The organism is Qipengyuania sp. HL-TH1 (assembly GCF_036365825.1).
Classification (GTDB): Bacteria; Pseudomonadota; Alphaproteobacteria; order Sphingomonadales; family Sphingomonadaceae; genus Qipengyuania; species Qipengyuania profunda.
In genome coordinates this window covers 2,783,892-3,004,175 of the sequence record NZ_CP142675.1, presented here as the reverse complement: position 1 = coordinate 3,004,175, position 220,284 = coordinate 2,783,892, and the positions used below count along the sequence as shown (strand labels likewise).

237 protein-coding genes, 2 tRNA genes and 5 pseudogenes (1 of these 244 cut by a window edge) are annotated in these 220,284 nt (G+C 65.2%); 111 read left to right on the top strand and 133 right to left on the bottom strand.

Going from position 1 to position 220,284, the window contains the following annotated elements; translation table 11 throughout:
* A protein-coding gene (locus VWN43_RS15355; RefSeq protein WP_420493556.1) for a DNA-packaging protein crosses the window boundary here: on the top strand, nt 1-678 show its 3' portion. It extends 489 nt beyond the left edge of the window; only the last 678 of its 1,167 coding nucleotides appear in the window; the start codon falls outside the window, past its left edge; it ends in the stop codon at nt 676-678.
* A gap of 101 nt (nt 679-779) precedes the next feature.
* On the opposite strand, the gene VWN43_RS15350 is transcribed toward VWN43_RS15355, so the two are convergent.
* Nucleotides 780-1,079 carry a GIY-YIG nuclease family protein gene (locus VWN43_RS15350; protein WP_320181132.1) on the bottom strand — a complete coding sequence of 100 codons (300 nt, stop codon included), beginning with the start codon at nt 1,077-1,079 and terminating at the stop codon, nt 780-782.
* Between the two features lie 136 nt (nt 1,080-1,215).
* On the opposite strand from VWN43_RS15350, the gene VWN43_RS15345 reads away from it, so the two are divergent.
* Nucleotides 1,216-2,361 (top strand): phage portal protein, encoded by a 1,146-nt coding sequence (locus VWN43_RS15345; protein WP_320181133.1) that lies wholly within the window; start codon nt 1,216-1,218, stop codon nt 2,359-2,361.
* Here VWN43_RS15345 and VWN43_RS15340 read toward each other — a convergent pair.
* Nucleotides 2,347-2,550, bottom strand: a complete 204-nt coding sequence (locus VWN43_RS15340) for a hypothetical protein (RefSeq protein WP_320181134.1) — start codon at nt 2,548-2,550, stop codon at nt 2,347-2,349. The genes VWN43_RS15345 and VWN43_RS15340 overlap by 15 nt on opposite strands.
* A gap of 38 nt (nt 2,551-2,588) precedes the next feature.
* On the opposite strand from VWN43_RS15340, the gene VWN43_RS15335 reads away from it, so the two are divergent.
* The 17 genes from VWN43_RS15335 to VWN43_RS15255 all read left to right on the top strand — a co-directional run bounded on the left by VWN43_RS15335 (nt 2,589) and on the right by VWN43_RS15255 (nt 15,033).
* Nucleotides 2,589-2,897: a DUF6127 family protein gene (locus VWN43_RS15335; RefSeq protein ID WP_320181135.1), complete on the top strand. Its 309-nt coding sequence runs from the start codon at nt 2,589-2,591 to the stop codon at nt 2,895-2,897.
* Between the two features lie 2 nt (nt 2,898-2,899).
* Nucleotides 2,900-3,289 carry an HK97 family phage prohead protease gene (locus VWN43_RS15330; RefSeq protein WP_253523042.1) on the top strand — a complete coding sequence of 130 codons (390 nt, stop codon included), beginning with the start codon at nt 2,900-2,902 and terminating at the stop codon, nt 3,287-3,289.
* A 77-nt stretch (nt 3,290-3,366) separates the two neighbouring features.
* Entirely contained in the window at nt 3,367-4,500 is a 1,134-nt protein-coding gene (locus VWN43_RS15325) for a phage major capsid protein (RefSeq protein WP_320181136.1), read from the top strand.
* A gap of 85 nt (nt 4,501-4,585) precedes the next feature.
* A complete protein-coding gene (locus VWN43_RS15320; protein ID WP_320181137.1) occupies nt 4,586-4,876 on the top strand; it encodes a head-tail connector protein in 291 nt (96 codons plus the stop codon).
* Nucleotides 4,873-5,028, top strand: a complete 156-nt coding sequence (locus VWN43_RS15315; protein ID WP_320181138.1) for a hypothetical protein — start codon at nt 4,873-4,875, stop codon at nt 5,026-5,028. Before VWN43_RS15320 ends, VWN43_RS15315 begins: the two co-directional genes overlap by 4 nt.
* Entirely contained in the window at nt 5,028-5,420 is a 393-nt protein-coding gene (gp17, locus tag VWN43_RS15310) for a tail completion protein gp17 (protein ID WP_320181139.1), read from the top strand. The genes VWN43_RS15315 and gp17 overlap by 1 nt, the downstream gene beginning before the upstream one ends.
* Nucleotides 5,421-5,426: 6 nt before the next feature.
* Nucleotides 5,427-5,834, top strand: a complete 408-nt coding sequence (locus VWN43_RS15305) for a phage major tail protein, TP901-1 family (protein ID WP_253520590.1) — start codon at nt 5,427-5,429, stop codon at nt 5,832-5,834.
* Nucleotides 5,831-6,136 (top strand): gene transfer agent family protein, encoded by a 306-nt coding sequence (locus tag VWN43_RS15300; RefSeq protein WP_253520592.1) that lies wholly within the window; start codon nt 5,831-5,833, stop codon nt 6,134-6,136. Before VWN43_RS15305 ends, VWN43_RS15300 begins: the two co-directional genes overlap by 4 nt.
* Complete coding sequence (locus VWN43_RS15295; protein ID WP_320181140.1) at nt 6,133-6,327, top strand: phage tail assembly chaperone; 195 nt, start codon at nt 6,133-6,135, stop codon at nt 6,325-6,327. Before VWN43_RS15300 ends, VWN43_RS15295 begins: the two co-directional genes overlap by 4 nt.
* On the top strand, nt 6,320-6,895 hold the full coding sequence (locus tag VWN43_RS15290; protein ID WP_320181141.1) for a tail tape measure protein: 576 nt from the start codon (nt 6,320-6,322) through the stop codon (nt 6,893-6,895). Before VWN43_RS15295 ends, VWN43_RS15290 begins: the two co-directional genes overlap by 8 nt.
* Nucleotides 6,896-6,905: 10 nt before the next feature.
* A complete protein-coding gene (locus tag VWN43_RS15285; protein WP_320181142.1) occupies nt 6,906-9,218 on the top strand; it encodes a DUF2460 domain-containing protein in 2,313 nt (770 codons plus the stop codon).
* Nucleotides 9,215-10,030, top strand: a complete 816-nt coding sequence (locus tag VWN43_RS15280; RefSeq protein ID WP_320181143.1) for a DUF2163 domain-containing protein — start codon at nt 9,215-9,217, stop codon at nt 10,028-10,030. Before VWN43_RS15285 ends, VWN43_RS15280 begins: the two co-directional genes overlap by 4 nt.
* Nucleotides 10,027-10,458, top strand: coding sequence for an NlpC/P60 family protein (locus VWN43_RS15275; RefSeq protein WP_330767687.1), 432 nt, complete (start codon nt 10,027-10,029; stop codon nt 10,456-10,458). Before VWN43_RS15280 ends, VWN43_RS15275 begins: the two co-directional genes overlap by 4 nt.
* The gene (locus tag VWN43_RS15270; RefSeq protein WP_320181145.1) at nt 10,446-12,635 is read left to right on the top strand and encodes a phage tail protein; all 2,190 of its coding nucleotides are present in this window, start codon (nt 10,446-10,448) and stop codon (nt 12,633-12,635) included. The genes VWN43_RS15275 and VWN43_RS15270 overlap by 13 nt, the downstream gene beginning before the upstream one ends.
* A 12-nt stretch (nt 12,636-12,647) precedes the next feature.
* Nucleotides 12,648-13,106 (top strand): DUF2793 domain-containing protein, encoded by a 459-nt coding sequence (locus VWN43_RS15265; RefSeq protein ID WP_320181146.1) that lies wholly within the window; start codon nt 12,648-12,650, stop codon nt 13,104-13,106.
* A 190-nt stretch (nt 13,107-13,296) separates the two neighbouring features.
* The gene (locus tag VWN43_RS15260) at nt 13,297-14,409 is read left to right on the top strand and encodes an OmpA family protein (RefSeq protein WP_320181147.1); all 1,113 of its coding nucleotides are present in this window, start codon (nt 13,297-13,299) and stop codon (nt 14,407-14,409) included.
* A gap of 96 nt (nt 14,410-14,505) precedes the next feature.
* Entirely contained in the window at nt 14,506-15,033 is a 528-nt protein-coding gene (locus VWN43_RS15255; protein WP_320181148.1) for a superoxide dismutase family protein, read from the top strand.
* Nucleotide 15,034: 1 nt separating this feature from the next.
* On the opposite strand, the gene VWN43_RS15250 is transcribed toward VWN43_RS15255, so the two are convergent.
* The 7 genes and pseudogenes from VWN43_RS15250 to VWN43_RS15220 form a co-directional block, all read right to left on the bottom strand.
* The gene (locus tag VWN43_RS15250; RefSeq protein ID WP_320181149.1) at nt 15,035-16,624 is read right to left on the bottom strand and encodes an MFS transporter; all 1,590 of its coding nucleotides are present in this window, start codon (nt 16,622-16,624) and stop codon (nt 15,035-15,037) included.
* Nucleotides 16,625-16,628: 4 nt separating this feature from the next.
* Nucleotides 16,629-17,342: a 7-cyano-7-deazaguanine synthase QueC gene (gene queC, locus VWN43_RS15245; protein WP_320181150.1), complete on the bottom strand. Its 714-nt coding sequence runs from the start codon at nt 17,340-17,342 to the stop codon at nt 16,629-16,631.
* A 44-nt stretch (nt 17,343-17,386) separates the two neighbouring features.
* Nucleotides 17,387-17,788, bottom strand: a complete 402-nt coding sequence (locus VWN43_RS15240; RefSeq protein WP_320181151.1) for a hypothetical protein — start codon at nt 17,786-17,788, stop codon at nt 17,387-17,389.
* Between the two features lie 113 nt (nt 17,789-17,901).
* Nucleotides 17,902-18,807: an Hsp33 family molecular chaperone HslO gene (hslO, locus tag VWN43_RS15235; protein WP_320181152.1), complete on the bottom strand. Its 906-nt coding sequence runs from the start codon at nt 18,805-18,807 to the stop codon at nt 17,902-17,904.
* Nucleotides 18,808-18,857: 50 nt separating this feature from the next.
* On the bottom strand, nt 18,858-19,781 hold the full coding sequence (gene argF, locus VWN43_RS15230; protein WP_320181153.1) for an ornithine carbamoyltransferase: 924 nt from the start codon (nt 19,779-19,781) through the stop codon (nt 18,858-18,860).
* 14 nt (nt 19,782-19,795) lie between these two features.
* Nucleotides 19,796-20,984: pseudogene (locus VWN43_RS15225) on the bottom strand (acetylornithine transaminase).
* A gap of 141 nt (nt 20,985-21,125) precedes the next feature.
* A complete protein-coding gene (locus VWN43_RS15220; RefSeq protein ID WP_320181155.1) occupies nt 21,126-21,926 on the bottom strand; it encodes a cold-shock protein in 801 nt (266 codons plus the stop codon).
* A gap of 245 nt (nt 21,927-22,171) precedes the next feature.
* On the opposite strand from VWN43_RS15220, the gene VWN43_RS15215 reads away from it, so the two are divergent.
* Together VWN43_RS15215 and VWN43_RS15210 are read left to right on the top strand one after the other, a co-directional pair.
* The gene (locus tag VWN43_RS15215) at nt 22,172-22,984 is read left to right on the top strand and encodes a TerC family protein (RefSeq protein WP_320181156.1); all 813 of its coding nucleotides are present in this window, start codon (nt 22,172-22,174) and stop codon (nt 22,982-22,984) included.
* Nucleotides 22,984-23,424, top strand: coding sequence for a protein tyrosine phosphatase family protein (locus VWN43_RS15210; RefSeq protein WP_320181157.1), 441 nt, complete (start codon nt 22,984-22,986; stop codon nt 23,422-23,424). The genes VWN43_RS15215 and VWN43_RS15210 overlap by 1 nt, the downstream gene beginning before the upstream one ends.
* Here VWN43_RS15210 and VWN43_RS15205 read toward each other — a convergent pair whose 3' ends face one another.
* A complete protein-coding gene (locus VWN43_RS15205; RefSeq protein ID WP_320181158.1) occupies nt 23,425-24,846 on the bottom strand; it encodes an amidohydrolase in 1,422 nt (473 codons plus the stop codon).
* 61 nt (nt 24,847-24,907) lie between these two features.
* Here VWN43_RS15205 and VWN43_RS15200 point away from each other — a divergent pair, with 61 nt between their 5' ends.
* Genes VWN43_RS15200 through VWN43_RS15190 form a run of 3 tightly spaced genes read left to right on the top strand, consistent with a single transcriptional unit; the run spans nt 24,908 to nt 27,867 of the window.
* A complete protein-coding gene (locus VWN43_RS15200) occupies nt 24,908-25,312 on the top strand; it encodes a hypothetical protein (RefSeq protein WP_320181159.1) in 405 nt (134 codons plus the stop codon).
* A 5-nt stretch (nt 25,313-25,317) separates the two neighbouring features.
* Nucleotides 25,318-26,256, top strand: a complete 939-nt coding sequence (locus tag VWN43_RS15195; protein ID WP_320181160.1) for a sterol desaturase family protein — start codon at nt 25,318-25,320, stop codon at nt 26,254-26,256.
* Between the two features lie 24 nt (nt 26,257-26,280).
* Nucleotides 26,281-27,867 carry a GMC family oxidoreductase gene (locus VWN43_RS15190; protein WP_253520637.1) on the top strand — a complete coding sequence of 529 codons (1,587 nt, stop codon included), beginning with the start codon at nt 26,281-26,283 and terminating at the stop codon, nt 27,865-27,867.
* Nucleotides 27,868-28,096: 229 nt separating this feature from the next.
* Here VWN43_RS15190 and VWN43_RS15185 read toward each other — a convergent pair whose 3' ends face one another.
* From VWN43_RS15185 to glpX, 19 genes and pseudogenes are all read right to left on the bottom strand, one after another.
* Nucleotides 28,097-29,434, bottom strand: a complete 1,338-nt coding sequence (locus tag VWN43_RS15185) for an ammonium transporter family protein (protein ID WP_253520640.1) — start codon at nt 29,432-29,434, stop codon at nt 28,097-28,099.
* 14 nt (nt 29,435-29,448) lie between these two features.
* Entirely contained in the window at nt 29,449-29,787 is a 339-nt protein-coding gene (locus VWN43_RS15180) for a P-II family nitrogen regulator (RefSeq protein ID WP_253520642.1), read from the bottom strand.
* Nucleotides 29,788-29,928: 141 nt separating this feature from the next.
* The gene (locus VWN43_RS15175; RefSeq protein ID WP_320181161.1) at nt 29,929-30,630 is read right to left on the bottom strand and encodes an endonuclease/exonuclease/phosphatase family protein; all 702 of its coding nucleotides are present in this window, start codon (nt 30,628-30,630) and stop codon (nt 29,929-29,931) included.
* 6 nt (nt 30,631-30,636) lie between these two features.
* Nucleotides 30,637-31,198 (bottom strand): annotated as a pseudogene (locus tag VWN43_RS15170) (pyridoxamine 5'-phosphate oxidase family protein).
* Complete coding sequence (locus VWN43_RS15165; RefSeq protein WP_320181163.1) at nt 31,198-32,070, bottom strand: alpha/beta fold hydrolase; 873 nt, start codon at nt 32,068-32,070, stop codon at nt 31,198-31,200. Before VWN43_RS15165 ends, VWN43_RS15170 begins: the two are co-directional and overlap by 1 nt.
* A 37-nt stretch (nt 32,071-32,107) precedes the next feature.
* Nucleotides 32,108-33,627 (bottom strand): annotated as a pseudogene (locus VWN43_RS15160) (peptide chain release factor 3).
* A gap of 96 nt (nt 33,628-33,723) precedes the next feature.
* Complete coding sequence (locus tag VWN43_RS15155) at nt 33,724-34,476, bottom strand: SDR family NAD(P)-dependent oxidoreductase (protein ID WP_320181165.1); 753 nt, start codon at nt 34,474-34,476, stop codon at nt 33,724-33,726.
* Complete coding sequence (pheT, locus tag VWN43_RS15150) at nt 34,473-36,863, bottom strand: phenylalanine--tRNA ligase subunit beta (RefSeq protein WP_320181166.1); 2,391 nt, start codon at nt 36,861-36,863, stop codon at nt 34,473-34,475. Before pheT ends, VWN43_RS15155 begins: the two co-directional genes overlap by 4 nt.
* Nucleotides 36,860-37,978, bottom strand: coding sequence for a phenylalanine--tRNA ligase subunit alpha (pheS, locus tag VWN43_RS15145; protein ID WP_320181167.1), 1,119 nt, complete (start codon nt 37,976-37,978; stop codon nt 36,860-36,862). The genes pheT and pheS overlap by 4 nt, the downstream gene beginning before the upstream one ends.
* Nucleotides 37,979-38,040: 62 nt before the next feature.
* On the bottom strand, nt 38,041-38,964 hold the full coding sequence (locus VWN43_RS15140) for a helix-turn-helix domain-containing protein (RefSeq protein ID WP_320181168.1): 924 nt from the start codon (nt 38,962-38,964) through the stop codon (nt 38,041-38,043).
* 114 nt (nt 38,965-39,078) lie between these two features.
* Entirely contained in the window at nt 39,079-39,969 is an 891-nt protein-coding gene (locus VWN43_RS15135) for a helix-turn-helix domain-containing protein (RefSeq protein WP_320181169.1), read from the bottom strand.
* Between the two features lie 88 nt (nt 39,970-40,057).
* A complete protein-coding gene (locus tag VWN43_RS15130) occupies nt 40,058-40,930 on the bottom strand; it encodes a helix-turn-helix domain-containing protein (RefSeq protein ID WP_320181170.1) in 873 nt (290 codons plus the stop codon).
* A gap of 120 nt (nt 40,931-41,050) precedes the next feature.
* Entirely contained in the window at nt 41,051-41,410 is a 360-nt protein-coding gene (gene rplT / locus VWN43_RS15125; RefSeq protein ID WP_006834668.1) for a 50S ribosomal protein L20, read from the bottom strand.
* A 23-nt stretch (nt 41,411-41,433) separates the two neighbouring features.
* The gene (gene rpmI, locus VWN43_RS15120) at nt 41,434-41,637 is read right to left on the bottom strand and encodes a 50S ribosomal protein L35 (RefSeq protein ID WP_253520667.1); all 204 of its coding nucleotides are present in this window, start codon (nt 41,635-41,637) and stop codon (nt 41,434-41,436) included.
* A 119-nt stretch (nt 41,638-41,756) separates the two neighbouring features.
* Nucleotides 41,757-42,503, bottom strand: a complete 747-nt coding sequence (locus tag VWN43_RS15115; RefSeq protein ID WP_320181171.1) for an SDR family oxidoreductase — start codon at nt 42,501-42,503, stop codon at nt 41,757-41,759.
* Between the two features lies 1 nt (nt 42,504).
* Entirely contained in the window at nt 42,505-43,260 is a 756-nt protein-coding gene (locus VWN43_RS15110; RefSeq protein WP_320181172.1) for an SDR family NAD(P)-dependent oxidoreductase, read from the bottom strand.
* Nucleotides 43,261-43,286: 26 nt separating this feature from the next.
* Nucleotides 43,287-44,087 (bottom strand): histidinol-phosphatase, encoded by an 801-nt coding sequence (gene hisN / locus VWN43_RS15105; protein WP_330767669.1) that lies wholly within the window; start codon nt 44,085-44,087, stop codon nt 43,287-43,289.
* 2 nt (nt 44,088-44,089) lie between these two features.
* Entirely contained in the window at nt 44,090-45,025 is a 936-nt protein-coding gene (locus VWN43_RS15100; RefSeq protein ID WP_253520676.1) for a ribose-phosphate pyrophosphokinase, read from the bottom strand.
* Between the two features lie 96 nt (nt 45,026-45,121).
* The gene (gene glpX, locus VWN43_RS15095) at nt 45,122-46,096 is read right to left on the bottom strand and encodes a class II fructose-bisphosphatase (protein ID WP_253520678.1); all 975 of its coding nucleotides are present in this window, start codon (nt 46,094-46,096) and stop codon (nt 45,122-45,124) included.
* Nucleotides 46,097-46,182: 86 nt separating this feature from the next.
* Between glpX and VWN43_RS15090 the strand changes: the two genes are divergently transcribed.
* Nucleotides 46,183-46,707 carry a hypothetical protein gene (locus tag VWN43_RS15090; protein WP_320181173.1) on the top strand — a complete coding sequence of 175 codons (525 nt, stop codon included), beginning with the start codon at nt 46,183-46,185 and terminating at the stop codon, nt 46,705-46,707.
* Here the strand turns inward: VWN43_RS15090 and VWN43_RS15085 are convergent.
* Together VWN43_RS15085 and VWN43_RS15080 are read right to left on the bottom strand one after the other, a co-directional pair.
* On the bottom strand, nt 46,661-47,968 hold the full coding sequence (locus tag VWN43_RS15085) for a homoserine dehydrogenase (protein WP_320181174.1): 1,308 nt from the start codon (nt 47,966-47,968) through the stop codon (nt 46,661-46,663). The two genes, VWN43_RS15090 and VWN43_RS15085, sit on opposite strands and share 47 nt — an antisense overlap.
* A gap of 69 nt (nt 47,969-48,037) precedes the next feature.
* Nucleotides 48,038-48,880 (bottom strand): hypothetical protein, encoded by an 843-nt coding sequence (locus tag VWN43_RS15080; protein WP_320181175.1) that lies wholly within the window; start codon nt 48,878-48,880, stop codon nt 48,038-48,040.
* A gap of 362 nt (nt 48,881-49,242) precedes the next feature.
* Between VWN43_RS15080 and VWN43_RS15075 the strand changes: the two genes are divergently transcribed.
* From VWN43_RS15075 to VWN43_RS15060, 4 genes are all read left to right on the top strand, one after another.
* The gene (locus VWN43_RS15075; protein WP_253520687.1) at nt 49,243-49,899 is read left to right on the top strand and encodes an energy transducer TonB; all 657 of its coding nucleotides are present in this window, start codon (nt 49,243-49,245) and stop codon (nt 49,897-49,899) included.
* 64 nt (nt 49,900-49,963) lie between these two features.
* Nucleotides 49,964-50,749, top strand: a complete 786-nt coding sequence (locus VWN43_RS15070; RefSeq protein WP_253520689.1) for a MotA/TolQ/ExbB proton channel family protein — start codon at nt 49,964-49,966, stop codon at nt 50,747-50,749.
* An 83-nt stretch (nt 50,750-50,832) separates the two neighbouring features.
* On the top strand, nt 50,833-51,363 hold the full coding sequence (locus VWN43_RS15065; RefSeq protein WP_253520692.1) for an ExbD/TolR family protein: 531 nt from the start codon (nt 50,833-50,835) through the stop codon (nt 51,361-51,363).
* A 38-nt stretch (nt 51,364-51,401) separates the two neighbouring features.
* Nucleotides 51,402-51,839: an ExbD/TolR family protein gene (locus VWN43_RS15060; RefSeq protein WP_253520694.1), complete on the top strand. Its 438-nt coding sequence runs from the start codon at nt 51,402-51,404 to the stop codon at nt 51,837-51,839.
* A gap of 109 nt (nt 51,840-51,948) precedes the next feature.
* Here VWN43_RS15060 and VWN43_RS15055 read toward each other — a convergent pair whose 3' ends face one another.
* Genes VWN43_RS15055 through VWN43_RS15035 form a run of 5 tightly spaced genes read right to left on the bottom strand, consistent with a single transcriptional unit; the run spans nt 51,949 to nt 57,860 of the window.
* Complete coding sequence (locus VWN43_RS15055) at nt 51,949-54,417, bottom strand: ligase-associated DNA damage response DEXH box helicase (protein ID WP_320181176.1); 2,469 nt, start codon at nt 54,415-54,417, stop codon at nt 51,949-51,951.
* A gap of 60 nt (nt 54,418-54,477) precedes the next feature.
* Nucleotides 54,478-55,323, bottom strand: a complete 846-nt coding sequence (locus VWN43_RS15050) for a DUF2059 domain-containing protein (protein WP_320181177.1) — start codon at nt 55,321-55,323, stop codon at nt 54,478-54,480.
* A gap of 28 nt (nt 55,324-55,351) precedes the next feature.
* Entirely contained in the window at nt 55,352-56,755 is a 1,404-nt protein-coding gene (gene pgmG / locus VWN43_RS15045; protein WP_320181178.1) for a phosphoglucomutase/phosphomannomutase PgmG, read from the bottom strand.
* Complete coding sequence (locus VWN43_RS15040) at nt 56,752-57,054, bottom strand: DnaJ domain-containing protein (RefSeq protein ID WP_320181179.1); 303 nt, start codon at nt 57,052-57,054, stop codon at nt 56,752-56,754. The genes pgmG and VWN43_RS15040 overlap by 4 nt, the downstream gene beginning before the upstream one ends.
* Nucleotides 57,051-57,860 carry a division plane positioning ATPase MipZ gene (locus tag VWN43_RS15035; RefSeq protein WP_320181180.1) on the bottom strand — a complete coding sequence of 270 codons (810 nt, stop codon included), beginning with the start codon at nt 57,858-57,860 and terminating at the stop codon, nt 57,051-57,053. Before VWN43_RS15035 ends, VWN43_RS15040 begins: the two co-directional genes overlap by 4 nt.
* Before the next feature lie 215 nt (nt 57,861-58,075).
* Here VWN43_RS15035 and panC point away from each other — a divergent pair, with 215 nt between their 5' ends.
* Nucleotides 58,076-58,924 carry a pantoate--beta-alanine ligase gene (gene panC / locus VWN43_RS15030; protein WP_320182150.1) on the top strand — a complete coding sequence of 283 codons (849 nt, stop codon included), beginning with the start codon at nt 58,076-58,078 and terminating at the stop codon, nt 58,922-58,924.
* A 32-nt stretch (nt 58,925-58,956) separates the two neighbouring features.
* Here panC and VWN43_RS15025 read toward each other — a convergent pair.
* The 9 genes from VWN43_RS15025 to pepN all read right to left on the bottom strand — a co-directional run bounded on the left by VWN43_RS15025 (nt 58,957) and on the right by pepN (nt 68,612).
* Nucleotides 58,957-59,030, bottom strand: a tRNA-Gly gene (locus VWN43_RS15025).
* Between the two features lie 46 nt (nt 59,031-59,076).
* Nucleotides 59,077-59,694: an OmpA family protein gene (locus VWN43_RS15020; RefSeq protein ID WP_320181181.1), complete on the bottom strand. Its 618-nt coding sequence runs from the start codon at nt 59,692-59,694 to the stop codon at nt 59,077-59,079.
* Nucleotide 59,695: 1 nt separating this feature from the next.
* Nucleotides 59,696-61,549 (bottom strand): cation:proton antiporter, encoded by a 1,854-nt coding sequence (locus VWN43_RS15015; RefSeq protein WP_320181182.1) that lies wholly within the window; start codon nt 61,547-61,549, stop codon nt 59,696-59,698.
* Nucleotides 61,550-61,649: 100 nt separating this feature from the next.
* On the bottom strand, nt 61,650-62,180 hold the full coding sequence (locus VWN43_RS15010) for an adenine phosphoribosyltransferase (protein ID WP_320182151.1): 531 nt from the start codon (nt 62,178-62,180) through the stop codon (nt 61,650-61,652).
* A gap of 79 nt (nt 62,181-62,259) precedes the next feature.
* Nucleotides 62,260-63,111 (bottom strand): cytochrome c1, encoded by an 852-nt coding sequence (locus VWN43_RS15005; protein WP_253520712.1) that lies wholly within the window; start codon nt 63,109-63,111, stop codon nt 62,260-62,262.
* 19 nt (nt 63,112-63,130) lie between these two features.
* Nucleotides 63,131-64,423: a cytochrome b gene (locus tag VWN43_RS15000; RefSeq protein WP_253520714.1), complete on the bottom strand. Its 1,293-nt coding sequence runs from the start codon at nt 64,421-64,423 to the stop codon at nt 63,131-63,133.
* A 23-nt stretch (nt 64,424-64,446) separates the two neighbouring features.
* On the bottom strand, nt 64,447-65,019 hold the full coding sequence (petA, locus tag VWN43_RS14995; protein ID WP_253520716.1) for a ubiquinol-cytochrome c reductase iron-sulfur subunit: 573 nt from the start codon (nt 65,017-65,019) through the stop codon (nt 64,447-64,449).
* Between the two features lie 271 nt (nt 65,020-65,290).
* Nucleotides 65,291-65,953 carry a peptidoglycan editing factor PgeF gene (gene pgeF / locus VWN43_RS14990; protein ID WP_320181183.1) on the bottom strand — a complete coding sequence of 221 codons (663 nt, stop codon included), beginning with the start codon at nt 65,951-65,953 and terminating at the stop codon, nt 65,291-65,293.
* A gap of 7 nt (nt 65,954-65,960) precedes the next feature.
* Nucleotides 65,961-68,612: an aminopeptidase N gene (gene pepN / locus VWN43_RS14985; RefSeq protein ID WP_320181184.1), complete on the bottom strand. Its 2,652-nt coding sequence runs from the start codon at nt 68,610-68,612 to the stop codon at nt 65,961-65,963.
* A 147-nt stretch (nt 68,613-68,759) separates the two neighbouring features.
* On the opposite strand from pepN, the gene VWN43_RS14980 reads away from it, so the two are divergent.
* Together VWN43_RS14980 and VWN43_RS14975 are read left to right on the top strand one after the other, a co-directional pair.
* A complete protein-coding gene (locus tag VWN43_RS14980) occupies nt 68,760-70,004 on the top strand; it encodes a M48 family metallopeptidase (RefSeq protein ID WP_320181185.1) in 1,245 nt (414 codons plus the stop codon).
* The gene (locus tag VWN43_RS14975) at nt 70,001-70,786 is read left to right on the top strand and encodes a Rossmann-fold NAD(P)-binding domain-containing protein (RefSeq protein ID WP_320181186.1); all 786 of its coding nucleotides are present in this window, start codon (nt 70,001-70,003) and stop codon (nt 70,784-70,786) included. The genes VWN43_RS14980 and VWN43_RS14975 overlap by 4 nt, the downstream gene beginning before the upstream one ends.
* Here the strand turns inward: VWN43_RS14975 and VWN43_RS14970 are convergent.
* A complete protein-coding gene (locus VWN43_RS14970) occupies nt 70,770-71,714 on the bottom strand; it encodes a DMT family transporter (protein ID WP_320181187.1) in 945 nt (314 codons plus the stop codon). The two genes, VWN43_RS14975 and VWN43_RS14970, sit on opposite strands and share 17 nt — an antisense overlap.
* Complete coding sequence (locus VWN43_RS14965) at nt 71,711-72,706, bottom strand: threonine aldolase family protein (RefSeq protein WP_320181188.1); 996 nt, start codon at nt 72,704-72,706, stop codon at nt 71,711-71,713. Before VWN43_RS14965 ends, VWN43_RS14970 begins: the two co-directional genes overlap by 4 nt.
* A gap of 53 nt (nt 72,707-72,759) precedes the next feature.
* On the opposite strand from VWN43_RS14965, the gene VWN43_RS14960 reads away from it, so the two are divergent.
* Entirely contained in the window at nt 72,760-73,056 is a 297-nt protein-coding gene (locus tag VWN43_RS14960) for a GNAT family N-acetyltransferase (RefSeq protein ID WP_320181189.1), read from the top strand.
* Here the strand turns inward: VWN43_RS14960 and VWN43_RS14955 are convergent.
* Both VWN43_RS14955 and VWN43_RS14950 read right to left on the bottom strand, forming a co-directional pair.
* On the bottom strand, nt 73,053-74,588 hold the full coding sequence (locus VWN43_RS14955; RefSeq protein WP_320181190.1) for a PH domain-containing protein: 1,536 nt from the start codon (nt 74,586-74,588) through the stop codon (nt 73,053-73,055). The two genes, VWN43_RS14960 and VWN43_RS14955, sit on opposite strands and share 4 nt — an antisense overlap.
* A complete protein-coding gene (locus VWN43_RS14950) occupies nt 74,585-75,052 on the bottom strand; it encodes a PH domain-containing protein (protein ID WP_320181191.1) in 468 nt (155 codons plus the stop codon). The genes VWN43_RS14955 and VWN43_RS14950 overlap by 4 nt, the downstream gene beginning before the upstream one ends.
* Before the next feature lie 88 nt (nt 75,053-75,140).
* Between VWN43_RS14950 and VWN43_RS14945 the strand changes: the two genes are divergently transcribed.
* Nucleotides 75,141-76,037, top strand: a complete 897-nt coding sequence (locus tag VWN43_RS14945) for an SDR family oxidoreductase (protein WP_320181192.1) — start codon at nt 75,141-75,143, stop codon at nt 76,035-76,037.
* A gap of 63 nt (nt 76,038-76,100) precedes the next feature.
* Here VWN43_RS14945 and VWN43_RS14940 read toward each other — a convergent pair.
* A tRNA-Thr gene (locus VWN43_RS14940) sits at nt 76,101-76,175 on the bottom strand.
* Nucleotides 76,176-76,287: 112 nt separating this feature from the next.
* On the opposite strand from VWN43_RS14940, the gene VWN43_RS14935 reads away from it, so the two are divergent.
* From VWN43_RS14935 to VWN43_RS14890, 11 genes are all read left to right on the top strand, one after another.
* A complete protein-coding gene (locus tag VWN43_RS14935; RefSeq protein ID WP_253520741.1) occupies nt 76,288-76,431 on the top strand; it encodes a hypothetical protein in 144 nt (47 codons plus the stop codon).
* A gap of 37 nt (nt 76,432-76,468) precedes the next feature.
* Entirely contained in the window at nt 76,469-77,155 is a 687-nt protein-coding gene (gene gpmA, locus VWN43_RS14930) for a 2,3-diphosphoglycerate-dependent phosphoglycerate mutase (RefSeq protein ID WP_320181193.1), read from the top strand.
* A 1-nt stretch (nt 77,156) separates the two neighbouring features.
* Nucleotides 77,157-77,651, top strand: a complete 495-nt coding sequence (gene purE / locus VWN43_RS14925; protein ID WP_320181194.1) for a 5-(carboxyamino)imidazole ribonucleotide mutase — start codon at nt 77,157-77,159, stop codon at nt 77,649-77,651.
* Nucleotides 77,651-78,706, top strand: coding sequence for a 5-(carboxyamino)imidazole ribonucleotide synthase (locus tag VWN43_RS14920; RefSeq protein ID WP_320181195.1), 1,056 nt, complete (start codon nt 77,651-77,653; stop codon nt 78,704-78,706). The genes purE and VWN43_RS14920 overlap by 1 nt, the downstream gene beginning before the upstream one ends.
* Nucleotides 78,703-79,182, top strand: a complete 480-nt coding sequence (locus tag VWN43_RS14915) for a dihydrofolate reductase (protein ID WP_320181196.1) — start codon at nt 78,703-78,705, stop codon at nt 79,180-79,182. Before VWN43_RS14920 ends, VWN43_RS14915 begins: the two co-directional genes overlap by 4 nt.
* Nucleotides 79,179-80,360, top strand: coding sequence for a dipeptidase (locus VWN43_RS14910; protein ID WP_320181197.1), 1,182 nt, complete (start codon nt 79,179-79,181; stop codon nt 80,358-80,360). Before VWN43_RS14915 ends, VWN43_RS14910 begins: the two co-directional genes overlap by 4 nt.
* Nucleotides 80,357-81,283 (top strand): bifunctional riboflavin kinase/FAD synthetase, encoded by a 927-nt coding sequence (locus VWN43_RS14905; protein WP_320181198.1) that lies wholly within the window; start codon nt 80,357-80,359, stop codon nt 81,281-81,283. The genes VWN43_RS14910 and VWN43_RS14905 overlap by 4 nt, the downstream gene beginning before the upstream one ends.
* A gap of 135 nt (nt 81,284-81,418) precedes the next feature.
* The gene (gene ileS, locus VWN43_RS14900) at nt 81,419-84,112 is read left to right on the top strand and encodes an isoleucine--tRNA ligase (protein WP_420493555.1); all 2,694 of its coding nucleotides are present in this window, start codon (nt 81,419-81,421) and stop codon (nt 84,110-84,112) included.
* Nucleotides 84,021-84,248, top strand: coding sequence for a zinc finger domain-containing protein (locus VWN43_RS16360; RefSeq protein WP_420493554.1), 228 nt, complete (start codon nt 84,021-84,023; stop codon nt 84,246-84,248). Before ileS ends, VWN43_RS16360 begins: the two co-directional genes overlap by 92 nt.
* The gene (gene lspA / locus VWN43_RS14895; RefSeq protein ID WP_320181200.1) at nt 84,245-84,793 is read left to right on the top strand and encodes a signal peptidase II; all 549 of its coding nucleotides are present in this window, start codon (nt 84,245-84,247) and stop codon (nt 84,791-84,793) included. The genes VWN43_RS16360 and lspA overlap by 4 nt, the downstream gene beginning before the upstream one ends.
* Nucleotides 84,793-85,203: a DUF3035 domain-containing protein gene (locus tag VWN43_RS14890; RefSeq protein WP_253520765.1), complete on the top strand. Its 411-nt coding sequence runs from the start codon at nt 84,793-84,795 to the stop codon at nt 85,201-85,203. The genes lspA and VWN43_RS14890 overlap by 1 nt, the downstream gene beginning before the upstream one ends.
* A 253-nt stretch (nt 85,204-85,456) precedes the next feature.
* Here the strand turns inward: VWN43_RS14890 and VWN43_RS14885 are convergent, their stop codons facing one another.
* The gene (locus VWN43_RS14885) at nt 85,457-86,761 is read right to left on the bottom strand and encodes a hemolysin family protein (protein ID WP_320181201.1); all 1,305 of its coding nucleotides are present in this window, start codon (nt 86,759-86,761) and stop codon (nt 85,457-85,459) included.
* Between the two features lie 184 nt (nt 86,762-86,945).
* Between VWN43_RS14885 and VWN43_RS14880 the strand changes: the two genes are divergently transcribed.
* A complete protein-coding gene (locus VWN43_RS14880; protein WP_320181202.1) occupies nt 86,946-87,641 on the top strand; it encodes a YiaD family glycine zipper/OmpA-like lipoprotein in 696 nt (231 codons plus the stop codon).
* A 61-nt stretch (nt 87,642-87,702) separates the two neighbouring features.
* On the opposite strand, the gene VWN43_RS14875 is transcribed toward VWN43_RS14880, so the two are convergent.
* Entirely contained in the window at nt 87,703-88,479 is a 777-nt protein-coding gene (locus tag VWN43_RS14875) for a 3'(2'),5'-bisphosphate nucleotidase CysQ (protein ID WP_253520775.1), read from the bottom strand.
* Between the two features lie 117 nt (nt 88,480-88,596).
* Here VWN43_RS14875 and sucC point away from each other — a divergent pair, with 117 nt between their 5' ends.
* Nucleotides 88,597-89,796 carry an ADP-forming succinate--CoA ligase subunit beta gene (gene sucC / locus VWN43_RS14870; RefSeq protein ID WP_253520778.1) on the top strand — a complete coding sequence of 400 codons (1,200 nt, stop codon included), beginning with the start codon at nt 88,597-88,599 and terminating at the stop codon, nt 89,794-89,796.
* A 71-nt stretch (nt 89,797-89,867) separates the two neighbouring features.
* Here the strand turns inward: sucC and VWN43_RS14865 are convergent, their stop codons facing one another.
* Nucleotides 89,868-90,377 (bottom strand): DUF6265 family protein, encoded by a 510-nt coding sequence (locus VWN43_RS14865; RefSeq protein ID WP_320181203.1) that lies wholly within the window; start codon nt 90,375-90,377, stop codon nt 89,868-89,870.
* A 200-nt stretch (nt 90,378-90,577) separates the two neighbouring features.
* Between VWN43_RS14865 and VWN43_RS14860 the strand changes: the two genes are divergently transcribed.
* Complete coding sequence (locus VWN43_RS14860; protein WP_320181204.1) at nt 90,578-91,324, top strand: electron transfer flavoprotein subunit beta/FixA family protein; 747 nt, start codon at nt 90,578-90,580, stop codon at nt 91,322-91,324.
* A gap of 29 nt (nt 91,325-91,353) precedes the next feature.
* Nucleotides 91,354-92,283, top strand: coding sequence for an electron transfer flavoprotein subunit alpha/FixB family protein (locus VWN43_RS14855; RefSeq protein WP_253520787.1), 930 nt, complete (start codon nt 91,354-91,356; stop codon nt 92,281-92,283).
* Between the two features lie 100 nt (nt 92,284-92,383).
* Here the strand turns inward: VWN43_RS14855 and VWN43_RS14850 are convergent, their stop codons facing one another.
* From VWN43_RS14850 to VWN43_RS14825, 6 genes are all read right to left on the bottom strand, one after another.
* Nucleotides 92,384-93,595, bottom strand: a complete 1,212-nt coding sequence (locus VWN43_RS14850; RefSeq protein WP_320182152.1) for a DUF445 domain-containing protein — start codon at nt 93,593-93,595, stop codon at nt 92,384-92,386.
* A gap of 65 nt (nt 93,596-93,660) precedes the next feature.
* Nucleotides 93,661-97,137 carry an efflux RND transporter permease subunit gene (locus tag VWN43_RS14845; RefSeq protein WP_320181205.1) on the bottom strand — a complete coding sequence of 1,159 codons (3,477 nt, stop codon included), beginning with the start codon at nt 97,135-97,137 and terminating at the stop codon, nt 93,661-93,663.
* A gap of 14 nt (nt 97,138-97,151) precedes the next feature.
* A complete protein-coding gene (locus VWN43_RS14840; protein WP_253520794.1) occupies nt 97,152-98,354 on the bottom strand; it encodes an efflux RND transporter periplasmic adaptor subunit in 1,203 nt (400 codons plus the stop codon).
* 249 nt (nt 98,355-98,603) lie between these two features.
* Nucleotides 98,604-98,867, bottom strand: coding sequence for a GlsB/YeaQ/YmgE family stress response membrane protein (locus VWN43_RS14835; protein ID WP_253520796.1), 264 nt, complete (start codon nt 98,865-98,867; stop codon nt 98,604-98,606).
* Between the two features lie 138 nt (nt 98,868-99,005).
* Complete coding sequence (sciP, locus tag VWN43_RS14830; protein WP_253520798.1) at nt 99,006-99,305, bottom strand: CtrA inhibitor SciP; 300 nt, start codon at nt 99,303-99,305, stop codon at nt 99,006-99,008.
* On the bottom strand, nt 99,302-99,595 hold the full coding sequence (locus tag VWN43_RS14825) for a hypothetical protein (RefSeq protein WP_320181206.1): 294 nt from the start codon (nt 99,593-99,595) through the stop codon (nt 99,302-99,304). Before VWN43_RS14825 ends, sciP begins: the two co-directional genes overlap by 4 nt.
* A gap of 105 nt (nt 99,596-99,700) precedes the next feature.
* Between VWN43_RS14825 and mnmA the strand changes: the two genes are divergently transcribed.
* On the top strand, nt 99,701-100,855 hold the full coding sequence (gene mnmA / locus VWN43_RS14820; RefSeq protein WP_320181207.1) for a tRNA 2-thiouridine(34) synthase MnmA: 1,155 nt from the start codon (nt 99,701-99,703) through the stop codon (nt 100,853-100,855).
* Here the strand turns inward: mnmA and VWN43_RS14815 are convergent.
* A complete protein-coding gene (locus VWN43_RS14815) occupies nt 100,852-101,196 on the bottom strand; it encodes a hypothetical protein (RefSeq protein ID WP_320181208.1) in 345 nt (114 codons plus the stop codon). The genes mnmA and VWN43_RS14815 overlap by 4 nt on opposite strands.
* 29 nt (nt 101,197-101,225) lie before the next feature.
* Between VWN43_RS14815 and VWN43_RS14810 the strand changes: the two genes are divergently transcribed.
* Entirely contained in the window at nt 101,226-102,353 is a 1,128-nt protein-coding gene (locus VWN43_RS14810) for a serine hydrolase domain-containing protein (protein WP_320181209.1), read from the top strand.
* Here VWN43_RS14810 and VWN43_RS14805 read toward each other — a convergent pair.
* Genes VWN43_RS14805 through pdxH form a run of 3 tightly spaced genes read right to left on the bottom strand, consistent with a single transcriptional unit; the run spans nt 102,350 to nt 104,684 of the window.
* Entirely contained in the window at nt 102,350-103,147 is a 798-nt protein-coding gene (locus VWN43_RS14805) for a PhzF family phenazine biosynthesis protein (RefSeq protein ID WP_320181210.1), read from the bottom strand. The genes VWN43_RS14810 and VWN43_RS14805 overlap by 4 nt on opposite strands.
* Nucleotides 103,144-104,079: a cation diffusion facilitator family transporter gene (locus VWN43_RS14800; protein WP_320181211.1), complete on the bottom strand. Its 936-nt coding sequence runs from the start codon at nt 104,077-104,079 to the stop codon at nt 103,144-103,146. Before VWN43_RS14800 ends, VWN43_RS14805 begins: the two co-directional genes overlap by 4 nt.
* The gene (pdxH, locus tag VWN43_RS14795; protein ID WP_320181212.1) at nt 104,076-104,684 is read right to left on the bottom strand and encodes a pyridoxamine 5'-phosphate oxidase; all 609 of its coding nucleotides are present in this window, start codon (nt 104,682-104,684) and stop codon (nt 104,076-104,078) included. The genes VWN43_RS14800 and pdxH overlap by 4 nt, the downstream gene beginning before the upstream one ends.
* Before the next feature lie 191 nt (nt 104,685-104,875).
* Between pdxH and VWN43_RS14790 the strand changes: the two genes are divergently transcribed.
* The 3 genes and pseudogenes from VWN43_RS14790 to fabI all read left to right on the top strand — a co-directional run bounded on the left by VWN43_RS14790 (nt 104,876) and on the right by fabI (nt 107,659).
* Complete coding sequence (locus VWN43_RS14790) at nt 104,876-105,826, top strand: DnaJ C-terminal domain-containing protein (RefSeq protein WP_320181213.1); 951 nt, start codon at nt 104,876-104,878, stop codon at nt 105,824-105,826.
* An 18-nt stretch (nt 105,827-105,844) separates the two neighbouring features.
* Nucleotides 105,845-106,642, top strand: a pseudogene (locus VWN43_RS14785) (YihY/virulence factor BrkB family protein); the annotation flags it as partial.
* 207 nt (nt 106,643-106,849) lie between these two features.
* Nucleotides 106,850-107,659, top strand: a complete 810-nt coding sequence (gene fabI, locus VWN43_RS14780; protein WP_320181214.1) for an enoyl-ACP reductase FabI — start codon at nt 106,850-106,852, stop codon at nt 107,657-107,659.
* 38 nt (nt 107,660-107,697) lie between these two features.
* Here the strand turns inward: fabI and wecC are convergent, their stop codons facing one another.
* From wecC to VWN43_RS14730, 10 genes are all read right to left on the bottom strand, one after another.
* On the bottom strand, nt 107,698-108,963 hold the full coding sequence (gene wecC / locus VWN43_RS14775) for a UDP-N-acetyl-D-mannosamine dehydrogenase (protein WP_320181215.1): 1,266 nt from the start codon (nt 108,961-108,963) through the stop codon (nt 107,698-107,700).
* 92 nt (nt 108,964-109,055) lie between these two features.
* Nucleotides 109,056-110,180, bottom strand: coding sequence for a non-hydrolyzing UDP-N-acetylglucosamine 2-epimerase (gene wecB / locus VWN43_RS14770; RefSeq protein ID WP_320181216.1), 1,125 nt, complete (start codon nt 110,178-110,180; stop codon nt 109,056-109,058).
* Between the two features lie 41 nt (nt 110,181-110,221).
* Entirely contained in the window at nt 110,222-110,794 is a 573-nt protein-coding gene (locus tag VWN43_RS14765) for a hypothetical protein (protein WP_320181217.1), read from the bottom strand.
* A 91-nt stretch (nt 110,795-110,885) separates the two neighbouring features.
* Nucleotides 110,886-111,413: a demethoxyubiquinone hydroxylase family protein gene (locus VWN43_RS14760; RefSeq protein WP_253520838.1), complete on the bottom strand. Its 528-nt coding sequence runs from the start codon at nt 111,411-111,413 to the stop codon at nt 110,886-110,888.
* Complete coding sequence (locus VWN43_RS14755) at nt 111,410-111,886, bottom strand: disulfide bond formation protein B (protein ID WP_320181218.1); 477 nt, start codon at nt 111,884-111,886, stop codon at nt 111,410-111,412. The genes VWN43_RS14760 and VWN43_RS14755 overlap by 4 nt, the downstream gene beginning before the upstream one ends.
* Nucleotides 111,887-111,902: 16 nt before the next feature.
* Nucleotides 111,903-113,243 carry a S41 family peptidase gene (locus VWN43_RS14750; RefSeq protein WP_253520842.1) on the bottom strand — a complete coding sequence of 447 codons (1,341 nt, stop codon included), beginning with the start codon at nt 113,241-113,243 and terminating at the stop codon, nt 111,903-111,905.
* 105 nt (nt 113,244-113,348) lie between these two features.
* The gene (locus VWN43_RS14745; RefSeq protein WP_320181219.1) at nt 113,349-114,560 is read right to left on the bottom strand and encodes a murein hydrolase activator EnvC family protein; all 1,212 of its coding nucleotides are present in this window, start codon (nt 114,558-114,560) and stop codon (nt 113,349-113,351) included.
* 18 nt (nt 114,561-114,578) lie between these two features.
* Nucleotides 114,579-115,001, bottom strand: coding sequence for a 23S rRNA (pseudouridine(1915)-N(3))-methyltransferase RlmH (locus VWN43_RS14740; protein ID WP_320181220.1), 423 nt, complete (start codon nt 114,999-115,001; stop codon nt 114,579-114,581).
* A gap of 209 nt (nt 115,002-115,210) precedes the next feature.
* A complete protein-coding gene (rsfS, locus tag VWN43_RS14735; protein ID WP_320181221.1) occupies nt 115,211-115,630 on the bottom strand; it encodes a ribosome silencing factor in 420 nt (139 codons plus the stop codon).
* A gap of 57 nt (nt 115,631-115,687) precedes the next feature.
* Nucleotides 115,688-116,350, bottom strand: coding sequence for a nicotinate-nucleotide adenylyltransferase (locus VWN43_RS14730; protein ID WP_320182153.1), 663 nt, complete (start codon nt 116,348-116,350; stop codon nt 115,688-115,690).
* 378 nt (nt 116,351-116,728) lie between these two features.
* Here VWN43_RS14730 and VWN43_RS14725 point away from each other — a divergent pair, with 378 nt between their 5' ends.
* Both VWN43_RS14725 and VWN43_RS14720 read left to right on the top strand, forming a co-directional pair.
* Nucleotides 116,729-117,763, top strand: a complete 1,035-nt coding sequence (locus VWN43_RS14725; RefSeq protein WP_330767646.1) for a M23 family metallopeptidase — start codon at nt 116,729-116,731, stop codon at nt 117,761-117,763.
* 16 nt (nt 117,764-117,779) lie between these two features.
* Entirely contained in the window at nt 117,780-118,169 is a 390-nt protein-coding gene (locus VWN43_RS14720; RefSeq protein ID WP_253520860.1) for a bactofilin family protein, read from the top strand.
* A gap of 65 nt (nt 118,170-118,234) precedes the next feature.
* On the opposite strand, the gene VWN43_RS14715 is transcribed toward VWN43_RS14720, so the two are convergent.
* The 6 genes from VWN43_RS14715 to VWN43_RS14690 all read right to left on the bottom strand — a co-directional run bounded on the left by VWN43_RS14715 (nt 118,235) and on the right by VWN43_RS14690 (nt 124,506).
* Nucleotides 118,235-119,908 carry a long-chain-fatty-acid--CoA ligase gene (locus tag VWN43_RS14715; protein WP_320181223.1) on the bottom strand — a complete coding sequence of 558 codons (1,674 nt, stop codon included), beginning with the start codon at nt 119,906-119,908 and terminating at the stop codon, nt 118,235-118,237.
* A gap of 95 nt (nt 119,909-120,003) precedes the next feature.
* Complete coding sequence (locus tag VWN43_RS14710) at nt 120,004-120,729, bottom strand: DUF1013 domain-containing protein (RefSeq protein WP_253520866.1); 726 nt, start codon at nt 120,727-120,729, stop codon at nt 120,004-120,006.
* Between the two features lie 104 nt (nt 120,730-120,833).
* On the bottom strand, nt 120,834-121,907 hold the full coding sequence (locus VWN43_RS14705; protein WP_320182154.1) for a glycosyltransferase family 4 protein: 1,074 nt from the start codon (nt 121,905-121,907) through the stop codon (nt 120,834-120,836).
* Nucleotides 121,908-121,912: 5 nt separating this feature from the next.
* Complete coding sequence (locus VWN43_RS14700) at nt 121,913-122,809, bottom strand: UDP-2,3-diacylglucosamine diphosphatase (protein ID WP_320181224.1); 897 nt, start codon at nt 122,807-122,809, stop codon at nt 121,913-121,915.
* A 103-nt stretch (nt 122,810-122,912) separates the two neighbouring features.
* Nucleotides 122,913-123,527 (bottom strand): glutathione S-transferase family protein, encoded by a 615-nt coding sequence (locus tag VWN43_RS14695; protein ID WP_320181225.1) that lies wholly within the window; start codon nt 123,525-123,527, stop codon nt 122,913-122,915.
* A complete protein-coding gene (locus VWN43_RS14690; protein WP_320181226.1) occupies nt 123,520-124,506 on the bottom strand; it encodes an NAD(P)H-quinone oxidoreductase in 987 nt (328 codons plus the stop codon). Before VWN43_RS14690 ends, VWN43_RS14695 begins: the two co-directional genes overlap by 8 nt.
* A 134-nt stretch (nt 124,507-124,640) precedes the next feature.
* Between VWN43_RS14690 and VWN43_RS14685 the strand changes: the two genes are divergently transcribed.
* The 5 genes from VWN43_RS14685 to VWN43_RS14665 all read left to right on the top strand — a co-directional run bounded on the left by VWN43_RS14685 (nt 124,641) and on the right by VWN43_RS14665 (nt 130,701).
* Nucleotides 124,641-124,841 carry a DUF1192 domain-containing protein gene (locus VWN43_RS14685; protein ID WP_320181227.1) on the top strand — a complete coding sequence of 67 codons (201 nt, stop codon included), beginning with the start codon at nt 124,641-124,643 and terminating at the stop codon, nt 124,839-124,841.
* 128 nt (nt 124,842-124,969) lie between these two features.
* Nucleotides 124,970-127,357 (top strand): ATP-dependent Clp protease ATP-binding subunit ClpA, encoded by a 2,388-nt coding sequence (clpA, locus tag VWN43_RS14680; protein ID WP_320181228.1) that lies wholly within the window; start codon nt 124,970-124,972, stop codon nt 127,355-127,357.
* Nucleotides 127,358-127,426: 69 nt separating this feature from the next.
* Nucleotides 127,427-128,434 (top strand): ligase-associated DNA damage response exonuclease, encoded by a 1,008-nt coding sequence (locus VWN43_RS14675; protein WP_320181229.1) that lies wholly within the window; start codon nt 127,427-127,429, stop codon nt 128,432-128,434.
* Between the two features lie 2 nt (nt 128,435-128,436).
* Nucleotides 128,437-130,029 carry a cisplatin damage response ATP-dependent DNA ligase gene (locus VWN43_RS14670; RefSeq protein ID WP_320181230.1) on the top strand — a complete coding sequence of 531 codons (1,593 nt, stop codon included), beginning with the start codon at nt 128,437-128,439 and terminating at the stop codon, nt 130,027-130,029.
* Between the two features lie 30 nt (nt 130,030-130,059).
* Nucleotides 130,060-130,701 (top strand): YoaK family protein, encoded by a 642-nt coding sequence (locus VWN43_RS14665; protein WP_253520895.1) that lies wholly within the window; start codon nt 130,060-130,062, stop codon nt 130,699-130,701.
* On the opposite strand, the gene VWN43_RS14660 is transcribed toward VWN43_RS14665, so the two are convergent.
* The 6 genes from VWN43_RS14660 to VWN43_RS14635 are packed head-to-tail and all read right to left on the bottom strand — an operon-like array spanning nt 130,698 to nt 135,272.
* Nucleotides 130,698-130,976, bottom strand: a complete 279-nt coding sequence (locus VWN43_RS14660) for a DUF167 domain-containing protein (RefSeq protein ID WP_253520898.1) — start codon at nt 130,974-130,976, stop codon at nt 130,698-130,700. The genes VWN43_RS14665 and VWN43_RS14660 overlap by 4 nt on opposite strands.
* Nucleotides 130,957-131,532 (bottom strand): gamma carbonic anhydrase family protein, encoded by a 576-nt coding sequence (locus tag VWN43_RS14655; protein WP_253520901.1) that lies wholly within the window; start codon nt 131,530-131,532, stop codon nt 130,957-130,959. The genes VWN43_RS14660 and VWN43_RS14655 overlap by 20 nt, the downstream gene beginning before the upstream one ends.
* Nucleotides 131,529-132,086 carry a GNAT family N-acetyltransferase gene (locus VWN43_RS14650; protein WP_320181231.1) on the bottom strand — a complete coding sequence of 186 codons (558 nt, stop codon included), beginning with the start codon at nt 132,084-132,086 and terminating at the stop codon, nt 131,529-131,531. The genes VWN43_RS14655 and VWN43_RS14650 overlap by 4 nt, the downstream gene beginning before the upstream one ends.
* Complete coding sequence (locus tag VWN43_RS14645; protein ID WP_253520909.1) at nt 132,079-132,636, bottom strand: GNAT family N-acetyltransferase; 558 nt, start codon at nt 132,634-132,636, stop codon at nt 132,079-132,081. Before VWN43_RS14645 ends, VWN43_RS14650 begins: the two co-directional genes overlap by 8 nt.
* On the bottom strand, nt 132,629-133,627 hold the full coding sequence (hemB, locus tag VWN43_RS14640) for a porphobilinogen synthase (RefSeq protein WP_253520913.1): 999 nt from the start codon (nt 133,625-133,627) through the stop codon (nt 132,629-132,631). The genes VWN43_RS14645 and hemB overlap by 8 nt, the downstream gene beginning before the upstream one ends.
* A gap of 37 nt (nt 133,628-133,664) precedes the next feature.
* Entirely contained in the window at nt 133,665-135,272 is a 1,608-nt protein-coding gene (locus tag VWN43_RS14635) for a M23 family metallopeptidase (protein WP_320181232.1), read from the bottom strand.
* Nucleotides 135,273-135,473: 201 nt separating this feature from the next.
* Here VWN43_RS14635 and VWN43_RS14630 point away from each other — a divergent pair, with 201 nt between their 5' ends.
* The 8 genes from VWN43_RS14630 to VWN43_RS14595 all read left to right on the top strand — a co-directional run bounded on the left by VWN43_RS14630 (nt 135,474) and on the right by VWN43_RS14595 (nt 142,402).
* Nucleotides 135,474-137,978, top strand: coding sequence for a helicase-related protein (locus VWN43_RS14630; RefSeq protein ID WP_320181233.1), 2,505 nt, complete (start codon nt 135,474-135,476; stop codon nt 137,976-137,978).
* Nucleotides 137,979-137,991: 13 nt separating this feature from the next.
* Nucleotides 137,992-138,249 carry an RNA-binding S4 domain-containing protein gene (locus tag VWN43_RS14625; protein WP_253520923.1) on the top strand — a complete coding sequence of 86 codons (258 nt, stop codon included), beginning with the start codon at nt 137,992-137,994 and terminating at the stop codon, nt 138,247-138,249.
* A 51-nt stretch (nt 138,250-138,300) separates the two neighbouring features.
* The gene (fdxA, locus tag VWN43_RS14620; RefSeq protein WP_253520928.1) at nt 138,301-138,639 is read left to right on the top strand and encodes a ferredoxin FdxA; all 339 of its coding nucleotides are present in this window, start codon (nt 138,301-138,303) and stop codon (nt 138,637-138,639) included.
* A gap of 12 nt (nt 138,640-138,651) precedes the next feature.
* Nucleotides 138,652-139,434: a YihY/virulence factor BrkB family protein gene (locus tag VWN43_RS14615; protein WP_320181234.1), complete on the top strand. Its 783-nt coding sequence runs from the start codon at nt 138,652-138,654 to the stop codon at nt 139,432-139,434.
* Nucleotides 139,435-139,661: 227 nt separating this feature from the next.
* The gene (locus VWN43_RS14610) at nt 139,662-140,195 is read left to right on the top strand and encodes a CarD family transcriptional regulator (RefSeq protein ID WP_050601467.1); all 534 of its coding nucleotides are present in this window, start codon (nt 139,662-139,664) and stop codon (nt 140,193-140,195) included.
* A gap of 156 nt (nt 140,196-140,351) precedes the next feature.
* Nucleotides 140,352-141,089, top strand: coding sequence for a head GIN domain-containing protein (locus tag VWN43_RS14605; protein WP_320181235.1), 738 nt, complete (start codon nt 140,352-140,354; stop codon nt 141,087-141,089).
* A 114-nt stretch (nt 141,090-141,203) separates the two neighbouring features.
* Nucleotides 141,204-142,016, top strand: a complete 813-nt coding sequence (locus tag VWN43_RS14600) for a head GIN domain-containing protein (protein WP_320181236.1) — start codon at nt 141,204-141,206, stop codon at nt 142,014-142,016.
* A gap of 53 nt (nt 142,017-142,069) precedes the next feature.
* Nucleotides 142,070-142,402: a hypothetical protein gene (locus VWN43_RS14595; protein ID WP_253520943.1), complete on the top strand. Its 333-nt coding sequence runs from the start codon at nt 142,070-142,072 to the stop codon at nt 142,400-142,402.
* Here the strand turns inward: VWN43_RS14595 and VWN43_RS14590 are convergent.
* Nucleotides 142,399-143,328 (bottom strand): L-threonylcarbamoyladenylate synthase, encoded by a 930-nt coding sequence (locus VWN43_RS14590; protein ID WP_330767634.1) that lies wholly within the window; start codon nt 143,326-143,328, stop codon nt 142,399-142,401. The genes VWN43_RS14595 and VWN43_RS14590 overlap by 4 nt on opposite strands.
* 47 nt (nt 143,329-143,375) lie before the next feature.
* Between VWN43_RS14590 and VWN43_RS14585 the strand changes: the two genes are divergently transcribed.
* A complete protein-coding gene (locus VWN43_RS14585) occupies nt 143,376-145,115 on the top strand; it encodes an acyl-CoA dehydrogenase family protein (protein ID WP_320181237.1) in 1,740 nt (579 codons plus the stop codon).
* 1 nt (nt 145,116) lies between these two features.
* On the opposite strand, the gene VWN43_RS14580 is transcribed toward VWN43_RS14585, so the two are convergent.
* On the bottom strand, nt 145,117-146,577 hold the full coding sequence (locus tag VWN43_RS14580) for a PQQ-dependent sugar dehydrogenase (RefSeq protein WP_320181238.1): 1,461 nt from the start codon (nt 146,575-146,577) through the stop codon (nt 145,117-145,119).
* Nucleotides 146,578-146,653: 76 nt separating this feature from the next.
* Here VWN43_RS14580 and VWN43_RS14575 point away from each other — a divergent pair, with 76 nt between their 5' ends.
* Entirely contained in the window at nt 146,654-147,136 is a 483-nt protein-coding gene (locus tag VWN43_RS14575) for a GAF domain-containing protein (protein WP_320181239.1), read from the top strand.
* A 124-nt stretch (nt 147,137-147,260) separates the two neighbouring features.
* Nucleotides 147,261-148,211 (top strand): glycine zipper 2TM domain-containing protein, encoded by a 951-nt coding sequence (locus VWN43_RS14570; protein WP_320181240.1) that lies wholly within the window; start codon nt 147,261-147,263, stop codon nt 148,209-148,211.
* A 54-nt stretch (nt 148,212-148,265) separates the two neighbouring features.
* Here VWN43_RS14570 and VWN43_RS14565 read toward each other — a convergent pair whose 3' ends face one another.
* From VWN43_RS14565 to VWN43_RS14540, 6 genes are read right to left on the bottom strand one after another with little or no spacing between them, the layout of a single operon-like run.
* The gene (locus VWN43_RS14565) at nt 148,266-149,240 is read right to left on the bottom strand and encodes a ParB/RepB/Spo0J family partition protein (RefSeq protein WP_320181241.1); all 975 of its coding nucleotides are present in this window, start codon (nt 149,238-149,240) and stop codon (nt 148,266-148,268) included.
* A complete protein-coding gene (locus VWN43_RS14560; RefSeq protein WP_320181242.1) occupies nt 149,237-150,028 on the bottom strand; it encodes a ParA family protein in 792 nt (263 codons plus the stop codon). Before VWN43_RS14560 ends, VWN43_RS14565 begins: the two co-directional genes overlap by 4 nt.
* Nucleotides 150,025-150,600, bottom strand: coding sequence for a 16S rRNA (guanine(527)-N(7))-methyltransferase RsmG (gene rsmG / locus VWN43_RS14555; RefSeq protein WP_420493564.1), 576 nt, complete (start codon nt 150,598-150,600; stop codon nt 150,025-150,027). Before rsmG ends, VWN43_RS14560 begins: the two co-directional genes overlap by 4 nt.
* 56 nt (nt 150,601-150,656) lie before the next feature.
* On the bottom strand, nt 150,657-152,507 hold the full coding sequence (gene mnmG, locus VWN43_RS14550) for a tRNA uridine-5-carboxymethylaminomethyl(34) synthesis enzyme MnmG (protein WP_320181244.1): 1,851 nt from the start codon (nt 152,505-152,507) through the stop codon (nt 150,657-150,659).
* A gap of 60 nt (nt 152,508-152,567) precedes the next feature.
* A complete protein-coding gene (gene mnmE, locus VWN43_RS14545; protein ID WP_320181245.1) occupies nt 152,568-153,839 on the bottom strand; it encodes a tRNA uridine-5-carboxymethylaminomethyl(34) synthesis GTPase MnmE in 1,272 nt (423 codons plus the stop codon).
* A 15-nt stretch (nt 153,840-153,854) separates the two neighbouring features.
* The gene (locus VWN43_RS14540) at nt 153,855-154,118 is read right to left on the bottom strand and encodes a DUF6489 family protein (protein WP_320181246.1); all 264 of its coding nucleotides are present in this window, start codon (nt 154,116-154,118) and stop codon (nt 153,855-153,857) included.
* Between the two features lie 96 nt (nt 154,119-154,214).
* On the opposite strand from VWN43_RS14540, the gene VWN43_RS14535 reads away from it, so the two are divergent.
* The 3 genes from VWN43_RS14535 to VWN43_RS14525 are packed head-to-tail and all read left to right on the top strand — an operon-like array spanning nt 154,215 to nt 156,927.
* Nucleotides 154,215-154,913: a dienelactone hydrolase family protein gene (locus VWN43_RS14535; RefSeq protein ID WP_320181247.1), complete on the top strand. Its 699-nt coding sequence runs from the start codon at nt 154,215-154,217 to the stop codon at nt 154,911-154,913.
* Nucleotides 154,913-156,529 (top strand): FMN-binding glutamate synthase family protein, encoded by a 1,617-nt coding sequence (locus tag VWN43_RS14530; RefSeq protein ID WP_420493522.1) that lies wholly within the window; start codon nt 154,913-154,915, stop codon nt 156,527-156,529. Before VWN43_RS14535 ends, VWN43_RS14530 begins: the two co-directional genes overlap by 1 nt.
* Nucleotides 156,526-156,927 (top strand): nuclear transport factor 2 family protein, encoded by a 402-nt coding sequence (locus VWN43_RS14525; protein WP_320181248.1) that lies wholly within the window; start codon nt 156,526-156,528, stop codon nt 156,925-156,927. Before VWN43_RS14530 ends, VWN43_RS14525 begins: the two co-directional genes overlap by 4 nt.
* On the opposite strand, the gene VWN43_RS14520 is transcribed toward VWN43_RS14525, so the two are convergent.
* The 4 genes from VWN43_RS14520 to hemE form a co-directional block, all read right to left on the bottom strand.
* The gene (locus tag VWN43_RS14520) at nt 156,922-157,443 is read right to left on the bottom strand and encodes an AAA family ATPase (protein ID WP_320181249.1); all 522 of its coding nucleotides are present in this window, start codon (nt 157,441-157,443) and stop codon (nt 156,922-156,924) included. The two genes, VWN43_RS14525 and VWN43_RS14520, sit on opposite strands and share 6 nt — an antisense overlap.
* Nucleotides 157,444-157,456: 13 nt before the next feature.
* Entirely contained in the window at nt 157,457-158,722 is a 1,266-nt protein-coding gene (rho, locus tag VWN43_RS14515) for a transcription termination factor Rho (RefSeq protein WP_253520987.1), read from the bottom strand.
* Between the two features lie 181 nt (nt 158,723-158,903).
* Entirely contained in the window at nt 158,904-159,347 is a 444-nt protein-coding gene (locus VWN43_RS14510) for a CopD family protein (protein WP_253520990.1), read from the bottom strand.
* Between the two features lie 33 nt (nt 159,348-159,380).
* On the bottom strand, nt 159,381-160,406 hold the full coding sequence (hemE, locus tag VWN43_RS14505) for a uroporphyrinogen decarboxylase (RefSeq protein WP_320181250.1): 1,026 nt from the start codon (nt 160,404-160,406) through the stop codon (nt 159,381-159,383).
* A 377-nt stretch (nt 160,407-160,783) separates the two neighbouring features.
* On the opposite strand from hemE, the gene VWN43_RS14500 reads away from it, so the two are divergent.
* From VWN43_RS14500 to VWN43_RS14460, 9 genes are all read left to right on the top strand, one after another.
* Nucleotides 160,784-161,569, top strand: a complete 786-nt coding sequence (locus tag VWN43_RS14500) for a pyruvate, water dikinase regulatory protein (protein ID WP_253523060.1) — start codon at nt 160,784-160,786, stop codon at nt 161,567-161,569.
* The gene (locus VWN43_RS14495; RefSeq protein ID WP_253520995.1) at nt 161,566-162,171 is read left to right on the top strand and encodes a Maf family protein; all 606 of its coding nucleotides are present in this window, start codon (nt 161,566-161,568) and stop codon (nt 162,169-162,171) included. The genes VWN43_RS14500 and VWN43_RS14495 overlap by 4 nt, the downstream gene beginning before the upstream one ends.
* Nucleotides 162,168-163,022 carry a shikimate dehydrogenase gene (gene aroE / locus VWN43_RS14490; RefSeq protein ID WP_320181251.1) on the top strand — a complete coding sequence of 285 codons (855 nt, stop codon included), beginning with the start codon at nt 162,168-162,170 and terminating at the stop codon, nt 163,020-163,022. Before VWN43_RS14495 ends, aroE begins: the two co-directional genes overlap by 4 nt.
* Nucleotides 163,019-163,633, top strand: coding sequence for a dephospho-CoA kinase (coaE, locus tag VWN43_RS14485; protein WP_320181252.1), 615 nt, complete (start codon nt 163,019-163,021; stop codon nt 163,631-163,633). The genes aroE and coaE overlap by 4 nt, the downstream gene beginning before the upstream one ends.
* Before the next feature lie 41 nt (nt 163,634-163,674).
* Nucleotides 163,675-164,370: a DNA polymerase III subunit epsilon gene (gene dnaQ / locus VWN43_RS14480; RefSeq protein WP_320181253.1), complete on the top strand. Its 696-nt coding sequence runs from the start codon at nt 163,675-163,677 to the stop codon at nt 164,368-164,370.
* A gap of 78 nt (nt 164,371-164,448) precedes the next feature.
* Nucleotides 164,449-165,018, top strand: coding sequence for a ribosome hibernation-promoting factor, HPF/YfiA family (gene hpf, locus VWN43_RS14475; protein ID WP_253521007.1), 570 nt, complete (start codon nt 164,449-164,451; stop codon nt 165,016-165,018).
* 18 nt (nt 165,019-165,036) lie between these two features.
* The gene (locus VWN43_RS14470) at nt 165,037-165,501 is read left to right on the top strand and encodes a PaaI family thioesterase (RefSeq protein WP_253521010.1); all 465 of its coding nucleotides are present in this window, start codon (nt 165,037-165,039) and stop codon (nt 165,499-165,501) included.
* A 5-nt stretch (nt 165,502-165,506) separates the two neighbouring features.
* Nucleotides 165,507-165,842, top strand: coding sequence for a DUF1491 family protein (locus VWN43_RS14465; RefSeq protein ID WP_320181254.1), 336 nt, complete (start codon nt 165,507-165,509; stop codon nt 165,840-165,842).
* A 201-nt stretch (nt 165,843-166,043) separates the two neighbouring features.
* A complete protein-coding gene (locus VWN43_RS14460) occupies nt 166,044-166,700 on the top strand; it encodes a cell wall hydrolase (RefSeq protein ID WP_253521017.1) in 657 nt (218 codons plus the stop codon).
* Nucleotides 166,701-166,761: 61 nt separating this feature from the next.
* Here VWN43_RS14460 and xth read toward each other — a convergent pair whose 3' ends face one another.
* The 3 genes from xth to VWN43_RS14445 form a co-directional block, all read right to left on the bottom strand.
* On the bottom strand, nt 166,762-167,535 hold the full coding sequence (gene xth, locus VWN43_RS14455; RefSeq protein WP_320181255.1) for an exodeoxyribonuclease III: 774 nt from the start codon (nt 167,533-167,535) through the stop codon (nt 166,762-166,764).
* 96 nt (nt 167,536-167,631) lie between these two features.
* Complete coding sequence (gene erpA, locus VWN43_RS14450) at nt 167,632-167,961, bottom strand: iron-sulfur cluster insertion protein ErpA (protein WP_253521021.1); 330 nt, start codon at nt 167,959-167,961, stop codon at nt 167,632-167,634.
* 31 nt (nt 167,962-167,992) lie between these two features.
* The gene (locus VWN43_RS14445; RefSeq protein ID WP_253521024.1) at nt 167,993-168,424 is read right to left on the bottom strand and encodes a CBS domain-containing protein; all 432 of its coding nucleotides are present in this window, start codon (nt 168,422-168,424) and stop codon (nt 167,993-167,995) included.
* Nucleotides 168,425-168,537: 113 nt separating this feature from the next.
* Here VWN43_RS14445 and VWN43_RS14440 point away from each other — a divergent pair, with 113 nt between their 5' ends.
* A complete protein-coding gene (locus VWN43_RS14440; protein WP_253521026.1) occupies nt 168,538-168,828 on the top strand; it encodes a hypothetical protein in 291 nt (96 codons plus the stop codon).
* On the opposite strand, the gene VWN43_RS14435 is transcribed toward VWN43_RS14440, so the two are convergent.
* The 4 genes from VWN43_RS14435 to VWN43_RS14420 are packed head-to-tail and all read right to left on the bottom strand — an operon-like array spanning nt 168,825 to nt 171,829.
* On the bottom strand, nt 168,825-169,199 hold the full coding sequence (locus tag VWN43_RS14435; RefSeq protein WP_320181256.1) for a (2Fe-2S) ferredoxin domain-containing protein: 375 nt from the start codon (nt 169,197-169,199) through the stop codon (nt 168,825-168,827). The two genes, VWN43_RS14440 and VWN43_RS14435, sit on opposite strands and share 4 nt — an antisense overlap.
* Nucleotides 169,200-169,215: 16 nt before the next feature.
* Entirely contained in the window at nt 169,216-169,692 is a 477-nt protein-coding gene (locus VWN43_RS14430) for a DUF2497 domain-containing protein (RefSeq protein ID WP_320182156.1), read from the bottom strand.
* 52 nt (nt 169,693-169,744) lie between these two features.
* Nucleotides 169,745-171,226 (bottom strand): TolC family outer membrane protein, encoded by a 1,482-nt coding sequence (locus VWN43_RS14425; protein ID WP_320181257.1) that lies wholly within the window; start codon nt 171,224-171,226, stop codon nt 169,745-169,747.
* Nucleotides 171,227-171,829, bottom strand: coding sequence for a protein-L-isoaspartate O-methyltransferase family protein (locus VWN43_RS14420; protein ID WP_320181258.1), 603 nt, complete (start codon nt 171,827-171,829; stop codon nt 171,227-171,229).
* A gap of 155 nt (nt 171,830-171,984) precedes the next feature.
* Here VWN43_RS14420 and VWN43_RS14415 point away from each other — a divergent pair, with 155 nt between their 5' ends.
* From VWN43_RS14415 to VWN43_RS14405, 3 genes are all read left to right on the top strand, one after another.
* Nucleotides 171,985-173,502: a fumarate hydratase gene (locus VWN43_RS14415; protein WP_420493543.1), complete on the top strand. Its 1,518-nt coding sequence runs from the start codon at nt 171,985-171,987 to the stop codon at nt 173,500-173,502.
* Between the two features lie 77 nt (nt 173,503-173,579).
* On the top strand, nt 173,580-174,803 hold the full coding sequence (locus VWN43_RS14410; RefSeq protein WP_420493523.1) for a sensor histidine kinase: 1,224 nt from the start codon (nt 173,580-173,582) through the stop codon (nt 174,801-174,803).
* On the top strand, nt 174,796-175,545 hold the full coding sequence (locus VWN43_RS14405; protein WP_320181260.1) for a LytR/AlgR family response regulator transcription factor: 750 nt from the start codon (nt 174,796-174,798) through the stop codon (nt 175,543-175,545). The genes VWN43_RS14410 and VWN43_RS14405 overlap by 8 nt, the downstream gene beginning before the upstream one ends.
* Before the next feature lie 86 nt (nt 175,546-175,631).
* Here the strand turns inward: VWN43_RS14405 and VWN43_RS14400 are convergent, their stop codons facing one another.
* A complete protein-coding gene (locus VWN43_RS14400; RefSeq protein ID WP_320181261.1) occupies nt 175,632-175,925 on the bottom strand; it encodes a UrcA family protein in 294 nt (97 codons plus the stop codon).
* A 195-nt stretch (nt 175,926-176,120) separates the two neighbouring features.
* On the opposite strand from VWN43_RS14400, the gene VWN43_RS14395 reads away from it, so the two are divergent.
* The 4 genes from VWN43_RS14395 to VWN43_RS14380 all read left to right on the top strand — a co-directional run bounded on the left by VWN43_RS14395 (nt 176,121) and on the right by VWN43_RS14380 (nt 178,412).
* Nucleotides 176,121-176,387, top strand: a complete 267-nt coding sequence (locus VWN43_RS14395; protein WP_320181262.1) for a hypothetical protein — start codon at nt 176,121-176,123, stop codon at nt 176,385-176,387.
* The gene (locus VWN43_RS14390) at nt 176,360-177,280 is read left to right on the top strand and encodes a diacylglycerol/lipid kinase family protein (RefSeq protein ID WP_320181263.1); all 921 of its coding nucleotides are present in this window, start codon (nt 176,360-176,362) and stop codon (nt 177,278-177,280) included. Before VWN43_RS14395 ends, VWN43_RS14390 begins: the two co-directional genes overlap by 28 nt.
* Nucleotides 177,270-178,130 (top strand): metallophosphoesterase family protein, encoded by an 861-nt coding sequence (locus VWN43_RS14385; protein ID WP_320181264.1) that lies wholly within the window; start codon nt 177,270-177,272, stop codon nt 178,128-178,130. The genes VWN43_RS14390 and VWN43_RS14385 overlap by 11 nt, the downstream gene beginning before the upstream one ends.
* An 84-nt stretch (nt 178,131-178,214) precedes the next feature.
* Complete coding sequence (locus VWN43_RS14380; protein ID WP_253521046.1) at nt 178,215-178,412, top strand: hypothetical protein; 198 nt, start codon at nt 178,215-178,217, stop codon at nt 178,410-178,412.
* 73 nt (nt 178,413-178,485) lie between these two features.
* Here VWN43_RS14380 and rpsI read toward each other — a convergent pair whose 3' ends face one another.
* The 4 genes from rpsI to VWN43_RS14360 form a co-directional block, all read right to left on the bottom strand.
* Nucleotides 178,486-179,010 (bottom strand): 30S ribosomal protein S9, encoded by a 525-nt coding sequence (gene rpsI / locus VWN43_RS14375; RefSeq protein ID WP_253521048.1) that lies wholly within the window; start codon nt 179,008-179,010, stop codon nt 178,486-178,488.
* On the bottom strand, nt 179,010-179,489 hold the full coding sequence (gene rplM, locus VWN43_RS14370) for a 50S ribosomal protein L13 (RefSeq protein ID WP_263605618.1): 480 nt from the start codon (nt 179,487-179,489) through the stop codon (nt 179,010-179,012). Before rplM ends, rpsI begins: the two co-directional genes overlap by 1 nt.
* 168 nt (nt 179,490-179,657) lie before the next feature.
* Nucleotides 179,658-180,380 (bottom strand): hypothetical protein, encoded by a 723-nt coding sequence (locus tag VWN43_RS14365; RefSeq protein ID WP_320181265.1) that lies wholly within the window; start codon nt 180,378-180,380, stop codon nt 179,658-179,660.
* A 96-nt stretch (nt 180,381-180,476) separates the two neighbouring features.
* Nucleotides 180,477-181,511, bottom strand: coding sequence for a COX15/CtaA family protein (locus VWN43_RS14360; protein WP_320181266.1), 1,035 nt, complete (start codon nt 181,509-181,511; stop codon nt 180,477-180,479).
* 142 nt (nt 181,512-181,653) lie between these two features.
* Between VWN43_RS14360 and VWN43_RS14355 the strand changes: the two genes are divergently transcribed.
* The 3 genes from VWN43_RS14355 to VWN43_RS14345 all read left to right on the top strand — a co-directional run bounded on the left by VWN43_RS14355 (nt 181,654) and on the right by VWN43_RS14345 (nt 183,660).
* A complete protein-coding gene (locus VWN43_RS14355; protein WP_253521058.1) occupies nt 181,654-182,058 on the top strand; it encodes a MerC domain-containing protein in 405 nt (134 codons plus the stop codon).
* 9 nt (nt 182,059-182,067) lie between these two features.
* The gene (thiS, locus tag VWN43_RS14350) at nt 182,068-183,039 is read left to right on the top strand and encodes a sulfur carrier protein ThiS (RefSeq protein WP_320181267.1); all 972 of its coding nucleotides are present in this window, start codon (nt 182,068-182,070) and stop codon (nt 183,037-183,039) included.
* Between the two features lie 93 nt (nt 183,040-183,132).
* Nucleotides 183,133-183,660, top strand: a complete 528-nt coding sequence (locus VWN43_RS14345) for a hypothetical protein (protein ID WP_320181268.1) — start codon at nt 183,133-183,135, stop codon at nt 183,658-183,660.
* Between the two features lie 33 nt (nt 183,661-183,693).
* Here VWN43_RS14345 and VWN43_RS14340 read toward each other — a convergent pair whose 3' ends face one another.
* The 3 genes from VWN43_RS14340 to VWN43_RS14330 are packed head-to-tail and all read right to left on the bottom strand — an operon-like array spanning nt 183,694 to nt 188,344.
* Nucleotides 183,694-185,535, bottom strand: a complete 1,842-nt coding sequence (locus VWN43_RS14340; RefSeq protein ID WP_420493553.1) for an AMP-dependent synthetase/ligase — start codon at nt 185,533-185,535, stop codon at nt 183,694-183,696.
* 54 nt (nt 185,536-185,589) lie between these two features.
* Entirely contained in the window at nt 185,590-187,305 is a 1,716-nt protein-coding gene (locus VWN43_RS14335; RefSeq protein WP_320181270.1) for a gamma-glutamyltransferase family protein, read from the bottom strand.
* A 10-nt stretch (nt 187,306-187,315) separates the two neighbouring features.
* The gene (locus VWN43_RS14330) at nt 187,316-188,344 is read right to left on the bottom strand and encodes a quinone-dependent dihydroorotate dehydrogenase (protein WP_320181271.1); all 1,029 of its coding nucleotides are present in this window, start codon (nt 188,342-188,344) and stop codon (nt 187,316-187,318) included.
* Nucleotides 188,345-188,716: 372 nt separating this feature from the next.
* Here VWN43_RS14330 and VWN43_RS14325 point away from each other — a divergent pair, with 372 nt between their 5' ends.
* The 9 genes from VWN43_RS14325 to VWN43_RS14285 all read left to right on the top strand — a co-directional run bounded on the left by VWN43_RS14325 (nt 188,717) and on the right by VWN43_RS14285 (nt 195,716).
* A complete protein-coding gene (locus VWN43_RS14325) occupies nt 188,717-189,616 on the top strand; it encodes a helix-turn-helix domain-containing protein (RefSeq protein WP_320181272.1) in 900 nt (299 codons plus the stop codon).
* 91 nt (nt 189,617-189,707) lie between these two features.
* On the top strand, nt 189,708-190,118 hold the full coding sequence (locus VWN43_RS14320; protein WP_253521074.1) for an SUF system Fe-S cluster assembly regulator: 411 nt from the start codon (nt 189,708-189,710) through the stop codon (nt 190,116-190,118).
* The gene (gene sufB, locus VWN43_RS14315) at nt 190,115-191,596 is read left to right on the top strand and encodes a Fe-S cluster assembly protein SufB (RefSeq protein ID WP_320181273.1); all 1,482 of its coding nucleotides are present in this window, start codon (nt 190,115-190,117) and stop codon (nt 191,594-191,596) included. Before VWN43_RS14320 ends, sufB begins: the two co-directional genes overlap by 4 nt.
* Nucleotides 191,593-192,120: a DUF559 domain-containing protein gene (locus tag VWN43_RS14310; RefSeq protein WP_320181274.1), complete on the top strand. Its 528-nt coding sequence runs from the start codon at nt 191,593-191,595 to the stop codon at nt 192,118-192,120. The genes sufB and VWN43_RS14310 overlap by 4 nt, the downstream gene beginning before the upstream one ends.
* 1 nt (nt 192,121) lies before the next feature.
* A complete protein-coding gene (gene sufC / locus VWN43_RS14305; RefSeq protein WP_320181275.1) occupies nt 192,122-192,883 on the top strand; it encodes a Fe-S cluster assembly ATPase SufC in 762 nt (253 codons plus the stop codon).
* A complete protein-coding gene (locus VWN43_RS14300) occupies nt 192,876-193,634 on the top strand; it encodes a SufD family Fe-S cluster assembly protein (protein WP_320181276.1) in 759 nt (252 codons plus the stop codon). The genes sufC and VWN43_RS14300 overlap by 8 nt, the downstream gene beginning before the upstream one ends.
* Nucleotides 193,635-193,687: 53 nt before the next feature.
* A complete protein-coding gene (locus tag VWN43_RS14295; RefSeq protein WP_320182158.1) occupies nt 193,688-194,860 on the top strand; it encodes a cysteine desulfurase in 1,173 nt (390 codons plus the stop codon).
* Nucleotides 194,857-195,357 (top strand): SUF system Fe-S cluster assembly protein, encoded by a 501-nt coding sequence (locus tag VWN43_RS14290; RefSeq protein ID WP_320181277.1) that lies wholly within the window; start codon nt 194,857-194,859, stop codon nt 195,355-195,357. The genes VWN43_RS14295 and VWN43_RS14290 overlap by 4 nt, the downstream gene beginning before the upstream one ends.
* Nucleotides 195,357-195,716, top strand: coding sequence for a HesB/IscA family protein (locus VWN43_RS14285; protein ID WP_320181278.1), 360 nt, complete (start codon nt 195,357-195,359; stop codon nt 195,714-195,716). Before VWN43_RS14290 ends, VWN43_RS14285 begins: the two co-directional genes overlap by 1 nt.
* Before the next feature lie 18 nt (nt 195,717-195,734).
* Here the strand turns inward: VWN43_RS14285 and VWN43_RS14280 are convergent, their stop codons facing one another.
* The 3 genes from VWN43_RS14280 to VWN43_RS14270 form a co-directional block, all read right to left on the bottom strand.
* Nucleotides 195,735-196,664, bottom strand: coding sequence for a hypothetical protein (locus VWN43_RS14280; protein ID WP_320181279.1), 930 nt, complete (start codon nt 196,662-196,664; stop codon nt 195,735-195,737).
* 61 nt (nt 196,665-196,725) lie between these two features.
* On the bottom strand, nt 196,726-197,148 hold the full coding sequence (locus VWN43_RS14275; protein WP_320181280.1) for a hypothetical protein: 423 nt from the start codon (nt 197,146-197,148) through the stop codon (nt 196,726-196,728).
* Complete coding sequence (locus tag VWN43_RS14270) at nt 197,141-197,833, bottom strand: EI24 domain-containing protein (RefSeq protein WP_320181281.1); 693 nt, start codon at nt 197,831-197,833, stop codon at nt 197,141-197,143. Before VWN43_RS14270 ends, VWN43_RS14275 begins: the two co-directional genes overlap by 8 nt.
* A gap of 112 nt (nt 197,834-197,945) precedes the next feature.
* Here VWN43_RS14270 and VWN43_RS14265 point away from each other — a divergent pair, with 112 nt between their 5' ends.
* The gene (locus tag VWN43_RS14265) at nt 197,946-198,941 is read left to right on the top strand and encodes an adenosine kinase (protein WP_320181282.1); all 996 of its coding nucleotides are present in this window, start codon (nt 197,946-197,948) and stop codon (nt 198,939-198,941) included.
* A 164-nt stretch (nt 198,942-199,105) separates the two neighbouring features.
* Here the strand turns inward: VWN43_RS14265 and VWN43_RS14260 are convergent, their stop codons facing one another.
* Both VWN43_RS14260 and purD read right to left on the bottom strand, forming a co-directional pair.
* The gene (locus VWN43_RS14260) at nt 199,106-200,293 is read right to left on the bottom strand and encodes a tetratricopeptide repeat protein (protein WP_320181283.1); all 1,188 of its coding nucleotides are present in this window, start codon (nt 200,291-200,293) and stop codon (nt 199,106-199,108) included.
* 8 nt (nt 200,294-200,301) lie between these two features.
* Entirely contained in the window at nt 200,302-201,576 is a 1,275-nt protein-coding gene (gene purD / locus VWN43_RS14255; RefSeq protein WP_320181284.1) for a phosphoribosylamine--glycine ligase, read from the bottom strand.
* Between purD and xseA the strand changes: the two genes are divergently transcribed.
* Genes xseA through VWN43_RS14235 form a run of 4 tightly spaced genes read left to right on the top strand, consistent with a single transcriptional unit; the run spans nt 201,575 to nt 205,210 of the window.
* On the top strand, nt 201,575-203,032 hold the full coding sequence (gene xseA, locus VWN43_RS14250; protein ID WP_320181285.1) for an exodeoxyribonuclease VII large subunit: 1,458 nt from the start codon (nt 201,575-201,577) through the stop codon (nt 203,030-203,032). The two genes, purD and xseA, sit on opposite strands and share 2 nt — an antisense overlap.
* Before the next feature lie 24 nt (nt 203,033-203,056).
* Nucleotides 203,057-203,266, top strand: coding sequence for a DUF2093 domain-containing protein (locus VWN43_RS14245; protein WP_253521116.1), 210 nt, complete (start codon nt 203,057-203,059; stop codon nt 203,264-203,266).
* 5 nt (nt 203,267-203,271) lie between these two features.
* Entirely contained in the window at nt 203,272-204,186 is a 915-nt protein-coding gene (locus tag VWN43_RS14240) for a M23 family metallopeptidase (protein ID WP_320182159.1), read from the top strand.
* A gap of 43 nt (nt 204,187-204,229) precedes the next feature.
* Entirely contained in the window at nt 204,230-205,210 is a 981-nt protein-coding gene (locus VWN43_RS14235) for an esterase-like activity of phytase family protein (protein ID WP_320181286.1), read from the top strand.
* Nucleotides 205,211-205,264: 54 nt separating this feature from the next.
* Here the strand turns inward: VWN43_RS14235 and rpmB are convergent, their stop codons facing one another.
* Entirely contained in the window at nt 205,265-205,555 is a 291-nt protein-coding gene (gene rpmB, locus VWN43_RS14230; RefSeq protein WP_320181287.1) for a 50S ribosomal protein L28, read from the bottom strand.
* 157 nt (nt 205,556-205,712) lie between these two features.
* Here rpmB and VWN43_RS14225 point away from each other — a divergent pair, with 157 nt between their 5' ends.
* Nucleotides 205,713-206,168 (top strand): nucleoside deaminase, encoded by a 456-nt coding sequence (locus VWN43_RS14225; RefSeq protein ID WP_320181288.1) that lies wholly within the window; start codon nt 205,713-205,715, stop codon nt 206,166-206,168.
* Nucleotides 206,169-206,294: 126 nt separating this feature from the next.
* On the opposite strand, the gene VWN43_RS14220 is transcribed toward VWN43_RS14225, so the two are convergent.
* From VWN43_RS14220 to VWN43_RS14195, 6 genes and pseudogenes are all read right to left on the bottom strand, one after another.
* A complete protein-coding gene (locus VWN43_RS14220) occupies nt 206,295-207,008 on the bottom strand; it encodes a ribonuclease T2 family protein (protein ID WP_320181289.1) in 714 nt (237 codons plus the stop codon).
* The gene (locus VWN43_RS14215; RefSeq protein ID WP_253521126.1) at nt 206,995-207,429 is read right to left on the bottom strand and encodes a hypothetical protein; all 435 of its coding nucleotides are present in this window, start codon (nt 207,427-207,429) and stop codon (nt 206,995-206,997) included. Before VWN43_RS14215 ends, VWN43_RS14220 begins: the two co-directional genes overlap by 14 nt.
* 89 nt (nt 207,430-207,518) lie before the next feature.
* Nucleotides 207,519-207,944 carry a hypothetical protein gene (locus VWN43_RS14210; RefSeq protein WP_320181290.1) on the bottom strand — a complete coding sequence of 142 codons (426 nt, stop codon included), beginning with the start codon at nt 207,942-207,944 and terminating at the stop codon, nt 207,519-207,521.
* A 43-nt stretch (nt 207,945-207,987) separates the two neighbouring features.
* Nucleotides 207,988-208,855: pseudogene (gene nadC, locus VWN43_RS14205) on the bottom strand (carboxylating nicotinate-nucleotide diphosphorylase).
* 98 nt (nt 208,856-208,953) lie between these two features.
* Nucleotides 208,954-209,751, bottom strand: a complete 798-nt coding sequence (locus tag VWN43_RS14200) for a LytR/AlgR family response regulator transcription factor (RefSeq protein ID WP_253521134.1) — start codon at nt 209,749-209,751, stop codon at nt 208,954-208,956.
* Nucleotides 209,748-210,980 carry a sensor histidine kinase gene (locus VWN43_RS14195; protein WP_253521136.1) on the bottom strand — a complete coding sequence of 411 codons (1,233 nt, stop codon included), beginning with the start codon at nt 210,978-210,980 and terminating at the stop codon, nt 209,748-209,750. Before VWN43_RS14195 ends, VWN43_RS14200 begins: the two co-directional genes overlap by 4 nt.
* Nucleotides 210,981-211,062: 82 nt before the next feature.
* On the opposite strand from VWN43_RS14195, the gene VWN43_RS14190 reads away from it, so the two are divergent.
* Nucleotides 211,063-211,674, top strand: coding sequence for an HD domain-containing protein (locus tag VWN43_RS14190; RefSeq protein WP_253521138.1), 612 nt, complete (start codon nt 211,063-211,065; stop codon nt 211,672-211,674).
* A 4-nt stretch (nt 211,675-211,678) separates the two neighbouring features.
* Here the strand turns inward: VWN43_RS14190 and VWN43_RS14185 are convergent, their stop codons facing one another.
* From VWN43_RS14185 to VWN43_RS14145, 9 genes are all read right to left on the bottom strand, one after another.
* The gene (locus VWN43_RS14185) at nt 211,679-212,365 is read right to left on the bottom strand and encodes a DsbA family protein (RefSeq protein ID WP_320181292.1); all 687 of its coding nucleotides are present in this window, start codon (nt 212,363-212,365) and stop codon (nt 211,679-211,681) included.
* Nucleotides 212,366-212,382: 17 nt separating this feature from the next.
* A complete protein-coding gene (locus VWN43_RS14180) occupies nt 212,383-213,762 on the bottom strand; it encodes a M48 family metalloprotease (RefSeq protein WP_320181293.1) in 1,380 nt (459 codons plus the stop codon).
* Nucleotides 213,763-213,773: 11 nt separating this feature from the next.
* Nucleotides 213,774-214,676, bottom strand: coding sequence for an alpha/beta hydrolase (locus VWN43_RS14175; protein WP_320181294.1), 903 nt, complete (start codon nt 214,674-214,676; stop codon nt 213,774-213,776).
* Between the two features lie 8 nt (nt 214,677-214,684).
* A complete protein-coding gene (locus tag VWN43_RS14170) occupies nt 214,685-215,788 on the bottom strand; it encodes a phosphatase domain-containing protein (protein ID WP_320181295.1) in 1,104 nt (367 codons plus the stop codon).
* Nucleotides 215,789-215,847: 59 nt separating this feature from the next.
* Entirely contained in the window at nt 215,848-217,854 is a 2,007-nt protein-coding gene (locus VWN43_RS14165) for a PAS domain-containing protein (protein WP_320181296.1), read from the bottom strand.
* 102 nt (nt 217,855-217,956) lie between these two features.
* Nucleotides 217,957-218,445 (bottom strand): DUF2141 domain-containing protein, encoded by a 489-nt coding sequence (locus VWN43_RS14160; protein ID WP_320181297.1) that lies wholly within the window; start codon nt 218,443-218,445, stop codon nt 217,957-217,959.
* Complete coding sequence (locus tag VWN43_RS14155) at nt 218,409-219,125, bottom strand: sterol desaturase family protein (RefSeq protein WP_320182160.1); 717 nt, start codon at nt 219,123-219,125, stop codon at nt 218,409-218,411. The genes VWN43_RS14160 and VWN43_RS14155 overlap by 37 nt, the downstream gene beginning before the upstream one ends.
* Before the next feature lie 49 nt (nt 219,126-219,174).
* A complete protein-coding gene (locus tag VWN43_RS14150; RefSeq protein WP_320181298.1) occupies nt 219,175-219,654 on the bottom strand; it encodes an MmcB family DNA repair protein in 480 nt (159 codons plus the stop codon).
* Between the two features lie 95 nt (nt 219,655-219,749).
* A complete protein-coding gene (locus tag VWN43_RS14145) occupies nt 219,750-220,148 on the bottom strand; it encodes a hypothetical protein (RefSeq protein WP_320181299.1) in 399 nt (132 codons plus the stop codon).
* Nucleotides 220,149-220,284: the final 136 nt, after the last annotated feature.

Below are 220,284 nucleotides of genomic sequence, written 5' to 3'. Positions count from 1 at the left end.
GAAAACGCGGCCAATCTGCCGCCGCATTTCGTCGCCACGATTCGTGAGCGCTATGGCCATACCGCGCTGGGGCGGCAGGAGCTCGACGGTGTGCTACTCGAAGATGTCGAAGGCGCACTGTGGACGCGGGCGCTGCTCGAAGCCTGCCGCGACGACCGGGCCGGCGATCCGCTTCAGCGCGTGGTGGTCGGGGTCGATCCGCCCGCCAGCGACCGCGGCGACGAGTGCGGCATCGTGGTCTGCGGGCTGGATGCAGGCGGCATCGCGCAAGTGCTCGCCGATTGCTCGGTCGCGAAGGCCAGCCCCGAACGCTGGGCGCGCGCGGTGGCCGAAGCCGCACGCGGCTGGAATGCCGACCGCGTGGTGGCCGAGGCCAATCAGGGCGGGCAGATGGTCGCCAGCGTGCTGCGCGCCGCCGGTCTCGCGCTGCCGCTCAAGCTGGTCCACGCCTCCAGAGGCAAAGTTGCGCGCGCCGAACCCGTCGCCGCGCTCTACGAAGCGGGCCGGGTGCGGCACACGGGACTGTTCGCGCAGATCGAAGACCAGCTGTGCGGATTGATGGTGGGTGGCGGTTATGAAGGTCCGGGCAGGTCACCCGATCGCGCCGATGCGCTGGTGTGGGCGCTGAGCGAATTGATGCTGGGTCGGCGTCAGGAGCCGCGGGTTTGGCAGATATGAGAAGCAGCACTGGCCCGGATCAGGTCCGGGCCGACGAATGACGGGATGGGTACACCCTCGCCGTCGCCCCGGACCTGATCCGGGGCTGGTGCTTCTCATCGTCAAAGAATGACGTCGTAGAGGTCGTCCCAATCCGGATTCGCCTTTTCGATCAGCGCGAATTTCCATTCCCGGCGCCAGCGCTTCAGGCGCTTCTCATGCGCGATGCAGTCTTCGATCGTGTCGCCGCGCTCCGCCCAGACCAGCCGGGTCAGGCTGCGTCGGGCGCAATAATCCGAACCGGTGCCCTCGCGGTGCTGACTGACGCGGGTAGCAAGCGCGCTCGTCACGCCGACATAGAGTGCGCCGCGATAGCGGTTGGCCATGATGTAAACCCAGCCACCGAGCGGTTCGCAATCCATGTAGCCATTCAAGAAGGCAGCACCGGCCCGGGTCAAGCCCGGGCCGACGAATAGAAGAGCAGGTTCCTGAATTCCCGTTACCCCGGCCCCCGGTCCGGGCCCGTGCTTCCCACCGACATTTCAGCTGGAGAAATCCATGTCCTTCCTCACCAGTCTCGTCTCCGCCTTCAAGGGCGGGGGCGGATCGCGCGTGCCGGTTGCGCGCGGCTTCATCAGCCCCGGGGCGGCCGCTTTCGATGGCGGGCCGCTGGGGCGCAGTCCCTTCGATTATGCGCGCGAGGTGGCCGAGGCCGATCTCGCCAATCCGGTCGCGCAGCGCAGCGTGCGGATCGTCGCCGAGGGGGTCGGCAGTGCGCCGGTCGCCTGCGAGGACGACCGACTGGCGGGGCTGCTCGCCCGGTCCTGCGGTTCGCAGCCGCTGCTCGAAGTGCTCGCCGCGCAGCTCGCGCTCCATGGCAATGCCTATGTCCAGCTGATCCGCGATGGCGCGGGCGTGCCGGTCGAGCTGTTCCCGCTCCGGCCCGAGCGCGTGCAGGTGGTCGCGGGCGAGGACGGCTGGCCGACCGCCTATCGCTATGTGCTCGCCGATCGCACGCTGACGATCGCGCTGGAGGACGAGCACGGCTGGCCCAACATCATCCACCTGCGCGGCTTCCACCCGACCGACGACCATTATGGCGCGGGCTGTCTGGCCGCTGCCGCCCCCGCGGTGGCGGTGCACAATGCGGCGAGCGAATGGAACCGCGCGCTGCTCGCCAATGCGGCGCGGCCCAGCGGCGCGCTGGTCTATGCCGGTGAAGACGGCGGCGCGCTGAGCGCCGAACAGTTCGACCGGCTGAAGAGCGAATTGCAGGCGGCCTTCCAGGGGCATGGCAATGCGGGGCGGCCGATGCTGCTCGAGGGCGGGCTCGACTGGAAGGCGATGAGCCTCAGCCCCGCCGATATGGATTTCGCCACGCTGAAGGCCGCGGCCGCGCGCGACATTGCGTTGGCCTTCGGCGTGCCGCCGATGCTGCTCGGCCTGCCGGGCGACAACACCTATGCCAATTACCGCGAGGCCAACCGCGCGCTGTGGCGCCTCACGCTGCTGCCGCTGGCGGGCAAGATCCTCGATGGGCTGCACGAGGGGCTGAGCGACTGGTTCGCCGATGGCGCTAGCGTCGATCTCGACCGCGTCCCCGCGCTTGCCGAAGACCGCGAGCGGTTGTGGGCGCAGGTCAGCAGCGCCGACTTCCTGAGCACCGCGGAGAAACGCGCAATGCTCGGGCTAGAACGGCCATAGGGGCGGAACTTCGCCTGTGTAATTCTCGGTGAAGCTGCACTCGCCCCGATCGAAGTGGAAACTGCCGCCCGCATCTGCGCAGTCATCGGCCGCGAGAAAATCGATCGAATAGAGATAGCCCGCATAGGCGAGCACCCCCGCGGCCATGAGGCCCACGATCCAGAGACACCCCGATTTGAAGACCCGCATCGGCGCTTTCTGCCCGATTGCAAAGCGATAGGAAAGCCATGACCAGAGAAGACATGCTCGCGCGGCTGATCGCGCAGGCCCGCACCGAGGGGGGCGAGCTGATCACCCTGCGCGCGGTGGTCGAGGAAGCGAGCGAGCTGGGCGCGAGCCGGGTGCTCGACCGGCTCGGCCTCGCCGATCCGGGAGCGCAGGACGACCTTGGCGAATTGCGCGAACTGCTCTCGGCCTGGCGCGACGCCAAGGCGAGCGCGTGGAAGGCGGCCATCGAGTGGCTGGTGCGCGGGGTGCTCGCGCTGCTGCTGGTCGGCATCGCGGTCCGGCTTGGCGCCGCGGACATGCTCTCGTGAGCCTGCGGATTGCGGGCTATGCCGCGCTGTTCGACCTACCCGATGGCGCGCGCGACACGATCCGCCGCGGTGCCTTCACGCGCACCCTCGATGAGCGCGATGACCCCTACCCGCTCTATTGGCAGCACCGCAGCGACCAGCGCATCGGCTGGGTCGAGACCGCGGCAGAGGATGCGCGCGGACTGCGGATCATCGCCCGGATCGACCAGCCGCAGGGCCGCGCCGCCACGCTGCTGCGAACGCATGCGGTGAGCGGACTCAGCTTCGGCTACCGCGCCCGCCGCTTTCGCCAGACGCCGGGCGGCCGCGAGCTGGCCGAAATCGACCTGTTCGAGGTCAGCGTGGTCACGCACCCGCTGCAGCCGCAGGCGAGGATCCACCTCACCGCCTGACCGGCCCCAACGCTCAAGCCCACACCCCTCGCCGCCTTCCGGGCGGCTTTTTTGTGCCCTGAAGAAAGAGGACTCTTATGGATACCACTCCCCACGATCCCGCCGAAGCCAGCTTCGATATCGTAGCGCGCCAGGACAAGACCGAGGCCGATGTCGCCTCGGTGCGTAGCGATGTCGACGAGGTGAAAGCGCGCGTCGATAAGATCGGCCGCGCCGCGGCGCGCCCGGCAATCGGATCCACCGATGAGCCCGCGCCCGAAGTGAAAGGCTTTGTCGATGGCTATCTGCGCCGCGGATCGACCACCGAGATCAAGTCGCTCACGACCGGCGTCCCCGCCGATGGCGGCTATGCCGTGCCGCGCCAGATCGACGCGGCGATCGCCCGCGAACTGACCGCGATCAGCCCGATCCGCGCCATTGCGCAGGTCGTGCAGACGGGCAGCGCGGGCTATCGCAAGCTGGTGACCACCGGCGGCACCGCCAGCGGCTGGGTCAGCGAAACCACCGCGCGTCCCGAGACCGACACGCCGGAATTCGCCGAGATCGCGCCGCCCACGGGCGAACTCTATGCCAACCCGGCGGCCAGCCAGGCGATGCTCGACGATGCCGGCTTCGATCTCGAGAACTGGCTCGCGAGCGAGATTGCGCTGGAATTCGCCCGCGCCGAGGGGGCCGCCTTTATCGGCGGTTCGGGCACCAACCAGCCCCGCGGCTTCCTTGCCGCCCCCACCGCGACCACGGCGGATGACGCGCGCGCCTTCGGGACGCTGCAATATCTGGGCTCGGGCGCGTCGGACGGGCTGGGCAGTACGGCAGATACGCGGCTGATCGACCTGGTCCACACGCTCAAGGCGGGCCACCGGCAGGGGGCGAGCTTCGTGATGAATTCGGCCACGCTCGCCGAAGTGCGCAAGCTCAAGACCTCCGACGGCGCCTTCGTCTGGCAGCCGGGGCTGGTCGAGGGCCAGCCCGACCGCCTGCTCGGCTATCCGGTGGTCGAGGCCGAAGACATGCCCGATATCGGCGCGGGCACTTTCCCGATCGCCTTCGGCAATTTCCGCCACGGCTATCTGATCGCCGAACGCAGCGCGACGCAGGTGCTGCGCGATCCCTTCACCAACAAGCCCTTCGTCCACTTCTACGCCACCAAGCGCGTCGGCGGCCAGGTGCTCGATGGCAATGCGATCAAGCTGCTGAAGATCGAAGACTAGCAGCTGGCAGGCGGGGCTTTCCCCTGGCCCCGCCTGCCTTTCGTTTCCCGCAAGGCTTCCACCCTACGCCAGAGAAGGACCCCCCATGCCGACAGACCCGTCCGGCCAGCCGCTGGCCGAGCTCAAGCAGTGGCTGGCGATCAGCACCACGGGCGAGGATGCGCTGCTGCTCCGCCTGCTCGAAAGCGCGTGGCAAGTGTGCCTCCAGTTCACCGGCAGCGAGGCGGCGGAATGGGCCGAGCTCGACCCCGCGCTGCGTCACGGCATCGTGCGCTTCGCCGCGCATCAATATCGCGAGCGGGACGAAGGCCCTGCAGAGCGGTTGCCGAGCGCGATCGCCGCGCTGTGGCGCCCCTATCGCATGGTGCGGCTGTGAGCTTTGCCGCGCTCGCGCAGCGCCTGTCGCAGCGCGCCGCCCTGCTCGCCGCCGCGCGCGCCGAAGCACATCTCCAGGCCCACCGCGGATTTGGCGGCCAATGGCACCGCGCGCGGCAGCTGTGGCCGCTGTTCGGCCGGGGAGAGCGCTGATGGAAATCGCCTTTCGCACCGCGCTCGTCGCCTGGCTCCGCGCCGATCCCCTCCTCGCCGACATGCTCAATTCGATCGAGGAGGCCGGACCGGTCGCCGCCAGCCCGCCGCATCTCGCGCTCGTCGCCAGCGCCGCTGCCGACTGGTCGACCAAGACCGCACGCGGCCGCGAAATCCGCCTTGCGCTCGAGCTGGTCGGACGCAGCGACGATCCTGCGCAGACCGCGGCCCTCGCGCTGCGGGTGGAGCAGCGCATCGCCACGCTCGCCCCGCAGCAGGAGGGGTACCGGATCGTCGTCACCCAGTTCCTGCGCAGCCGCGTCGAACGCCGCCGCCGCGGCCTGCGCGCGGTGCTGCTCGAATATCGCTTCTCGCTTCTCGAAACGGAGTAACCCGACATGACCGCCCAAAAAGGTGCCGCCTTCCTCCTCAAGATCGGCGATGGCAATTCGCCCATCGCCTACGAAACCGTCGCCGGCCTGCGGACCACGCAGATGACCGTCAATGGCGATACGGTGGTGGTGACGCACAAGCAGAGCGGCGGCTGGCGTGACCTGCTGTCGGGCGCGGGAACGCGCTCGGTCTCGGTCTCGGCCTCGGGCATCTTCCTCGGCTCGGATGCCGAGGGCAGCGTACGCGGCCATGCGCTTGCCGGTACGCTCGCCAATTACGAGCTGAGCTTCGAGGACGGCGCCAAGATGCGGGGCCAGTTCCTTGTCCAGCGGCTCGACTACGCCGGGGATTTCAATGGCGAGCGGACCTATGCGCTGCAGCTCGAAAGCTCGGGCGAGGTGGTCCCCGCATGAGCAATCCGGTTCGCGGCGAAGCCACACTGACCATCGCCGGCGAGGCGCATTTGCTGCGCCCGAGCTTCGACGCGCTGGTGCGCGCGGAGGAGGAGCTGGGTTCGCTGTTCGCACTGGTCGACCGCGCGGGCGAAGGCCAGCTCCGGCTGGCCGAGATCGCCGGCCTGTTCTGGCATTGCCTTGCCGATCGCGGCGAGCTGACCCGCGCGGAGGTGGGGCAGGCGGTGCTCGACCGGGGCCTCGCCGCCTCGGCCGCGCCGCTGCGTGCGCTCCTCGGCGAAATCCTCAAAGGGTCGGGATGAGCACGACTTTCGCAGCGCAGGCCGTCCGGCTGGCAGCGCTGGCGGCGGCGCATATGCGCTGGACGCCGCCGGTGTTCTGGGCCGCGACGCCCTCCGAACTCGCCGCCAGCCTTGCCCCGCCCCTTTCCGCCGACACCTCTCCCACGCGCGCCGAAATCGCGGCGCTGATCGAACGAGATGCCCATGGATGACGAAATCGACGAGCTGATCGTCGCAGTGCGCGCTGATACGCAGGGTTTTGCCGCCGACATGCGCGCGATGCGCAGCGAGTTCGACACCACTGTGCTGGGCGGGTTCGAACGCGCGGGCAAGGTACTCGAACGCGGGCTGCTTTCGGCAATCCGCCAAGGCAGTCTTGGCTTCGACGACCTGCAACGCGTCGCCGCCGGCGTGCTCGATCAGATCGCGGCGCAGGCGCTCCGCCTCGGGCTCGATTCGCTGTTCGGCGGAAGCGGCGGCGGCGACGGACTTGGCAATCTGGTCGGCGGGGCGCTGGGCGCCTTGTTCGGCCTGCCCGGCCGCGCCACCGGCGGGCTGGTCGCGCCCGAGCGGCCCTATCTCGTCGGCGAACGCGGCCCCGAACTGTTCGTCCCGGCCAGCGCCGGCCGGGTGGAAGCCAGCGTTCCACACGGCCAGGCCCGGCCCGACGTCCGCGTCGCGATCAACCTGGCCGCCCCGCGTGGCACTGCCGTCCCCGTCGCGCTCCAGCGCTCCTCGCGCCAGGTCGCGAGCGCGGTACGGCGCGCGCTCTCGGTCTAGGAGACCCGCCATGTCATTCTGGCTTGCCCGCGACCGCAAGGGGCAGCATTCCGACTATATTCAGCGCTTCGACCCGCGCTTCTGGACGATCAATTTCCCGCGCCCGATGATGGCCAGCGTGGTCACCACCGCGCCCGATGCGCTGCGCGTGGATTGCACATTCTTCCACGAAGGCGAACTGGCGGGACTGATCTGGGAGAGCGAAGACCGGCTCGACCATCCGCTGCTCGCCTATGAAACGCACCGCGATTACGCCCATTGCGTACTGCGCTTTCGCTGGCGCAGCGGCGGGGTGCTGGCGCTCGATGTGCCGCATGGACCGACGCTGACGATCGAAGGCCGCGATGCCGCAGGCCAGCCGCGGGCCTGGTATGTCCGCCTGTGGAACTATGCCAGCGGCGCACCCAGCGATGCGCAGATCGAATTGCCCTTTTCTTCGCTGCAATCGGGCTATGGCCTGCCCGGCGAGGCAGTTCATCCCGCCGATATCGACCGCATGTTCATCAGCCTTGTCCCGCAAGGCTATATCGAGGGCAGCGAGGCGGTGCTTTCCGCACCGATCGATGGCTGGGCGGAGCTGACCGCGCTCTCCTGCGAGGGAGAGAATGCCTCGCTCGAAATCGGCGATGTCCTGATCCCTGCGCATGGCGAGCAGATCGCCACCGCCTATGATGACAGCTTCAACCAGACGCCCGCGCGCCTGCTGCGCAATATCGAGGGCCTCGGCTATCGCGGGCGGATCGTCCACTATGTCGGGATGAGCCATTATTTCCGGCTCGAGCCGCTGGGCGGCGCGCATTACGTCAGCCTTGCCGGCGGTGTGCTCAACGCCCCTTGCGAGGCTTGGCACCGCGCCTATGCCGCCGCCGCGCGCGAGCACGGTTTCGACCTGATCTGGTCGCTATCCTACGAATTGTTCGATGCGCATTGCTGGAACGACTGGAAGCAGCGCGCGCCCGATGGATCGCCAGCCCTGACCGGCTGGGTGCCGCCTTCGACACTGCTGTCGCCCGCGCATGGCGGCGCGATGGCCTATCTGCAGCAGGTCGCGCGCGCCTTCGTCACCATCGCGCAGGACGCGGCATTGCCGGTGCTGTTCCAGATCGGCGAGCCATGGTGGTGGACCGTTCCCGCGACCGGTGCCCCCTGTCTCTACGACGCCAGCGCGAAGGCTGCGCTGGGGGGCGACCCGGTGACGATCGCGTCCTTGCGCGGCCCGCTCGACCCGGCGCAGGTCGCGCTGCTCGATGCGGCGGGACAAGTGCTGGCGGATTCGACGCTGGCACTGGCCGATGCGGTGCGCGACGCGGCGGACGGGCAGGCCGAGATTTTACTGCTGACCTTCACGCCGACCGTCCTCGATCCGGCCACCCCCGAGGCCTGGCGCGCCAATATGCCCACCGGCTGGCGATACCCCGCCTTCGACCGCCTGCAGCTGGAAGATTACGACTGGCTGACGGCAGGTGCCGAGGCCGCGCGGCGCCGGGCGCATGCCTTCGTCGACCGGCACCTGGCCTATCCGGCTGCTGCGACCGACTATTTCTCAGGTTTCGTGCTCGCCCCCGAAGATAGCGAGGAGTTCTGGTCGCTGATCGACCATGCGCTCGATGAGGCGCGAGCGCGCGGCGTGTCGCAGCGCTTCGTCTGGGCGCTGCCGCAGGTCGCGCGCGATGGTTACACCCGCCTGCCTCCCGGAGACGACGAGATGATCCCCTTCGACGATGTCGCCTATCCCCTTGCACTTGGCCGCGATGCCGCGGCGAGCCCGGAGTTTTCAACCTCGGTCGCAGTCACCGCATCGGGCTATGAGCATCGCAATGCGCTGTGGTCCGATGCGCGCATGCGCTACGATGTCGGCCCCGGTATCCGCTCCGAGGCAGAGCTGGGCACGCTGATCGCCTTCTTCCGCGCGCGCTACGGCCCGGCACGCGGGTTCCGGCTGCGCGATCCGTTCGATTTCAGCTCGAACGCGATGACCGGCATACCGGCTGCGACCGACCAATTGCTCGGCACTGGCGATGGCGCGGCCAGCCGCTTCCGCCTGGTCAAACACTATGGCGCGCAGCAACGCCCGATCACGCGCACTGAAAGGGGCAGCATCCGCGTCGCGGTCGAGGGTGTCGAAACCGCCGACTGGACCCTGGAGCACGGGGGCTGGATCGTCTTCGACACCGCCCCGCCCGATGGCGCAGCGATCACCGCGGGTTTCCTGTTCGATGTGCCGGTGCGCTTTGCCGAGGACCGGCTGGATGTCAGCGGCCTCTCCTTCGCCGCGGGAGAAGCGCCTTCGGTCCCGCTGATCGAAGTGCGCGAGGCCGCATGAGCAGGATATTTTTCGCCAATGAGCTCGAAACCGCCGCGACCTGGTGGCGCATCTATCGCCGCGACGGGGTAACGCTGGGTTTTACCACGCATGATCGCGATCTGTGGTTTGGCGGCATCCGCCACTGCGCCGCGCCGGGCATGCTGCCCTCGGCCATCCGCCGCACCGCCGGCTTCGAGGACGATCCCGGCGATGTCGCAGGCGCGCTCAGCCATGCTTCGGTGCGCGCAGAGGATCTTGCCAGCGAGCGCTTCGACGGCGCGCGCGTGGAAAGCGGGATCGTCGATTGGGAAACCTGCGCGAGCGCCACGCTCTACGTCGGCTCGATCGCGAGCGTGAGGCGCGAAGGCGCGGGTTTCAAGGCCGAGCTCGTCTCGGCCAAGGCGCGGTTGGCCGGGGATACGATCCCCCTCTCGAGCCCCTCGTGCCGGGCGCATTTCTGCGGGCCCGGCTGCGGCCTCAACCCGGTTGCCTTCGAAACTCGCGTACGGGTTGTCGCGGGCGATGCCGATACCAATTCGCTGCGCGTCGATCTGGCGGAGACGTGGCCCTATCGATACGGCGAACTGCGCTGGCTCGACGGACCCGCGACCGGTCTTTCGGCCCAGATTATCGACGCGGTGGGCGACACGCTAACGCTTGCCGAGCGCATCGAGCCGGAGCTGCCTGTGGGCCTGCGCGTCCGGCTGCGCGAGGGCTGCGACCGGACCATCGCCACCTGCACATCGCGTTTCGGCAATGCAGTCAACTTCCGCGGCGAACCCTTCCTCCCCGGCAATGACATGCTCGCGCAATATCCGGTCGCGCGGTGAGCGCGCGTGGCGCCGATCTTGCCAGTGCCGCCCAGGCACTGGTGGGAGTACCGTTCCGGCTACACGGGCGCGAGCCTGCGACGGGGCTCGATTGCCTCGGACTTGTCGGGCGGGCGCTGGAGGATTGCGGAAGGAGCGTGCGCTATCCGCAAGGTTACCGGCTTCGCAACACCGATATCGCGCCGTGGCTGGGCTTCGCCGCGCGCAATGGTTTGCGCAGCTGTGCCGACCCCGTCCGGCGGGGCGATGTCCTGCTGATGCAGCCCGGACCCGCGCAGCACCACCTGCTGATCGCGCTCGGCGACACGCGCTTCGTCCATGCGCATGCCGGGCTGCGGCGCGTCGTCATCCAGCATTTCCCATCCCCTCAGCCGCCGCTGGCGCAGTGGCGGCTCGATCCCGATCCGGAGCAGATATGGCAACGCTAGTACTCGGAGCGATCGGCACGCTGGTCGGCGGACCGCTGGGCGGTGCGATCGGCGCCACGCTTGGCCACGGGCTCGATTCGATGATCATCGGTTCGCCACGCCGCGAAGGCCCGCGGCTGAAAGAGCTCGCCGTCAGTACCTCGAGCTACGGCCGGCCGATCCCCGCGCTTTACGGCAAGGTGCGCGCGCCCGGCACGATCATCTGGGCGACCGATCTCAAGGAGCAGCGTGAACGCAGCGGCGGCGGCAAGGGCAAGCCGAAGACGACGACCTACAGCTATTCGATTTCGCTCGCCGTGGCGCTATCGAGCCGTCCGATCGACCGGATCGGGCGGATCTGGGCCGATGGCAATTTGCTGCGCGGTCGCGGAGGCGATCTCAAGACCGGCGGCACGCTGCGCACCTATACCGGGCATGGAGACCAGCGGCCCGATCCGCTGATGGCCGCTGATGTCGGCCCGCAATGCCCCGCCCATCGCGGCTGTGCCTATGTGGTGTTCGAGGATCTCGCGCTCGAGGATTTCGGCAACCGCATCCCCGCGCTCAGCTTCGAAGTTTTTGCGGGCACCGCCGCGCATATGGTCAGGGAAATCGCCGGGCGGCATGGCATGGAGAGCCGGCAAGCGGCCTTTCCCGCGCTCGAGGGCTTCGTGCACGAGGGCGGCACTCCGGCTGCGGTGCTGACGCTGGTCGACCGGCTCAGACCGCTCGCAGCGATTTCGCGCGGCGGGCAGGTCCGCCTTGATGGTATCGCGGCACCCGAAGGCGAAATTCCGACGCTGCCGCCGGCAATCGCATGGGAGGGAGGCGATTTCGGCCAGGAGGACGGCACCGCGCTCGCGCGCAGCTCGCCAGCTGGAAGCAGACTGACGGCCTTGCGCTATTACGATCCCTCGCGTGACTATCAGCCCGGGCTGCAGCGGGCAGGTGGGACGGAGCCGGGAGCGGCAAGCCAAGTGCTCGAGTTTCCGGGCAGCCTGTCGGCAAGCCATGCGCAGTCGCTGCTCGTCCAAGCCGCCAGCCGCGAGCAACAGCGCGGTGAAACACTCTCCTGGCGGATGAGCGAAATCGATCCCGAGCTTGGCCCGGGCAGCATCGTACGCGCTCCCGGCCTTTCGGGCCTGTGGCAGATATCCGGTTGGGAATGGCGCGAAGGCGGGGTCGAGCTCGAGCTGATTCGCCATGTCCTTCCGAACGGAGCCAACCGCACGGCCGATGCCGGGACGGCATGGGCGCCGCGTGACCGGCTTGCGGTCGGCACCAGCCTGCGCGTGTTCGAACTTCCCTGGGACGGTAGCGGGGCGAGCGGATCGATCCAGCGGTTCGCCGCGGTCGGCGCGCCGACCGGGCGCTGGTCCGGCGCCGCGCTGTATGAGCTTGCGGGCAATGCGCTCGTCCCGCTGACGGAGAGCGGCCCCGTTCGCGCCGTGAGCGGAAGCTTGGTCGTATCACTTGGGGCCAGCCCGAGTTTGCGGTTCGAGGGCTCGGCATCGATACGGGTCGCGCTGGAGGATCGCGAGGCCGAACTCGAACCTGCCACGCCCAACGCTATCGCGCGCGGAGACAACCGCCTGCTGGTAGGGAGCGAGATCGTCCAGTTCGCGCAAGCCCAACCTGTCGGCGATGGCGTCTGGGAGCTTACCGGATTGCTGCGCGGCCGCGGCGGTACCGAGATCGAGGCTTTGGCGGGGCATATGCCCGGCACGCTGGTCACGCTGCTCGATGATCGTCTGGTCGAACTGCCTGCCCCGCTCGCCCTGGGCGAAGGGAGCGAACTGGCCGCCATCGGATCCGCCGATCCCGATCCGGTGGTCGCGCCGCTCGAGAACGGGGGCAGGACCCGGCGTCCCCTGTTCCCGGTCCAACCACGAGTGCATGCGACGCCGGAAGGTGGCCTGATCCTCAGTTGGACTCGCCGTGCGCGCGGCGGCTGGAGCTGGCTCGACGAAGTCGAGCAACCGCTTGTCGAACAGGCGGAAGCCTATGAGGTAGGGCTCGGCGATCCGGACAAGCCGCAAAGGCTCTGGGCAACCCCTGCGCCGCACCTGCACCTGGCGCCCGCAGAGATCGCCGTGCTTTCTTCGCTCCATCCCGGACAGTCATTGTGGGTCCGGCAAAAGGGCAGCTTCGCGCTCTCGGCCCCGCTCCATCTCACCCCCATTCCCGCATCCAGCTGACAGGATATTGCGATGACCGAGCCCGTTGCCTTCGACACCACGACTCCGCGCCAGGCGCTCCCCATGTTGGTGGCGGGGCAGGCGCAGAAAGAATTTTTCGTCAACGAAGCTTTCGCGCGGATCGATGCACTGCTCCATCCCGTCGTCGAGGGCGTGGCCAGCACACCACCGGCATCCCCCGCGCCTGGAGAGAGCTGGGTCATCGCCGATCCGGCCAGTGACGAATGGGCAGGCCATGCCCATGCATTGGCCAGCTGGGACGGCGCACAATGGACCTTTTGCGCCCCTACCGAGGGCATGCAGGTCTTCGACCGCACGCTCGGAGCGCGCCGGGCCTTTCTTGGATCATGGCAGTCTCCGACGCGGCCCGCCCAACCCACGGGCGGGACCGTAATTGACACCGAGGCACGCGCAGCGGTCACCGCCATTATCGGCATGCTTGCAACACTTGGGGTTATTCCGCCAGAATGACGGGAACCGCAGGCCCCCACTGTCGTTCGGCTGTCACGGAAGGGGTCCACACGACGGAACTCGTTCTCATCGTGCGGGAAAGGCGGTATTATTACCACAGTTCCTGGCGATTGTTTGCTTGCCACCTTTGGGGTAGAAAGTTAGATATGTTCCACTCGGTGGCTCCAATTCGCAAAAAGGGGAAACTATAATGCGGAAATTCGTCATAGGAATGGCGATGGCCTCTACGGCCCTTGCATCGCCTGCCCTGGCAAAAGACGACAGCTGGTATATCGGCGCCGAATTCGGCTCGATGCTTGTCGAAGATGCCGATTTCGACATCAATGATACGGCCGAAGCGCACGAAGTCAGCCATGACTTCGGCTTCGACGGCGGCGGCTACGTCGGCTACGACTTCGGCGGTTTCCGTCTGGAAGCCGAAGTCAGCTATCGCCAAGCCGATGTCGATGGCATCACAGTCGGTACGCCTGGCCTGACCTACGGTCCTGGCTCGGTTGCTCCAGCAGGCTTCTACGATGTTAGCGGTGACGTTAACGCGCTTTCGTTCATGCTCAACGGCCTGCTGGACTTCGGTCCTGACGACGGCCTGCAGGGCTATGTCGGTGGCGGTGTCGGCGTTGCTCGTACCAGCTACGAAGTGACCCCCTACTCCAACCTAGCATCGTCGATCGACGATTCGGACAGTGGTCTTGCTTGGCAGGTTCTCGCTGGCGTGCGCGCTCCGCTGACCGACAATGTCGACGTTGGCCTGCGCTATCGTTACTTCAACGCGGAAAGCGTGGAACTGGTCGATCTGGGCGGTAACTCGCTGGAAGACACTTTCACCAGCCACTCGCTGATGGGTACGTTGTCCTACAACTTCGGTGAGCCGGCTGCTCCGCCGCCGCCTCCGCCCCCGCCGCCGCCGCCGCCTCCCCCGCCGCCTCCGCCCCCGCCGCCGCCGGCGCCGGTTTGCGAGACGGGTCCGTACATTGTCTTCTTCAACTGGGACAAATCGGACATCACTCCGGAAGCAGCGACGATCCTCGACAACGCGGTTTCGGCCTACGCCAACTGCGGCACTGCCGCAGTCATGCTGGCTGGTCACACCGACCGTTCGGGTTCGACGACCTACAACATGGGTCTCGCCGAGCGTCGTAACGCTTCGGTCCGCGGTTACCTGAGCTCGCGCGGTATTCCGGATACCCGGATCACCAGCGAAGCCTTCGGTGAATCGCAGCCGCGCGTTCCGACTGCCGACGGTGTTCGCGAACTGCAGAACCGTCGCGTCGAAATCACTTACGGTCCGGGTTCGGGCATGTAAGCGAGGCGACACGCCAAAAACACGAAAGGGGCCGGAGCAATCCGGCCCCTTTTTCGTTGGCTAGAGTAGATCGCCGTTCAATTCGAAAGGATCGCCATGTCATCCCGTCTTCTGTTGCCTTCGCTCGCCGCCCTGCTCATGGCAGGCTGCACCACGGTCGACGACCTGCCGAGCAACCGCATTGGCGAAACAACGCTGTATTTCGCCAACGGCTTGCCTGCCGGAACCGTCCAATTGTTGAGCAATGGCCAGACCGTCTCCGTGGCGATCGCCGCAGCCGGCATGTCGCAAGGCGAGCACGGGTTCCACTTGCATACGACAGGTGCATGCACTGCCCCCGACTTCACCAGCGCTGGGGGCCACCTCAATCCCGGCATGGCCACACATGGCTCGATGTCGCCCGGCGGAAAGCATCTGGGCGATATGCCCAATCTGACCATTGGCGCCAATCGGACCGGCACGGCCGAGGTCGCTCTGGACGGGAACGCCCGCGATGTGATCGATGATATTTTCGACGCCGACGGCACGGCTGTCGTCGTTCACGCAGGTGCCGACGATTACCGCACCGACCCCGCCGGCGACGCCGGTGCCCGGATTGCCTGCGGAGTGCTGAAGCCGGTCTAGTCTAGATCGGCTCGCCTGCCGCACGAGCGCGTTCGACCACGCTTGCCGCTGCCTGCGGTACCAGCTTCAGCGCTGCGATGAGCAGGACCAGACCGAACGGAGCGGCAACCAGCGTCGACAGCACGCCAAGCGACAGATCATCGCCATTGGTCGCCGAGACATAGCCGGCCATGAATGGGCCAAGCCCTAGCCCGATGAGTGTCGTCGCCAAGAAGAAGGTAGCGGTCGCCAGCCCGCGCATACGCGGCAGCACCAGCGCCTGGCTCGATGCGGCAGCCGCGCCCAGCGCCGCAGCGCTGAGCATCTGCGCCAGGAAGGCCCCGATATAGAACAGCACGACATCGTCGGTCGTATAGGCCAGCCACATGGCGGGTAGCGGCGTAACCAGCCCGAACAGGATGACCCACACGCGCCCGGCGGGACGGCGTTCGAGCAGGTAGTCGGCCATACGCCCCCCGAGGATCACGCCGAGGAAGCCGGCGACTGCCGCAGGGGCGCCGAGGAACCACCCCAGATCGGTCTTGTTCACGCCCAGCGCGCGCTCGGCATAGGGCGCGCCCCAATAGGAGGCGGCATAGGCGGTGAAGGCGACCGTCCCGTAGCCAAGAATGATGCACAGGAAGGCAGGCGAGCCCCAGGTCAGCTTGAAGGTCGGCAAATCGCGTGCGCGCAGGCCCATCGCCCAGCTGAAAACAGCGTAATAACCGACCCCCAGGAACAGCCATTGTTCGAACACGCCCGTCAGGCGCCACAGGGTCCAGGCGAGCGCCGCAAAGAAGGCCGCCCCCAGCAGGTTCAATACCAATGCCCCGGTTCCGCGCGCCGCGGCTCCGAAGATGGTGAACGGCGGAATGACCTGGAAAAGCTCGCGGAAGAAACCGCGGAAGGGCTCGGGATCCTCGGGCGTCATCAGACCGTCGATCGCGCCGCGCACCGGTTCGCGCAGCGTCAGCACCCAAAGTGCCAGTGCCAGCCCCGGGAGCCCAACCGAGAGGAAGGCCGCCTGCCAACCGACCAGCCCCAGCGGCCCGCCATCGGGGTACGCCGCGTTCCAGTTCTCGACCACCAGGCCGCCGATCAGCAGCGAAATGCCGCCGCCGATATAAAGGCCCGACGAATAGATCGCGAGGGCAGTGGCGCGCAGGCGTGCCGGAAACCAATCCGAGATCAGTGAATAGGCCGAAGGGCTGGCGGTTGCCTCGCCCACACCCACGCCGATCCGCGCCACGGTCAGCGTCGTCGCGTTCTTCGCGAAGCCGGACAGCGCGGTCATGGTCGACCACAGCGCCAGGCCGATGCTCATCAGGCGGATGCGTTTCCAGCTGTCCGCGAGCCGGCCCAAAGGGATCCCGAAGAGCGCGTAGAAGACCGCGAAGGCGGTACCGTAAAGGAATCCGAGATAGTCATCCTCGACACCGAGATCGGCCTTGATGTCATTGGCCAGGATCGAGAGGATCTGGCGGTCGATAAAATTCAGGACGTAGATCAGGACCAGGACGCTGAGGGCATACCAACTGTATGCCGGGACCTTGTCCGCCCCGACGCCGGTTGCTGCTTCGGTCGGCGCGGCGGCGTCGTTGGCTTGGCTCAATTCCCTACTCCGTCAGTTCAGGGGCATCCTTGGAATAGGGGGTGGTATCGACAAGGCCCGCCTCGGCAAAGCCTTTTCGCCGCAAGCGACAGGAATCGCAGGCACCGCATGCAAGTCCCGTGGCGGTCGGGTCGTAGCAGGACCAGCTCCACGCCGGATCGAGACCCAGCCGATGGCATTCGCGCGCGATATCCGCCTTGGTCATATGCTGGAGCGGCGCATGAATTGCGAAGGGTGCCCCCTCGATACCCTGCTTGGTTCCCAGCCGCGCGGTTTCGGCAAAGCTGGCGATGAATTCGGGTCGGCAATCGGGATAGCCGGAATAGTCGAGCGCGTTCACGCCGATGAAGATGTCACGCGAGGCCGCGGTTTCCGCAAAGGCGGTGGTCAGCGCGAGAAACACGAGATTGCGTGCAGGCACATAGGTCACCGGGATATCGCCGCCAGCAACGCCGGTCTTGGGCACATCGATATCGTCGGTCAGCGCCGAACCGCCGAACCGGCGCAGGTCGAGCGGCAGTTCCACATGGCGGGTCACCCCGAGCCTGGCTGCGATGCCGCGGGCCGATTCCAGTTCGCGGACATGGCGCTGGCCATAGTCGATCGTCAGCACGTGCAGGGCATGGCCGCGCTCGCGGGCGATGGCGGCGGTGACCATGGAATCGAGCCCGCCCGAAAGCAGGATAACGGCGGGTCCGGGAGTGTCGGCTTTGCTCATGCCCGTCCGCTATGCGCGAACGCGGTAGCCTGCAAGTCGCGCGGTTAGTCGCAGCCACCCGTCCGGCGTGCCTCGGCGGTGAACTGGAAAGGCTTGCCGCCCGCGATGCCCTGGCTGTCGATCTGGACCAGCGTGTCGGATTCCTTGCGAATATGCGTGCGGCCATAGCCATTGCCGCGGCAGGTATATTGCACCGTCGTCTCATTCGCCGAGTTCTCGACCACGAAGCGGTTGCAGGTGCTGTCGGGGTGGCGCAGCTGAATCAGTTCACGTCCGGTACGCACGCATATCTTGCGCACCGACCCGCCATCGCGCGAGCGGACTTCCCACCCACCATGCGTGAGCGTGTCGAGCATCGTCAACGATGCCTGCGCGACGACCGGCGCGGCCAGAAGTGCAGCCGGCGTAGCCAGCGCTGCGAACAGGAACGCTCGTGTGCGAGCCATAGGGAAAGTGACCTTTCATCGGCGAGACCAGTCGCGGTCGTGATTCGGTGTCGATACGGCAGATGTAATACAGGAAATTGTCAGCGCGGCGTTGTATGGCAACGACATGCCGGTCAGATGTCGATGGCGAACTGCCTGGAACAGAATGCGCAATCGACCAGGACGATCCCGTTCTCATCGCGCATGTCGATACGCTGATCTTCGGGGAACCGCTCAAGCACGTCGCGATAATGTTCGACCGAGCAGCGGCATCCGCGCTCGATCGCGGCGCCACGCTGAATGCGGACCTCGTCCTCTTCGTGGAACAGGCGCCATGCGATCGCCTCGAGCGACAGTCCGTCATCGAGCAATTCGTCATGGCGCAGCGAACCGGCAAGGATCGCGACATGCTCCCATTCAGGATGGTCGAGCTGAGAGTGCAGGCGTTCGCGTCCTTCTTCGCCCGAGGGCAGATGCTGCACCAGCATCCCTGCCGCCCGCACGCCTGCTTCGTCCGAGCGCACTGCGCAGCGGATCAGCGTGGGCACCTGCTCGGACTGGTAGAAATAGCGCTCGCAGGCTTCGGCGAGGCTGTCCCCTTCGAGCGGGACGATACCCTGATACCGCCCCTGGTCGCCGGCAAGGTCGAAAGTGATCGCGAGATAGCCCTTGCCGAACAGCGCAAAGAGCGAGGGGTTCGCGCCCAGTTCGGCAAGCTTGGCCGGGTCGAAATCGACATAGCCGCGCAGTTCGCCGCCCTTGTAGTCGCATACCAGCAGGCTGACCGCGCCCGCCTCGGTCTGCGCCTGCATCGTGACCTGCGAGCCGTCTTCCTTGACCAGCCCGCCCATCAGCACCGCAAGCACCAGCGCTTCGGCAAGCAGATGGGTGATCGGCGGCGGATAGTCATGCGCGGCGAGGATCTGGTCCAGCGTGTGGTCGAGCCGGACCAACCGGCCGCGGGCATTGCGCGTCGGAATGGTGAAGGCCAGCAGGCGGCCCGAGTGGGTCTCGTCGGTCATGTCGGGAGAAGCGTTCATCGCCGCCATATGGGGCGCGTTCGGCAAAATGGTAGAGCGCGAGAAGCGCCCTAGATTTTACCGAAACACCATAACAGGACCGACTTCTGCGCGTGTATCCGGTTCTCCGCTTCGTCGAATACGACCGAGCTGTCGCCTTCGAAGACCTCCTCGGTCACTTCGTCGCCGACATGGGCGGGGAGGCAGTGCAGGAACTTCGCTTCCGGTTTGGCCGCGGCCATCAATCCGCGAGAAACCTGGAACGGTGCCATGGCGGCGAGCTTGTTGTGGACATGCTCCTGCCCCATCGAGACCCAGGTATCGGTGACGATGATGTCGGCCCCCGCAGCTGCTTCCTGCGCATCCTGCGTCAGCGTGACGGTGGACCCCGCCGCGCGCGCCAGTTCGACAAATTCGGCTTCGGGTTCGTAGCCTTGCGGCGTGCCGATGCGGACATTGAACTTCATCAGCGCGGCCGCTTCGAGAATCGAATGCAGTACATTGTTGCCATCGCCCAGCCACGCGAGTTCGAGCCCGGGCAGCGCCTTGCCATGCTCGATCATGGTCAGCAGGTCGGCGACGATCTGGCATGGATGCGAACGATCGGTCAGGCCATTGATGACCGGCACGCTGGCGTGGCGTGCCATTTCCAGCGCTTTTTCGTGGTCGTCGGTGCGCAGCATGATCGCATCGACCATCCGGCTGAGCACCCGCGCAGTATCGGCAATGCTTTCACCGCGGCCCAGCTGGGTGGTACCCGAATCAAGAATCAGCGCCGAACCGCCCAGCTGGCGCATGGCGATATCGAAGCTGACCCGCGTCCGGGTCGAACTCTTCTCGAAAATCATGCCGAGCACATGGCCCGCCAGCGGAGCATCCGCATCGGCCCTGCCCTTGGGCCAGTCCGCGCGCGCCGCCTTGCGATCCTGCGCGTCGTTGATCATGGCGGCGATCGCATCCCCGCCAGCGTCCGAAAGGTCGAGGAAATGCCGCATCGTCGCGCTCCTGATCAGTTGGCCGGATCGTAGCTCGCGGCACCCGCCGAAAGCTTGTCGAAGAACTCGTCGAACTCGGCATCGCCGGCGACCAGCGGGGGCAGGACGCGCAGCGTATTGTCGCCCGCAGCCACTGTCAGCAACTGGTGATTGTCGCGCAGGTGGACAAAGAAGGGCCGGCTTTCGACCTTCATCTTGATGCCCAGCATCAGCCCCTTGCCGCGCACCAGTTCGAACAGTTCGGGATAATTGCCGATGAACTGCTCGAGCCGCGTACGCAGCCGCTCGCCCTTCTCGGTGACCTCGGCGAGGAACTCGTCATTGGCGACCGCTTCCATCACCGCCATGCCCGCGGCCATGGCGAGCGGATTGCCGCCATAGGTCGAACCGTGCGAGCCGAAGCCCATGCCGCGCGCCGCCTTTTCGGTGGCGAGGCAGGCGCCGAGCGGGAAGCCGCCGCCGATACCCTTGGCGCTGGCCATGATGTCGGGTTCGATACCGTAATGTTCATAGGCATAGAGCTTACCCGTCCGCGCGACGCCGCACTGGACCTCGTCGAACACCAGCATGAGGTCGTTCTCGTCGGCGAGCTGGCGCAGGCCGTGAATGAACTCGTCGGAGCCAGGACGGATGCCGCCTTCGCCCTGGATCGGTTCGACCAGGAAGCCGGCGGTCTTGTCGCTCATCAGTGACTTGGCATGGTCGAGATTGTCGAATTCGGCATATTGAAACCCGGCGAGCAAAGGGCGGAAGCCCTGGTGCATCTTCTCCTGATTCGACGCGCTGATCGTCGCCATCGTGCGCCCGTGGAAGGCATTGGTGAATGTGATCAGCTCGGTCCGGTTGGCATCGCCATCCGCATGCTGGTGATAGGCGCGCGCGGTCTTGATCGCGGTCTCGACCGCCTCGGCTCCCGAATTGGTAAAGAACACCGTATCGGCAAAGGTCTTGTCGACGAGCCTTTGCGCCAGTGCTTCGCCCTGCGGGCTGCCATAGAGGTTGGAGACGTGCATCAGCGTTTCAGCCTGGCGCTGGATCGCACCGATCAGCCCGGCATGGCTGTGCCCCAGTAGATTTACCGCGATGCCGCTGGCGAAGTCGAGATAACGCGTGCCGTCTTCGTCGATCAGGTGGCAATGTTCACCCTTGACCGGGCGCACCCGCGCAGCGGGGGTAGACGGGCATCAGCGGTGAAATCGACATGGGTCCTCCAGCGGCACCCCGCGCGGGTGCATTACTCGGGTGAAAGACAAATGGCGGTCCCTGAGGAACCGCCATCTGCGTGTTTGCCAGCGATCTATTGCGTCTCGCGTCCCGGGTCAAACCGGATCGCGGGGCGCGGCCTCACTCCTGAACGGGAACGAGGTTGACCGCCGAATATTTGCCGCGTCGGTCGACTTCGAGGTCGAATTCGAAGCGTTCGCCCTCGTTGATGCCGGCGAGACCGGACCGCTCGACCGCGCTGATGTGCACGAAAGCGTCGGGCTGGCCGTCATCGCGGGTAAGGAAGCCGAAGCCCTTCATCGAATTGAAGAACTTGACCGTGCCGGTCGCCTTTTCGCCGGTCAGCTCGCGGCGCGGAGCACCGCCCGCATCGCCGCCGGGGGCACCGCCACCCGACTTCACGGGGATCACGTCGCCCACGACCTGGAGGTCCTGAGCCGAAACCTTGCCGCCACGATCGATGAGATTGAATTCGAGTTCCTGGCCTTCGGCAAGACCTTCGAGACCGGCACGTTCGACCGCGCTGATGTGCACGAACACGTCTTCGCCGCCGCCATCCTGCTGGATGAAGCCGAAGCCCTTCTGGCCGTTGAAGAACTTTACGGTACCCTTGCCGGTACCCACGACCTGGGCGGGCATGCGGTTGAAACCGCCGCCACCGCCACCAGCGCCGCCACCGCCGCCGCCGCCGCCACGCGGGCCGCCGCCGAAGCCGCCGCCTCCACCGCCGCCGCGATTACCGCCGCCAAAGCCGCCACGGTCACCGCCGCCGCCGCCAAACCGGTCGCCGCCGCGATCGTTGCGGAACGCATCATGCGGAGCGAAATCCGCCGGAGGGCCGCCGCCGAAGCTGTCGAAACCCTCTTCCCCGAAACCGTCGCGCTTGTCCTTCCCGCGGCGGCGCCCTTTGTCGTAACCCATAACTCGAACAATACCTTGTCGTGCAGTCCGCAATCAGAAGTCACCGGGACGGAGAACTGCATCCTGTTCCGGCGCGGACGGGCACAAAACCCACCCTCAGGCAATCATCATAGCGTGAAAGATAGCTGCGCGCGAATGATTTAGCCTCAGTGGCCAGCAAAGCGCCGAATTGTGACATTTTCGCAAAGCGGATGGGACATCGATCGTGTCTTGAATGCGTCCGTCTGCTGCGGCAGGGAGTTTCCATGGAATTCATCGCCCTGCTCTCGGATCCCGCCGCCTGGCTGGCCCTGCTCACCCTGATCGCGCTCGAAGTCGTGCTTGGCGTCGACAACCTGATTTTCATCGCGATCCTGTCCAACAAATTGCCCGAACACCAGCAGCAGCGGGCCCGGCGAATCGGGTTGGCGCTGGCGCTGATCATGCGGATCGGACTGCTGATGCTGATCGGCTGGCTGGTCACGCTGCAGACGCCGATCTTCGATCTGGGGCTGGTTGGCACGCCCAATGCCTATGGCGAGCCGAGCTTCGAGACCGCCTTCTCGGGACGCGACATGATCCTGCTCGTCGGCGGGCTGTTTCTGCTGTGGAAGGCGACCAAGGAAATCCACCACCTGATGGAGCCCGAAGACGATTCGGGCGATTTGCTCGACAAGACGCCGGGCACCGCCGATGCGGTCAAGGCGACCTTCGGCGCCGTGATCGCCCAGATCGTCGCCATCGATATCGTCTTCTCGGTCGATTCGATCCTCACTGCGGTCGGCATGACCGACCAGATCCCGATCATGGTCACTGCCGTGGTGATCACCGTGGGCATCATGATGGTCGCGGCCGATCCGCTGGCCCGCTTCATCGAGAAGAACCCGACGCTGGTGATGCTGGCACTCGCCTTCCTCGTGATGATCGGTCTGGTGCTGATCGCCGATGGCTTCGGCTTCCACGTGCCGAAGGGCTACATCTACGCCGCCATGGGCTTCTCGATCGGAGTCGAACTGCTCAACATGACCCAGCGCAAGCGCCGCGTGACCGAGCCTGGCGGCGCCAAGGAGAACGGATAATGAGCGAGTTTCGCAAGCTGTCCGACAGCTTCTACGCCAGCCCGCAGGTGACGCCGCAGGAAATCTCCGAAGCCGCGGCGATGGGCATCGCGCTGGTGGTCAACAATCGCCCCGATGACGAAGCGCCCGGCCAGCCGGCGAGCGCGGACATCGAAGCCGCGACGCGCGCGGCGGGTATGGATTACTTAGCTATCCCCGTGGGAAGTTCAGGCTTCAGCGAACCGCAGGTCGAGAAACTGCAGGACGCGCTCGCCGCGGCGCAGGGTCCGGTGCTCGGTTTCTGCCGCTCGGGCACGCGTTCGACGCTGTTGTGGGCGCTCGCGCAAGCCCGCACCGGCGAGGATCCCGAGACCATCGGCGCAGCAGCGGCCGACGCCGGCTACGACGTCGCCCCGGTACGCCCCGCGATGGATATGTTCGCCGCCCGCGCGCGTGGTTGATCAGCGGCGATAGTCGAGCGGCGGAGCGCGATCGCCGAGCAGCGATTCGTAGACGTAGTCCTCGCCCCGTGCGGCGATAAACTCTGCCTTGGCCTCTTCGCGCAGCTGCGGGTTGGTGTAGAGTTCCACGGCCGCCAGCATCATCGCCTTGGCTGCATGCTGCGTGCCCTTGGTGCCGTAGCTGTGCCCGCTCGCGGCGACCGCCTGCCAGCTATGCGCGGCAGTCCCCGGCACCCAGGTAGCGGCGCGCACGCTGACCGTCGGGACCGCGCGGCTGACATCGCCGACATCGGTCGAGCCATAGCCGGTCAGCACGGCGTAATCCTCCACCTCGCGTGACTGCGCCTGATCGGGTGCATCGTCGCCGAAGCTTTCGCGGATCGTCGCGGCCCAGGCCAGTTCCGCCGCCGTGTATTCGATCGGTTCAAGCTGGCGCAGCTTGCCATCCATCATCCTCTGCAGCGATTCGAGCGGCAGCGTGGGATTGTTGCCGTGGATGATTTCCCAGTCGACCTCGGTCCCCGTCCCCATCGCGGCGCCCCTCGCCGCCGCTTCGAGCCGCGGCCACAGCGCCCGGACCTCGTCCGCATCCGAATGGCGGACGTAATAGAAGACCTCGGCAAAGTCGGGGACGACATTGGGCGCCGAGCCGCCGCTGGTGATGACGTAATGGATGCGCGTATCCATCGTGGTGTGTTCGCGCATCATGTTGACCATCATGTTCATCGCTTCGACCCCGTCGAGCGCGCTGCGCCCGCGCTCGGGCGCCCCCGCCGCATGCGCCGAGACCCCGCGAAACCGGAACTTGCCCGAGCGATTGGCGAGGCTCATCCGCGAAGCGGCGGAATTGCGATCCGCCGGATGCCAGTCGATGACGAAATCGGCATCGTCGAACATGCCCGCGCGCGCCATATAGACCTTGCCCGAGCCGCCTTCTTCGGCCGGGGTGCCGTACAGCCGCACCCGTCCGGGGGTGCCGGTCGCTTCAAGCCAGTTACGGATCGCGATCGCCGCGCTGAGCGAACCCGCGCCGAACAAATTGTGCCCGCAGGCGTGCCCCGCATGCTTGTCTTCGACCGGGTCGCGCGTCGGTGCGGCCGACTGGGTAATGCCCGGAAGCGCGTCGAACTCGGCGAGCAGGCCGATCACCGGCCCGCCTGTCCCCCATTCGGCCACGAAGGCGGTGGGGATACCGGCCACGCCCGAACGGATAGCAAAGCCCTCGCGCTGCAATTCATCGACCAGCAGACCGCTCGATTTCGTTTCGAGATAGCCGAGCTCGGCGAACTGCCAGATCTGCTGCGCGACACGCTGGGTCCGGTCCTTCTGCGCTTCGACCTGTGCGATCGGATTGGCTTCCTGCGCGGCGGCGGGCACGGTAAGCAGTGCGGCTCCGGCGGCGAGAATGGCTAGCGATTTCATATGCGTCTCCCTGTTACAGCCTGCTTGCCGCAAAGCGGCTCCCGTGCCAATCGCCTTGCGCATGGATGTTCCGCCCGCCCTGCTCCAGTTTCTCGGATCGCTCGTCGCCATCCTTGCGCTGGCCGGACTGGCCTATTGGCTCAAGCTCGGTCCCGCGCCGCAATTGACCGACGAAACCGCCGCGCGCCGCGCCGCGGACTATGCCGTCAGCGGATACGAGCCGGTTGCAATCGGGCTGGATCGTGATGGTCGAGCGGCCGTGATGCGCGATGCTGCGGGCCGTATCCTCCTGCTCCGCCCGCATGGTGTGCATTTTGCCGGACGTATCCTCACGGCCGCAGCGCGGGTACATCGCACCGATACGGAACTGGTGATCGATACGGCCGAGAAGCGCTATGGTTCGGTGCGGCTCGTGCTCGACGATCCGGCGGCTTGGGTTCGCGCGATAGAGGCGATACAAAGGTAACTGCCATGCCCGATTTCTCGCCCACCGAATATGCCGTACCTGGCTTCGTCGCGCTGGTCCTGATCGAGATGGTCTGGGCCTGGCGCACGCGCCCCGACGCATATGAACCCAGGGACACGCTCACCAGCCTCGCCTTCGGCCTGGGCTCCACTGTTTCGGGCCTGCTGTTCGGCGGGTTCTTCTTCGCGCTGTTCCTGTGGCTGTGGCAGTTCCGCCTGTTCGATGTACCCTGGACATGGTGGGCCTTCGCGCTGTGCTTCGTGCTCGACGACCTCAAATATTACTGGGTTCACCGGTTCGGTCACCGGGTGCGCTGGTTCTGGGCGAGCCATGTGAACCACCATTCGAGCCAGCACTACAACCTGTCCACCGCGCTACGGCAGACCTGGACCGGTTTCCTGACGCTGAGTTTCGTCTTCGCGCTGCCGCTGGTCCTGCTCGGCTTTCACCCGGGGATGATCGCGATCTGCGGCGGGTTCAACCTGATCTACCAGTTCTGGATCCATACCGAAGCGATCGACCGGATGCCGCGCTGGTTCGAGGCGGTGATGAACACGCCCAGCCACCACCGCGTCCACCATGCCACCAACCCGCGCTATCTCGACCGCAATTATGCCGGGGTCTTTATCGTGTGGGACAAGCTGTTTGGCACTTTCGAACCCGAAGTCAGGGACGAGAAAATCCGTTATGGCATCGTCAAGCAGCTGGGCAGCTTCAACCTGCTGTGGTCGGTGTTCCACGAGTGGGTCGGCATCGCGCAGGACATGTGGCGCGCGCCGTGGAAGCACAAACTGTCCTACCTGCTGCGCGAACCCGGCTGGACGCATGACGGGAGCCGCGAGACCTCCGACCAGATCCGCAGCCGTTGGATCGAAAGGGCCGGTGGGGAAGAAAAATCGGTTTCATCTGAAAACCGGATTGCGGGCGAGGCCGAGGCTGCCTAACCTCTCGATTCGAGAGGAGATATCATGGACGAATTCGATGTCATCGTAATCGGTGGCGGCAGCGCGGGGAGCGCTGTTTCCGGGCGGCTGGCCGAGGCGGGGAAAAGCGTTTGCCTGCTGGAGGCCGGCCCGCGCAACGACACAATGCTGGTCAAGACACCCGGGCTCATGCCCTTCCTGCGTGCAGGTTCGAACTATCGCTTCGAAACCGTCCCGCAAAAGGGGCTGAACGGAAGGACCGGCTACCAGCCGCGCGGACGCGGCCTGGGCGGGTCTTCGGCGATCAATGCCATGATCTATATCCGCGGCAATCACTGGGACTACGACCAGTGGGCCGAGCTTGGCTGCACCGGCTGGAGCCACGACGATGTGCTGCCCTATTTCAAGCGCGCCGAACACAATGTGCGCGGCGCCGACGACCACCACGGGGCTTCGGGTCCGCTGTGGGTGTCGGACCAGAAATGGCCCAACCCGGGCAGTGTCGCCTTCGTCGAGGCCGCCGCGCAGCTGCAATTGCCGCGCAATGCCGACTTCAACGGCGCGCAGCAGGAGGGCTTCGGGCTTTACCAGGTGACGCAGAAGGACGGCGAACGCTGGTCCGCGGCGCGCGCCTATGTCGAACCCAAGCGCGGGTCGAAGAATCTCGACGTGCGGATCGGGGTCAGCGTCCAGCGGCTCGACATCACCGATGGCCGGGTGACCGGCGTGACCTATACCGTCGGCGATCAGGAGCGCAGCATCAAGGCGCGCGGCGCGGTGGTGCTGTCGGCGGGCGCATTCAATTCGCCGCAGATCCTGATGCTGTCGGGCATCGGTCCTGCCGCGCATCTCAAGGAACACGGGATCGACGTCGCGGTCGACCGGCCCGCGGTGGGCAGCGATCTGCAGGACCATATAGACTATGTGTCGAGCTGGCAGACCGAGAGCAAGGATCTGGTCGGCGATAGCCTCGCCGGCACCGTCCGGATGGTCAAGGCGATCATCGAGCACCGCCGCAAGCGCACCGGGATCATGACCACTCCCTATGCCGAGGCGGGCGGGTTCTGGACCGTCATGCCCGACGCGCCCGCGCCCGATATCCAGTGGCACTTCGTCCCGGCAATGCTCGAGGATCACGGCCGGACCAAGGTGAAGGGGCACGGGTTCTCGCTTCACGCCTGCGTACTGCGGCCCGAAAGCCGGGGCACGGTACGGCTCGACGGGCGCGACGCACGGCTCGCCCCGCGGATCGATCCCAATTTCCTCGACGACGAGCGCGATATCGCGACCTTGCGCGAAGGCGTGCGCCTGTCGCACCGCATCGTATCCTCGCCGAGCCTGGCGAAATACGACCCGCAGGATCGCTACCCGATCGATCTGGACGACGACGCCCAGCTCGATGCGCTGATCCGCGACCGCGCCGACACTGTCTATCACCCCGTCGGCACCTGCCGCATGGGCGGGGACAAGGATGCGGTGGTCGATCCGACGCTCAAGGCGAACGGGATCGAAGGGCTCTATGTCGCCGATGCCAGCGTCATGCCGCGGCTGGTCTCTGGCAACACCAATGCGCCGAGCATCATGATCGGCGAACGCTGCGCGGATTTCGTCAAGGATGCGCTCGCGGCCTAAGAGCCTTGTCGCAGACAGAAAAGCGGGCCGGGGATCGTCTCCCCGGCCCGCTTTTTTCGTGCCTATCCCGCGCCCGCCGCAGCAAAAACATCACAGTGCGCATCGAGCATAAAAAAGGGGCCGGAGAGGTAATCTCCGGCCCAATACAGTCGGTGTTCGCAGGAGGAACATGGGTAGGCGGGGGCGCCCGAGGAGAGGAGAGAGAACGGCGCCCCCGCCGAACTGGTAATCAGTTGGCCCGGGCAAATTCCGGATAGGCTTCGATCCCGGTTTCGCCGAGGTCGAGACCTGCCATCTCTTCTTCTTCGCTGGGGCGCACGCCGATCGTCGACTTGAGTGCGAACCACACGATGCCCGAGGTCACGCAGACGAACACGCCGGTCGCAACCACACCCGTCAGCTGCGCCACGAAGGGCACGCCGGTGTTGGTCAGCGGCACGGCGAGCGTGCCCCAGATACCGGCCACGAGGTGGACCGGGATTGCGCCGACGACATCGTCGATCTTCAGCTTGTCGAGCAGCGGGACGAAGATCACGGGCAGTGCGCCGCCGATCCCGCCGATGATGATCGCCATGCCGACATTGGGCGTGAGCGGTTCGGCGGTGATGGCAACGAGGCCGGCCAGTGCGCCGTTGAGCGCCATGGTGGTATCCGCCTTGCCGTAGCGCAGCTGCGTCAGGATGATCGCCACGACCACGCCGGCCGCAGCGGCCATGTTGGTGTTGACGAAGATCTTCGACACGTCGGAGACATCGCCGATGGTGCCCATGGCAAGCTGCGAAGCGCCGTTGAAGCCGAACCAGCCGAGCCACAGGATGAAGGTCCCCAGCGTCGCGAGCGGAATGCTCGAACCCGGGAAGACCGTCACGCCCTTGTCGGTATAGCGGCCCAGACGCGGCCCGATGATCAGCGCACCCATCAGAGCGGCCCAGCCACCGGTCGAGTGGACCAGCGTCGAACCGGCAAAGTCCGAGAAGCCCATCGCGTCGAGCCAGCCAGCGCCCCATTCCCAGCTGACGATGACCGGATAGATGAAGCCGGTCAGCAGCGTGACGAAGATGAAGAACGGAACGATCTTGATCCGCTCGGCCACGGTGCCCGAAACGATCGAGGCGGTGGTGGCGCAGAAGACCATCTGGAAGAACCAGTCGGACGCGATCGAATAGCCGGTGTCGGTATCGGCTTCACCCACGCCCTGCATCCAATAGGGGAAATCGGCGATGCCGAAGAAGCCCCCTTCGAAGCCGGGATAGGCGATCGAATAGCCGATCACCCAGAACATGAGCCCCGCGATCGAATAGAGACCGATGTTCTTGAGACATTGCACCGAGACGTTCTTGGAACGCACGAGGCCGGCTTCGAGCATGGCGAAGCCGGCGGCCATCCACATGACGAGGAAGCCGCCGATCAGGAACAGCAGCGTGTTGAAGATGTAAGCGGTGCCGCCGGAGACCGCGCCCGCGGCTTCGAGCGCCTCGGCGCTGACGGCGTCCTGCGCGAAGGCAGGTTCGGAAAGAAGCAACCCGGCCACGGCCAGGGGTGCTGCATGGAGAAATTTTCTGGTCATTTGCGGAAGCCCCCTCAAAGCGCGGTGTCGCCGGTCTCGCCGGTGCGAATGCGCGTCGCGCTGGCAAGGTCGAACACGAAGATCTTGCCGTCGCCGATTGCCTCGGTGCTGGCGGTTTGCTGGATCGTTTCGACCACCTGATCGGCGAGGTCGTCGGCAGCGGCGATCTCGAGCTTCACCTTGGGCAGCATGTTGGTCGAGTATTCGGCGCCGCGGTAGATTTCGGTCTGGCCTTTCTGGCGGCCGAAACCCTTGACTTCGGTAACGGTCATTCCCGCCACTCCAATGCCGCCAAGCGCTTCACGCACTTCGTCGAGCTTGAATGGCTTGATGACTGCGATGATGAATTTCACGCCTTCACCCCCTGTGTGATCCACCGGCCAAGCACCGGCGGGTCACAATCAGCAATGTGCGTGCCAAACGCGATTACGGTAAGAAACAGGCGCAACCGCCGGCGTCGCGCTTCGATTATTGCCCACAGATTAGGCGTGTGCCTATTTTTTGATCAGGGCGAGCGTAGCCATGATGGGTAAATGATCCGAAGCCACCGCCGACAGGCCGGTGTGGTGGACCTCGGCACCGACGAGGCTCCAGTGCCTGCTCGCCACGATGCGGTCGAGCGTGGCCACCGGCTGGCGGCTGGGGTAGCTGCGACCGGGGGTGATGATGCGCCAGCCATCGGTGAATTCGCGCATGGCCCCCGTGCTGCGGCCCCATTGGTTGAAATCGCCCATGATGACGGTGGGCAGGTCGCCAGCGCATTCATCGACAAAGGTCAGCAGCGAACGGATCTGGTCGCGGCGGCGCAGGCCGGACAGATCGAGATGCGTGCCGATGACGCGCAGGCGCTTGCCCTCGATCATGATTTCGCCGCAGGCCGCGCCGCGCGGCTCGAGCGTGGGCAGGTCGAGCGCCTCGCCCGAGACAACCTCCAGATCGCGCCGCACCAGCAGGGCATTGCCATGCCAGCCGATGCTGCGCGGGCGCTTGGCCACCTCGATCACCCGCCAGCGCGTGTCGTCGATCTCGGCGCGCGGGAGCACGCTTGCGCGTTCGCCGATGCGCCGGTCGGCTTCCTGCAGCGCAATGATGTCCGCATCGATCTCGTTCAGAACCGACAGGATGCGCTCGGGATCGCGCTTGCGATCGAGCCCGACGGCCTTGTGGATGTTGTAGCTGGCGAAGGTAAGCTGCACGCGGGGCTACTCACCCTTGAAATAGCGGTCGGTCGGCCGGGTCGGAAGACCATCGATACTGATGGTGCGGCCCTGCGTCTTGGCAACCCACTCATCGGGATCGGCCTGGCCATGCGCCTTCTTGAGCGTGTGCCGTTCCTCGCGATATTCCATGAAGGGCACACCCCAGCCGCAGCTGGTCTGCACACTCTCGACCGCGATGTCGAATATCTGCCGCGTGCCGGGCAGCAGATCGAATTGACCGGCCAATGCGTCCCAGTCCGCATCCTGCGGCAGGACCGGCCGGCCGCGGCCATAGATCCGCAGGATCAGCGCGGGCCGGTCGAAATTGCAGAACATCACCGTGATTCGCCCGCCCGTCGGCCGCTAGATGGGCGTGCGTCTCGTTGCCCGACCCGCCAAGGTCGAGATAGGCGACGCGGGTCGGCGAGATCACGCGGAAAGCATCGTAGCCCTTGGGGCTGAGATTGATGCGCGCATCGTCGGCGGCAGTGGCGACGAAAAAGACCGGCTGCCTGCCGATCATGGCCATGTGCTTCTCATCCAGCCGATCGAAGAATTCGGCCACTAAAGAAAGTCCCTCAGCGTCGCCATGAAGTGGTCGAACTGGTCGTGATGGAGCCAGTGGCCCGCATTCTCGAACTCGATCACTTCCGCATTGGCGAAATGGTCGAGCCGCCCGTCGCCCTCGGGGTTGGAGGCCCAGCTGTCGGCGCCGTAGAGCAGCAGTGTCGGCGCGCTGATCGCGGCCCAGGTCTGGTAGAGGAATTCATCGGCCACATCCTCGACCGCCCAGACATTGAGATGCGGGTCGAACTTCCAGCTGTAGGTGCCGTCTTCGTTGCGGTTGACCCCGTGGACCGTCAGGTGACGCGCCTGTTCCTCGGTGAGGTAGCTGTTCTCTTCGATCATCCGCGCGAAGGCGGCTTCGATGCTATCGTATTTGCGCGGACTGCGGCCCGACGCGGCGCGTTTCTTGCCGATCCATTCGTTGAGACGTTGCGGGTAGGGATCGGCGCGCATTTCGGCCTGCCGCTTGGGGCTTGGCCCCAGCCCTTCGATCGCGACGATCTTGGTGACCATCTCGGGGAAGGTCCCGGCATAGCGCAGCGAGACATTGCCGCCCATCGAGTGGCTGACGATGGTGACCGGTCCGACACCCAATTGGTGGATCAGCTGGGCAAGGTCGTAGACCATGTCGTTCGACGAGTAATTGCCATCGCTGACCCAGTCGGAATCGCCGTGCCCGCGGTGATCGAGCGCGACCACATGCCAGTCGTCGCGCAATTGCTCGGCCACCCAGTCCCAGCTGCGCGCATGGTCGCGCCCGCCGTGCACCAGCACCAGCGGCGGTTTCCCGCGATTGCCCCAGTCGAGATAATGCAGGCGCAGGCGCTGCGAGATGAAGGTCTGCGAGGTCGGTCCGGCATGTAGCGTCATGCGATTTCCATGCCGCGTCGCCGCCGTGCCCGCAAGCCTACCGCTCCTTCGTCGCCGAGAAGATGAGGTCGGGGTTCTTTTCCTGCTGGTAGTTCACGTCCCACGGGCTCTTGGCCATGAAGACCAGATCGCCGTCGCGATCCTTGGCCAGGGTCGACAGGTTGAATTTCTCGAACTCCGCCAGCGCCTTCGCATCCCCCTGACCCAGCGTGCAGTGACAAAGGGCGACGCTTCGAGCTTGGCTTCGACCTTATATTCGGCCGACAGGCGGCTGATCAGCACCTCGAGCTGCAATTGGCCGACGACACCGATGATCCACTGCCCGCCCAGCTCGGGATAGAACACTTGGATCACGCCCTCTTCGGAAAGGTCATCGAGCGCTTTGCGCAATTGCTTGGTCTTGGTCGGATCGACCAGCGCCACACGGCGCAGGATTTCAGGTGCAAAATTGGGCAGGCCGGTAAAGCGGATCACGTTCTTTTCGGACAGCGTATCGCCCACCCTCAGCGTGCCGTGGTTGGGTATGCCGATGATGTCGCCCGGTTCGGCGGTGTCGGCCACCTCGCGGTCCTGCGCGAAGAACAGGATCGGCGAATGGATCGCCACCGGTTTGCCCAGCCCGCTCGGCGTCAGCTTCATGCCGCGTTTGAAGGTGCCCGAGACCTGCCGCATGAACGCGATCCGGTCGCGGTGGTTGGGGTCCATGTTTGCCTGGACCTTGAAGATGAAGCCGGTGACCTCGTCGCGGGTCGGCGGGATATGCTCTTCCCCCGCAGGCTGCGGTCGCGGCGGCGGGGCGTATTCCGCAATCGCTTCGATCAGCTCGGTGACGCCGAAGTTTTTCAGTGCGGAGCCGAAATAGACCGGGGTGAGATCGCCGCTGCGATAGGCCTCCAGGTCGAACTCGGGATAGCCGATCTGCGCCAGCTCGATGTTCTCGGCGAAGCGTTCGGGGATTTCCGCATCGCAATCGCGCTTGCCGAGGAATTCCTTGCTGGGTCCCTCGGGCCGCGCAACGCAGCCGCTGGCGAAATCGAGCACGCCTTCGAACTCGCCGCCCATGCCCACCGGATAGGCCTGCGGGCTGACATCGAGCGCGAGCATGTCGGCGATCTCGTCGAGCAGCTCGAATACGGGGCGGCCCTCGCGGTCGACCTTGTTGACGAAGGTGATGATCGGCACGCTGCGCAGGCGGCAGACCTCGAACAGCTTGCGCGTTTGCGGCTCGATACCCTTGGCGGCATCGATCACCATGATCGCGCTGTCGACCGCGGTCAGCGTGCGATAGGTATCTTCGGAGAAATCCTCGTGCCCCGGCGTGTCGAGCAGGTTGAAGGTGATGCCCTCGCGTTCGAAGGTCATGACCGAGCTGGTCACCGAGATGCCGCGTTGCTGCTCGATCTTCATCCAGTCAGACCGCGCGCGCCGCGCCTGTCCGCGCGCCTTGACCTCGCCCGCCAGATGGATCGCGCCGCCGGTCAGCAGCAGCTTTTCGGTCAGCGTGGTCTTGCCCGCGTCGGGGTGCGAAATGATCGCGAAGGTACGGCGGTTCGACATTTCAACTTTCCTCGTCATTCCCGCACAGGCGGGAATCCAGATAACATATCAATGGCGGAAAGGTCGGCTGGACCCCCGCCGTCGCGGGGGTGACGGTCAGTGGTGCTCTCTCGCCACCCGAAAGCCGGCGAAATCCTGGTTCACCGGCATCGGTTCGAGCCGGTTGATGTTGAGATGCGGAGGCAATTCGGCGACCCATTTGATCATGTCGGCGATATCCTGTCCGGTCATCGGGTTCGCCCCGCGGTAGAGATCGTCACTGGCATCCTGGCTGCCGGTGCGCACCAGCGTGAATTCGGTTTCGACCATCCCCGGTTCGATGCTCGTCACGCGTACGCCGGTACCATGCAGGTCGGCGCGCAGCGCGAGCGTGAAGTGGTTCGCGAAGGCCTTGGAGCCTGCATAGACGTTGCCGCCGGGATAGACATAATTGCCCGCCACCGAACCGATCGCAATGATCGCGCCCTTGCGCTCGATCAGCGTCGGCAGGAGCTTGCGGGTAAGCACTACCATCGCGGTCACATTGGTGTCGATCATGGTCTGCCAGTCGTCGAGGCTGGCTTCCTGCGCGGGCGATAGGCCCCGCGCGAGACCGGCATTGTTGACCAGCAGGTCGATGCCCGCAAAACCATCCGGCAGCGCGGCAATAGCAGTGTCCATCGCATCGGCATCGCGCACATCGAAAACTGCGGGGTGGACTTTGTCCGCGCCCAACTCTTCGACAAGCGCATCGAGGCGTTCCTTGCGGCGACCGGTCGCAATACAGCGCCAGCCGCTTGCCACCAATGTGCGGACGGTGGCCTCGCCAATGCCCGCTGTGCCGCCGGTCACGAAAGCAGTCTTGGTCATCCGCGTAGCTCCGCGCCCTGCTTGCCGGCCGCAGCAACGACCTTGTCGGCGATCGCCTTGATCTCGGCATCGGTGAAACTCTTCTCGCCAGGCTGCAGCACCACTTCCACCGCAACCGACTTGCGTCCCTCGGGCACGCCCTGGCCCGCGAACACGTCGAACACTCGCGCCTCGACGATGGCCTGCTTGTCCGCCCCCCTGACTGTGCGCACGAGGTCATTCGCGGGAAGGTCCGCGGGGACGAGGAAGGCGAAATCGCGCGTGACCGCCTGCAGCGCCGGCGGCGCAAAGGGAGGACGGGCAAAGCTGCCGCCGCCCTTTTTTGCGGGGATGGCGTGGAGGAAAATCTCGACCGCCATTACCGGACCATCGATATCGAAGGTCCTGAGCGTTTTGGGGTGAAGCGCGCCAAAGCGGGCGAGCACATTCTTGGGGCCAAGCCGCAAGGTCCCCGACTGGCCGGGGTGGAACTGGTTCCCCGCTTCGCCCATGACCATCAGATTATCGACCGGTGCACCAGCGGCGGCGAGCAGTGCTTCCGCCTCGGCCTTGGCGTCGTACGCGTCGAACTGCGCGGCCTTGCCCTGCGCCCAGCCACGCGGCGTCTTGTCGCCCGCGAGCACCAGACCCAGCGTCGGCTTTTCGTCGCTTGCGCCATCCTTGCCGCGGAAATACCGCCGCCCGAGCTCGAACAGCCGCGAGCCATCGGCGCCGCGATCGGCATTGCGCTTGGCAGCGCTCAGCAGGCCGGGGATCAGCGAGGGGCGCATTGCCTTCATGTCTTCGCTGATCGGATTGTCGAGCACCCATAGCGCGGTGCCATCGGCGAAATGCTCGGCTTCGGCGGTGGGGAGAAAGGACCAGGTCACCGCTTCATTGAGCCCCCGCCCAGCGGCAGCCCGGCGCAGCTTGCGCTCAAGCTGCTGCTGCGGGGACGCGGTCGCCTTCGCCACGCCTTCGGCCCGCGGAAGCGCGACGCTGGCGACGTGATCGAGGCCGTAAATGCGGACCACTTCCTCGACCAGATCCGCTGCCCCTTCGATATCGTGACGGCGCGGCGGGCAGGTGACCTGCCAGTCGGCACCGACCGCGAAATCGAGTGCCTCGAGAATGCGGCGCTGTTCGTCTTCACCGATTGCGACACCCCCGAGACGCGCGGTCAGCGCGGGATCGAATGCCACGATCTTGGCTTCGGCAGGCGGCTCGCCCACGCGCACCACCTCGGTCGGCTGGCCGCCGCAGGTCTGGACGATCAGGTCGGTCAGCAGCGCCAGGCCGTCGTCGAGAAACGCCGGGTCGACGCCGCGCTCGAAGCGCGTGCGCGCGTCGGAGGCGAGACCCAGCTTGCGCCCGGTCACGCCGATGCGCTCGGGATCGAAATAGGCGATCTCGAGCAGAACATCGCAAGTGTCCTCGGCTGCGCCCGAATGCGCGCCGCCCATGATCCCGCCGATATCGTGCACGCCGCTATCATCGGCAATCACGGTCATCGTCTCGTCGAGCGTGTAGGTCTTCTCGTTCAACGCCTCGACGCTCTCACCAGTCGCAGCGCGGCGGGCGACCATCGCCCCGCTCAGCTTGGCAAGGTCGTAGACATGCGCCGGGCGCCCGGTCGCGAACATCAGGTAGTTGGTGCAATCGACCAGCGCGCTGATCGGCCGCTGGCCGGCCGCCTTGAGCCGGCGCTGCATCCAGTCGGGCGATGGACCGTTGCGAACACCGCGGATTACCCGGGCGAAATAGGCCGGAACACCTTCCGTGTCCTCGATCTTCACTTCGACCGGGCAGGCGCCGTCACCCGCGATGGCAGGCACATCGACCGGTTTGAACGTCCCCAGCCCCGCAGCAGCAAGATCGCGCGCAATGCCCAGCACGCCCATGCAATCGGGGCGGTCGGGCGTAATCGCGACGTCGAACACGGGCGAGGCATCGCTGTATTCGGCAAAGCTGGTGCCGACCGGCGCGTCCTCGGGCAGTTCGATAATTCCGTCGTGTTCATCGCCCAGTTCGAGCTCGCGCACCGAACACATCATGCCGTTCGATTCGACCCCGCGGATCGCGCTCTTGCGCAGTTCCATGCCATTGGCCGGAACCGCCGCGCCAGGCAGGCCCAGCACCCCCTTCATGCCCGCACGCGCATTGGGCGCACCGCAGACAACCTGCAGCGGATCGCCCTCGCCCGTGTCGACGCTCAGCACCTGCAGCTTGTCGGCATCGGGATGCTTGGCGGCGGTCAGCACCTTGGCGACGCGGAACCCTGCGAGCCTTTCCGCCGGATCCTCGATGCCTTCGACCTCATGGCCGATCCGGTTGAGCGCGGCTGCGATTTCCGGCACCGAAGCATCGGTGTCGAGGAAGTGTTCGAGCCATTCGAGCGAGAACTTCATGCCTTCGCTCCTACGCCTGCGGAAAGGGTCGGCTGATCGAACGGGCTGAAGCCGTAATGATCGAGCCAGCGTCCGTCGCCGTCGAAGAAGGCGCGCAAATCGTCCATCCCGTATTTGAGCATGGCGAGGCGGTCGACGCCCACGCCGAAGGCGAAGCCCTGCCATTCGTCGGCGTCGAGCCCGGCGAACTCGAGCACGCGGCGGTTGACCATGCCGCTGCCCAGCAGTTCCATCCAGCCATGCCCCGGCGCGTCACCGTCCCCGCCGAGCACGCGGCGGCCCTTCACATCCTGCCAGCCGACATCGACCTCGACCGACGGCTCGGTGAAGGGGAAATAGGACGGGCGCAGGCGCAGCACGATGTCGTCGCGTTCGAAGAAGGCCTTGAGAAAGGTCTCCAGCGTCCACTTGAGATGGCCCAGGTGAATATCGCGATCGATCACCAGACCTTCGACCTGGTGGAACATCGGCGTGTGCGTCGCGTCGCTGTCGCTGCGATAGACGCGGCCCGGGGCGATGATCCGGATCGGCGCGCCCCCTGCATCCTTCGAAGCGACCTCGACCATCGAGCGGATCTGCACCGGTGAGGTATGCGTACGCAGCAGCATGCGGTGCCCGTCGCTATCGTGGTCGGGGAAATAGAAGGTGTCGTGCATCGCCCGCGCGGGATGCGTTTCGGCCATGTTGAGCGCGGTGAAATTGTGCCAGTCGTCCTCGATCTCCGGACCGGTGGCGACCGAGAAGCCGAGATCGGCAAAGATCTCCGCCAGCTCGTCCATCACCTGGCTGACCGGGTGGACCGAACCCCTGGGGGCAGCCGGTGCGGGCAACGTGAGGTCGAGGCTTTCGGTGGCAAGGCGCGCTTCGAGCTCCGCATCCTCGAGCACGGCCTTGCGCGCGGCAATAGCATCGGCGGCCGCGGTGCGCAGGTCATTGAGCAAGGGCCCTTGCACCTGCCGGTCTTCGGGCGACATCTTGCCGAGCGTTTTCATCAAGCCCGAGATCGATCCCTGCTTGCCGAGGAATTCGATCCGCAGCACTTCGAGCGCAGCCGCGTCGGGAGCATTTTCGATCCGCGTCAGCGCATCGGTCTTGAGTTGGTCGAGGTCGGTCATCATGTCTGCTTGGAATTATCGGGACTCTGTGCACCGCGCCCCTAGCCCGATGTGGCGAAATGCTAAAGCCCAGTTTCGGGTCGGGCGAGCCGTTCGGGATGGTACAGCGCCTGCATCGCCACGCCGCCGTTCATGTTCGACACACTCACCGCAGCCTTGATTACCGGATGGGGCAGTGCAGCGAACTCGCTCGGCGTCATGTTCATCGTGGCGCGGAAGTCGCGGATGAAATGCGCCTGGTCCCAATAGTGCATGTCGAGCGACCCGATCCAGCGCATCGACGGATCGAGCATATATTCGCCAAGACTGCGCAGGAAACGCTGCCGCCGCAGCAGGGTGCGCGGGGCAAACCCGAAATGCCGCTTGCAGAAGCGTTCGAAGGTCCGCGCATTCAGCCCGATCTGCGCAGACATCGCCCGCACCGAGGTGCTTTCCAGTGCCAATACCCCGCGGTGGACCGCCTGCAATGTCGCTTCGGCCTCGGGCTGCTCGCCGAGCAGGGCGCGGAAGGTCCGGTTGATCAGCGTCGCCGCGGCGGCAAGATCGTCACCGTCCCGGCGCAGCTGGTCGAGCATGGCATGGAGCGATCGGTCGGCCGCGGTCTGGCCCATAGCGCAAAACCTGTTGGCCATCTCGCTGGCGGGTGTTCCGATGAACCGCGTCCAGCCGGCCGGGGTCAGGCCAATGCCCCAGAACTTGCCTCCGACGATCCGCACGCGCGTGACCCGGTCGGTGGGACCGGAGAGGACCGCCGCGGGCACGGGGGCGAGCGGACCTTCGCCGATTACCGCCGTGTAGATCGATGCCTCGCCGGTGCGCAGGTTTGCCTCTTCGGGAGGAAGCCAATCCTCGACCGCCACGCCGTCGTCCAATTCGGTCCGGTAATAGGCGGAGAGATAGGGCGCGAGGTCGGGCGGCGGCCGCACGAGCCGCAACCGCAAACCGTCCGAATTGTACTCGGATACCCTCAACGACGATGTCATCATCGTGCTCCCCTGCGCGGGGCCTAAGGGTTAATTTCGCGGAAATGCAAGAGTTTTGCCCCGTTGGTCATGCGCGGCCGTGCCCGGTTGGCCCCCCAGTCCGGCTTCCGGCGGATGCTAGTCGATCGAGCGCCGATGCAGCACTTGCGACGCCTGGCCCGCCACCGCCATGCGCGCATGCGCGGCGGCGATCAGCACGGGGTGCGGACGCTTGGCATAGGCACTGGGCGACATGGTCATGAACCGCTTGAAGTCGCGCACGAAGTGGGCCTGGTCGTGATAATGGCTGTCGAGCGTGTCGATCCATCTGAGCGAAGGGTCGAGCATGAATTTGGCGAGACTGCGCATGAAGCGCTGGCGGCGCAGGAGCAATTGCGGGGCAAAGCCGAACACGCGGCTGGAGAACCGCTCCATGGTCCGCATGCTCATGCCGAGCTCCTCGGCCAGTTCGGCGACGGTGCCGAAGCGCGGATCGGCCAGCGCCTCCTCGACCCGCAGGATATCCTTCTCGCGTGCTACGGGACGCGCCAGCAGCCGTTTCAGCTCGCGTAGCAAAGCGGTCTTTTCGGTGGCCAGATCGCCGCTGCCCACGGGCACACAGGCACCGAGCGGCTGCAGACGGGCGAACGCCGGATCCACCGCGATATCGGCATAGTCGTCGGCATAGCTGCTGGCGGGGGCAGCGGTCAGGCGCGCCCAGCCCAATGGAAGCAGGCCGATCCCCCACGAGCGACCGTTGCAGGCCCGGAAATGGGTCGCCACGCTGGTCGGGCCGACGACCACCGCGCGGGGTATCCACTGGAGCGGCATGCCCCCGATCCCGGCGGCGACGGTCCGGTCGGGAATGATCCGCAGATTGGCCCATTCCGGATGCAGCCAGTCTTCGATCGGCTGCGGATCGGCGCCGGAAATCTCCATGTGATAAAGCGTCGACACAAACGGCCGCAGGCTGGGGGGCGGAAGGAAGAACCGCAGCGCTACGCCAGCCTGGACATGCCCGGTGTTCATCGCCGCCCTGCCCCGTCGGCATTCGGCCACTCAATAAGAGAGTTCATCCATCCCGTTGCTGCATAGTCGATAGCCACGCCGGCCTCCGTCAGTCCGGCGTGTCGAGCGTTTGCGCGGGCGATCCCCAGATCCGCTTGCGCTCGGCCATGAAGGCACCGAGCACGGGATGCGGCTGCGCGGCGAATTCGCTGGGCGTGCAGCGCATGAAAGCGTGGAACTCATGCACGAAATGCGACTGGTCGTGATAATGGCGGTCGATCACGGCGGACCAGCTGGACCGGGGTTCGAGCATGAAGGCTGCGAGGCTGCGCATCAGCCGTTGGCGGCGCAGCAACAGGCGGGGCGAGAACCCGAAATGGCGTGCGCAAATGCGTTCGAGCGTGCGCTTGGACATCCCGCTGCGCCGTGCGAATTCCTCGACCAGCAAGAGCTGCGGATCGACCATTACTCCGTGGATTTTCTGGATTCGCCGCTGTTCGCGCGGCGGGTCCGCCAGCTGGCGGAAGAAGTCGGTCAGGAAGCCGAACTGTTCCTCGTCCGAATAGTCGCGGGTGCACAGTTTTTCGCACAAGGGCGCGAACCGTTCGAAGATCGGAGATTGCTCGCCATCGACGATGGTGTTGCTGTGATCGCTCGCCGAGGTCCCGATAAAACGCGCCCAGCCCAGCGGGAACAGGCCGATGCCCCACATGCGCGTGCGCCCGATGGTGAAATGCGTGGGGCATGAACTCGGCCCCGTCGCCTGGAAGCGTGCGCCGCTGACGCGCGGCCCGTCGGGAAACTCGGCCGTGGGCGGATTGTCGGAGAAGAATCGCAGATTGGCCCATTCGGGCTGCAGCCAATCCTCCAGCGTCTCGCCCGCAGGCAGGTTCACCTCGAGCCGGTAGAAAGTCGTGAAGCAGGGGGCCAGATCGGCAGGCGGCGCAAAGAAACGCACATCGATACTGTCCAAACCGGTCAACCGCGCCCTCCGACTTGCGAACCCGGATCATAGACAGTTGTCGATGGGCGACAAGTTCCACCCATGCAAAAAGGGCGCCCCTTGCGGAGCGCCCTTTGAAAGTTCCTGAAAAACAGGAGCCTAGGCGGGAAGTGCCTTTTTGGCCTGATCGATGATCGCCTTGAAGGCAGCGCCTTCGTTCATCGCCAGATCGGCCATGACCTTGCGATCGAGCTCGATGCCGGCAAGCTTGGTGCCGTGCATGAACTGCGAATAGGTCAGGCCTTCGGCGCGGACCGCAGCGTTGATGCGCTGGATCCACAGGGCGCGGAAGTTGCGCTTTTTGACCTTGCGGTCGCGATAGGCGTACTGGCCGGCCTTTTCGACGGCCTGGCGAGCGACACGGATCGTGTTCTTGCGACGGCCGCGATAGCCCTTCGCCTGATCCAATAGCCGCTTATGCTTCTGGCGCGTGGTGACGCCGCGTTTAATGCGAGGCATTTCGTATTCTCCTTAATTCGCGCTCAGTCGAGGCCGTAGGGCGCCCACTTTTTCACTGTTCTGCTGTCGGCATCCGACAGGACAGTGGTGCCGCGGTTCTGGCGAATATACTTCGCATTGTGGCTCATCAGGCGGTGGCGCTTGCCGGCGACACCATGCTTGACCTTGCCGGTTGCGGTGATCTTGAAGCGTTTCTTCACACCGCTCTTGGTCTTAAGCTTGGGCATTTTCATCTCCTTGACAGAGACACGTCCAACCAGCCCTGGCAGCCCTTACGGCCAGACCGGCAGATGAATCACGTGTCGGTGAAGGGCGCGCTGATAGCGATTCTGCGCGGTAAAGCAAGTCAGAAGTGGGACAGATAGCCGCCATCGACCGCCAGCGTGTGCCCGGTGATGTAGCTGGCTTCGGGCGAAGCGAGGAAAGCGACCGCCCCGGCGATCTCGCCCGGTTCGCCCCAGCGGCCCAGCGAGGTCCGCCGCGCGAGGTGCCGGGCGATCTCCGGATCGGCAGTCATCGTCCCGTTCGCCTCGGTCGCGAAATAGCCGGGGGCGACCGCGTTGACCGTGATCCCGGTGACGCCGAGCTCGGCTGCCAGCGCGCGGGTCAGCGCGGCCAGCCCGCCCTTGCTGGCGGTATAGAGCACATCGCCGCGCGCGATATCGGCAGCGATCGAGGTGATGTTGATGATTCGTCCGTATTTGCGCGCCTGCATCAGCGGCACCGCGCGGCGCGCAAGATCGAAGGGCGCGACGAGGTTGGTTGCAAGCATCGCCGCCATATCGTCCCGCTGTAACTGGTCCAGCGGCCGCCGGTCGCGCTGCCCAACATTGTTGACGAGGATATCGAGGCCGCCCTCGGCGAGCCGCGCAAAGGCTGCCGCGCTCGCATGGTCGTCGCCAATGTCGAAGGGGAGCACCTGCGCGTGCGCGCCGATCCGCGCGGCGGCGGTGTCGAGCGCATCAACATCGCGCCCGTTGAGCCATACGGTAGCGCCCCGCTCGGCCAGCCGCTGCGCGATCTCGAAGCCGAGCCCGCGCGCCGCGCCGGTCACCAGCGCGATGCGTCCTGCAAGTGATCCCTCCGCGGTCATGTCAGTGCTCGTAGATCATCCTCGCGGTCATGCCACCGTCGATATTGAGGTGCTGGCCGCTCACGAAACCCGCTTCGTGGAGATAGGCGACCGCTTCGGCGATATCTTCAGGGCGCCCGATACGGCCGACCGGATGTTGCTCGCGGTCCTTGGGGCGGTGATCGGGATCGCTGCGGCTGCCTTTCTTTTGCCACGGCGCGGTTTCGATCCAGCCGGGGCGGATCGCATTCGCGCGGATCGTCGGGCCGAGCGAAACCGCCAGCGAATGCGTCAGGGCATCGAGCCCGCCCTTGGCCGCGGCATAGGCAAATGTATCGGGCTCGCTCATCACTGCGCGGGTGGAGGAGATATTGGCGATGCTTGCACCGGGGCTTCGCTCGAGAAATGGCAGCGCCGCGCGGGTCACGAGAAAAGCGGCAGTCAGGCTGGCATCGATCCACGCCTGCCAGTCCGCCAGATCGAGGTCTTCGAGCGGACCCGCATAGGGATCGGCGATCCCGGCATTGTTGACGAGACAATCGAGCGCCGCCTCGCCCAACCACTCGGCGATGCGGGCAAATGCCTCACCGACCGCGCCCTCGCGCCCGACATCAGCGGTGAGGAAGAGCGCATTTTCACGGGGCAGCGTATCGCGCAATTCGGCCAGCGCCTCGGCGTCCTTGTCCAGCCCGATCACGCGCCAGCCAAGAGCGTGGAAATGCATGGTGATGGCGCGCCCGATCCCATTGCCCGCGCCGGTTGTCAAAATGGTCTGCATGGCAGGGGAAACGGGTGCGCGGGCGATCAGTGCCCGTGCGCGGGAATCGCCGAACCGCCCATGGCCTCGAGCACATCCTCGAGCCGCGCGGCATCGCCCAGCGCGATCACGCGCCCGTCGCTGCCCGCATCGAGCGGATTGCCCTGCCAGTCGCTCATCACGCCGCCGGCGCCTTCGACCACCGGGACGAGCGCTGCGAAATCATACAGCTTGAGACCCGCCTCCACCACGATGTCGACATGGCCGGAGGCGACGAGCCCGTAATTGTAGCAATCGCCGCCATAAATGATCTTGCGCTCGGCCACCGCCTTGGCGACGCCCATAAAGGCTTCGACATCGTCGCCGGAAAACTGGTGCGGTGTGGTCGTACCGAGAACCGCGTCGGACAGCTCCTTGCACGCAACCGCGCGCACCGGGCTACCGTTGAAGGTGGTGCCCTCGCCGATCCGTCCGACCCAGCGTTCACGCGCGATCGGCTGGTCGATCACGCCAAGCACCGGCCAGCCATCCTGCATCAGCGCGATCAGCGTGCCGAAAATGGGGCGACCAGCGATGAAGCTGGTGGTGCCGTCGATCGGATCGAGCACCCATTGCCGCCCTGCGCCCTCGTTGCGCGTGCCGTATTCCTCGCCGATGATGCCGTCATCGGCGCGCTCTCTCTCGAGGATCGCGCGCATCGCGGCTTCGGCAGCGCGGTCGGCCTCGGTGACGAAGCTGCGGTCCGCCTTCTGTTCCTGCGACCATTCGCCGCGGAACAGCGGACGGATCGCTTCGCCCGCCGCTTCGGCAAGGCGATTGGCAAGCGCGAGATCGGCAGCAGTCGCCATCTTCAGTCGAACAGCGAGCTGACCGAGCTTTCGTCGGCGATGCGGCGCACCGCTTCGCCGATCAGCGGGGCGATGGTGAGGATGCGGATACGGTCGGAATCCTTGGCATCGTCGGTCGGGCGGATCGAATCGGTGATCACCAGTTCCTTGAGCGCCGAGCCATCGACCCGCGCCACCGCTCCGCCCGAAAGCACGCCATGGGTGATGTAAGCCGCGACCGAGGCCGCGCCCTGGTCGAGCAGCGCCTGCGCGGCGTTGCACAGCGTCCCACCCGAATCGACGATATCGTCGATCAGGATGCAATGGCGGCCCGAGACTTCGCCGATGATGTTCATCACTTCGCTTTCACCGGGACGGTCGCGGCGCTTGTCGACGATGGCCAGCGGCGCGTTGTCGAGCCGCTTGGCCAGGGCCCGCGCGCGGACCACGCCGCCGACGTCGGGGCTGACCACCATCAAATCCTGGTCGCCATACCGCGCCTGAATGTCCGCAGCCATGACAGGCGCGGCGAAGAGGTTGTCGGTCGGGATATCGAAGAAGCCCTGGATCTGCCCGGCGTGGAGATCGACCGCGAGCACGCGATCGGCGCCCGCCTTGGTGATCAAATCGGCCACCAGCTTGGCCGAAATCGGCGTACGCGGGCCGGGTTTGCGGTCCTGGCGGGCATAACCGAAATAGGGCACCACCGCAGTGATCCGCCGCGCCGATGCACGCTTGAGCGCATCGATGCAGATCAGCAGTTCCATGAGATTGTCGTTCGCCGGATAGCTGGTCGACTGGACGACGAAGACATCCTCGCCGCGCACGTTCTCGTGGATCTCGACGAAAATTTCCTCGTCGGCGAAGCGCCGCACCTGCGCATCGACAAGCGGCATTTCGAGATAACCTGCGATGGCCCGCGCGAGCGGCAGGTTCGAGTTGGCGGCCATGATCTTCATGCGGAGAATCCCCGGGCAAACTGGATGTGCGCCCCGCCTAGCCGAGCGTCACGGATATGCAACATCGGACGGAGGCGTTTCCCCGCCGCGACGTGCCTAGTCTCCGCGGTGCTCACCCTTGATCCAGCGAACCGTACCGCTGCTGGCGCGCATGACCACGCTTTCGGTCGTCATCCGCCCGTCGCGCAGATATTTCACCCCGTCGAGCAGCGACCCTGCGGTGACCCCGGTCGCAGCAAAGATACAATCGCCCTTCACCAGATCGTCGCGGGTGTAGATGCGGTCGAGATCGTCGATCCCCCATTTCGCAGCCCGGGCCCGCTCGTCATCGTTGCGGAAGACGAGGCGACCGTTGAACTGCCCGCCGACGCAGCGCAGCGCCGCAGCAGCCAGCACGCCTTCGGGGGCGCCGCCCTGGCCCATATACATGTCGATCGTAGTGTCTTCGTCGGTCACTGCGATCACACCGGCGACATCGCCATCGCCGATCAGCACGACACCGCAGCCCAGCCCGCGCAGTTCGGCGATCAGGTCGGCATGCCGCGGACGATCGAGTACGCAGACGATGATATCGGCAGGCGCGACGCCCTTGGCCTTGGCGACCGCCTCGACGTTCTCGGTCGGGGTCTTGGCGAGGTCGATGATGCCGTCGGGATAACCCGGGCCGACCGCCAGCTTGTCCATATAGACGTCGGGCGCGTTGAGCAGGCAGCCCTCGGCCGCAGCAGCCAGCACGGCCAGCGCATTGGGGCCTGCCTTGGCAGTGATCGTGGTGCCCTCGAGCGGGTCGAGCGCAATGTCGATCTTGGGACCCTTGCCCGGCGCGCCGCCGACCTTTTCGCCGATGAACAGCATCGGCGCCTCGTCGCGTTCGCCTTCACCGATGACCACCGTGCCATCCATATACAGCGTATCGAAGGCCTTGCGCATGGCTTCGACCGCAGCGGCATCGGCGGCCTTTTCATCGCCGCGACCGATCAGCTTCGAGGCGGCCACCGCCGCAGCTTCGGTCACGCGGACCATTTCGAGCACGAGGACGCGGTCGAGCGGGTTTTCGGCAGACGAGTTCATAATGGGTTCAGTCCCTCCCATGAGTTTGTGCGGCGAAGGCTGGCACAAAGACTTTCAGGCCCGCCGGATAGACAGGGAGCATTGCATTGTCGAGACGCTGGTGGGTGACAGGCGCGGCGATCGGCATGATCGCGATCGCACCGCCGCTGGCGGCGCAGGACGCACAGACGCCCGGCGAACAGATCGATATATTGGCACCGCAGGAGGATTATCTCGGCCCGCTGGAGGATTGCAGCGCGGAACAGGAAGCGGCGAGCATTTCGGGCGAAATCGTCGTCTGCCGCCGACGGCGCGACAACGGCGCATTCGCGGTCGACGAAGATGGTGCGCAGCAGCGCTATGCCGAGGAAACTATGAACAGGGGCGATCCGCGCACTCCCGACGTGTTCGGCATTCCCAACCATGGCGTCGTCGTAGCACGCGGCTGCTTTATCGGCCCCTGCCCGCCGCCCAAGGCCTTGATGATCGATATCGAGGCACTGCCCGAGGCGCCGCCCGGATCGGACGCGGACAGGATCGCCCGTGGTCTCGCGCCGAACGGCAGCGCCGCCGAAGACGAGGCCGTTAGTCCTTCAGAATCGGCATCACCAGCGGCGGAGCCGTCAGGCTAGGCGACCCGTCGAGCAGTTCGAGCGCCTTGGTCACGCAGCGCTCGGGTCCTTCATGCGTAACCATCGCCACCAGTACCTCGCCGCCAGCATGGTCGCGCCCGCGCTGGATCAGGCTTTCGATCGATACCTCGGCATCGCGCATCGCGGCAGTGATTTCGGCCAGCACGCCGGGACGATCGTTGACGGTAAAGCGGATGTAATCGCGCCCCACCCGGTTGCCCGCATCGGCCGGTGCGAAGGGCTCCAGCTCCTCCACCGGCACCGAGAACGGCGCGCCGAGGTCGCCGCGCGCGATATCGATCAGGTCGGCGACTACGGCGCTGGCAGTCGGCCCGGCGCCCGCGCCCGCCCCCTGGAACAGCAGGCGACCGGAGAAATTCCCTTCCGCCACGACCGCATTGGTCGGACCCGTGACCGCCGCCAGCGGATGGCCGCGCGCCACGAGACAGGGGCGGACCCGCTGGAGCAACCGTCTTGCGCCATCACTCTCGTCGAGCGACGCAATGCTGACGAGGCGGATGACATAATCCAGCGCGCCGGCCTGGGTGATATCGGCCGCGCGCACCTCGCGGATACCGGTCGCCGCGACAGCGTCGAAATCGACCCGCGCCCCGAAGCCGATCGCCGCAAGGATGGCGAGCTTGTGCGCCGCGTCGATGCCGTCGATATCGAAGGTCGGATCGGCTTCCGCATAGCCCTTGTCCTGCGCAGCCTGGAGCATCTCACCGAAATCGGCGCCCGTGCGCTCCATTTCTGAGAGGATGTAATTGCAGGTCCCGTTGAGAATGCCGTAAATGCGCTCGATCCGGTTGGCCGCCGCGCCTTCGCGCAGTCCCTTGACCACGGGGATACCGCCCGCAACTGCCGCTTCGAACTTGAGCGGGGCGCCGCGCAAGGCCGCCTGTTCGGCCAGCGCAAGGCCGTGGTGCGCGATCATCGCCTTGTTCGCGGTGACGAAACCCTTGCCCGCATCGAGCGCCGCGCGTGCCAGCGTCAGCGCCGGGCCGTCCGACCCGCCAACGAGTTCGAGCACGACATCGACATCGCCCCGCTGCGCCATCGCCTGCATATCGTCGACCCAGGCGTAGGGTGTGAGATCGACGCCGCGATCGCGCGCACGGTCGCGGGCATTTACCGCGACGATCTCGATCGCGCGGCCAGCGCGGCCTTCGATCAGCGAGCGGTTGGTTTCGAGCAGCTCGATTACGCCGGTGCCGACGGTGCCGAGCCCGGCGAGGGCAATGCGAAGAGGTTCAGCCATGGCAGCCGCCTAGCGCAGCCATCCCGCCGGTTGGAACCAGTTTGTCTTGGCCGAGGTGAAGCGGGGCCTTTATTCGCGCGTGCGGCTGCAGGGTCCGAGCGCTTCGCGCACCAGCGCATAGTCCGCCGTGGCAAGCGCCCTTTCCCGCGGATCGCGCGACAGGTTTGCATTTGCCGGCAGCGTGGCCGGCAACGAGCAGGCCAGCCGGTACCATGCGAGCGTATTATGCTGCGGCGCGCGCGCCGACTGATCGACGATCTCGGTCCAGGACACACCCCAGCGCGGCGTCTGACCGGGCCGGCGAACGATCGTCACCGAGACCGGCCCGTCATTCGCGGTATCGAGGAAAAGCTGGGTTTCCGACTCGCCGACCAGCGTGCCCTCCACCGCCAGCGCATCGCGGATCCCGGTCACGCGCGGCGGAGCGTCGGCGGCCAGCAATTCGGAGAGGACCGGGCGCAGCCGCGCTTCGAACTGTTCGCTATAGGGAAACTGCGCCTGCGGATCGACCAGCTGCAGCTGGTCCGGGTGCCCCGAGACAGGCCGGGCGAACAGGATCACCTCCTGCTTCTTGAGCTTGGGCGCCTTGCCCTTCGCATCGAGCGGAACATCGACCAGATACCGCAGCGCTTCCCCGACGGGGGCATTGCCCGCGATCAGCGCGGTGGTACGCGCCTCGACATAGAGCCGCACGAAACCGGGAGCGAGGCCGGGGGATCGTTCGCGCTCGACCGTCGCCTGCTGGCGGATCTGCGCGCGCAGGACCAGAGGCGCACTATCGGCAAGATCGACGATGTCGGCATAGGTCATGGCCGGGGGACCGGCGGGCTCCTGCGCGATGGCCGCAGCCGGGGCGCATATCAGCGCGGCGCTTAGGAGCAGGAGCTTCGCGGGATGGCGTTGGATCGACATGGGAGGTGATTCTTTTTGCAGGGGAAATGGAAGGCTCGAATCGGTGAACCCATGGGCATTGTCCACGGTTCCTCGGGCCAGGTCACTGAATCCGCGCTTAACCGATAAAGGGTTTGCGGTGGCAGGGCATCGTAGCTAAAGGGTCGAGCCGGACCCGAGCGCATGACACAATATTGCTTGGGGAGAGGTGTCCGGGTTCTTATCGGGAACTCAGGGTTACCTTCGTCGCTTGGACTTTTGAACAAAGCCAAGGGGCGCGACTGCGTTAATGATGCCCCATGTCACGCCAGCCTGGCGGGTCGCAAAATGGGCATCCAGATACCCCGGACTTTCCGGGGTGACCGATGGAGTGATGCAACCGAATGGCTTATGCTGACCAACAGATGAGCGGCAATCGCGTTGTCGCGATCATCATTGTTGCCCTCATCCATATTGCTCTCGGCTATGCTCTCATCACCGGCCTCGCATATGATGCGGTCCAGCAGGTGGTCGAGCGCGTGACGACGATCGATATCGATGAACCCCCGCCGCCTGAAGAAGAGCCGCCGCCGCCGCCGGAGAACGTGCCCGACACGCCGCCGCCGCCGGTAGCACCGCCGCCGCCGATCAATATCGCCCCGGCGCCGCCGCCAATTCGGACGCAAACGACGATCCCGCCCCCGGCACCGCCGCGGCTGGTCATCCCGCCGCCCGCACCGCCCGCTCCGCCGCCGCCGCCCTCGCAGGCGCGTGGTGCCACGGCGAAGGGCCAGAACGGCTGGGCTCGCCGGATTCAGAGCAATTATCCCCGCCGCGCAGAACGCGAAGGCATCGAAGGCAATGTCGGTGTGACCATCACCGTCGGAACCGATGGTCGCGTCGCCTCCTGCCGGGTCAGCAATTCCAGCGGATCGAGCGATCTCGATGCGGCGGCTTGCGACGGGATGACACGCTATGCGCGGTACGATCCGGCCCTGGATGCCGCGGGCAATCCAATCCAGGACACCGTTTCGACCACCATCGTTTATCGGCTCAATTAAACTCATCCCTGCTTAGGGGTCGGCTGGCCCGGCAGGGAACGACGCATCAAAAGGACTACTCGTTATGACCTTCGAACTTCTTGCTGCTGCCGGTGAAGCGGCTCCGCAGAACTCCTTCGGCTTTGTTGAAGCCATGGAACAGGGCGGCATCATTGCCTGGTCGATTCTGGCCGTGCTGGTGATCATGTCGGTCGGCTCTTTCTACATCCTGTTCACCAAGCTGTTCGAACAGCGCAAGGTGCTCGCCCAGTACAAGGCCGTTCGCACCCAGTTCTGGAAGACCGGCTCGCTCCGCGACGGTGCTTCCAAGCTCGAGAAGAACAGCGCCTGGCGCCAGCTCGTCGACGACGCGATCCTCGCCGAAGACCAGCACGCCAAGATGACCGACAAGCTCGAAGCGCATGACTGGATGCACGGTTCGCTGCAGCGTTCGGAAGACACCATCAACTCGAAGCTTGCGGGCGGCCTGCCGTTCCTCGCGACGGTCGGTGCAACCGCACCCTTCGTCGGCCTGCTCGGTACGGTTATCGGTATCTACCGCGCCCTGATCAACATCGGCATCGCCGGTTCGGCTTCGATCGACAAGGTCGCGGGCCCGGTTGGTGAAGCACTGATCATGACCGCCATCGGCCTGCTGGTCGCGGTTCCGGCCGTGTTCGCCTACAACTGGCTCCAGGGCCGCAACAAGCGGATCGCCGAGCTGCTCCACGCATTCTCGACCGACCTGCTGGCGAACATCAACTCGAACGGCGTCGTCAAGCCGACCTACATGACCGCGACGACCGCCTCGACCGCTCGCACCGCAACGGCTGCCAAGCCTGCTGCGGCGACCACCACGGTCAAGAAGTAATCGATCGGATACGGGGGCGGCACACAGCCGTCCCCGCACCCTCCGCATCGAACCCAAGAATTTCGAACGTTAGGAACTGAACCATGGCGATTTCGACAGGAGGTGGCGGCGATACGCCCATGTCGGACATCAACACCACGCCGCTCGTGGACGTGATGCTGGTGCTTCTGATCATCTTCCTCATCGCGGTTCCGGTCGCGATCCAGACCATCGAGAAGCTGGAAATCCCGGTCTTTGAATCGGTCGAATCCAAGGACAAGGTCGAAAACCTTCTCCTGACCGTCAGCACCACCGACGATAACGGTGTCAGCGCCGGTGAGCCCGGCTTTGCAGGTGCATCGCGTAGCGGTGAATGCCGCGTCTATTTCGGCAATGTCGCACCGGTGAGTTCGGAAGAACTGTACGACCAGGCTTTCGAACGTCTCGATGCCATCGTGCAGCGCGCGGGCGGCCCGGACGCGATCATGGAGGATCCGGAGAAGATCCCGCAGGTTCACATCCGCGGCGACGTCAATGCTCCGTGGTCGTGTGTGGCCGGTGCGATCTACAACGTCCAGGCGGCGGGCTATCCCACCGTTGGCTTCATCTCGAACCCGGTCGACCCCAACGGTTGATCGCGCGGTTCGGCAAAGCAATTAGGGAGTAACCCACTATGGCAATGTCAGGCGGCTCAGATGATGGCGCGCCGATGATGGAAATGAACATGACGCCGTTGATCGACGTCCTGCTCGTTCTCCTCATCATGTTCATCATCACCATTCCGGTCGCGACCCACTCGGTCGATATCGACCTGCCGGCACCCAGCGACGTTCCACAAGACATCACCGTCGAGCCGGAGAAGAACAAGCTGGTCCTCACGGCCAACAACGAGATCCTGTGGAACGGCAATGCGATCGACGAGGGCCAGCTGCGCACGCTGCTCGAGGAATCGAAGGCGATCAATCCGGAACCCGAACTCCAGTTCGAACCGGAAGCACAGGCCAGCTACGATCTCGCAGCGAAGGTCCTGCAGCTGATCAAGGCCAGCGGCGTGACCAAGTTCGGCTTCGTCGGCAACGAACGGTATCGGACCTTCGGCAAGGCCGGCTAATCGCGGCGACGCAGACACATGAACACGGGAAAGGGGCGGAGCGATCCGTCCCTTTCTTTTTGTCTGATGCAAGTGTGACGGGCAGCAGCTTGGCCACCCTTCCTGCCTCCTAATCGTCCTCGCCTGCGGGCAGGTCCACGCGCATCGCCGCACCCGCCAGGCTCTCCGCCTCGAGCAGCAATTCGTCATCGACCGAGCCTTGCGGGGTGGACTCGCGGCCGATCATCACCATCACCGGGACCGCGAGCGGGCTGACCCGGTCGAGTTCGACATGGATCAATTGCTCGGCCGAACGATCGAGCAGATCGCCCAGCCGCCCGACATCGGTCAGCCGCGTGCGCGCATCCGCCCAGGCCGCTTCGAGCAGGACATGGTCGGGTTCATACTTGCGCAGCACGTCATAGATCAGGTCGGTCGAGAAGGTGACCTGCTTGCCCGTCTTGCGCTTTCCCGGATGCTGCCGCTCGACCAGGCCGCCGATCACGGCGACCTCGCGAAAGGCGCGCCGCAGCAAATGCGAATTTTGTACCCATTCGATAAATTCATCCTGCAGGATGTCGGGCGACAATAGCGGTGCAGGATCCTCGACCGGCTTGAGCCCCCAGACGGCCAGCGAATAGTCATTGGCGACGAAACCGCCCGGCATCAGCCCGCGGTCCTCCATGCGCCGGGTAATCAGCATCCCGAGGCTCTGGTTCGCGTTCCAGCCTTCAAAGGTATAATAGACGCTGTAATGGCGCTTGGCGTGCGGGAAGCTTTCGACCAGCAATTGTCCCGGCCCCGGCATCCGGCTGCGCCAGTCCTGCACCTCGAGCCATTCGCGCACATCATCGGGGAAGCGGGCCCAGCTCGCGCGGTCGACCAGCATTTCGCGCACCCGGTCGGCCAGGTGCGTGGTCAGCGGTAGCCGCGCCCCGCCATAGCTCGGGATCATGGCGGAAGCCTTGGCCGCTTTCACCAGCACTTCCATGTCCTGCAGCTTGACGACTTCGAGACTCATCCCCGCGAAGGCGAAGGTATCGCCGGGGCTGAGCGACGCCGCAAAGCGCTCCTCGACCTTGCCGAGGCTGCGGCCACCGCGCCCGCGCCCCGCACTGATCCGGACGTCGAGCATTTCGGAATCGATGATGATCCCGGCGTTCATCCGGTGGCGCTGCGCCTGCTCGGGATGCGACAGCCGCCAGACGCCCTCGCCGTCGCGCACGATGCGCTTGAACTTGTCATAGGCCTTGAGCGCATAGCCGCCAGTTTCGACGAAGGAGAGCACGCGCTGCCACACAGCGTCATCGACCCAGGCATAGGACAGGCTCGCACGCAATTCGGCGAGCAGTTCACCCTCCTGGAACGGCGCGGCGCAGGCACAGGCCATGACATGCTGCGCGAGCACGTCGAGCCCGCCGGGGCGAAACTCCTCGCCGTCACGCTTGCCCTCGTCGACCGCTTCCTTGGCCGCGGTGGCTTCGAGGAATTCGAAGCGATTGCCGGGCACCAGCAACGCTCGGCTGGGCTGGTCGAGCCGGTGGTTGGCACGCCCGATGCGCTGCAGCAGCCGTGACGATCCCTTGGGCGCACCCATCTGCACGACGAGGTCGATATCTCCCCAGTCGACCCCAAGGTCGAGGCTTGCGGTCGCCACCAGCGCGCGCAATTCGCCCCGCGCCATTGCCCCTTCGACCTTGCGCCGCGCCTCCTTGCTCAGCGACCCGTGGTGGACGCCGATGGGCAGCGTATCCTCGTTCACATCCCACAGGTTCTGGAAGATATACTCGGCGAGGAAGCGCGTGTTGGTGAAGATCAGCGTGGTGCGGTTCTGGCGGATCTGCGCGTAAAGCTGCGGGATCGCCCAGGTCGCCGCATGGCCGCCCCAGGGTACGCGCTCGGCATCGGGCAGCAGGATCTCGACCTCGGCGGGAGCGCCTGCCTCGCCGGTGACCAGTTCGACCGTATCGATCTCGCCCCATGGCGCGAGCCATTCGCGAAAACCCTCCGGATTGGCGAGCGTCGCGGAGAGGGCCACGCGCTGCATCGCCGGAGCGATCGCCTGCAGCCGGGTCAGCGCCAGTGCCAGCAGGTCACCGCGCTTGCCGGTGGCAAAGGCGTGCACCTCGTCGATCACGATCCGTTTCAGCCCCCGAAACAGCTCGAAACTGTCGGGATAGGACAGCAGCAGCGACAGGCTTTCGGGCGTGGTCAGCAGCACATGCGGCGGGCGCGTGCGCTGGCGTTTCTTGCGGTCCGGCGGGGTGTCCCCGCTGCGTGTCTCGACCCGGACCGGCAGGCCAATCTCGTCGATCGGTGTCAGCAGATTGCGCTGCACGTCATGCGCCAGTGCCTTCAGCGGCGAGACGTAGAGCGTGTGTAGGCCCTCGGGCGGGGGCGCACCGGCCAGCCGCGAGGGGGTAAAGTCGGCAAGCGTCGGCAGGAACCCCGCCAGCGTCTTGCCTGCGCCGGTATCCGCCACCAGCAGCGCATGGCGCCCGGCGTCGCTCGCCGCCAGCATTTCCGCCTGGTGCCGCCGGACACGCCAGCCGCGCCCGGTGAACCAATCGTCCAGTTCGGGCGGAATGGCGGTCTGCATCAGTTCAACAGCGAAGCAGCCACGCCTTCGGTTCCGCAGCGCCGCATCCCGCCGTCCGAGCTACATCGCGTCGGCGCTGGCCGGGCCGTCCATCGTCTCCGGCGGTTTGACCAGATCGGGCAGGCTCTCGGCTTGCACGTCCAGCAATTCGGCCAGGCGTGCGCGCTCGGCGTCGCTCAGATCGTCATAGCCGCGTTGCGCGGGCAGCGCCGCCATCGCCTCGATCATCGCCGCATCCAGATCGCCAAGCCCGCTCATCATGGCGGGCATCGCCTGCATCATGGCCTGCATCACCTGCGGATCGGCGAAGAGTGCCATCGATTCCTCCGCATAGACGGTCCCGGTGGGCGTCGCGAAGAAAGCAGAGATATCGGCGAGCTGTGCCGGTTCAAAGCGAACGGCATAGGCTCGGGAAAGACCATTGCGCATGGGACCTTCCATGGCGGTGAAAACTCCGCTCATACGCGAGGTGATCACATTGACCACAGCATCGGCGCGGCGGTCGTGGGCGGGATCGAGCATGGCCATGATTTCCGCCTGCTGCGCCTCCCCTAGCGTGCCGACATCGTCCCCTGCGATCTCCAGCCGCGACATCAGCACGAATTCGGGCGCCGAGAACATCGTCATCATGGGACGCATCATCTGATCCATCATGTCGCCCATCATGCGGCCGTAAAAGCCTTCGGGCATCATCTTCCCGATGACCTGCCGTGCAGCGGGCAGCCGCGTCTGCTGCTCTTCGGTCAGCGGTTCGGTCTGAAACATCCCCGCGATCATGCCGGCAATCTCGTCGACCTGCTCGCGCGACATATCGGCGGCAGGATCTTCCGCCGCCTCCTGTGCCATGACCGGGCTCGTCATGGTCAGCGCCATGGCCGCCAGCGACGCACTCAACAGCTTACGCATATTCTTCCTCCCGCTTGTCTCAGGCCCCTCAGTGCCCGGCCTGCGGGCCGCGCTCCAGCCCAGATGCGGCCAGTTGCTCGTCGATCTGCGCAACCAGGCGGTCGAGACCGGCCTGATTCTCGCTTTCCGCGCGCGCGACGAGCACATCCTGCGTGTTCGACGCGCGCAGCAGCCACCAGCCGTCGGCGGTGGTCACGCGGACCCCGTCGGTGGTGTCGGCCACGGCATCGCTCGCGGCAATGCGTTCGGCGATTTCGCCAATCGCGGCAAACTTGCGGATTTCATCGACCTGGAAACGCATTTCGGGCGTATTGACCATCGGCCGCATCGCACCGCGGAGTTCGGTCACCGACCGGCCCAGCCGCGCCGATGCGGCAATCAGCCGGATCCCGGCATAGAGCGCATCGTCATAGCCGTAATATTCATCGGCGAAGAACACGTGGCCGCTCATCTCGCCCGCCAGGGGCGAGCCGGTTTCCTTCATCTTGGATTTTATCAGCGAGTGGCCGGTCTTCCACATCAGCGGCTTTCCGCCATGATCCGCCACATGGTCGAACAGCGCGCGGCTGGCCTTCACATCGGCGATGATCGTCACGCCCTTGGTCCGCGCCAGCAGGTCTTCGGCATAGATCATCAGCAACTGGTCGCCCCAGATTACCCGGCCTTCGCCGTCGATTGCCCCGATCCGGTCGCCATCGCCATCGAAAGCTATTCCGAAATCGAGCGATTTCTCCGCGACGAGCGCGCGCAAATCCTCGAGATTGGCTTCGACGGTGGGATCGGGATGGTGGTTGGGGAAATTGCCGTCCACTTCTGTGTAAAGCAGGTGATGTTCGCCCGGCAGGCGCGCGGCGAGTTTCTCAAGCGCGGGGCCGGCCGCGCCATTGCCCGCATCCCAGCCGACCTTCAGCCCGGCGAGCGCAGCAGGATCAAGCCCGTCGAGCGCCTCGAGCATCCGGTCGATATAGGCGTCGATCACGTCGCGCTCCTCGACCGCGCCCGCACCGTCGACCCATTCGCCCGCCGCCCCGCGCCGGCCAAGCTCCTGGATGTCCGCGCCAAAGAACGGACGGCCCTGGAACACCATCTTGAAGCCGTTGTAATTGGCGGGATTGTGGCTGCCGGTTATCTGGATGCCGCCATCGACATCTGCCGCCGATGCTTCGGCGTAATAGAGCATGGGGGTGGCGCTCATGCCGATCCGCACCACATCCATGCCCGAAGCGGTCAGACCTTCGACGAGGGCGTGTTCGAGCATGGGCGAGCTGACCCGGCCATCGTATCCAACCGCCACTTTCGAGCCCCCGGCTTCGGCCAGCATCGACCCGAAACCGCGCCCGATTGCGCGCGCATCTTCTGCCCCCAGCGTTTCGCCGATAATCCCGCGGATATCGTATTCGCGCAGCACGGTGGAATGGAAATCGTGGGTCATTGCGGGGGCTCCGTTGGGGTCCGGGAAATGTGATCGAGCAAGAGGTCGCGCGCGGCATTGGCCTCCTGCAAGGTGGCTGCGCTACCCCCTTTGTCCGGGTGATTTATTGTAGCAATGCGACGGTGCGCGAGACGGATTTCATCCTCGCTGGCATGACGCGGCACGTCGAGTGTGGCCCGCGCCTGCGCCAGCGCCCGGTCCGTCGCGCTCTGCGCGGTCAGATATTCCCACGGCCATTTGCCGAATATCCAGCGACACGCCACCGCGAGCAGCAGCGCAAGCGCGAGAAAGCGGATCACTGGACCGCCTCCGCGAGAGTTTCCGTGTCGTTCGCGGGAAGACGCAGATTGGCGACGAGGCCGCGCAATTCCTGCCGGGCGACAAGATGGCTGGTGCCGAGATCGCCCAATTGCCCCTTGTCGAGCAGCGTCAGGCCCGAGGGGAAGAGTTCGCGATAGACCACGCGTTCGGACAGGCCCTTGGCAACGCGGAAGCCGACGCGTTTCGACATTTCGGTCAGCGCCTGTTCGATACGCGCCATATTGCGTGCTTCGGTATAGCCGGTGCGGTTGCGCACCACGACCCAGTCCATCTGCCCTCGGTTCTGCTCGATCTGCGTCCGGCTGCGCTTGATCCGCGCCTCCCAGATCAGTTCGGCATAGAAGGACAGCTTGCGGACCTTGAAGCTCTCGCCCTCGACCTGGCCGATGAGGTCGAAGTCGACAAAGCTGTCGTTCATCGGCGTGACCAGCGTATCGGCGGTGGTGGCGGCGTGGCGCGCAAGCGGATCGTCACGGCCGGGCGTATCGATGACCACGAAGTCCGCACCGGCGGACCGGCTTTCGATAAATGCCTCCATCGCCGCCTCGTCCATGCCCTCGACGACATGGCAGATGGCGGTAGGCAAATCGACGCCGCGCCGCTGGCTGGTCTCGGCACGGTTCTCGAAATAGCGGCACATGGTGCGCTGGCGATGGTCGAGATCGAAGGCGACAACCCGCGCGCCGCGAAACGCGAGCGCGACCGCAATGTGCACGGCGGTGGTCGATTTGCCGGTGCCGCCCTTCTCATTGGCGAAGACGATGCGGTGGGGATGCGACGTCATCAGGGGTGGGCCGTAAAGTTCATGCTGGCGACGTCCCTATCCAACCCGCCGTCCGGCGGCAACGCACCGTGCTGGTGGCGAGCATGGTTTTTCCCACAATGGGAACCGGGTTTGTCCGGTGGGGCGCGTGCGAAAAGGTCATGGCGCGCGCGATCTTGCCACATGCCGCGCAGGGCGGCACAGGTGCCTCCCTTCAGTTTACGGGAGTTGGACCGCTGCAAACCGCCACCACCCTCGCCGCGCTTCGCACGGCCAGTTCGGCTCTGCGATCGAGCGGGAGCCTGGCGCTGGTGCCGACCATGGGCGCCTTGCACGAAGGCCATCTGACGCTGGTGCGCGAGGCACGAGCGGCGGCCGAGCATGTCGCCGTATCGATATTCGTCAACCCGCGCCAGTTCGGGGAGAATGAGGATCTCGATGCCTATCCGCGGCAGATGGCGCGCGATTCGGCGCTGCTCGAAGCCGAGGGAGTCGCGCTGCTCTGGGCTCCGGCGCCGGAGGAGGTCTACCCCCCGGGCTATGCGACGAACATCTCGGTTTCGCGGATCAGCGACGACCTGTGCGGTGCCGACCGACCGGGGCATTTCGACGGCGTCGCGACGGTCGTGTGCAAGCTGTTCAACCAGGTGCAGCCCGACCTGGCCTTCTTCGGCGAGAAGGACTGGCAGCAGCTGGCAGTCATCCGCCGCATGGCACGCGATCTCGACCTCACGCTGCCGCATGTCGATGCAATCCGCGGCGTGCCGATCGTGCGTGAAGCTGATGGCCTCGCGCGGTCGAGCCGCAATGCCTATTTGACGTCAAGTCAGCGCGCCGCCGCAGCGGCACTGCCCCGGCAGATGGAAACCGCAATCGCGCGTCTGGTCGCAGGCGAGCGCGCAGATGCCGTGCTGTCGGACCTTGCGGGAGAGTTGCTCGAGGCCGGGTTCGATTCGGTGGACTATGCCGATCTGCGCCGCGGCAGCGATCTGGTGCCCGCCAGCGACGCGGCACCGGGCAACCGGCTGTTCGTGGCAGCGCGGATCGGGGGCACCCGCCTGATCGACAATATGCCGGTCGCCTGAGAGCGTACCGGTTCGAACGATGGCGGGAAGTCTGGAGCGGGTAAGGGGAATCGAACCCCTCTAGCCAGCTTGGAAGGCTGGAGCATTACCACTATGCTATACCCGCTCAGGTGACGCGCCAATGCCACCGAAGCCGCGCTGGCGTCAACACGCTATTGCGCGCGGTCGCTGCTTTCGGTCCGGGCTTCCTCGGCTGACGAAGCGATGCTTTCGGCGAGGGTCGGTTCCTTAGCGGAGGTCGGCTGCACTGGGACGCTGACTTCGATTTCGACGCGGCGATTGGTCGCCCGCCCTGCCTCGTTCGGCGTCCCGTCGGGCAGCGCATTGGGCGCGACCGGGTTCTGCTCGCCGAACGCGATTACGACGATGCGTTCCTGTGCGACACCGTTTTCGATCAACCATTCGGCCACCGCATCTGCGCGCGCCTGCGACGCGCGCAGGTTGGCTTCGTCGTCACCGCCGCTGTCGCTGTGACCGCGCAGGGTGATCGTCCCTCCCTCGCCCATCTGCGGGGAGGCGAGGACGGTGGCCAAGTCGGCGCGTGCCTCCTCGGTCAATTCCGCGCCTTCAGGAAAAGCGATCCGCGTTTCCAGCGCACCGCGCGGTTCGAGCGCCTCGATCGGCTCGACCTGGAACTCGGGCCGGAAGATCGAGCGCTTGTCGCCGCCCTCCTCTTCCTCGGGCGGCGGCGCGCCGCGCTGGTCGCCGCATGCGGCCAGCATGAGCGTGGCCGCAGCGGCAATGAGGGAAAACTGGCGCGTGTGCTTCATATCATGCCCCCTGTTCGGTGGTCTTGTTGCGCTTGCGGTCGCGCTTGGCTGCGGCGTCCTGCGCGGTGCGTTCCTGCGGCGGTGCGAAGCTGACTATGACGTCGCCGGCGCGCGGTTCGGGCCGCGCGGCATGGGTGAAGAAGCGCAGCGTGCCGCTATCGCGCACCAGCAGCAGCATCGAGGCCGCATCGGGCAGCCGCTGCTGCGCCGCTTCGAAGTCGAATTCTTCCGACAGCTTGGTCTTGCGGAACACCCAGCCCCGCGCGAGCCGCTCATTCACGTCCTCGACGCCGAAGCCGGTTTCGAACAATGCGCGTCCGCGGATGCCGCTGGGCAGCGCGTGGCGGTCGTCATCATCGACGGCATCGCCCAGCTGGAAGACGGTGTCGCGCCCGATTTCATAGGCGAATTCATTGCAGACGAGCGCGTTATAGGCCTCGTTCTCGGTCGCTGCGACCAGCACCGCATAGGGCGCGAGGTCGAGATTGTGCTCGGTCGCCTCGTTGAGGATCTCGCCGTGGTAGAAGGGCAGCCCCTTCTGGCGGGCCAGCGCGAGGCGCTGCCAGCTGGAATCGACCACCATCACCGGCGATTTGAGCTCCTGCATCATCAGCGCAAGCGAAATGGTCCAAGGCGTGCTGCCGACGATCAGGATCCCCGGCCGGTTGCTGCCTTTGAGATTGAGCAGCCGCGCAACGAAATCGATGGTGAAGCCATGTGCGATGATCGTCACCACGACCACCGCGAAGCTCAGCCCGATCAGCGCGGTGCCATCGTAGCCGATATCCTCGAGCCGCAGCGCGAAGAGGCCGGAAATGGCCACGAGCACGATCCCGCGCGGAGCGATCCAGGCGAGGAACAGCCGCTCGTTCCACGGCACCGAGCTGCCCAGCAGGCTGAGCAGGATCGTCGCCGGTCGGACGAGGAACAGCAGTGCCAGCAGGAACAGGCCGAAATTCCAGTTGAGATAGGCAAGTTCTTCGAATTCCAGACTGGCGGACAGCAGGATGAAGATGCCTGCGATGAGGATGACCGCGACATTCTGCTTGAAGGGATGAATGCTCCTCAGCGAGGAGACGTTCATATTGGCCAGCGCGATACCCATCACCGTCACCGCGACGAGACCCGCCTCGTGCTCGATCTGGTTCGACAGTACGAAGACCACGATCACCGAGGTGAGCAGGACCGGCACCTTGAGGAATTCGGGCACCGCGCCGCGCGGGAACGCCCAGGCGATCGCGGCAGCGGCTACATAGCCGATCAGCCCGGCGATGATCGCGGCGATAACCAGCGGCGGGACGACTTCGATCAGCCCTGAACCCGGCGATTCGGCGACCTTGCGGAAATATTCATAAGCGACGACTGCGCACAGCGCGCCGATCGGATCGTTGACGATCGCTTCCCATTTGAGGATCGCCGCGGGTCTGGGCTTGACCGAGGACTGGCGTAGCAGCGGCATGACCACCGTAGGCCCGGTGACCACGAGGATACCCGCGAACAGGATCGCGACGGGCCATTCCAGCCCGCCGATCGAATGGGCCGAGACCGCGCCCAATACCCAGGCGATGGGCACGCCGAAGATCACCAGGCGCCAGACCCCGTCGCCGGCATGACGCAATTCGCGGAAGTCGAGGCTCAGCCCGCCTTCGAACAGGATCAGCGCGACGCCGATGGCAATCATCGGGTCGAGCAAGTCGCCAAAGGCGTGTTCGGGGTCGAACAGGCCGAGGATCGGGCCCGCAAGGAAACCTGCAGCCAGCATCAGCACGATGGCCGGCCAACCCGTGCGCCAGGCCAGCCACTGGGCACCGATGCCCAGCATGCCGACCATCGCGATGACTAAAGACTGTTCCATGCCCCTCCCTGACTACGCGAGAATTCGCGAGCAGCGCGCCAGCACGGCGCGAGTCCTATGAATGTTCGAAGCGGCGAATATATCCTGCATCGCCGCGCGCTCAATCGCCCTCGAAGCCCATCAGCGTCCGGACGTCCACTGCCTGGCTAGCAAGTTTGGCGCTGCCGCCTAATTCAGGCAGGTCGATGACAAAGGCCGCACGGCGCACTTCGGCCCCCGCCAACCTTAGCAGTTCGGTCGCGGCCAGCGCGGTCCCGCCGGTGGCGAGCAGATCGTCGACGATCGCCACCTGCTGCCCCTGCGCCACCGCGCTGGGATCCATTTCGAGCCGGTCGAGCCCATATTCGAGCTCGTAATCCACCCCGATCACGGCGCACGGCAGCTTGCCCGCCTTGCGGATCGGCAGGAACGGACGGCGCAGCCGCGCCGCGACCGCGGCCCCGAAGATGAACCCGCGCGCTTCCATTCCGGCAATCGCCTCGGCGCCTTCGACCGCCTCCGCCAGCCATTCGACCGAGGCGGCGAAGCCCGGCCCATGACCGAGCAGCGTGGTGATGTCGCGAAACTGGATCCCCGTCTTGGGAAAGTCCGGGATCGTGCGGACCAGGGCCTTGAGTTCATCGGGCGTCATCATCTTTTCCCCGGAAAGCAAAACGCCCCTCGCATCGCGCGGATGCAAGGGGCGTCATACGTTGGTCTGGAAATGCCGATCAGTCGGCTTTGCGCTTTGCCGCAGCCCAAATCTGGTTCTTCGACAGAAAGGCAAGGATCGTCGCGAAGAGCAGGAAGACCAGCACCGGCCAGCCCGTCTGCTTGCGCTCGACCAGCGTCGGTTCCGCGGTCCAGGTCAGGAAGGCGGCAACGTCTTCCGACATCTGCTGCACCGTCGCCTCGGTCCCGTCGTCATAGGTCACCTGACCGGTCGTGGTCAGCGGCGGCGCCATGGCGAGGTTGAGGTTCGGGAAATAGGGGTTGTGATACAGGCCCGGTCCCGGAGCCGCTTCGGGATGATGCTCGAGCAGCTCTTCGGTCGGTTCGGCATAGCCCGCGAGCAGCGAAGCGACATAATTCGTGCCGTCACCGCGTGCCTTGGTCATCAGCGACAAATCGGGCGGAATGGCGTTGTTGTTCGCGGCCGCCGCGGCGACATTGTTCGGATAGGGCGACGGGAAATAGTCGGTCGGCAGGCCCGGACGCGAAGTCGCTTCGCCGGTGTTCGGATCGATGCCCGGCACCTGCTTGGAGGCGGCGAACGCCTTCACCTGGCCTTCGTCATAGCCCAGCTGTTCGAGATCGCGGAAAGCGACGAACTTGAGGCTGTGGCAGGCCGAGCAGACCTCGTCATAGACCTTGAAGCCGCGCTGCAGCTGCTGGATGTCCCACTTGCCGAAAGCGCCATCGAAGGAATAGGCGATATCGCGCGGTTCCTCGTAGGGAAGATGCCCGGCGGGCTCTTCGGTCATCCAGGCATAGGCGCCGATGACGAAGGAATAGAGCGCGATAAGCGCGAAGCCGAGGCCGACGAGAATGGCGACGAGGCGGATGCTGAGAAGCTTGGTCATGTCTTTTCTCGTAACTCGCTTAGACGCCCGGCGTCGTGTTTTCGCCCAGCACTGCCTTCTTGTCCGAGCCGAGAACGGCTTCGGTGATCGAATAGGGCAGCGGGGCGGGCTTCTCGATCTGGCTGACGATCGGCAGGATCACCAGGAAGTGCAGGAAGTAGTAAGCCGTCGCCACCTGGCTGAGCATCACATAGGGTTCTTCCGCAGGGGCGCCGCCACAGACGAACAGCACGCCCATCGTGGGGATCAGACCGAACCAGAAGAACTTGCGGAACAGCGGACGGTAATGGCCGCTGCGCACCGGCGACTTGTCGAGCCAGGGCAGGAAGAACCAGATCAGGATCGACCCGAACATCGCGATCACACCCAGCAGCTTGGCCGGCAGGATGAAGTCGACGGTGAAGGCACGCAGGATCGCGTAGAACGGCCAGAAATACCATTCGGGCACGATATGCGCCGGCGTCGAAAGCGGGTTGGCTTCGATATAGTTGTCGGGGTGTCCCAGCGCGTTGGGCAGGAAGAACACCATCGTGAAGAACAGCAGCAGCGCGACGCCCAGGCCGAACCCGTCCTTGGCCGTATAATACGGGTGGAACGGCAGCGTGTCGCTTTCGCTTTTCACTTCGACCCCGGTCGGGTTGGACGAACCCGGGATATGCAGCGCCCAGATGTGCAGGATGACGACACCGGCAATCACGAAGGGCAGCAGGAAGTGCAGCGAGAAGAAGCGGTTGAGCGCGGCATTGTCGGGCGCGAACCCGCCGAGCAGCCAGATCTGGATCGGCTCGCCGACCAGCGGGATGGCGCCGAACAGGCCGGTAATCACCTTGGCACCCCAGAAGCTCATCTGGCCCCAGGGCAGGACGTAACCCATGAACGCGGTCGCCATCATGAGCAGGAAGATCACCACGCCGAGCAGCCAGATCATTTCGCGCGGAGCCTTGTAGGACGAATAGAACAGGCCGCGGAAGATGTGCAGGTAGACGACGATGAAGAAGAAGCTGGCACCGTTGGCGTGCGCATAGCGCATCAGCCAGCCCCAGTTGACGTCACGCATGATGTGTTCGGTGGTCGCGAAGGCGACCTGCGCATTCGCCGCATAATGCATCGCCAGCACCACGCCGGTAACAATCTGCACGACGAGGAAGAAGCCCGCGAGGACGCCGAAGTTCCAGAAATACGACAGGTTACGCGGCACCGGATAGCCCGCGCCCACAGCATTATAGACGAGGCGCGGCAGCGGCAGTTTCTCGTCGAGGAACTTGGTGACCCCATTGGTCGGGGTGTATTCCTTGGCCCAGGGAAAGCTCATGGTTTCGTCTCTTCTCTCTAAGCTCAGCCGACCTGGATGACGGTGTCCGAGGTGAACTCGTATTCCGGCACTTCGAGATTGGTCGGCGCCGGGCCTTTACGGATACGGCCGGCGGTGTCGTAGTGCGAACCGTGGCAAGGGCAGAAATAGCCGCCGAACTCGCCCTTCACTTCGCCTTCGGCAGCACCCAGCGGGACGCAGCCGAGGTGGGTACAGACGCCCATGGTGACGAGCATGTCGCCATGGCCTTCCTTGGTCCGTTCGGCCAGCGACTGCGGGTCGCGCAGCGAATCCGTCGGCGTGGCATTGGCAGCCGCAACCTCGTCGGGCGTCAACCGGCGGATAAACAGCGGCTGCTTGCGGAACACCGCCTTGATCGCTTGCCCCGGCTCGATCGCCGAGACATCGACTTCGGTCGAGCTCGCGGCGAGCACGTCCTTCGACGGGGCCATCTGGCTGACCAGCGGGTAGACCACCGCGAGGCCACCGATACCGGCGGCGCTGACGGCCGCGATGTCGAGGAAATCGCGGCGCCGAATACCGTCGCCGGTTTCGCCTGCCGTTGCGGGAGTTGCGGTTGCAGCGGTCTCTGCCATCAGCGCTTGCCTTGCCTGCCTTGTACCTGCGCCTGGCCCGGGGGCATTGCGGCGCGATGTGCGAATCCAATGACCGGACGTTCAGGAAAGCCGGTGCGCCCGATCGACGATGCGTGCGCGAAAGCCCCCGGTATGCCCGGTTTGGTCGCGCCTCTAGCCGCTATGCGACAGGTTGCCAACCGCCATTTTGGCAAGCTTTGTGCACTCCCGCGCAATGGCACACAAAGGTGCGCGCAATCGTATGCGATTGGGTTCCGGTAGGTCGCGCGGTTCAGGCGGGCAGCCCGACAATGCTGATCTGGCGTCCGTTTGTCGGCTGCGAAAGGTGGGTCGCGCGGCGATAGGAGAAGAAGCGACCCGGCTGCGCATAGGTGTCTTCGCCCAGATCCTCGACCAGCCCCACACCTGCGGCTTGCAAGCGGTGTGCGACATAGGCGGGGAGATCGAACTGGCAGTGCCCGGGGCGGCCGGACACAAAGAACCGCGTATCTTCCTCTTCGAAGGCATTTCGGAATCCCTCGTCGACCTCATAGCTGGCTTGCGCGATGGTCGGGCCGATCGCGGCAACAATATTCGCAGGCTCCGCGCCGAGCGATACCATCGCCGCGACAGTGTTCTCCAGCACCTCGCCCAATGCTCCGCGCCACCCGGCATGCGCCGCGCCAATTACGCCTGCGGCCGGATCGGCAAGCAACACCGGGGCGCAATCCGCAGTGACAATGCCCAGTGCCAGACCGGGTCGGTCGGTGACCAATGCATCGCCCTCGGGCAAAGCCTCGTCCGCATGGGTTACCGCGAAGACTGCACTCGAATGCACCTGCTTGAGACGGACCAGCGGCGCGCCAGGAAGGATATCGGCAACATCGAGCTCCGCCGCGGTCGAGAACCCGTGCGGGATGCTGCCCAGCGACGCCGCCTTGAGATAGGTGCTCATGAAGCGCCTAGCCCAGCGAGCGGGTCACTTGCTCGTACGTATCGCGCGACAGCTTGGGCGCTTTGGCGATCCGTTCGAGCGCCTCGCGCATCAGTTTCGCACGGCCTTCCTCGATCCGCTGCCAGCGGCCCAGCGGCGGGACGAAGCGCGCAGCGGTCTGCGCATTGATCGGATCGAGTTCGAGAATGAGATCGGCAAGCATGCGATAGCCCTCGCCATCGGCGCCATGGAAGGCCTGCGGATTGGCCGCGAAGGCCATGTAGAGCGAGCGTACGCGATTGGGATTCTTGAGCGTGAAATCGGGATGTTCGCGCAGCGCCTTCACATGTTCGATCGCATGCGGATGGAGCGAGCTAGCCTGCAGCGCGAACCATTTGTCGATCACCAACGCATTGCCCGCATAGCGGTTGTAGAAGTCGAGCAGCTTGCCCGTACGCGCCGCGCTGTCGAGCCCCGCCAGCACCATCAGAGCGCCCTGCCGGTCGGTCATATTGTCGGCGCCGTCATATTGATGCGCGGCGAGTTCGGCTGCCTTGGCCGGATCGCTGGCGGCGGCATAAGCCAGCACCAGCGTCTTGACCTTGCGCGCGCCCTTGCCCTGCGCATCGAGCGAGAACGGCACCTTACCGGTACGCTCGTAAAGCGCCTCGAACTGCGCCGCGAGACGCGTCCCGAGATCGGCTTTCAGCGCCTCGCGTTCGGCATGGATGCGGCCCGGATCGGCGACCAGCAGCTGCTCGGCGACATACGTCTGGCCGGGCATCACCATGAGTTCGCCGCGCATGAGATCGTCGAGCTGATCGTCCTCGATCACCGCGCGCATCGCCTGGGCGATATCGGTCCGCGCCGCCTCGCGCTCGCCATCGTCCATTTCGCCCGACACGGCGGCGACGAGATGGCCGGTCATCAGTTCCTGCATCGCTTCATAGCGGGCGAAGGGATCGTCATCCTTCGCGGCGAGAAACACGAGGTCTTCGCGCGACACGTCCCGGTCGATCGAGACGGGGGCGGAGAAGGTGCGATTGATCGACAGGATCGGCCGCTGGGCAAATCCATCGAAGGTGAACTCGGCGCTGTCCTTGTCCAGCACCACCAATTGCTCGCCCGAATGCGTCCCGCTGGCGCGGTCGAACAGCGCCAGCTTGAGCGGGATCGGCATCGGATGCTTGTCACCCTGGCCGGGGGTCGCGGGCACCGTCTGCGTCAGCTTGACCCGCGCTGTGTCGCCTTCATGCGCAAGCGTGACCGCCACCTTGGGCGTGCCGGCCTGCGCATACCACAGGCGGAATTGCGTCAGATCCAGACCCGTCCCCGCTTCGATTGCGGCGACGAAATCCTCGCAGGTCGCCGCCTCGCCGTCGTGGCGGTCGAAATAGAGGTCGGTGCCACGGCGGAACCGCTCCGCGCCCGCCATGGTGCGCATCATGCGGATTACTTCGGCACCCTTGTTATAGACGGTTGAGGTGTAGAAATTGCTGATTTCGCGATAGGAATCGGGCCGGATCGGATGCGCGAGCGGGCCCGAATCCTCGGGGAACTGGACCCCGCGCAACACGCGGACATCCTCGATCCGTTTGACCGGCTCGCTGCCCATATCGGCGCTGAACAACTGGTCGCGCAGCACGGTGAAGCCTTCCTTCAGGCTCAGCTGGAACCAGTCGCGGCAGGTTACGCGGTTGCCCGACCAGTTATGGAAATACTCGTGGCCGATCACGCCTTCGACCCCGTCGTAATCGCCATCGGTCGCGGTTTCGGGGTCGGCGAGGACGTATTTGGTGTTGAAGACGTTGAGGCCCTTGTTCTCCATCGCGCCCATGTTGAAGTCGCTGACCGCGACGATGTTGAACAGGTCGAGATCGTATTCCCGCCCGAACACTTCCTCGTCCCATTGCATCGAGCGCTTGAGGCTCTCCATCGCGTGCTCGGTGCGGTCTAGATCGCCCTCGCGCACATAGACGTTCAGCTCGACCTCGCGCCCGCCCATGGTCGTGAAGTGATCGGTCCGCGCGACCAGATCGCCCGCGACAAGCGCGAAGAGATACGATGGCTTCGGCCAGGGATCATGCCACTCGGCCCAATGGCTGTTGCCATCTTCGCCCGTCGCCACGCGGTTGCCATTGCACAGCAGCACCGGGAACTGCGCCCGCGGTCCGCGCATCCGCACGGTATAGGTGCTCAGCACATCGGGCCGGTCGGGGAAGAAGGTGATCCGGCGAAACCCTTCGGCTTCGCATTGCGTGCAGAGCATGCCGTTCGAGGCATAGAGCCCCATCAGCTGCGAATTGTCCGAGGGATCGAGTTCGGTAACGATAGTCAGCACATGGCGATCACCCGGCAGCGTAACGACCAGGTCGTCGCCATCGATCATATGCCCGTCGCACGACCCGCCGTCGCAGGCGAGCGAGACCAGCGCGAGCCCGTCGCCATTCAGGCGAATGGTCGGCGAAGCGGCAGCGTCGGGATTGCGCTCGACATTCAGCGTGGTGGTGATCCGTGTCTTCTCCAGGCCCAGCTCGAATTCCATCCGGGTCGCCGGGATCAGCCACGGGAAGGGCGTGTAATCCTCTCGCCGGATGACCGGTGGTGCCTTGGGTTCGATGGCGGCATCGGCCATTACGGGATTGCCGTCGGGCGTGGCGGGAGTGCGCGCAATATCCATGGAATTCCTGTCGAATGCGGGGTCGAAAACGTACTGTCATTCCTTGCAACGCCCGTCGAGACTTTGCGTTCACTGGTCGGCTAGCGCTGGTCGGGTGATTGACAGCACTGCACCCGTGCCGCAGCGAAGCGCAACGGAGGGAATGACATGCTGGACCTGCTTGCCGCCACATCGGACGGCTTCGATGTCGCCAGTGCGACACGCGCCTATCTCGACACGCTTCAGGGCCCTGCGCGTGCGCAGTCGGATGCCTATTTCGAAGGCGGCTACTGGTTGCCGCTATGGGGAACCGCGATCGGCGTGCTGGTCGACTGGCTGTTCCTACGCTTCCGCATCGCGCATGCCCTGCGCGCCTTCGGTGAGCGGGTGAGCAAAAGGGCCTGGATCGTCACCGCGATCACCGCCTTTTTCTACACTCTGATCGGGACGCTGGTGACGCTTCCGTGGACGATCTACACCGGTTACGCCCGCGAAAAGCGCTACGATTTGCTCGACCAGACATTCGGCGCCTGGGCGGGCGAGCAGGCGATCGGCATCGCCATGGCGCTGGTTCTCATGCCGCTGGCGGTGGTCGCGATCTATGCGCTGATCCGCCGCGCGCCGCGCAGCTGGTGGCTGTGGAGCACGGGGGTGATCGGCCTGTTCATGCTCTTCGCCATGGTGCTGGGCCCGGTGTTCATCGCACCGCTGTTCAACGAGTATACCGAACTGGAAGACGGCGCCTTGCGCGACCGGATCGAGGCGGTGGCGGCGCAATATGAGATCCCGGCCGAGCACATCTACGTGTTCGACCAGTCGAAACAGCACAAGCGCATCTCGGCCAATGTCTCGGGCCTCGGCCCGACGATCCGCATCTCGCTCAACGACAATTTGCTCGAGCGGACCAGCGAAGAGGAAATCCTCGCAGTGATGGGGCACGAGATGGGCCACTACAAATTGCATCACACGTGGTGGATCGTGGGGATCCTGCTGTCGCTCTTCGCGCTGGGGCTGTTCGTCACCAGCCGCGTCGCCCCCGCGCTGATCCGCCGCTATGGCGAGCGGTGGGGCGTGCGCGACATGGGCGACCCGGCTTCGCTCCCCGTGCTGGCGATCTGCCTGGGCATCTGGATGTTCCTGATGACCCCGGCGACCAATTCGCTGATCCGCTGGGCGGAAAGCAAGGCCGATGCCTTCGGACTCGATGCCGCGCGGGAACCCGACGGCTTTGCCAAGGTCGCGATGCGCCTGTCCGAATATCGCAAGATCGAGCCCGGCCCGCTCGAGGAATTCGTGTTCTTCGACCATCCCAGCGGCGCGACCCGCGTGCGCATGGCGATGCAGTGGAAGGCAGATAACGTCGAGAACCCGCAGGTGGTCGTCCCAGAAGAAGGCTATCTCGACGCCAAATGAGCCGCCTGCTGATCTTCGGCCTCGGCTATACCGCCACACGGATCGCCGACGCCCTGCGCAGTCGCGGCTGGCAGGTCGATGCCACGGGCAGCGCGGGCAATCTCGCATTCGGCGATGACGAGGCCGTGCGCGGGGCCTTGGCGCGCGCAACCCATGTGCTGAGTTCGGTCCCGCCAGTGGAGGACAGCGATCCGGTGCTCGACCGGTACGGCAGCGCGCTGTCCGGCAAATGGCTCGGCTATCTCTCGTCGACGGGCGTCTATGGCGATGCGGCGGGGGCCTGGGTCGATGAAGCGTCGCCAACCGGCAGCGGGCGACGCCAGGCCCGCGCCGAATGCGATGCGCGCTGGCTCGAAGCGGGCGCGCGGGTATTCCGGCTTCCCGGGATCTACGGCCCGGGGCGTAGCGCGTTCGACCGCGTGGAAGCGCGCAAGGCGCACCGCATCGACTTGCCGGGCCAGGTGTTCAGCCGTGTGCATGTCGCGGATATCGTCGCTGGCGTGGTCGCTGCGATGGCAACCGATGCGCCGGCGGGGGCCTATAATCTGTCCGACGATCTGCCGACCAGCCAGAATACCGTGATCGAGGAAGCCTGCCGCCTGCTGGGCCGCGAGGCGCCCCCGCTGCAATCGATCGGCGCCGCCCGATTGTCGCCCATGGCGCGCGGGTTCTATGCCGAGAACCGAAGGGTCGCGAACGGCAAGGCGAAGCGTGTGCTCGGCTGGCAGCCGCGCTTTGCCACCTATCGCGAAGGTCTGGCGGCGATCAGGGCTCGGGCGTAGCGCGCCGCGGCGGGGCATTGGCGCGCCCGCGCATCGCGACCACCATCCCGACCAGCGTGATCACCGCCCCGGTGGCCGGCAAGAGGCCCCATTCGAAGCCTTCGAACAGCGTCGACAGCACCATCGCCACGATCGGCACGATGACCGAGCTGTAGGCCGCCCGCCCCGCCCCGACCTTGCGCACCAGCCCGTAATAGAGCGGGAAGGTGACCACCGATCCGGCAAGCCCAAGATAGAGAATCCCGAGCGTATAGGAGGCGCGCGGATCGAATTGCGGCGGGCCGTCGGCAACCAGCGCATAGATGGTGTTGATGATCGCGCCCGCCGTCATCGACCAGGCAAGCAGCGCCAGGAAGGGTTGCCGCTTGGCCCCCTCCATCGCCTGAGTGATATTCGCCGCGCTCGCCGAAAGAATACCGCCTACCGTCAGCGCCGCGCCCAGCAAAACATCGCTCAGCGTTGCCGGAGAGGACCGCCACTCATGCGCGAACAGTAGCGAGACGCCGAGCGCCGCGATGGCCGAGCCGAGGACGAAGGCCCCGGTGATCGGCTGGCCGAGGAAGATGCGCCCGAAGATGGCATTGGGCACCACCAGCAGTGCGAACATCACCGCCACAAGGCCCGAGGTGATGTAGCTCTCGGCATTATAGACGAAGCCGAAATTGAGCGTGAACTGGAACAGGCCCAACAGCAGCGCCCAGCGCAAGCCTCCCGCAACCAGCCGGAGCGGTTCGCGGCGCATGGCGGCGAGCGCGAACATGGCGGAAGCGGCAATCATGAAGCGGTAGGAGATCGACCAGCTGGCGGGGACGCTGGCGATCTGGTCGCGGATGACCAGCCAGGTCCCGCCCCAGATCAGGCTGACCAGGAGGAATGCAGCGAAATTGCGCGGGGTGAGGAGGCTTTCCGCCTCGGGTGCCGCGCTCATAGACTGGCCACGGCCTTGGCCAGCGCTGTCGCGTCTTGTTCGCGGGTATTCCATGCAGTGACGAAGCGCGCCGCATCATCGCCCCAATCGTAGAACCCGAAACCCTGGTCACGCAGCGCTGCGCGCTCCGCCGGGGTGCAGCGCACGAACAGCTCATTGGCTTCGACGGGGTGCATCAGGCGGCCGGCGCAGGCCGTGCCGATCTCCGCCGCGGCGGCATTGGCATGACGCGCATTGGCGAGCCAGATATCGTCTTCGAGCATGGCCTGGAGCTGCGCGGCAAGAAAGCGGCCCTTCGACTGGAGATGGCCCGCCCGTTTGCGGCGGTAGCGCGCGACATCGGCCAGCGCCGGATCGAAAAACACGATCGCTTCCGCGCTCATGCCGCCGTTCTTGATGAAGCCGAAGCTTAGCGCATCGACCGGCCCCGCTGCCGCGGTAGGAGTGCAGTCGAGGAAGGCCGCCGCATTGGCGAATCGCGCGCCGTCCATGTGGAGGCGTAGCCCGCGCGCTTGGGCTATTTCGGCAATCGCGGCGATTTCCTCGGGGCGATAGCTGCAGCCATATTCGCTCGCCTGCGTGATGGAGATCGCATGCGGCTGGACCTGATGCACATCGTCGCGGATCGGATCGAGAACCGCAGCGATGGTTTGCGGCGTGAGTTTCGCACCCTCGCCCTGAGCCAGCATGAGCTTGGCGCCGTGGAGATAGAAACCGGGGGCCCCGCCCTCGTCCATCTCGATATGCGCTTCCTCGTGGCACACCACGCCGCCGTGCGGCGGCACCATCGCTGCCAGCGCGAGGCAGTTTGCCGCGGTGCCCGTGGCGACCCACAGCACTGCGCAAGGCCGCTGGAATACTTGCGCGAAACTGTCGTCCAGAGCGGCGCTCAGTGCATCGCCATCATAAGGCGTATCGGGGGTATCTGCGGCCTTGAGCGCATCCCATACGGCAGGGTGGACCGAGGCGGCATTATCGGAGAGAAACTGCATCGGAACGCCATAGCCATGTGTGCGTTGGTTGCCCAGAAAGGAAACTTTCGACAATGAAAACGGACGAAATTGTAATCGAACGTCGCAACCGGGTAACTCACGGAGAATATTTGGTTAGTATCGGCGACAATCCGGCTTCTGGCCGGCTGACATGGACCTTGCACAACGATGCGCGCGATGCCGAGCATACGGTTGTTCCGCCCGCGCTGCGCGGCCAGGGCATTGCCGGCCGCCTGGTCGAGGCGCTGATCGAGGATGCGCGTAGCGAAGGCTTCAAGATCATCCCGACCTGTTCCTATGTCGCGGCGCAATTCGATCGCCATCCCGAATGGGCAGATCTGCGCGCCTAGGCTTCGCGCGGCGCCCCGTCGACGATTTCGGAGAAGTCCTGCTCGGCCATGCTGTCGAGCACACTATCGCGGATGCGCCGGGCATCTGCCAGCGCCAGTCCGCGCATGCACAAGCGACCACCTGCCAGTCCGAAATGAAGATCCGCATAGCCGCGCAGGCGCGCTAGCGGGTGGCGAACGATATCGACCGATTGCAGCTTGCGTCGTGAGCCGATCGCGAGGCTTGGCGCAAACCAGCCGCGCCGCGAGTACAGCTGGCGTGCGTCGAGCGCGTGGCGGCTCCAGCGCCAGGACAGATATTCGTGCAACCCGATCCAGACGCCCCCGATGACCGGCGGAAGCAGCGCCAGTTCCCAGCGGCCCAGCGCCGCCGCGACACCCGCGATCACGAGGAGGACTACAAAACCCATGAGGAAGTTGTCGATCCGGTAAGCCGGTGCCGCGCGGGTCCATGCGACGTCCGGGCCCGGCAGCGCGAACCCGGTTTCGCCGACAACCGGCGCGATCTCGTCCATCTGCGCAAATGGCACCGCCTCGTGATTGGCGGAACCGCTGTCGCTTGCGAGGCTAACGACCTTGAGCGTGTGCCAGCCGAACAGGCGGCGCAGGAAACCGGTCTTGATCCGTAGCGCCTGAACCCGGTGCACGGGCATGACGAGGTCGGTCCGGGTAAGCAGCCCGCGCCGGCGCCGAAGGCCCTTGTCGGTACGTTCGAGCCGGAAATTCCATTCGCGCAGGACCGTCCTGATCACACCGGTCAGAACACCGATCAGCGCCAGCGACCCGACCGCAATGATGGCCCCGACGAATTGGGCGAGGAAACCCAGTCCCGCCAGCCACTGCCCCGGTCCGGCCAGTTGTTCGCGCCAGGCGCGCCAGTCCCAGACCTCGAACGGCAGGATGAAATCGAACTGCTGCGCGAGGCCGGCAGCCACCGCCACGACCGCGAGCGAAAACTCGAACAGGCCGAAGGTGACCACGCGACTGGGCGACATGGCGAAGAGCAATCGGGCACTCTCCTCCGGCAGAGGCGTGGCCGCGCCATCGACGGGTGCGGCACCAATTCCTTCGCGCCGGCTTCGCGCCAGCTCGCGCAGTCGTTCGCCCTCGCTCTCGGGCACATAGGCCAGCTTGAGGTCGTCACCGCCGCCCGCGCCGGTTTCGAACTTGACCTCGACCAGCCCGAACAATCGCGGCAAGAGCTTCTGCTCGAGGCTCACGTCCTGGATCCGCTCATAGGGCACCGAGCGGGCGGAGCGCGAGAGCACGCCGCTATCGACGCGAATATCCGCGGCTCCGACAGTATAGGTCAGGCGGCTCCAGCGCAGATAGGCGAACAGCAGGTTGAGTCCGATCGCGACGATAACCAGCGGGAGGAAGTAGACGATGACATCGTCGAAATCGCCCCTGTCGAGAATCGCGAACCCGCCGACGATGATCGGGAGGACCAGCTGACCGACCAGCGAGGCCGCACGCACTGCGAAAGTGCGCGGGTCGGTCCGGAGCGGGGTTGCGGCGGGTTCCTCGCTCACCGCGGATCGCGCCTGATGGCGGCGCGGATATCCTCGCGCATGGCGGTGGCATCCGCATGCTTCAGCCCGGGCAGCGACACCGAGGCGTTATGCGTGCCTGCGGTATGCACCGTGAGCGTCGCGAGACCGAAGGCCCGCTCGAGCGGTCCCTGACCGACATCGATATGCTGCACCCGGCCAAAGGGGACCACCGTATCGGCACGAAAGAACACTCCGCGCACCACCCGCAACCGTTCCCCGGCCAGCGAATAACCGCGCGCATTGTAACGCCGCAGCGGCACGCGGATCAGCGCATAGGCGATCACTGCCAACGCCGGGATCCACACGGCGCCGGTCCAGCCCGGGATCGCGATCTCGGCAATCGTCGCCGCAACCAGCAAGACCAGCGCTGCGATCGCCAGCTGGACACGCAGAAGCGATTTATAGGCCGGGTCGAGCGGGGTGAGGTCGTCGGATTGGTCCATACCGTTATAGCTAGGCAATACAGCGCCGCGATTCAATCTAGTTTCGCCGCCGACCTGCGCTATGCCTCACGCCAACAGGGAGAGGGTAATGGATATTTCGCAACTGATGTTTCGCGACGGGCTGATGGAGGGCGAGCGCATTCTCGTCACCGGGGGCGGGACCGGGCTGGGCCGCGTCATGGCCGAGGCCTTCCTCAAGCTGGGCGCCGAGGTGCACATCTGCGGACGCCGCCAGGGCAAGCTCGATGAAACCGCGGCGGAGCTGACCGGGCGCCACGCCGGCACGCTGGTCGGCCATGCCTGCGATATCCGCGATCCCGACGCGATCCATGCCATGGTCGATGCGATCTGGGAGCACGGACCGCTGACCGGCGTGGTCAACAATGCCGCAGGCAATTTCATCAGCCGGACCGAAGACCTCTCGGTGAACGGATTCAATGCGATCAGCGATATCGTCTTTCGCGGCAGCTTCTATGTCACGCTCGATATCGGCAAGCGGCTGATCGAGGAGGGGCGCCGCGCGAACTTCCTCTCCATCCTCACCACCTGGGTATGGAATGGCGGCCCGTTCGTGGTGCCGAGCGCGATGAGCAAGGCGGGGCTCAATGTGATGACGCAGAGCCTCGCGGTCGAATGGGGCCGTCACGGCCTGCGTTTCAATGCCATCGCGCCGGGGCTGTTCCCCACCGACGGGATGAGCGCGCGGCTGTCGCCCGGTGGTCGCGGCGGCAATTCGCAGGACGATATGAACCCGATGGGCCGCCATGGCGAAATGCACGAGCTGGCCAATCTGGCGGTGTTCCTGATGGGGCCCGGTGCGGAATGGATCAATGGCGAGACGATTGCCATCGACGGTGCCGGCTACAAGGCGCACGGCGGCAGTTTCTACGGCGCACTCAAGGACATGGGCGACGAGCAATGGAGCGCGATGCGCGAGATGATCAAGGGGACCAATGCGCAGGACAAGTCCGAACGCACGACCTAGCGCGTCCCGCTTTCCAAGCGGGGCGAACAGCCCGCAACCGGGAAACCATTTCTCTGTGAAAAATGGTGCTGCTGGGGAGGATTGAACTCCCGGCCTCACCCTTACCAAGGGTGCGCTCTACCACTGAGCTACAGCAGCACATGGTGCCCGCGAACGGCGTCGCGGAGTGGAGGCGCGCGCTATTGGCAGAGACGCGGGAGAAGTCAACCTTAGGTTGCTTATCGCGCGCGTTTTGCCGAAGAGTTGCGCCATGGCCGCTGAAAAAGACGAAATGACCCGCGAGGAGCGCCTTGCCGCGAAACTTCGCGAGAACCTGCGCCGCCGCAAAGCGCAGGGCCGCGAAATGCGCGAATCGGACGCGCACCCCCTTTCCAAGGACGATGCGGGCAGCTAACGCGCCTTGCTCCTAGGGGAATTACGGGAGCCTCCCAGTGTCCAAGCTGATCCTCGTCCGTCACGGGCAAAGCGAGTGGAACCTCGCCAACCGCTTCACCGGCTGGTGGGATGTCGATCTGACCGAAAAGGGCGAGGTCGAGGCGCGCGAAGCGGGTGAACTGATGAAGGCCAGGGGCGTCCTGCCCACACTTGCTTTCACCAGCGTCCAGAAGCGCGCGATCAAGACGCTCAATATCGCGCTCGAAGCCTGCGACCGGCTGTGGATCCCGGTGACGCGCGACTGGCATCTCAACGAGCGCCATTATGGCGGGCTGACCGGCCTCAACAAGCAGGAAACGCGCGAGCGTCATGGCGACGAGCAGGTGCATATCTGGCGCCGCAGCTTCGACGTGCCGCCGCCCGAGCTCGAGCCGGGGAGTACCTTCGACCTGGCGGACGACCCGCGCTACGCCGGGATCGACGTCCCGCGTACCGAAAGCCTCAAGCTCACCATCGAACGCGTGCTGCCCTATTGGGAAGAAGCGATCCTGCCGCAGCTCGGCAAGGGCGAGACGGTGATCATTTCCGCGCACGGCAATTCGCTGCGCGCGCTGGTCAAGCACCTGTCGAACATCTCGGACGACGAGATTACCGGGCTCGAGATTCCCACCGGTCAGCCGATCATCTACGAATTCGACGGCACGCAAGTGGCGGGCGAACGCTATTATCTGAAGGATAGCTGAGATGACGGCTGCGGGAAACGCCAAGGTCGCGGTCGTGATGGGCAGCCAGTCGGATTGGGAGACCATGACCTGCGCCGCCGAAGTGCTCGGCGAGCTCGGGGTCGCCGCCGATGTGCGCATCGTCTCCGCGCATCGCACGCCCGACCGGATGTATGATTTCGCCAAGGGCGCGGCTGCCGCGGGCTTCGAGGTGATCATCGCGGGGGCCGGCGGTGCAGCGCACCTCCCCGGCATGATTGCCGCGCTCACGCATGTGCCCGTGCTCGGCGTACCGGTGAAGTCGAAGGCGCTGTCGGGCGAGGACAGCCTGCTGTCGATCGTCCAGATGCCCGCCGGGGTGCCGGTTGGCACGCTAGCCATCGGCAAGGCGGGGGCGACCAATGCCGGCCTGCTCGCCGCGGCGATCCTTGCCACGCACGATACCGCGCTGGCGCAGCGACTGCAGGACTGGCGCGCTGCACGCAGTGCCGCCGTGACCGAGCGTCCCGTCGATTGATGCTGGGGCGCGGCGGTACGATCGGGATCCTCGGGGGCGGCCAGCTTGGCCGGATGATGGCCATGAGCGCGGCGCAGTTGGGCTATCGCTGCATTGCTTACGCTCCCGAAGGCGACAATGTGGTGAGCCAGGTGTGCGACGATGTGTTCCACAACAAGTGGGACGACAACGCGGCGCTCGCCGCCTTCGCCGCGCAATGCGATGTGGTGACCTGGGAATTCGAGAACGTCCCCGTCCCGACCGCGCAGGCCATGCCCGCCGGCCGTATCTTCCCCCATCCCCGCGCGCTCGAGACCGCGCAGGACCGGTTGGCGGAAAAGCGCTTCGTCGAGGATCTCGGCGGACGGCCCGCGGCGTATGCGCGGGTCGATTCGCGCGCCGATCTCGAAGCCGCGGTCGATCGGCTGGGGGTGCCCGGCATCCTCAAGACGCGGCGCGATGGCTATGACGGCAAGGGCCAGTGGCGGATCGGTTCGGACCGCGATGTCGCGGGGCTGAGCCTGCCCGAGACGCCGCTGGTGTACGAGGCCTTCGTCGAGTTCGAAGCCGAGTTCTCGGTGATCCTCGTGCGCGCGCAGGATGGCGCGATCCGCTTCTGGGATTCGCCGCGCAACAGCCACGAGAACGGGGTGCTCGCTACCTCGACGCTGCCCGCGGGCGAACCGATCGAGGCGCAGGTCGAGGCGGCGCGCGACCTCGCCCGGCAGGTTGCCGATGCGCTTGACTATGTCGGCGTGCTGACGCTCGAATTCTTCGCCACGCGCAATGGACCGGTGTTCAACGAGATGGCCCCGCGGGTCCACAATTCGGGGCACTGGACGATCGAGGGCGCGATCACCAGCCAGTTCGAGAACCATGTCCGCGCGGTCGCGGGACTGCCGCTGGGCGACACTGCGACGGCCGCGAAATCGGTCACCATGATCAATATCGTGGGCAAGGACATAAAGGGGGCACACGGCCACCTGGACACCCCCGACACGCACCTGCACGATTATGGCAAGGCCCAGGTGCGCGCCGGGCGCAAGATGGGCCATGTGACCCGGCTCGAACGGTGAGCCTGTTCCTGATCTATGCCCGCGCCGCCAATGGCTGCATCGGCCGCGACGGCGCGCTGCCGTGGCACCTGCCCGCCGACCTCAAGCGCTTCAAGGCGCTGACCATGGGCAAGCCGATGATCATGGGCCGCAAGACCTTCGAAAGCCTGCCCGGCCTGCTGCCCGGGCGCCGCCATATCGTGCTGACCCGGCGCGAGCGCTGGGATTCGACCGGCGCCGAGGTCGTGCGGTCGGTCGAGGAGGCGCTGGCGCTGGCGGACAGCGACGACGTCGCGGTGATCGGCGGGGCAGCGATCTTCGATGTGTTTGCCGCGCATGCCGACCGGATCGAATTGACCGAAATCCACGCCGATTTCGCAGGCGACACTTTCATGCCCGCGCCCGGCCCGGGATGGGAAATGGTTGGCCGCGAGGACTTCGGGGGCACGGACGGACACCCCGCCTACAGCTTCGTCACGCTGGAACGCGCGGCATGAAGCGCAAGCTGCTTCTCGGCCTGGCCGGCGTGGTTGTCCTCGCACTGGCAGCTTTCTTCACCTTCGCCCCCGGCGTGGTCGAGCGGGGGATGAACGAGGTCGATGGCGAGCCGCTGATCGAAGTGTCGGACGAGGCCAAGGCTCTCCACGCAACGCTAGACATCGTCGATCTGCATTCGGATACCCTCCTGTGGAAGCGCGACCTGCTCGAACGTGCGGGGCGCGGGCATGTCGACGTGCCTCGTTTACGCGAAGGCAATGTCGCGCTGCAGGTCTTCTCGAGCGTGACCAAGACCCCCAAGGACCAGAATTACGACGCCAATAGTGCCGATAGCGACAACATCACCCTGCTCGCCATCGCGCAGCTCCAGCCGGTGCGCACATGGGGAAGCCTGCTCGAACGCTCGCTCTGGCATGCACAGAAGCTGGAGACGGCAATCGAGACCGGCCGCGACGAGATTTACCAGGTGTGGAATCCGGACGACATCCGCAGGCTCCTCGACCGCCGTGCCAGTGGACGCAAGCCGGTCGGCGCGCTGTTCAGCGCCGAAGGGCTGCAAAGCCTCGAGGGCGATCCCGACAATCTCGACAAGCTCTATGCCGCGGGGATGCGCATGGCGGGCCTCACCCATTTCTTCGACAACGAACTCGCCGGATCGATGCACGGGCTCGACAAGGGCGGCCTCACGCCGATGGGCCGCGAGGTGGTCGGCCGGATGGAGCGCATGGGGATGATCGTCGACATCGCGCATTGCAGCCACGAATGCGTTGCCGATGTACTGGCGATGGCAAAGCGCCCGGTCGTGTCGAGCCATGGCGGGGTGCAGGCGACCTGCAAGGTCAATCGCAATTTGACCGATGCGGAGCTCCGCGGCGTCGCGAAGACCGGCGGCGTGGTGGGGATTGGCTATTGGGACGGGGCGGTCTGTGACACCAGTCCGCGCTCGGCGGCGCAGGCGATGAAGCATGTCCGTGACCTCGTCGGGATCGAGCATGTCGCGCTGGGAAGCGATTACGACGGGGCCACGACAGTGCGGTTCGACACCGCGCACTTGCTTCAGGTGACGCAGGCGCTGCTCGACGAGGGTTTTAGCGAAGATGAAATCCGCGCCGCAATGGGCGGCAATGCACTGCGGGTCATCCGCGCCGGGCTGGTTCCACTGGAGAGTGCGGGATGAGGTTTCTCGACCATCGGGAGCAGCTGCCCGAAAGCCTGCGCGGCGCTATCGTCGCACTGGGCAATTTCGACGGCTTCCACCTCGGCCACCAGGCGGTGGCGGGCGAGGCGATTCGCTGGGCGCGCGAAGAAGGCCGCCCTTCGATCATCGCGACCTTCGATCCGCATCCGGTGCGCCATTTCAAGCCCGATGCCGAACCCTTCCGCCTGACCACGCTCGAACAGCGGCAGGAACTCTATCTCGCCGCTGGCGCCACCGCGATGCTGGTGTTCCATTTCGATGGCGCGCTGGCGGGCACGACGGCGGAGGATTTCGTCCATAAGCTGCTCGGCGAGCATCTCGGCGTAGCGGGCGTGGTCACCGGCGAGGATTTCACTTTCGGCAAGGCGCGCGGCGGCAATTTCGACAAGCTCGTCAGCCTTGGCAAGGACAGCGGGATCGAAGCGCGCGCAGTGCCCCCGGTGATGGACGAAGGTACGCCCGTATCCTCAAGCCGCGTGCGCGATGCCCTGCGCAATGGCGACCCGCAGGAAGCCGCGCGGCTGCTGACCCGCCCCTTCGCGATCCGCGGCGTGGTGCAGCATGGCGACAAGCGCGGGCGCGAGATTGGCTATCCCACCGCCAACCTGCCGGTCGAACACTATCTGCGCCCCAAATACGGTATCTACGCGGTAACGGGCCGCGTGCTCGCCACCGGTCAGGAACTGAAGGGCGCGGCCAATATCGGCGTGCGCCCGCAATTCGACCCGCCCAAGGAATTGCTCGAGCCCTATTTCTTCGACTTCTCCGGCGATCTCTACGGGCAGGAGATCGAGGTGGCCTTCCACCATTTCCTGCGCGGCGAGGGCAAGTTCGACAGCCTCGATGCGCTGATCGCGCAGATAGATAACGATTGCGAAGAGGCTAGGCGCCTGCTGGCGTAGCCCGTCACCCCCGCGCAGGCAGGGGTCCAGCTGATCTCACCCTTACGCACTCCGCAAGCTTATCTGGGCCCCTGCCTGCGCAGGGGCGACGAAAGTCTTTATCGCGGGGCGGGTTTGGCCTAACGGCTCGCCTATATGTCCGAAAAGCGCGATTACAGAGACACGGTCTTCCTGCCCAAGACCGATTTCCCCATGAAGGCCGGCCTCCCTGCAAAGGAGCCGAAGATTGCCGCGCGCTGGGAAGAGGAGGGGCTCTACCGCCAGCTGCGCGAGGCGCGCGCCGGCCGCGAGACCTTCGTGCTGCACGACGGCCCGCCCTACGCCAATGGCGACATGCATATCGGGCACGCGCTCAATCACACGCTCAAGGACATGGTCTGCCGCACGCAGAACCTGATGGGCAAGGACGCGCCCTACGTGCCCGGCTGGGACTGCCACGGCCTGCCGATCGAATGGAAGGTCGAGGAACAGTACCGCAAGAAGAAGCTCGACAAGAAAGCGGTCCCGCCGGCCGAATTCCGCGCCGAATGCCGCGCCTACGCCAAGAAATGGGTCGATGTGCAGCGCGAGCAATTGAAGCGGCTCGGCATCATGGGCGACTGGGACAATCCCTACCTGACCATGCAGTTCGACAGCGAGGCGACGATCGTCGCCGAACTGATGAAATTCGCCGAGGCGGGCAATCTCTATCGCGGCTCGAAGCCGGTGATGTGGAGCCCGGTGGAAGAAACCGCGCTGGCCGAGGCCGAGGTCGAATATGAGGACATCACCTCGACCCAGATCGACGTGGCCTTCGAGATCACCGAATCAGCAATTCCGGAACTGGTCGGCGCACATGCGGTGATCTGGACGACCACGCCGTGGACGATCCCGGTCAACCAGGCTTTGGCCTATGGGCCGGATGTTGAGTATGTTGTCGTTCACTACGGGGACAAGCGCTATCTTGTCGCGGAAGATCTTTGCTACGCGCTCTCTCTTCGCACGGGCGCCAATGAGAATGGTACCGGCGCGCCTGAGAGCGCCGCGGAAACCGTAACAATCTACAAAGGCTCCGACCTAGCCGGAACCATGGTTCGCCATCCGATGCATCACCTCGGCGGATTTTACGCGACGCCGCGCCCCATGCTCTCAGGCGATTTCGTCACAACCGATTCAGGCACCGGGCTCGTCCACATGTCGCCCGACCATGGCGAGGACGACTTCCTGCTGTGCCGCGCCAATGGGCTCGAGCCGGTCTTCGCGGTCATGGCCGACGGGCGCTATCGCGATGACTGGGAATGGCTCGGCGCTGGCGATCTGGACGAGAACGGCAAGGAACGCCGCCGCAGCGTCATCAACAAGCCGTTCAATTCGCCCGAAGGCCCGATCTGCAGCGATTTGCGCGAAGCGGGCGCGCTGCTCTCGGCCAGCGACGACTACCAGCATTCCTATCCGCATAGCTGGCGCTCGAAAGCCAAGGTGATCTATCGCTGCACGCCGCAGTGGTTCGTGCCGATGGACAAGGAACTGGGCGGCGGCGGCACGCTGCGCAGCCGTGCCATGTCCGAGATCGAACGCGTCCGCTTCATCCCCGAAAAGGGCCGCCGCCGGATCGGTTCGATGGTCGAAGGCCGTCCCGACTGGGTGCTGTCGCGCCAGCGCGCCTGGGGCGTGCCGATAACGCTGTTCGTGAAGAACGGCACGGGCGAATATCTGCAGGACCCCGAAGTGAACGCGCGCGTCATCGCCGCAGTGCGCGAAGACGGCGTCGATGCCTGGGACGAGAGCCGCAAGGCCGAATTCCTCGGCGAGGCCTACAATCCCGACGATTACGAAATGGTCGCCGACATTCTCGATGTGTGGTTCGATTCGGGCTGTACGCATGCCTTCACGCTCGAAAGCGGGCGCTGGCCGGCATTGAAATGGCCCGCCGACCTTTATCTGGAGGGCAGCGACCAGCATCGCGGCTGGTTCCAGTCCTCGCTGCTGGAGAGCTGCGCCACGCGCGGCCGCGCGCCGTACGACCAGGTGCTGACGCACGGCTTCACCATGGCCAGCGACGGGCGCAAGATGTCGAAGAGCCTCGGCAACACGATCGATCCGCTCAAGGTCATGGAACAATACGGCGCGGACATCATCCGGCTGTGGGCGCTCAGCGTCGATTCGACCGAGGACCACCGCATCGGCGACGAGATCCTCAAGGGCGCGGGCGACCAGTACCGCAAACTGCGCAATACCTTCCGCTATCTGCTCGGCGCGCTCGACGGCTTTGTCGGCGATATGGGCGATGTCGGCGAAGTGCCCGAACTCGAGGTCTATATCCTCGCGCTGCTGGCCGATCTCGATGGCAAGCTGCGCCACGCGGCAGAGAATTACGACTTCAACGCCTATACGCGGTTGCTGGTCGATTTCTGTAACGAGGATTTGTCGGCCTTCTACTTCGATATCCGCAAGGACGTGCTCTATTGCGACGGGCCGGGCAGCGTGAAGCGCAACGCCTATCGCACAGTGCTCGACCTGCTGTTCCACGCGCTGGTCCGCTATGCCGCGCCGGTGCTGGTGTTCACGGCAGAGGAGGTGTGGTCGACGCGCTACCCCGACGGCGGCAGCGTCCACCTCCTCGAATGGCCGCAGGTGCCGGGTGTGATCGCCGAAGGCGCACGCTGGGAGAAGCTGCGCGAACTGCGCGAGAACGTGATGGAAGCGATCGAGCCGCTGCGGGCGCGACAAGGTCATCCGCTCGGGCCTCGAAGCCGATGTGGTGGTTCCCGCTGCGGCCGTGCCCGAAGGCTTCAGCGATGCCGACCTCGCCGAATTGTTCATCACCGCGTCAGTCACGCGCGGCGATAGCGATGCGGTGACGGTGACGCGGACAGACGAAAACAAGTGCGGGCGCTGCTGGCGCCTGCTGCCCAGCGTCGGGGAAGACGGCGATTTGTGCGACCGCTGCGAAAGCGCGGTCGCCGAGCTGGATGCCGTGCAATGACCCCGGTGCTGAAGAACCGCCTGATCGGCTGTGTGATCGCGCTGCTGATCTTCGCTTCCGACCAGTGGAGCAAGAATTTCGTCACCAAAACGCTCGGCATCGACCGGGTTGGCGAGGCGATGGAACTGCTGCCGATTTTCGACCTGCGTTTCACGCGCAATTTCGGCGTCTCGCTCGGCATGTTCGAGGCGACCTCGCCCGAAATGCGCTGGGGCCTGGTGCTGGTGACCGCAGTGATCGCGCTGGTGGTGACCGCGTGGATGCTACGCGAGAAACTGCTGGGCGATATCTTCGCGCTGTCGCTGATCCTCGGCGGCGCGCTGGGCAATATCAAGGACCGCTACGAACTGGGCTATGTCGTCGATTTCGCCGATCTGCATTTCGGCGATTTCCGCCCCTTCCTGATTTTCAATGTCGCCGATGCGGCTATCACCATCGGCGTGGTCATCGTCCTTGCACGCGCCTTCCTCATGCGCGACAAGGACGACCAAGAGGTCGATGGCCTCATGAACACCAAGGCGGCCGACGCCGCGGAGAGCAAGTGATGAGTAAATTCGCCCGTATCGCCCTGATCGCCGGCCTTGGTGCCATGACCGCAGCGTGCGGTGGTGGCGGCCTGCTCAACCGCGACCGGCCCGACGAGTTTGCCGTGCAGCGCCAGGCACCGCTGGTGGTGCCGCCCGATTTCAACCTCGTGCCGCCGCAGCCCGGCGCCCCGCGCCCGTCCGAAGGCAGCGCCGCATCGCAGACGCTCGAAGCGCTGTTCGGTGGCCCGCAGGCGCGTAGCAGCGTCGAAACCAGCATGCTCGAACGCGCCGGAGCAGCCGCTCCGGGCATCCGCAGTGCGGTTGGCGATCCCGGCACGGCAACGGTCGCCAAGGGCAGCGTGACCCGCGACATCATCGCCGCGCCCGAAGGCGACGGCGCCAGCGCCGCGGCGGTTATCCCGGGTTAGTTTTTGTGTTTCGCACCGACATCCGTCGGTGCATCCTCGGGGCTATTCCTTCGCTTTGCTCCGGGCCCCTGTGGGCGGGCGGTCGCCCTTGCCTCGCCTTCGGCTCGGTTCCCATCGCTACCATGCCTGAATAGCGTAAGTCCCGTCCGCGACCAGCGGACGGCAAGGCCGACCGGCCGCCCGCAGCGGGCGCAGCTTGCTGCGCATCTAGCGAGGACGCACCGAGAGATGTCGGTGCGAACAGCAAAAAAAACTAAACTTCGCTCGCTTCGCTGCTCACCAGCAATTTGTCGATCCGCCGGCCATCCATGTCGATCACTTCGAAACGCCAGCTCTGGTCGGTGAAATAGTCGCCTTCGCCCGGCAGCCGCTTGAGCACGTGCAGCGCATAGCCTGCCGCAGTGCCGAACTCGCGATCGTCGCCATATTCGATGCCTAGCCGGTCGGCGAGCACATCGGCCGAAAGCGAGCCCGACACCAGCAGACTTCCATCGGAGCGTTCGGTAATGCCTGGCGAATCGCCAGGGTCCTGGTCGCTGGCGAAATCGCCCACCAGCGCGGTGAGCAGATCGACCGGCGTTATGATCCCGTCGAGATGGCCGTATTCGTCATGCACCATCGCCAGCGCGACTTCGGCCTGCTGCAACACGCGCAAGGCATCGACTGCATCGAGCTGGTCGGGCACGACCTCGGCCTTGATCATCAGATCGGCAACATTGACCGGCTGGTTGGCGATGAGCCGCGACAGGATATCGCGCACCTTGACCACGCCCAGCACCCGGTCGGGCGACCCTTCGGCCACGGGCAGCAGCGAGTGCGGGCTGGCGTCGAGCACCGCGCGCACTGCCGCCTCGTCCGCAGCGATATCGATCCAGTCGACCTCGGTGCGCGGCGTCATCAGCTCGCGCACCGGGCGTTGCGCCAGCCGCACGACGCCCTGCAGCATCTGGTGCTGTTCATGCTCGATCACCCCGCTGCGCGTGGCTTCGGCAAACAGCATGTGCAGTTCTTCGGCGGTAACCGCGCTCTGGCCCGCGGGCCGCACGCCAAGCAGGCGGATAAGCAGACCCGACGATGCATCGAGCAGCCACACAAGCGGCGCAGCGACCTTGGCCAGCACCGCCATCGGCCGCGCCATATAGATTGCGATCGGCACAGCTGCGCGTAGCGCGACCTGCTTGGGCACCAGCTCGCCGACTACCAGGCTGAGATAGGTCGTGAGGGCGATGACGGTCGCGAACCCCGCCTGGGGCGCCCAACTGGCGGGCACGCCGAGCAGCACCAGCCGCTCGCTCACCGGCCCGCCAAGGCTGGCCCCCGAATAGGCACCGGCAATGATCCCGATGAGCGTAATCCCGATCTGTACGGTCGAAAGGAACTTGCCCGGCTCCGCCGCCAGCGTGAGCGCGATCTGCGCTCCGCGAGTGCCCTGATGCGCAGCGGACCGCAGGCGCGCGGTGCGCGCCGAGACGATGGCGAGTTCGCTCATGGCGAAAACGCCATTGAGCACGATCAGCCCCGCGATGATCAGCAGGTCGGTCCAGGGAAAAGGTGTCACCCGCGCGTCGCTAGCACAAAAGCCCTGCGCTGCCAGCCTCGGATGACTTATCTTCCGCGCGAATGGAACTGGCGGGTCGCTGGAAGGTTGGATGAACAGTGACGCGGGTTGGGCGCGTCCGGTATCACTCGCCCGGCAGCGATCCCGGACAGGGCCACCTGCCACCTCAGAGGAGGAGAATTACATGAACAAATCGCGCATTCTTACCGCCAGCCTGGCCGCCGTGTCCCTGATGACCGTGTCGGCCTGTGTCACCGATCCCAATACCGGCGAGCAGAAAATCTCGCGCACCGTGCTCGGCACGGCCGGCGGTGCTGTCGTCGGCGGATTGCTCGGCGGCGTCATCGGCGGCAAGACCGGACGCATTGTCGGCGCAGCAGCGGGCGGTGTCGCCGGCGGCGTGGTCGGCTACAAGATGGACCAGCAGGTCAAGGAACTGAAGGAACAGACCGCCGGCTCGGGTGTCGACGTGACCGAAACCGATGGCGGCGAGGCGATCCTCGTCAACCTGCCCGACGGCGTGACCTTCGCCACCGGCAGCTACACCATCTCGCCGGGCTTCCGCGATCTGCTCGACCGCGTGGCCAGCAGCCTGACGCAATATCCCAACAGCCTGGTCGACGTTTACGGTCACACCGATACCGTCGGTTCGGCCGAATCGAACCAGCGCCTGTCCGAACAGCGCGCGCAGGCCGTCGCCAATTACCTCACCTCGCGCGGGGTCAGCTCCTCGCGCCTGCGCTGGATGGGCTTTGGCGAAACCCGGCTGAAGGTGGCAACCGCCGACAACGTCAACCAGCCGCTCAACCGCCGCGTTGAAATCAAGATCATCCCCTTCGACCAGCAGGACGTCGAAGCCGCCCAGTCCCAGGGGATGTAAGGCCCCCGGGCCCTTTGGAAGATCGCACGAACTGGGGGCCGGTTTCTGACCGGCCCCTTTTTCATGTCTGCGTGTCGAGTCGCTGTGCCAGCCGCGCGACCGCTGCGGTGTGGATGTCGGGCGCGCTGACCAGCACCCCGAAGGCGCGCGGATCGCGCTTGTTGTAATCGAGCTTGTTGCCATAGGCATCGCTCACCGCCGCGCCCGCTTCGCGCGCGATCATGCCCGCTGCGGCGATATCCCATTCGAATCCCCAGCGCACCGTTGCCACCAGATCGGCCTCGTCGGCAGCGACCATGGCGATGCGCAGCGCGATAGAATTGGGCTGGTCGACGGTGACCAGATCGGTGTCGGTCTTGGGCAAGGCATGCGCCGGAACCCGCGACCCCGCGAATTCGCGCCGCATCGAAGCCGAGAGCGGCTGCCCGTTGCGGAACGCGCCCTGCCCCGCGACTGCCTGCCAGGTCTCGCCGCGTGCAGGGGCGCAGAGCGTCCCGATCAGCGGGCGCCCGCCGCTGATAAGCGCGACCGATACCGCCCAGCCGGGGCGTCCGCGGATGAAGTCGCGCGTCCCGTCGACCGGATCGACCAGCCAGATCAGATCGTGCTCGAGGCGTGCCGGATCATCGGCCGTTTCCTCCGACAGCCAGCCCGCCGACGGCAACAGCGCGCCAAGTTCGCGCTTGAGAAAGGCATCGACCGCAAGATCGGCCTCGCATACCGGATCGCCGGGCTTTTTCTCCCATGCATCCAGAGCGTTGCCCGCTCCCGGCCACAGGTCGTAGGCGATCCTCCCGGCTTCGGAGACGATGGATTCGAGGCGTTGGCTGTCGATCATGTGCGTGTGACGCGGCCCTGCACCCGAATGCGGGCCTTTTCAAGCGCGCCCAGACATGCTTATGGCCGCTGCGACTCCCATTACCCCACGCGCATCACGCGAAGGACGACGCACTCCATGAACATTCACGAATACCAGGCCAAGGAACTGCTCGCTAAATACGGGATCGGCATCCCCGCCGGCCATGCCGCGCTGACCGTCGAGGAAGCGGTCGCCGGTGCCAAGCAGCTGCCCGGACCGCTCTATGTCGTGAAGGCGCAGATCCATGCCGGTGGTCGCGGCAAGGGCAAGTTCAAGGAACTCGGCCCCGATGCCAAGGGCGGTGTCCGCCTGTCGACCAGCATCGAGGATGTCGAAGCCAACGCCAGGGACATGCTCGGCAATACGCTGGTGACCGTGCAGACCGGTGATGCGGGCAAGCAGGTCAACCGCCTCTATGTCACCGACGGCGTCGACATTGCCGAAGAATACTATCTCTCGATGCTGGTCGATCGCGCCACTGGCCGCGTTGCCATGATCGTGTCGACCGAAGGCGGGATGGATATCGAGGAAGTCGCGCATTCGACGCCCGAGAAGATCACCACCATCACCATCGACCCGGCGCAGGGCTTCATGCCGCATCACGGCCGCGCAGTGGCCTTCGCGCTGAAGCTGACGGGCGATCTCAACAAGCAGGCGCAGAAGCTGTCCAAGCAGCTTTACACCGCCTTCATGGATCTCGATTGCGAAATGCTCGAGATCAATCCGCTGGTCGAGACCAAGGACGGCAACCTCCTCGTGCTCGACACCAAGATGAGCTTCGACGGCAATGCGCTGTTCCGGCACAAGGACGTGGAAGCGCTGCGCGACGAGACCGAGGAAGACCCTGCCGAAGTCGAGGCGAGCGAATACGACCTCGCCTACATCAAGCTCGACGGCAACATTGGCTGCATGGTCAATGGCGCGGGCCTCGCCATGGCGACGATGGACATCATCAAGCTCAACGGCGCCTTCCCCGCCAACTTCCTCGACGTGGGCGGCGGCGCCACCACCGAGAAGGTCACCGCGGCGTTCAAGATCATCCTCAAGGACCCGGCGGTCGAGGGCATCCTCGTCAACATCTTCGGCGGCATCATGAAGTGCGACGTCATCGCCAATGGCATCGTCCAGGCAGCGAAGGACGTGAACCTCTCGGTTCCGCTGGTCGTGCGCCTCGAAGGCACCAATGTCGCGGAAGGCAAGTCCATCCTCGAGAATTCGGGCCTGCCGATCGTCAGCGCCGACGATCTGGGCGATGCCGCGAAGAAGATCGTTGCCGAGGTCAAGAAGGCGGCCTGATCGCTTCGACCGCTGCCGCGTAAGGTTTAGGAGGGCGGGCCCGGCAGGGTCCGCCCTTCGCATTTCCGGCGTCAGCGGTTGCGCCGGAAGCGGAACACCAGCTCTTCGACCGCGTCGCCCTCGCTCTTCATGCGGACGGCGACCACCAACCCGTCGTCGCCATCGCAGCGATAGGTGAGCGCGCTGAAATAGGCGGCGCAATCCTCCACTGCGACCAGGCGGAAGCGCAGCATATCGTCCTTTTCCTCCCATCCGGTGAGGTCGGGATTGAAATGCTTGAGCCTGACGACGAGCGAGCCGTCCTCCTCTGCCAGGTACATGTGCTCGGTGAACATGACCTCGCCCTCGCCGGTTTCCTGGACGAAGGTCCCCACCATCGTCCCACCGCTCGGCGGCAGCCAACTTTCATGCGCGACGGCACCGGCGATACCCTCGCCCGACCAGTGACCGACCAGCCAGTCGAGCTGTTCGATTGCTGCTGGCGGAGGGACATGGTCCGCCGAGGCCAGCCGGGTTTCCTCGGCGGCGAGGGGTGCTGCGGCCAGCCCCGCCGCGGCCGCGAAAATCGTCCAGACGCGCATTGCCTTCCTCCCGTCGAGAACGGCGAAACTAATCCCGCCGCCACCCATAGTAAAGATGAAGGCCGGCGCCGCTTGACCCATACCGCGCATAGCGCGAGGGATTACGGTAAGCGTCGCATTCACCGCACCCCGCTTACTTGACGTTTACGTAAACGCGAGATAGGCGGGCGCCACAGATTCTATCGAGAGGAAGGTATCGCATGAAAATCCTCGTCCCCGTGAAACGGGTGATCGATTACAACGTCAAGCCGCGCGTCAAGGCCGACGGCTCGGGCGTCGACCTCGCCAACGTCAAGATGAGCATGAACCCCTTCGACGAAATCGCCGTCGAGGAAGCCATCCGCATCAAGGAAGCGGGCAAGGCCGAAGAAATCGTGGTCGTCAGCGTCGGTCCTGCCAAGGCGCAGGAAACGCTGCGCACTGCGCTCGCCATGGGCGCCGACCGCGCGATCCTGGTCGAAACCGATGACGAGGTCGAACCGCTCGCCGTCGCCAAGATCCTCCAGGCGATCGCCAAGGAAGAAGAACCCGGCATCGTGATGCTCGGCAAGCAGGCGATCGACGACGATTCGAACCAGACCGGCCAGATGCTCGCCGCGCTGATGGGCCGTCCGCAGGGCACCTTCGCCAATACGGTCGAGGTCGAGGGCGACAGCGTCACGGTAAAGCGTGAAGTCGATGGCGGTCTGCAGACGGTCAAGCTGACCATGCCCGCGATCGTCACCACCGACCTGCGCCTCAACGAGCCGCGTTATGCCTCGCTGCCCAACATCATGAAGGCGAAGAAGAAGCCGCTCGATACCAAGAGCCCGGCGGATTACGGCGTCGATACCGCGCCGCGCCTGACCACGACCAATGTTTCCGAACCGCCGGTCCGCCAGGCGGGCGAAAAGGTCGAAGACGTCGATGCACTCGTCGCCAAGATCAAGGCCCTCGGGATCGCCTGAGCCCGCCCGGACACGAAAGGAATAGACACATGAAAACTCTCGTCTGGGTCGAACACGATAACGCCCATGTCGCAGACGCCACGCTGGCCGCGGTAACCGCCGCGGGCAAGCTCGGCGAAGTCCACCTGCTGGTTGCCGGTGCGGGTTGCCGCGCGGTGGCCGAGGAAGCTGCCAAGATCGCCGGCGTGGGCAAGGTCCACCTGGCGGACGACGCGGCGTACGAACATGCGCTGGCCGAGAACGTGGCCCCGCTGGTGGCCGATCTGATGGGCCATCACGATGCCTTTGTCGCGCCTTCCACCACGACCGGCAAGAACGTCGCTCCGCGCGTCGCCGCACTGCTCGACGTGATGCAGATTTCGGACATTCTCTCGGTCGAAGGCGACAAGACCTTCACTCGCCCGATCTATGCCGGCAACGCGATTGCGACGGTCGAATCGTCCGACGCCAAGCTGGTCGTTACCGTGCGCGGTACGGCCTTCGAGAAGGCCGCTGCCGAAGGCGGCTCGGCCGAGATCGAGGACGTCTCGGGCCCGACCGATGCAGGCATCTCGACCTTCGTCAGCGAGGAAATCGCCGAAAGCGATCGCCCCGAACTGACCAGCGCCAAGGTCATCGTCTCGGGCGGCCGGGCGCTGAAGGATTCGGAAACCTTCGAACAGGTCATCACCCCGCTCGCCGACAAGCTCGGCGCCGGGATCGGCGCGAGCCGCGCAGCCGTCGATGCGGGCTATGTCCCCAACGACTACCAGGTCGGCCAGACCGGCAAGATCGTCGCACCCGAAGTCTATATTGCTATCGGCATCTCGGGCGCGATCCAGCACCTTGCTGGCATGAAGGATTCCAAGACCATCATCGCAATCAACAAGGACGAGGACGCCCCGATCTTCCAGGTCGCGGACATCGGCCTCGTCGGCGATCTGTTCAAGATCGTCCCGGAGCTGACCGAAAAGCTCTGATTGCCTGGCTAAGCCCAAGGTTTGACCCTCTCGCCGAGCGATCGGCGGGAGGGTTTTTCATTACCGGGTCGCCGTGCTGGCCGCGCGGCATATCCGCCAGCTAGATCACGTAAATGTCGAGCGCGTGGATCGTCAGCCCCACCAATCCGCCCACTAGTGTCCCGTTGATGCGGATGAACTGGAGGTCGCGGCCCACCGCGCTTTCGACGCGGTCGGTAATCGTCTGGGCATCCCAGCGGCGCACGGTTTCCGAAACAAGCTGCACGATCTGATCGCCATAGCGCGTCGCAACACCCACCGCCGTGCGGCGTGCGAAGCGGTTGACCTGGCGTTGCAGCCGCGCGTCGTCGCGTAGCGCGGAGCCGAGTTCGGCAAGCGTTTCACCCAGATAACCAGTGCCGCCGCCGTCGTTGCTGCGGATCGACTGGATGAGGTTCGCGCGCAGCCGTTCCCAGACGCCCTGCCACCAATCGCCAATCGCCGGATTGTCGAGCAGCTCGCGCTTCATCCGCTCGACCCGCTGCTGCATTTCGGGATCCTCGCGCAGGCCGAGGGCAAGCTCCTGCAGCCCCTCTTCGATCTTCGCCCGCAGCGGATGGTCGGGGTCGACCAGCACTTCGGCGAGCAGCTTGTACAGCCCGTCGAGCACCGAATTGGCGAGGCGTTCGTCGAGACCCGTAAAGCGCAGCACCGCATTGGCGCGCTTGTGGACCATGTCACGCACCATCGCTTCATTGTCTTCGAGCACCAGCCCCGCCCAGCGGATGATCTTGTCGATCAGCGGCTTATGGCGGCTATCGGCGATCATCGCATCGAGCATGCCGCCGAGCAGCGGGGCGATTTCCAGCTTGCCCAGCTGGGTCTTGATCCCGCTGCGCACCTGCGTGCCCAGCCGGTCGGGATCGAGCGATTCGAGCACTTCGATCGCCAGCTCGCCCGCGCCCGCGCGGATCCGCGAATCCTTGGTCACCTTGGGATCGGCTAGATAGCTGCCGACCGCATGCGCGAGGTTCATCGCGCCCATTCGCCGCCCGACCACTGCCGGGGTGAGGAAATTCTCGCGCAGGAAGCCCGCCATCGTGTCGGCGATGCGGTCCTTGTTCTCGGGAATGATCGCCGTGTGCGGGATCGGCAGGCCGAGCGGATGGCGGAACAGCGCGGTGACCGCGAACCAATCGGCCAGCCCGCCGACCATCGCCGCCTCGGCGAAGGCATGCAGATAGCCCCAGGCGGGATGAAACTCGAGATAGCGCCCCGACCACAGGAACAGTGCCGCCATCAGCACGATCAACCCGGTCGCCGTCCGCCGCATCATGCGCGCGCGGTCGGGCGGGATCGGGGGACCGGCGTTGCGCAGCCCCGCAGGCACGGCGTCGCTCACTCCGCGGGTTCGACCCCCGGCTCGGGCGAACCGTCGCCGATGATACCGCGCGTGTCGTCGCCTTCATTATAGGTCAGCAGGCGGCGGCGCATCCACGGCCCCACGCGCTTTTCGAAGCCGTCGGCCAGACTGAAGCCAGCGGGCACGATCAGCAGCGTCAGCACAGTCGACAGCAGCAGGCCGCCGATCACCACCGTGCCCATGGGCGCCCGCCAAGCACCATCGCCCGAGCCAAGTACGCCCGACAGCGCGGTCGGGACCATGCCCGCCGTCATCGCGACGGTGGTCATGACAATCGGCTGCGCGCGCTTGTGGCCCGCATCGATGATCGCATGAAGCTTGCGCGTCCCCTTGTCCATTTCCTCGATCGCGAAGTCGATCAGCAGGATCGAGTTCTTCGAGACGATGCCCAGCAGCAGCAGGATGCCGATATAGACGGGCATCGATTGCGGCTGGCCGAAAAGCCAGACGAGCAGGATGCCGCCCAGTGGCGCGAGCGCGAGACTGGTCATATTGACCAGCGGGCTCATCAGCCGCTTGTAGAGCAGCACGAGCACCGCGAAGACCAGCAGCACGCCCGAGACGATGGCGATCATCAGGCTGGTAACCAGCTCCTGCTGCCATTCCTCTTCACCCACTACATCGCGGATTACGCCCTGCGGCAGGTCCTGCAGGACTGGGAGCGCGTCGATTTCGGCCTGCGCTTCGCCCTTGATCACACCCTGCGCAAGGTCGGCGCCGACGAGTACGCGGCGGTTCTGATTGTAGCGCTGGATGGTCGTCGGACCCGAACCGAAGGAGACATCGGCAACCCGCGACAGCGGCACCGAGCCGCCATTGGCGGTCTGGACCGGAAGGCTCTTGATCGTCTCGAGGTCCTCGCGCGAACGCTCGGGCAATTTGACCCGGATCGGGATCTGGCGATCCGACAGCGAGAACTTGGCCGCGTTCTGCTCGATCTCGCCCATCGTCGCGATACGGATGGTCTGGCTGATCGCGACGGTGGTGACACCGAGTTCGGCGGCGAGGTCTTCGCGCGGTTCGATGATGAGCTCGGGCCGGTTGATATCGGCGCTGATGCGCGGGGCGACGAGCATGTCGATCCCCTTCATCTGCTCGACCAGCGTAGCCGCGGTCTGGTTGAGCTGTTCGGGATCCGAGCCGGCCAGCATCACGGTCATGTCGCGGCCCGAACCGAAGCCCCCCGATTGCGAGGCGAACCGTACCCGCGCATCGGCAATCTGCGCGAAGGTCGGCGCCAGAGCGCGTTCGAATTCGATCGACGTGCGTTCGCGATCGGGCTTGAGCGTCACATAGAGCGTCGCCTGCCCTTCGCGGACCCGCTCGAGAGCGAGTTCGACTTCGGGCTGCGAATAGAGAATATCGGCGACCTGATCGGTCACCCGCTCGGTGGTCTCCAGCGTCGTGCCAGGGACCATTTCGATTTCGACACGGCTGTTCTCGTCATCGATGTTCGGCTGGAACTGCGCCGGCACGATACCGAACAACAGGATTGTCAGCAGCAGTGCGAAATAGCCGACACCGAGCATCCACACACGGTGGTCGAGGAAGCGGGCATAGAGATATTGCCAGGCCTGCCCCAGGTGGCCGCCCAAACGGCGGAGGATGAAACCGGTGACGCGGAAGAAGGCGAGCGCCGCGAACAGGCCGATTGCCAGCGCCAAGGCCAGTTGGACGACCCCGACAAGCGTAGCGATGAAGTTTGTAAAGCCGCCCGCGTCGGGATTGCCGCCGGTTATCAGATCGGTCAGCTCGAGACTCTGGATCAAGTCCGATGCCGTGAACGTGGCCATTGCAGAAATGCCCAGCGCTGCGAGCACGACGACCAGCAGCGACAGGATATAGAGCCAACGCCTGCGCGGCCCCTCGATATTCTCGCGCGCAGCGTACATCTTGCCGCGGTCGAGCGACCAGCGCAGCACATTCATGTAGCGGTCCATCATCGGACCTTCGCCATGCGCGGCCTGCCCCTTCGCTTTCAGGAAATAGGCCGCCAGCATCGGCGTAATCATACGCGCGACCGCAAGCGACATCAGCACTGCGACCACCACGGTGAAACCGAAATTCTTGAAGAACTGCCCCGAAATGCCAGGCATGGCACCGACCGGGAAGAACACGGCGACGATGCAGAAACTGGTCGCGACCACCGGCAGCCCGATCTCGTCGGCTGCATCGATCGACGCCTGATAGGCGGTCTTGCCCATGCGCATGTGTCTGACGATGTTCTCGATCTCGACGATCGCGTCATCGACCAGCACCCCGGCAACCAGCGCCAGCGCCAGCAGCGAAAGCTGGTTCAAATTGAAGCCCAGCAGATCCATGAACCAGAAGGTCGGGATTGCCGATAGCGGGATGGCGACCGCGGAAATCGCGGTTGCACGCCAGTCACGCAGGAAGAAGAACACCACGACCACCGCGAGGATCGCGCCTTCGATCATCGCGGCCATGGCGCTTTCGTACTGGTCTTCGGTGTATTTGACCGTGTTGAACAGCGGGATGAACTTCACCCCGGGGTTTGCGGCTTCGATCTCGCTGATCTTTTCCAGTGCCTCGTCGAAGACGGTAACGTCGGAAGCGCCCTTGGCGCGGCTCATCGCGAAATTGACGACTTCCTTGTCACGCACCTTGCTAATCGAAGTGCGCTCCGAATAGCCGTCGCGAACCGTGGCGACATCGGCGAGCTTGACCGTACGCCCGCCGCCGAGCTGGATCTGGCGCTGGCTGAGCGCATAGGCATCGTCGCTATTGCCGAGGACACGGACCGACTGGCGCGTCCCGCCAACCTCCGCCATCCCGCCAGCAGCATCGACATTGCTCTGGCGGAGCAGCCCGTTGATCTGACTGGCAGTGACACCCAGCGCCTGCATTCGCGCAAGGTCGAGGATGACTTCGATCTCGCGATCGACACCGCCGAACCGGTTGACCTCGGCCATGCCCTCAATGCCGAGCAATTGCTTGGCCACCGAATCGTCGATGAACCAGCTGAGTCCTTCGATCGTCATGTCGTCGGCTTCGACCGCGTAGATCGCGAGGAAGCCGCCGGAGATTTCTTCCTTGGTCACACGCGGTTCGAGAATTCCGTCGGGCAGCGATCCGCGGACCGTATCGACCGCATTCTTGACCTCGGCCACCGCATCATTGGGATCGGTACCGATTTCGAATTCGATAAAGGTGTTCGAGCTGCCTTCGCGCGCGGTCGAATTGATCGAATTGACGCCATTGATCGAACGCACGGCAGATTCGACGCGCTGGGTAATCTGGTTCTCGATCTCGGTCGGCGCGGCGCCGGGCTGCGAGATCGACACGTTGACCGCGGGAAACTCGATGTCCGGATTGTTGACCACGTCCATCCGGGCGAAGCTGATCAGGCCCGCAAGCAGCAGCGCAGTGAACGCGACCAGCGGGATGACCGGGTTGCGTATCGACCAGGCGGAGATGTTGCGGAAGTTCATCGAGTTACCCCTGCTTAGTCGGCTTCGGCCATTTGTGTCTTGACCGTCTCACCCTCGGTGAGGAAGCCGCCGGCGCGCAGTACGACGCGCTCCGAACCGGTCAGGCCCTCGGCGATGACGATACCCTGCGAGGTGACCGTGCCCGTAACAACCGGTCGCCGCTCGGCCTTGTCTTCGCCGTTGACGATCAGGACATAGGCGCCTTCCCGATCCGACAGCACCGCGCTTTCGGGCAGGATCGGCGCAACGACCGTGCCGCTGGCGATGGTCGCGGTGGCGAAACCGCCCGGACGCAGACCCTCGGCATAGGAAAGCGCGATACGCGCCGTGCCTTGACGGTCCTGCTCGTCGATGGTCGGCGAGATTTGCCAGACCTGTCCGGTAAAGAGCTTGTCGGTGCCGACGGGACGAATCTTTGCACTGGTTCCGACCGAAATCGAACTCAGCGAATCCTCATTGAGCCGCGCGAGCAGTTCCATCTCGCCGCCGCGGGCAATGCGGAACAGCGCCGGCGACCCTGCACTGACCGTCTGGCCGGGCTCGACATTGCGCTCGAGCACATAACCCGATGCCGGGGCGAGGATATTGAGGCGGGCGTTGCGTGCGCGCAATTCGCCGAGCTGGGCCTGCGCCACGCGGACGCGGGCGACGGCGGCATCGCGGGTCGCGGTCAGGCGATCGACATCGGCAGTGGAGACAAAGCCGCGCTCGACCAGCTGCAGCGCGCGATCGAGATTGGCCTGCGCCAGATCGGCATCGGCCTGGGCGACCTGGATCTGCGCGCCGGCGCTCTGGACCTGCTGCGACTGGACCGACTGGTCGATGCTCGCCAGCACCTGGCCCTGACGCACCCAGTCACCCGCATCGACCGGCACCGAAACGACGCGGCCGCCCTCGCCGACAACGCCGACGGGCATTTCGCGGCGCGCGGACAACGTGCCGGTGGCGGTGATCTGTCCCTCGACCGTGGTCCGGCCGGGGGTGATGACAGTGACAGTCGGCGCCTGGGCGTTTTCGTCCCCCGCGGGCGTGGCGGTGCCATTGCTGCGCATGACGAAGAAAGCGGCGATGGCGAGACCGAGCACGAGAAGGCCGGCGATGATCAGCACCTTGCGGCGGTCCGAGCGGCGCTTGGACTCGTACTCCTCCGCGTCGGGGTCGAAACCGACCGCGATCGGATCGCCCTTTTCGGCCGTCACTCTAGTCTCGTAATTCATGTCGTACCCTGCCCCAGATGCGCTGCGAACAAGCAGTGTGTTACATTGCTATATCACTTAGCGCAAGAATTTCGAACTGAGGCGATAGACCGCGGCCCGCGTTAGGGCAATTGAGGGTTCGACCGGGAGCACCCACGGGTGGACGAATGTCGCCCTGACACCACAGCCCGTATGGTGGCCGGAACCCGGACAAACGAAGGGCGGAGCGTCCTGCGACGCCCCGCCCAACGAAATCAGATGTTCGGTCGCTTAGCGAACGCGGCCGCGCTGGACCATGTTGGCGATACCGAGCAGCACGATGGCGCCAAGCAGCGACATCAGCAGACCCGGGACGCTGAATTCGGTCAGCGTCGAGCCGACGCCGATCAGCGAACCGATGAACTTGCCGATGAACGAGCCGACGATGCCGACAATGATATTCCAGAAGATGCCCATCGAGGCATCGCGGTTCATGACCAGGCTGGCGAGCCAGCCGATGATCCCGCCGACGATAATAGCGATAATCCAAGCCATTCTAATTCCTCCTGCTTTACTCTCACATTGCGTCTTCTAACGGACCAGTGCGACGAGCGGTTCCCCGAAATTGCTGTCGAGGATGAACTTGGAGCGTAAGGCTTGTCAAATTATTGCCCCGCCGCGGCGGGGACAGGATCAGTATTTGAGCTGGCGTTCGTAGAGGTCGCGATAGTGCTGGATACGCGTGACGCGCAGGCCCTGCATGCCCGAGCGGTCGACCGCGCGCTGCCACGAGGCGAACTCCTCGAGGCTCAGCGAATAGCGCTCGAGCACTTCGTCGATCGTCAGCAGACCGCCATTGACCGCCGCCACGACCTCGGCCTTGCGGCGAACCACCCAGCGCTTCGTTTTGGGCGAAGGCAGGTCGTCAATGGTCAACGGCTCCCCGAGGGGGCCGATCACCTGTGCAGGGCGGATATCCTGGTTTTCGATCATTCTTTCTCTCTATCGCCATGCACCGCGTCGTTTGCGGCGTCCCCACGACTTAAACGCGCGGCTTTGCCATCGCTTAAAGCAGCATGGTTAACGATCCGTTTACTTTCGTCGCTGTTTTCCCGGCGCGCTTCGCCAAAGGCGTTGAAGCCGCCCTCGACCTTGCCGAGTTCGTCTCGCAAATCGCGAGTCGCGGCGAGCTTGGCGACCAGATCGGTCCAGCGAAACTGGTGCAGATCCGTGCTTTCACGCTGTTGGTGAACGGGATTTTCGTTGGTGCGGCCCTCAAACATGAGCCTGTGGATAACGGCCCATAGTAAACGTTCGGTGAAACATCGCCTGCGGCCGCTTCGCCGGGCTACTGGTGGCCAGCCCCCAAGGCGTGTATGGGGCGCGCCATGCTTGCTACCGAAACCCTTTCGCCGGACCAGGCTGCCGCATTGTTCGACCTGCCGCGACCGGCAGCCGAATGCCGCATCGTCGTCGCCATGTCGGGCGGCGTCGACAGCTCGGTCGTTGCCGCGCTCGCTGCACACACGGGCGCCGAGGTGATCGGCATCACGCTGCAGCTCTATGATTATGGTGCCGCCACCGGACGCAAGGGCGCGTGCTGCGCCGGCGACGATATCCAGGATGCGCGCGGGGTCGCCGAACGGCTCGGCATCGCGCATTACGTCCACGACCATGAAAGCGCGTTTCGCGAGGAAGTGGTCGAAACCTTCGCCGACGATTACCTCGCCGGGCGCACGCCGGTGCCCTGCATCCGCTGCAACATGGGTCCCAAGTTCACCGATCTGCTGGACATGGCGCGCGAGCTGGGGGCGGATTGCCTTGCCACCGGCCATTATGTTCGCCGCGTAGTGGGGCCAGCGGGCGCGGAACTGCACCGCGCCGCCGACCCCGCGCGCGACCAGTCCTATTTCCTATATGCCACCACCGAGGACCAACTCGACTTCCTGCGCTTCCCGCTGGGGAGCATGCCCAAGGCCGATGTCCGCGTGCTTGCCGAAGGCGCGGGACTGCGCAATGCCGCCAAGCCCGACAGCCAGGACATCTGCTTCGTGCCCGATGGCGATTACGCAGGCATCGTACGCAAGCTCCGCCCCGAAGGTGCGCGGCCCGGGGCCATCGTCCATGCGGCGACCGGCGAAACGCTCGGCGAGCACAAGGGCGTGATCCACTTCACCGTGGGCCAGCGCCGCGGCCTCGATATCGGCGGGCAGCCCGAACCGCTCTATGTCGTAGGCATCGATGCCGACGGCGCGCGCGTACTCGTGGGGCCCAAGCGGATGCTCGCCGTTTCCGCCGCAACGATCATCGAGACGAACCGTATCGGCCCGCTGCCCGACGTACCGCTTTCGGCCAAGGTCCGCAGCCTTGCCAAGCCGGTGCCGATCACGCTCGAGGGGCCGCTGGGTGACGGGGCAACGACCACGATCCGCTTCGCTGCGCCAGAGTTCGGCGTCGCGCCAGGACAGGCGGCGGTCATCTATGCCGGCGAACGGGTCGTCGGCGGCGGCTGGATCGAAGCGACCGAGCGGGTTGCCGCCTAGCCTTCCCACTCCTGCAGCACGCAGCCATAGCCTTCGCGGTAGCTGGCGGTGTCAGACGCGACGAAGGGAATCGAGGCGGTTACGCTTTTCGCCGCCACATTCTCGCTGAGCGAGATGAGCTCCATCCCTTCCAGCTTGTCCTTGGCGCAATCCTCGAGGCTGCGCCCGGCAACGAAGCGACAGGAACAGCCGACCCGCGCTGCATAGGCGGAGCCGACGCCGCCGGTCTTGCGCAGGCCATCGCCCCAGGCGAACCAGGCGACGCCGAGCAGGATGGCGACCAGCGGGACCAGCCACAACCAGCGGCGCGAAAAGCGGGAGCGTGTTTTGGCCGTTGCCAAGCGGGATTCCTTCGTGCGAGTGACGCCGCATGATCATGCGGCCCGCCTCCCTTATCGCGCTTGCCCTCGCCACCTCAAGCCTTGCGTCCTGCGGCTCCCCCGGTCCGGCGGAGGAGCCTCCGCTGAGCGAGGAAGCGCTCGCCGCGGTAACCGAGGACCCGGGCGCGCCGACCCGGGCACTGGCGCGTGCAGCGGACGAATTGTTCACGCTCGACGGACTGGGCGAGACCCGCGCGCTGGTTGTCTATCACGGCGGCGCCCTCGCGGTGGAACGCTATGCCCCCGGCTATGACAAGGACACGCGCTTCGTCAGCTGGTCGATGGCCAAGACGGTTACCGCGGTGATGATCGGCATGCTTGTCGCCGACGGACAATTGCGGCTCGACGCGCCCGCCCCCGTGCCGCGCTGGGAGCGGACGGGCGATCCGCGCGCCGAGATCACCCTGCGCCACCTGCTGCAGATGCGTAGCGGGCTCGAACATTCCGAAGCGAGCGACCCGCCCTATGAGAGCGGCGAGGTCCGCATGCTTTTCCTCGACGGGCGCGACGACATGGCCGATTACGCCACCGCGCAGCCGCTCGAGGCGGAGCCGGGCGCGCAGTTCGAATATTCCTCCAACACCACCGTGATCCTCGCCGATATTGCCGCCCGGGCGCTGACCGACAGCACCGACCCCGATGTCCGGCGCAAGGCGGTGGCGGATTATCTCGATGCGCGCCTGTTCGCGCCGCTCGGGATGACCTCGGTGGTGCCCGAATTCGACCGCGCGGGGACGCTGATCGGCGGGAGCCTGATCCACGCAACGGCGCGCGACTGGGCCAAGCTGGGCGAATTGCTGCGCAACAAGGGCTCCTATCGCGGCGAACAGCTGGTTCCGCGCGCATGGGTCGAAGAGATGGTCGAACCCAGCCCCCAGAGCCCGCATTACGGACTGCAGACCTGGCTCAACCGCCCCACGGGGGAAGAGCAGCACCCGCTGTTTCCCGACCGGGCACCCGAGAGCGCGTTCTCGATGATCGGACACATGGGCCAATATGTCTTCGTCTCGCCGACACAGAAGCTGACCGTGGTCCGGCTGGGCCATTCGAATGCCGACGAACGCCGCGCCATGCTCCAGCAACTGGCCGACGTGGTCGAGCTTTACCCCGAAACCTAGGGCAGGAAGAACCGGCCCTCGACCACGGTCACGCAGTGGCCCGACAAAACCGCGCGCTCGCCATCGCGGCGGCAAACCGCCTGCCCGCCGCGCCGCGACGCCTGGTAGGCGGTGAAGCTGTCGCGCCCGAGCCGCTCGGTCCAGAAATGGGTCAGCACGGCATGCGCCGAGCCGGTGAAGCTGTCTTCATCGACGCCCGCGCCGGGCACGAACACGCGGCTGACCACATCGGTATCGCTGCCGGGTGCGGTGCAGATGAACTGGTCGCTCCCAAGCGCCCCCAGCGCGCGCAGATCGGGATCGAGCGCACGTACAGCATCCTCGCTGGCGAACAGATAGACCCCGTAGCCATCGGGATGGAGCCAGACCTCCTGCGGCTGCGCACCGAGCAGTTGGACGGCTTCGGCCCACTCGCCCGGCTCGGTCCGGATCAGCGGTAAAGCAAGCTCGTACCCCGTCCCAGCCCGCGCCACTTCGATCGTGCCCGCCCGCCGCGTGCGAAAGCGCACCCGTTCGCCGCCATCGCGTCCCAGCAGCACATGTCCGCTGGCGAGCGTTGCGTGGCCGCATAACCTTACTTCCTCGACCGGCGTGAACCAGCGCAGATCCCAGTCGGCTTCGCCGCTGGTATCGCGGACGCAGAAGGCGGTTTCGGCGAAATTGTTCTCACCCGCGATCGCGAGCAGCAGATCGTCTTCGAACCAGTCGTCGAGCGGGACCACCGCGGCCTGGTTGCCGCCGAAGGCGCGGTCGGTGAAGGCATCGACATGCCAATAGGGCAGCGCTCGGCTCATGCGTCCTTGTCGAGCTTGGCGAATTCATTGTCCTCGACCAGCGGATTGTCGGGCTCGTCGACATGGCCTTCGGGGTCGATGTGGATCAGCAATTCGGTTCCGGGGAACTGGCGCCGCAAATCGTCCTCGACCCGATCGGTGATCGCGTGCGCTTCCTCGATCGTCATCAACGGCGGCAGGTCGACATGGAACTGGACGAAATCGCGATTGCCGCTGGTGCGCGTGCGCAGATCGTGGAGGTTGGAAAGCTCGGGATGGCGCGCGGCCGCCTCGACGAAGGCCAGCCGCCTGTCCTCGGGCCATTCGCGGTCCATCAGGTCGTCGACCGCGTCACTCGCCCCGCGCCATGCGCCCCAGCCGAGCCAGGCCGCAATGGCGAGTCCGAACAGCGGATCGGCCATGCCGATACCCGCATATTGATCGAGCACCAGCGCGAGGATCACTGCCAGATTGAGCAACAGGTCGGATTTGTAATGCAAGTGATCGGTCTGGATTGCGAGGCTGCGCGTCCGGCGCATCACGTAGCTTTGCCAGCCGAGCAGCGCGAAGGTCAGCACGATAGCGACAAGCGACACCCCGATGCCTTCCGCCGCAGCGGCAGTCTCGCCACCGCCCGCCAGCTGCGTCACCGCGCGCGCCGCGATGCCGAAAGCCGACAGGACGATGAGCATGATCTGGAAGATCGCCGCCAGCGCCTCTGCCTTGCCGTGCCCGAAGCGGTGGTCCTCGTCGGCGGGCATCGACGCGATCCACACGCCGGTCAGCGTGGCGAGGCTGGCGATCAGGTCGAGCGCCGAATCGGCAAGGCTGCCGAGCATAGCGGTCGAACCGGTGCGCCAGCTCGCCCAGCTCTTGAGCGCGACCAGCACCAGCGCGACCGTAATCGACGCCATCGCCGCCGAGCGGGCCAGCCGGGCGCTTCTCTCGCTCATGGGTAGAGCAGCGTGTTCGACCACGCATCCTCAGCGCTCTCGCGCGCAAACAGCCGGCGGTCGTGAAGGCGGTATTCGCGGTCGCGCCAGAACTCGATCCGGCGCGGGCTCAGGCGAAAACCCGTCCAATGCGGCGGACGCGGAATGTCGCCTTCAGGATAGCGCTCCTCGAGCGCGGCGACCCGGTCGACATAGAGCTGGCGGTCGAGCAGTGGACGCGACTGGTCGCTTGCCGCCGAGCCGATCTGCGACACGCGCGGGCGCGAATGGAAATAGGCATCTGCCTCTTCCTCGCCGACTTCTTCGAGCGGGCCTTCGATGCGGATCTGGCGGCGCAGGCTTTTCCAGTGGAACAGCAGCGCCGCGCGCATGTTGGCGCGGATCTGCTCGCCCTTGTGGCTTTCGGCGTTGGTGTAGAACACGAAACCGTCCGCCCCGTAGCCCTTGAGCAGCACCATGCGGACCGACGGGAAGCCATCGGGCGACGCCGTCGCCAGCGCCATCGCATTGGCATCGTTGGGCTCGCTCTCGCGCGCCTCGGCGAACCACACTTCGAACAGCGCGAAAGGATCGCTGGGCGGGATCGCGCTCTGGTCGGTTTCCATCGGGGCTTTCCTACAATCTGGAACACATGGAACAGGGTTCAGGAGCAAAACGCGGCGCGGCCCGTTTTTGCCCGGAAACGACTGCAAGGAGGACCGAATTGCCATTCATCAGCCGTCCCCTATCGCCAATGCGCGCGGTAGGAAACCGCCCGCGCTTGCACCACGCCGCTGTTGTGCCTAGCTAACACGCCATGGCCGATCCCTATTCCATCCTTGGCGTCCCGCGCAATGCGTCCGAAAAGGACATCAAGAGCGCCTATCGCACGCTCGCCAAGGAACTGCATCCCGACCGTAACAAGGACAACCCCAACGCTTCGGAGCGCTTCAGCCAGGCGACCAATGCCTATCACCTGCTGTCCGACAAGGACAAGCGCGCCCAATTCGACCGCGGCGAAATCGATGCCGACGGCAATCCCGCCAATCCCTTTGCGGGCATGGGCGGTGGCGGCGGTTTCCGCCCCAATGGCGGCCAGCGCGGGTTTCGCGCCGAGGACATGCAGGGCTTCGGCGGCGAAGAAGTCGATCTGGGTGATATTTTCGAAGGCCTGTTTGGTGGCCGCGGGCCGCAGGCGCGCTCCGGCGGCAGCCCGTTCGGCGGTGCGCAGCATCGCCGCCCGCCCCAGAAAGGCGCGGACATCGCCTACAAGCTGCGCGTTCCCTTTGTCGATGCGGCCACGCTCAAGGACCAGCGAATCACGCTGTCCGACGGCAAGACGATCGACCTCAAACTGCCCAAGGGGGTCGAGGACGGGACGCAGATGCGGCTCAAGGGCAAGGGCGAGCGGGGCCCTGGCGGCGCCGGCGACGGGCTCGTCACCATCGCGATCGACCGGCATGCGCTCTATCGCCGCGAAGGCGACGATGTGCGCTTCGACCTGCCGATCACGCTCGACGAGGCGGTGAACGGCGGCAAGGTTCGCGTCCCCACAGTCGACGGACCGGTGATGATGACCATCAAGCCCGGCACGCATGGCGGCACCGTCCTGCGGCTCAAAGGCAAGGGCTTTTCACGCAAGAACGGGACCCGCGGCGACCAATTGGTGACGCTTGAAATCCAGCTGCCCGACGATCTCGACGAGCTTGCCAAGCGGCTCGATGGGTGGAAGGACGAGAGCGATCCGCGGAGCAAGCTCGGGGTTTAGTCCTTGTCGCCACAACCCATGCCGGAAGGCCAGGAACGCGAGATTCACTCGCTCTCCCCCGAACAGCGGCGGAAGGAGGCGCGCGATCTGCGCGGCCGCATCCAGCGGCACATGGGCCCCGGCACACGGGGCTGGGAAATCACCAAGCGGACCATTGTCGGCACTTATAACGATGGCTTCATCCACGCAGGCAACCTTGCCTATCTGTCGATGCTGGCGATCTTCCCCTTCTTCATCCTCGGCGCGGCGGTTTTCTCCGCCATCGGCGAAGAGGCCGAACGCGCGGCGACGATCAATGCGGTGCTCTACGCGCTGCCCCCGATGGTCGGCAATGTCATCGAACCCGTCGCGCGCGATGTGATCGAGGCGCGCAGCGGCTGGCTGCTGTGGGTCGGTGCGCTGATCGGGCTATGGACGGTGGGCAGCCTGGTCGAAACCATCCGCGACATCCTGCGCCGCGCCTATGGCACGCATGCCACGCAGGCCTTCTGGAAATACCGCCTGCTGTCGTCGGGGGTGATCCTCGCCGCGGTTTTCCTGCTGTTGCTCAGCCTGATCGCGCAATTCCTGATCGGCACCGCCCAGGAGGTTATCGAAGCCTATTTCCCGCAGCTGATCGACCGCGTATCCGACCTGCGCCTGACGCGGATCGTCCCCGCGCTGGGCCTGTTCGGCTCGCTCTACCTGATCTTCTATTCGCTCACCCCGTCGAAATACCGCCGCCAACGCTATCCCAAATGGCCCGGCGTATTGCTGACGACGCTGTGGTGGATCGCGGTGACCACGATCATGCCGGCAGTGCTGCGCAATTTCTTCTCCTACGATCTCACCTATGGCGGGCTTGCGGGCGTGATGATCGTGTTGTTCTTTCTTCTGGCTTGTCGGGCTCGGGGTGGTTATCGGCGCAGAGCTGAACGCGGCGCTGGCCGAAACGCCCGAAGAGGAATTGTGCCAGGTGAGCGAGGCCGACGATGCGCGTCGGGCAGCGCTGGCGCGGGAAATGGCAGAAGAGGAGCACGCTGCATGAGCGGGTTGATGGCAGGTAAACGCGGGCTGATCATGGGCCTCGCCAACGACAAGTCGCTGGCCTGGGGAATCGCCAAGCAACTCGGCGCGCATGGGGCCGAACTGGCCTTCTCCTATCAGGGCGAAGCGCTCAAGAAGCGGGTCGGCCCGCTCGCGGAGCAGCTCGGCAGCGATTTCCTGATCGAATGCGACGTGTCGGACATGGACGCGCTCGACCGCGCCTTCGACACGCTCAAATCGCGCTGGGAGACGATCGACTTCGTGGTCCATGCGATCGGCTTCTCGGACAAGAACGAGCTGCGCGGGAAGTATGTCGACACCAGCCTCGACAATTTCCTGATGACGATGAACATCTCCGCCTATTCGCTGGTCGCGGTGGCCAAGCGCGCACGCGCGATGATGCCCGAGGGCGGTTCGATCCTGACACTGACCTATTACGGCGCCGAGAAGGTGATTCCGCATTACAACGTGATGGGCGTGGCCAAGGCGGCGCTGGAAACCAGCGTCAAATATCTCGCCAACGACCTCGGCCCCGAGAACATCCGCGTCAACGCGCTCAGCGCGGGTCCGGTCAAGACGCTCGCGGCGAGCGGGATCGGCGATTTCCGCTATATCCTCAAATGGAACGAGCTCAATTCGCCGCTGCGACGCAATATCACCATCGACGATGTCGGCGGCTCGGGGCTCTATCTGCTGTCCGACCTGTCATCGGGCGTGACCGGCGAGACGCATCATGTCGACGGCGGTTATCACGTGGTCGGGATGAAGCAGGAAGACGCCCCCGACATCGCGCTCGACAAGGGGTGATTTCAGGGGTTCGTCGCGAGGCCGACCAGAGAGCCTGATCAGGCGACGTCGGGCCAGATCCCGCGCGTGTCATAGACCGCCTTGCCGGCGCGTTCCTCGGGCGGGATGACCTTGAACACATCGTGATCGACCAGCGTGACCAGCACACCGCATTCTTCCAGCGCAGTGTCGATATCGACCAGTTCGGCGCTCGTGCCCTCAAACTCGGGCGGCAGTTCGCCCGCATAGGGTTCTACCACCTGCACGCGCTCGCCGAACTCGCGCGCGAGCGAGGCAGCAACATAGCGTGCCGGGCTTTCGCGGAAATCGTCGATATTCGCTTTGAAGGCGAGGCCGAGGCAGGCGATCTTAGCCCCCGGATTGGCCTGCGCCAGCGCCTTCGCGCGGCTAAGCACATGGTGCATCTTGGCATCGTTCGTCTCGCGTGCCTGGCGGATGATCTTCGCCTCGTCTGGCGCGCCGTGGACGATGAACCACGGGTCGACTGCGATGCAATGCCCGCCCACACCGGGGCCGGGGGTGAGGATATTGACGCGCGGGTGACGATTGGCGAGGCGGATCACTTCCCACACATCGAGCCCCTGCCGGTCGGCGATCATCGAAAGCTCGTTGGCAAAGGCGATATTGACGTCGCGGAAGGCGTTCTCGACCAGCTTGGTCATTTCGGCGCTGCGTACATCGGTGGTGACGCATTCGCCCTTCACGAAGCGCTTGTAGAAGGCGAGTGCCTTGCGCGCGCAGCGCGGGGTGATGCCGCCGATCGAGCGGTCGTTATGCGTCAGTTCCTCAAGGATCTTCCCCGGCAGCACGCGCTCGGGACAATAGGCGATGCTCACATCGGGCTGTCCCTCGATCAGGCCCGGCATGGCGAGATCGGGTCGCTTGGCGGCGATGGCATCGCGCATCGCCTCGGTCGTGCCGACCGGTGAGGTCGATTCGAGGATGACCGTGTCACCCTTCTTGAGCACGTCGGCGACCTGCTCGGCGGCGGCCATGACATAGGACGTATCGGGCGTATGCTGCCCGTCCTTCGCGAAAGGTGTGGGCACCGCAATCACGAAGACGTCGGCGGGCGCGACCTGCGTCGAGGCCTTGAGCAGCCCGCGCTGGACCACTGCCTGCACCAACCCGTCGAGATCGACCTCCTCGATATGGATTTCGCCGCGATTGATCGTGTCAACAACGCTTTGCGCCACATCGACACCATGCACCGGGCAGCCCGCGCGCGCGATAATCGCGGCTGTTGGCAAGCCGATATAGCCGAGACCGATGACGCAGACGTCGGGCTTGGTGTCACCACGCATGAATGTGTTTCCCTGAACCTTTGGGCTACGAAGCTAGCGGGGGTCGGTAAATTTTACAGTAACGATAAAGCGCGCGCTGGCATCGGGACGGATCAGGCCTCGGCGAGCAGATCGGCGATCCGCGCCGCCGAATGCCCATCGCCGAACGGGTTATGCGCGCGCGCCATTGCGGCATAGGCGGCCTCGTCGTCGAGCAGGCGAGTGGTTTCGCGCACGATCGCATCGGGATCGGTGCCGACCAGCTTCGCAGTGCCTGCCGCGATGCCTTCGGGGCGCTCGGTCGTCTCGCGCATGACCAGCACCGGCTTGCCCAGCGCGGGCGCCTCTTCCTGTACCCCGCCGCTGTCAGTGAGCATCAAATGGCTGATATCGAGCAGCCGGGCGAAATGCGGATAGTCGAGCGGCTCGATCAGCGCGACATTGTCCAGCCCGGCAAGCCGCGCGTTCATCACCGCGCGGACATTGGGGTTGAGATGGACCGGAAAGATGATCGCGACATCGTCGCGCGCGGCCAGCCGCTGCACGGCGGCGGCGATATTCTCCATCCCCTCGCCGAAGTTCTCGCGCCGGTGGGTGGTCATGCCGATGATACGCTTGCCTGCAAAGCGCGCTTCGAGCTCGGCCAGACCAGCGGCCAGCGCCGGCTGCTCGCTTACCCGCTGGGTCACCCAGCGCAGGGCATCGATCACGGTGTTGCCGGTGACATGCACGGTTGCGGCTTCGACATTCTCGCGCAGCAGCGCATCGCGCGCGGTTTGCGTCGGGGCGCAATGCAGCGCGGCGAAGCTGCCGACGACGCGGCGGTTCACCTCTTCGGGCCAGGGATGATGGATATCGCCGCTGCGCAGCCCGGCTTCGACATGGCACACGGGTATCTTGCGGTAATAGGCGGCGATCGCCCCCGCCATCACGGTGGTCGTATCGCCCTGCACCACGACCCAGTCGGGCCGTTCCGCGTCCAGCACCCTGCCGACTTCGACCAGCGCGCGTGCAGTCAGCGCATCGAGCGTCTGCCCGGGAGTCATCAGGTCGAGATCGTGATCGGGCACGATGCCGGCAATCTCGAGCACCTGGTCGAGCATTTCGCGATGCTGCGCCGAGATACACACGCGGCTGTCGAACCGCTCGTCCTCCGCCAGCGCATGCACCAGCGGGAACAGCTTGATCGCTTCGGGACGGGTCCCGAACACGGTGAGGATCTTGCGGCGCGAACTCATACCCGCCTGCCTAGCGACAAATCGCCGACCGGCGCCAGAGCTTAGCGCGGTTCGGCAGCGCTTTCGGGCTGCGGCAGCGCCTCTTCACCCGGGACCTCGGCGGCGCGTTCGCGCTCGAGCCGTTCCATATATTCGCGCTCGATCATCTCGACCCGCTCCTGCTCGGCGGCGGCGTCCTCGTCGATCGTCGCGAGGCGCTTGGCGCGCTCGGCGGCGATGATCTCGCCGAAGCGGATGCCCGCGTCATTGGCCTTGTCGGCATAGGCAGCGTTGATCATTTCCTGCGTACAGCCGGTAAAGCCGCCTGAACCGGTGGGCGAGCACGACATGCTGCCGAAAGCGCCCGCCATCTCGAAGCGTTCGACGCGTTCGGCCCATGACTGGTTTTCGGGGCTGTCGGAAAAGCGCAGGTTCTCGGGAATGCGATAGCGCTCGTTCTCGGCCTTGCGGGCGCAGACGACGATCTGGTCGTCCGTGCTTTCGGGGCATTCGTCGTCGCCATAGATGATCACCATGTTGTAATTGTCTTCGGCCGTATCGACGCTGTCCTGCGCCTGCGCGCCCATGGGGACGGCAAGTGCCAGGCTGGCGATGGCAAGCAACGGTTTCGACATGATGGTCCTCTCGGCGAATGGATGCGGGGCCACTAGGCGCCCCGTGGGGTGAACTTTTGCTGAAGCGCGTGGGCGGGCCTTCCGGCGCGCGTCACACACGCTCCGAAATACGGATCGCCGCGCGGCAGCCCAGGCGAATGACACCCGACAGCAGCGGATAGGCGGGCGCACGCTCGGCCCCGGCGGCCAGCGCGGCGTCGCGGTGCTCGCGCTCGTCCTCGCGGAATTCCTCGATCATCGCGGCGAGTTCGGGATCCTCGCCACTGTCCTGCAACTGGTCGAGCTGGCGCGAATAGTGATCGTCGATCTCGGTCTCGACCGCGGCGGTGCAGGCCATGGCCGCTTCGGGCCCGATCAGCGCGGTCACCGCGCCAAGCGCGAACCCCGCACGATCCCAGAACGGTTGCAGCGCGGTCGGACGCACGCTGCGGCGCGCCATCAGGGCGTCGAATTTGGCGCGGTGGCCGGCTTCCTGCTCCGCCATGCCCGCGATTTCCGCCGAATGCGGGCCGCGGTCACCCATGACCGCGAGTTGGCCGGCATAGATCCGCGTCGCACCGAATTCGCCTGCCTGGTCGACGCGGATCATCCGCGCGATATGATCGGGTACCTTGGTCATGCCCGGCGATCCTTCACCAACAGCGCGAAGATTGCCAGCCCCGTGGCGGTCGAAATCAGGAAATTGAAGCCTGCGAGGCTGATCCCGAGCAGCGTCCAGGCGGGTTCGTCGCAGCGCACCAGCGGGGTGTTCATGATGTCTTCGAGCGCATTGCCGCTGCTGCCCGACGTGATCGCGGCGCAGGAGGTGATCCCCTCCCACCAGCCATATTCGACCCCGGCGTGAAACAGGCCGATCGCGCCCGAGACAAGGATCGCCAGCGCGGCGGCGGCGGTCCACAAGCGCTGCGGCGGGGTCGCGTATGCGAGCAGGGCAAGGCCCACGGCAGCGAAATGCGGCCAGCGCTGCCACCAGCACATTTCGCACGGGTAAAGCCCGAAGCCATATTGCGAGACATAGGCCCCGCCCAGCAGCAGGGCCGGCACGGCGAGCGCCAGGACGCGGGCGAGGCGGGCGTGCTGCGTAAGGCTCATGGCGCGGCGCTCTACCCTATTTCGCGCGCGCGGCAATGCTCTTGGGGCTCGTGCGGCGCAGCGTTTCGAGCGCGTAATAGAGCTGGAAATCCTCGATGCCCTTGTCTTTCAGCTCCTCCGCCGTCTGCAGGAAGCGCGGATCGGCGCGCGAATCCTTCTCGACCGCATCGTCGTCGAGCCCGATCTCGTTGATCAGGTGACCGCGCAGATCCGATTCGCGCATCTGGAACTTGGCCCGCTTGGCCAGGTCCGGGTCGGAGAGCTGCGGCACCGCGATGTCGGGGGTGATCCCGCCTTCCTGCACCGAATGGCCCGACGGCGTGTAATAGCGCGCGGTGGTCAGCTTGAGCGCGGCATCGCGGCCCAGCGGCAGCAGCGACTGGACGCTGCCCTTGCCGAAGCTGCGCTCGCCCATGACCACGCCGCGGCGATGGTCCTGGATTGCCCCGGCCACGATTTCGGAGGCCGAGGCGGAGCCTGCATCGATCAGCACGACGATCGGCAGCCCGGCGGCAATATCCCCGCGGAACACGGTCTCGGCGTCATAGGCGATGTTCTCGCCCCGCGCGCGGCCGCGCTGCGACACGATACGGCCTTCGGTGAGGAAAAGGTCGGACAATGCTACCGCCTCGTCGAGCGAACCGCCGGGGTTCGAGCGCAAATCGAGCACCAGTCCGCTGAGGCGGCCGGTGGCCTGGCTCTTGAGGTCTTCCCACGCGGCGAAGACATCGCTGCCGACATCGCGCGAAAATTCGTTGATCATGATGTGGCCGACATTGCCGTCGTGCAGTTCCCAGGTGACCGGTTCGAGCTCGATCACGCCGCGCGTCACGCTCACATCGAAGGGTTCGTCGCGGCCGGGGCGGAAGATCGTCAGTTCGATCGCGGTGCCTTCGCGTCCGCGCATCTGCGCCACCGATTCGTCGAGCGTCTGGCCCACGATCAGGCGGCCATCGAGATGGGTGATGAAGTCGCCCGCCTTGATGCCCATCTTGTCCGCCGGGCTGCCGCGGAAGGGTGAAATGACCTTTACTGCGCCGTCTTCGGCCACGACCGACAGGCCGAGACCCGAGTAATTCCCGTCGATCATCGTCTCGAGCCGCTGCAGGTCGCTGCCGTCGAGATAGCCCGAATGCGGATCGAGCGCGGTCAGCATGCCATCGATCATGCCGCGCATCAGCGTCTCGTCGTCGACCGGCTCGACATAGCTCGCCTTGATCCGCTGGTAGACCGCAAGGACCTTGGCGAATTCGGGGCCTGCGCGGCCATCGACCTGCGCCATGGTGGCGGTGGTCGCAGGAATCAGCGCGACGGCGGTCACGAGAGCGGCCGAACGGGCAAGGGCGGCGAATTTCATCGGCAAGAAGACTCCTTTGCGGGCGCATAACCTATGGTGTGCGACCGCTTAATGCTAGCTGAGCATGGTTGGTGCCCGTCAGGAAAGCGGTTTTCGACCGGCGGCCTAGCGCAAGTGGTCGAGCGGGTTCACCGGTTCGCCGCCCTGCCGCAGCTCGAGCGTGACCTCGCCGCGCTGTCCTGGCGCGACCCCGAGCGGCGAGCCCGCGGCAACCGCCTGCCCGACTGCGACATCGAGCGTGCCGAGCCCAGTAACGAGGCTGGTCCAGCCATTGGCATGTTCGACGATCACGATCCGGCCATAGCCGCGATAGGGCCCGGCAAAGGCGATCCGTCCTGCACCGGGGGCGACGACCTGCGCGCGCGGGCGCGCGGCGAGCGCGATTCCCGCCTGCCGCTGGCCGCTGGTGCCCGCTTCGCCGAAACCCGCGGTAATCTCGCCCGCGACCGGCAGTTGGTACTGCCGCGGTGGCTGGGTGGCGCTGGGGATCGGGCTCGGGGTTGCGGCGAGGCTCGCGGAAGCGGGATCGGCAGGGCGCGGCAAGGGTCCGGGCAAGGCGGCCAGCTGCGCGCGGAGCGATCCTGCTGCCTCGAGCCGTCCGACGAGCTGATCGAGATCGATCGCCTGTTCGGCGAGCACCAGCGCGCGTTGCGCCTCACGATCGGCCCCGCCCGCCGCCTGGCGCGCCTTGAGCCGTTCCTGCTCGGCAAGCGCGACCAATTGCTTGCGCCGCCCGACGAGGACCGTTTCGCTTTCGCGCCTATCGGACACGGCGGCGCGCGCTTCGGCTTCAAGCGTCCTGGCGCGGTCGAGATCGCCGCGCAGCGCGCTGGTCCGCTCGCGCACCAGCGGGATCGTGCTGGCGAGGACCGCGCGGGTATAGACGAGATCGCGCAGCGACCCGGGTTGCAGCGCCGACAGCGCGAGCGGGCGCCGCGACATCGACTGCAGCGCGCCGGTCAGCCGGACCAGCGGGGTCCTGCGCGCCGCCAATCGGCGGTCGAGCATGCGGCGCTCGCGATTGGCCAGCGCCAGCCGGGCTTCGGCCGCGGCGATACCGGCCTCGGCCTGTTGCACGCGTGCCGCGAGCGCCGCCGCCGCGCTACGCGCCTTTTCCGAAGCTTCGCGCGAGCGCGCGGCCTGCTGCTCAAGCCGCTCCCCGCGGGCCCGCGCATTGCGCTGCTGCACGCGTGCGGCATCGAGCTGCGCACGGGCATCCTCGGCGCTTTCGAGCGGGGTCGGCGCCTGCGCAAGCGCCGGCAGCCACAGCAGGCCTGCGGAAAGCGTAACGGCAAGGGCGGCGAGACGGCGGCTCATCGGGGCATTTCTGCCCGATCAATTGCTCCGATGATAGGGGTGGCCCGCGATAATCGTCGTCGCGCGATAGAGTTGTTCGGCCAGCATCGCGCGTGCCAGCAGGTGCGGCCAGGTCGCCGAGCCGAACGCAAGCAACAGATCGGCGTCGGCGCGTTCTTCCGCCGCATGTCCGTCCGCCGCGCCAAGCACGAAGCGGCATTCGCGCATGCCATCGTCGCGCCACCGTCCAAGGATCGCGGCGAGCTGTTCGGAGGAGAGGTCCTTGCCGCGCTCGTCGAGGAGCACGGTTTTGACCGGCGTCAGCGGATCGGGAATGCGCCCGCCGGTTTCGGGCAGCTCGGTGAATTTGACCGGCCAGGTCAGCCGCTTCTCATACCGCGCGACCAGGTCCGCCTCGGGCGAGCGGGCGATCTTTCCGCGGGCGATGATGTGGAGGAGCATGGTGTGTTGGTCTCAAGTTCCTGCGGCGCAGTTAATAGCCCAACCCGCTAGGCGGATGCTCCGGGCCTATCTGCCCATCAGTAGCGGTGTGGGCTACCAGTCCGGGCCGGAGGAGGCCCGGCTAGGGCGACCGCCCGCCCGCAGGGGCCCGCAGCGCAGCGCGGAACAGCCCCGAGGACGCTCGCGCGGAGGCGCGAGCGAAAAGCCGGTTAAGCCGTGCCGGCGACCGGTGGGGCATCTCCGAACGCCCACATGCGCTCGAGATTGTAGAAGCTGCGCACTTCGGGGCGGAACAGGTGGACGACGATGTCGCCCGCATCGAGCAGTACCCAATCGGCCGCGGGAAGCCCTTCGAGCTTCACCGGGCCAAAGCCGGCCTGCTTGACCTTCTCGGCCAGTTTCTGCGCCATTGCGGCGACCTGTCGGGTCGAGCGGCCCGAGGCGATCACCATGTGATCGGCAATCGAGCTCTTGCCCTCGAGATCGATGGTCACGACCTCCTGTGCCTGGTCGTCGTCAAGCTGCTGCAGCACCAGCTTGAGCAGTGGATCGGTGGTCGCGTCAGCCAAGTCGATGACCTGTGCCGATGCGGGTCCGGACGAAGCCGGATGGGTTTGCGCCTGAGTCATAGGCGGATGCGATACTCCTGAATTGAGAGGCTTGGGCCATGGAAGGGACAACGCGCGTCATGGCGCGGTGGTTTCCTCCCCCGACGGTATCAAGCGATGCGTCAACTGGTCCCTCGGAGGCGGTCCGGCGAAGCGTAAGGCCCAGTCGGGATCGCCGCGGCGGATTGCCGTGGCCGATCGTTCGTCGGGATCGAAACGCAATGTCACCAGTGCCGGTGCGCTCCATTCGCCCCTGTTCACAAAGCTGGACAATGGCACCGAAAAGCGCCGCAGCCAGGCCATCGCGGGGCTCGCGAGGGCAGCAGCATCATAGCCGGGCCGCGCGATGACTGCAATCGGCATCCTGCGGGCGATGTCGCGCCAGGCCTTCCAGCGGTGGAATTGCGCCAGATTGTCCGCTCCCATCAGCCACACGAAGTCGTGCTTGGGATAGCGTCGGGTGAGCGCACCGAGCGTATCGACCGTGTACCGCGTGCCAAGTTCGCGCTCGATCGCAGTGACGCGGATCGGGGCGCGCCGTGCCTGCACCATCGCCGAACGCACGCGCGCGGCGAGCGGCGCCATGCCCGCCTGCGGCTTGAGCGGGTTCCCCGGCGAGACCATCCACCAAACCTCGTCGAGCTCGAGTGCGCGCCGAACGAACAGCGAAATTCGCCGATGGCCGCCATGCGCCGGGTTGAAGCTGCCGCCGAGCAGACCGATTCGCCGCTTGCCGCGCATCAAATTCGGGCCTTGGGAAATTTGTCGCATTTATACAATGACTTGCTGGGCGCAGCCGAGGCAAATCGTAAGCTATTGGTAAACCACACTTTAATCTCTGACCTTCGGCCCGAGCCAAAATTTAGCGAGCGCTCAAACGACTCGTCCCACCGATGCTTCGACTCGTAGATTCTACGGGAACCGCGATTCGATTTCACAAGCAACCTTTGTTAGCTGTCTCAATGGGACATAAGAGACCATAAGGGACGGGTCGTTTTGAGCAATAACAATGCCAGCATTGGCTTGGGGGATCGCTTACGCAGCTGGTTTCCCGATCGCGAATTTTTCATGCGGTCGGAAGGCCAGGTTCGCTTCATCACCATTTCATCAAAGGTCCAGATGACCGCCGCAGCGGTGTCGCTGACGGCGCTGATCGTCTGGGCGGCCTCGATGGCGGGCGCGGGATGGTCGCAATATCGCGCCACCGCCGACCGCCTGTCGCTGCTCGACCGCGAGGCGAAGGTCGCCACCGCGACCGAACGGGTGAACGCCTATCGCAGCGATATCGATGCGGTCGCCACCGATCTGGCCAAGCGCCAGGAATTCATCGAGGACATGGTCGCTTCGCTGCCCGAAGACGTGAAGACCGCGGCCAGCACGAGCGATTCCGCCGGCGAGGCAAGCGAGACGATCAGCAAGGTCAGCCTATCGATCCCCGAAGCCAGCGCGCTGGCGAAGATCGAAGCGCGCCAACTGGTCTTCGTCGAAGGCCTGACCCGCTATGCCGACGCGCGCGCCCAGCGTGCCACCGTCGCGCTCAAGACGCTCGGCCTCGACCCCGCCAGCATGATGCGCAACGCCGACCGCAGCGCGATGGGTGGTCCGCTCGAGAATCTCGTCACCGATGCCGATGGCGGGATCGATCCGCGCTTCGAACGGCTCGGCCTGTCGATTGCCCGCATGGCGGCGCTTGAGCGGGGCCTCGAGGGGGTTCCGCAAGTGGCGCCCGCACGCACCGACATGATTTCGAGCGGCTTCGGCTATCGCCGCGACCCGTTCACCCGCCGCGGCGCGATGCACAAGGGTCTCGATTTCCGGGGTGCCGTCGGCACGCCGATCCAGGCCGCATCGGCCGGCCGCGTCAGCTTCGTCGGCTGGAAGGGCGGCTATGGCAAGACGGTCGAGATCTCGCATGGCAACGGGCTGATGACGCGCTATGCGCATATGTCGCGGTTCGACGCCAAGCCCGGCCAGCGCGTCGCGGCGGGCGAGACAATCGGCGCGATCGGCAATACGGGTCGCTCGACCGGCGCGCACCTCCATTTCGAGGTGCGGATCAACAATCGCGCGGTGAACCCGCGTACCTTCCTGGAGACCGCTCCCAATGTTCTCGAAGAAATCCGGCGAGCTCCCCAACTCGCCTCAGGCCAGTAATTCGGGACGCGAGCGTATGGCCAGCAAGAGCAATTCCACCTTCTCGGTCCTGGGATCGGACCTCACGATCACCGGCGATATCGAGGCGTCGGCCGATCTCCACATCGACGGGTCGGTCGAAGGCGACATCGCCTGTTCCTCGCTCGTGCAGGGCGAGGAAAGCCGCGTGAAAGGCGCGATCAAGGCCGAAACCGCGCGGCTAGCCGGAACGGTCGACGGATCGATTACCGCGCGCGAGCTGGTCATTCTCAAGACCGCGCGAATCACCGGTGATGTCTTTTACGACGCGCTGACGATAGAACAGGGCGCGCAGGTCGAAGGCCGCTTCGCGCATCGCGACGCCAAGGCCAAGGCGCCCGGGCTGACGCAGCCGGCGACCAAGCCGGAACTCGCCGTAGCCGGCTGAACCGATCCATTTCGGAGGGGAGGAGGGCCGCTTGCGCATGACGCGGGCGGCCTTCTCTTTATGGCCTAGTCGAGCACTTCGGCGCGCAGCGCCTTGCGGTCGAGCTTGCCGATCATCGTCTTGGGCAGATCCTCGCGGATGATAACGGCATCGGCACGCTCGTGCTTGCCCACGCGCGCGTTGAGCCATTGCTTGAGCTGTTCGCCGCTCGCTTCATGACTGGCCTTGAGCGTGACATAGGCCACCGGCATTTCGCCGTGATAGGCATCGGGACGGCCAATCACCAGCGCCTCCTTCACCGCCTCATGCTCGAGCAGGACGTCCTCGACCTGGCTCGGGAAGACCTTGAAGCCGCCGACCGCGATCATGTCCTTGATCCGGTCGACGATCTCGAGAAATCCATCGGAATCGACGGTCGCCACATCGCCCGTGCGCAGCCAGGTCTTGCCGAGATGTTCGACGAAAATGTCCTTGGACGCCTCGGGACGGTTCCAATAGCCCCGCATGACCTGCGGACCATGGAGCGCGAGTTCGCCCGGTTCGCCATCGGGCGCGATGACTGCCGGGTCTTCCTTGTCGAGCAGCAGCACTTCGGTCTGCATGATGACCTGGCCGATGGTGCCGGGCTTGCGCATCCCTTCATAGGGGTTGGCCGAGACCACCCCCGCACTCTCGGTCAGGCCATAGCCTTCGACCAGCCGGACGCCGGTGTCCGCCTCGAATTGCTCGCGCAGCGGGCCGGGCAGCGGCGCGCCGCCCGAAATGCACACCTTGAGCGTCGAGAAATCGGTCTTGGCGAGATCGGGATGGTCGAGCAACGCCTGGAACATCGTCGGCACGCCGGGGAACCCCGTCGCGCCATATCGCGCGATCGTCTGCAGCACCTGTCCTGCCTCGAACCGCGGGACCATGGCGATCGACGCGCCGGTCAGCACCGCATGGTTGAGCAACGCGGTATTGGCGAAGACATGGAAGAACGGCAGCGCGCCGAGAAAGACCTCGCCCGTCGGATTGCCGAAGGGGTTGAGCCCTGCAGTCTGCTGCGCATTGATCGACAGATTCGCATGGGTGAGCATCGCCCCCTTGGGCGTGCCGGTCGTGCCCCCGGTATATTGCAGCAGCGCGAGCCCCTGCGGATCGATTGCGGGCAGTTCGCCCGGGTTCCGCTCGCCGCTCTCCAAGAAGGTGCGCCACGGCAGGATCGATGGGCCGTAGGCTACCTTGGCGATCTTGCTGCGCGCGAGGACGCGCATCGCCAGACCCTTGAGCGTCGGCAGCATCTGCGGAAGCGAGCTGACCACCAGCGTTTCGAGCGCGGAGCCGTGCAGCACTTTTTCCGCGGTGGCGTAAAGCTCGGGCACATCGACCGTGACCAGCAGCCGGGTCCCCGAATCGGCGACCTGCTGCTCGAGCTCCTCGACCGAATAGAGCGGCGAGAAATTGACCACCACCGCCCCCGCCATCATCGCCCCGTAATAGGCGGCGACATAGCTCGGGACATTGGGCAGGAAGAGCCCGACGCGGTCGCCCTCGGCAATTCCCCGCGCCCGGAGGGCATGGGCAAAGGCCTGCGCATCGCTGAGCAGCTCGCGATAGGGGTAGGTGCGACCGAGGAAATGCAGCAGCGGCGCATCAGGCGAGGCCTGCGCTGTCCGCGCGAACATGGCGGGCAGCGCCAGCGCTTCGAAATGCGTATCCCATGGCACCGGGTGGTGGTTCGGCAGCTTGCTTACATCCATGTCAGTAGCATGGCCTCTCTCGCTTCAAAGGCAAGCAAAAAGGCGGGAAAAGCCATAGCCTTCCCCGCCTTCCGGAATTTTGTGCGTCGGCAGGTTCAGGCCTGGTCGGGTTCCGCAGTCTCGCCCGCGTCTTCGGCAGCGCGCTTGGCTTCGAGCCAGGCGGCGGCTTCGGCTTCCTGCACGGCTTCTGCAGCAGCCTTTTCATTGGCCTGGCGCTCGGCCCGCAGCTCCTCGATCAGCTTCTCGCGATCGCTGCCGCCGGTGGTTTCGACCGGTGCGGCTTCGTCTTCGATGCCGGCCTTCTTCGCTGCCTTGGCGACGACCGCGTCGAGTTCGCGCTGCGAACACAGGCCGAGCGTCACCGGATCCTTGGGCTGGATGTTCTGGATGTTCCAGTGGCTGCGCTCACGGATCGCGGTGATCGTGTTGCGCGTGGTGCCGATCAGCTTGCCGATCTGCGCATCCGAAATCTCCGGATGGTTGCGCAGGATCCAGGCGATGCCATCAGGTTTGTCCTGGCGCTTCGAGACCGGCGTGTAGCGCGGACCCTTGGTGCGGCTGACCGCAACCGGCGCGCGCTGCATCTTGAGCCGGTAATCGTTGTCCGCCTGTCCCTTTTCGATCTCGTCCTGCGTCAGCTCGCCCGAGTGGACGGGGTCGCGGCCGGTATATTTGCTGCCCGTGAGATCGTCCGCCATGGCCTGCACTTCGAGGATATGAAGGCCGCAAAACTCGGCGATCTGTTCGAACGACAGGCCGGTGTTGTCGACCAGCCAGGTGGCGGTCGCATGCGGCATCAGCGGTTTGGGTTGGTCGGCCATTGAAATGCCTTTTCTCGTCTTACGAAAATAGAAGGCCGCCCCTCGCGGAACGGCCGTTATCGTGCCGATGTAGGGGAGAGCGCCGGATTCGGCAAGCGAAAGCCTCAGGCCGCGGGAAGCTGGTCCGCCTCGAAAGCCGCGAGCCCGCTGAGGAACTGTCCCGTCGCGGCGGCCCAGCTGAAGCTTGCGCCATACCGGGCACAGGCTGCGCGGTCGCAGAAAAGGGCCGCACCGATCGCGCGGGCGAGTTCCTCACCCAATGCGCCGACCGCGCTGGTCACGATATCGCGCGGTCCGGCAACCGGATAGGCGGCGACCGGAGTCCCGCAGGCCAGCGCCTCGATCATGACCAGCCCGAAAGTGTCGGTCCTGCTCGGGAAGACGAAGACATCCGCCCCGGCATAGCACCCCGCCAGATCGCGCCCCGAACGCCGCCCCAGAAAGTGCGCGTGGGGATATTTCGCGCGCAGCGATGCCAGCGACGGTCCGTCGCCGACCACGACCTTGCTGCCGGGATAGTCGGCGTCGAGGAACGCCTCGACGTTCTTCTCGACCGCGACCCGGCCGACATAGAGCTGGATCGGGCGCGGCAGATCGGCAAATTCGGGCGGCGGCGGCGCATCGGGCGTAAAGCAGGCAAGGTCGACCCCGCGGCTCCAGCGGTGCAGCTGGGTCAGCCCATGCGCGCGCAATTCCTCGCTGATGCTCTCGGTCGCCACCAGCACGCGTTTGGCGGGACGGTGGAACCAGTGGATATACCGCCAGAACCATGCGGCGGGCAGATGCGTGCGCTTGGCGAGATAGTCGGGAAACTGTGTGTGATAGGCGGTGGTGAAGCGGATATCGTGCTTTGCACAATAGCGGCGTGCCGTCATGCCGAGCGGACCCTCGGTGGCGATGTGGATCGCCTCGGGCGAAAAGGCGCGCAGCCGGTTCGCCACCGCGCCCGGGACGGCCAGCGCCAGCCGGATTTCGGGATAGGTCGGACAGGGCACGCTGGCGAATTCGTCGGGCGAGACGACCAGCACATCGTGCCCCTGTTCGCGCAAGTGATCGCAAGTCGTGGTGAGCGTGCGGACGACGCCATTCATCTGTGGCAGCCATGCGTCGGTGACGATCGCAATCCGGTGCGGCGCGCTCGGCTGAACCTTGCAGATCTCGGCGCGCGCGCCGGACATCGAACTCACGCGGCCTCCGGGACCGATGGCGCGGCCGCCGGCTGCTCGGCTTCACGCCGGGCAATCTCATCGGGCCAGTGGAGGATTTCCATGGTCCCGTCGAAATGCTCGACCAGCGCGTTACAACCCTCGACCCAGTCGCCGTCGTTCCAATATTCGATCTGCTTGCCATCATGGTCGAAGGTGCGGAATTCGGCGGTATGAATATGGCCGCAGACCACGCCATCGACACCCCGTTCGGCTGCGGCACGGGCGACGACTTCCTCGTATTTCGAAATGAACTCGACCGCGTTCTTGACCTTGTGCTTGGCGGCCTTCGAGATCGACCAATAGGGCAGGCCCAGCCGCTTGCGCGCGCCGGCCACCCAATTGTTGAGCTTCATCATCACATGGTAGAGCGCGTCGCCGACGAAGGCGAGCCAGCGGTGCGCCAGCATGATGGTGTCGAATTCGTCGCCATGCAGCACCATCAGCCGGCGCCCGTCGGCAGTATCGTGGAATGCCGCGCGCATGATCTCGACTCCGCCCAGGTTCATCCCGCTGAACGGGCGGACCATTTCGTCGTGATTGCCGGGAATATAGACGATCCGCGTACCGCGCTTGGCACGCTTGAGGATGCGCCAGACGATGTCGTTGTGTTCCGGGGGCCAGTAGACCTTCTTTTTCAACCGCCAGCCATCGATGATGTCGCCGACAAGATACATCGTCTCGCTATCGGTGTGGTCGAGGAAATCGATCAGCAGTTCGTGATTGCAGCCCCTGGTGCCGAGATGGACATCGCTGATCCAGATAGTGCGAAACTCGCGCCGCTTGCCGATCGTGCGTTCGGGCACGCTCGGTTTGATCGACGGAAAACTGGCGACCTTGTGGACGGCATCGAAGTCGGTGGGCAGATCATTCATGGGCCGGGCTCCCCTGATGAGTATCAGGGCCAGCCATGGCGATGGATTGTTACGAGCGATTCACATTGCCGTTACGGATCGGCGACATTGCGACACTTTGGGTTCACCCCATGGGGATGAAATCGGGGAGCTGCGACACCCGTTCGATCCAGCGTTCGACCGCCGGATAGTCGCCCAACCCGAAGCCGCCTTCGTCCGCCACATGGGTATAGGCGAACAGCGCGATATCGGCGAGCGAGACGCTATCGCCCACAAACCAGTCGTGCCCGGCAAGATGGCCGTCCATCAGCGACAGCGCCTCGCAGCCGGCGATCCGCTTGGCCATCATCTGCGCCTTCTGCTGCGGCGAAAGCTGCGCGCTCCCGATGAAATGCAGCCAGAAACGCATCGTCGCGATGTTGGGTTCGTGGCTGTATTGTTCGAAGAACATCCATCGCAGCATATCCGCCTGGTCGAAGCTGTCCTGCGGAATCAGTGCGCTGCCCGAGGCGAGATACCAGCAGGCGGCATTGCTTTCGGGCAGGAAACGGTTGCCGATCTGCAGCACGGGGATGCGCCCGTTCGGATTGACCCGCTCGAGGAAATCGGGCGTGCGCGTTTCCCCGGCAATGATATCGTATTGCCGGGTTGCCAGCGGCAGGCCGAGCAGCGCGGCGGTGAGCTTGATCTTGTAGCAATTACCGCTGCGCGGATCCTCGTGGAGCGTGACCTCAGTCACCGGCTACCTCGAGCACGATCTTGCCGATATGATCGCCCGCCTCCATCCGCGCATGCGCGGCACTCGCATCGGCAAGCGCGAAGGTCTGGTCCATCACCGGTGCGATCGTGCCATCCTCGAACAGGGGCCAGGCATGATTGTAGATTTCGTCGGCGAGCAGCGCCTTGAAATCGTCCGCGCGCGGCCGCAGTGTCGAGCCGGTCAGCGCCAGCCGCTTGCGCATGACGGTGGCCATGTTGATTTCGGCCTTGAGCCCGCCGAGCACGGCGATGGTTACATGCCGCCCGTCATCGGCCAGACATTCGATATTGCGCGCGACGTAATCGCCCGAAACCATGTCGAGCACCACGTTGACGCCCTGGCCGCCGGTGAAGGTCTTTACCTCCTCGACGAAGTCCTGCGTCTTGTAATTGATCGCCAGATCCGCTCCCAGATCACGGATCGCCTGACATTTCTCCTCGCTTCCCGCAGTCGCGATCACGGTAATGTCGAAGGCCCGCGCCAGCTGGATCGCCATGGTCCCGATCCCGCTGGTTCCGCCGTGGACCAGCAGCGTGTCGCCATTCCCGGCCCAGCCCCGCTCGAACACATTGTGCCACACAGTGAACAGCGTTTCGGGGACTGCCGCGGCGACTTCCATCGTCATCGCCTTGGGCACGCGCAGGCAATGCGCCGAATGTGCCAGGCAGTATTCGGCATAGCCCCCGCCCGACACGAGCGCGCAGACTCGCCTGCCCAGCATTTCGGGCGGCGCACCCTTGCCGATCGCCACGACGGTGCCCGATACTTCGAGGCCCGGGACCGGCGAGGCACCGGGCGGCGGCGGGTAATAGCCCTGCCGCTGGATCACATCGGGCCGGTTGACCCCGGCGTAAGCGACACGGATCAGCACTTGGTTCTCGCCCGGTTGGGGCACGGGCAACTGCTCGGACCGCAACACCTCGGGCCCGCCGGGCTTGTCGAAACCCGTCGCTGACATCGTTTTCGGCAAATCTGCTGCCACTCGCGCCCCCATCGCCATTGTTCCCTGCGTGTCGTCCCTGCCACGCTTGGCCGTGCAATACCGCGCTGCCCCGTTGACAGCAACCACACAGAATTGCGACATTGGTCCCAATGGATGACGATACCCGTCCGCGCCCGCGAGGCGACGCCGCGAGCCTGCTTATGGCCGAGGACCTCGGCCCCTATTCGCAGGACGAACTGGCGGTGCGGATCGCACTGCTCGAAGCCGAGATCGACCGGGTCGAGAAACACCGCAGCTCGGCTGCCGCGCATCGCAATGCCGCCGAGGCATTGTTCGGGCGAAAGGAATAGTTGGTGATGCGGGGGCTGAAAATATTGCCCTGCGCACCCATATCCGGCGAGCATACAGCATTGGCTAACCTTCGGCCCATAGGCTGTCCCGTATTCGCCCCGTGCGAATCCCATGAGAAAGACATCTGATGCCCAGCTTTGCCGCCAATCTCGAAAAGACCCTCCACGCCGCACTCACCGATGCGGGCGAGCGCCGGCACGAATATGCGACGCTCGAACACCTGCTGCTCGCACTGATCGACGACGAGGATGGCGCGCAAGTGATGTCCGCCTGCGGGGTCGACCTCGGTGAACTGACCGCGGTGGTGAAGCAGTATCTCGAACAGGAATACCAGTCGCTGCAATCGGACGAAACCGCCGACCCGCAGCCGACCGCGGGGTTCCAGCGGGTGATCCAGCGCGCAATCCTGCATGTCCAGTCGAGCGGCAAGGATACGGTGACCGGCGCCAATGTGCTGGTCGCGCTGTTTTCCGAACGCGACAGCTATGCGGTCTATTTCCTCCAGCAGCAGGATATGAGCCGGCTCGACGCGGTGAGCTTCATCAGTCACGGCATCGGCAAGGGCGGCAAGCAGGTCGAAAGCCGTCCTTCGCAAGGCGCCGAAGAAGGCGAGGCGCAAAGCGAGGACAAGGCGGCCGAAAAGGGCAAGAAGGAAACCGCGCTCGACCAGTTCACCGTCAATCTCAACAAGAAGGCCGAAGATGGCCGGATCGATCCGCTGATCGGCCGCGGGCCCGAGGTCGACCGGACGGTCCAGATCCTGTGCCGCCGGAGCAAGAACAACCCGCTTTATGTCGGTGATCCCGGCGTCGGGAAAACCGCCATTGCGGAAGGTCTTGCGCGCAAGATCGTCGAAGGCGAAGTGCCCGAAGTGCTGCAGGACGCGGTGATCTATTCGCTCGACATGGGCGCGCTGCTTGCCGGGACGCGCTATCGCGGCGATTTCGAGGAGCGACTGAAGCAGGTCGTGAATGAGCTCGAAGGCATGCCCGATGCGATCCTGTTCATCGACGAAATTCACACGGTCATCGGCGCGGGCGCGACCAGTGGCGGGGCGATGGACGCATCCAACCTGCTCAAGCCGGCGCTGAGTTCGGGCGCGATCCGCTGCATCGGCTCGACCACCTACAAGGAGTTCCGCAACCACTTCGAGAAGGACCGCGCGCTGCTGCGCCGCTTCCAGAAGATCGATGTGAACGAGCCCACGATCGAAGACACGATCAAGATCCTCAAGGGGTTGAAGACCGCGTTCCAGGACCACCACAAGGTGACCTACACGGTCGACGCGCTCAAGACTGCGGTCGAGCTGTCGGCGCGCTACATCAATGATCGCAAGCTGCCCGACAAGGCGATCGACGTGATCGACGAGGTCGGCGCGATGCAGATGCTGGTGCCGCCCAGCCGGCGCAAGAAGAAAATCACCGCGCGCGAGATCGAGGCGGTGATCGCGACCATGGCGCGCATCCCGCCCAAATCGGTATCGAAGGACGACAAGAGGGCGCTCGAAAATCTCGACCGCGACCTGCGACGGGTCGTCTTCGGGCAGGATGCGGCGGTGAAGAAGCTGTCGACCGCGATGAAGCTGTCGCGCGCGGGCCTGCGCGATCCGGACAAGCCGATCGGCTCGTTCCTGTTCAGCGGCCCGACCGGTGTGGGCAAGACCGAGGTCGCGCGCCAGCTCGCCAGCATCATGGGGATCGAACTCAAGCGCTTCGACATGTCCGAATACATGGAACGCCACAGCGTTTCGCGGCTGATCGGCGCGCCTCCGGGCTATGTTGGTTACGACCAGGGCGGGCTGCTGACCGATGCGGTCGACCAGAACCCGCATTGCGTGTTGCTGCTCGACGAGATCGAGAAAGCGCATCCCGACCTGTTCAATATCCTGCTGCAGGTGATGGATAACGGCCGGTTAACCGACCATCACGGCAAGACGGTCGATTTCCGCAATGTCGTGCTGATCATGACCACCAATGCGGGCGCGGCCGACATGGCGAGCCAGGGAATTGGCTTTGGCGACGTGTCGAAGGAAGATGCGAGCGAGGAAGCGGTGAAACGCATGTTCACCCCCGAGTTCCGCAACCGCCTCGATGCGGTGGTGCCCTTCGCCTATCTGGGCCGGGATACCGTTGCGCGCGTGGTCGACAAATTCATCCTCCAGCTCGAGCTGCAACTGGCCGAACAGAATGTCGATATCCAGTTCGACCAGGACGCCCGCGCATGGCTGGCGGACAAGGGCTACGACCGCCTCTATGGCGCGCGTCCGATGGGCCGCCTGATCCAGGAAAAGATCAAGCAGCCGCTCGCCGAGGAACTGTTGTTCGGCAAGCTGGCCGATGGCGGCGAGGTTTCGGTGACGATGAAGGACGGCAAGCCGAGCTTCGAGCTGACCCCTGCCCCGCCCAAGGCCAAGCGCAAGGCGCCGCCGCGCAAGAAGGCCGCAGAGAAGAAGGCACCGGCGAGCAAGAAACCGGCGGCCGATGCCAGCGAAAGCACCGACGAGAGCGAAAGCTGAGCGGCAGGAAAAACCACTGCGAGGGGGCGCCACCGGGAACGGTTGGCGCCCCTTTCGTTTGAATCGGGGATGGCTGCAGCCCCCTTCTCCTGGATCAAACCCGAACCGCACGGTATCCATGTCGTCCCCGCCGACTGCTGGATCGACCCCAGCCGCGCGGTCGACCGGGCGCTGGTTACGCACGGCCATGCCGATCATGCGCGCGGTGGCCATGGCCAGACCGTGGCAACCCCCGCCACGCTGGCGATCATGGAGTTGCGCTACGCAACTAAGGAGGGCGCTACTCCGGTCGAATATGGCGAGACGATCAGCCTGCCCGGCGGCGTCGAGGCGACCTATATCCCCGCCGGCCATGTGCTCGGCAGTGCGCAGATCCTGCTCGAACATGCGGGCGAGCGCGTGGTGGTAACCGGCGATTACAAACGCCGAGCCGATCCGACCTGCCCCCCGTTCCAGGTCACCCCGTGCGATATCTTCATCACCGAGGCGACCTTCGGGTTGCCGGTGTTTTGCCACCCGCCGATCGAGGAGGAAATGGCCAAGCTGCTCGAACGGCTCGCCGCGCATCCCGATCGCTGCGTGCTGGTCGGCGCCTATGCGCTGGGCAAGGCGCAGCGGGTCATCGCCGAACTACGCCGCGCGGGCCATATGGACCCGATCTACCTGCATGGCGCGATGGAGAAGATGTGCCGGCTCTATGAAGAGCACGGCGTGGATCTCGGCGAATTGCGGCTGGTCGCGGATTACACGAAGGACGACATGCGCGGCGCGGTGGTGGTGAGCCCGCCATCGGCGCTCAACGACCGCTGGAGCCGCCGCTTGCCCGACCCGATTACGGCAATGGCGAGCGGCTGGATGCGCGTGCGCCAGCGCGCCCGGCAGCGCAATGTCGAGCTGCCGCTGGTGATTTCGGACCACGCGGACTGGGGCGAATTGACGCGCACGATCAAGGAAGTCGATGCGGCGGAAAACTGGATCACTCACGGGCGCGAAGATGCACTGCTGCGCTGGTGCCAGCTCAATCAGCGCCGTGCACGGGCGCTGGCGATGGTGGGATATGAGGATGAGGACGACTAGCGGTGGAGGAGTTTGCCGCCCTGATCGACGCGCTGGTCTACACCCGCAGCCGCAACGAGAAGCTGCGGCTGATCGCGGAATATCTGCGCGCGACGCCCGATCCGGATCGCGGCTGGGCGCTGGCAGCGCTGGGCGACGGGCTCGATTTTCCCGCGGTCAAAAGCTCTACCATCCGCAATCTGCTCAAGGACCGGGTCGATCCGGTGCTGTGGACGCTGAGCCGCGACTTCGTCGGCGATACGGCCGAAACCGCGAGCCTGCTGTGGCCCGCACCCGATCAGGCGCCATCGCCGCCCACGGTTAGCGAAGCGGTCGAACAGCTTGCCGCAATGAACCGCAAGAGCGTGCTCACCGAATTGCCCCGGCTGCTCGATCGGCTCGATCCATCGGGCCGCTATGCGCTGCTCAAGCTGGCGACCGGGGGAATGCGCATCGGGGTCTCCAGCCGCCTCGCCAAGACCGCGTTTGCGCAGGCTTTCGACGTCTCGGTCGACGAGGTGGAGGAATATTGGCACGGGCTCGACGCGCCCTATGACGCGCTGTTCGGATGGGCCGCGCGCGGCGAGGCACCGCCCGATATCGCCAATCTGCCGACCTTCCGCCCTTTCATGCTCGCACATCCGCTCGAGGAGACCACGGTCGATCTGGCGGACTATGCCGCCGAGTGGAAGTGGGACGGCATTCGCGTGCAACTGGTCCGCGCAGGCGAGGAAACCCGTGTCTACTCGCGTTCGGGCGACGATATCTCCGCGACCTTTCCCGAGCTGCTCGACGCGCTGCCCTTCCCCGCAGTGCTCGACGGCGAACTGCTGGTGCGCGGTTCGGCGCAGGGCGGCGAGGAAGGCGGAGCGGCAAGTTTCAACGCGCTGCAGCAGCGGCTGGGGCGCAAGACCGTCAGCAAGAAGATGCTGCAGGACTATCCGGCGTTCGTGCGACTCTATGACACGCTGCTGATCGAGGGCGAGGATGTGCGCACCCTCGCATGGAGCGAGCGCCGCGACCGACTCGAAGCGCTGATGACGCGGCTGCCCGACAGCCATTTCGATATCAGCAAGGTGGTGCAGGCGAGCGATTTCGAGCACCTCGCGCAGATCCGCGAAGGCAGCCGCGACGATGCGATCGAAGGCCTGATGCTCAAGCGCAAGGACAGCCCCTATATCGCCGGGCGGCGAGTCGGCTATTGGTACAAGTGGAAGCGCGACCCGCTGCTGGTCGATTGCGTGCTGATGTATGCGCAGCGCGGTTCGGGAAAAAGGTCTAGCTTCTTTTCCGATTACACCTTCGGTTGCTGGGATGGCGATCCCGACCAGGGCGCCGATCTGCTGCCCGTGGGCAAGGCCTATTCGGGCTTTACCGACGAGGAGCTGAAAAAGATCGACCGCCACGTGCGGCAGAATACGATCAACCGTTTCGGACCGGTGCGCGAAACCGAGAAGACACTGGTGTTCGAAGTCGCATTCGACAGCGTGCACGAAAGCAAACGGCACAAATCGGGCCTCGCAATGCGGTTTCCGCGCATCCACCGCATCCGTTGGGACAAGCCGCCGCATGAAGCGGATCGTATCGAGGCCCTGCGAGTGCTTATCCGGGATTGAATTCTGCGCAACAGTCCGCATGGTGCTGCGATGCAACGCTACGATCGCAGCCGCCAGAAACTCGCCGTAGGGCTGGCATTCCTCGCCGGCCAGGTCGATGCCATCGGCTTCGTCGTTGCAGGCGGCTATTTCACCTCTTTCATGTCGGGCAACACGACGCGGCTTGGCGTCGAGCTGATCGCCGATCGCGCGCTGGCGTGGATCCCGATCCTCGTCATCGCCTGCTTTATCGGGGGCGTGATCGCCGGTGCGCTGGTCGCGTTTGGCCGACAGGGACAGCACAAGCGCATTCTGCTCGCCATGGTCACCGCGGTGCTTGGAACAGCCACGCTGGCACTGGGGAATGCCCACGACATGGTCTTCCTCGCGCTCGCCGCCGCGGCGATGGGAGTCGCCAACAACGTCTTCTCGCGCGAGGGCGAGGTGACCGTCGGGGTGACTTATATGACGGGGGCGCTGGTGCGCTCAGGCCAGGGGGTGGCAGCGCGCATTCTCGGACGTCCGAGTGAAGCCATGCGCGGCTATCCCACGCTGTGGCTGGCGCTGGCGGTGGGCGCGGTATGCGGTGCCTGCCTCTATGCAGTGCACCCCCTTGTCGCCGCAGCAGCAGCGGCGGGCCTCGCGCTGCTGCTGTTCGCCTTCGCGGTCAGGATCGAGACACGCGCTGCCTAAGGATCGAGCTGGAGCACCTTTTCACGCGAAGTCGCGCCGCGCACAATCCGACAGCGTGACGTCGCGACCCCAAGAGCGCGCGCCACCAGTTTCACGACTGCGGTATTGGCAGCCCCATCGCTGGGCTTGGCGCGTACCTTTACCAGCACCCGGCCCTCTTCCACGCTGATCGCTTCGGTCCGGGCGCCGGGCGTCACACGGAGGCGTAGCTGGTCGCCGGCCACCAGGTCCCATAGCGCTGCGGGGTCGGGCAGGTCAGCCTTGGGCCGCGGCATCGACGACCGCGGCGGCGTGATGTTTGGCATTCTCGGCATAATGCGCGACGCCCATCCGCATACCGGCGATGGCGGCATCGTCGAGATCGCGCATCTTGCGCGCCGGGCGGCCGCCCCACAATTCGCGCGCGGCCATCACCTTGCCTTCGGTCAGCATGGCACCGGCGGCGAGCATTGCATCCGAACCGATCACCGCCTTGTTCATCGCAATGGCGCCCAGGCCGACGAAGCCGCGATCCTCGATGGTGCAGCCATGGACCATCGCCATATGGCCGACCAATACGTCGTCACCGATGATGAGCGGCGAACCGCCCGGGTCGCCAGGGCGCTCGGGGTCGCAATGGCATACGCTACCATCCTGGATGTTCGACCGTTCGCCGATCACGATCCGGCTGACGTCGGCGCGCAGGACGCAATTGTACCACACTGAACTGTCTGCCCCGATCTCGACATTGCCGATGATCGTGCAGCCGGGCGCGATGAAGGCGCTATCGTGGATGCGCGGCGTGTGGCCGTGGATCGGGATGATGGTGACACCAGGGCGGCTCGCGGTCATTGGCTGCTCTCCCATTGCTCTTGCGTGAGCGAATACTGGATTGTCGGATTGTCTTCAGGCGGGAAGCCCGGGTCGGTGAAGTCGAGATCCTCGCGGCGGACCATGCCGAGCTTCTGCATCAGTTTCCAGCTTCCGGCATTGGCCTCGCTGGTCAGCGCGACGACATGCGGCGCATGAATGCGGGTAAAGGCCCAGTCGAGTACCGCGCGCATCGCCTCTTCGGCATAGCCGCGCCGCCAGCGGTCCTCGCGCACCAGCCAGCCGATTTCGTGATCGCCGACATTGGGCGCCAGCGGGTTGTCGACACGCTTGATCCCGCAATGGCCGACCATTTCGCCGCTCGCCTTTTCGATCATGAACAGGAAGCTGAAGCCCTCGCGGGCATACATCGCCATCGCCTTGGCGTGCTTGGCCTCGATCTCGTGCAATTCCTTGACGCCGCCAAGCCGCGCCATCACCGACGGCGTATTGAGCAGACGATCCTGTTCGATAGCGTCGCCTTCCTCGATCGTGCGCAGGATCAACCGGTCGGTTTCGGCGATGATATCAGTCACGATGGGCTGTCCAGGATGCGCGATCGGCCGAATAGACGATGATGACCGGGTCCTCCTTGTCGAACTCCGCATTGTCGAAATCGAGATCGTCGCGGCGGCGCATTCCCAGCCGCTGCATCAACCCCCAGCTGGCCGTGTTGCGCTGAACCGTCATGGCGATCACCTCTTCCGCATCGAACCGGTCGAAGGCAAGATCGAGCGAGGCGGTAGCCGCCTCTTTCGCATAGCCCCTGCCCCAGGCGTCTTCGCGCAGCCGCCAGCCCACTTCCATCATGCCGAGCGGGCCGCCCGCCTGATTGGAACGCTTGAGACCGCAGAAACCGAGGATCGCGCCATCGCTGCGGCGCTCGACGCACCAGAAGGTGTGGCCGAGTTCGCGTTCGTAGGAGAGCAGGCGCTGCTGCGCCGCATCGCGCTTCGCACCATCGCAAACCCCTCCCAGCCAGCGCATTACGCCGGGCGTATTGGTCCCGTCCCAGAAGAGCGGCCAGTCTTCCTCACGCCAGTCGCGCAGGATCAACCGGTCGGTCTCGTGGCGGAAGTCAGCCATTGAGCAATTGGGCGGCGCGCGGCGCGTGATAGGTCAGCACGCCGCTGCATCCGGCGCGCTTGAAGGCAAGCAGCTTCTCCATCAGCAACGCATCACGGTCGCCCACCCCGGCGGCGGCGCCGACCTCGATCAGCGCATATTCCCCGCTGACCTGATAGGCGAACACCGGCACGCCGAATTCCTGCTTGGCGCGCCAGATGATGTCGAGATAGGCGAGGCCCGGCTTGACCATCACGCTGTCGGCGCCCTCGGCGATGTCGAAGGCGATTTCGCGCAGCGCCTCGTCGCCATTGGCGGGGTCCATCTGGTAGCTTTTCTTGTCGCCCTTGAGCAGGCCGCCCGAGCCCACCGCGTCGCGGAACGGACCGTAGAAGGCCGAGGCGTATTTGGCGGCATAGGCCATGATCTGGACGTTGGGATGCTGGTTCATTTCCAGCGCCATGCGGATCGCCTTCACGCGGCCATCCATCATGTCGGACGGGGCGATGATATCGGCCCCCGCAGCGGCCTGGTTGACCGCCTGATCGACCAGCACCGCTACCGTATCGTCATTGACGACATAGCCGGCCTCGTCGAGCAGCCCGTCCTGGCCGTGGCTGGTATAGGGATCGAGCGCGACATCGGTGAGGATGCCGATATCGTTGCCGCAGGCATCGCGGACCGCCTTGATCGCGCGGCACATCAGATTGTCGGGATTGAGCGCCTCGGCCCCGTCATCGCTGCGCCGATCGGGCTGCGTGTTGGGGAACAGCGCGATGCAGGGGATGCCCAGATCGACCGCCTCCTTCGCGCGTTTGGCGATGTGGTCAACCGACCAGCGCGACACGCCCGGCAGGCTGGTAACGGGTTCCTCGACCCCGGAACCATCGGTGACGAACAGCGGCCAGATCAGATCGGCGGGCGTCAGCACGGTTTCGCGGTGCATGGCGCGGCTCCACCCGCTCGAACGGGTACGGCGTAGGCGCGTGGCGGGATAGTGGGCATTGGTCATTGCAGCGCAATGCCGCAAGCGCGCGCGGGGCGCAATCTCAGCTCCGCTTGGGCGGGGCCAGCTTGTCGATTTCGCGGACCGGTTCCGTAGCGGCGACTTCGGCCGCTGTCTGTTCGAGTTCGGACAATGCCGCGCCCGGTTCGACCGTTTTGATCCGCGCCAGCGCGTCCTTGAAGCGCCGCAGTTCGACACCGGCGAGCTGCGCGCGGGTGACATACTGGACCGAGGAGGGATCGATCGCGCGCCCGTTGCGGTACATTTCGTAATGCAGATGCGGGCCGGTGGAGAGGCCGGTCGAACCAACATAGCCGATGACCTGCCCGCGCCGAACGCTCTGACCGCGATTCACCGCGACCCGGCTCATGTGGCAATAGCGCGTGTCGAGCGAGGCATCGTGACGCAGGCGCACGGCGTTACCGCAGCCGCCCATCCGCCCGGCGCCGATCACGCGTCCATCGGTGACCGCCACGATCGGGGTGCCATAGCGCGCCTTGAAATCGAGGCCCGAATGCATCCGGCGATAGCCGAGGATTGGATGGCGCCGCATGCCGAAGCGCGAGGTGGTGCGCCCCGGAACGGGGGCCATCAGCCCGCCGCGCTGTTCGCCGACACCCGAGGCTTCGTAGAATTCGCCGTCGGAGCCCCAGCGCATCAGCTGCACGCGTGGCTGTTCGCCCCGGTCGAGCCCGGCATAGAGCAATTGCCCCGCCTGCCGTTCGCCCGTGGCGGCGCGGCGATGCGCCACGACGAAATCGAACGTGTCGCCCGCGCGTATATCGCGGTCGAGATTCACATATTGGCCGAGCGTCTTGAGATAGGCCTGCACTGCGCTCGCCGGGGCGCCTGCAGCGCGGGCCGAGCGATAGAGGCTGTCGCCCACCGTACCGCGAATACGCAAAGGGGTATCGTCGACGCGGATGACCTTTTTGGTCAGTGACAGGTCGGCCCCTTCGTCGAACCGGCCGATATCGAGTTCGAGATCGAACCGGGCGCGGAAAGCGATCGATTCGAGCGGGCGGGGCGCGCCCGGTGCAGGACGGCGGCCGAGCACGATGTCGAACGTCGTGCCGGGCTCGAGGTCGCTCAGCGCGGTCGCGCCCGCGACCAGTTCGGCAACGCGCAGGCTATCGTCGCGGCCCACGCCCGCACGGCGCAACATGCGTTCGAAGCTGTCGCCCTTGGCGAGTGTCGCAACCATATCGAGCGTCGGCCGCTCGGGCGCGCCAGCGAGCGGTTCGACCAGCGCGGTCGCCCCCATATGCCGGCCGCTGTCGGCGCCAAGCGCGAGCGGCAGGATCATCTGGCTGCGGTATTCGTCGCGCACCGCGTCGTCGATATGCGCGGGAGCGGCGGCTTCCAGCGGGGCGAAGCTTGGCCAGAAGGCCAGCGCCGCAGCCGTTAGGCCGACGAAGGTGCCCAGCCCGCGCAGCCAGCGCTTGCTGCCGATCTCGCTACCGAGGTCGGGCGCGAGATCGAGCTTTGCAATGCGGTGCGACAGGCGCTCGCGCGCATCGGCCCAGGAAAAGGCAGGCAAGGACACGGCGGAAAGGATCTGGTCATGCGCAAGCGCGGCAGCGGGTTGGCCCGGTCCGCCAGTTGCCTGCGGCCGGTCGCTCTCTTCCGAATCTGCATGGGACGTATACACGTCGCGTGTCCCTTCTATCTGGCCGCCCCGGCGGGGAAGCGAGCGGCCCGACCCGTGATGGTGGTCGTCTGCCCGCTTTGCCTGCCGAAACAAAGTAAAGAGCCGCTTAATATGCGGCCATGCGAGTCCGGAACGGGATGAATTGAATCCTCGGCGCGGCGAGTGGTTGCCCTTGCGTTCGCGCGCTGCCACCTAGGGCGCGTGCAGGATAGCGCGATCAAGGCGGTCCTCGGGCCCACCAATACCGGCAAGACGCATCTGGCGATCGAGCGCATGGTTGCGCATTCGAGCGGGTGCATGGGCTTTCCGCTGCGGTTGCTCGCGCGCGAGGTCTACGACCGGGTGCGCGCGATCAAGGGCGATGCGGCAGTCGCGCTGATTACCGGCGAGGAACGCGTCGAGCCCAAGGGCGCACGCTATATGTGCTGCACCGCCGAAGCCATGCCGCGCGACGGTGCGGGGGCCGCGTTCGTGGCCTTGGACGAAGCGCAGATCGGTGCCGACCGCGAGCGCGGCCATATCTTCACCGATCGGCTGCTCAACACGCGCGGCCGCGAGGAAACCATGCTGCTGGGCGCGGCCACGCTCGAGCCGCTGGTGCGGCAACTGATCCCCGAGGCCGAGATCTCCGATCGCCCCCGGTTCTCGACGCTCACGCATATCGGGCCGCGCAAGCTGTCGCGGCTCCCGCCGCGCAGTGCCATCGTCGCCTTCAGCGCGGAGCAGGTTTACGCCGTGGCCGAGATGCTGCGGCGGTTCCGCGGCGGCGCGGCGGTGGTGATGGGCGCACTGAGCCCCGAAACGCGCAACAAGCAGGTCGCATTGTTCCAGAATGGCGAGGTCGATTACATCGTCGCCACCGACGCCATCGGGATGGGGCTCAATCTCGATGTGAACCATGTCGCCTTCGCCGGGCTGAGCAAGTTCGATGGCGTGCGGATGCGCCGCCTGCTGCCAGCCGAGATGGCCCAGATCGCCGGGCGTGCGGGCCGCCACCAGCGTGACGGGACCTTCGGCACATTGGCGGGTACGACCAAGCATGGCACTGCACCCGAGTTCACCGAGGAAGAGATCTACGCGATCGAGGAGCATCGCTTCGCGCCGCTCACGCATCTGTACTGGCGCGAGCCCGAGCCGCGTTTCGCGTCGCTCGCCACACTGATGGCCGATCTCGAAGCCCCGCCCGAAGACCCCGCGCTACGGCTCGCACCGCAGGCGATCGATCTCGCCACGCTCAAGCGCCTGGCCGAGGAACCCGTGGCCGCCAATGTGCGCGGCGCGGGGATGGTGCGGCGGTTCTGGGAGGCCTGCTCGCTGCCCGACTTCCGCCAGCGCGGGCCCGATGTCCATGCGCGCTTCGTTGCGCGGCTGTGGCAGGACCTTGGCGTTGGCTATCTGGGGGCGGATTATGTTGCCGCGCGGATCAGCGAACTCGACAATATGGCCGGGGACATCGATACGCTGCAGGGGCGGATCGCGGCGATTCGCAGCTGGACCTATATTTGCCAGCGGCCCGATTGGGTGCTGGCGCGTGACGAAATGGCGTCCCGTGCGCGGGGCGTAGAGGCCAAATTGTCGGATGCGCTCCATGCGCGGCTGACCGAGAGATTCGTAAACCGGAGGACAGCAATCCTGATGAAGTCGTTAGGGCAGGATGCAGGCATGTTGCCGATCGAGATGAGTGACGATGGCGCGGTGACGGTAGAGGGCGAGGTGCTCGGCCATGTCGCCGGGCTGCGCTTTACCGTCGATCCTTCCGCTCGGCAGGAAGACCGCCGGATGCTGCTGGCCGCAGCGGAGAAAGCGCTGCCGCGGCTGCTGGGCGAGAAAGCCGTGGCGCTGGCCGGATCGGATTTCGGTGAGGTCGAACTGGCGCGCGGGGCAATCCGCTGGCGCGGACAGGAGCTGGCAAAGCTCGAGCACCGCGATGGCAGCGTGACGCCGCTGCTGGTGCCGTCACGCGAAGTGGCCGCGCTGCCCGATGCGGCGCGGGCCACGCTGCTCGCCGCGCTCGAAGGATGGCTCACGCAGAAGCTGAGTCCGCTCGAGCCGCTCGAGAAACTGCATCATGCCGCGAGCAATCCCGAGGCCGGATCGCAGGCGCGCGCGCTGCTGCTCAATCTCATCGCCGGGCATGGCTATGTCACCCGCGAGCAGGCGGGGATCGAGCATTTGCCCAAGGAAATGCGACCCTTCCTGCGCAAGATCGGGGTCACTTTCGGGGCGCTCGACATCTTTGCCGCGGCGCTGCTCAAGCCTGCGCCGCGCCAATTGCTCCATGCGCTTGGCCTCGACCGGCGCCCGGTGCAGGACGCAATGCTGCCGGTCATTCCCGACACGAAAAAGCTCCCTTCGGGCTACCGCCATGCCGGGAGCCAGGCGATCCGGATCGATCTGGTTGAGAAGATTCTACGCGCCGCTCACGAAACGCGCGCGAAGGCGCAAGCCAAGGATCGCAAGCGCAAATTCGTGCTCGACCTGGCATTGCCGATCTCGATTGGCCTCGAAGAAGGAAATATTTCCCGCTTGCTCGGTACTGCCGGGTTCCGGGTGCAAAAGGCCCGCCCGCTGGCCGAGGGGCAATTCGGCCCGCCGCGGCCCGACCGATGGGAATGGCGTCCCTCGCGCCGCAAGCAGGAACGGCAGAAACCCGTGCAGCCGCGCGAAGGCAGTGCCTTCGCCGCGCTTGCAGATCTGGTGCGTTGATGGCGCGCTGCGAGTGAGGATCGACCGGCTGCTGTGCTATTTGCGCTTCGTGCGCACACGCAGTGCCGCACATCGACTGGTCGAGGAAGGCCACATCCGCCGCAATGGCGAGCGGGTCACCCGCTGTTCGCGCGACATTGCCGAGGGCGATATTCTCACGCTGCCGCTTGGCGACAGGGTCCGCCTGATCGAAATCCGCACGCTGCCCGAGCGGCGCGGCCCCCCGCGCGAAGCCGAAGCCTGTTATCGGGACCTTGACCCGCAAGGATAATCCGCCCTAGCAGCGCGGGAAAGAGTATCACTTCGAGGGAATACGCTACCCATGACCTATGTCGTCACCGATGACTGCATCAAGTGCAAGTACACCGACTGCGTCGAGGTCTGCCCGGTCGACTGCTTCTACGAGGGCGAGAACATGCTCGTCATCAATCCCAGCGAATGCATCGATTGCGGCGTTTGCGAACCCGAATGTCCGGCCGAGGCGATTCTGCCCGATACCGAGGATGGGCTCGAGAAATGGCTCGAGCTGAACACCAAGTTCAGCGCCGAATGGCCGAACATCACCCAATCGAAGGAACCACCCGCCGAGGCCGACGAGCACAAGGGCGAAGAGGGCAAGTTCGACAAGTACTTCTCGCCCGAGCCCGGCGAAGGCGATTGATCGCGCCGGCGCGTGCTCGCTGATTTGAAGGCGGCCTGGCAGGCCGGCGACACCGACAATATCGGCATACTGGCAGCGGGAATCGCGCATTATGCGCTGCTCGCGCTGGTGCCTACGCTGGGTGCCCTCGTCCTCGGATATGGCCTGTTCGCCGACCCGAAAACGGTGGCTGCGCATGTCGACTTGCTCGCTGGGAGGCTTCCCGCCGCTGCCGCCGAACTGATCGGCGGTCAGCTGGAAAGCGTTGCCCAAGGCGCGTCCGGAGCCAAGGGCCTCGGCCTTCTGGTGTCGCTCGCAATCGCGCTGTTCGGTGCGCGCAATGGCGCGCGCTCACTAATGACCGGGATCAATATTGCCTACGGCACCAATGGCGCGCGCGGCTTCGTGAACGGAAATCTGGTCGCACTGGCGCTCACTGCAGCGGGCCTTTGCGGCTTTATTCTGGCGGCTATCGGGAGCGCGGCGCTGGCTGGGATCGGCGGATTTTTCGGCGGTCTTGTCAGCCTTGCTTTTCTGTTGGCGATCGCAGTTCTGGGCGCGGGCCTGTTGTACCGCTTTGCCCCGAACGGCCCCGCCCCGGCATGGTCGGCAATCTGGCCGGGCGCGATGACATTCGCGGTCCTCTGGCTCATCGCAACCGCGGCGTTCGGTTTCTATGCGGCGAATTTCGGCAGCTATAACGCCACTTACGGCGCGCTGGGTGCGGTTCTCGCGTTGATCACCTGGTTCTGGGCCACCGGTTTCCTGCTGCTCTTCGGGGCCGAACTGACCGCACTCCGCAACCGCCGCCTTTAGGGGCCGACGGAACCTTTTACCGCAGACTCGCAATATTGCGTCGGCTGTGCTATATAATGCAACAACTGAGCCGGTTTGCTCCCGGCCAGGTGTCCGAATTGAAAGGGCAGGCCACCAGCAACGTCAGCTTCGGTCCCAGACCGCACTCCCTTATGCGGGGCTGCGGCCAAGGGGTTCCTTGACGCTGCTGTTTCCTAACGGCCAAGCCCGAGGAAAGGAAAGATTGCATGGCAAGCAAGGCTGATGCCTTCGACGTTGGCGATTACGTTGTTTACCCCAAGCACGGCGTTGGCCGTGTGATCGAACTGCAGAGCGAGGAAATCGCCGGTATGCAGCTCGATCTCTATGTCCTCCGCTTCGAGAAGGAGCGCATGACGCTCCGCGTTCCGGTGAACAAGGTCGAATCGATCGGCATGCGCAAGCTGTCGAGCGACAAGACGCTCAAGGAAGCGATGGAAACGCTCAAGGGCAAGCCCAAGGTCAAGCGGACCATGTGGAGCCGCCGCGCCCAGGAATACGAAGCGAAGATCAATTCGGGCGAAATCGTCCTGATCGCCGAGGTCACGCGCGACCTGTTCCGCCCGGACGACCAGCCCGAGCAGAGCTATTCCGAACGCCAGATCTTCGAAGCCGCGTCGAGCCGCCTCGCGCGCGAACTCGCCGCGATGGAGAAGACCGACGAGCCGACCGCGCTCGAGAAGATTCTCGACGTGCTGCGCGAACATGCGCCACAATATTACGAGAACACCGAAGACGCGTAAGCGCGACGCTTCACGAACACGCAAGAGGGGGTGCCGCCGGGCGCCCCCTTTTTCGTTTCAGCGGTAATCCATCAAGCGATTACAACTGTCGACGAACGCGCTCGACATGGCAGGGCGAAGGTGGGAGCGTGGCGTCCAGCAATTCGGAGAACCGCCATGTTTCGTATCATCGCCGCCTGCACGCTCGGCCTCGCGGCCGTCACCGCCCTTCCCGCCAGCCCAGCCATGGCCGATAAGTCGTGGCGCTCCAGCCTGGACGATGCCGAGCCGATCCCGACCTCATGGACCGCGACCGGTCGGTTTGCGCAACTCACGCTCGCAGGGAGCGACGAGGTCATCGTCAGCCGCGGCGACCGCTGGCAAATCCGCGCAAGTGGCAGCCCGGCCGTGATCGCCGACCTGCGTTTCGAGGTCGAGGATGGCGATCTGCTGATCGGGCGTCGCTGGCGCCGTACGCCGGCCGCAGGCATGGCCCGCATCGAGGTGATCGCCCCCGATGTGGAAGCGGTTACACTGGCCGGATCGGGCATGCTGCGGGTCGACGCGATGAACGGCGAAGAGGTCGATGTCACCGTGGCCGGATCGGGTACGCTCGATATCGGACGGGTCGACGCTACCCGCTTGTCGGCGACGATCGCGGGGTCGGGCGATCTCGAAGTGGCGGGCCGCGCCGATCGCGGCCGGATCACCATCGCCGGTAGCGGCGGGATCGATGGCCGCCAGCTGCAGGTGGACGGTGCGAGCGTTTCGATCGCCGGGTCGGGCGATGCCCGTTTCCGCGCCAAAGGCCGCGTTTCCGCCAGTATCGTCGGCAGCGGCCATGCGCTGGTTACCGGTACCACCGACTGCACCCAGAGCCGCATGGGATCGGGGCATCTGACTTGTACACGCTGATCGGTGGGGGCGACGGCTGGCGCGCCCGCCGCGCCTCCGCAACCCTTTCCCTTGATGAAGAGGTGTCACTGTATTATATGGGCAATACGGACTGGCACAGGAAAGGACATTACCGTGACGATCCATCGAATTTTCAAGGGCTTCGCCCCGCTTGCTGCACTCGCCGGAGCAGCCCTTCTCGCCGGCTGCGATGGCATGAATATCAAGATTGGCGACAGCGAGGGTGTGCCGCTCGCCGAACTCGACATGAGCGGCCCCGCGCCCACCGAACTGGTTCTGGCCGGCCCCGATCGGGTCATCGTCACCGAAGGCGATGAGCTCGACATTACCGTCTCGGGCGACGATGCCGCAATCGAAGCGCTGCGGTTCTCGCTCGACGACGATTCGCTCGGTATCAGCCGCGAAAGCGATAGCTGGCGCGACAGGGGCGTCGCCACCGTGCGCGTGACCATGCCCAGCCTTACCGCGATGGTTCTCGCCGGGTCGGGTGATATCGAGGCAGCGTCGATGAGCGACGAGGCCAATGTCACCATCGCCGGTTCGGGCACCGCCAAGGTCGTGCGGATGGACGCGCGCTCGCTTGATCTCACTATTGCCGGATCGGGTGATTTCGAAGCCGCCGGCAGTGTCGGCGAGCTCGACATGACGATCGCCGGTTCGGGCCGAGCGCGCATGGCGGACCTCCAAGTCGGCAATGCCGACATTTCGGTCGCCGGTTCGGGCGATGCCGAATTCTCCTCCGACGGGGCGGTCGAGGCCAATATTATGGGCTCGGGCACGATTACCGTGAATGGCCGCGCGGACTGCACCGTCAGTGCGATGGGCTCGGGCAAGCTCAATTGCCGCGAAGTCCGCGCTGCGGAAACCGGTCCCGAGGCACCGCGCGCTCCCGACGGACCGGAAGCGCCCGAGGCACCCGAGGCCTAGTTCATCGACGGGTTAGCGATTATGGGCTAGGCGGCGCGGCGAAAGGAATTTCCATGCACCGCCTAGCCCTTCTTATCCTCCTGCCCGCCAGCGTGATGCTACCCGGCTGTCTTGCCAAGGCCGTGGTCGACGTCGCGACGGCGCCGGTAAAGGCGGTGAGCAAGGGCGTCGACCTTGCCACCACCAGCCAGTCCGAAGCCGACGAGAAGCGTGGCCGCGAGATCCGGCGGCGCGAGCAGCGCCTCGCCAAGCTCGAGCGCGACTATGAAAAGCAGCTCGACCAGTGCGAGGACGGCATTCGCCGCGCCTGCGACGAGGCGCGCGACACCTATGCCGAGATGCAGCAGATCATCCCGACGCTCCCCTACGAACCTGAAGACGATTAATTGGGCGGCGTCGCCGCGCGGCGCAGCCGGTCGTTGATCGCGACGCCGATCCCTGTTTGGGGGACCGGGGCGATGGCAATGCGGGGCTTGTCCGAGCGCGCGCCTTCGTGAAGGCAGGCGTAGAGACGCGCTGCCGCCTGAGTCAGATCGCCGCTGTCCGAAAGCGTGCAGTCGCCCTGAATTGCACCAAAACCGATCCAGAACTCGTCTGGCGCAACTTCTGAGGCCATCAGACGCACCGGCTTCCCCGGTGCGTAATGGCTCTCGAGCTGGCCCGGCGCTTCGATCGAGCCTGCGTTCGCAGCCGTCAGCCCGAGATCGATCGGGCCCGGGCGCAGAATGTCCACCGAGCCATCGCTGCGCACTGCTGCGATGGTGGACTCCAGCCCCCTGGTGCAATCCCCCCCGTCGAGGACCGCATCGATCCGGCCTCCGAGCGAGGCCAGAACATGCGTCGGCGAGGTAGGACTGATGAAACCGCTGCGATTCGCGGAAGGGGCCGCGAGCGGAAGACCGACCGCATCGAGCAAAGCGCGCATGACCGGGTGCGAGGGCATCCGCAGCGCCAGCGTATCGAGACCTGCCGTCACCGCGTCGGACAAGTCGGCAGCACGGCGGCGCGGCAGCACCAGCGTGAGCGGGCCGGGCCAGTGGTGCTGCGCCAGGCGTTCGGCGACGGGCGAGAATTCGGCCAGGGCACGCGCTTGCGCCAGCGATGCCACATGGACGATCAGGGGATTGAAGCTCGGTCGCCCCTTGGCCGCGTAGATCTTGGCGACCGCCGCGTCGCTATCGGCGCGGGCAGCGAGACCATAGACCGTCTCGGTCGGCACCGCGACAAGCCCGCCATCACGCAGGATTTTCGCGGCGCACGCGATGCCACCTTCCTCGACGTGAAGCGTTTCCGTAGCGTATTTGCCGCTCATGCCCGCGCGCTATATCTGCCTGCGCACAAAGCCAAGAGGATACCACCGTGACCTATACCCCCGCCACGCAGGACCAGCTGCTTGCCATCCGCGTCAATGCCGGCATCGAGGAGCTTGCCCAGTCCGAAAAGTTCGCCGCCGCAGAACCCGATATGGTCGAGGCGATCGTCGGCGGGATCGGCGAATTCGCGGCCGGCGAATGGGCCCCGCTCAACCGCGTGGGCGATCTCGAAGGCGCCAAGCTCGAAAACGGCGTGGTGCGCCTGCCCGGGGGCTTCGCCGAGGCCTATGAACACTATGTCGAGCAGGGCTGGAATGCGATTTCGGGGCCGGTGGAATTCGGCGGTCAGGGACTGCCCTTCACGCTCTCGTGCAATGTGCTCGAAAACCTCGGCACCGCGAACATGGCCTTCAACCTGCTTCCCATGCTGAGTGTCGGGTCGATCGAATCACTCGAACATCACGGCTCGAAGGAGCTGCAGGAGAAATATCTGCCCAAGCTGGTCAGCGGCGAGTGGTCGGGCACGATGAACCTGACCGAACCGCAGGCGGGCTCCGATGTCGGGGCGCTGCGGACCACGGCCCAGCCGATTAGCGAGGGTGAGCATGCGGGCAAGTACCGCATCAAGGGCCAGAAGATTTACATTACCTGGGGCGAGCACGAGCTGGCGAAGAACATCATCCACCTCGTCCTCGCGCGGCTGCCCGATGCGCCCGAGGGAACACGCGGCATCTCGCTGTTCATCGTCCCCAAGTATCATGTGAAAGACGATGGCACCCCCGGCGAGCGCAACGATCTGCGCTGCGTCAGCATCGAACACAAGCTGGGCATCAATGCCTCGCCCACCTGCGTGATGAGCTATGGCGACAATGGCGAGTGTATCGGCGAACTGGTCGGCGCAGAAAACCGCGGGTTGATGGCAATGTTCACGATGATGAACAATGCGCGCATCAATGTCGGCAACCAGGGCGTCCAGATCGGCGAGAGGGCGACCCAGCAGGCGCTCGACTTTGCCAGGGAGCGCATCCAGTCCGCGCGCGCCGGCTCACCCGACAAGGCACCCGTATCGATCATCGAGCACCCCGACGTGCGGCGCATGCTTCTACGGATGAAGGCGGTGACCGAAGGCGCGCGGGCGCTGCTCTATTATACTGCGGGCCAGGTCGACCGGGGCACGCTGGGCGACGCGGCTGCGGGGGCGCGCGGCGAAGTGCTGACTCCGCTGATCAAGGCATGGGGGACCGATATCGGGATCGAAGTCGCTAGCCTCGGCGTGCAGGTCCATGGCGGCATGGGCTTCGTCGAGGAAACCGGCGCCGCGCAGCATTGGCGCGATTCGCGCATTGCCCCGATCTATGAAGGCACCAATGGCATCCAGGCCGCCGACCTCGTCACCCGCAAACTCGGGCTTGACGGCGGCGAAGCGCTCACCGGGGTAATCACCGATGTGGCGCGCGAAGCCGCAGACGAACCCGCGCTTGCCGGGCTCGCGGCCGATTGCGCTGCAGTGGCTCAATGGATGCGCGAGGATGCCAGCCTCGACGATCGGCTGGCGGGTTCGGTGCCGTTCTGCACCATGTTCGCCGTGGCGGTGGCCGGGGCGCAGCTGGTGCGACAGTTGCGCGCGGTCGAAGACGGCGCTGCCCCCGGAATTGCTGCCACCAAGGCGGCCAGCGTGCGCTTTTTCCTCGACCGCATCGTCCCCGAAGCCGCGGGCCTCAAAAGCGCCGCTATGGCAGGCGGAGAGGCGCTTTACGCGCTCTCGGCCGACCAGCTCGTGGGCTGACCTATTCCGCGGTTACCCGCCGCGCATAGTCATCCTCGCCGAAGGTCGCCTGCTGCCCGCGCAATTCGCGCTGCGGGGGAAGGCGATCGCCGGTCACCCGTTCGATGCCCTGCTGCGCCTCGGCACCGGGAGCGAAGACGCGCCAGATAATCCCGGCAGTATCGTCCGAAACGAGCAGCGATCCGTCACCCGCCCATTCGACCCAGGTCGGGCGTCCGCGCGTCGTGCCGTCGTCCTGCAGGAAGCCCGTGAGCACGGGTACCGGCTTACCAACCGGATTGCCGCGCTCGTCAAAGGCGACATAGACCACGTCGTAGCCCGAGGGCGGCTTGCGGTTCCACGAGCCATGACGGGCGATCAATGCGCCACTGGCGAAGTTCTCACCCAATTTGGCGCCTTCGCGGCTGAAAACGAAACCCAGCGCAGCGACATGCGGGCCCAGCGCATATTCGGGCGTGCGCACATAGCTGATGGCCTGCGGGATCGGGTATTTGACCCGGCGATCGAAATTGTCGCCGTAATAGACCCAGGGCCAGCCATAATGCGCGCCTACGGGGACATTGGTCAGGTAGTCGGGCACCAGATCCGAACCGAGCATGTCGCGTTCGTTGACCGTGGTCCACAGTTCCCCCGACCAAGGGCTGAAATCGAGGCCATTGGCGTTGCGCAGGCCCGCGGCGAAGACACGCTGGCGGCCGGTTTCGAGATTGATTTCCCAGATCAGCGCGCGGCCTTCTTCGATCTCGAGCCCGTCCTCACCGATATTCGATTTGGAGCCGACTGCCGCATAAAGGCGGTTGCCATCGGGATGCAGCGCGAGATTGCGCATCCAGTGGCCGGTACCCTCGGCGAGATCGGCGATCTTGCGGCCTTCGCCGGTCACCTGGGTCGCGCCGAGTTCGTAATCGAATGCCAGCACTTCATCGTGATTGGCGACATAGAGCGTGTCGTCGCCCCAGGCGAGGCCCGAGGGCGAGTCGAGATCGTCGCGCAGGACGAACCGGCCTTCGGCCACCCCGTCGCCATCGCCATCGCGCAGCAGGACCAGCTGGTTGGCGCTGTCGCCGCCCGCGCCCGCCTTCCGGAACAGGAAGCCGGCGATGAGGTCGCGCAGCCAATTGCTCTCGCCGCCGCCAAGTTTAGGCGATTGGGTCAGCGAGACCAGGATATCGCCATTGGGCAGTGCCTGCAGCGTGCGCGGATGGTCGAGACCATCCGCGAACCGCGTGACCGCAAGGCCTGCGGCAGCGGTCGGGACTTCATCCTCGGCCCATCCCACCGGTTCGGCGATGGCAACGGTCGGGAAGCTTTCGGCTTCAGGCTCATCGAGCGTGGGATCGGTGCCCACGGTCTCCTCGAAAGCGACATCGGCGGTATCGCCCCGGGTGAAGAAATAACCGGCGACCAAAACCACCAGCAGGATGACGAGGAGCGCGATGCCCAGCTTCTTGAGGATTCCCATGGCGCGGGGATAAGCGAGCCTTGCTGCGGGAGCAATGGCCCTTGCAGCGCGGCGCGCGCACGCTACATCGCGCGCCATGTTCGATTTCCGCCCCGATCCAGCGACGCCCAAGCCCGAAGCCTATCGCCAGCTGCTCGATGCGGCCGAAGCGCTGACTGCGGGCGAACCCGATGCAGTCGCCAATATGGCCAATATCGCCGCGCTGCTGTGGGATTTCCTGCCCGATTTGAACTGGTCCGGCTTCTACCGCGTCATCGGCGACGAGTTGGTGCTTGGCCCCTTCATGGGACGCCCCGCCTGCATCCGTATTCCGATGGGCCAAGGGGTCTGCGGGGCAGCGGCGCGCGACGGTAGAACACAGCTCGTCGAAGACGTGCATTCATTCCCCGGCCATATCGCCTGCGATTCGGTCACCAACTCCGAACTGGTGGTCCCGGTGCTGCGGGACGGGGCAACCGTCGCGGTGATCGATCTCGATAGCCCCGCCAAGGCCCGGTTCGACCGCGACGATGCCAATGGTGTCGAGGCGTTGGCCCGCATGCTCGCAGACCGTATCTAAACTCTGCCGCCCCATTGCGGCACAGACGCAGGGGCAGCTTTTGCGCTCCGCAGGAGGGATGCTAAACAGGGCGTTAACGAAAGCGACGCGGCGTGATCCCGAGTCGCTTGAAGGAGCTCTTGCTATGATCGCCCGCACCGCCCTTGCCCTGACTGCTTCCTGCTTGGCGTTTACGTCAGGTGCAGCCCTGGCGCAGGAAACCATGTCCTATGAGACCGGTCAGTACGAATATGCACAGGCGCTGCCCGAGCTCGACGACGATGTGGTGACAGAAACCGTCACGAGCGAGCCCACCGGTACGGCGCGCGTCATTCCTGCGCGGCAGGCACCCCCGGTATTCGTCAGCAAGCCGACGATCCAGTCGATCGATCCCTCGGCTCCGGTCTATTATACCTATGAAGCGCCGAGCAGCGAAGCAGTCCCCGCCGCGCGGACGATCGCTGCACGGGGAACCGCCGCTACCGTGGTGCCGATCCAGCCGACCTATATCTACGTCCAGCAAATGCCGCAGGTGGTCTATAGTTACCCGGCACCGGTCAGCTATGCGGTGCCGGCCACGGGCGGCGCAGCGCGGGTGATTTATCCCGCCGGCGCTCCGGCCCAGGCTGTTCCCGCCGAGTATGGTTATGGCGCCGCGCCGGCGCAGCTTCCCTTCGGGTCGCAAGTCGTTGCCTTCGATCGCAATGCATGGCTCGAGGAATGCCGTGCCCGGCTCGACACTTACGAGACGGACAGCGACCGCGGTGAAATCATCGGCGCGCTTGTGGGCGGCGCGGCAGGCGGTTTGCTCGGTAACCGGATCGCAGGACGCGGGGATCGCATGGCGGGTACCCTGATCGGTGCGGGTGCCGGGGCGCTGGCCGGGATGGCCGCGGGTGACGCGATCGAGGACGGCAGTCGCCGCCGGACGAACAGCCAGGGCCAGTGTCAGGCCTATCTCGACGATTACATGCAGCAGGCGATGGCTAGCGCAGGAACTGTCCAGTACAACCAGGCGGGGCAGTATATGCTGATGCCGGTGACGGTCACCGTGCCGCAACGCGCGGTCTATCCCGACGGCAGCCCCGCCAACTAGGCTCTTGCCGGTATTCGTCCGGCCAAGGCTTCATACCATACGGGGCTTAGCCCACTAGATGTCGCCGCCCGTAAGCCTCTGACAAATAAGGTCTAATTGATCGAGTGTGCGGAACCGGATAGTCACGCTTCCGGTATTGGGCGTCGCGTCGGTAGAGATCTTTACCGGCATCCCGAGAAATTCCTCGAGATGGCTCTGGACCGCGTCGATATCTGCATTGCCCCCCGCCTCAGGCCTGTCTCCCGATCCGTTCTCGGCGGTCTGCCGGCTGCGCGGCTTGCGGGTGAGCGCTTCCATTTCGCGAACCGAAAGACCTTCGGAAACCGCCTTCCTCGCCAGTTCGGTCGCCTCTTCGCGGCCGATCAAGGCGCGCGCGTGGCCCATCGACAACGAACCCTCGGCCAAAAATGCCAGGATCGTATCAGGCAGCGCGAGAAGGCGCTGGAAATTGGCCACGTGGCTGCGCGATTTGTCGACCAGCTTGGCGATCTCGGCCTGCGTCATCCCCTCGTCATCGGACAGTTTCTGATAAGCGCGCGCTTCCTCGACAGGGTTGAGGTCCTCGCGCTGGAGGTTCTCGATAAGCGCGAGCGCCATCACCTCGCGCTGGTCCAGTTCGCGCACCAGCGCCGGAATTTTATGCAGGCGGGCCTTCTGCGCCGCCCGCCAGCGCCGTTCACCCGCGACCAGACGGTAACGTCCCCCGCCCAGCGGAGAAACAATGATGGGCTGGATCACGCCGCGCGACGCGATCGAAGACGCAAGCGATTCGAGCGCGTCTTCGTCGAAGCGGCTGCGCGGCTGACCCGGCAATGGCTCGATATCAGCCACGGGGATCGAGGCGAGGCCCTCGGTCGGTGCCGTGCGCGGTTCGGAATGGTCCGCCGGCGAACTGCCGCCGGAGCCGCTATCCTGCCGTACGAGCGGTTCTTCGCGGCGCGTCTCTCCCAGCAAGGCACCAAGTCCCTTGCCGAGCTTCTTCTTGCGGTCGATCGGTTTTGCTCCGGTATTCGATGCGGTTTCGCTCATGCCGCCTTCCTCTTTTCGGGTAGTCGTCCGATCAGCTCGCGCGCGAGACCGATATAGGCGCGGCTGCCCGAGCAATTGTGGTCATAGACCAGCGCGGGCATTCCGTGACTGGGCGCTTCGGAAAGCCGCACATTGCGCGGGATCACGCTGTCGAAGACGAGCTTGCCCAGGCAATCGCGCACATCGTCTGCGACCTGGTCGGTCAGCCGATTGCGGCGGTCGAACATGGTCAGAACGACGCCTACGATACCCAGATCGGTGTTGAACCCCTGCTGCACGCGCTCGACCGTCTGGAGTAGCTGGCTCAGCCCTTCCAGTGCGAAAAACTCGCATTGCAGCGGTACCAGAAGCGTATCGGCTGCGCAGAGCGCGTTGAGCGTCAGCAGTCCGAGCGACGGCGGGCAATCGATGAAGCAGACTTCGTATCCGGCGAAACTACCCCGTTCCTGCGCCGACAGCGCGTTGCGGAGGCGTGCGGTGCGATCGACCACCGACACCAGCTCGACTTCGGCGCCCGATAGATCCTGCGTTGCGGGCACGATATCGAGACCCGGAATGTCGGTCGGCTGTGCACATTCAGCCAAAGTGGCCTGGTCGAGCAGCAAATCGTAGCTGGTGTTTTCACGGTCGGCAGCCGCGACACCCAAGCCAGTCGATGCGTTTCCCTGCGGATCGAGGTCGATCAGAAGCGTTTTCCAACCCGTAGCAGCCATCGCCGTGGCGATGTTGATCGCGGTGGTGGTCTTGCCCACCCCGCCCTTCTGGTTGGCAATTGCGATCGTGATCATGCTTTGGCGCTCCACTTGCCGCGTCCGACGATGATTCCCGCTTCGGAATCGGTGTGCGATTGTTCCACGTGAAACATCGCGCGGCGATTCTTGGGCAGTTCGCTGACTTCTTGCGCTGCGGAACGCCCTTTGGGCAACACCCAGCAGGTGCTCCTTGTGGAGAAGCGCGCCGATAATGCGAGCAGGCGGTCGAGCGGTGCAAAGGCGCGCGCGGATATCACACCGGCATCGAATACCTCGACATTCTCCAGCCTGGTGCCCTCTATCCGGCAGTTTTCAAGGCCCATCAGGCTCACAGCCCGCGAAAGCCATTCGACCCGGCGCTTGCGCGATTCCACCAGAACCACCGGCATATCGGGTTTCATCGCGGCGATAACGACACCGGGGAAACCCGCCCCGCTCCCGAGATCGAGCCATGGCTGTGAGGCGGAAGGGGTGTCACACAGTGCCAGCAATTGCGCCGAGTCGGCAATATGCCGCTGCCAGATCTTCGAAAGCGTGGGCTTGGCGACCAAATTCTGCTGCTGGTTCTCGACCGGAAGCGCCTGAGCCAGGCGGTCGAGACGTTTCATGGCCTCCTCGTCGCACATACCGGCGACAAAGGCACGCGCATCGCTCTCCGAGGAAATCATGCGGCGCGGTCCAGCTTGCGGGCATGCACCAGCAGCGCAGCCAGCGCCGCCGGGGTGATCCCGCGGATGCGACCCGCCGCTGCCAGCGATTCGGGGCGAGCAAGCAACAGTCGCTCGATCATCTCGTTGGAAAGGCCCGGGACATCGGCGAAGGGGAAGTCACGCGGCAGGTTCTGCGCCTCGCTACTGCGCAGATCGGCGAGCTCGGCGCGCTGGCGGGCAAGATAGGGGGCGTAAAACGCATCCTCGGCCATCTCCACCGCGAGCGGATCGGCGGGATCGACGCCCTCCATCCACGGCGCCAGCGTTTCGAGAGTGGCATGACCGCCTCCCAGCCATTCCGCGGCCGGGCGCGGACCCGCGTCACGTTTCACGTGAAACCCCGCGTCGGACAGGACCTTGGAATGGATCGGGGTCGCAAAGCGCTCGGCGTAACGGTTCCGCCGGTCCTCGCGCCGGGCATACCATTCCCGCCGCCCTTCCCCGACCAGGCCACAAGCAACACCCAGCGGCGTGAGCCTTGTGTCGGCGTTGCTTGCGCGCAGGCGCAGGCGGTATTCGGCCCGCGAGGTCAGCATGCGATACGGTTCGGTGATTCCCTGCAGCGTGAGATCGTCGAGCATGACCGCGATATAGGAATTCGCCCGGTCTAGCGGTGCGGGGGCAACGCCCAGCACTGTCGAGGCGGCATGCATTCCCGCCATCAGTCCCTGCGCTGCGGCCTCTTCGTACCCCGTCGTGCCGTTGATCTGCCCAGCGCAATACAGGCCCGGGATAGCACCCAGTTCCAGCCCCGAACTGAGCGCCCGCGGATCGATATGATCGTACTCCACTGCATAGCCGGGCACCGCCATCTCGACACGGCCCAAGCCATCCATCTCGCGCAGCATGGCGAGCTGGACATCGACCGGGAGCGAGGTGGAAATCCCGTTGGGATAGACCAGCTCGGTAGCCAGCCCCTCGGGTTCGAGGAAGACCTGATGCCCTTCGCGGTCGCCGAAGCGATGAATCTTGTCTTCGATCGACGGGCAATACCGCGGACCGGCGGCGCCGATTGCGCCGGAGAATAACGGCGACCGGTCGAGATTGGCGCGGATGATATCGTGCGCGCGCTCGTTGGTCCGCGTGATGGCGCAGAATATCTGCGGATTGCATCGCTCGCTAGTGAGCGAGCTCATCGTCCAGGCTTCGCGGTCGGAGGGTTGTTCCTCGAGCGCGGCCCAGTCGATGGTGCGCCCGTCGAGGCGCGGCGGGGTGCCGGTCTTGAGCCGCCCCATCGGCAAATCCGCCTCGCGCAATTGCGCCGCCAGCCGGTGCGCCGCCCCCTCGCCGATCCGGCCACCTTCGAAACGCTCTTCGCCCCGGTAGAGAATACCGCCGAGAAATGTCCCGGTGCACAGGACAACGGCCTTCGCACCAAGAGCAGTGCCGTCCGCCAGTTCCAGCCCCGCGACACGATTTCCGGCGAACCGGAGCGCGGCCACCTCGCCTGCAATCAGATCGAGCCGCGGCAGCGATTCTACAATCGACTGGACCGCATCATGGAACAGCTGGCGATCCGCCTGCACACGCGGGCCCCAGACGGCGCTCCCCTTCGAGCGGTTGAGCATTCGGTAGTGAATTGCAGCCGCGTCTGCAGCGCGGCCGATGACGCCATCGAGCGCGTCGACCTCACGCACCAGATGGCCCTTCCCCAGCCCACCGATCGCCGGATTGCAGCTCATCGCGCCGATTTTATCGAGGTCGAGGCTGACCAGGCTCGTGCGCGCGCCCATGCGGGCGGCCGCACAGGCCGCCTCGACACCGGCGTGACCGCCGCCGACTACAAGGACATCGAAGGTTTGCATTGGAGGCGCGCCTTAGCCTTCGCCCGGACTTGCGTCAAAGTGCATGTTTCACGTGAAACACTACTTGCCGATGCAAAAGCGGCCAAATAGCGCGTCGAGCATCTCTTCCGTTGAATCGCGACCCACCAGCCGATCGAGCGCGCGTCTCGCGCTCCGCAGGTTCTCCGCTATCACGAGCAGATCACCCGCGACGTCCACTGCTTCCAGATGCTCAGCCGCGGCGACGGCCCATTCCGTCTGCCGGCGGTTGAACCCGACCTGGTCGACAGGCGGAAGCGCCTCCTTGCCCAAGGCCACCAGATGTTCGAGCAACTCGCCAACTCCGGCACCGGTTACAGCCGATACTTTCAGGCCCTCGGCGCCGGGGCAGCTCTCGAGGTCGCTTTTCGAATTGACCTGGATCGACCCGGCGGGTGCCTGGCCGGGCTCACCTAGCCACAGCACGATCTGCCCTTGGTCCACCGCGCGGCGTGCGCGGGCGATGCCGATCTCCTCGATCATGCCCGTCCCTTCCTCGCGTATACCCGCCGTATCGACGAGGACGAATGGCACCCCGCCGATCGCAATTGGCCGTTCCAGCACATCGCGTGTCGTCCCCGCCTCAGCGGTCACGATAGCCGCATCGTCGGCCAGCAACGCATTGAAAAGTGATGATTTACCCGCATTCGGTGGTCCGGCGAGGACGACTCGAATGCCGTCGCGCAGGCGTTCAGCCGCGGGCTGCCCGGCGATCCGCCGCATCTCTACCGCGAGATCGCCAATTTTTCCTTCAAAGGATGCCGGCAAACCCGCCACATCTTCCTCGTCGGCGAAATCGATCACCGCTTCCACCGAGGCCGCGAGACCAAGTATCTGCTCGCGCCAGCTCTCGATCTGCCGGGATAGCGCGCCGCCCGCCGAAAGCAGCGCCCCCTTGCGTTGCAAGTCGGTTTCAGCTGCAAGCAGATCCGCAAGCCCCTCGGCCTCCGCGAGATCGATCCGGCCATTGCTGAAAGCCCGGCGAGTAAATTCACCCGCCTCCGCTTCGCGCAGGCCTTCCAGTCGCCCGAGAGCAGCCGCGATCGCGGCGACGACCGCGCGGCCCCCATGACAGTGAATTTCGGCCAGATCTTCGCCCGTGGCGGTAGCAGGCCCGGGAAACCACAGCACCAAGGCGACATCGAGCGGCTCGCCCGCGCAATCACGCAAGGTCCGCACGCGCGGCGAGCGCGCGGGGGGGAGATCGCCCGCCAGCGCGGCCAGCGCATCGCCCGCCTCGGGTCCGCTTATCCGGATGACACCGATCGCCGCCGGCGGTGCCCCGCTCGACAGGGCGAAAATCGTATCTTCCATCGCGCGCGGGCGCTCCTAGTCGTCGGCGGGCGTCTTGTCCGGCGAAGACGAGCGCGAGGCATTGGTGCCTTCCATGAAACTCTGGAACAGCTTGAAACCCGCCTGCCCCATCGGCGCAAGCTGCTTGGCGTATTCCTGCAGCTGTTCGTTGTTGTTCACGCCCTTCATCGCCTTGGACATCATGTCGACATAGACTGCATTCGCCTTGCCGACATCGGGAAGGCCCATGAAGGTCCGCGCCTCATCGGGCGTGCAATCGATTTCGATATGGACCTTCATCGCGCTTCCTCCGTTATGGCTTGCAAGACCCTATCTGGGTCCGCATCACGCGTCATGCAAGCATAAGACACCAATCGAAGCGAGGGAGCCCCGTCCATGAGCGAAACCGTCACCATCTCCGCCCTGTCCGGCAACGAAACGTTTACTGCCTATGTCGCGCGCCCGGCGAAGACGCCCAAGGCCGCCATTCTCGTGATCCAGGAGATCTTCGGCGTGAATGCGGGCATCCGCCGCAAATGCGACAAGCTGGCCGACGAAGGCTATCTCGCGGTCGCACCCGACCTGTTCTGGCGGCTCGAGCCCGGGGTCGAACTCGACCCCGACGTCGAGCCCGAGTTCCAGCGCGCGCTCGATCTTATGGGCAAGTTCAACCAGGACCAGGGCATCCGCGATATCGAGGCCACAATCCACCATATCCGCCGCGAGGAGGGTGTGCCCAAGGTCGGCTGCGTCGGATACTGCCTCGGCGGCCGCCTCGCCTTTATGACCGCCGCGCGCACCGATGTGGACGCCAGCGTCGGCTATTACGGCGTGGGGATCGACGGCCTGCTCGACGAGAAGCATGCCATCGCGCACCCGCTGATGCTGCATATCCCGACCGAAGACGGGTTCGTCGACAAGGATACACAAAAGGCCATGCATGCCGGGCTGGACAACCATCCGAAGGTCACGCTCCACAATTACGAGGGGCTCGACCACGGCTTCGCCACCGAATTCGGCAAGCGGCGATCGGAAGAGGCCGCGCAACTGGCCGATAGCCGCAGTGCGGAGTTCTTCGCCAAGCACCTCGGCTGATGCAGAACAAGGCGCATATCCGCAGTTCTTCCGAACTGTTCATGCGGTTCGGGCCCACGCTGGTGGTGGCGCTGCTGACCGCGCTGTTCGTCATGGTCGACTGGCTGCGCTGGGGGCTGGTATTCACCATCCCGCTGCTGCTGCTGGCGCTCTACGACTTCTTCCAGCGGCGGCATACGCTGTGGCGCAATTATCCGCTGCTCGCGCATGTCCGCTGGATCATGGAGGATTTGCGCCCCTATGCGCGTGCCTATCTGGTCGAGGGCGATCTGGAAGGCCGCCCCTTCAACCACCAGCAGCGCGCGCTGGTATATGCCAGGGCCAAGGGCCAGCTCGATTCGCATCCCTTCGGGACCGAGCTGGACGTCTATTCGGACGAGTATGAATGGCTCGCCCATTCCATGGCGCCCAATGCCCAGGCACCCTCCGAATGGCGCGTGGATGTCGGCAGCCGGCAATGCACCCGGCCCTATTCCGCGTCCCTGCTCAATATCTCGGCGATGAGCTTCGGCTCCTTGTCGGCCAATGCGATCATGGCGCTCAACAAGGGGGCCGCTGCGGGGAATTTCTACCACGATACCGGCGAAGGCGGCATCTCGCGCTATCACCGCTCGCATGGCGGCGACCTCGTCTGGGAAATCGGCAGCGGTTATTTCGGCTGCCGGACCGAGGACGGCGCGTTCGATCCCGACCGCTTTGCCGAAAGCGCCCGCGGCGAACAGGTCAAGATGGTCGAGATCAAGCTCAGCCAGGGCGCCAAGCCCGGCCATGGCGGGGTCCTGCCCGGCAGCAAGGTGACCGAAGAGATCGCCGCAGCGCGCGGGGTCCCGGTGGGGAGCGATTGCATCTCGCCCCCCGCGCATTCCACCTTCTCGACCCCGATCCAGATGCTCGAATGGGCCGCACAGCTGCGTGAACTGTCGGGCGGCAAGCCGGTGGGGGTCAAATTATGCGTCGGCAAGCCGCATGAGGTCTTCGCACTGATGAAGGCCATGCACGAGACGGGCATCACGCTCGATTACATCGTCGTCGACGGTGCCGAAGGGGGCACTGGGGCCGCTCCGGTCGAATTCTCCAACCGCGTCGGAATGCCGCTGCGCGAGGGGCTTATCCTCATGCGCAATGCGCTGGTCGGCAGCGGGCTGAAGCCTGAGGTCAAACTGGTTGCTGCGGGCATGGTGCATTCGGGTGCGGGAATGGCAATGAATTTCGGACTGGGCGCCGACTGGTGCAATGCCGGACGCGCCTTCATGTTCGCGCTGGGCTGCGTTCAGTCGATGAAATGCCATAACGACATGTGTCCGACCGGCGTGGCGACGCAGGACGCGACGCGGCAACGGGGTCTGGTACCGATGGAAAAGGCCGAACGTGTCGCGCGCTTCCAGCGCCACACGCTGCATTCCTTCCGTGAAATGATCGTTGCGATGGGGCTCGACAATCCGTGGCAGATTACGCCGGCGCATATCTCCGAGCGCCAGAACAGCGCCCAGTCGGACAGCCTCGACCACATCCATCGCTTCCTCGAGCCCGGCCAGTTGCTCGACTCCCCCGAAAGCACGCCCTATGCCAAGGCCTGGGCCGCCGCACGGGCGGATACATTTGCGGAGGCAGTATGACGGCGGAACAGGGTTTGAAACGCTGGCACGAGGTGGTCGAAAACGGCAATTCGCCCGAAGCGCTGGCGGCGATCATCCACGAAGACGCGGTGTTTCATTCGCCCGTCGTCCATACGCCGCAGCGCGGCCGCCCGATCGTGGTGGCCTATCTGTCCGCCGCAGGACAGACGCTCGGCAACGACAGCTTCGAATATGTCCGCGAACTGGTCGACGGCGAGAATGCGATGATTGAGTTCAAGACCGAGATGGACGGTATCGAGGTCAATGGCATCGATCTCATCCGCTTCGATCAAGACGGCATGATCGTCGACTTCAAAGTCATGGTGCGGCCGCTGAAGGCCGTGAACAAGGTCTGGGAGCAAATGGGCGCCATGCTGGAGCGCATGAAGGCGTCATAGGCGCGCGAGAATGAACGACGCGCGCTCCTCGGCGGGGACCAGGGGCAGGTCGATCAACGCATAGCCATGGTCGCGCCAGGCCCCGCACACGGCCCGGTCGCTGGCAATGGCTTCCTGCCAATCCTGGATTCGCTCATCATCGGGCGTGTAGATCGCGCGCCACGGCGGCGCGCGAAAGATCGGCCCGTCGAAACGATATTCCTCGCAGGCCCGCGCAATCGCGCCGGAGACGGGGAGTCCCTCGACCCGCAGGAAACCGGCAATATCGGGGAAGCCGCGGTCGAACACGACCGGTCCGTCGGCCTGCGTCTCGTCCCACGCCGCCAGTTGCGCCGAGAGCATTGCATCGGCGAAGGCGAGCGGATCCTCTTCGCGCAGCGCCATGCCGCCTGCGGATCTGAGGATCGTCCGCGCGACTTCCTCGACCGTAGTCACGCCGCGGCGGGAAAGCTCCGCCAGCAGGGTCGACTTGCCCGCCCCGGGAGCCCCTGTGATGGCAGCTCTCTGAACGGGCATCGCGCGCGAACCCTTACTGGTTCATCGTCGCGAAGAAGTCTTCGTTGGTCTTGGAATCCTTCATCTTGTCGAGCAGGAATTCCATCGCGTCAATCGTGCCCATCTGCATGAGGATACGGCGCAGGACCCACATCTTCGAGAGCTTGTCCTTCTCGACCAGCAGCTCTTCCTTGCGGGTACCGCTCTTGCCCACGTCGAGCGCGGGGAAGATACGCTTGTCGGCGACCTTGCGGTCGAGCACGATTTCGCTGTTGCCGGTGCCCTTGAACTCTTCGAAAATCACTTCGTCCATGCGGCTGCCGGTATCGATCAGCGCGGTGGCGATGATCGACAGCGAGCCGCCCTCCTCGATGTTACGGGCCGCGCCGAAGAAGCGCTTGGGACGCTGCAGCGCATTGGCATCGACACCGCCGGTCAGCACCTTGCCCGAGCTGGGCACCACGGTGTTGTAGGCGCGCCCGAGGCGGGTGATCGAATCGAGCAGGATCACGACGTCCCGCTTGTGCTCGACCAGGCGCTTGGCCTTCTCGATCACCATTTCGGCGACCTGCACATGGCGGTTGGCAGGCTCGTCGAAGGTCGAGGAGATAACCTCGCCCTTCACGCTGCGCTGCATGTCGGTGACTTCCTCGGGGCGCTCGTCGACGAGCAGGACCAGCAGGAAGACCTCGGGGTGGTTGTCGGTGATCGCCTTGGCGATATTCTGCAGCAGCACGGTCTTACCCGTGCGCGGCGGGGCGACGATCAGCGCGCGCTGGCCCTTGCCCTGCGGGCTGATGATGTCGATCACCCGTGCCGACTTGTCCTTGACCGTCGGGTCGAGCGTGTCGAGCGACAGCTTCTCGTCGGGATACAGCGGCGTGAGATTGTCGAAATTGGTCCGGTGGCGAACCGCGTCGGGATCGTCGAAATTGACCTTGTAGAGCGTCGTCAGCGCAAAATAGCGCTCGCCTTCGCGCGGTGCGCGGATCTCGCCCTCGACCGTGTCCCCGGTACGCAGGCCCCATTTGCGGACCTGGTTGGGCGAGACGTAGATATCATCGGGGCCGGCAAGATAGTTTGCCTCGGGGCTGCGCAGGAAGCCGAAACCGTCCTGCAGCACTTCGATGGTGCCGATCCCCATGATCTTTTCTTCGTATTCTTCGTCTTCGGCGAGCTCGCGCAAAATGCAGAACATCAGGTCCTGCCGCCGCATGGTCGAGGCACCCTCGACCCCCAGTTCTTCGGCCATCGCGACCAGGTCTGCCGGGGTTTTCTCTTTCAAATCCTTGAGATGCATAACTTTTACTCGGTAATCGGTTGGATGGCCGGCAGGTCGGTGGGTCCTTCGACGGGCGCAGGACTGGGCTTGGGGAAAGCAGACCCGGTCCCGTCTGTGCGCGGGACCTGTAGCCGGTAGGTGGGATGCAATTACGGCGGCGCTGCGGGGCCGTCAATCGGCAATGCGACGGGCCGATCGCTCAGAAGGGTTTGACGATCACCAGCACGACGATGATCGCCAGCGCGATCCCGGGAAATTCGCCCCAGATGCGCAGCTGCTTCTCGGTCATCGGACGTTCGCCCGCGACCATCTTTTTCGACCGCGCAACCATGATCCCGTGAAACGCGGTCAGCAGCAGGACGAACAGCAGCTTGGCATGGAACCAGCCCTGGTCCCATGCGCCGATGGTCATCGCCAACAACAGCCCGAGCACCCACACGACGATCAGGCTGGGGGTCAGGATGACCTTGCGCAGCAGACCCATCCGCTTCCCCCACAGACCCGCTTCCGCGGAGCCTTCGGTCGCCGGGTGCAGGTAGATCATCTGCCGCGGCAGCATGAACAGCCCCGCCATCCAGAACACCATAAAAATGATGTGCCCGGCCTTGAGCCACAGATAGGTCATCGCCAATACGTCCTGCATCGCCGGGTTATGTAGGCTGCGCGCACGCCTGCGTCACCCCTTGAAACCGCGCACGGTCGCGAGCAGCCGCTCGACATGCGCGATTGGCGTCCGGCGGTCGATCCCGTGACCGAGATTGAAGACATGCGGGCGGTCGGCAAAACACTCGAGGATGTAGCGTGCACGCTGTTCCAGCCGATCGCTTCCCGCCAGCAGCAGTAGGGGATCGAAATTTCCCTGGACCGGCATGTCGCGGGGCAGTTCGCGGGCGGCCCATGCGGGATCGACCGTCTCGTCCACGCCGACAGCCTGCACGCAAGTCTCGCGGGCATAGGCGGGCAGTTTCTCGCCTGCACCCTTGGGAAATCCGATGATCGGGGTCGCCGGATGGCGTTCGCGAAGGGCCGCGACGATCCGCGCATTGGGGGCGATCACCAGGCGCTCGAATTCATCGGGGGCCAGGCTTCCTGCCCAGCTGTCGAACAATTGGACCGCTTCGGCGCCCGCCTCGATCTGGCCGGAGAGATAGCTGATCGTCTCGCTGGTGATGGCTTCGAGAATGGCGTCGAGCTTGGCCGGATCGCGATAGGCCATCGCGCGCGCCTCGTGCTGATCGCGGCTGCCTTCGCCCGCCACCATGTAGGTTGCAACGGTCCATGGGCTCCCGGCAAAGCCAAGCATGGTCACGTCGTCGGACAACCGCTCGCGGCATAGCCGCACGGTCTGGTAGATCGGCTCGTAGCGTCCCTTGTCGGGGGTCAGCCCCGCCAGCGCGGCATCGACCAGCGGGGGTGACAGCTTCGGCCCCTCGCCTGCGAGAAACTCGAGATGCTGCCCCAGCGCATGCGGGACGATCAGGATATCGGAAAACAGGATCGCCCCGTCGAAGCCGAAGCGGTCGATCGGCTGCAAGGTGATCTCGCAGGCCGCTTCGCTGTCATAGGCCAGCGCGAGAAATCCGCCCTTTTCGGCGCGTAACGCCCGGTATTCGGGCAGATAGCGACCCGCCTGGCGCATGAGCCAGAGGGGCACGCGATCGGCACGTTTGCCGTTCAGCGTATCGAGCAGGAGACCGGGCATCTCTGAGTCCAATCTAATAAATAATAGTATTTATAAAGAGGTTGTAGGTGTCTGTTGGCCCTGTGGATTTCAGGGATAAGTGGCCCCTGCCCGATTTCTCCCGCGCTGCAAAGGGTCGAGGCCGGTTGCCGACTCGCCGCTGACTGTGAGTCGAGTCAAACTTATCCCTGCTATGCCCACCCCTGCGCAAAACTCGAATTTGGTGTGCGGGAATCGGCCCGTGAAGGACTCGTTTCGGGGAGGGTTTTTGCTCCCGAACTTGTCGCCAGCTTTCTCCCGTGGTTTATGCCCCCGTTCTCCACAGGCCGCAGGACCTCGCCATCGCCAACCGCGTCCATCTCCATCTGCTGTCCGATTCCACCGGCGAAACGCTCGAAATGCTCGCCAAGGCGGCGCTTGCGCAATTCGAGGATGCCGATGTCATAAGGCATTTCTGGCCGATGGTCCGCAGCCGCCAGCATCTCGAGCGGATCCTGCCCGAACTCAAGGACAATCCGGGCCTCGTCCTGTTCACGCTGGTCAATCCCGATACGCGCAACCGGCTGGAGGAGGCCTGCACCCAGCTGGGCCTGCCCGCGGTTCCGATTCTCGACCGGGTGACCGAAGCGCTCGAAAAAGCGCTGGGCCAGGAAGCGCATGGCCGGCCGGGGCGCCAGCACGCAATGGACCAGGCCTATTTCAACCGGGTCGAGGCGATTCAGTTCACCATCGCGCATGACGACGGGATCGGCTGGGAAGAATGGGAAGAGGCCGATATCCTGCTGGCGGGCGTATCCCGCAGCTCGAAAACCCCGACGAGCATCTATCTGGCCAATCGCGGCTACAAGGTCGCCAACATCCCGCTGGTGGTCGAAAGTCCGCCGCCGCCCAAGCTGTTCGAACTCAAGCACCCGATGATCGTCGGCCTGACCACCGCGCCCGAACGGCTGGTGCAGATCCGCCGCAACCGCCTGCTTACGCTCAATGAGGAACGCGAGACCGACTATGTCGATGGCGAGCGGGTCAAGGGCGAGGTCAAGTTCGCCCGGCGGATGTTCGCCGACAATGGCTGGGCGGTGATCGACGTGACGCGCCGCTCGATCGAGGAAACCGCCGCCGCGGTGATCCGGTTGTATAACGAGCGTTCGGCGAGTGGCAGTTCGCAGGGATCCAAACCGATATGAGTGACCTTGGTGGTAGCGGGATCGTGCTCGCCTCGAACAGCGCATCACGCAAGGCGATGCTGGAGGCGGCGGGGATTGCTTTCGAAGCCGAAGGTGCCGCGGTCGACGAACGCGCGCTCGAAGCCGAGATGGAGGGCGCCGAGCCTGCCGAGATCGCGCAGGCGCTGGCCGCGGCCAAGGCGGCAGCCCTATCCGCCGCGCGGCCCGATGCGCTGGTGCTGGGTTCGGATTCTCTGGTCGAGGTCGACGGCAGACGCTTCGACAAACCGGCCAACCGCGACAATGCGGCCGAACATTTGCGGTTCTTCTCGGGCAAAGCAATGACGCTGCACAGCGCAGCGGCGCTTGCGCGCGGGGGGCAGATCGTCTGGGTCGGCTCCGATTTTGCGCGGCTGCGCGTACGCGACCTCAGCGAGGACTTTATCGCCGCCTATCTCGATGCCGAATGGCCCGCCGTATCCTATTGCGTCGGCGTGTTCCGTATCGAGGGGCCCGGCGTGCAATTGTTCGAGAGCATTGCGGGCGACCAGTTCACCGTGCTTGGTATGCCTCTGCTGCAGGTCCTCGATGCGCTGCGCGGCGAAGGGGCGCTCGCTTCGTGACCAACTATGTCGAAGTCATCGGCGATCCGATCGCCCAGTCTAAATCGCCCGTCATCCACGGGCTGTGGATCGAGAAGCTCGGGCTCGATGCGGAATACCGTGCCACGCGTGTCGAAGCTGCGGGGCTGGAGGACTATCTCGCCGTGCGCCGCGAGGACGCCGCCTGGCGCGGATGCAATGTCACCATGCCGCACAAACAGGCCATCATGCCGATGCTCGACCGGCTCGAACCGCTGGCGAAGCGCGTCGGTGCGGTCAATACGGTCGTGAAGGCCCCCGACGGCCGGCTGGTCGGACGCAATACCGATGTCGCCGGGTTCCTCGAGCCGTTGGCGCAGCGGCTTGGCGAGCAGCACTATTTCCGCATGGCGCGCGTGCTGGGTACCGGCGGTGCCGCGCGCGCGATCGTGACCGGACTGGCGCGCGAAGGGTTTCGCATCGTGCTTGCCGGTCGCAATACCGACAAGGCGCGCGCACTGCTGGAGGAACTCGATCCCGACGGCGAACACCATGTCGCGCCGCTCGACCATTTCGCGCAAGCGACCGATTTCGCCTTCGATGATCGCGAGGGATGCTGCGACCTGGTCGTCAACGCCTCGCCGCTTGGCATGCGCGGCCAGCCCGCCCTCGCCTTCGACTGGAGCCATGCCCCACCGGGCTCGATCGCCTATGATATCGTTACCGATCCGGTCGCTACGCCATTTCTGGAAAATGCCCGCGCCGCCGGGTTCCAGACCATCGACGGGTTCGCCATGCTGATCGGCCAGGCTGCGGCGGCGTTCGAACATTTCTTCGGTGTGGCCCCGCCCCGTGAATACGATTCGACGCTGCACGAAAGGCTGGCGGCATGACCCGCCCGCTGATCGTCGGCCTCACCGGTTCCATCGGCATGGGCAAGTCGACTGTCGCCGCGATGTTCGAGGCGGCGGGTGTACCGGTATTCGATGCCGATGCCGAGGTGCGCGCGATGCAGGGCCCCGGCGGTGCGCTGGTGCCGGCAATCGAAGCTGCCTTTCCGGGGAGTACCGATGCAGGCGGCGTCTCGCGGGAGAAACTCGGTGCGCTGGTGTTCGGCAATCCGCAGGAATTGGCGCGGCTCGAAGCGATCGTCCATCCCGCGGTGGCGGCGCAGCGCGAGGCGTTCCTGATCGAACATGCCGGCGCGCCGCTGGTGGTGTTCGATATCCCGCTCTTGTTCGAGAAAGGCGGCGCCGAAGCGGTCGACCGCGTGGTGGTCGTCTCCGCCCCCGCCGAAGCCCAACGCCGCCGCGTGCTGGCCCGCCCCGGAACGACCGAAGAAAAGTTCGCGCATATTCTCGAACTGCAGACCCCCGATTCGGAAAAACGCGCGCGCGCGGACCACATCATCGACACCGGGACTTCGGTCGAAGAGACCGAAGACGAGGTCCTCGCGCTGATCGCGGAACTGCGCGGTGTCGTACCCGCGCGCCAATCGCTGTAACCCCCTTGTAATCTGGCCCCGCGGCGCCGATAGGAGTGGTGATGCGCGAGATCGTGTTCGATACCGAAACCACCGGCCTAGACCCCAAGACCGGGGACCGGATGGTCGAGATCGGCTGCATCGAGATGGTGAATCTCGTTCCGACCGGCGCGAGCTACCACGCTTACTTCAATCCGGAACGTGACATGCCCTCGGGCGCCGAGGCCGTACATGGCCTGTCGGCGGCATTCCTGTCGGACAAACCGCTGTTTCGCCACCTCGCCGCAGAACTGCTCGAATTTATCGGCGATTCGCCGCTGGTGGCGCATAATGCCGGGTTCGATTTCGGGTTTCTCAATACCGAGTTGTCGCTGTGCGAACTGGCACCCATCTGCACCAGCCGGATGGTCGATACCGTCGCCTTGGCGCGCAAGCGGCATCCGGGGGCCAAGCTCTCGCTCGATGCGCTGTGCTCGCGCTACGGGATCGATCGCAGCCACCGCGTCAAGCACGGCGCGCTGCTCGATGCCGAACTGCTGGCGCAGGTCTATGTCGAGCTCAAGGGTGGGCGGCAGATCGGCCTCGAACTGGCGGCCGAGGTCGCCTCCACCGGACTCGTCCAAACCGCCGATTTACCCGCCGTGCGCCAGGCCCCGTCGGGGCCGCGGCGCCAACCGCGCCCACATCATGCCAGCGCCGCGGAACTGGCGCGGCATCGCGAATTCATGACCGTGATCGAGAACCCCTTGTGGGGCTGATGTCCGGTATGGCGGAAACCGGCGGACGGGCCGGGGAGTTGGAACCGCACGGGGGACGGTAAAGGAGAAAATAACAAGATGGATATTCGTGTTTCCGGCCACCAGATCGACACCGGCACAGCGCTGCAGGAGCATGTCGGCGATCGATTGAACTCCATCGTCGACAAGTATTTCAACCGCGCCATCTCTTCGCATGTCACCTTCGGCAAGGGGTCGGGCGGCGCGTTCACCTCCGATATCGTCACGCATGTCATGCAGGGCCTGATCCTCAAGGGTCATGCGGAAGCGCATGACGTCCACCAGGCTTTCGATGCCGCGGCGAGCAAGATCGAGAAGCAGCTGCGCCGTTACAAGCGCCGGATCAACGATCGCCACGAACAGGCCGCCCATGCGGTGCGCGAGGCCGAGGCCGCCTATACGATCCTCGGCGCGCCCGAACCCGACAATGACGAGGAACTGACTGCCGACAGCCCGCCGGTGATCGCCGAGACCAAGGCGATGATCCCCGAATGCAGCGTGGCCGATGCAGTAATGCTGCTTGACCTGCAGAACACCAATGGGCTGTTGTTCAAAAATGCGGGCAGCGGCGCGCATAATATGGTCTATCGCCGTCACGACGGTTCGATCGGCTGGGTCGAACCGCGCTAGGAACGACGGAGAGTAGCAATGACCGGGGCCGCAACCAGCGGGGCTGAGCGCCATCATCGCGCGCTCGAGAGCCTCTATGCTTCGGCGCCGGTCAATGCGCTGTTTCCTTCGCGGCTGGAAATTACCGGCGAGGGCACCTCACGGATCACCTTCGATGTGACCGAAGAAGTTTATCATGCTGCCGGTGCGGCGCATGGCACGATCTATTTCAAGATGCTCGACGATGCCGGTTTCTATGCTGCGAACACCTTCGTCACCGACCGTTTCCTGCTGACGACCTCGTTCAACCTGCATTTCACCAAGCCGGTGCGGGTGGGACAAGTGGTCGCCGAGGGGCGCTGGGTTAGCGGACGCAAACGCGTGTTCGTCGCCGAATCGCGGCTGGTCGATGACGAGGGCGATGAAATCGGCCGCGGAACGGGGACCTTCATGCGCTCGCATATCCCGCTGTCGAGCCTCCCCGGCTATCTCACCGAAGGCTGAGCATAGTGGATGCGCGCCTGCCTGCCCATGTCGAGGTTTCGGGCCTGATCCGTGCGGTCGAAGGGGCGGGCGGTTTTGGCATGGTCCTCCAGAAGGGGGAGAAAGACGCGGGCACCCTGCTGGTATTAACCACGCAAAGTGGCGGAAATACCCGCTTGTGGGAGCGTATGCCCCAGCTCGACGGGTCGCGCGCATTCGTCTGCACACGCACGCAAGACAATGAAAACACAAGAGAATTTGACGAATACGTGACCAAGCGTCGGCGCGCCGACCCCGACTGCTGGGTTATCGAGCTGGATATCGAAAATGCAGAACGGTTCGTCGCAGGGGCGGCGGGTTAACTTGACTTAATATCAATTGCGACTATTTGCCCGCCAGCTTCGATGCGCAGGCGGCGTTAGGACGGCAATGGGGTCGACACGCTAGCACGCAGACGGGGGGTGGCCGGCAGGTCCGTATCGGATCCAAGTTTCAGGACGCCATCAACGCGCCATGGATCCCAGCCTGCGTCAGACCGCCAACCGCTTAGTTGTCAGTGAAAAATGGTATTCAAGACTACCGGGTTTACCGCGGTCATCGCGGCAATCGCCTTTACTACTTTTGCGGGAGCCGAAGGTTCCGGCGCCAACGCCCAGGTTGCGGCGCAAGCAACCGCAGACATCACCACCGAGGCACAGCTCACTGAAGAAGTGGTGCCAGTCTTCGTCGAGAAGGAAGTGGTGCAGGAGCTTCCCGCAGCGGAAGCCGTATCAGACAATTCCGCCGACGCGGCACCGCAGGCAGACAGCCTGCGCGAGCTCGTCGCCGCCATGCCCGCTGGCAGCCAGCTTTCCGACGAACTCCAGTGCCTCGCCGGGGCGGTCTATTTCGAATCGCGCGGCGAACCGCTCGACGGCCAGCTGGCGGTTGCGCAGGTGATCATCAACCGCGCCGAAGACCGCCGTTTCCCGTCGAGCTATTGCAGCGTCGTCTACCAGCGCGCGCAATTCTCTTTCGTCAAACATGGCCGTATGCCGCGGATCAAGACCGGCTCGCGCGCCTGGCAGCGTGCGCATGCCATTGCCCGCATCGCCCACCGCGGCCTGTGGGACAGCGAAGCAAGCGATGCGCTGTACTTCCACGCGAACTACGTCCGGCCCAGCTGGAGCCGCCGCAAGGTAGCGCTCGCGACGATCGACACGCACGTCTTCTACCGCTGAGGCAAGTCTATTTGGGAAGGGGCCTTCGCGCGAGCGGGGGCCCCTTTTCGATCTGCACCGGCTAGTCGCGCACGTCGACCCAGACCGGTGCATGATCGCTGGCCTTTTCGCGCCCGCGATGCTCCTTGTCCACGCCCGCTGCCTGCAACCGTACGGCTAGCTCGGGGGACAGCAGCAGGTGGTCGATGCGGAACCCGTGGTCGCGCTGCCATGCGCCCGCCTTATAGTCCCAATAGGTCCACACGCCCCCGCGCGGATTGAGCGTATCGAGCGCGTCGGTCCAGCCGTCACCCAGTAGCCGGGCATAGGCATCGCGCGATTCGGGCTGCATCAGCGCGTCGCTCGCCATCGCGCGCACCGACCAGACATCCTTGTCTTCGGGGATGACATTGTAATCGCCGGCCAGTGCAGTCGGGATTTCCTGCGCCCACAGCGTCGCCGCATGCGCGCGCAGCCGTTTCATCCAGGCCAGCTTGTAATCGAATTTCGGCCCCGGTTGCGGGTTGCCATTGGGCAGGTAGATCGACGCCACGCGGACGCCGTTCACTTCCGCCTCGAGATAGCGTGATTGTTCGTCCTCGGGATCGCCGGGCAGGCCGCGCTGGGTTTCCAACGGTTCAACCCCGTCGGCGAGGATAGCGACGCCGTTGAAGCTCTTCTGACCATGCCAGATGGCCTTATAGCCGATGCTCTCGAACTCCTCGGCGGGAAAGCCTTCGTCCATCGTCTTGATTTCCTGCAGGCAGGCGACGGTGGGCCGGGTTTCCTCGAGCCATTCTTTCAGACGCGGCAGGCGCGCCTTGATCCCGTTGATGTTGAAGCTGGCGATACGCATGCGGGGGGTCTTATGGCGTTGACGGGCGGTTGGCCAGCGTCAAGCCAGGCGCTTGTCACAGCGGCTAGCGGCCCCAGTGCGGCCCCTGCAGGATGGCTAGATGCCGAAGCTCGACCCGCAGCCGCAGCCTGCCGCCGCCTGCGGATTCTCGACGCGGAAGGCCGCGCCGCCCAGCGATTCGACGAAATCGACCGTGCTACCCGCGACGAGATCGAGGCTGACAGGATCGACGAGCAGCTTGACCCCGTCCTTCTCGCTGATCGCATCGTCGCTTTCAGCCGCATCGGCGAGGCCGAACTTGTACTGGAAGCCCGAACAACCGCCGCCTTCGACCGAGAGGCGGAGGATGGCCGGCTTGGCCTGCTTCTCGGCGATCACGGCGATACGGGCCGCCGCGGCATCGGTGAGGGTGGGGGAATTGATCATGCCTGCGATGTAGGGAGGCGCGAGCCCAGTCTCAAGCGGTCTGGATATATGCGCGCATGGCTTCGGCTTCGTGTTCGATCTCGTCGAGCCGGGCCTTGACCAGATCGCCGATCGAAATGAAACCGCACATCGCCTCGCCATCGACTACCGGCAAGTGGCGGATCCGCCGCCGGGTCATCAGCGCCAGCGCTTCGAGCACCGAGGTCGTGCGCTGCACGGTGATCGCGGGCGCGGTCATGACCTCGCCCAGCGGCCGCGACAGGCAGGCATCGCCTTCATCGGCGAGGCGATAGATTACGTCGCGTTCGGAAAAAATGCCGACTACCTTCCCGGCTTCGACCACCGGGACCGCGCCGATACGCTTCGAGGCCAGCAGCGCAACCGCTTCGCGTACGGGCGTATCGACATTGCAGGAGATGATCTCGGAGTTCGCCCGCCCTTCGATCAGACTGCCGATTTCCATGCGCCATCTCCTCCGCCTTGCTGCTGCCAGAATGCCATCTTCACCTGCAAAAAGCGAATCGTCCAGCACCCCGGCGTTGAAACTGGAGCGCAGGCCCGCCATGTGCGCTGGCGATGGCGCATAAATCTCCCCTGGACGATCCCGAGAGCGCGGCCTTTGCCTGGGCGCGGTACCGGCGGATCATGCGCTTCATGTTCCTGCTGACGGTTGGCGTGGTCGCGATCGCGATGGCGCTGCTGTACCGCCACGGCGCCGAGGAAGTGTCGATCCACTTCTACATCGCCGTCGCGCTCGGCGTCGGCTTTACCATGCTGCTGACCAGCGCGCTGATGGGACTGGTGTTCCTGTCCTCGGGGACCGGCCATGACGAAGCCATCGAAGACCCGCTCCGCGACGACGACTAGTCGGCTGGTCTGAGACGGTATTCCTCGACCGGCACGCCGCCGATCAGATGGCGCTGGATGATCGCCTCGAGTACCTCGGGGTGACACGAATGGTACCACACGTTATCGGGCCAGACGACCGCGATGGGTCCCGCCTCGCATATTTGCAGGCAATCGGCCTTGGTCCGCTGGATGGTCCCCTCGCGGCCGACCAGACCAAGTTCCTTCAACCGGCGCTTGAGGTAGTTCCACGCCTGCTTGCCTTCGTCGCGGCGGCAGCATTTCTGCTTCTCGGAGATGCCGCACAGGAAGATCTGCCGTTCGGCAATGGCGCCGCCGGTCTTGGCCAGCGCTTGCTCGGCCTTGCGCAGGGCTTTCGGTTTTGCCGTCAAATTTACCGCGGCAGGCTTAGCTGCGCTTGCCCGCAATCCGTGCAATCTCGGCCTTGACCAGATCCTCGACCATGCCGGGCAGGTTGTCGTCGAGCCATTGGGCCAGCATCGGACGCAGCATTTCGCGCGTCAGGCCCTCGAGCGAGGTTTCGCCCGAACGGACGATCTGCGGCTGCTTGCCGGGTTTGGCGAGCATGGCGAGCGCGGCGAAATTCTGGCTCATCGCCGCGCGTGTGTCGCCCCGGGTGAGCGCATCGTCTTCGGCTTCATCCTCGTCCCGCTCGTCATCAAGGGCGATTTCCTCGGCGAGTTCGAGCACTTCGTCGGCTTCTTCGGAATCGGCGGGTTCGGCGGGTTCGGCGAGACTTTCGCGCATCGTGGCGGCCGTGCGCCGACGGCGTTCGAGGATCGCGCCTTCGCGATTGTCGCGTGCGATCACCTTTTTGATCGAGTCGAGAATTTCCTCGACCGAAGGTTCACCCGTTTGCTGCATCGTCACTCAAGCCCCTGTTGGCGAATCGGTACGTCCCGATTCGGTACAGCGCTCAATAGCCTGATTCGGTTCCCGTTTCATCCTCTCCCGGAACACTGGCGTCGGGTGTCGCGACATCGACAGTGCTCGTGGCACCGGCGACGGGTTCGGGATCGCGGTCCCAATCCCACACACGGCCTTTCACGCGCTCGTAATTGGCTGCGGGATCGTAGAGTACGCCCTCGCCCAGGAACCCAAGGTCGCGCGCTTCGGCGCGGCCCATCGCGGCCAGCAGGCTGAAGCCCGCAACATAGGCGTTGCGGCGCGCCGTCACCAGCTGCGCTTGCGCGCTGAGCAGTTCCTGTTCGGCATTGAGCACATCGAGTATCTGGCGGCTGCCGATCGAGTTCTCCGCACGCACGCCTTCGAGGCTGAGCGTGGCGGCCTCTACCGCGATCTGGCTGCTTTCGATCACGGCCAGCGATGCCTGCCAGCTCGACCAGGCGGCGCGTACCTGGGCGATGGTTTCGCGTTCGGCGGCAATGACCTGTTCGAGCGCTGCGGTCTCGCGTGCCTGCGCCTGCCGCTGGCGTGCTGCGGGAAGCCCGCCCTGGAATATGGGAATGCTGAGGTTCACTCCCGCATTGGCCGTTGTTTCTTCCTGCGTAATGCCGGGAGCGCCCCCGGCCAGCGTGTCGAAGTAATCGGTATATGTTGCGCCCGCGAACAGCGACACGCGCGGCAACCGACCGGCGCCCGCGACCTCGGTGTCGAACCCTGCGGCATCGGCGCGTTCCATCGCCGCCAGCAGGTCGGGATTGTTGGCCAGCGCCGTATCGACGGCCGTGGCCACATCGGTCGGCAGGTTGGGCAGCGGCGGTGGTGCCTGCAGATCCTCGGGCGCATCGCCCACCAGCCGGATGTAGGTTTCGCGGGCATTGATCAGGTTCGCTTGCGCATTGCGCAGATCGCCCTGCGCCAGCGCCAGCCGCGATTGCGACTGGGCAACATCGGTGCGGGTAAGGTCGCCGATCTCGAACCGGTCGCTCGTTGCCTGCAGATTGACCGTCAGGAATTCGACCTGGTTGGCGGTGAGCGCGACCAGCGCCTGCGTGCGCAGCACGTCCATGTAAGCGGCCACGACCTGGCTGAAAATTGCGCTCTCGGTCGCGCGCAAATCGTTCTGCCCCGCCGCGACGCGTTCTTCCGCCGCCTTGACCGCGTTCCTGACCGCCCCGCCGGCATAAACCGGAACGGTCAGCTCGGGACCGATCTGGAGGGTCCGGTCGGGCGAAGTGAAGCTGTTGGGCGACTTCTTGATGAACTCGATATAGGTGCCGGAGGCATTCACGCTGGGAATGCCGGGGGCTTCCTGGATCTGGACGTTTTCGTCATTCGCCCGCTGGTTGGCGCGCGCGGCGAGCAGCGTGGGATTGTACAGATAGGCGTTGGTCAGCGCCTCCTGCAGCGTATCGGCTTGCGCCGGAACAGCGAGCGCCAGCGCGCTTGCGCCCGCCCCCAGAACCCAGAACTGTGCTACCCCTCCGCGACGCATTCAGAAACTCCAGCTTTGCGGCCGGTCGAATGCGCCAAGCCGCGGGATACCCATTTCGGCAAGCGGGATCAGCGCCAGCGCGCTCCCCGATTTGCGGCCGGTGGCGAGGCGGGTGACGCCGCGCTCGACCATGCCGGTTACGATCCGTCCGCCCTCGGCAACCAGCTTGGCCAGCGCTGCGGGCGCGTGTTCGATGGCCCCGTCGACCAGCACCAGCGTGTAATCGCCGCGCTTGGCGCCATTGGCCGCCTTCTCGGGCGTGACGGTGTCGAGCTTGCCGACCAGCGGTTCGACCAGCGCGGGCAGGTAGCCGCTGCCGCCATCGATCACCAGCACGCGGTCATCCATGCTGGGCCGGGCTTCGGCGAGCATGGCACCATGAAACAGCGGGGCGGGCAGGAACCCGCCGCTTTCGAGCCGGATCGCACGGTCCATATAGGCGATCGACTTGGCCCCCTCGGGCACGAAATCCTCGCGCGCGACGCTGGACATGCGCTCGAGCACGAAGCCGTCGTTGACACCGCTGGTGCGCAGCTGGCTGTCGATCATCGCCTTGCGGGCGGCCGTGTAGTCGGGGCGGGTGGTGGTCAGGGTCATGGTCATTTCCGCGAGCTGTATTACATCAATAACACGCTTATGCAAGCTCCGGTTGCCTTAGGCGTATGGCCTCTCCGGGCCAAGCGCTTTGACCGATGGCGGCAAACCTGACTATCGGGGAGCGCAAATCTGCAACATGGGAATTTGCGGCGATGAGCGACATGACCGTCATCAGTGAAAACGACCTGATCGAGAGCGTTGCCGACGCGCTCCAGTATATCTCCTACTACCATCCGATGGACTATATCCGCGCGCTGGGCGAGGCCTATGAGGCCGAGAAGGGCCCCGCTGCCAAGGATGCGATCGCGCAGATCCTGACCAACAGCCGCATGTGCGCCGAAGGCCATCGCCCACTGTGCCAGGACACCGGAATCGTCAACGTGTTCGTCAAATGGGGACAGAACTGCCGTCTCGACAGCACGCAATCGTTGCAGCAAGTCGTCGACGAGGGCGTGCGCCGCGCCTACAACCATCCCGACAACAAGCTACGCGCCTCGATCCTTGCTGATCCCGCCTTCACCCGCCGCAACACGCGCGACAATACGCCCTGCGTCCTGTCGGTCGAAATGGTCCCGGGGAACCGGGTCGAGATCGACGTCGCGGCCAAGGGCGGCGGCAGCGAGAACAAGTCCAAGTTCAAGATGATGAACCCGAGCGACAATATCGTCGACTGGGTGATCGAACAGATTCCCTCGATGGGTGCGGGTTGGTGCCCTCCGGGAATGCTGGGTATCGGCATCGGCGGCACCGCAGAGCATTGCGTCAAGCTGGCGAAGCAGAGCCTGATGGATCCGATCGACATGGGCCAGCTCAAGCAGCGCGGCGCGCAGAGCGATATCGAGCAATTGCGCATCGACATCTTCGACGCGGTGAATGCCATGGGGGTGGGCGCGCAGGGCCTAGGCGGGCTGGCCACCGTGCTCGACGTGAAAATCCTCGACGCGCCCTGCCATGCAGCGGGCAAGCCCGTGGCGATGATCCCCAATTGCGCCGCCACGCGCCATGCGCATTTCACGCTCGACGGCTCGGGACCCGCCTATCTCGAGCCGCCCAAGCTGGACGATTATCCGCAAGTGACCTGGCAACCCGACAGCGCCGCCCGGCGTGTCGATCTCGACGCGCTGACGCCGGCGGAAGTGGAAAGCTGGAACCATGGCGACCGCCTGCTGCTGTCAGGCAAGATGCTGACTGGGCGCGATGCCGCTCACAAACGCATCAAGGACATGCTCGAAGCGGGCGAGGAACTACCGGTCGAGTTCAAGGGGCGCGCGATCTATTATGTCGGTCCGGTCGACCCAGTGATGGGCGAGGTCGTCGGTCCGGCCGGCCCCACCACCGCCACGCGGATGGACAAGTTCACCGATATGATGCTCGACCTCGGGCTGCTCGCGATGATCGGCAAGGCCGAGCGCGGCCACGATGCGGTCGAAGTAATCAGCCGATTCAAGGTCGCCTACCTCATGGCGACCGGCGGGGCGGCCTATCTCGTCAGCCGCGCGATCAAGGGCGCTGAGGTGGTGGCTTTCGAGGATCTGGGGATGGAAGCGATCTACGAATTCGAGGTCCAGGACATGCCCGTAACGGTCGCGGTCGATGCGGCCGGCAACAATGTCCACACGCTCGCGCCTGCCGAATGGCGACGCCGCATTGCTGCTGGAAATCTCGAACATGCGGAATAACAGCCGCTCGACCAACCGCAGAGCCTGTTCGACCGCCGCGCTGGCATTTGCGGGCGCGAAGGGGCACATCGCAAACCGTGCCAATCGATGAACGCCCGATGAATCCCGAAAGCGAGCGCCTGTCCGGCAAGGTCGTCCTCGCCTCCATGGTGGGGGTGTGGCTGTGCTATTTCCTCCTGATCACCTTGCGCGGCGTGGTCGTCGGGCTCGAGTTCCAGGATGAGTTGCTGTGGCGGCGCGCATTGGTTTGCGTTGTCGGCGTGGCCATGACCGGGCTTCTTTGGCTCGTCCTGCGGGTGGTCGAGAACCGGTCGCTCGGCATCAAGATCGCGGTCACGCTGGTTGTCGCGATGCCCGGTGCGATCATGATCGCCCAGGCGAACCGCTGGATATTCAGTTCGATCGAAGCCAAGGTCGAGGAGCAGATGGGCAAGGAGCGCGGTATCGCCCTGCGCCGCGACGATGCCGGCAATCTCCTCATCGACCTGCCCCGCACGAAGATGGGCGAAGATGTCGAGCAGGCCGAAGAGGCCGTTCCGCAAAGCGTGCTTATCTCGCCCGCTCCGACCGCACTCGACCAGTGGAAGATGACCTTCGACTTCGCGATCGGACGCTATTTCATCCTGCTGGCCTGGGCGTCGCTGTTTCTTGCCCTGCTGGCCGGTGCGCAGGCACGCGCGGCCGAACGGCGCGGCGAACGCTTCCGCACGGCGGCCAAGGCGGCGGAACTGCGATCGCTGCGCTATCAGGTCAATCCGCACTTCCTGTTCAACACGCTCAATTCGCTGTCGGCGCTGGTGATGACCGGCAAGGCGGACCGGGCCGAACAGATGATCCAGACGATTTCGCGCTTCTATCGCCACAGCTTGGCGGACCATCCGACCGGCGACGTTAGCCTCGAGGACGAGATCGACCTGCAGGAGCATTATCTTGCAATCGAAGCGGTGCGTTTCCCCGAACGGCTGAGGATCGAGGTCGACTTGCCGCCCGAACTGGCCAGATATCAGGTGCCGGGGATGATTCTCCAGCCGCTGGTCGAGAATTCGGTCAAATATGGCGTATCCGCATCGCGCAAGCCGGTGACGATCACGATCGCTGCGCGCGAGGAATATGGCCGACTGGTCCTGACCGTGAGCGACGATGGACCCGGCACCGCGGGCGAACATGGCTTCGGCATCGGCCTCGCCAATGTCCGCGACCGGCTTGAAGCGCGCTTCGGCAATAGCGCGACGATCGTATCGGGGCCCGCGCTTACCGGCTATGAAACCGAATTGAGACTACCGATGGTGAAACATGGCTGAGGAAGTGAGCGAGACGCTCAAGACCCTGATCGTCGATGACGAACCGCTGGCGGTGGAACGGATGCAGGTCATCTGTTCGAAAATTCCCCAACTGCGCGTCGTCGGGACGGCAAGCGACGGAGCGCAGGCGTTGCGCCTGGTCGAAGCGTTGCAGCCCGATCTGATCCTGCTCGACATGACCATGCCCGAAGTCGATGGTATTTCGGTGGCCAAGTCGCTGGCGCAAAAGGCGGAACGCCCGGCGGTGGTCTTCGTCACCGCGCATGACAATTACGCGGTCGAAGCCTTCGATCTCGATGCGGTCGATTACGTCCTCAAACCGGTCAAACCCGAACGGCTCGAACGCGCGGTATCGCGCGCCATCGCCCGGCGCGGTGACGGTGAAGCGTCCGAAAGCGCGTGGCTCGAAGAACTGTGGATCCCGCACCGCTCCGAGCTCATCCGCATCGCCACTTCCGAAGTTGGCCAGATCGATGCCGAGCGCGATTATGTCCGCCTGCATGTCGGCGCAGATGACGCAGCGCGGACCTATCTGTTGTTGCAGACCATCGCCGGGCTCGAAAAGCGGCTGGATCCTTCGCGGTTCATCCGCATCCATCGCTCGACGATCCTGCGCAAGGATCGCATCACCGGCCTGCGGCACGATGGGCTCGGCGTGTGGTCGGTCGAACTCGAGGATGGCGAGGCGCTGCGCATCGGGCGCACTTACTTGCCCAAGGTCAAGGCGATGGCGGGCCGCTAGAGCCCTTCACATTCAAAACGCATAAAAAAGGACCCCGACCGGGGGACTGCAACCGGCCGGGGTCCGAAGTCGGGCAGGCTGATGTATCAGCCGCCCATGGCCTGTTCGTCGACACGGGCCGCGACTTGCTCGCCGGCTCGGGCCTTGGCCATCTCGAAGCAGCTGCGCGCGGCACTGTCGGGCAGGCGGCTGCCGGTGCGCGGGGCGTCAACACCGCAGACAGAGCGCGCGGCGCGCTCGATGCGCTGCGACAATTCCTTCTGGCCGGCGACGGTCTCGAGGTTGAGATCGCTGTAGGTCACATTGACATTTTCGGCCTGCGCGGCGGTTGCGGTGAGTGCGAGGCCGGCGGCGGCGAGCGTGGCAAGGGTCTTGTTCATAGTTCCATCTCCAGGTTTGCGGCGGACCCCGATCAATTGAGGGGGAGAGGCCCGCCGCACCAACTGTATTACATGGCTACATCTGTAATCGCACGCGGGCTTCGACGGATGGCGAGGGCAATGGACGGGCGCTGCAAAACGACCGACCGATGGCATTTGGCAATCGGCAGGCGACGGGCGTAGGACGCTCGTCTTATGTTGCTCGGCATCCTTTTCATCCTCGGGACGATAAATTTCGCGGTCCACAAGGCGGTTCTCGAGTCGAACCACCCGCTGCTCGACACTCTGCCGGTCGCCTTTCGCGCGGGCGGCGGGCGCGTTTCGCTGGCGTTCGAGTTTTTCGTGCTGCTGATGGCGATGCTGCTGGTGGCGCACGACTGGCCGGCTGCGGCCTGGGGGTATGCGATCTACAGCCTGCTTAATGGCACCACCGCATGGCTGTTGCTGAATGGCCGGATCTGAGCGCGGGAACCGCAGACGCGATCTGGCGCTTGATCGACATGGCCCCGCGGAAAACATGGCTGATCGTCAATTCGCGCAGCGGCAGCAATAGCGAAGCCGCACTGGTCGCGCTTGAACGCTCGCTCGCTGAATACGGCATGCCTGCCGAGAAGACGATCGCCTTTCCTGCCGAGGAACTCCCTAACCGCACCGTGTTGCAGGACGCAGATGTAAACCGTCTGATCGTCTTCACCGGAGACGGTACCCTGAATGCAGTAATCGAGGCGGTGGCAGGCTGGAGCGGCGAAGTGCTGGTCCTGCCGGGGGGGACAATGAACCTCCTGAGCGCCCGGCTTCACGGGGCCGATACCGAATATGACACTATCCTCGAGCGGATCGCCAATGGTGCGTTTCGGCCCATCCGTCCGAAAATGGCCTGCTGTTCTGCAGGAAGGGCCCACGCCGGTGTCCTGGTCGGGCCCGGAACCGCCTGGGCCGAGGTGCGCGAAGCGATGCGCGACTTCGATGTTGCGGGGCTTGCTCAGGGCGCCGGCGAGGCACTGGCCGAAACCACGGGCGGGTCGCGCGTCCGCTTGATTGAACCGGCGATCGGCCATGACGATGGCTATCCGCTGATCGAGCTGACCCCGAGCCACCGCGGCATGCAGGTCGACGGTTACCGGATCGAGAACGCCGGAGAATTCCTCCAGCAAAGCTGGGCGTTGTTGCGGCGCAGTTTCCGCGACGGCCCGCATGAGCGGCTCGGCCTGCTCGATCGGCTGGTGATCGAGAACTGCGCGGGCGAGCCGGTCGAAGTGCTTATCGACGGCGAACCGGCCACTTTGGAAACGCGGGCCGAATTCACGGTGGAAGACTGCCCGGTCGATCTGCTAGCGACCGCGCATGGCTTCTGACATCCGCCGGATATTCCATCTTTCCGACATCCATTTCGGGCTCGAAAACAACCGCGCGCTCGATTGGGTGAAGCAGGAGATTGCCGAAAAGCGCCCCGACGCGGTGGCGATTACCGGCGACCTCACCATGCGCGCACGGCACCGCGAATTCGCGGCCGCGACGCATTGGATCAATGAACTCGATGCCCCCGTTACCGTGGAGGTAGGCAATCACGACCTGCCCTATTTCAACCTGCTCGAACGCTTCTTCGAGCCGTACAAGCGATTTCACGGGATGAAGGAGAAGGTCGAAAGGGAACTCGACCTCGGTGCGCTGGCGATCGTCCCGCTCAAGACTGCCGTGCGGATGCAGCCGCGTCTCAACTGGTCGAAGGGCTGGGTGAGCCAGCGCTCGCTCGACCGGTGCCTGGCCGCGCTCGATGCGCTGCCCAAGGGAACGCGCGCACTGGTGGCCGTCCATCATCCCTTGCGCGAAGTCGGCACGCAGGGGACCGCGCTGACCAAGCATGGCGACCGCGCGCTGCGCGAACTCGCTAAGCGCAAGGTCGAGGGCGTCTTGTCGGGTCATGTCCATGACGCGTTCGATATCATGGAAGACACGAGCGAGGGTCCGGTGCGGATGATCGGTGCGGGCACTCTGTCGCAGCGCACGCGCTCGACCCCGCCGAGTTTCAACGAGATCACCTGGGACGGGGCGCAGCTAACCGTGTGCGTGCGCAATCTTCAGCATGTCGAAACATCCGATATGCAGATCGACGACGTGCCGGAAAACGCGCTGCCACCGCGGGGACCGGGAGAGGCCGTCGCTCCGGTGCGTCAGATTCCGCGGACCGATCCGCCGGTGCATTAACCAGCCCGGCTAAGCAATTTCGGCACCGGTCCAACAATGATCTGACCCTATCTTCTGCGGCGATTGACCGGAGGAAGCAGAGTTATGGAACTCGTAAAGGCAATGCCCCTGGGCGCCGTCCTGACCCTCGTGGTGGCGCTGGCGATCGGTTCTCAGGGATCGAAAGGCGGCCAACTCCAGATTTTCCGCGCCGAGATTTACCAGTTCGACCTGTGGTGGTCGTGGCCGCTGTTCCTCGGCGGCACTGCGCTGGCCTGGGGCATCATGCTGCTCCAGCGCTGAGGGCGCTCCAAACGAAAAAGGGCGGCTCCTCGCGGAACCGCCCTCCTTGGTGATCTGATAGATCGTTTCGCGTTTAGCGCTTCGAGAACTGGAAGCTACGGCGGGCCTTGGCGCGGCCATACTTCTTACGCTCGACAACACGGCTGTCGCGGGTCAGGAAGCCTGCCGCCTTGACCGTGCTGCGCAGCGCGGGCTCGTATTTGGTGAGCGCCTGCGAAATGCCGTGCTTGACCGCACCGGCCTGGCCCGAGAGGCCGCCGCCGCGGACGGTGGCGACAACGTCGTACTGTTCCTGGCGCTCGGTGATGGCGAAAGGCTGGTCGATGATCAGGCGCAGCGTCGGACGTGCGAAATACACTTCCTGGTCCTTGCCGTTGACAGTGACCTTGCCGCTGCCGGGCTTGAGCCAGACGCGCGCAGTGGCGTCCTTGCGGCGACCGGTAGCGTAGGCACGGCCCTGCTTGTCGAGCTCCTGCTCGCGCAGCGGAACCTGGGCGGTTTCGGCGATCTGGGCTGCGTCGCCCTCGGGCGCGTCACCGGCGATGTCCTTCAGATCGGCGAGATCCGAGACGGTTTCGTTCTTGGTTTCGTCGACCATTATGCGACAACCTTGTTCTTGCGGTTCATCGAGGCAACGTCGAGCTTTTCGGGCTTCTGGCCGTCATAGGGATGCTCGGTGCCGGCGAATACGTGCAGCGCGCGCATCTGCGCACGGCCAAGCGGGCCACGCGGGATCATGCGCTCGACAGCCTTTTCGAGCACGCGCTCGGGAAACTTGCCTTCCAGCACCTTGGCCGGGGTGGTTTCCTTGATGCCGCCGGGGTGGCCGGTGTGCTTGTAATAGATCTTGTCGTTAAGCTTCTTGCCGGTGAACTTCACCTTGTCCGCGTTGATCACGACGACATGGTCGCCGCAATCGACATGCGGGGTGTAGCTCGGCTTGTGCTTGCCGCGCAGGTGGTTGGCGATGATCGCCGCGACACGGCCGACGACGAGATTCTCGGCGTCGATGATGTGCCACTTCTTTTCGACCTCGGCCGGCTTGATCGACCGGGTGGTCTTCGTAAGAGCCTTCATGGCTGGTTTCCGTTCCTAGTGTTCGTGCCATGCCCGTGGGGGCATCGGCGCCAATCGGCGAATCCATGCGAATGAACCCGCGAAGCGCGCGGCAAATGGCGCTGGATGGCCTGTCAGTCAAGCGTTTCTGCGCATCTTGCGTGGGGTAAAATAAAACCCCAACAAATTTCAGGCAAGCGAAAGGCGCCAGGTTTCGCGCGAAAGCCGCACATCTTCGGCAATGCGGGTAGTGATCCGGCGCTCGAACCGCTCGAGCAGTCCGCCCGTCGTCGCGCTCGCCTCAAGCTCGACCGAGAACTCACCCACAAGCCCGCCGGGCAGCGGCAGCTCCCGCGAATCGCGGGCTTCACCGGTCACGGGAAAGAACAGGTCCGGCGGAGTGGTGCCGATAATCGTTCCGGCAGTCTTGGCAAGCTGGGCGAGATAGAGCTTCGCTTCCTGCATCTCGGCGGCGGACTTGCCCGATTGCTCAAGCACCCCGATCGCTGCCTGCACTGCGGCCGCGGTGCCCTCGGTATTCGCCGGCTGGCTCCCGACCATCCGTCCGCGGCTATCCAGACGCGCGGGGAAGGGCCCGGGCGAGCGGCGCTCGCGCTCGACTGCGGCAATGGGCTCGAGCACTGCAGGCGCGTCAACCGTACAGGAGACCTGTTCGCCCGTAACGCGGGTTTGCCCGGCGATGCTTTCGAACTGTCCCTTCCACTCGCGGGTCACCAGCAGCGACGCTCCGCGGGCCAGGCCGCGCTCCAGCTCCCGGCGCAGCAGGAACGGGCGGGTCGGGATGCTTATGGAACGGCCCGCGGCCCATACGGCGGCCGGGTGGCCGAGGACGGGCAGGAGCGCTGCCAGACCAAAAAGCCTCAGCACGCCGCGCCTGTTATCTGCCTTCATCGCCCACCCCCGATACAAAGAGTATTACGGGGCTTCGAACGGCGTGCAAGCTCTCGCGACCTGCGCGCCCGGGGTCTCGAGGTCGCGGCCGCCAGGTCAGGCCGCGTGGGTCTTTCGCCCCAGCACATGCGCACCCCAGGCGAAGCTCGCGACCAGCAGCGCGCCGACGATCTGGTGCGCAACGGCCACCCATAGCGCGACGCCCGTCCATACGGTCGCGATCCCGAGCACGATCTGCGTGCCGAAGGCGATATGGATCGCCACCGAGGCGCGGCGCATGAGCGGCTTGACCTTGCGCGCCATGACGATCAGCGCAGCGACCGCTGCCCAGGCCCACCAGCGGTGCAGGAAGTGGACCAGGTAGGGATCGTGGGTCATGGCGCGAAGGAAACCGCCACTGGTGTCAAACTCCGGCACCAGCCGACCCTGCATCAGCGGCCAGCTATCGGAGGCGAGCCCCGCATTGAGTCCCGCGACCCACGCGCCGAGCAGCAGTTGAATGAAAAGGATTACGCCCACCCAGCTCGCGGTGACGGTCCAGCGCGCGGGACCGCCGGCGCCGGCGGCCAGGCGACGAAGATCGAGCGCGGTCCAGACCAGCCCGCCAAGCGTAAACAGCGCGGTCAGCAAATGGATCGAAAGCCAGAAATGGCTCACATCGGTCATTGTCCCGGCGAGCCCGCTGCGGACCATGAACCAGCCGAAGACGCCCTGCAGCCCGCCCAGCGCGAGCAGCGCAACCAGCCGCCACTTGTAGCCCTGCGGGATCGCGCCGCGGATCCAGAACCATGCCAGGGGCAAGGCAAAGGCCAGCCCGATCAACCGGCCAAGCAGCCGGTGGAACCACTCCCAGAAGAAGATGAACTTGAAAGCCGCGAGGTCCATCCCTGCAGGGCCGGTCACGTTCCGATACTCGCCGGTGGCCTTATAGAGTTCGAATTCGGCCTGCCACGCGCTGTCCGACAAGGGGGGTATGGCCCCGGTGATCGGTTTCCACTGGGTGATCGACAACCCGCTCTCGGTCAGCCGGGTGATGCCGCCTACGGCCACCATCACCACGACCATGACGGCGACGATCATCAGCCAGTTGGCCAGCGCGATCGGCCGCGCCTGCTTGCTCTTCTCGGACATGGCATCGTCTGTGGTTTGCAGCCGCGGCTGGCGCAAGTGCAAATCGGGCAAGCGGCAACCCGGTTGCCGCAACCGACGCAATGCGGCGGCCATCCGCCGGTTTTGCTTGCAAGAAGATACACCATAACATATCTGGCCTCGCATGTTGCAACGTGCCATCTCGCCGATTCGTCGGAGGCTCGACCGGGCGGGGATCCTGCTCTCGGGTGCATGTGCGATCCATTGCCTGCTTTCGATTGTCCTGGTTTCAGGTCTCGGCCTTGGCGGGGAGCTGTTCCTTTCGCCCGATATCCACCGGGCGGGGCTGCTCATCGCCACGCTTATCGCAGGTGTCGCGATCGGCTGGGGCGCCTTGCGGCATCGCGTGGCAGCCCCCTTCGTGGTCGCAATGACCGGGCTGACCTTCATGGGCGCGGCGCTGGCCGTGCCGCATGGCGTGAAGGAAGCGGTGCTGACCATCATCGGGGTCGCGCTGGTGTCGCTGGGGCACATCCTCAACCTGCGCCATGTGCATTCCGCCGCTTGCAAGGAGCGCGCGGGCGACTAAGTCGGGCGCATGATTGCCCTGACCGTCAATGGCGAGACCCGCCGTACTGCCGCCGCCAGCATCGCCGATCTCGTGCGCGAACTCGAACTCGACCCGGCGAAGGTCGCGGTCGAGCACAATGGCACTATCGCTCCGCGCAGCGAACTTGGCCAGCATCCCATAAGCGATGGCGATACGCTCGAAATCGTCCATTTCGTCGGCGGCGGCCAGGACGACGATAGCTGGACCGTGGCCGGGCGGACTTTCCGCAGCCGGCTGATCGTCGGCACCGGCAAATATCGGGATTTCGAACAGAACGCGGCAGCACTCGAAGCCTCGGGTGCGGAAATCGTCACCGTGGCGGTGCGCCGGGTCAATGTCAGCGATCCCAATGCGCCCATGCTGACCGATTACATCGATCCCAAGAAAGTCACTTATCTGCCCAACACGGCAGGCTGCTTCACTGCCGAAGAGGCGATCCGCACGCTCCGGCTGGCGCGCGAAGCGGGCGGCTGGGACCTCGTCAAGCTGGAGGTGCTTGGCGAAGCGCGCACGCTCTATCCCGATATGCGCGAGACGTTGGTCGCAACCGAGACGCTGGCCAAGGAAGGCTTCCTGCCGATGGTCTACTGCGTCGACGACCCGATTGCGGCCAAGCAGCTCGAGGATGCAGGTGCGGTCGCAGTCATGCCGCTGGGCGCGCCGATCGGCTCGGGGCTCGGTATCCAGAACCGCGTCACGATCCGGCTGATCAAGGAAGGCGCCAGCGTGCCCGTACTGGTCGATGCCGGGGTCGGCACCGCGTCGGATGCCGCTGTCGCCATGGAACTGGGCTGCGACGGGGTGTTGATGAACACTGCCATCGCCGAGGCCAAGGATCCGCTTCGCATGGCGCGCGCAATGAAGCTGGCCGTGGCAGCCGGGCGAGATGCCTATCTCGCCGGCCGCATGGGCACGCGCAAATATGCCGACCCGAGCAGCCCGCTGGCCGGGCTGATCTAAGTCAGGGGCTAGTCCCGGAGGCTGCTCCAGGGTGCGGAAAAAATATTAACCATCTTCGGAGATAGTCGGCCTCGTGACAGGGGAGTGCCGATCATGGCCGTTACGGGTACCGCATCGCTGACCATTGCCGAAATGCGCGAATTCGCCGGGCTGACCGCCGCCGAGCAGCGCTATATCCGCCGCAGTCTCGATATCGGGCTGGGACGCTGCGATGCCTTTCGCGTCTGGGGGCGCAACCCGGGCGAGAACGCCGCGATCCGCAGCCAGTATGTCGCCTATCAGGAGCTGAAGGCGCTGCGCCAGTCGATCCCCGAACACTCGGGCTTCGACAGTGTCGAGGGCTTTGTCGGCAAGCTGACCCGCGTTGCCGCTTTCGATCTGGCGCAGGAGCGGATCGACAGCTTTTCCGCCTTTCGCTTTCTCTATGAACGGCTGATCTCCGCCGCCGCACGGCCGTGGCTGCCCAGCGCCTTCTGCGCCGCCGCCGCCCTGCCGCAGATTCGCCCCGATCGCCGCAAGATGCTGCTCCAGAGCCTGAGCGAAGCTGCCGCGACCGCCCCGGGGTGGAGCGACCGTGCGCCAAGTTTCTTCCCGGAATATATCGAGGAAGCGGTCGCCTAGGCCCTCTTCACGCCACCGCTACAGTCCGCGGTCCTAGCTGCGGTACAGCTTCGCCAGATGGTCGCCGTAGCGGTCCCTGATCTTGTGGCGGCGGATCTTCATCGAGGGGGTCATTTCCTCGTTCTCGATCGTGAACGGTTCGTCGGCAAAGGCGAACTGACGTACCTTTTCGACCACCGATAGATCCTTGTTCACCCGGTCGATCGCGGCGCGCACCGCGTTACGATACTCGGGCAGTTGCTGCAGTTGCTTGCAATCGAACTGCTTGCCCTGCGCGCGGCACCATTCGAGCGTCCATTCGGCGTCGGGGACGATCAGGCCGACGATATAGGGTTTGCGGTCGCCCGCCACCATCGCCTGGCCGATCTCGGGCTGCAGCGTCAGCATGCCCTCGACCTTCTGCGGGGCGATGTTGTCGCCCTTGTCGTTGACGATCATGTCCTTCTTGCGGTCGGTGATGACGATCCGGTCCCGGTCGTCGAGATGGCCGATATCGCCGGTATGCAGCCAGCCGTCCTGGATCGTGCGCTGGGTCTCGCTTTCGTTCTGCCAATAGCCATGCATGACGAGTTCGCCGCGTACGAGGACTTCGCCATCGTCGGCGATCTTCAGTTCGACACCGCGCATTGCGGGACCGACCGAATGCATCGCAATCCCTGCGGCCGGGCGGTTGCAACTGATCACCGGTCCGGCCTCGGTCTGCCCATAGCCCTGCAACATGGTCAGCCCCATAGCCTCGAAGAAGATGCCGACTTCGGGGTTGAGCGGCGCACCGCCCGAAACCATCGCCTTGATCCTGCCGCCGAACCGCTGGCGGATTTTGGGCCGCAGCAGGCGGGCGACCGCCAGATCCTTGAGCTTGTCCCCGAATTTCGGCTGGCCCGCGGCGCGGCGTTCGCCGACCTCCAGCGCAGTGTTCATCAGCTTCTCGGCAAGGCCGCCTTGCTTGTGTACCTGCTTCATGATCCGCGTGCGCAGCACTTCGAACAGCCGCGGGACCACGACCATGATGGTCGGCCGCGTTTCCTCGATATTGCTGGCGAGCTTTTCGAGGCCCTCGGAATAATAAATCTGCGCGCCGACGCTGATCGGGAGGAACTGCCCGCCGGTATGCTCATAGGCGTGGCTGAGCGGCAGGAAGGAAAGGAACCGCTCGTCCTGCACGATGCCGAAATCCTCGATCAGGATTGCCGCCGCGCCTGCCGCGTTGCACAGGATTGCGCCATGGTGCTGCAGCACCCCGCGCGGGGCCCCGCCGGTGCCGCTGGTATAGATGATGCACGCAGTATCGCCGCGTCCGACCTTCGCCATCCGCTCGGTCACCGCCTTGCGCGCCGCCGCGGCATCACCCTCGAGCATCTTGTCCCACATATGGAAGGTGAAGCTGCCCGATTGCTGGCGGTGGAGATCGTCGATGCCGATAACATGTTCGGCAATGCCCGAGGCCTGCAAGGCACCATGCAGCGGCCGGAGCAGCTTCTCGGTCGACACGATCACCGCCTTGGCGCCCGAATTGTCGAGGATGTGGACGTGGTCGCGCTCGGTATTGGTGATGTAGGCCGGCACGGTGATGCAGCCCGCGGCCATTACCGCGAGATCGGCGATGCACCATTCGGGGCGGTTCTCGGACACGAGGCACACGCGGTCGCCTTCCTTGAGGCCCAGTCCGCGCAAATTCTCCGCAAGCAGGCAGACCCGTTCCGCGGTTTCACGCCAGCTGATCGTCTGCCAGCTGCCATCCTTCTTCGCCCCGAGGAAGGGCAAGTCGCCCTTCTCGTCCGCGCGTTTGAGGAAGAGTTCGACGAGATTGTTGGCGGAATCGATGTCCGACAGCACGGCAGGCTCCTCAGCGATCTTGTTCTTGTTGTAACCCAATTCTTGGCGAGGACTTAGGCTGCCTCCCGCCACACGGCAAGCGACCCGGCGGGGTCACGGAATCTCGATCTGTCCGGCAAGGCGCGGATCGCGCGCGCTGACCCAGCCCGAGGGACCACGCAGGACCGCGCCGCCTTTGACCGGTGCCTCGCGGACCAGCACGTCGGTGTGGCCCAGCGCCTTGAAGGCCGCGGCCTGCTCTTCGAGCCAGGTGCCTTGCTCGAGCAGGAGGCGCTCGCCAAAGGCCATGATAAAGGGAAGGCCGAGTATCTCTTCCGCCGACAGGCCGAAATCGATCGCTCCGATGATGCTGCGCGCGGTCTGTACCGGGATGGTGCTGCCACCTGCTGCGCCCACTGCGAGGAAGGGTTCGCCCGCGGGGTCCCAGACCACCACCGGCGCCATCGAGCTGCGCGGGCGCTTGCCCCCTTCAACCCGGTTCGCGACAAGCTTGCCGTCCACGGTCGGCGAGCGGCTGAAATCGGTGAGCTCGTTATTGAGGAAAAAGCCGCCTGCCACCAGGCCGGACCCGAAAGCCCCCTCGATGGTCGAGGTGTAGCTGATCATGGTGCGCTCGGCATCGACCACGGCGAAATGCGAGGTGCCATATTCCTCGGGTTCGTCACCATCGGCCAGCGCGACCGGTGCGCCCGTGGGCACGCCGGCGGTGACTTCGGAAAGCGTGCTCCCCTCGCCGATCAGCGCGCTGCGCGCGGCGAGATAGCCGGGCTCGACCAGCCCCGCGACGGGTACCGAAACGTAATCGCTATCCGCCAGGTAAAGTTCGCGATCAGCATAGGCGAGCCGCTGCGATTCGACGAACAGATGCCAGGTGACCGGATTGCGCAGGCCCAGTTCGGCAAGGTCGAACCGTTCGAGCTGGCCGAGCATCTGTAGTACCGCGACACCGCCCGAAGTGGGCGGGCCCATCGTGCACACGCGATAGGCGCGATAGGTGCCGCACACGGCATCGCGCAGCTTGGCTTCGTAACCAGTGATGTCCGCATAGGTCATCGCGCCTTCGCGCGGCGTGTCTGCCGCGACGGTCGCGGCGATTTCGTGCGACAAAGGTCCGCTGTAGAACGCCGATGGTCCCGCCGCAGCGATGGTCTCGAAGGTTTGCGCCAGCCGCTCGTTGGCGACCCGCGTGCCGACCGGCAGCGGATTGCCCTGTGCATCGAAGAACAGCGCCCGTGCCTCGGCACTATGCGCCGAGCGGTTCCTTGCGCTCTCGAGCATGCCGTTGAGGCGCGCATTCATGTCGAAGCCTTCGCGGGCCAGGCGGATGGCGGGTTCGAACAGCTCGGCCCAGGCCAGCGTGCCATGCGCGGCATGTGCCTTGGCCGCCAGCGCGATACTACCTGGGACCCCCACCGAAAGCCCGCTGCGCACCGATTCGCCGCGTGGGGGCAGCGTGCCGTCTTCGTTGAAGAACCATTCGGGTGTGGCGCCTGCCGGCGCGGTTTCGCGGCCGTCGAATGTGCCTACCGTGCCATCGGCGGCGCCCCGGACCATGAAGCCGCCGCCGCCGATCCCCGAGCTTTGCGGTTCGACCACCGTCAGCGCCAGCATCACGGCGATCGCTGCATCAGTCGCACTCCCGCCGCGCGCGAGCATGGCTTCGCCCGCCGCCTGCGCGCGCGGATCCGCTGCCGAGACCGCACCCGCGAAGGCCGGAACCGGTTCGGCGGGCGAAGAAGCGAGAGGCGGGGTGGCGGAACAGCCAGCGAGCGTGAGCGCCAGCAGCGAAGCGGAGAAGACCTTGTTCATCGCGGCGACGCTATTCACTTCCGACCGCTTCGGCAATCGAAGCGAATCCATCAAGCCGCATAAGCTCTTCGAGCCCGCGCAGGATCCGCCGCGGCAGGCCCGGCCCGCCGTAGACCATCGCGCTGTAGAGCTGGACGAGGCTCGCGCCTGCCCGGATACGCGCCCAGGCGTCCTCCGCGCTGGCAATCCCGCCCACCCCGACCAGTGGAATCGACCCGCCGGTGGCCGTGCGGAAGTCGCGCAGCCGCTGCTGCGCGAGATCACGCAGGGGCGCACCCGACAATCCGCCCGCCTCGCCTGCATGGGGCGAAGCCAACCGAGGGCGCGAGATAGTCGTATTCGAGACGATCAACGCGCCTAGCTGTCGCTCGATCGCGATTCGCGCGATCGCGTCGATATCTGCCGGTTCGAGATCGGGTGCGACCTTGAGAAACACCGGCGGCCCGCTGGGCCCGCGCGCCTCGATGACCGCGTCGAGCAGCCCTGCCAGCGCACTCTCGTCCTGCAAGGCGCGCAGGCCGGGCGTGTTCGGGCTGGAGATATTGACCGCGAGATAGGAGGCCAGCGGCGCCATAGTGCGCGTCATCGCCACATAGTCGGCGATGCGGTCCTCGCTGTCCTTATTGGCACCCACATTGACCCCGACGATGCCCGGACGGTCTGCGCGGCGCTGCAACCGGTCGCGCGCCACTTCTGCGCCGCCGTTGTTGAAGCCCATCCGGTTGATGATGGCGCGATCCTCGACCAGGCGGAACAGGCGCGGCTGGGGATTGCCAGCCTGCGGGCGCGGGGTAATCGAGCCGACCTCGGCAAAACCGAAGCCAAGGCCGAGCAATTGGTCGGGGACCTCGGCATCCTTGTCGAAGCCCGCTGCCATGCCGAGCGGATTGGGAAAGGTCAGTCCAGCGACATCGATCGCCAGCGGACCGGTTTGTGCCGGGCGCATGCGCGGCGCAAGGGTCAGCGCCCTGACCGTCAAGCGATGGGCGCGTTCGGGGTCGAGCGCGAAGAGGGCGGGGCGGGCCAGATCGAACAACATGCCGCGCGCCATGCCGTGCCGGCCACGCGCTGTCGAGCCGTGAACCGTCCATCCGGTCGACCTGCGTTCGCGCGGAAAACGAAGAAAAATTCTGTCAGCCCACGGGCTGTCGCTTGCATACAATCAATTGATACAGACTCGGCGTAACACGCTCTTGCGACCCGAAGGGCTCGGAGCGATTTTGCAACGAGTTCTCGACTTCAAAAGGGGGGACCTTGAGGGGTCGCCCCCTTTTTTTCTGCCTACGCCCATCTGCCTGACGAATATTTGTTCTCGGCAGCATTGCGGTCATGGTAAATTTGGCGTATTTTTACAATTCTTTGGCCGAAGTAGGGACGGAACAGGGGTTTGTCGGGTCTGCCAGGTGACGATGTGTCACACTCTTTCGAGTTCGTAGCGGCGCCGTCGGATCTCGCGCCCTATCTCAACTCGCTCTATATCTGGCGCAGCCCGGATGATCGGCTGGACGATGTTCTGCCCGCCTATTCGGGGCAGATGGTCGTCTTCGGGCGCGGCGTGGGCCGGATGCAGTTCGACGGCGGCGAAGTAGCCGAAACCAGCGATGCCTTCTTCCTTGCGCCGCTGTGCCAGGCGCGCAATTTCAGCGTTAGCGGGCCGGCGACCCTGTTCGGCGTCTCGCTCAATTTCCGCGGCTGGGCGGCCCTGTCGAGCCTGTCGGTGCACGACTACCACGATTGTTTCCTGCAACCAGAAATGGTCCTCGATGATTCGCCCGCGCAGGCCTTTGCCGCGCTGGGTGGGCGCTGGCGGGCGGGCGAACTGGGGGATCGGGAATTGCTCGACGCGATGACCGATGTCGTCCGGCGCGGGCTGTCGAAGCTTCCCGAACAGCACCTGACGGTGATCGACCGGACGCTCGAATGGCTGTCGAGCTCGTTCAAGCCCGAACTCGAAGAGCTGTACGAACAGCTGCCCTATTCGAAACGCCAGGCACAGCGGCTGGTGGCGCAATTCTTCGGCCAGTCGCCCGTGCGGCTGGTGCGCCGCTATCGCGCGGTCCGCGCCGCCACCTTGCTGGCGATGCCGCAATTGCCCGAAGAGATCGAAGCCGAGATCCGCGAGGCGTTTTACGACCAGGCGCATCTCATCAAGGAAATCCGCTTCTTCACCGGGCGCACCCCCAAGCGGCTCCAGCCAGCGGCGGGATCGCCGATCAACGACATGCTCGGCCCCGATGGCTATGGCTCGGTCAATCTGTTCGGCTCGGGCGAAGCGGAACAGCTCGGCCGCAGCCCGCTCCACGACGCCTGAATGCTAACGACTCGCAACTAGGTCTTTCCCGTTGAAATGGGGGAGCTTGGCTCCTAATTGGCCAATCGGAACGAATTGGTCCGATTTAACTATGCGCCTGTCAAACCTTGCTGATTATGCCGTCGTCGCCATGTGCGCCGCATCGCGTCATTGCGGTGGGGGCAAGACCAGCGCGGCCGAACTGGCGGCGGAAACCGGCCTCCCGGTGCCCACGGTGCAAAAGCTGGTGAGCAAGCTGTCGGCCGCGGGTCTGCTGCGGTCGAGCCGCGGCGCTGGCGGCGGGCTGCAACTGGCACGCCCGGCTGCGGCGATCACCGTCGCCGATATTGTCGAGGCGGTTGAAGGACCAATCGCGCTGACCGCCTGCGTCGAAGGCGTCCAGTGTTCGGTCGAGCATGATTGCTCGGTCAAACCGCACTGGCCGGTCGTGAACGAAGCGGTGCGCGGCGCGCTGGCGGCGATCCCGCTGACCCAGCTGGCACGGACAAGAGAGATTGCATGAGCGAAGAATTGGACATCCAGGACCGCGAAGCGCGCGAAGCTGCCGAAAAGGCCGCCGAGTACGAACACGGCTGGTCGTCGGACATCGAGACCGAGTTTGCCGAAAAGGGCCTGACCGAAGACACGGTCCGCTTCATCAGCGCCAAGAAGGGCGAGCCCGAGTGGATGCTCGACTGGCGGCTGAAAGCGTTCCGCCTGTGGCAGGAGATGGTAGAGCCCGACTGGGCGAAGATCGGCTATCCGGCGATCGATTACCAGAACGCCTATTATTACGCGGCGCCGAAGAAGAAGGTCGAACTCGAGTCGCTCGATGAGCTCGACCCCGAGATTAAGCGCGTTTACGACAAGCTCGGCATCCCGCTCGGCGAGCAGGAAGTGCTCGCCGGCGTGAAGGGCGCCAAGAAGGTCGCGGTCGATGCCGTGTTCGACAGTGTCAGCGTTGCCACCAGCTTCCGCGAGGAGCTGAAGCGGGCGGGCGTCATCTTCCTGTCGATCAGCGAGGCGATTCGCGAATATCCCGAAATGGTGCGCAAATGGCTCGGCAAGATCGTCCCGCAGCACGACAATTACTTTGCCACCTTGAACAGCGCGGTCTTCTCGGACGGCACCTTCGTCTATGTGCCCGAAGGCGTGCGCTGCCCGATGGAGCTCAGCACCTATTTCCGTATCAATGCGGAGAACACCGGCCAGTTCGAACGCACGCTGATCATCGCCGAAAAGGGCAGCTATGTCAGCTACCTCGAAGGCTGCACCGCGCCGATGCGCGACGAGAACCAGCTTCATGCCGCAGTGGTCGAGCTGGTCGCGCTCGAAGACGCCGAGATCAAATATTCGACCGTACAGAACTGGTATCCCGGCAATGCCGAGGGCAAGGGCGGGATCTACAATTTCGTCACCAAGCGCGGCCTGTGCCAGGGTGCGCGCAGCAAGATCAGCTGGACGCAGGTCGAAACCGGCAGTGCGGTGACATGGAAATATCCCAGCTGCGTGCTCAACGGCGAAGACAGCGTGGGCGAATTCTACTCGGTCGCGGTGACCAACAATTACCAGCAGGCCGATACCGGCACCAAGATGATCCACAACGGCAAGGGCAGCCGCTCGACGATCATCTCCAAGGGCATTTCGGCGGGCAAGTCGAACAACACCTATCGCGGCATGGTCCGCGTGGCTGCCAATGCCGATGGCGTACGCAATCGCACCGAATGCGATTCGCTGCTGATCGGCGACCGGAGCGGGGCGCACACCGTGCCCTATATCGAGGTGAAGAACCCCAGCGCGCAGATCGAGCATGAGGCGACCACCAGCAAGATCAGCGACGACCAGATGTTCTACGCACAGCAGCGCGGCTTGGATGACGAGGAAGCGATGGCGCTGATCGTCAACGGCTTCGCCAAGGACGTGCTGAAGGAATTGCCCATGGAATTCGCCGTCGAAGCGCAGAAGCTGCTGGCGATCTCGCTCGAGGGGAGCGTGGGGTGACCGAACGCAAGACCCTCCAGATCCGCACGCCTTCGCCGGGCGATGCCGCTCCCGCGCTCAAGAAGAAGGGCCGCGGGTGGGAAATCTCCGAGAAGCGGCTCGACAAGATTCACGAACACGCGCGCCATTTGCGGCGGCATGCGACACCCGCGCACAAGGCGCTCGCCGCGCGTTTCGCCAAGGAAGACTTCGGCAAGTTTAAATTCACCCGCCACACCGTGGTCGGCTCGGCGATCCTCGATTTCGTGTCCCACCCGCTCGGGCTGGCAGTCGCGATCGATGAGGAAGGCCAGAACGACACGCTGGCCAAGCGCCGCGACAAGAGCCTTGCTGCGGTCGGTATGGAAGTGCTGCGGCTGCCCGCGGCGACGATCCTCGACGATGTCGAGGCAGCGATGCAGCCGATCTTTGCTGCGATGAATGCGCGCTACCGCGACAAGGAAAGCGCGCGCCGCGAACACCAATCGAAATACGGCCCGACGCCCCGGCGCACCCGCCCGGCCCGTCGCGACGACAGGAAGTAATATGCTGAAAATCCACAATCTCCACGCCGAAATCGACGGCAAGACAATCCTCAACGGGCTCACGCTCGAAATCCCCGCTGGCGAGGTTCATGCGATCATGGGCCCCAATGGTGCGGGCAAGTCGACGCTGGCCTATGTGCTGGGCGGACGGCCGGGCTACGAGGTGACCGAAGGTTCGGTCGAATTTATGGGACAGGATTTGCTCGCGCTGGAACCGCATGAACGCGCCGCTGCCGGCCTGTTCCTCGGCTTCCAGTACCCGGTCGAGATTCCCGGAGTCTCGAACCTGCAGTTCCTGCGCGAAGCGCTGAATTCGCAGCGCCGGGCGCGGGGTGAAGAACCGCTGACCGGCGGCGAATTCCTCAAGCTGGCCAAGGACAAGGCGGCGCTGCTCAAGCTCGACCCCGAAATGCTCAAGCGGCACGTCAATGTCGGCTTCTCGGGGGGCGAGAAGAAGCGTGCCGAAATGGTCCAGATGGGCATTCTCGACCCGCAATTCGCCGTGCTCGACGAAACCGATAGCGGTCTCGACATCGATGCGCTGCGCGTGGTCGGCGATGGCATCAACGCGATCATGCGCGACCCGGCCAAGGGCGTTCTGCTGATCACGCACTACCAGCGCCTGCTCGAAGTGGTGAAGCCCGACAAGGTGTCGATCCTGTCGCAGGGCCGTATCGTCCGGACCGGTGGCCCCGAACTGGCGGTCGAGCTTGAAAACGAAGGCTATGACGCGATCATGTCCGCCGAGACTGCGCATGCCTGAGGCAGCCGAACTCCCCACCCGCCGCGATGAAGCGTGGCGTTATTCCGCGGTCGAACGGCTTCAGGGCGAAGCGCTGGACGACTGGCGCACGATCGATGTCTCGCCAGGCGAGACCGTTCACGAAACGCTCCTGATTGCCGATGGCGGCGACACCAGGCCGACCGAACTGCACCGGTGGCGCGTGACCGTGCGCGAAGGCGCGACCTGCGAGATCTTCGCGGTGCTTGCCGCGGCCGAATATGCCCGGCTCGAAATCGAGGTGACGCTGCACAAGGGCGCGCATTTCGAACTGGGCGGGATTACCGTCGGCGGCCGCGAAACCGTGCGCGAATTCGTCACCCGCACGATCCATGCCGAACCCGAGGCAACCAGCAACCAGACCGTTCGCGCGGTTCACTGGGGCCACGGTACGGGCAATTTCCTCGGCAATATCGATGTCGTGCGCGATGCGCAGAAGACCGATGCGGCGCAGGACTTCAAGGGGCTGCTGCTCGAGAAGGGCGCAACCGTGAACGTGGTGCCGCAGCTCGAAATCTTTGCCGATGATGTCAAATGCGCGCATGGCGCCAGCGTTGGCCAGCTCGATGAAACCGCGCGTTTCTACATGGCCGCACGCGGAGTCTCGCCCGATCTTGCCCGGCGCCTGCTGGTCCAGGCCTTCCTCGGTGACGCGCTGGTCGCGCTCGAGGATGACGAAACGCGCGAGGCGATGCTGAAGGTCGCGCTCGACAAGGTCGACCGGGCGCTGTGAGCGAGGCTGCCACCCTTTTGCGGCCCAATGACATCAGGGCCGAATTCCCCGGCATGGTGACGGGCGATGCCCAGCCGTGGCATTATCTCGATACCGCCGCGACGGCGCAGAAGCCGCAGGCGGTGATCGATGCGATGGCCCGCGCGCTGGGCGCGGATTACGCCACCGTCCACCGCGGGGTCTATGGCCGCAGCGCGCAGATGACGCTTGGCTACGAAGCCGCGCGGCGCCGCGTCGCCGCTTACATGGGCGCTGCCAGCGAACATGAAGTGGTGTTCGTGCGCGGCGCGACCGAGGCGATCAATCTCGTCGCAGCGAGCTGGGGCATGACCCATATCGGCGAAGGCGACCGTATCGTCCTCTCCACGCTCGAGCATCATTCGAATATCGTGCCCTGGCAGATGGTCGCCGAACGCACCGGTGCGCAGATCGACGTCTGCCCGCTGACTGGGGATGGCCGGATCGATCTGGGCGCGCTCGAAGCGTTGCTGACCCCGCGGACCAAGCTCGTCGCGCTGGCGCATGTCTCGAATGTGCTCGGCAGCGTGCTCGATGCCCGCGCCGCGGCCGATCTGGCGCATTCGGTGGGCGCGAAACTGCTGCTCGACGGGTGCCAGGCGGCGCCGCGCATGGCGCTCGACATGGCCGCGCTCGATTGCGATTTCTACGCCTTCTCGGGACACAAGCTCTACGGCCCGACCGGGATCGGCGTGCTGTGGGCGCGCCAGGACATCCTCGATGCCATGCCCCCGTGGCAGGGCGGCGGGGCGATGATCGACCGTGTCACCTTCGACAAGACCACCTATGCGCCGCCGCCGCAGCGGTTCGAAGCGGGCACACCGATGATCACCGAGGCGATCGCGCTGCATGCGGCGATCGACTATGTCGCCGCGCTTGGTCCCGATCGCCTGTTTACGCATGAGGCCGCGCTTGCCAGGCAGTTGCGCGACGCATTGCGCACCCTCAATTCGGTGACGCTGTTCGGCCCCGAAGAAAGCGCCGGCATCGTCAGTTTCGCGATCGAGGGGGTTCACCCGCACGATCTTGGCACCATATTGGACGAAGAGAATGTCGCGATCCGGGCCGGGCACCATTGTGCGCAGCCGCTGATGGACCATCTCGGCGTCCCCGCCACCGCCCGTGCCAGCTTCGGGCTCTACTCGGACGAAAGCGACATCGCTGCGCTGATGCGCGGCATCGAACGGACTCAGAGGATCTTCGGATGAACGACGATCAGAACAGTGATTTCATTGCCGCGCCCTCCCCTGCGGATGCGCTGGCTACCAAGCCGCCGCGCGCCCGTGTCGAGGACGCCGTCGATGCGGAAGAAACGCCGCGCGCGACGATGGAGCGCAAGCGCGACTATCTCGAAGGCTTCCTGCAGAAAAAGCCCGAAAACGTGCCCACAGGCGCGCCGGGCGGTGATCTCTACGAAGCGGTGATCGCTGCGCTCAAGGAAATCTTCGACCCGGAAATCCCGGTCAACATCTACGATCTGGGCCTGATCTACGGCGTCGAGGTCGATGACGAGAGCGATGTGACCGTCACCATGACGCTGACGACGCCGCATTGCCCGGTCGCCGAAACCATGCCCGGCGAAGTCGAATTGCGCGCCGCCAGCGTGCCCGGCGTTCGCGATGCCGAGGTGAATCTGGTGTGGGACCCACCCTGGGGCCCGGACAAGATGACCGACGAGGCACGCCTCGAACTGGGGATGCTGTGATGAGCGATACCAAGACCCGCGCCGCGCCCAAGGCAGCGGTCGTCCTGACCAAGGCCGCCGAACAGCGCGTCGCCGATCTGATGGCCAAGGCGCCCGAAGACGCCATCGGGGTCAAATTGTCGACCCCGCGGCGAGGCTGCTCGGGCCTCGCCTATTCGGTCGATTATGTCACCGAGGAAGCGAAGTTCGACGAGAAGATCGAGACCCCCGGCGGGCTGTTCTTCATCGACAGCGCCAGCGTGCTCTACCTGATCGGGAGCACGATGGACTGGGTGGAGGACGATTTCACCGCGGGCTTCGTGTTCGAAAATCCCAACGCCAAGGGGGCGTGTGGCTGCGGCGAAAGCTTCATGGTCTAGCCGCGCACGATCGGCTGGTCACTCCTCGGCGAGGAAGTCGAGCAGCGCGCGCTCGTATTCGTCGACCCGGCCATCCGCATCGATCCGCGCGTCGAGCCATTCGCGCTCGCTATGCGGCACCTCATGCGCCGCGGCTACGCCCTCGGCACGCGTCGGCGCTTCTTCCTTGCGTCCGAACACCTTGCCGAATGCGTTGGGCGAAGCCTTGGCCATCCGGCCGAGAAACCCGCCCACGCTGCTGCGCGTATCTGTCATGAAGGCCTGCAGCTCGGCGGCGCGCTCGCGGCTGATCTGCGCATCGGGATTGCTGTAGCCCTGCAGGTAGTTGGCGATGCCCTGGACGAACAATTGCTTCCATTCAGGCGCATTGTCACCGCCCAGCGTGGCGTCCTTGAGGCGAAACAGCATGTCGGCTTCCTTGCGCCCGACGGCTGCGGGGCGTTCACTGGCAGGCGCGAAGATCGCGCGGCGCAGCAGCCGGGCCTCGGTCGCGTTGACATTGCCCGCCTCGAGCGTGCCGCCGTCGCGCGTTGGCCCGGTGCCCTCGAGCGCGGCGAGCTCCATTTGCGAGATCGCGTAATCCTTAAGCGCTGCCGGGACGTTCTGCGCGCGTTCGAAAACGCGCACCAGCAGCTCGATCTCGGCCATGCTGCCGAATTGCCCGTCGGCATCGATCTGCATCATCAGCCAGCTGGCATTTTCGGGATCGACATAGCCTGTAGGCGCGCGCTGGTTGATGACATATTCGCCCAGCGCCTCGACGAAGAAATCGACCCATTCGGTGCTCTTCGTCGTCAGTTCGCGATTGAGCGCGAAGATCGCTTCGGCCTCGGTCTGCGAGATCCGCCCGTCGGGCCATGCCTCGCGCCGCAGCGTCAGCACTTCCTCGGGGGTAATGACCCCGTCCGCGCCGACTCTCTTGGCCAATTCGCCGAAATGCACGCTCATCTGGACCAGCTCCCATATAATCCTGGTCCGGCAAGCCTATCCCGGCTTGCTTAAGACGGGGTTAGCGGCGCAGTGCGCGCACGCAGGCCGCGCGGTCCACGTCGAGGCCGTCGCTGGCGCGGCGGGCATCGACATAGGTGGCGCTGGGTTCGCCGCGCGGCTCGAGCGGGTAGAGATAGACATCGAGCACGCAGGCCTCGCCGACGAATTGCAGCTTCTTGGCATCGCCTTCCTTCACCGTCAGCCGCGGGGCACCGAACAGATTGGCGAGCGCGGTTTCATTGCGTCCGATCACGCTCTCCAGCCCGGGCACATTCATCACGCGCGGGGCGCGGAACGACGGGGTGGCGGGCGCGACGCGCACCTCTTGCGGCGGCGGTGTGGCCCCGGGACGCGAGGCCGGAGCACCTGGCGGACCCGGCGCAACGGGTACGGTGGTGCAGGCTCCGAGCAGGGGCAACAGCAGCAGGGCGAACTTACGCATCGAGGTCTTTCTCACGGGCGCGGTGAACGAGGTGGGTGGCGCAGGCAGCGCCCATTATCGGGGCAAGGAGGTTGAGGAAAGGTATCGCGAGTAGCGCCACCACCACGCCGCCGACCAGGAAACGCGTGAGTCCGCCGATCGGGGCCAGCTCGGCCGGATCGGCGCGGTGCCGCAGCCACACCATGTCGTGCAGTTCGCGCCCGACGAGATAGGCGTTGACCGTCCAGAAGACCGCCGCCGCGCCAATCCCCGTGACCAGCAAGAGACCTGCGATCGGCAGCGCCGCGGCATTGGCGAGCACCGTGCGCAGGAGCGAGCGCAGCGCATTGCCGACTTCTTCGGCGAGCGGCAGGTCGCGCAGGCTGTGACGCGCCTGCGGATAATGCCGAGCCTCGACTGCGCGCACCACATCCTCGGCGAAGAACTGCAGCACGAACAGCGCCACCACCCGGAACAGGAACCAGCCGGCCAGGATCATCCCCAGCGCCGCGAGCAGCGCGCCCAGGCCCGAGGTGTCGGCGCTGGTCACACTGTCGATCGCGCGTTCGACCACGAGATAGAGCCCCGCACCGCCGACCGCGAAGATCGCCAAAGTCAGCAGCGCGGTCTTGCCCAGCACCCTGAGGATTGCCGGATCGCCAAGCTGACCGGCGGCAAGGGCAAGGGCACGGGGAAGCGACATCATCGGAGCCCGGGGATGCGCGCCGTTATGGGGCAAGTCAACGCCGCCCTTGGCCAAACCCCGACGAGCCGCTAACCGCGCCCGACACACCGATTATCCCCTCCCCGGAGTACCCATGACCGAACCCCGTTACGACGTAATCGCCATCGGCAATGCCATCGTCGATGTGATGGCCCCCTGCGAAGAAGAGCTGATCGCCGAACTCGACCTCAACAAGGGCGGGATGACGCTGGTCGACGAAGACGGCGCCCGGAGACTGTACGAGGCGATGGGGCCGGCAAAGGAGATTTCCGGGGGATCGGCCGCCAATACGCTCGCGGGCATGTCGGCGCTGGGCGCGCAATGCGCATTCGTCGGGCAGGTCGCGACCGACCAGCTGGGCGACGTCTTCAGCCACGATATCCGTGCGGTGGGGATCGATTTCGACACGCCGGCGCGCGAAGGCCAGCCCTCGACCGCGCGCTGCCTCATCTTCGTCACCCCCGATGGCGAGCGGACGATGAACACCTTCCTCGGGGCAAGCCAGTTCCTCCCTCCCGCCGCGCTCGACGACGAACTGATCGCCAGCGCGGGCATCCTCTATCTCGAAGGGTATCTGTGGGACCCGGAAGAACCGCGCCGCGCAATGCGCCGCGCGATCGAGGTGGCACGCAATGCGGGCCGCAAGGTCGCCTTCACTGCCAGCGAGAGCTTCGTCATCGACCGCCATGGCGACGATTTCCGCGCGCTGATCGAGGAAGGGCAGATCGATATTCTCTTCGTCAATGAAAGCGAACTCGCAACGCTGACCGGCGAAGAGGATTTCGAGGCAGGGCTCGCCATGCTGCAGGGCAAGGTCCCCGTGCTGGTCGCCACGCGCAGCGCCAAGGGCGCCGTGGGTATCGCCAACGGCGCGCGCGCCCAGGTTGCCGCCGAACCGATCGACAAGGTCGTCGACACCACCGGCGCGGGCGATCTCTTCGCAGCGGGCTTCCTCACTGGCCATGCGCGCGGCGAGACGCTCGAAACCTGCCTGCGCATGGGCGCCATCTGCGCCGCCGAGATCATCTCGCACTACGGCGCGCGCAGCGAAGCCGACCTTAAGGCGCTGGTTGCCGAGAAGCTGGGCTGAGCAATCCGGCACGCCCTCGCACCGCGCCGGCTACCGAGCCGGGGCGGTGCTTCTCGCGGCAAGTCGCGCTGCGTTAAAGTTGAGCGAGGCACAGCCGAACGCCCGAGATGCCCTAGTGGTCTGAGGTACACACTGGAGTCAGTCCGAATGAGGCTGGCGTCCCGCTAGTTTCCGGCTTCAAGCGCAATAGATCGATCGTCATCATCGCGCGCAAGGTCGTTCTCGCCGATCTCCCAATATGCATCTGCGCGTAGGCGAAGAGCGAAATAGTCATCCGGATCGATCTCCAATGCTTGGGATAGATAATCGATAGATTCCCGGTGTTTCTGCCTATTACGAGCAAGAACTGCCTTGCCATGCAGTACGACGACCCACCCGGGCTGGTTCTTGCCCACACGGTCGAAATCATTTTGCGCATTTAGCTCGTCATCCATCCAAGCATAGGCGAGGCCGCGATTGGCAAGCGCGTAAGGATGATCCGGAACGCGGTTGTGCAAGAGCGTGAAATCCTCGACAGCCTCTTCAAACCGACCGAGATCGAGGTTTGCGAGGCCTCTCTCTAGGTAAGCTCTGTCATTCTCTGGCCGAATGGCAAGGGAGGCATCCAGATCTTCGATTGCGTTTGGCAAGTCACGCAACTCGCGGTGAATAAGTGCACGGTTGAAAAGCGCATAAGAGTCACCAGGCTCAAGCTCGATCGCTTTGGAATAGTCCAGCAAGGCGAGGTGATTATTGCCGAGCCGGTGATGGACGCGGCCTCGATCTCCGAGCAAGTCCGCCCGCTTTTCAACGTCGAGATCGTGATCGGCCAGCATCGCGTTGCAGGTCGCCACGGCTTCGAAGAGTTCCTCCTCGTCGCCATTATAGTCGCACGCAGGTTTGGTGTTGCCGTAGACTATTCCAAGGGAACCGACAGTGAGCGCCAATCCGATGGCGCCGTTCCAGATGAGCGACGCCCAATATCGCCTGGGTTGTTCGGCCCGCGAGTAGGATCTGGATGATCCGCGAATGAGCGGGCGGATCTCGCCATTCCGCCAGCCTGGGACCACAGTCCCCAAGGCATAGCTGCCTACAGCTCCGAGCAAGGCGGGTGCCAGCCATTCGGATCGGGCGAAATCCTCCGCCCACTCAGTGAAGGCAAACCCACCGATGGCTAGCAATCCCGTCAGAGAAGCCAAGCAGAACAGCAAGTGGCGCCCGGACTTCCAGCTCAAGTCTTCCGGCGGTAGTGTAATATCACGCGGTTTCAGGCCGTGGGTGAAATAGCGCCAGACATATGCCGCGGGTGCAAGGGCGGAAACGGCCAGAGGCAAGGCAATCCAAGCCTGTGGAGGTATAGCATCCACGATCACAAACCGAATTACCCGCGTTCCCGCCGCACCTCACGTTGGCCGATGTCGCGGCGGCAGAAGCCGTCGGGGAAGGTGATCGCGTCGACCGCTTCATAGGCTTTTGCCTGCGCTTCGGTCGCGCTTGCTCCGCGCGCGGTGACGTTGAGCACGCGGCCGCCGCTGCTGGTCAGCGTCTCGCCTTTCAGCGCGGTGCCGGCGTGGAAGACCTTGGCGCCGGCGGCCTCGGCCTCGCCCAGATCGATCGTGCCGCCCTTCTTGGGCGTGCCGGGATAGCCGTCCGCCGCCATCACCACGGTCAGCGCGAAATCGCTGGATAGCACCGGCTCGGCGATGTCGCCCAACCGTCCTTGCGCGCAGGCCTGCATCAGTTCGACCAGATCGCTTTCGAGCCGCATCATCAGCACCTGGCATTCGGGGTCGCCGAAGCGCGCGTTGTACTCGATCAGCTGCGGGCCGTCCTTGGTCAGCATCAGCCCGGCATAGAGCACACCCGAATAGGGCGTACCCTCGGCGGCCATTGTGCGCACGGTCGGCTCGACGATCTCGCGCATGACCTGTGCCTGTAGCGCTTCGCTCAGCACCGGGGCGGGCGAATAGGCGCCCATGCCGCCGGTGTTCGGTCCGGTGTCGCCTGCGCCCACGCGCTTGTGATCCTGCGCCGTGCCGATGGGGACGATCGCCGTGCCATCGGTCAGCGCGAAGAAGCTGGCCTCCTCGCCCATCAGGAACTGCTCGATCACCACTTCGCTGCCCGCGCTGCCGAACTTGCCATCGAACATTTCGTCGAGCGCATGCTGCGCCTCTTCGCGTGTTTCGGCGATGACCACGCCTTTGCCCGCGGCAAGACCGTCGGCCTTGAGCACGAAGGGTGGGTCGAACTTCTTAAGCGCGCCCCAGGCCGCTTCGAGCGAAGTACAGCGCTCGTAGCGTGCAGTGGGGATATTGGCGCGGCGGCACAATTCCTTGGTGAAGCCCTTGCTGCCTTCGAGCTGTGCGGCCTGTTTGGACGGGCCGAACGTGTCCACCCCCGCGGCGCGCAGGCTGTCTGCCAGCCCATCGACCAGCGGCGCTTCGGGACCGATCACGACAAGACCGATGTCGTTCTTGCGCACGAATTCGACCACCGCCTCGTGGTCGCCCGCGTCGAGCGCGGTGCATTCGGCATGGTGTGCGATGCCCGGGTTGCCCGGTGCCGCCCACAGCTTGTCGCACAGCGGCGATTGCGCCAGTTTCCACGCTAACGCATGTTCACGCCCGCCCGACCCGAGCAAAAGGATATTCATGGCCGACCACTTCCCGTCCACTGCAGATGATGCGAGCTTGGTAGCGAAGGGCCGCACGGGCGACAACGCCGAGCCGTTGACGGTGAGCGAAATATCCCAGGCGCTCAAACGCACGGTCGAGGACCGCTTCGGCTTCGTCCGCCTGCGCGGCGAGCTGTCGGGCGTGAAGCGCGCCGCCAGCGGGCATCTCTATTGCGCGCTCAAGGACGAAAAGGCGGTGATCGACGGGGTGATGTGGCGCGGCAATACCGAGCGTCTGCCCTTCGCCCCCGAGGACGGGCTGGAAGTGGTCGCCTCGGGCAAGCTCACCACCTATCCGGGCCGCTCGAAATACCAGATCGTGATCGAGCGGATGGAACTGGCGGGCGAAGGTGCGCTGCTGGCGCTGCTCGAGAAGACCCGCGCGCGGCTGGCGGCGGAAGGATTGTTCGATGCGGGGCGCAAACAGCCGCTCCCCTTCCTGCCGCGCACCATCGGTGTGGTCACCTCGCCCACCGGCGCGGTGATTCGCGATATCCTCCACCGGCTGGCGGATCGTTTTCCCACCCGGGTCGTGGTCTGGCCGGTGCTGGTACAGGGGCAGGGCGCGGCCGCGCAGGTCGCGGGTGCGGTGCGCGGCTTCGCAGCCATGCCCGAAGGCCATCCCGATCGCCCGGACCTCGTCATCGTCGCGCGCGGCGGCGGGTCGATCGAGGATCTGTGGAGCTTCAACGAGGAAGAGGTCGTGCGCGCCATCGCCGACTGCCAGATCCCGACAATCAGCGCGGTCGGGCACGAGACCGATACCACGCTGGCGGACTATGCCGCCGACCGCCGTGCGCCGACACCCACCGCCGCGGCCGAGATCGCCGTGCCGGTGCGCGCCGAACTCGCCGCCACGCTGAAGGATTTCGAAGGGCGCAAGGAACGCGCGATCCTGCGCCCGGTGCAGCTGGGGCGCGAGCGGCTGGAAGCGCGCGTCCAGCGCCTGCCGACCCGCGAGGCCTTGCTGCAACCGCAGGCCCAGCGGCTCGACGATCTCGCCGAACGCCTGCGCCGCGGCCTGCGCGACCGCGCGGCACAGGGACGCGAGCGGCTTGGCAATCTGCGACTGTCGCCCGCTACGCTCGATCGCAATCTGCGCGAGGCACGCCGCGCGCTGGCCGGGCAGAAGCTGGCGCCCGCGCTGGTCGAGCGCCCGCTGGCCGAGCGGCGCGAGCGGCTGGCGGCGCTGGCACGGCTGGCCGAGCAGCTTCATCCCGACCGTCCCCTTGCACGCGGCTATGTGCGCGTCACCGGACCCGACGGGCGGACCATCACCGACCGGGCGGCGGCGGCGCAGGAGGCGTCACTTACGCTCAAGTTCCGCGACGGTGAGCTCGAGGTGGGCATCGGCGGCGATACCCCGCCTCCCGCGCCGCGTCGCAAACCGCGCAAATCCGGAACCCCGCCCAAGCAGGATGATTTGTTCGGTTAGGCCGGACCTGCTAGGAATTGCACCATGCTGATGAACAAGAATTCGGGCCCGCCGAAAGGCGAGGCGAAGCTGCAATACGGCCCTTCCGGCTTTCGCGTGCTACGCGCGGGCAACCATGTCTTTTGCGCGATGAGCGGGGTGCCGATTCCTCTCGACGAGCTGCGCTATTGGTCGGTCCAGCACCAGGAAGCCTACGCCAGCGCCCAGCTCGCGACCGAGCGACTGGCCCCGTGAACTGGATGCGGGTCGCGCCGCTCGTGCTTCTCGGGACCGCATGCGTTCCCGCCGCCACGCCGGAGCCCGCTCCGCCATCGCGGACGACCGAAGTGGTGCAGCCGGTCCGCACGACGCCGACGCCAGGTCCGACGCCTACGGTCACGCCGACTCCCTCACGCCCCGCGGTGTTCACCTTCGATGGTGCGCTCGAACAGGGCGGTTGGATAAGGGGCACGGTTCCCGGCGGTGCCAGCGAAGCCATGCTCGGCGAGGATGAGCTGGCGTTCGACGATGAGGGCAGGTTCTTCGCCGCCTTCGACCGCGATGCCCCCGCTGCGATGACGTTGACTGCCAAACTGGTTGACGGGGGCACGATCGATAGCCCGCTGGCGATCGCACCACGCGGCTGGGACATCGAACACGTCAATGTGGCGCGGCGCCCGGGCGCTACGTCCGCATCCTTCATGCGGCGCCGCCAGCCCGAACTCGATGCGATCTGGAATGCCCGGCTGGAAGAAACCGGGGCGCAAGGCTGGCGGCAGGACTTCGTCTGGCCCGTCAAGGGGCGCATTTCGGGCCGGTTCGGGTCGCAGCGTATCTATCGCGGCGAACCGGGCAGCTATCACTCGGGGATCGATATCGCCACGGGCGGTGCCGGCACCCCCTATGTCGCCCCCGCCGATGGCGTGGTGGTGCTCGCAGCGGATGATTTCAGCCTGGAAGGCAAGCTGCTGATCATCGACCACGGCCAAGGGCTCAACAGCGCATTCCTGCACAGCGCGCGGCTTTACGTAAGCGAGGGCGAAGTGGTCCTGCAGGGCCAGCATATCGGCGACATCGGCTCATCCGGCCGCGCCACCGGCCCGCATCTCCACTGGAGCCTCAAATGGCGCAATGCGCGGCTCGACCCGCTGTTGTTCACCGGGCCGATGCGCTGAGCGCTTGACGCGCGCAGTGTGGCGAACGAGAGGGCCGACATCCATGCGCCGCTCGCGTCTTCTCCTTGCCGTCCTGCTGGCTGGCATGATCGCTCCTGGCACGTGGCTACGCACGCCTGAACCCCCGCGCGACTTTCGGCGGCTGGCCACAGCCACTGCCATCGCATTCGAATCGACCCGCACGGGCCCCTTCACCCTTGCGGGTGCATGGGAAATGACCGGTCACCGCAAACAGTTCGGCGGCTTCTCGGCATTGGTGACGCTTGATGGAGATCGCTTCCTGGCGGGCAGCGACACTGGGCGCAGGCTGGTGTTCGAACGCCCCGATCGCAGCAGCTTGCCCGGCGTGCTCGAGCGTTTTGGAGACGATCAGGCGGGCGGGAAGGAAGGACGCGATCTCGAATCCCTCGCGATCGATCCCGCTAGCGGGACCGTCTGGGGCGGCTATGAATTTCGCAAATCGATCATTCGCTTCCATGCTGATTTGAGGGTCGACGAGGAAGTGAGTCCGCCGCTGATGCGCGACTGGGGCGGAAATTCGGGGGCCGAGGCACTGGTCCGTTTTGCCGATGGCCGGTTCCTCGTGATCGAGGAGCGTCCGCTGCGCTGGCGCGACTCGCGCCATGTCGCGCTCCTTTTTGCCACCGATCCGATCGAGGATGCCGAGCCCGAAAGCGTGCGCGTGGACATTCCCGGGGGCTACCGGCCCGTCGATGCCACGCCGCTGGAGGACGGGCGGGCGCTGATCCTGCTGCGCCGCCTTGCCCTGAGCATTCCGCCCGGATTCGAAACCGCGATCGCGGTAATCGATATCGACCGGCGCACCGCCGATGGCAGGATCCCTGCCCGCCTGCTGGCCGAATTCGGTACTGCGATCCCGCAGGACAATTACGAGGGCATGACCATCACCGACGATGCCGATGGACGGCATGTCTGGCTGATCTCGGACGACAACTTCATGGCGCTACAGCGGACACTGCTGCTCAAATTGCGCTGGGACCAACGCGAAAAGGCGCGCGAGTAGCCTCGCGCGCCTTTCGATCCAGCGTAGATGCCTTGGCGCCGAAGCGCTGACGGCTTACGCGGCAGCGAGATTCGCCTTCTTCAGCTCGCGCTTCACCTTAAGCGCGTTGGCCGAGAGCTTCTCGTCGCTAGTCTTGAGCAGCCAGTTGTCGAGACCGCCATTGTGCTCGACCGAACGCAGACCCTGGGTCGATACGCGGAACTTGAAGCTGCGATCGAGCTTCTCGCTCATCAGCGTCACGTTCTGCAGGTTCGGCAGGAAGACCCGCTTGGTCTTGTTGTTGGCGTGGCTCACATTGTGACCGACCTGGCGGCCCTTGCCGGTGAGTTCGCAAATGCGCGACATGATACGTCTCTCGTTCAAATGGCTGGGCGAGTTCCCTTGGCCGCTGCTGCGGGGCGGGGGCTCGTGTTTGTCCCGGAAAGCGGCGCGCATAGCGGCGAGCTTGCGAATCGTCAAGCACGTTGCACCCGCGCCCACCGGGGGCTAGCGCCTTGCCGATATGGCCAGTTGGACCCTTCCGCAACCCATGGAGCGCGCGCTCGAGCTTGCCGTGCAGTCTGCTGCAGCGGGCGAAGTGCCCGTCGGCGCCGTGATAACCCGCGGCGGGGAAATCCTGGCGGAAGCGCACAATGCCCCGCGCGAGACGCGTGACCCGACCGCCCATGCCGAGGTGCTGGCGATCCGGCTCGCCGCCGAGGCGCTGGGCGAGGAGCGGCTGACCGATTGCGAATTGTGGGTGACGCTGGAACCCTGCGCGATGTGCGCGGGCGCGATCGTCCATGCGCGGATCGGCAAGCTCTATTACGCAGCCAGCGACCCCAAGGGCGGCGCGGTCGAACACGGCGCACGCGTGTTCGATCAGCCGCAATGCCTGCACCGGCCCGAGGTCTACTCGGGCATGGGAGAAGCGCGCGCGGCAGAACTCTTGCGCGCGTTTTTCAGCGACCGGCGGTGATCTGAAGGCAGCTACCCCTCGTCTGAAATCGACCGGATGAGAGCTCTCCTGGCGGAGGGGGGCGCCCGATTTAGGCGCCGCTCCGATTGCCCTCGCCCGTTGAAGGCAGCCGCAAAGCGAAACTCGCTAGAGGCCCCGCCAGATCTTCGCGGGGGCTTCGTCGCGTGCGCCAAAGCGGGTCCGATCGCAGGCTTTCGGCATAAAGCGCTTGTCGTAACACAGCCGCAATTCTTCCAGCCAGCCGCGCGCGTTGAGCTTTACTCCCACCGCTTCATGCACCCAGCCGGGATTGGCATCGACAAAGCGCGTGCGGATGGTGCCTGCAGTCAGATCGTCCTCGCGGCTGACGCGGTCGTAATCGGGGATGCGCAGTCCCTCCCACAGAATGCGGGTGACCTTGAAGTAAGTCGCGGGGTTCCGGGCCATGCAGCTGCCGTGCTTGGCCCATTGGCGCACGATCAGCGCTGCGGAGGGCGAGATGCACATATTGGCAGCGACCTCGCGCGGTTGCGGTTGTCGCTGGGCGGAGCACCATTGCGGCCAGCTACGCCCGCTGTCGGGCCACAGTCCGTGCACCACGAGGCCGAACATGCCCGCCCGCCCGCTGCATTGGCGTGCATGGCGCGGCTGCCCCTTGCGCGGCTTGCAGAATTCGGGGCTCCAGCTCAGCGCCAGCGTATAGCCGGTGACCGGGAGCGGACGCGGTGCCGCATCGGGCCGGACTTGTGGTGCCTGCACTGCGCGCGGGAGGTTGCATTGATAGTGCTGCGCCGCCAGCGGAGCGGCATGGGCCAGCATGCCGACGAGCGGCAGTAGCGACAGCCGCCTAAGGAGCGACACGGTCGCGGGGATCTTCCGCAAACCACTGCCGTGCGTCGGCACGAAACAGCACGATCACGGCCGCCCCCGCCACAAGGCTTGCCGCAAGGTCGACAAAACCGGCGAGGTGCGGCCCCAGCGCCGCGAAGGCGAGATAGTTCTGGAACAGGGCGTAGAGCACGACCAGCGCCAGCAGGTAGCGTACCATCCCCATGCGCAAGAGCGAAATGGTGGCCCAGACGATGCTGGCGAGCAGTGCGAAAATGAACAGCGACGCGATCACCATCCAGATCGCCATACCCCGTGCTCCGCCGCCCTCGCCGCCAAAATCGATGAGCGCGCGTTCCTCGAGGTTTCCGAAACTCAGAACCGCCGAGACGAGCACCAGCAGTGCCGCAAGCGGGAACAACACATCGAACAGTTTGATCGAACCTGGTTTCACCCCAATTTCCCCTTAGAAACCCCGCAAAAGCCGGAATGGATGTATTACATTGCGGCGCGTATAGCGACCGCCGCGTGCGAAAGGCGGACCTATTCGGCTCCGTTTCCGCCCTTCTTTTCGGCAAACCACGCGGTGGCATCGGGCTGGAAGAGAAACCAGATGGCCAGCACCGTCATCACCGTGCTGACGAGCCCCCAGACCATCGTCGCGTCGAAATTGGTGACGATGGCGACCCCCGAGGTCACTACCGACCACGCGGAGAGGACGACAAGCAGCCACTTGGCCAGCCCGATCCGCAGGACGGAGATCATGAACCACAGCGCGAGGCTGATCGCGATGCCGAACAACACACCGGCGATCAATACGCCCGCGCCCATGTCGGCATAGCCCTGGCCTGCCAGATCGGCTTCTGTGAGGCTGGCGATCGCGCCATAGTTGAGCGCCACCCCGAGCAGTCCGATCGCGACCGATCCGAGATAGAGCCAGTCGAACTTCCTGATTGATGCCGGTTTCATGCGACCCCCTCGCTATGTTCCTGAAGCGCAGGAATATCCGAATTTACAGCGGCGTAAAGTCCAGACCGATATCGGCGGCGGGCGCACTCTGCGTGAGGCGCCCGACCGAGACGTAATCGACCCCGGTGGCAGCCTTGGCGCGGATCGTCTCGAGGTTGATCCCCCCGCTGGCTTCGGTCGGCACGCGTCCGGCGACCAGCGCCACCGCTTCGCGCAAGGTCGGCGGTTCCATATTGTCGAGCAGCAGGCGAGTTGCCCCGGCGGCAAGCGCGGGCTCGATCTGGTCGATCCGGTCGACCTCGCAGATGATTTCCTCCACCCCGGCCGCGACCGCGCGGCGGACCGCCTCGCCCACCGATCCGGCAACGAGGACATGATTGTCCTTGATCATCGCCGCGTCCCACAGACCCATGCGGTGGTTCGCCGCGCCGCCCATGCGCACCGCATATTTTTCCAGATGACGCAGGCCGGGGATGGTCTTGCGCGTATCGAGCAGGGTGCAGTCGGGATTGTCCATCGCTGCGACATAGTCCGCGACCATGGTCGCGATGCCCGAGAGGTGCTGCACGGTGTTGAGCGCGCTGCGCTCGGCAGTGAGCAGTGAGCATGGCGCGGGCATTGCCCTCGAGCCGCATCAGATCGGTGCCCGCAGGGACCTGGGCGCCTTCCTCGACGAGTATCTCGATGTCCATGTCCGGGTCGAGCGCACGGAAGAAGGCGGCGGCAATCGGCAGACCGGCGACATGGATCGCATCGCGCGTGTCCATGGCCCCAGCAAACCGCGCCTCGGCGGGGATGACGCTCTCGCTGGTGACATCGCGGCCGCCGCCCGGCAGCCCATCGCCAAGATCCTCGGCCAGCGTTTCGCGCACGAACCGGTCGAGCTCGAAGCCGGGAAGGGTGATAGTCATGAAATCGCTCCTGAAACGGGCCGGGCGAGGCGCGCTGGTGCTCGACGCGGCTCTGCGCGGCACCGGGCGTGCTCACGCCAAGACGTGTGCGCCGATCCTCAGTGCACGAACCGGGCGACGACGTCGCGATAGCTGCGGCTCACCTTCACCTCGGCGCCCGAATCGAGCACGAGGAAGCATTCGCCATTGGTATGCGGTTTCACCTGCCGCACCTGGTCGAGATTGACGATGGTCGAGCGATGCACGCGCTGGAACTTGCGCGGGTCGAGACGGCGTTCGAGATCCTTCATTGTTTCCCGTAGGATCAGCGAATTGTCGCCGGTATAAATGCACATGTAATCGCCCGCGGCTTCGATATGCTCGATCGTTTCGACCTCGACGCGGAAAATCTGGCCGCGGTCCTTGATGTTGATGAGCTTCTCGAACCGGCTGGCCGCCTCGGCATCCTCGCCCGCGAGCGTTTCGGCGGCTTCGGGGGCGACTTCGGAAAGCACGCTCTTCAGTTTCTCCGCCTCTTCGGTCGATTTCTTCTCGGCCAGGCGCTGGCGTACGCGCTCGATTGTATCGGCCAGCTTGTCCTCGTCGACCGGCTTCATCAGGTAATTGACCGCATTCGCCTCGAATGCGCGGATCGCGTGTTCCTGGAATGCGGTGACGAAGACGAACAGCGGCGGGTCAATCTCCATCACCCCCTGGACGACCGAGAAGCCGTCGAAGCCGGGCATCTGGATATCGAGGAAGACGAGATCGGGCTTCTGCGTCTTGATGGCGCGAATCGCCTCGCGGCCGTTCTGGCAGGTGCCGATGATCTCGACGTCCTCGAACGGTTCGAGCCGCAGCTGGAGGCCCTGGATGGCGAGCTTTTCGTCGTCGACTAGAAGGGTCCGGATGGTCATGTCGTCTGGGGTGCTTTCGAGGGTGAGTGTGTAGGTACAACGGCCGGGGAAGCCGCGGGTTTCTTAAGCGGGGCCGCCTGCGCGGGTGCGGCTTGCGCCGCGCTTAACGCGGGGTCCTCTTCGCTTTCGAAGGGTAATTCGATGAGCACGGAAAAGCCGCCGCTTTCGGGGGAGCGGATTTCGAAGCGGTGTTCCTCGCCATAGGCCTGCGCCAGCCGGTCGCGAATATTGGCGAGGCCGACTCCGGTCGAATCGCGGCGCGCATGCGTCGGGCGGACCGCGGGCAGGCCGGCCTCGATATTGTTCATCGTCATGCCCGGGCCCGTGTCCGACACGGTTACGCGCAGCCGCGGGCCGACGATCTGCGCGACGATGAAGATATCCGCGCCTTCCTCCTGCGGGCTGACGCCGTATTTGATCGCGTTTTCGACCAATGGCTGAAGCAGCATCGCGGGCAGCCGCGCGCTGGCCGCCTCGGGCTCGACGCGAAAGCTCGAGCGCAGCCGTTCCTCGAAGCGCATCTGCTCGATCCCGAGATAGAGCTGCAGTGTCTCGACCTCCTGCGCCACGGTTACCTTGCCGCCCGGCTGAGTCACCAGCGTGTGGCGCAGGAAGCTCGACAGGCGGGTGAGCATGGCATTGGCGGTCTCGCTCTGCTTGAGCAGGACCAGCGTGCTGATCGAATTGAGCGTGTTGAACAGGAAGTGCGGGTTGAGCTGGTAGCGCAGCATGGCCAGCTGCGCGCTGGTCGCCTGCGCTTCGAGCCGTTCGAGCCGGTCGGCCTGTTCCTCGACCTGGAGGAAGAAATTGATCGCGTAATAGAGCGCCGACCACGCGCCGAGCAGCGTCAGGTCGAAGAAGTAGATGCCCACGAACAGATTGGCGAAGCTGGTATTCGACGACGCCGCGCCCGCCACGTCGAGCACCCAGCTGTCGATGAAGGCATAGATGCCCACCGCGAGGACCAGCACCATCGCAGTCGCGCCCCAGGTCACGATCGGGCGCTGGCGGATCAGCTTGCCATAGACCACCGCGAGGATCAGGCTGAGCGAGAAACCGGTGATCGTGGCAATCAGGATGATGACCAGCCGGTCGGGCGGTTGGCCATTGGCCAGCGCGGACATGACGCGCAGCATGGTGGCCCCGCCCCAGCCGGCCAGCTGGAGGTTCCAGAACGCCTGGTTCTTATTGGCGAAGAACGGCGTTGGGCGAATGGGCAAGACTGCCATGGGCCATGCCCTCTAGCGCAATTGCGACGAACTGCGCCAGTCGCTACAGTGTCATCGACAGCCGAAGCGAGGGAGAGACGCGATGGGCGTGCAGGAAAATATCGAACATCCGGAAGCCGAACGCGCCAAGTTCCGCGAAATGCGCGAGGGCACGGCAGAGGATTGGGCAATCATCGGCGGCGAGTATCGCGCCTTCGCCAAGGGCCTGCCCGATCGCGTCCTCGATCACCTCAAGCTGCTCCATGGCGATTTCGGCGGCTTTCCCGTCGACCGGCTCGAACATTCGCTGCAGACCGCGACTCGCGCGCATCGCGACGGACGGGGCGAGCAATATGTGGTCATGGCGCTGCTGCATGATATCGGCGATACGCTGGGCAGCTATAACCACCCCGAAGTGGCCGCCTCGATCATCAAGCCCTTCGTCACCGACGAAATCCACTGGATCTGCCAGAACCACGGCGCTTTCCAGGGCTATTACTATTTCCACTTCCTCGGCATGGACCAGAACGCGCGCGACAAGTTCGCCGACCACCCGCATTTCGAAGCGTGCCGGACCTTCTGCGAGAAATACGACCAGGCCGCCTTCGACCCCGCCTATGACAGCGAACCGCTCGAATTCTTCGAACCGATGGTCCGCCGGGTGATGGAACGGCCGCTCGCCTCGATGTACGCCAAGGCAATGGAAGCGGAGTGAGCGCCTAGCCCTCCGCCGCGAGCGCGTCGGCGAGGCGCTGTTCGGGCACCAGCCCCTGGATGACCTCGTCGCCCGCTATCCAGCTGGGTGTTCCGGTGAATTGCAGCGAGCGGGCGAAGGCCATGTTGCGCGCGAGTTCGCCGGTGGCAGCGTCGGATGCAGCAAATTCTTCCGCGGCGGCTATGTCGAGCCCCGCGATCTGCGCCGCGCGGGCGACATTCGCATCGCTCGGCGGACCCTGGTCGAACATCGCGTGGTAGAACGCAGGATACTTTCCCTGTGCCGCAGCAGCCAGCGCCATGCGCGCGGCCTGTTCGCTGCCGTCGAAGATCGGCCATTCGCGGACCACCACCTTGAGTTCGGGGTCGGCGGCGATCAGGCGATCGATCCCGGCGATCGACTGGCGGCAATAGGTGCAGCCGTAATCGGTGAACTTGACCAGCACCCTCGTGCCTTGCGGATTGCCCAGAACCGCGCCCTGGAAAGGCTCTTTCACTTCGCCAGAGACCTGCGCCAGCCGGTCCTCGGCTTCGCTGCGCTGATAGGCTTCGGACATTTCGGGAAGGATCTGCGGATTGGCGAGCAAGTAATCGCGCGTATGGCCATGCCCCAGCCCCGAGAGCGACCACAGGCCGGCCCCGGCGAAGCCGAACACCAGCGCGATCAGCGCGGTCAGCAGGTTGTTTTTCATCGGATCCCTCGGTTTTCTCAGCCTGGTGCGCAATTGCGACCGCGCTCCATTTCGCATTGCCGCTCGAGCAGTGCACGCGCTTGCATGCCGATGTCCTGCGCGCGGATCCAGTCGGGTGTGCCCCGGTCGAGACCGCCCTCGGCAGCCTGCGCGCTGCGTAGCGCCAGGCCATACTGGCCGCTCATGACCTGCTGTTCGGCAGTCGCCAGGCGCGCGCGCGCCGTGTCGCCGCGCGCGGCATAGACCACGCCGAGCTGGTACCAGGCAAAGGGATTGCGACGGTCGCGCCCCACGGCGGCGCGCAGCACGCGTTCGGCCTCTTCGTAATTGTCGCGGTCTTCGGTGGCGATCAGCGCATGGCCGAACAGGCTGGCGATCAGCGGTTCGGAATTGGTCAGCGCAGTCGCGCGGCGCAGCGGCTCGAGCGATTCCTCGGGCCGTCCCGATTCGAGCAGGACCTGCCCCTTGAGCTCGAGAAAGTACGGATCGTCGGGGTCAATGGCGAGCAGCTGATCGGTTGCGCCGAGCGCGAGGTCGACCCGCGCGTTCTGGTGATAGGCATAGGCGCGCGCGTAGAGCGCAGGGACCGTAGCATCGGTTTCAGGATAGTCGCGCAAGGTGGCCGAGGGCTTGGCGAGATAGCCCACGAGCTTCGCTTTCACGCGCTCGAAATTGGCCTGGTTGCGCGCATCGCGCGGACGTTCCCAGGCGGGGTCCTTTTCATAGACCTCGCGCAGCGCGGCGATGCGGTCGCCCGAAAGCGGGTGCGTGCGGTAGAACCCCGCTTCGTCGCTCTGGCTATAGCCGTAGCGATACTCCTGATTGAGCAGCTTGCCGAAGAAGGCCAGCGAACCGCGCCCCGAGATCCCCGATTTCGAGAGATATTCCGCCCCGGCGAAATCGGCGGACGATTCCTGCGTCCGGCTGAAGGCCAGGAACTTGCCCATTGCGGCCTGTTGTCCCGCCATCATGATACCCATTGCGGCATCGCCCGCGCCCGCCAGCGCGGCGCCGATTCCGGCGATCATCGACAGCAGCGATATCTTCGTTGCAGCGGCGGCGCCCTCGCCATAACGAAGGATGTGACCCCCGGTGATATGACCGAGCTCGTGCGCGATGACGCCTTGCACTTCCTCGGCGCTATCGGCGGCGTCGATCAGCCCCGAATGAATATACACCGCCTGGCCGCCCGCGACGAAGGCGTTGATCGACGGATCATTTATCAGGATGATGTCGACATTGTCGGGTTCGAGCCCGGCCGCCTCGATCAGCGGCGCGGAAATCTCGTCGAGGAAAGCCTCGGTCTCGGCATCGCGCAGGATGCTTTGCGCGGCGACCGGCTGTGCCGCGAGCATGGCGGCAGCAAGGAAGGCAATGAGGCGGGTGAGCAGGCGCATCGGCGCGCAGCCTAAGGCCTTTCGGCCTGAACCGGAAATGAAAGATCGGTCACCCGCCGCGCGAAGGCGAGGATTGCTTCGTCGATATCGCGCGACCCGCGCCAGGGACTCGCCAGCGAGATCAGCGGCGCATTGTGATCGAAGCCCGCGTGAAAGCGCGTTTCGACCGCGCTGCCCGCTTGTTTCAGCGCCGCTGCCAGCGCGCGGGTGTTGCGCGGTTTGACCAGCGTGTCGTCCTCGCCGTGGATCAGCAGCATGGGCGGGGCCCCGGCGCGCACATGATTGACCGGCTGCGTCTCGCTTCCCGCGCCAACCGACCCGAATGCTTCGCGGCTCGATGGTTTATCATAGGGGAAGAAGTCGTAGGGCCCCGCGAGGCCAACTGCGCCGCTGAGCTTCACACCGCTGCCCGCGAGCCATTTCTCCTCCAGCGCGACCTGCACGACATTATAGGCCCCCGCCGAATGCCCGGCGACGACGATGCGCGTCGGATCACCGCCATATTGCGACGCCAGCCGCGCGGTTTCGCGGATTGCCGCAGCGGTATCTTCGAGCATGGCGGGATAGCGCCCGTCCTCGGCGAGGCGATAGCCCGCCAGCACGACTAGGAAGCCTTCGGGTGCCAGCGCGCGGGCGATGAAACTGTAATCGTCCGGATCGCCCCAGCTCCAGCTGCCGCCATGGACGAAGATCAGGATCGGGAGCGGTGTATCGGCCCCGGCGGGCGCGTAGATGCGCAGCTTCTGCGCGGGATGCTCGCCGTAACGCGCATCCGACACCAGCGTGATCCCGCGCGATCCGCCGGTCACGCGGTCGATCCCGTCGAGCACGGCCGGACCATTGCTGCGGACCGCCCATAAGAAGGCGCCGCTTGCGAGCAGGAGGACGACCACCAGTCCGAGCAGGATTTTCATAGTGCGCCTCATGCCAGTTCCGGGTCCGTTGCTTCGACCGTATCGACGATCGCCTTGGCCTCATCATCGGCGAGCAGGCCGATCGAAGCGAGGAAATTGTGCCCGGTATCATAGCTGTTTCCGTGCCATAATGGCACTTTTGCCGCCTCGAGATTGGCCTTCGCGGTTAGTTCGTCGGGAGTCATCCGCTCGCCGACCTTGCGAATGAAGATCGCACGGACCCGGCCCGGGTTCTCCAGCGCGACATCGGCAAAGGCGGTCAGGTCGCCCTGGCTGTCGTCGCCGATCAGCGCGAACTTCATGTCTGGGTAGGTGGCGAGGATGCCGTCGATCGCGGCCCGTTTGTGCGCGCCGTGGCTCGAGGAACCGAAGGTATCGCGGTTGAGGCCCCAGTCACGCAGCGCGATCGGGCCCAGTGGCAGGCCGCGCCCGCGGATATAGGTCACGAGATAGCTGAACAGGTTCCACGGGCTCGACGAGACATAGAAGAACGGGCGGTGGGTGGCCGGCTGGCGTGTCCCGGCATGGCCGCTGCCATCGGCCAGCACCTTGCCGCCGCCGAGCGCGTTGTAGAATACATCCGCCCCGGGCACGAGAATCCGTTCGGCCGGCATTTCCATGAGGACGCGCCGCCAGTTGCGCAGCACGGCGCGAAAATCGCCGGTGATCCCGGTTTCGATGATCGTATCGTCAATGTCCGAAATCACCGCGAGGCCGGTGTCGTCTCCAGGCGCGAGGACATGCGCATCGAGGCACTGGTCCGCGCCATTGGCCTGCCAGTGGATGACCACCGTCTCCCAGGCGGGGTGCACATCATATTCCCACTCGGGATCGAGCCGGATATCGAAATGGACGAAGCCCTCGCCATCGGTCAGCCCCTGGTGGCGCTGGCTTGCCTCGCCCGGCCGCGCAATTTCGAGCTCGACCGGGAATTCGGCGACTTCGTGGCTGGCGAACTGCCCCAGCATGGTCTTCGCCGCGCGCCATTTGCCGCGTTTCTCGAACTTGCCCACGCGGGATCGCAAGGCCCGCGCGGTAAGGCGCAGGCGGCTGCGGTTCCGATAACCGAAATAGGGCTGGATACGGACGGGCGCGGTAGGCAGAAACGGCATCGCCCCCGCGCTAGCCGGTGCAGCGCGGGGGCGACAAGCCTTTTGTCCGGAGCGGGTTTCTAGCCGAGCAGCTTGCGCGCGGCGCGTTCGACCAGCGGCACATCCTCGGGCACTTCGCCGATCACTTCCACGTCGCCGTCGGGCGTGCGGCGGACCATGACCAGCGCGAATTCGGCGCCGTCCCCGCCCAGCTCGTCGAGCGACAGCGAGTCGAGTGCGCGCAGCTTGCGTGCAAGACCGGCGCGGACTGCCTTCTTGTCCTCGACCGGCTTGCCCTGCTCTTCCTTGCGCAGGCGGCGTTCTTCATTGACGATGCCCTTGAGGCCGCCTTCGGCCTCGCGCAGGAAAGTGGCGAGCGTGCCGCGTTCGACACCCACGCGGTGGGCATGCGTCAGCACGGCGGCGTATTCGGTGAGGCGGGTCTTATCGTAATCGGCGCCGAAGACGAGCTTGACCACCGGGGTCATCGGCGCGCGGTCCTGATAGGTCAGGCTGTTGCTCGCCAGCAACTCGTCGAATTCGGCGGGGTTGTGCTGTGCCTCGAGGCTGAAATCATAGGCGCGGCCAACCGCGGCATACAGCGTCTTGCGGCTGCGATCTTCGGTGCTCTGCGCGGCCTGCGCCATTTCGCGCGCTGCGGCGAGGCTGTCGTATAGGCCTTCGGGGGCGGCCCTATCCTCCTCGACCGGCGCTTCGGCCTGAGCCTCGTCGCGAGGCCCTTCTTCGGCAGCGTAGCCGATGGCTTCGTCTAGCGGTGCGGTGGGTACATCCGGCTCGTCGTATAGCGGCTGGTCCGCGAATGCCGGCTCGTAATCGTCCACTTCCCCGCCAGCGACGATCGCGAATTCGGTGTCGTCTCCCTCGGGTTCTCCCTCGTCCGTCTCGGCCATCGGCTCGAGCCAGTGCCCAGCGGGAGCCTCGTAGGCGGTGGGCATGGGCGGCGGGAACGCCGCGTCTTCGCCATGGAAGGCCTGCGGTATGGGCGGCGCAGCCTCGTCGCCCGTCAGGTCGACGCTCTTCTTGGCCCGCTCGCCGCGGCTTACCAGCGAGATCAGGCTGCTCGATGTCTCTTCATCGGCCAGTGGATTGACGACATCGGCAACATCGTCCTCGCCTTCTTCCTCTTCGTCCCATTCGGGCAGGCCGTAATCGGCGGCGGTCTTGATGCTGTTGTCGAACTCGGGGCCATCGTCGCCCGGCCCAATGTCGTCGGCAATCGGGCTGCCCAGCGGATTGCCGAGCGCATCGAGGCGCGGGCCGGACGGAGCGGGGCGGGCGCTTGCTTCCACCGCGACCTCTTCCGGTTCGTCATCGAGCGAACCGAATGCGGGCTGCGGCAATGCGCCGTGTCCATGGCTTTCCATCATCTCTGCGTTCCCGAGTTCGAGCACGTCTTCGCCATATTCGGCGCGCGCATTGGTCGTCAGCGTTTCGGCGGTTTCGACGGTGTTGCCGTAGTCCGGTGCGCTCCCGAGCGACCGGTCGATCGCCAGCAAGAGCTCGTCGGCGGTTTGCTGGTCGGCCATTTCCTTCCAGTTGATCACGCCGTAGATGAAATCGATCGTCTGGTTGTTGCTCGAATAGGGCAGCAGGATCCCGCGATAGAGCACCGGTACGCCGCTCGCATCGATGAATTCGGCCTCGAAGCCGATCGGCGCCTGGTTGGCGAGGATCTGCATGTAATGGTCGGTGATCCGGCTCAGTACCGAACGTCCGGGTACTTGCGACAGCAGCGCGGGACCGCCGTCGAAATCGCATTCATACGCCAGTTCGGCGCCGACGAAGCGGACCATCGGATCGTCGACATTGTCCGCCAGGTCGAGCAGCACCGAATAGGGGCCGAAATCGCCCAGCTGTTCGGGGTGGAGGTCAGCAATATGCGGAAAGTCGAGATCGCCGAGGAGGCTGGCCCAGTGGTTGTAGGCGCGCACCTGCATGCGGCGCTCGTCCTGTCCGACCGGCGAGGGCGGCGGATCGAGCTCGGCGTCGGACTCCTCGACATAGTCGTCGTCGAAGTCCTCCTCCGCATCGCGCGAGCCAAAATAGCCGCCTAGCCTGTCAATCACTGCGTAGTCCCCGCATTTTACTCATTCTGCAGGGGTATGCGGCGCGCGTGGTAAACATATCGTAAAGCGTATTGCCTGCGGATATGACCAGCGCGCGGGACCTCAAAGCATATAGCGCATCCGGATGGTGAGCCCGCGATCTTCCGCGCCGATATCGACCGCCGCGTCGGCGAAACTGGGCGGGCCCATGCGCACCTTGGCATCGCGCGAGAAGCCGAAGCCTTCACGCGGCATCATGCCCAGCGCGCGGTCGGCCTTGCCATTGGCGTTCTCGTCATGAAGCAGCGCAACGGCGTAGCGCCCCGGTTTGACGTTGGTGAAGGTGAAGGACACGCTGCCATCATGCGCCGGCGCCGTTGCCCCATGCGCCCCAGGCACGCCGCGGCAGCGCGGAAACTGGTCTTCGTCGGTGGTCATGCAGGCGCGCACCACGCCCTTGGCATTGCGCAGTTCGGTCACCGTTACGGTAATCGTCGCGCCGGTTTTGGGCTGCGGCGGTGTCGCGGCTGCCAGCGCTGCACCCAGCGGCAGCAGCGCGAGCGCCGCCCTGCGGTTCAGGCGTTGGGGCTGAGCCCGCGATCCGTGCCGCACAAGCGATCCCAGAAGCGGAAATAGAGGCCGTAATTGCATCTGTACTCTTCATGATGACGCTGGTGGTGGCTGGCGGTTATCAGCCAGCCGCCTAACGCCGAGTGAACCAGCCGGCGGGGAAACATCTCCCAGCCCATGTGATTGGTGACGCCCATCACCGTCATCACCAGCAATACCGAGCCGAGCATGGCGACATGGATCGGGATGAGAAAGACCAGTGCGGGGATCACCACCGCTCCGGTAATCGCCTCCCATGGGTGGAAGCTCATTGCCGCCCAGGCGGTCGGCGGGCGGCTTGCATGATGGACGGCATGCATCGTGCGAAACCACGCTGGCCGGTGCATCAGCCGGTGGGTCCAGTAGAACCATGTGTCATGCGCCAGCAGGAACAGCAGCGGCGCGAGCGGCAGGTACCACAGCGGATAGTCGCTCCACCCGGTATAGATCTGCGTCCAGCCGCGCTCCTGCCACCCCCAGGCGACCACGCCCGCGGGAATGCCGTAAATCGCCGCCGAGGCGAGCGACCAGCCGATTTCCCGGCGGATCTGCGGTCCGAGCCTGGCGTGATAGCCGGGCCGCACGCGCTGCGTGACTGCAGCGAAGATCCCGCTCGCGGCGAGATAGCGCAGCGCCACGATCGCAGTCATTGCGAGAACGGAAAGGAGGATGGCGGCCGACATCATCTGCAGACCTTAGTCTGCCGCGGGCTGCGGGGGAACAGGCGAAGTGCTAGTCGGGTGTGCCCCAGGGCGCGCATTGCGGGTCCAGCCCAACGGTCGCGCGGCGCAGTGCAGTACGCGCAAGCCGTTCGACCTCGACCTTGCGGCGCGGGGCGGCCAGCGGGTGGAGCGGCGCAGGGCGGATGATCTCGCCGTCATAGCCATCGGCAACGATGATGCCGCAGCAATCGGGGCGATAGCCTTCGCCTTCCAGCGGGCTGCGATCGAGCCCCGGCGGCACGCCCCAGTAGAAGCGGTCGCAATAGTCGAGATAGTCGGGCCATTTCCCGTCACCCAGCAGATCGCCGCGCTGGACCTTGATCTCGACGATGACCACGCGGCCTTTCGGATCGATACCCATCAGGTCCGCCCGCCGGCCGTTCCGCAGCGGCATTTCCGCGAGGCACCAGATGTCGTTGCGAGCAAAAAGTCGGGCAATGCCGCGTGCGACAACTGCCGCCGTTTCCGCTGTGGTTACCGAATCCGTCATGCCCCCGAACTGGAACAGAGAGCGAACATGGTCAAGGGGCTATCTGCTGAGCCGGCTATCCGGGCAGCGCAGTCGATACTGGCGGGGCGGAGCGTTCAGCCAGCGTCGATGAGGTCGAGGATAGCCGTCCGCGCGGTGTGGAACTCGCGCCACAGCGTCAGCGCGGCAGCCGTCGTATCCTGGCCCTGCGCCGTGAGCGACAGCAGCGCGCGCAAACCGGGCTGCATCACGGCGGCGAGGTCTTCGATCCCGTGTGCCACCATTTCATAGTGCCAGCCACCCTGCTCGGCCGCGCGGTGCGGCAGCTGCTCGATTTCGGGTGTCACCGACTCGCGCCCGAGCTGGGCCAGATTGCCCACTGCAGCAGCCGCTTCGTGCACCGCTTCCCACTGGGCGGCGAGAATGCCGATATTGGGCGCCGCGCGCGGTCCCTTGTCGGCGGGCGGCAGCATGGTGGCGTGGGCCAGGTCGAATTCGTGGGGCATCGCGCTCATGACCGTGGAAGGTACGAAGCCAGTCTTGCGAAAAGCCTAACGCGCGCATCGCGAGCGCCGCGCTTGATTCGAGGCTGGCGTTTTAAGGCTGGCGAGCGCGACCGCGCTTTGCTAAGCGCCCCGCTCGCCGAAAGGC

Coding starts and splice junctions, on each gene's coding strand:
- VWN43_RS15350 (WP_320181132.1), bottom strand. CDS start 1,079: ATGGATTGCGAACCGCTCGGTGGCTGGGTTTACATCATGGCCAACCGC.
- VWN43_RS15345 (WP_320181133.1), top strand. CDS start 1,216: ATGTCCTTCCTCACCAGTCTCGTCTCCGCCTTCAAGGGCGGGGGCGGA.
- VWN43_RS15340 (WP_320181134.1), bottom strand. CDS start 2,550: ATGCGGGTCTTCAAATCGGGGTGTCTCTGGATCGTGGGCCTCATGGCC.
- VWN43_RS15335 (WP_320181135.1), top strand. CDS start 2,589: ATGACCAGAGAAGACATGCTCGCGCGGCTGATCGCGCAGGCCCGCACC.
- VWN43_RS15325 (WP_320181136.1), top strand. CDS start 3,367: ATGGATACCACTCCCCACGATCCCGCCGAAGCCAGCTTCGATATCGTA.
- VWN43_RS15320 (WP_320181137.1), top strand. CDS start 4,586: ATGCCGACAGACCCGTCCGGCCAGCCGCTGGCCGAGCTCAAGCAGTGG.
- gp17 (WP_320181139.1), top strand. CDS start 5,028: ATGGAAATCGCCTTTCGCACCGCGCTCGTCGCCTGGCTCCGCGCCGAT.
- VWN43_RS15305 (WP_253520590.1), top strand. CDS start 5,427: ATGACCGCCCAAAAAGGTGCCGCCTTCCTCCTCAAGATCGGCGATGGC.
- VWN43_RS15300 (WP_253520592.1), top strand. CDS start 5,831: ATGAGCAATCCGGTTCGCGGCGAAGCCACACTGACCATCGCCGGCGAG.
- VWN43_RS15295 (WP_320181140.1), top strand. CDS start 6,133: ATGAGCACGACTTTCGCAGCGCAGGCCGTCCGGCTGGCAGCGCTGGCG.
- VWN43_RS15290 (WP_320181141.1), top strand. CDS start 6,320: ATGGATGACGAAATCGACGAGCTGATCGTCGCAGTGCGCGCTGATACG.
- VWN43_RS15285 (WP_320181142.1), top strand. CDS start 6,906: ATGTCATTCTGGCTTGCCCGCGACCGCAAGGGGCAGCATTCCGACTAT.
- VWN43_RS15280 (WP_320181143.1), top strand. CDS start 9,215: ATGAGCAGGATATTTTTCGCCAATGAGCTCGAAACCGCCGCGACCTGG.
- VWN43_RS15270 (WP_320181145.1), top strand. CDS start 10,446: ATGGCAACGCTAGTACTCGGAGCGATCGGCACGCTGGTCGGCGGACCG.
- VWN43_RS15265 (WP_320181146.1), top strand. CDS start 12,648: ATGACCGAGCCCGTTGCCTTCGACACCACGACTCCGCGCCAGGCGCTC.
- VWN43_RS15260 (WP_320181147.1), top strand. CDS start 13,297: ATGCGGAAATTCGTCATAGGAATGGCGATGGCCTCTACGGCCCTTGCA.
- VWN43_RS15255 (WP_320181148.1), top strand. CDS start 14,506: ATGTCATCCCGTCTTCTGTTGCCTTCGCTCGCCGCCCTGCTCATGGCA.
- queC (WP_320181150.1), bottom strand. CDS start 17,342: ATGAGCAAAGCCGACACTCCCGGACCCGCCGTTATCCTGCTTTCGGGC.
- VWN43_RS15240 (WP_320181151.1), bottom strand. CDS start 17,788: ATGGCTCGCACACGAGCGTTCCTGTTCGCAGCGCTGGCTACGCCGGCT.
- hslO (WP_320181152.1), bottom strand. CDS start 18,807: ATGAACGCTTCTCCCGACATGACCGACGAGACCCACTCGGGCCGCCTG.
- argF (WP_320181153.1), bottom strand. CDS start 19,781: ATGCGGCATTTCCTCGACCTTTCGGACGCTGGCGGGGATGCGATCGCC.
- VWN43_RS15220 (WP_320181155.1), bottom strand. CDS start 21,926: ATGGGTTACGACAAAGGGCGCCGCCGCGGGAAGGACAAGCGCGACGGT.
- VWN43_RS15215 (WP_320181156.1), top strand. CDS start 22,172: ATGGAATTCATCGCCCTGCTCTCGGATCCCGCCGCCTGGCTGGCCCTG.
- VWN43_RS15210 (WP_320181157.1), top strand. CDS start 22,984: ATGAGCGAGTTTCGCAAGCTGTCCGACAGCTTCTACGCCAGCCCGCAG.
- VWN43_RS15205 (WP_320181158.1), bottom strand. CDS start 24,846: ATGAAATCGCTAGCCATTCTCGCCGCCGGAGCCGCACTGCTTACCGTG.
- VWN43_RS15200 (WP_320181159.1), top strand. CDS start 24,908: ATGGATGTTCCGCCCGCCCTGCTCCAGTTTCTCGGATCGCTCGTCGCC.
- VWN43_RS15195 (WP_320181160.1), top strand. CDS start 25,318: ATGCCCGATTTCTCGCCCACCGAATATGCCGTACCTGGCTTCGTCGCG.
- VWN43_RS15190 (WP_253520637.1), top strand. CDS start 26,281: ATGGACGAATTCGATGTCATCGTAATCGGTGGCGGCAGCGCGGGGAGC.
- VWN43_RS15185 (WP_253520640.1), bottom strand. CDS start 29,434: ATGACCAGAAAATTTCTCCATGCAGCACCCCTGGCCGTGGCCGGGTTG.
- VWN43_RS15165 (WP_320181163.1), bottom strand. CDS start 32,070: ATGACGCTACATGCCGGACCGACCTCGCAGACCTTCATCTCGCAGCGC.
- VWN43_RS15155 (WP_320181165.1), bottom strand. CDS start 34,476: ATGACCAAGACTGCTTTCGTGACCGGCGGCACAGCGGGCATTGGCGAG.
- pheT (WP_320181166.1), bottom strand. CDS start 36,863: ATGAAGTTCTCGCTCGAATGGCTCGAACACTTCCTCGACACCGATGCT.
- pheS (WP_320181167.1), bottom strand. CDS start 37,978: ATGACCGACCTCGACCAACTCAAGACCGATGCGCTGACGCGGATCGAA.
- VWN43_RS15140 (WP_320181168.1), bottom strand. CDS start 38,964: ATGATGACATCGTCGTTGAGGGTATCCGAGTACAATTCGGACGGTTTG.
- VWN43_RS15135 (WP_320181169.1), bottom strand. CDS start 39,969: ATGAACACCGGGCATGTCCAGGCTGGCGTAGCGCTGCGGTTCTTCCTT.
- rplT (WP_006834668.1), bottom strand. CDS start 41,410: ATGCCTCGCATTAAACGCGGCGTCACCACGCGCCAGAAGCATAAGCGG.
- rpmI (WP_253520667.1), bottom strand. CDS start 41,637: ATGCCCAAGCTTAAGACCAAGAGCGGTGTGAAGAAACGCTTCAAGATC.
- VWN43_RS15115 (WP_320181171.1), bottom strand. CDS start 42,503: ATGACCGCGGAGGGATCACTTGCAGGACGCATCGCGCTGGTGACCGGC.
- VWN43_RS15110 (WP_320181172.1), bottom strand. CDS start 43,260: ATGCAGACCATTTTGACAACCGGCGCGGGCAATGGGATCGGGCGCGCC.
- hisN (WP_330767669.1), bottom strand. CDS start 44,087: ATGGCGACTGCTGCCGATCTCGCGCTTGCCAATCGCCTTGCCGAAGCG.
- VWN43_RS15100 (WP_253520676.1), bottom strand. CDS start 45,025: ATGAAGATCATGGCCGCCAACTCGAACCTGCCGCTCGCGCGGGCCATC.
- glpX (WP_253520678.1), bottom strand. CDS start 46,096: ATGAACTCGTCTGCCGAAAACCCGCTCGACCGCGTCCTCGTGCTCGAA.
- VWN43_RS15085 (WP_320181174.1), bottom strand. CDS start 47,968: ATGGCTGAACCTCTTCGCATTGCCCTCGCCGGGCTCGGCACCGTCGGC.
- VWN43_RS15080 (WP_320181175.1), bottom strand. CDS start 48,880: ATGTCGATCCAACGCCATCCCGCGAAGCTCCTGCTCCTAAGCGCCGCG.
- VWN43_RS15075 (WP_253520687.1), top strand. CDS start 49,243: ATGGCTTATGCTGACCAACAGATGAGCGGCAATCGCGTTGTCGCGATC.
- VWN43_RS15070 (WP_253520689.1), top strand. CDS start 49,964: ATGACCTTCGAACTTCTTGCTGCTGCCGGTGAAGCGGCTCCGCAGAAC.
- VWN43_RS15065 (WP_253520692.1), top strand. CDS start 50,833: ATGGCGATTTCGACAGGAGGTGGCGGCGATACGCCCATGTCGGACATC.
- VWN43_RS15060 (WP_253520694.1), top strand. CDS start 51,402: ATGGCAATGTCAGGCGGCTCAGATGATGGCGCGCCGATGATGGAAATG.
- VWN43_RS15055 (WP_320181176.1), bottom strand. CDS start 54,417: ATGCAGACCGCCATTCCGCCCGAACTGGACGATTGGTTCACCGGGCGC.
- VWN43_RS15050 (WP_320181177.1), bottom strand. CDS start 55,323: ATGCGTAAGCTGTTGAGTGCGTCGCTGGCGGCCATGGCGCTGACCATG.
- pgmG (WP_320181178.1), bottom strand. CDS start 56,755: ATGACCCACGATTTCCATTCCACCGTGCTGCGCGAATACGATATCCGC.
- VWN43_RS15035 (WP_320181180.1), bottom strand. CDS start 57,860: ATGACGTCGCATCCCCACCGCATCGTCTTCGCCAATGAGAAGGGCGGC.
- VWN43_RS15020 (WP_320181181.1), bottom strand. CDS start 59,694: ATGAAGCACACGCGCCAGTTTTCCCTCATTGCCGCTGCGGCCACGCTC.
- VWN43_RS15015 (WP_320181182.1), bottom strand. CDS start 61,549: ATGGAACAGTCTTTAGTCATCGCGATGGTCGGCATGCTGGGCATCGGT.
- VWN43_RS15010 (WP_320182151.1), bottom strand. CDS start 62,180: ATGACGCCCGATGAACTCAAGGCCCTGGTCCGCACGATCCCGGACTTT.
- VWN43_RS15005 (WP_253520712.1), bottom strand. CDS start 63,111: ATGACCAAGCTTCTCAGCATCCGCCTCGTCGCCATTCTCGTCGGCCTC.
- VWN43_RS15000 (WP_253520714.1), bottom strand. CDS start 64,423: ATGAGCTTTCCCTGGGCCAAGGAATACACCCCGACCAATGGGGTCACC.
- petA (WP_253520716.1), bottom strand. CDS start 65,019: ATGGCAGAGACCGCTGCAACCGCAACTCCCGCAACGGCAGGCGAAACC.
- pgeF (WP_320181183.1), bottom strand. CDS start 65,953: ATGAGCACCTATCTCAAGGCGGCGTCGCTGGGCAGCATCCCGCACGGG.
- pepN (WP_320181184.1), bottom strand. CDS start 68,612: ATGGATATTGCGCGCACTCCCGCCACGCCCGACGGCAATCCCGTAATG.
- VWN43_RS14980 (WP_320181185.1), top strand. CDS start 68,760: ATGCTGGACCTGCTTGCCGCCACATCGGACGGCTTCGATGTCGCCAGT.
- VWN43_RS14975 (WP_320181186.1), top strand. CDS start 70,001: ATGAGCCGCCTGCTGATCTTCGGCCTCGGCTATACCGCCACACGGATC.
- VWN43_RS14970 (WP_320181187.1), bottom strand. CDS start 71,714: ATGAGCGCGGCACCCGAGGCGGAAAGCCTCCTCACCCCGCGCAATTTC.
- VWN43_RS14965 (WP_320181188.1), bottom strand. CDS start 72,706: ATGCAGTTTCTCTCCGATAATGCCGCCTCGGTCCACCCTGCCGTATGG.
- VWN43_RS14960 (WP_320181189.1), top strand. CDS start 72,760: ATGAAAACGGACGAAATTGTAATCGAACGTCGCAACCGGGTAACTCAC.
- VWN43_RS14950 (WP_320181191.1), bottom strand. CDS start 75,052: ATGGACCAATCCGACGACCTCACCCCGCTCGACCCGGCCTATAAATCG.
- VWN43_RS14945 (WP_320181192.1), top strand. CDS start 75,141: ATGGATATTTCGCAACTGATGTTTCGCGACGGGCTGATGGAGGGCGAG.
- VWN43_RS14935 (WP_253520741.1), top strand. CDS start 76,288: ATGGCCGCTGAAAAAGACGAAATGACCCGCGAGGAGCGCCTTGCCGCG.
- purE (WP_320181194.1), top strand. CDS start 77,157: ATGACGGCTGCGGGAAACGCCAAGGTCGCGGTCGTGATGGGCAGCCAG.
- VWN43_RS14920 (WP_320181195.1), top strand. CDS start 77,651: ATGCTGGGGCGCGGCGGTACGATCGGGATCCTCGGGGGCGGCCAGCTT.
- VWN43_RS14910 (WP_320181197.1), top strand. CDS start 79,179: ATGAAGCGCAAGCTGCTTCTCGGCCTGGCCGGCGTGGTTGTCCTCGCA.
- VWN43_RS14905 (WP_320181198.1), top strand. CDS start 80,357: ATGAGGTTTCTCGACCATCGGGAGCAGCTGCCCGAAAGCCTGCGCGGC.
- ileS (WP_420493555.1), top strand. CDS start 81,419: ATGTCCGAAAAGCGCGATTACAGAGACACGGTCTTCCTGCCCAAGACC.
- lspA (WP_320181200.1), top strand. CDS start 84,245: ATGACCCCGGTGCTGAAGAACCGCCTGATCGGCTGTGTGATCGCGCTG.
- VWN43_RS14890 (WP_253520765.1), top strand. CDS start 84,793: ATGAGTAAATTCGCCCGTATCGCCCTGATCGCCGGCCTTGGTGCCATG.
- VWN43_RS14880 (WP_320181202.1), top strand. CDS start 86,946: ATGAACAAATCGCGCATTCTTACCGCCAGCCTGGCCGCCGTGTCCCTG.
- VWN43_RS14875 (WP_253520775.1), bottom strand. CDS start 88,479: ATGATCGACAGCCAACGCCTCGAATCCATCGTCTCCGAAGCCGGGAGG.
- sucC (WP_253520778.1), top strand. CDS start 88,597: ATGAACATTCACGAATACCAGGCCAAGGAACTGCTCGCTAAATACGGG.
- VWN43_RS14865 (WP_320181203.1), bottom strand. CDS start 90,377: ATGCGCGTCTGGACGATTTTCGCGGCCGCGGCGGGGCTGGCCGCAGCA.
- VWN43_RS14860 (WP_320181204.1), top strand. CDS start 90,578: ATGAAAATCCTCGTCCCCGTGAAACGGGTGATCGATTACAACGTCAAG.
- VWN43_RS14855 (WP_253520787.1), top strand. CDS start 91,354: ATGAAAACTCTCGTCTGGGTCGAACACGATAACGCCCATGTCGCAGAC.
- VWN43_RS14850 (WP_320182152.1), bottom strand. CDS start 93,595: ATGCGGCGGACGGCGACCGGGTTGATCGTGCTGATGGCGGCACTGTTC.
- VWN43_RS14845 (WP_320181205.1), bottom strand. CDS start 97,137: ATGAACTTCCGCAACATCTCCGCCTGGTCGATACGCAACCCGGTCATC.
- VWN43_RS14840 (WP_253520794.1), bottom strand. CDS start 98,354: ATGAATTACGAGACTAGAGTGACGGCCGAAAAGGGCGATCCGATCGCG.
- VWN43_RS14835 (WP_253520796.1), bottom strand. CDS start 98,867: ATGGCTTGGATTATCGCTATTATCGTCGGCGGGATCATCGGCTGGCTC.
- sciP (WP_253520798.1), bottom strand. CDS start 99,305: ATGATCGAAAACCAGGATATCCGCCCTGCACAGGTGATCGGCCCCCTC.
- VWN43_RS14825 (WP_320181206.1), bottom strand. CDS start 99,595: ATGTTTGAGGGCCGCACCAACGAAAATCCCGTTCACCAACAGCGTGAA.
- mnmA (WP_320181207.1), top strand. CDS start 99,701: ATGCTTGCTACCGAAACCCTTTCGCCGGACCAGGCTGCCGCATTGTTC.
- VWN43_RS14810 (WP_320181209.1), top strand. CDS start 101,226: ATGATCATGCGGCCCGCCTCCCTTATCGCGCTTGCCCTCGCCACCTCA.
- VWN43_RS14805 (WP_320181210.1), bottom strand. CDS start 103,147: ATGAGCCGAGCGCTGCCCTATTGGCATGTCGATGCCTTCACCGACCGC.
- VWN43_RS14800 (WP_320181211.1), bottom strand. CDS start 104,079: ATGAGCGAGAGAAGCGCCCGGCTGGCCCGCTCGGCGGCGATGGCGTCG.
- pdxH (WP_320181212.1), bottom strand. CDS start 104,684: ATGGAAACCGACCAGAGCGCGATCCCGCCCAGCGATCCTTTCGCGCTG.
- VWN43_RS14790 (WP_320181213.1), top strand. CDS start 104,876: ATGGCCGATCCCTATTCCATCCTTGGCGTCCCGCGCAATGCGTCCGAA.
- fabI (WP_320181214.1), top strand. CDS start 106,850: ATGAGCGGGTTGATGGCAGGTAAACGCGGGCTGATCATGGGCCTCGCC.
- wecC (WP_320181215.1), bottom strand. CDS start 108,963: ATGCGTGGTGACACCAAGCCCGACGTCTGCGTCATCGGTCTCGGCTAT.
- wecB (WP_320181216.1), bottom strand. CDS start 110,180: ATGAGTTCGCGCCGCAAGATCCTCACCGTGTTCGGGACCCGTCCCGAA.
- VWN43_RS14765 (WP_320181217.1), bottom strand. CDS start 110,794: ATGTCGAAACCGTTGCTTGCCATCGCCAGCCTGGCACTTGCCGTCCCC.
- VWN43_RS14760 (WP_253520838.1), bottom strand. CDS start 111,413: ATGACCAAGGTACCCGATCATATCGCGCGGATGATCCGCGTCGACCAG.
- VWN43_RS14755 (WP_320181218.1), bottom strand. CDS start 111,886: ATGAGCCTTACGCAGCACGCCCGCCTCGCCCGCGTCCTGGCGCTCGCC.
- VWN43_RS14750 (WP_253520842.1), bottom strand. CDS start 113,243: ATGAAATTCGCCGCCCTTGCCCGTTCGGCCGCTCTCGTGACCGCCGTC.
- VWN43_RS14745 (WP_320181219.1), bottom strand. CDS start 114,560: ATGAGCCGCCGTCTCGCCGCCCTTGCCGTTACGCTTTCCGCAGGCCTG.
- VWN43_RS14740 (WP_320181220.1), bottom strand. CDS start 115,001: ATGCTCCTCCACATCATCGCCCGCGGAAAGATCGCCCGCTCGCCCGAG.
- rsfS (WP_320181221.1), bottom strand. CDS start 115,630: ATGACTCAGGCGCAAACCCATCCGGCTTCGTCCGGACCCGCATCGGCA.
- VWN43_RS14730 (WP_320182153.1), bottom strand. CDS start 116,350: ATGCGCGGCAAGCGGCGAATCGGTCTGCTCGGCGGCAGCTTCAACCCG.
- VWN43_RS14725 (WP_330767646.1), top strand. CDS start 116,729: ATGACCGCCGCAGCGGTGTCGCTGACGGCGCTGATCGTCTGGGCGGCC.
- VWN43_RS14720 (WP_253520860.1), top strand. CDS start 117,780: ATGGCCAGCAAGAGCAATTCCACCTTCTCGGTCCTGGGATCGGACCTC.
- VWN43_RS14715 (WP_320181223.1), bottom strand. CDS start 119,908: ATGGATGTAAGCAAGCTGCCGAACCACCACCCGGTGCCATGGGATACG.
- VWN43_RS14710 (WP_253520866.1), bottom strand. CDS start 120,729: ATGGCCGACCAACCCAAACCGCTGATGCCGCATGCGACCGCCACCTGG.
- VWN43_RS14705 (WP_320182154.1), bottom strand. CDS start 121,907: ATGTCCGGCGCGCGCGCCGAGATCTGCAAGGTTCAGCCGAGCGCGCCG.
- VWN43_RS14700 (WP_320181224.1), bottom strand. CDS start 122,809: ATGAATGATCTGCCCACCGACTTCGATGCCGTCCACAAGGTCGCCAGT.
- VWN43_RS14690 (WP_320181226.1), bottom strand. CDS start 124,506: ATGTCAGCGACGGGTTTCGACAAGCCCGGCGGGCCCGAGGTGTTGCGG.
- VWN43_RS14685 (WP_320181227.1), top strand. CDS start 124,641: ATGGATGACGATACCCGTCCGCGCCCGCGAGGCGACGCCGCGAGCCTG.
- clpA (WP_320181228.1), top strand. CDS start 124,970: ATGCCCAGCTTTGCCGCCAATCTCGAAAAGACCCTCCACGCCGCACTC.
- VWN43_RS14675 (WP_320181229.1), top strand. CDS start 127,427: ATGGCTGCAGCCCCCTTCTCCTGGATCAAACCCGAACCGCACGGTATC.
- VWN43_RS14665 (WP_253520895.1), top strand. CDS start 130,060: ATGCAACGCTACGATCGCAGCCGCCAGAAACTCGCCGTAGGGCTGGCA.
- VWN43_RS14660 (WP_253520898.1), bottom strand. CDS start 130,976: ATGCCGCGGCCCAAGGCTGACCTGCCCGACCCCGCAGCGCTATGGGAC.
- VWN43_RS14655 (WP_253520901.1), bottom strand. CDS start 131,532: ATGACCGCGAGCCGCCCTGGTGTCACCATCATCCCGATCCACGGCCAC.
- VWN43_RS14645 (WP_253520909.1), bottom strand. CDS start 132,636: ATGGCTGACTTCCGCCACGAGACCGACCGGTTGATCCTGCGCGACTGG.
- hemB (WP_253520913.1), bottom strand. CDS start 133,627: ATGACCAATGCCCACTATCCCGCCACGCGCCTACGCCGTACCCGTTCG.
- fdxA (WP_253520928.1), top strand. CDS start 138,301: ATGACCTATGTCGTCACCGATGACTGCATCAAGTGCAAGTACACCGAC.
- VWN43_RS14610 (WP_050601467.1), top strand. CDS start 139,662: ATGGCAAGCAAGGCTGATGCCTTCGACGTTGGCGATTACGTTGTTTAC.
- VWN43_RS14605 (WP_320181235.1), top strand. CDS start 140,352: ATGTTTCGTATCATCGCCGCCTGCACGCTCGGCCTCGCGGCCGTCACC.
- VWN43_RS14595 (WP_253520943.1), top strand. CDS start 142,070: ATGCACCGCCTAGCCCTTCTTATCCTCCTGCCCGCCAGCGTGATGCTA.
- VWN43_RS14590 (WP_330767634.1), bottom strand. CDS start 143,328: ATGAGCGGCAAATACGCTACGGAAACGCTTCACGTCGAGGAAGGTGGC.
- VWN43_RS14580 (WP_320181238.1), bottom strand. CDS start 146,577: ATGGGAATCCTCAAGAAGCTGGGCATCGCGCTCCTCGTCATCCTGCTG.
- VWN43_RS14575 (WP_320181239.1), top strand. CDS start 146,654: ATGTTCGATTTCCGCCCCGATCCAGCGACGCCCAAGCCCGAAGCCTAT.
- VWN43_RS14570 (WP_320181240.1), top strand. CDS start 147,261: ATGATCGCCCGCACCGCCCTTGCCCTGACTGCTTCCTGCTTGGCGTTT.
- VWN43_RS14565 (WP_320181241.1), bottom strand. CDS start 149,240: ATGAGCGAAACCGCATCGAATACCGGAGCAAAACCGATCGACCGCAAG.
- VWN43_RS14560 (WP_320181242.1), bottom strand. CDS start 150,028: ATGATCACGATCGCAATTGCCAACCAGAAGGGCGGGGTGGGCAAGACC.
- rsmG (WP_420493564.1), bottom strand. CDS start 150,600: ATGAAACGTCTCGACCGCCTGGCTCAGGCGCTTCCGGTCGAGAACCAG.
- mnmG (WP_320181244.1), bottom strand. CDS start 152,507: ATGCAAACCTTCGATGTCCTTGTAGTCGGCGGCGGTCACGCCGGTGTC.
- mnmE (WP_320181245.1), bottom strand. CDS start 153,839: ATGGAAGATACGATTTTCGCCCTGTCGAGCGGGGCACCGCCGGCGGCG.
- VWN43_RS14540 (WP_320181246.1), bottom strand. CDS start 154,118: ATGAAGGTCCATATCGAAATCGATTGCACGCCCGATGAGGCGCGGACC.
- VWN43_RS14535 (WP_320181247.1), top strand. CDS start 154,215: ATGAGCGAAACCGTCACCATCTCCGCCCTGTCCGGCAACGAAACGTTT.
- VWN43_RS14530 (WP_420493522.1), top strand. CDS start 154,913: ATGCAGAACAAGGCGCATATCCGCAGTTCTTCCGAACTGTTCATGCGG.
- VWN43_RS14525 (WP_320181248.1), top strand. CDS start 156,526: ATGACGGCGGAACAGGGTTTGAAACGCTGGCACGAGGTGGTCGAAAAC.
- VWN43_RS14520 (WP_320181249.1), bottom strand. CDS start 157,443: ATGCCCGTTCAGAGAGCTGCCATCACAGGGGCTCCCGGGGCGGGCAAG.
- rho (WP_253520987.1), bottom strand. CDS start 158,722: ATGCATCTCAAGGATTTGAAAGAGAAAACCCCGGCAGACCTGGTCGCG.
- VWN43_RS14510 (WP_253520990.1), bottom strand. CDS start 159,347: ATGCAGGACGTATTGGCGATGACCTATCTGTGGCTCAAGGCCGGGCAC.
- hemE (WP_320181250.1), bottom strand. CDS start 160,406: ATGCCCGGTCTCCTGCTCGATACGCTGAACGGCAAACGTGCCGATCGC.
- VWN43_RS14500 (WP_253523060.1), top strand. CDS start 160,784: ATGCTCGCCAAGGCGGCGCTTGCGCAATTCGAGGATGCCGATGTCATA.
- VWN43_RS14495 (WP_253520995.1), top strand. CDS start 161,566: ATGAGTGACCTTGGTGGTAGCGGGATCGTGCTCGCCTCGAACAGCGCA.
- coaE (WP_320181252.1), top strand. CDS start 163,019: ATGACCCGCCCGCTGATCGTCGGCCTCACCGGTTCCATCGGCATGGGC.
- dnaQ (WP_320181253.1), top strand. CDS start 163,675: ATGCGCGAGATCGTGTTCGATACCGAAACCACCGGCCTAGACCCCAAG.
- hpf (WP_253521007.1), top strand. CDS start 164,449: ATGGATATTCGTGTTTCCGGCCACCAGATCGACACCGGCACAGCGCTG.
- VWN43_RS14470 (WP_253521010.1), top strand. CDS start 165,037: ATGACCGGGGCCGCAACCAGCGGGGCTGAGCGCCATCATCGCGCGCTC.
- VWN43_RS14460 (WP_253521017.1), top strand. CDS start 166,044: ATGGTATTCAAGACTACCGGGTTTACCGCGGTCATCGCGGCAATCGCC.
- xth (WP_320181255.1), bottom strand. CDS start 167,535: ATGCGTATCGCCAGCTTCAACATCAACGGGATCAAGGCGCGCCTGCCG.
- erpA (WP_253521021.1), bottom strand. CDS start 167,961: ATGATCAATTCCCCCACCCTCACCGATGCCGCGGCGGCCCGTATCGCC.
- VWN43_RS14445 (WP_253521024.1), bottom strand. CDS start 168,424: ATGGAAATCGGCAGTCTGATCGAAGGGCGGGCGAACTCCGAGATCATC.
- VWN43_RS14440 (WP_253521026.1), top strand. CDS start 168,538: ATGGCGCATAAATCTCCCCTGGACGATCCCGAGAGCGCGGCCTTTGCC.
- VWN43_RS14430 (WP_320182156.1), bottom strand. CDS start 169,692: ATGCAGCAAACGGGTGAACCTTCGGTCGAGGAAATTCTCGACTCGATC.
- VWN43_RS14425 (WP_320181257.1), bottom strand. CDS start 171,226: ATGCGTCGCGGAGGGGTAGCACAGTTCTGGGTTCTGGGGGCGGGCGCA.
- VWN43_RS14420 (WP_320181258.1), bottom strand. CDS start 171,829: ATGACCATGACCCTGACCACCACCCGCCCCGACTACACGGCCGCCCGC.
- VWN43_RS14415 (WP_420493543.1), top strand. CDS start 171,985: ATGACCGTCATCAGTGAAAACGACCTGATCGAGAGCGTTGCCGACGCG.
- VWN43_RS14405 (WP_320181260.1), top strand. CDS start 174,796: ATGGCTGAGGAAGTGAGCGAGACGCTCAAGACCCTGATCGTCGATGAC.
- VWN43_RS14400 (WP_320181261.1), bottom strand. CDS start 175,925: ATGAACAAGACCCTTGCCACGCTCGCCGCCGCCGGCCTCGCACTCACC.
- VWN43_RS14395 (WP_320181262.1), top strand. CDS start 176,121: ATGTTGCTCGGCATCCTTTTCATCCTCGGGACGATAAATTTCGCGGTC.
- VWN43_RS14390 (WP_320181263.1), top strand. CDS start 176,360: ATGGCTGTTGCTGAATGGCCGGATCTGAGCGCGGGAACCGCAGACGCG.
- VWN43_RS14385 (WP_320181264.1), top strand. CDS start 177,270: ATGGCTTCTGACATCCGCCGGATATTCCATCTTTCCGACATCCATTTC.
- VWN43_RS14380 (WP_253521046.1), top strand. CDS start 178,215: ATGGAACTCGTAAAGGCAATGCCCCTGGGCGCCGTCCTGACCCTCGTG.
- rpsI (WP_253521048.1), bottom strand. CDS start 179,010: ATGGTCGACGAAACCAAGAACGAAACCGTCTCGGATCTCGCCGATCTG.
- rplM (WP_263605618.1), bottom strand. CDS start 179,489: ATGAAGGCTCTTACGAAGACCACCCGGTCGATCAAGCCGGCCGAGGTC.
- VWN43_RS14365 (WP_320181265.1), bottom strand. CDS start 180,380: ATGAAGGCAGATAACAGGCGCGGCGTGCTGAGGCTTTTTGGTCTGGCA.
- VWN43_RS14360 (WP_320181266.1), bottom strand. CDS start 181,511: ATGTCCGAGAAGAGCAAGCAGGCGCGGCCGATCGCGCTGGCCAACTGG.
- VWN43_RS14355 (WP_253521058.1), top strand. CDS start 181,654: ATGTTGCAACGTGCCATCTCGCCGATTCGTCGGAGGCTCGACCGGGCG.
- thiS (WP_320181267.1), top strand. CDS start 182,068: ATGATTGCCCTGACCGTCAATGGCGAGACCCGCCGTACTGCCGCCGCC.
- VWN43_RS14345 (WP_320181268.1), top strand. CDS start 183,133: ATGGCCGTTACGGGTACCGCATCGCTGACCATTGCCGAAATGCGCGAA.
- VWN43_RS14335 (WP_320181270.1), bottom strand. CDS start 187,305: ATGAACAAGGTCTTCTCCGCTTCGCTGCTGGCGCTCACGCTCGCTGGC.
- VWN43_RS14330 (WP_320181271.1), bottom strand. CDS start 188,344: ATGTTGTTCGATCTGGCCCGCCCCGCCCTCTTCGCGCTCGACCCCGAA.
- VWN43_RS14320 (WP_253521074.1), top strand. CDS start 189,708: ATGCGCCTGTCAAACCTTGCTGATTATGCCGTCGTCGCCATGTGCGCC.
- sufB (WP_320181273.1), top strand. CDS start 190,115: ATGAGCGAAGAATTGGACATCCAGGACCGCGAAGCGCGCGAAGCTGCC.
- sufC (WP_320181275.1), top strand. CDS start 192,122: ATGCTGAAAATCCACAATCTCCACGCCGAAATCGACGGCAAGACAATC.
- VWN43_RS14300 (WP_320181276.1), top strand. CDS start 192,876: ATGCCTGAGGCAGCCGAACTCCCCACCCGCCGCGATGAAGCGTGGCGT.
- VWN43_RS14295 (WP_320182158.1), top strand. CDS start 193,688: ATGGTGACGGGCGATGCCCAGCCGTGGCATTATCTCGATACCGCCGCG.
- VWN43_RS14290 (WP_320181277.1), top strand. CDS start 194,857: ATGAACGACGATCAGAACAGTGATTTCATTGCCGCGCCCTCCCCTGCG.
- VWN43_RS14285 (WP_320181278.1), top strand. CDS start 195,357: ATGAGCGATACCAAGACCCGCGCCGCGCCCAAGGCAGCGGTCGTCCTG.
- VWN43_RS14280 (WP_320181279.1), bottom strand. CDS start 196,664: ATGAGCGTGCATTTCGGCGAATTGGCCAAGAGAGTCGGCGCGGACGGG.
- VWN43_RS14275 (WP_320181280.1), bottom strand. CDS start 197,148: ATGCGTAAGTTCGCCCTGCTGCTGTTGCCCCTGCTCGGAGCCTGCACC.
- VWN43_RS14270 (WP_320181281.1), bottom strand. CDS start 197,833: ATGATGTCGCTTCCCCGTGCCCTTGCCCTTGCCGCCGGTCAGCTTGGC.
- VWN43_RS14265 (WP_320181282.1), top strand. CDS start 197,946: ATGACCGAACCCCGTTACGACGTAATCGCCATCGGCAATGCCATCGTC.
- xseA (WP_320181285.1), top strand. CDS start 201,575: ATGGCCGACCACTTCCCGTCCACTGCAGATGATGCGAGCTTGGTAGCG.
- purD (WP_320181284.1), bottom strand. CDS start 201,576: ATGAATATCCTTTTGCTCGGGTCGGGCGGGCGTGAACATGCGTTAGCG.
- VWN43_RS14245 (WP_253521116.1), top strand. CDS start 203,057: ATGCTGATGAACAAGAATTCGGGCCCGCCGAAAGGCGAGGCGAAGCTG.
- VWN43_RS14240 (WP_320182159.1), top strand. CDS start 203,272: ATGCGGGTCGCGCCGCTCGTGCTTCTCGGGACCGCATGCGTTCCCGCC.
- VWN43_RS14235 (WP_320181286.1), top strand. CDS start 204,230: ATGCGCCGCTCGCGTCTTCTCCTTGCCGTCCTGCTGGCTGGCATGATC.
- rpmB (WP_320181287.1), bottom strand. CDS start 205,555: ATGTCGCGCATTTGCGAACTCACCGGCAAGGGCCGCCAGGTCGGTCAC.
- VWN43_RS14225 (WP_320181288.1), top strand. CDS start 205,713: ATGGCCAGTTGGACCCTTCCGCAACCCATGGAGCGCGCGCTCGAGCTT.
- VWN43_RS14210 (WP_320181290.1), bottom strand. CDS start 207,944: ATGAAACCGGCATCAATCAGGAAGTTCGACTGGCTCTATCTCGGATCG.
- VWN43_RS14200 (WP_253521134.1), bottom strand. CDS start 209,751: ATGACCATCCGGACCCTTCTAGTCGACGACGAAAAGCTCGCCATCCAG.
- VWN43_RS14195 (WP_253521136.1), bottom strand. CDS start 210,980: ATGGCAGTCTTGCCCATTCGCCCAACGCCGTTCTTCGCCAATAAGAAC.
- VWN43_RS14190 (WP_253521138.1), top strand. CDS start 211,063: ATGGGCGTGCAGGAAAATATCGAACATCCGGAAGCCGAACGCGCCAAG.
- VWN43_RS14185 (WP_320181292.1), bottom strand. CDS start 212,365: ATGAAAAACAACCTGCTGACCGCGCTGATCGCGCTGGTGTTCGGCTTC.
- VWN43_RS14180 (WP_320181293.1), bottom strand. CDS start 213,762: ATGCGCCTGCTCACCCGCCTCATTGCCTTCCTTGCTGCCGCCATGCTC.
- VWN43_RS14175 (WP_320181294.1), bottom strand. CDS start 214,676: ATGAAAATCCTGCTCGGACTGGTGGTCGTCCTCCTGCTCGCAAGCGGC.
- VWN43_RS14170 (WP_320181295.1), bottom strand. CDS start 215,788: ATGCCGTTTCTGCCTACCGCGCCCGTCCGTATCCAGCCCTATTTCGGT.
- VWN43_RS14155 (WP_320182160.1), bottom strand. CDS start 219,125: ATGTCGGCCGCCATCCTCCTTTCCGTTCTCGCAATGACTGCGATCGTG.
- VWN43_RS14150 (WP_320181298.1), bottom strand. CDS start 219,654: ATGACGGATTCGGTAACCACAGCGGAAACGGCGGCAGTTGTCGCACGC.
- VWN43_RS14145 (WP_320181299.1), bottom strand. CDS start 220,148: ATGAGCGCGATGCCCCACGAATTCGACCTGGCCCACGCCACCATGCTG.